At 65.6% G+C, this 226,767-nt stretch carries 220 protein-coding genes, 1 tRNA gene, 1 other RNA gene and 4 pseudogenes (2 of these 226 cut by a window edge); 104 read left to right on the top strand and 122 right to left on the bottom strand.

Annotated features, from left to right (window positions below):
- From U5S82_08940 to U5S82_08925, 4 genes are all read right to left on the bottom strand, one after another.
- Positions 1-301 carry the 5' portion of a TIGR00645 family protein gene (locus U5S82_08940; protein ID MDZ7751772.1) on the bottom strand. Its footprint begins 188 nt before the window's first position, so the window shows 301 of its 489 coding nt (coding positions 1-301); it begins with the start codon at positions 299-301; its stop codon lies beyond the left edge, outside the window.
- Between the two features lie 17 nt (positions 302-318).
- Entirely contained in the window at positions 319-1,125 is an 807-nt protein-coding gene (locus tag U5S82_08935) for a CbbQ/NirQ/NorQ/GpvN family protein (protein ID MDZ7751771.1), read from the bottom strand.
- Between the two features lie 168 nt (positions 1,126-1,293).
- On the bottom strand, positions 1,294-1,653 hold the full coding sequence (locus U5S82_08930) for a ribulose bisphosphate carboxylase small subunit (GenBank protein MDZ7751770.1): 360 nt from the start codon (positions 1,651-1,653) through the stop codon (positions 1,294-1,296).
- Positions 1,654-1,783: 130 nt separating this feature from the next.
- Positions 1,784-3,208 (bottom strand): form I ribulose bisphosphate carboxylase large subunit, encoded by a 1,425-nt coding sequence (locus U5S82_08925; protein MDZ7751769.1) that lies wholly within the window; start codon positions 3,206-3,208, stop codon positions 1,784-1,786.
- Between the two features lie 183 nt (positions 3,209-3,391).
- Between U5S82_08925 and U5S82_08920 the strand changes: the two genes are divergently transcribed.
- Entirely contained in the window at positions 3,392-4,360 is a 969-nt protein-coding gene (locus tag U5S82_08920) for a LysR substrate-binding domain-containing protein (protein ID MDZ7751768.1), read from the top strand.
- 67 nt (positions 4,361-4,427) lie between these two features.
- Here the strand turns inward: U5S82_08920 and U5S82_08915 are convergent, their stop codons facing one another.
- Positions 4,428-5,468: a tetratricopeptide repeat protein gene (locus U5S82_08915; GenBank protein MDZ7751767.1), complete on the bottom strand. Its 1,041-nt coding sequence runs from the start codon at positions 5,466-5,468 to the stop codon at positions 4,428-4,430.
- Between the two features lie 181 nt (positions 5,469-5,649).
- Between U5S82_08915 and speD the strand changes: the two genes are divergently transcribed.
- Both speD and U5S82_08905 read left to right on the top strand, forming a co-directional pair.
- Entirely contained in the window at positions 5,650-6,453 is an 804-nt protein-coding gene (gene speD / locus U5S82_08910; protein ID MDZ7751766.1) for an adenosylmethionine decarboxylase, read from the top strand.
- A 375-nt stretch (positions 6,454-6,828) separates the two neighbouring features.
- Complete coding sequence (locus tag U5S82_08905; protein ID MDZ7751765.1) at positions 6,829-8,424, top strand: choice-of-anchor I family protein; 1,596 nt, start codon at positions 6,829-6,831, stop codon at positions 8,422-8,424.
- 588 nt (positions 8,425-9,012) lie between these two features.
- Here U5S82_08905 and U5S82_08900 read toward each other — a convergent pair.
- From U5S82_08900 to U5S82_08885, 4 genes are read right to left on the bottom strand one after another with little or no spacing between them, the layout of a single operon-like run.
- Positions 9,013-10,284: an FAD-dependent monooxygenase gene (locus U5S82_08900; protein MDZ7751764.1), complete on the bottom strand. Its 1,272-nt coding sequence runs from the start codon at positions 10,282-10,284 to the stop codon at positions 9,013-9,015.
- On the bottom strand, positions 10,281-11,501 hold the full coding sequence (gene ubiH, locus U5S82_08895) for a 2-octaprenyl-6-methoxyphenyl hydroxylase (protein ID MDZ7751763.1): 1,221 nt from the start codon (positions 11,499-11,501) through the stop codon (positions 10,281-10,283). Before ubiH ends, U5S82_08900 begins: the two co-directional genes overlap by 4 nt.
- The gene (gene pepP, locus U5S82_08890; protein MDZ7751762.1) at positions 11,501-12,814 is read right to left on the bottom strand and encodes a Xaa-Pro aminopeptidase; all 1,314 of its coding nucleotides are present in this window, start codon (positions 12,812-12,814) and stop codon (positions 11,501-11,503) included. The genes ubiH and pepP overlap by 1 nt, the downstream gene beginning before the upstream one ends.
- Positions 12,815-12,837: 23 nt before the next feature.
- Positions 12,838-13,398, bottom strand: coding sequence for a YecA family protein (locus U5S82_08885; GenBank protein MDZ7751761.1), 561 nt, complete (start codon positions 13,396-13,398; stop codon positions 12,838-12,840).
- 366 nt (positions 13,399-13,764) lie between these two features.
- On the opposite strand from U5S82_08885, the gene U5S82_08880 reads away from it, so the two are divergent.
- The 5 genes from U5S82_08880 (at position 13,765) to U5S82_08860 (ending at position 15,620) form a co-directional block, all read left to right on the top strand.
- Positions 13,765-13,968, top strand: coding sequence for a TIGR02449 family protein (locus tag U5S82_08880; GenBank protein MDZ7751760.1), 204 nt, complete (start codon positions 13,765-13,767; stop codon positions 13,966-13,968).
- A gap of 1 nt (position 13,969) precedes the next feature.
- Positions 13,970-14,278 (top strand): cell division protein ZapA, encoded by a 309-nt coding sequence (locus U5S82_08875; GenBank protein MDZ7751759.1) that lies wholly within the window; start codon positions 13,970-13,972, stop codon positions 14,276-14,278.
- 18 nt (positions 14,279-14,296) lie between these two features.
- Positions 14,297-14,484: non-coding RNA, 6S RNA (gene ssrS, locus U5S82_08870), on the top strand.
- 39 nt (positions 14,485-14,523) lie between these two features.
- Positions 14,524-15,129: a 5-formyltetrahydrofolate cyclo-ligase gene (locus U5S82_08865; GenBank protein ID MDZ7751758.1), complete on the top strand. Its 606-nt coding sequence runs from the start codon at positions 14,524-14,526 to the stop codon at positions 15,127-15,129.
- Positions 15,130-15,155: 26 nt separating this feature from the next.
- Entirely contained in the window at positions 15,156-15,620 is a 465-nt protein-coding gene (locus U5S82_08860) for an EVE domain-containing protein (GenBank protein ID MDZ7751757.1), read from the top strand.
- A gap of 33 nt (positions 15,621-15,653) precedes the next feature.
- On the opposite strand, the gene U5S82_08855 is transcribed toward U5S82_08860, so the two are convergent.
- From U5S82_08855 to U5S82_08845, 3 genes are all read right to left on the bottom strand, one after another.
- Entirely contained in the window at positions 15,654-16,313 is a 660-nt protein-coding gene (locus U5S82_08855; GenBank protein ID MDZ7751756.1) for a hypothetical protein, read from the bottom strand.
- A 214-nt stretch (positions 16,314-16,527) separates the two neighbouring features.
- Entirely contained in the window at positions 16,528-17,334 is an 807-nt protein-coding gene (locus U5S82_08850; GenBank protein ID MDZ7751755.1) for an OmpA family protein, read from the bottom strand.
- 211 nt (positions 17,335-17,545) lie between these two features.
- On the bottom strand, positions 17,546-17,971 hold the full coding sequence (locus tag U5S82_08845) for a SufE family protein (protein ID MDZ7751754.1): 426 nt from the start codon (positions 17,969-17,971) through the stop codon (positions 17,546-17,548).
- A gap of 318 nt (positions 17,972-18,289) precedes the next feature.
- On the opposite strand from U5S82_08845, the gene phaE reads away from it, so the two are divergent.
- The 6 genes from phaE (at position 18,290) to U5S82_08815 (ending at position 23,736) form a co-directional block, all read left to right on the top strand.
- Positions 18,290-19,426 (top strand): class III poly(R)-hydroxyalkanoic acid synthase subunit PhaE, encoded by a 1,137-nt coding sequence (gene phaE / locus U5S82_08840; protein ID MDZ7751753.1) that lies wholly within the window; start codon positions 18,290-18,292, stop codon positions 19,424-19,426.
- Entirely contained in the window at positions 19,423-20,493 is a 1,071-nt protein-coding gene (locus U5S82_08835; GenBank protein MDZ7751752.1) for a class III poly(R)-hydroxyalkanoic acid synthase subunit PhaC, read from the top strand. The genes phaE and U5S82_08835 overlap by 4 nt, the downstream gene beginning before the upstream one ends.
- Positions 20,494-20,592: 99 nt before the next feature.
- Positions 20,593-21,768, top strand: coding sequence for an acetyl-CoA C-acetyltransferase (locus U5S82_08830; protein ID MDZ7751751.1), 1,176 nt, complete (start codon positions 20,593-20,595; stop codon positions 21,766-21,768).
- Between the two features lie 127 nt (positions 21,769-21,895).
- Positions 21,896-22,396 (top strand): polyhydroxyalkanoate synthesis repressor PhaR, encoded by a 501-nt coding sequence (gene phaR / locus U5S82_08825; GenBank protein MDZ7751750.1) that lies wholly within the window; start codon positions 21,896-21,898, stop codon positions 22,394-22,396.
- Positions 22,397-22,507: 111 nt separating this feature from the next.
- Positions 22,508-23,251, top strand: coding sequence for an acetoacetyl-CoA reductase (gene phbB / locus U5S82_08820; protein ID MDZ7751749.1), 744 nt, complete (start codon positions 22,508-22,510; stop codon positions 23,249-23,251).
- Between the two features lie 116 nt (positions 23,252-23,367).
- Complete coding sequence (locus U5S82_08815; GenBank protein MDZ7751748.1) at positions 23,368-23,736, top strand: phasin family protein; 369 nt, start codon at positions 23,368-23,370, stop codon at positions 23,734-23,736.
- Between the two features lie 69 nt (positions 23,737-23,805).
- Here the strand turns inward: U5S82_08815 and bioA are convergent, their stop codons facing one another.
- Positions 23,806-25,140 carry an adenosylmethionine--8-amino-7-oxononanoate transaminase gene (bioA, locus tag U5S82_08810; protein ID MDZ7751747.1) on the bottom strand — a complete coding sequence of 445 codons (1,335 nt, stop codon included), beginning with the start codon at positions 25,138-25,140 and terminating at the stop codon, positions 23,806-23,808.
- 14 nt (positions 25,141-25,154) lie between these two features.
- Positions 25,155-26,018: a M23 family metallopeptidase gene (locus U5S82_08805; protein MDZ7751746.1), complete on the bottom strand. Its 864-nt coding sequence runs from the start codon at positions 26,016-26,018 to the stop codon at positions 25,155-25,157.
- Between the two features lie 243 nt (positions 26,019-26,261).
- Between U5S82_08805 and dksA the strand changes: the two genes are divergently transcribed.
- The 3 genes from dksA (at position 26,262) to U5S82_08790 (ending at position 31,423) form a co-directional block, all read left to right on the top strand.
- Positions 26,262-26,696: an RNA polymerase-binding protein DksA gene (gene dksA / locus U5S82_08800; protein ID MDZ7751745.1), complete on the top strand. Its 435-nt coding sequence runs from the start codon at positions 26,262-26,264 to the stop codon at positions 26,694-26,696.
- A 538-nt stretch (positions 26,697-27,234) separates the two neighbouring features.
- Positions 27,235-28,866, top strand: a complete 1,632-nt coding sequence (locus tag U5S82_08795; protein MDZ7751744.1) for a proton-conducting transporter membrane subunit — start codon at positions 27,235-27,237, stop codon at positions 28,864-28,866.
- Positions 28,867-28,894: 28 nt separating this feature from the next.
- Positions 28,895-31,423 (top strand): DUF2309 domain-containing protein, encoded by a 2,529-nt coding sequence (locus U5S82_08790; GenBank protein ID MDZ7751743.1) that lies wholly within the window; start codon positions 28,895-28,897, stop codon positions 31,421-31,423.
- Between the two features lie 1,047 nt (positions 31,424-32,470).
- Here the strand turns inward: U5S82_08790 and U5S82_08785 are convergent.
- Together U5S82_08785 and U5S82_08780 are read right to left on the bottom strand one after the other, a co-directional pair.
- Positions 32,471-33,553 (bottom strand): alpha/beta hydrolase, encoded by a 1,083-nt coding sequence (locus tag U5S82_08785; GenBank protein MDZ7751742.1) that lies wholly within the window; start codon positions 33,551-33,553, stop codon positions 32,471-32,473.
- A gap of 197 nt (positions 33,554-33,750) precedes the next feature.
- On the bottom strand, positions 33,751-33,963 hold the full coding sequence (locus tag U5S82_08780) for a hypothetical protein (protein MDZ7751741.1): 213 nt from the start codon (positions 33,961-33,963) through the stop codon (positions 33,751-33,753).
- Positions 33,964-34,077: 114 nt separating this feature from the next.
- Here U5S82_08780 and U5S82_08775 point away from each other — a divergent pair, with 114 nt between their 5' ends.
- Positions 34,078-35,376 carry a TlpA disulfide reductase family protein gene (locus tag U5S82_08775; GenBank protein ID MDZ7751740.1) on the top strand — a complete coding sequence of 433 codons (1,299 nt, stop codon included), beginning with the start codon at positions 34,078-34,080 and terminating at the stop codon, positions 35,374-35,376.
- A gap of 65 nt (positions 35,377-35,441) precedes the next feature.
- Here U5S82_08775 and U5S82_08770 read toward each other — a convergent pair.
- The 3 genes and pseudogenes from U5S82_08770 to U5S82_08760 form a co-directional block, all read right to left on the bottom strand.
- Positions 35,442-35,702 (bottom strand): annotated as a pseudogene (locus tag U5S82_08770) (helix-turn-helix domain-containing protein).
- A 142-nt stretch (positions 35,703-35,844) separates the two neighbouring features.
- The gene (locus U5S82_08765; GenBank protein MDZ7751739.1) at positions 35,845-36,828 is read right to left on the bottom strand and encodes a reverse transcriptase domain-containing protein; all 984 of its coding nucleotides are present in this window, start codon (positions 36,826-36,828) and stop codon (positions 35,845-35,847) included.
- Positions 36,829-36,840: 12 nt separating this feature from the next.
- Positions 36,841-37,176: an RNA-directed DNA polymerase gene (locus U5S82_08760; protein ID MDZ7751738.1), complete on the bottom strand. Its 336-nt coding sequence runs from the start codon at positions 37,174-37,176 to the stop codon at positions 36,841-36,843.
- Between the two features lie 901 nt (positions 37,177-38,077).
- On the opposite strand from U5S82_08760, the gene U5S82_08755 reads away from it, so the two are divergent.
- From U5S82_08755 to U5S82_08735, 5 genes are all read left to right on the top strand, one after another.
- The gene (locus U5S82_08755; protein ID MDZ7751737.1) at positions 38,078-38,488 is read left to right on the top strand and encodes a hypothetical protein; all 411 of its coding nucleotides are present in this window, start codon (positions 38,078-38,080) and stop codon (positions 38,486-38,488) included.
- A gap of 532 nt (positions 38,489-39,020) precedes the next feature.
- The gene (locus tag U5S82_08750) at positions 39,021-40,322 is read left to right on the top strand and encodes an IS4 family transposase (GenBank protein MDZ7751736.1); all 1,302 of its coding nucleotides are present in this window, start codon (positions 39,021-39,023) and stop codon (positions 40,320-40,322) included.
- A gap of 243 nt (positions 40,323-40,565) precedes the next feature.
- On the top strand, positions 40,566-40,847 hold the full coding sequence (locus U5S82_08745; protein ID MDZ7751735.1) for a type II toxin-antitoxin system mRNA interferase toxin, RelE/StbE family: 282 nt from the start codon (positions 40,566-40,568) through the stop codon (positions 40,845-40,847).
- Between the two features lies 1 nt (position 40,848).
- Positions 40,849-41,109, top strand: a complete 261-nt coding sequence (locus U5S82_08740; GenBank protein ID MDZ7751734.1) for a helix-turn-helix transcriptional regulator — start codon at positions 40,849-40,851, stop codon at positions 41,107-41,109.
- A 141-nt stretch (positions 41,110-41,250) separates the two neighbouring features.
- Positions 41,251-41,931, top strand: a complete 681-nt coding sequence (locus tag U5S82_08735; GenBank protein ID MDZ7751733.1) for a transposase — start codon at positions 41,251-41,253, stop codon at positions 41,929-41,931.
- A gap of 17 nt (positions 41,932-41,948) precedes the next feature.
- On the opposite strand, the gene U5S82_08730 is transcribed toward U5S82_08735, so the two are convergent.
- Positions 41,949-42,908, bottom strand: coding sequence for a hypothetical protein (locus U5S82_08730; protein ID MDZ7751732.1), 960 nt, complete (start codon positions 42,906-42,908; stop codon positions 41,949-41,951).
- 275 nt (positions 42,909-43,183) lie between these two features.
- Here U5S82_08730 and U5S82_08725 point away from each other — a divergent pair, with 275 nt between their 5' ends.
- Positions 43,184-44,518, top strand: a complete 1,335-nt coding sequence (locus tag U5S82_08725; protein MDZ7751731.1) for a TlpA disulfide reductase family protein — start codon at positions 43,184-43,186, stop codon at positions 44,516-44,518.
- 65 nt (positions 44,519-44,583) lie between these two features.
- On the opposite strand, the gene U5S82_08720 is transcribed toward U5S82_08725, so the two are convergent.
- The 4 genes from U5S82_08720 to U5S82_08705 form a co-directional block, all read right to left on the bottom strand.
- Positions 44,584-44,871, bottom strand: coding sequence for a helix-turn-helix domain-containing protein (locus U5S82_08720; protein MDZ7751730.1), 288 nt, complete (start codon positions 44,869-44,871; stop codon positions 44,584-44,586).
- A complete protein-coding gene (locus U5S82_08715) occupies positions 44,864-45,175 on the bottom strand; it encodes a type II toxin-antitoxin system RelE/ParE family toxin (protein ID MDZ7751729.1) in 312 nt (103 codons plus the stop codon). The genes U5S82_08720 and U5S82_08715 overlap by 8 nt, the downstream gene beginning before the upstream one ends.
- A 122-nt stretch (positions 45,176-45,297) precedes the next feature.
- A complete protein-coding gene (locus tag U5S82_08710; GenBank protein ID MDZ7751728.1) occupies positions 45,298-45,609 on the bottom strand; it encodes a hypothetical protein in 312 nt (103 codons plus the stop codon).
- Positions 45,575-46,003, bottom strand: a complete 429-nt coding sequence (locus U5S82_08705) for an Ada metal-binding domain-containing protein (GenBank protein MDZ7751727.1) — start codon at positions 46,001-46,003, stop codon at positions 45,575-45,577. The genes U5S82_08710 and U5S82_08705 overlap by 35 nt, the downstream gene beginning before the upstream one ends.
- A gap of 360 nt (positions 46,004-46,363) precedes the next feature.
- Between U5S82_08705 and U5S82_08700 the strand changes: the two genes are divergently transcribed.
- The 4 genes from U5S82_08700 (at position 46,364) to U5S82_08685 (ending at position 50,323) form a co-directional block, all read left to right on the top strand.
- Positions 46,364-47,864, top strand: a protein-coding gene (locus tag U5S82_08700; protein MDZ7751726.1) for an ISNCY family transposase whose coding sequence is annotated in 2 segments (ribosomal slippage) — positions 46,364-46,845 and positions 46,844-47,864 — 1,503 coding nt in all. Because the reading frame shifts where the segments join, the coding sequence is not laid out codon by codon here.
- Between the two features lie 414 nt (positions 47,865-48,278).
- Positions 48,279-48,881: a nucleotidyltransferase domain-containing protein gene (locus tag U5S82_08695; GenBank protein ID MDZ7751725.1), complete on the top strand. Its 603-nt coding sequence runs from the start codon at positions 48,279-48,281 to the stop codon at positions 48,879-48,881.
- Positions 48,868-49,320 carry a DNA-binding protein gene (locus U5S82_08690; GenBank protein MDZ7751724.1) on the top strand — a complete coding sequence of 151 codons (453 nt, stop codon included), beginning with the start codon at positions 48,868-48,870 and terminating at the stop codon, positions 49,318-49,320. The genes U5S82_08695 and U5S82_08690 overlap by 14 nt, the downstream gene beginning before the upstream one ends.
- A gap of 343 nt (positions 49,321-49,663) precedes the next feature.
- Entirely contained in the window at positions 49,664-50,323 is a 660-nt protein-coding gene (locus U5S82_08685) for a transposase (GenBank protein ID MDZ7751723.1), read from the top strand.
- Positions 50,324-50,377: 54 nt separating this feature from the next.
- Here the strand turns inward: U5S82_08685 and U5S82_08680 are convergent, their stop codons facing one another.
- From U5S82_08680 to U5S82_08660, 5 genes are all read right to left on the bottom strand, one after another.
- Positions 50,378-50,641 (bottom strand): helix-hairpin-helix domain-containing protein, encoded by a 264-nt coding sequence (locus U5S82_08680; GenBank protein ID MDZ7751722.1) that lies wholly within the window; start codon positions 50,639-50,641, stop codon positions 50,378-50,380.
- 91 nt (positions 50,642-50,732) lie between these two features.
- Positions 50,733-51,227, bottom strand: coding sequence for a hypothetical protein (locus U5S82_08675; GenBank protein MDZ7751721.1), 495 nt, complete (start codon positions 51,225-51,227; stop codon positions 50,733-50,735).
- Between the two features lie 24 nt (positions 51,228-51,251).
- Positions 51,252-51,668 (bottom strand): hypothetical protein, encoded by a 417-nt coding sequence (locus U5S82_08670; protein MDZ7751720.1) that lies wholly within the window; start codon positions 51,666-51,668, stop codon positions 51,252-51,254.
- Between the two features lie 97 nt (positions 51,669-51,765).
- Positions 51,766-52,323: a Uma2 family endonuclease gene (locus U5S82_08665; GenBank protein MDZ7751719.1), complete on the bottom strand. Its 558-nt coding sequence runs from the start codon at positions 52,321-52,323 to the stop codon at positions 51,766-51,768.
- A 378-nt stretch (positions 52,324-52,701) separates the two neighbouring features.
- The gene (locus U5S82_08660) at positions 52,702-53,337 is read right to left on the bottom strand and encodes a VPLPA-CTERM sorting domain-containing protein (protein ID MDZ7751718.1); all 636 of its coding nucleotides are present in this window, start codon (positions 53,335-53,337) and stop codon (positions 52,702-52,704) included.
- Between the two features lie 526 nt (positions 53,338-53,863).
- Here U5S82_08660 and U5S82_08655 point away from each other — a divergent pair.
- The 3 genes from U5S82_08655 to U5S82_08645 all read left to right on the top strand — a co-directional run bounded on the left by U5S82_08655 (position 53,864) and on the right by U5S82_08645 (position 55,721).
- Entirely contained in the window at positions 53,864-54,523 is a 660-nt protein-coding gene (locus tag U5S82_08655; protein MDZ7751717.1) for a transposase, read from the top strand.
- 156 nt (positions 54,524-54,679) lie between these two features.
- Positions 54,680-55,282: a nucleotidyltransferase domain-containing protein gene (locus U5S82_08650; protein MDZ7751716.1), complete on the top strand. Its 603-nt coding sequence runs from the start codon at positions 54,680-54,682 to the stop codon at positions 55,280-55,282.
- The gene (locus U5S82_08645; GenBank protein ID MDZ7751715.1) at positions 55,269-55,721 is read left to right on the top strand and encodes a DNA-binding protein; all 453 of its coding nucleotides are present in this window, start codon (positions 55,269-55,271) and stop codon (positions 55,719-55,721) included. Before U5S82_08650 ends, U5S82_08645 begins: the two co-directional genes overlap by 14 nt.
- Positions 55,722-55,878: 157 nt before the next feature.
- Here U5S82_08645 and U5S82_08640 read toward each other — a convergent pair whose 3' ends face one another.
- From U5S82_08640 to U5S82_08615, 6 genes and pseudogenes are all read right to left on the bottom strand, one after another.
- Complete coding sequence (locus U5S82_08640; GenBank protein ID MDZ7751714.1) at positions 55,879-56,076, bottom strand: hypothetical protein; 198 nt, start codon at positions 56,074-56,076, stop codon at positions 55,879-55,881.
- A gap of 90 nt (positions 56,077-56,166) precedes the next feature.
- The gene (locus U5S82_08635) at positions 56,167-57,012 is read right to left on the bottom strand and encodes an ATP-binding protein (GenBank protein ID MDZ7751713.1); all 846 of its coding nucleotides are present in this window, start codon (positions 57,010-57,012) and stop codon (positions 56,167-56,169) included.
- Positions 57,009-57,578 (bottom strand): hypothetical protein, encoded by a 570-nt coding sequence (locus U5S82_08630; GenBank protein MDZ7751712.1) that lies wholly within the window; start codon positions 57,576-57,578, stop codon positions 57,009-57,011. Before U5S82_08630 ends, U5S82_08635 begins: the two co-directional genes overlap by 4 nt.
- A 698-nt stretch (positions 57,579-58,276) precedes the next feature.
- The gene (locus tag U5S82_08625) at positions 58,277-58,453 is read right to left on the bottom strand and encodes a hypothetical protein (GenBank protein MDZ7751711.1); all 177 of its coding nucleotides are present in this window, start codon (positions 58,451-58,453) and stop codon (positions 58,277-58,279) included.
- Positions 58,450-59,223, bottom strand: a complete 774-nt coding sequence (istB, locus tag U5S82_08620) for an IS21-like element helper ATPase IstB (GenBank protein MDZ7751710.1) — start codon at positions 59,221-59,223, stop codon at positions 58,450-58,452. The genes U5S82_08625 and istB overlap by 4 nt, the downstream gene beginning before the upstream one ends.
- Positions 59,220-60,263, bottom strand: a pseudogene (locus tag U5S82_08615) (IS21 family transposase). The gene istB and the pseudogene U5S82_08615 overlap by 4 nt, the downstream one beginning before the upstream one ends.
- An 83-nt stretch (positions 60,264-60,346) precedes the next feature.
- Here U5S82_08615 and U5S82_08610 point away from each other — a divergent pair.
- Positions 60,347-60,736, top strand: a complete 390-nt coding sequence (locus U5S82_08610; protein ID MDZ7751709.1) for a transposase — start codon at positions 60,347-60,349, stop codon at positions 60,734-60,736.
- Positions 60,737-60,801: 65 nt separating this feature from the next.
- Positions 60,802-61,035 (top strand): hypothetical protein, encoded by a 234-nt coding sequence (locus U5S82_08605; GenBank protein ID MDZ7751708.1) that lies wholly within the window; start codon positions 60,802-60,804, stop codon positions 61,033-61,035.
- A 53-nt stretch (positions 61,036-61,088) separates the two neighbouring features.
- Here the strand turns inward: U5S82_08605 and U5S82_08600 are convergent.
- Positions 61,089-61,352, bottom strand: a pseudogene (locus U5S82_08600) (ATP-binding protein).
- A 65-nt stretch (positions 61,353-61,417) separates the two neighbouring features.
- Here U5S82_08600 and U5S82_08595 point away from each other — a divergent pair.
- Both U5S82_08595 and U5S82_08590 read left to right on the top strand, forming a co-directional pair.
- The gene (locus U5S82_08595) at positions 61,418-62,107 is read left to right on the top strand and encodes a transposase (protein MDZ7751707.1); all 690 of its coding nucleotides are present in this window, start codon (positions 61,418-61,420) and stop codon (positions 62,105-62,107) included.
- A gap of 69 nt (positions 62,108-62,176) precedes the next feature.
- The gene (locus U5S82_08590) at positions 62,177-62,407 is read left to right on the top strand and encodes a DUF433 domain-containing protein (protein MDZ7751706.1); all 231 of its coding nucleotides are present in this window, start codon (positions 62,177-62,179) and stop codon (positions 62,405-62,407) included.
- A gap of 429 nt (positions 62,408-62,836) precedes the next feature.
- On the opposite strand, the gene U5S82_08585 is transcribed toward U5S82_08590, so the two are convergent.
- Complete coding sequence (locus U5S82_08585) at positions 62,837-63,973, bottom strand: porin (GenBank protein MDZ7751705.1); 1,137 nt, start codon at positions 63,971-63,973, stop codon at positions 62,837-62,839.
- 339 nt (positions 63,974-64,312) lie between these two features.
- On the opposite strand from U5S82_08585, the pseudogene U5S82_08580 reads away from it, so the two are divergent.
- The 3 genes and pseudogenes from U5S82_08580 to rpoH all read left to right on the top strand — a co-directional run bounded on the left by U5S82_08580 (position 64,313) and on the right by rpoH (position 67,397).
- Positions 64,313-64,663, top strand: a pseudogene (locus tag U5S82_08580) (transposase).
- A 166-nt stretch (positions 64,664-64,829) separates the two neighbouring features.
- Positions 64,830-65,855 (top strand): hypothetical protein, encoded by a 1,026-nt coding sequence (locus U5S82_08575; GenBank protein MDZ7751704.1) that lies wholly within the window; start codon positions 64,830-64,832, stop codon positions 65,853-65,855.
- Between the two features lie 690 nt (positions 65,856-66,545).
- Complete coding sequence (rpoH, locus tag U5S82_08570; protein ID MDZ7751703.1) at positions 66,546-67,397, top strand: RNA polymerase sigma factor RpoH; 852 nt, start codon at positions 66,546-66,548, stop codon at positions 67,395-67,397.
- A 271-nt stretch (positions 67,398-67,668) separates the two neighbouring features.
- On the opposite strand, the gene U5S82_08565 is transcribed toward rpoH, so the two are convergent.
- The 7 genes from U5S82_08565 to U5S82_08535 form a co-directional block, all read right to left on the bottom strand.
- Positions 67,669-68,457: a DUF2189 domain-containing protein gene (locus U5S82_08565; GenBank protein MDZ7751702.1), complete on the bottom strand. Its 789-nt coding sequence runs from the start codon at positions 68,455-68,457 to the stop codon at positions 67,669-67,671.
- 235 nt (positions 68,458-68,692) lie between these two features.
- Positions 68,693-68,881, bottom strand: a complete 189-nt coding sequence (ccoS, locus tag U5S82_08560; GenBank protein ID MDZ7751701.1) for a cbb3-type cytochrome oxidase assembly protein CcoS — start codon at positions 68,879-68,881, stop codon at positions 68,693-68,695.
- Positions 68,882-68,913: 32 nt separating this feature from the next.
- On the bottom strand, positions 68,914-71,376 hold the full coding sequence (locus tag U5S82_08555) for a heavy metal translocating P-type ATPase (protein MDZ7751700.1): 2,463 nt from the start codon (positions 71,374-71,376) through the stop codon (positions 68,914-68,916).
- A 73-nt stretch (positions 71,377-71,449) separates the two neighbouring features.
- Positions 71,450-72,355 carry a heme o synthase gene (gene cyoE / locus U5S82_08550; GenBank protein ID MDZ7751699.1) on the bottom strand — a complete coding sequence of 302 codons (906 nt, stop codon included), beginning with the start codon at positions 72,353-72,355 and terminating at the stop codon, positions 71,450-71,452.
- The gene (locus U5S82_08545; protein ID MDZ7751698.1) at positions 72,352-73,410 is read right to left on the bottom strand and encodes a COX15/CtaA family protein; all 1,059 of its coding nucleotides are present in this window, start codon (positions 73,408-73,410) and stop codon (positions 72,352-72,354) included. The genes cyoE and U5S82_08545 overlap by 4 nt, the downstream gene beginning before the upstream one ends.
- On the bottom strand, positions 73,407-74,018 hold the full coding sequence (locus U5S82_08540; GenBank protein ID MDZ7751697.1) for a hypothetical protein: 612 nt from the start codon (positions 74,016-74,018) through the stop codon (positions 73,407-73,409). Before U5S82_08540 ends, U5S82_08545 begins: the two co-directional genes overlap by 4 nt.
- Before the next feature lie 4 nt (positions 74,019-74,022).
- Complete coding sequence (locus U5S82_08535; protein ID MDZ7751696.1) at positions 74,023-74,751, bottom strand: SURF1 family protein; 729 nt, start codon at positions 74,749-74,751, stop codon at positions 74,023-74,025.
- Between the two features lie 97 nt (positions 74,752-74,848).
- Here U5S82_08535 and U5S82_08530 point away from each other — a divergent pair, with 97 nt between their 5' ends.
- The gene (locus U5S82_08530; protein MDZ7751695.1) at positions 74,849-75,061 is read left to right on the top strand and encodes a twin transmembrane helix small protein; all 213 of its coding nucleotides are present in this window, start codon (positions 74,849-74,851) and stop codon (positions 75,059-75,061) included.
- A gap of 54 nt (positions 75,062-75,115) precedes the next feature.
- Here the strand turns inward: U5S82_08530 and U5S82_08525 are convergent, their stop codons facing one another.
- The 10 genes from U5S82_08525 to bioB all read right to left on the bottom strand — a co-directional run bounded on the left by U5S82_08525 (position 75,116) and on the right by bioB (position 84,808).
- A complete protein-coding gene (locus U5S82_08525) occupies positions 75,116-75,979 on the bottom strand; it encodes a cytochrome c oxidase subunit 3 (protein ID MDZ7751694.1) in 864 nt (287 codons plus the stop codon).
- A 90-nt stretch (positions 75,980-76,069) separates the two neighbouring features.
- Positions 76,070-76,612: a cytochrome c oxidase assembly protein gene (locus tag U5S82_08520; GenBank protein ID MDZ7751693.1), complete on the bottom strand. Its 543-nt coding sequence runs from the start codon at positions 76,610-76,612 to the stop codon at positions 76,070-76,072.
- Between the two features lie 171 nt (positions 76,613-76,783).
- On the bottom strand, positions 76,784-78,364 hold the full coding sequence (gene ctaD, locus U5S82_08515; protein MDZ7751692.1) for a cytochrome c oxidase subunit I: 1,581 nt from the start codon (positions 78,362-78,364) through the stop codon (positions 76,784-76,786).
- Positions 78,365-78,385: 21 nt separating this feature from the next.
- Positions 78,386-79,519 (bottom strand): cytochrome c oxidase subunit II, encoded by a 1,134-nt coding sequence (gene coxB, locus U5S82_08510; protein MDZ7751691.1) that lies wholly within the window; start codon positions 79,517-79,519, stop codon positions 78,386-78,388.
- Between the two features lie 98 nt (positions 79,520-79,617).
- Positions 79,618-80,079, bottom strand: a complete 462-nt coding sequence (locus U5S82_08505) for a DUF2244 domain-containing protein (GenBank protein ID MDZ7751690.1) — start codon at positions 80,077-80,079, stop codon at positions 79,618-79,620.
- Positions 80,080-80,264: 185 nt separating this feature from the next.
- Positions 80,265-80,963, bottom strand: a complete 699-nt coding sequence (bioD, locus tag U5S82_08500; protein ID MDZ7751689.1) for a dethiobiotin synthase — start codon at positions 80,961-80,963, stop codon at positions 80,265-80,267.
- A 43-nt stretch (positions 80,964-81,006) separates the two neighbouring features.
- Positions 81,007-81,873, bottom strand: coding sequence for a malonyl-ACP O-methyltransferase BioC (gene bioC, locus U5S82_08495; GenBank protein ID MDZ7751688.1), 867 nt, complete (start codon positions 81,871-81,873; stop codon positions 81,007-81,009).
- Positions 81,863-82,630 carry an alpha/beta fold hydrolase gene (locus U5S82_08490; protein ID MDZ7751687.1) on the bottom strand — a complete coding sequence of 256 codons (768 nt, stop codon included), beginning with the start codon at positions 82,628-82,630 and terminating at the stop codon, positions 81,863-81,865. Before U5S82_08490 ends, bioC begins: the two co-directional genes overlap by 11 nt.
- Entirely contained in the window at positions 82,623-83,801 is a 1,179-nt protein-coding gene (gene bioF / locus U5S82_08485; GenBank protein ID MDZ7751686.1) for an 8-amino-7-oxononanoate synthase, read from the bottom strand. Before bioF ends, U5S82_08490 begins: the two co-directional genes overlap by 8 nt.
- A complete protein-coding gene (bioB, locus tag U5S82_08480; protein ID MDZ7751685.1) occupies positions 83,798-84,808 on the bottom strand; it encodes a biotin synthase BioB in 1,011 nt (336 codons plus the stop codon). Before bioB ends, bioF begins: the two co-directional genes overlap by 4 nt.
- A gap of 272 nt (positions 84,809-85,080) precedes the next feature.
- Between bioB and U5S82_08475 the strand changes: the two genes are divergently transcribed.
- The gene (locus U5S82_08475; protein ID MDZ7751684.1) at positions 85,081-85,560 is read left to right on the top strand and encodes a ComF family protein; all 480 of its coding nucleotides are present in this window, start codon (positions 85,081-85,083) and stop codon (positions 85,558-85,560) included.
- A 315-nt stretch (positions 85,561-85,875) separates the two neighbouring features.
- Here the strand turns inward: U5S82_08475 and gyrB are convergent, their stop codons facing one another.
- The 4 genes from gyrB to dnaA form a co-directional block, all read right to left on the bottom strand.
- Positions 85,876-88,284 carry a DNA topoisomerase (ATP-hydrolyzing) subunit B gene (gyrB, locus tag U5S82_08470; GenBank protein MDZ7751683.1) on the bottom strand — a complete coding sequence of 803 codons (2,409 nt, stop codon included), beginning with the start codon at positions 88,282-88,284 and terminating at the stop codon, positions 85,876-85,878.
- A 30-nt stretch (positions 88,285-88,314) separates the two neighbouring features.
- Complete coding sequence (gene recF / locus U5S82_08465) at positions 88,315-89,397, bottom strand: DNA replication and repair protein RecF (protein MDZ7751682.1); 1,083 nt, start codon at positions 89,395-89,397, stop codon at positions 88,315-88,317.
- 7 nt (positions 89,398-89,404) lie between these two features.
- Positions 89,405-90,517 (bottom strand): DNA polymerase III subunit beta, encoded by a 1,113-nt coding sequence (dnaN, locus tag U5S82_08460; protein ID MDZ7751681.1) that lies wholly within the window; start codon positions 90,515-90,517, stop codon positions 89,405-89,407.
- 162 nt (positions 90,518-90,679) lie between these two features.
- Positions 90,680-92,047: a chromosomal replication initiator protein DnaA gene (gene dnaA / locus U5S82_08455; GenBank protein MDZ7751680.1), complete on the bottom strand. Its 1,368-nt coding sequence runs from the start codon at positions 92,045-92,047 to the stop codon at positions 90,680-90,682.
- Positions 92,048-92,407: 360 nt separating this feature from the next.
- Between dnaA and rpmH the strand changes: the two genes are divergently transcribed.
- The 5 genes from rpmH (at position 92,408) to msbA (ending at position 98,710) form a co-directional block, all read left to right on the top strand.
- Positions 92,408-92,542 carry a 50S ribosomal protein L34 gene (gene rpmH, locus U5S82_08450; GenBank protein ID MDZ7751679.1) on the top strand — a complete coding sequence of 45 codons (135 nt, stop codon included), beginning with the start codon at positions 92,408-92,410 and terminating at the stop codon, positions 92,540-92,542.
- A gap of 396 nt (positions 92,543-92,938) precedes the next feature.
- Positions 92,939-94,651 (top strand): membrane protein insertase YidC, encoded by a 1,713-nt coding sequence (yidC, locus tag U5S82_08445; GenBank protein ID MDZ7751678.1) that lies wholly within the window; start codon positions 92,939-92,941, stop codon positions 94,649-94,651.
- A 17-nt stretch (positions 94,652-94,668) separates the two neighbouring features.
- Positions 94,669-96,015, top strand: a complete 1,347-nt coding sequence (gene mnmE / locus U5S82_08440) for a tRNA uridine-5-carboxymethylaminomethyl(34) synthesis GTPase MnmE (protein MDZ7751677.1) — start codon at positions 94,669-94,671, stop codon at positions 96,013-96,015.
- Between the two features lie 22 nt (positions 96,016-96,037).
- Positions 96,038-96,955, top strand: coding sequence for a lipid A biosynthesis acyltransferase (locus tag U5S82_08435; protein MDZ7751676.1), 918 nt, complete (start codon positions 96,038-96,040; stop codon positions 96,953-96,955).
- On the top strand, positions 96,956-98,710 hold the full coding sequence (gene msbA, locus U5S82_08430) for a lipid A export permease/ATP-binding protein MsbA (GenBank protein MDZ7751675.1): 1,755 nt from the start codon (positions 96,956-96,958) through the stop codon (positions 98,708-98,710). It begins immediately after the preceding gene.
- Here msbA and U5S82_08425 read toward each other — a convergent pair.
- A complete protein-coding gene (locus U5S82_08425; protein MDZ7751674.1) occupies positions 98,707-99,432 on the bottom strand; it encodes a hypothetical protein in 726 nt (241 codons plus the stop codon). The two genes, msbA and U5S82_08425, sit on opposite strands and share 4 nt — an antisense overlap.
- Positions 99,433-99,585: 153 nt before the next feature.
- Here U5S82_08425 and U5S82_08420 point away from each other — a divergent pair, with 153 nt between their 5' ends.
- From U5S82_08420 to U5S82_08390, 7 genes are all read left to right on the top strand, one after another.
- Positions 99,586-100,650: a glycosyltransferase family 9 protein gene (locus U5S82_08420; protein MDZ7751673.1), complete on the top strand. Its 1,065-nt coding sequence runs from the start codon at positions 99,586-99,588 to the stop codon at positions 100,648-100,650.
- Positions 100,647-101,744: a glycosyltransferase family 4 protein gene (locus tag U5S82_08415; GenBank protein MDZ7751672.1), complete on the top strand. Its 1,098-nt coding sequence runs from the start codon at positions 100,647-100,649 to the stop codon at positions 101,742-101,744. The genes U5S82_08420 and U5S82_08415 overlap by 4 nt, the downstream gene beginning before the upstream one ends.
- A 92-nt stretch (positions 101,745-101,836) precedes the next feature.
- The gene (locus U5S82_08410; GenBank protein MDZ7751671.1) at positions 101,837-102,940 is read left to right on the top strand and encodes a glycosyltransferase; all 1,104 of its coding nucleotides are present in this window, start codon (positions 101,837-101,839) and stop codon (positions 102,938-102,940) included.
- Positions 102,941-103,139: 199 nt separating this feature from the next.
- Complete coding sequence (locus U5S82_08405; GenBank protein ID MDZ7751670.1) at positions 103,140-104,393, top strand: O-antigen ligase family protein; 1,254 nt, start codon at positions 103,140-103,142, stop codon at positions 104,391-104,393.
- A 91-nt stretch (positions 104,394-104,484) separates the two neighbouring features.
- Positions 104,485-105,603, top strand: a complete 1,119-nt coding sequence (locus U5S82_08400) for a glycosyltransferase (protein ID MDZ7751669.1) — start codon at positions 104,485-104,487, stop codon at positions 105,601-105,603.
- Complete coding sequence (locus U5S82_08395) at positions 105,600-106,733, top strand: glycosyltransferase (GenBank protein ID MDZ7751668.1); 1,134 nt, start codon at positions 105,600-105,602, stop codon at positions 106,731-106,733. Before U5S82_08400 ends, U5S82_08395 begins: the two co-directional genes overlap by 4 nt.
- 18 nt (positions 106,734-106,751) lie before the next feature.
- Positions 106,752-107,405: a sulfotransferase family 2 domain-containing protein gene (locus U5S82_08390; protein MDZ7751667.1), complete on the top strand. Its 654-nt coding sequence runs from the start codon at positions 106,752-106,754 to the stop codon at positions 107,403-107,405.
- Between the two features lie 55 nt (positions 107,406-107,460).
- Here U5S82_08390 and U5S82_08385 read toward each other — a convergent pair whose 3' ends face one another.
- The 6 genes from U5S82_08385 to U5S82_08360 form a co-directional block, all read right to left on the bottom strand.
- Positions 107,461-107,661, bottom strand: a complete 201-nt coding sequence (locus U5S82_08385; protein ID MDZ7751666.1) for a zinc-finger domain-containing protein — start codon at positions 107,659-107,661, stop codon at positions 107,461-107,463.
- Positions 107,662-107,725: 64 nt separating this feature from the next.
- A complete protein-coding gene (locus U5S82_08380; GenBank protein MDZ7751665.1) occupies positions 107,726-108,664 on the bottom strand; it encodes a branched-chain amino acid transaminase in 939 nt (312 codons plus the stop codon).
- Positions 108,665-108,745: 81 nt separating this feature from the next.
- Positions 108,746-111,613, bottom strand: a complete 2,868-nt coding sequence (gene glnE, locus U5S82_08375; GenBank protein ID MDZ7751664.1) for a bifunctional [glutamate--ammonia ligase]-adenylyl-L-tyrosine phosphorylase/[glutamate--ammonia-ligase] adenylyltransferase — start codon at positions 111,611-111,613, stop codon at positions 108,746-108,748.
- A 138-nt stretch (positions 111,614-111,751) separates the two neighbouring features.
- Entirely contained in the window at positions 111,752-113,428 is a 1,677-nt protein-coding gene (gene groL / locus U5S82_08370; protein MDZ7751663.1) for a chaperonin GroEL, read from the bottom strand.
- Positions 113,429-113,487: 59 nt separating this feature from the next.
- Entirely contained in the window at positions 113,488-113,778 is a 291-nt protein-coding gene (gene groES / locus U5S82_08365) for a co-chaperone GroES (protein ID MDZ7751662.1), read from the bottom strand.
- A gap of 339 nt (positions 113,779-114,117) precedes the next feature.
- Positions 114,118-114,567, bottom strand: a complete 450-nt coding sequence (locus U5S82_08360; protein MDZ7751661.1) for an FxsA family protein — start codon at positions 114,565-114,567, stop codon at positions 114,118-114,120.
- Between the two features lie 284 nt (positions 114,568-114,851).
- Between U5S82_08360 and cutA the strand changes: the two genes are divergently transcribed.
- The 12 genes from cutA to purD all read left to right on the top strand — a co-directional run bounded on the left by cutA (position 114,852) and on the right by purD (position 126,822).
- On the top strand, positions 114,852-115,187 hold the full coding sequence (gene cutA / locus U5S82_08355; GenBank protein ID MDZ7751660.1) for a divalent-cation tolerance protein CutA: 336 nt from the start codon (positions 114,852-114,854) through the stop codon (positions 115,185-115,187).
- Positions 115,184-117,409: a protein-disulfide reductase DsbD gene (locus U5S82_08350; protein MDZ7751659.1), complete on the top strand. Its 2,226-nt coding sequence runs from the start codon at positions 115,184-115,186 to the stop codon at positions 117,407-117,409. The genes cutA and U5S82_08350 overlap by 4 nt, the downstream gene beginning before the upstream one ends.
- Positions 117,410-117,426: 17 nt before the next feature.
- Positions 117,427-117,951: a TlpA disulfide reductase family protein gene (locus U5S82_08345; protein MDZ7751658.1), complete on the top strand. Its 525-nt coding sequence runs from the start codon at positions 117,427-117,429 to the stop codon at positions 117,949-117,951.
- Positions 117,952-118,103: 152 nt separating this feature from the next.
- Positions 118,104-118,550 (top strand): type II 3-dehydroquinate dehydratase, encoded by a 447-nt coding sequence (gene aroQ / locus U5S82_08340; GenBank protein ID MDZ7751657.1) that lies wholly within the window; start codon positions 118,104-118,106, stop codon positions 118,548-118,550.
- A 21-nt stretch (positions 118,551-118,571) separates the two neighbouring features.
- On the top strand, positions 118,572-119,015 hold the full coding sequence (gene accB, locus U5S82_08335) for an acetyl-CoA carboxylase biotin carboxyl carrier protein (protein ID MDZ7751656.1): 444 nt from the start codon (positions 118,572-118,574) through the stop codon (positions 119,013-119,015).
- A gap of 4 nt (positions 119,016-119,019) precedes the next feature.
- On the top strand, positions 119,020-120,360 hold the full coding sequence (gene accC / locus U5S82_08330) for an acetyl-CoA carboxylase biotin carboxylase subunit (GenBank protein ID MDZ7751655.1): 1,341 nt from the start codon (positions 119,020-119,022) through the stop codon (positions 120,358-120,360).
- 11 nt (positions 120,361-120,371) lie between these two features.
- Positions 120,372-121,259: a 50S ribosomal protein L11 methyltransferase gene (prmA, locus tag U5S82_08325; GenBank protein MDZ7751654.1), complete on the top strand. Its 888-nt coding sequence runs from the start codon at positions 120,372-120,374 to the stop codon at positions 121,257-121,259.
- Positions 121,256-122,068, top strand: coding sequence for a zinc-ribbon and DUF3426 domain-containing protein (locus U5S82_08320; GenBank protein ID MDZ7751653.1), 813 nt, complete (start codon positions 121,256-121,258; stop codon positions 122,066-122,068). Before prmA ends, U5S82_08320 begins: the two co-directional genes overlap by 4 nt.
- A 192-nt stretch (positions 122,069-122,260) precedes the next feature.
- On the top strand, positions 122,261-123,247 hold the full coding sequence (dusB, locus tag U5S82_08315) for a tRNA dihydrouridine synthase DusB (GenBank protein MDZ7751652.1): 987 nt from the start codon (positions 122,261-122,263) through the stop codon (positions 123,245-123,247).
- Positions 123,244-123,546, top strand: coding sequence for a DNA-binding transcriptional regulator Fis (fis, locus tag U5S82_08310; GenBank protein ID MDZ7751651.1), 303 nt, complete (start codon positions 123,244-123,246; stop codon positions 123,544-123,546). The genes dusB and fis overlap by 4 nt, the downstream gene beginning before the upstream one ends.
- Before the next feature lie 62 nt (positions 123,547-123,608).
- Positions 123,609-125,174 (top strand): bifunctional phosphoribosylaminoimidazolecarboxamide formyltransferase/IMP cyclohydrolase, encoded by a 1,566-nt coding sequence (gene purH / locus U5S82_08305; GenBank protein MDZ7751650.1) that lies wholly within the window; start codon positions 123,609-123,611, stop codon positions 125,172-125,174.
- A 352-nt stretch (positions 125,175-125,526) separates the two neighbouring features.
- Positions 125,527-126,822, top strand: a complete 1,296-nt coding sequence (gene purD, locus U5S82_08300) for a phosphoribosylamine--glycine ligase (GenBank protein ID MDZ7751649.1) — start codon at positions 125,527-125,529, stop codon at positions 126,820-126,822.
- 442 nt (positions 126,823-127,264) lie between these two features.
- Here the strand turns inward: purD and hisH are convergent, their stop codons facing one another.
- Together hisH and hisB are read right to left on the bottom strand one after the other, a co-directional pair.
- Positions 127,265-127,903: an imidazole glycerol phosphate synthase subunit HisH gene (gene hisH / locus U5S82_08295; protein MDZ7751648.1), complete on the bottom strand. Its 639-nt coding sequence runs from the start codon at positions 127,901-127,903 to the stop codon at positions 127,265-127,267.
- A 53-nt stretch (positions 127,904-127,956) separates the two neighbouring features.
- The gene (gene hisB / locus U5S82_08290; GenBank protein MDZ7751647.1) at positions 127,957-128,550 is read right to left on the bottom strand and encodes an imidazoleglycerol-phosphate dehydratase HisB; all 594 of its coding nucleotides are present in this window, start codon (positions 128,548-128,550) and stop codon (positions 127,957-127,959) included.
- A gap of 328 nt (positions 128,551-128,878) precedes the next feature.
- On the opposite strand from hisB, the gene fnr reads away from it, so the two are divergent.
- From fnr to U5S82_08245, 9 genes are all read left to right on the top strand, one after another.
- Positions 128,879-129,616, top strand: a complete 738-nt coding sequence (gene fnr, locus U5S82_08285) for a fumarate/nitrate reduction transcriptional regulator Fnr (GenBank protein MDZ7751646.1) — start codon at positions 128,879-128,881, stop codon at positions 129,614-129,616.
- Positions 129,617-129,813: 197 nt separating this feature from the next.
- Positions 129,814-131,229, top strand: a complete 1,416-nt coding sequence (gene ccoN, locus U5S82_08280) for a cytochrome-c oxidase, cbb3-type subunit I (protein MDZ7751645.1) — start codon at positions 129,814-129,816, stop codon at positions 131,227-131,229.
- A 22-nt stretch (positions 131,230-131,251) separates the two neighbouring features.
- A complete protein-coding gene (gene ccoO / locus U5S82_08275; GenBank protein ID MDZ7751644.1) occupies positions 131,252-131,875 on the top strand; it encodes a cytochrome-c oxidase, cbb3-type subunit II in 624 nt (207 codons plus the stop codon).
- 9 nt (positions 131,876-131,884) lie between these two features.
- A complete protein-coding gene (locus U5S82_08270; GenBank protein ID MDZ7751643.1) occupies positions 131,885-132,073 on the top strand; it encodes a cbb3-type cytochrome c oxidase subunit 3 in 189 nt (62 codons plus the stop codon).
- The gene (ccoP, locus tag U5S82_08265) at positions 132,070-132,951 is read left to right on the top strand and encodes a cytochrome-c oxidase, cbb3-type subunit III (protein ID MDZ7751642.1); all 882 of its coding nucleotides are present in this window, start codon (positions 132,070-132,072) and stop codon (positions 132,949-132,951) included. The genes U5S82_08270 and ccoP overlap by 4 nt, the downstream gene beginning before the upstream one ends.
- Before the next feature lie 91 nt (positions 132,952-133,042).
- Positions 133,043-133,162, top strand: a complete 120-nt coding sequence (locus U5S82_08260) for a DUF3149 domain-containing protein (GenBank protein MDZ7751641.1) — start codon at positions 133,043-133,045, stop codon at positions 133,160-133,162.
- Positions 133,163-133,453: a hypothetical protein gene (locus U5S82_08255; GenBank protein ID MDZ7751640.1), complete on the top strand. Its 291-nt coding sequence runs from the start codon at positions 133,163-133,165 to the stop codon at positions 133,451-133,453.
- Positions 133,454-133,463: 10 nt separating this feature from the next.
- Positions 133,464-134,888, top strand: a complete 1,425-nt coding sequence (gene ccoG / locus U5S82_08250; GenBank protein MDZ7751639.1) for a cytochrome c oxidase accessory protein CcoG — start codon at positions 133,464-133,466, stop codon at positions 134,886-134,888.
- Entirely contained in the window at positions 134,885-135,433 is a 549-nt protein-coding gene (locus tag U5S82_08245) for a FixH family protein (protein ID MDZ7751638.1), read from the top strand. The genes ccoG and U5S82_08245 overlap by 4 nt, the downstream gene beginning before the upstream one ends.
- Before the next feature lie 49 nt (positions 135,434-135,482).
- Here U5S82_08245 and U5S82_08240 read toward each other — a convergent pair whose 3' ends face one another.
- From U5S82_08240 to typA, 3 genes are read right to left on the bottom strand one after another with little or no spacing between them, the layout of a single operon-like run.
- Positions 135,483-136,115: a hypothetical protein gene (locus U5S82_08240; protein ID MDZ7751637.1), complete on the bottom strand. Its 633-nt coding sequence runs from the start codon at positions 136,113-136,115 to the stop codon at positions 135,483-135,485.
- 8 nt (positions 136,116-136,123) lie between these two features.
- Entirely contained in the window at positions 136,124-136,573 is a 450-nt protein-coding gene (gene dtd, locus U5S82_08235) for a D-aminoacyl-tRNA deacylase (protein ID MDZ7751636.1), read from the bottom strand.
- Positions 136,574-136,576: 3 nt separating this feature from the next.
- Complete coding sequence (gene typA / locus U5S82_08230) at positions 136,577-138,388, bottom strand: translational GTPase TypA (GenBank protein MDZ7751635.1); 1,812 nt, start codon at positions 138,386-138,388, stop codon at positions 136,577-136,579.
- 381 nt (positions 138,389-138,769) lie between these two features.
- Between typA and U5S82_08225 the strand changes: the two genes are divergently transcribed.
- Positions 138,770-139,510 (top strand): ATP-binding protein, encoded by a 741-nt coding sequence (locus tag U5S82_08225; GenBank protein ID MDZ7751634.1) that lies wholly within the window; start codon positions 138,770-138,772, stop codon positions 139,508-139,510.
- A 409-nt stretch (positions 139,511-139,919) separates the two neighbouring features.
- Positions 139,920-140,495, top strand: a complete 576-nt coding sequence (locus U5S82_08220) for a DUF3365 domain-containing protein (GenBank protein ID MDZ7751633.1) — start codon at positions 139,920-139,922, stop codon at positions 140,493-140,495.
- 292 nt (positions 140,496-140,787) lie between these two features.
- Here U5S82_08220 and ftsX read toward each other — a convergent pair whose 3' ends face one another.
- From ftsX to ftsY, 3 genes are read right to left on the bottom strand one after another with little or no spacing between them, the layout of a single operon-like run.
- Positions 140,788-141,768, bottom strand: a complete 981-nt coding sequence (gene ftsX / locus U5S82_08215; protein ID MDZ7751632.1) for a permease-like cell division protein FtsX — start codon at positions 141,766-141,768, stop codon at positions 140,788-140,790.
- The gene (gene ftsE / locus U5S82_08210) at positions 141,765-142,430 is read right to left on the bottom strand and encodes a cell division ATP-binding protein FtsE (GenBank protein ID MDZ7751631.1); all 666 of its coding nucleotides are present in this window, start codon (positions 142,428-142,430) and stop codon (positions 141,765-141,767) included. The genes ftsX and ftsE overlap by 4 nt, the downstream gene beginning before the upstream one ends.
- Before the next feature lie 25 nt (positions 142,431-142,455).
- Positions 142,456-143,433: a signal recognition particle-docking protein FtsY gene (gene ftsY, locus U5S82_08205; GenBank protein ID MDZ7751630.1), complete on the bottom strand. Its 978-nt coding sequence runs from the start codon at positions 143,431-143,433 to the stop codon at positions 142,456-142,458.
- Between the two features lie 154 nt (positions 143,434-143,587).
- On the opposite strand from ftsY, the gene U5S82_08200 reads away from it, so the two are divergent.
- The 6 genes from U5S82_08200 to ggt all read left to right on the top strand — a co-directional run bounded on the left by U5S82_08200 (position 143,588) and on the right by ggt (position 149,470).
- Positions 143,588-144,973, top strand: coding sequence for a pitrilysin family protein (locus tag U5S82_08200; GenBank protein MDZ7751629.1), 1,386 nt, complete (start codon positions 143,588-143,590; stop codon positions 144,971-144,973).
- Positions 144,963-146,309: a pitrilysin family protein gene (locus U5S82_08195; GenBank protein MDZ7751628.1), complete on the top strand. Its 1,347-nt coding sequence runs from the start codon at positions 144,963-144,965 to the stop codon at positions 146,307-146,309. The genes U5S82_08200 and U5S82_08195 overlap by 11 nt, the downstream gene beginning before the upstream one ends.
- On the top strand, positions 146,306-146,881 hold the full coding sequence (rsmD, locus tag U5S82_08190; protein MDZ7751627.1) for a 16S rRNA (guanine(966)-N(2))-methyltransferase RsmD: 576 nt from the start codon (positions 146,306-146,308) through the stop codon (positions 146,879-146,881). The genes U5S82_08195 and rsmD overlap by 4 nt, the downstream gene beginning before the upstream one ends.
- A gap of 11 nt (positions 146,882-146,892) precedes the next feature.
- The gene (gene coaD, locus U5S82_08185; protein MDZ7751626.1) at positions 146,893-147,384 is read left to right on the top strand and encodes a pantetheine-phosphate adenylyltransferase; all 492 of its coding nucleotides are present in this window, start codon (positions 146,893-146,895) and stop codon (positions 147,382-147,384) included.
- A 146-nt stretch (positions 147,385-147,530) separates the two neighbouring features.
- Entirely contained in the window at positions 147,531-147,785 is a 255-nt protein-coding gene (locus U5S82_08180; protein ID MDZ7751625.1) for a YfhL family 4Fe-4S dicluster ferredoxin, read from the top strand.
- A 20-nt stretch (positions 147,786-147,805) separates the two neighbouring features.
- Positions 147,806-149,470: a gamma-glutamyltransferase gene (gene ggt, locus U5S82_08175; protein MDZ7751624.1), complete on the top strand. Its 1,665-nt coding sequence runs from the start codon at positions 147,806-147,808 to the stop codon at positions 149,468-149,470.
- Between the two features lie 670 nt (positions 149,471-150,140).
- Here ggt and U5S82_08170 read toward each other — a convergent pair.
- The 4 genes from U5S82_08170 to U5S82_08155 all read right to left on the bottom strand — a co-directional run bounded on the left by U5S82_08170 (position 150,141) and on the right by U5S82_08155 (position 155,799).
- Positions 150,141-151,070: a hypothetical protein gene (locus U5S82_08170; protein ID MDZ7751623.1), complete on the bottom strand. Its 930-nt coding sequence runs from the start codon at positions 151,068-151,070 to the stop codon at positions 150,141-150,143.
- 4 nt (positions 151,071-151,074) lie between these two features.
- Positions 151,075-151,953 (bottom strand): NYN domain-containing protein, encoded by an 879-nt coding sequence (locus tag U5S82_08165; GenBank protein MDZ7751622.1) that lies wholly within the window; start codon positions 151,951-151,953, stop codon positions 151,075-151,077.
- Positions 151,954-152,203: 250 nt separating this feature from the next.
- Positions 152,204-153,022, bottom strand: a complete 819-nt coding sequence (mutM, locus tag U5S82_08160) for a bifunctional DNA-formamidopyrimidine glycosylase/DNA-(apurinic or apyrimidinic site) lyase (GenBank protein MDZ7751621.1) — start codon at positions 153,020-153,022, stop codon at positions 152,204-152,206.
- A gap of 338 nt (positions 153,023-153,360) precedes the next feature.
- Positions 153,361-155,799, bottom strand: coding sequence for a cation:proton antiporter (locus U5S82_08155; GenBank protein MDZ7751620.1), 2,439 nt, complete (start codon positions 155,797-155,799; stop codon positions 153,361-153,363).
- Between the two features lie 474 nt (positions 155,800-156,273).
- On the opposite strand from U5S82_08155, the gene soxA reads away from it, so the two are divergent.
- Positions 156,274-157,116 carry a sulfur oxidation c-type cytochrome SoxA gene (soxA, locus tag U5S82_08150; GenBank protein ID MDZ7751619.1) on the top strand — a complete coding sequence of 281 codons (843 nt, stop codon included), beginning with the start codon at positions 156,274-156,276 and terminating at the stop codon, positions 157,114-157,116.
- A gap of 27 nt (positions 157,117-157,143) precedes the next feature.
- Positions 157,144-157,824 carry a sulfur oxidation c-type cytochrome SoxX gene (gene soxX, locus U5S82_08145; GenBank protein ID MDZ7751618.1) on the top strand — a complete coding sequence of 227 codons (681 nt, stop codon included), beginning with the start codon at positions 157,144-157,146 and terminating at the stop codon, positions 157,822-157,824.
- Between the two features lie 123 nt (positions 157,825-157,947).
- On the opposite strand, the gene soxZ is transcribed toward soxX, so the two are convergent.
- From soxZ to U5S82_08130, 3 genes are all read right to left on the bottom strand, one after another.
- Positions 157,948-158,256, bottom strand: coding sequence for a thiosulfate oxidation carrier complex protein SoxZ (soxZ, locus tag U5S82_08140; protein ID MDZ7751617.1), 309 nt, complete (start codon positions 158,254-158,256; stop codon positions 157,948-157,950).
- Between the two features lie 62 nt (positions 158,257-158,318).
- Complete coding sequence (gene soxY, locus U5S82_08135) at positions 158,319-158,783, bottom strand: thiosulfate oxidation carrier protein SoxY (protein MDZ7751616.1); 465 nt, start codon at positions 158,781-158,783, stop codon at positions 158,319-158,321.
- Positions 158,784-159,310: 527 nt separating this feature from the next.
- On the bottom strand, positions 159,311-160,771 hold the full coding sequence (locus U5S82_08130; GenBank protein ID MDZ7751615.1) for a M48 family metalloprotease: 1,461 nt from the start codon (positions 160,769-160,771) through the stop codon (positions 159,311-159,313).
- A gap of 173 nt (positions 160,772-160,944) precedes the next feature.
- Here U5S82_08130 and U5S82_08125 point away from each other — a divergent pair, with 173 nt between their 5' ends.
- The 9 genes from U5S82_08125 (at position 160,945) to U5S82_08085 (ending at position 170,185) form a co-directional block, all read left to right on the top strand.
- The gene (locus U5S82_08125) at positions 160,945-162,204 is read left to right on the top strand and encodes a 6-phosphofructokinase (protein ID MDZ7751614.1); all 1,260 of its coding nucleotides are present in this window, start codon (positions 160,945-160,947) and stop codon (positions 162,202-162,204) included.
- Positions 162,205-162,415: 211 nt separating this feature from the next.
- A complete protein-coding gene (locus U5S82_08120) occupies positions 162,416-164,419 on the top strand; it encodes a sodium-translocating pyrophosphatase (GenBank protein MDZ7751613.1) in 2,004 nt (667 codons plus the stop codon).
- 137 nt (positions 164,420-164,556) lie between these two features.
- On the top strand, positions 164,557-165,105 hold the full coding sequence (gene ppa, locus U5S82_08115) for an inorganic diphosphatase (protein ID MDZ7751612.1): 549 nt from the start codon (positions 164,557-164,559) through the stop codon (positions 165,103-165,105).
- Positions 165,106-165,138: 33 nt separating this feature from the next.
- Positions 165,139-165,654, top strand: coding sequence for a metallophosphoesterase family protein (locus U5S82_08110; GenBank protein MDZ7751611.1), 516 nt, complete (start codon positions 165,139-165,141; stop codon positions 165,652-165,654).
- Between the two features lie 39 nt (positions 165,655-165,693).
- Positions 165,694-166,656 (top strand): lysylphosphatidylglycerol synthase domain-containing protein, encoded by a 963-nt coding sequence (locus U5S82_08105; protein MDZ7751610.1) that lies wholly within the window; start codon positions 165,694-165,696, stop codon positions 166,654-166,656.
- A gap of 92 nt (positions 166,657-166,748) precedes the next feature.
- Entirely contained in the window at positions 166,749-167,240 is a 492-nt protein-coding gene (locus U5S82_08100; GenBank protein ID MDZ7751609.1) for a phosphatase PAP2 family protein, read from the top strand.
- Complete coding sequence (locus tag U5S82_08095; GenBank protein ID MDZ7751608.1) at positions 167,233-168,279, top strand: glycosyltransferase family 2 protein; 1,047 nt, start codon at positions 167,233-167,235, stop codon at positions 168,277-168,279. Before U5S82_08100 ends, U5S82_08095 begins: the two co-directional genes overlap by 8 nt.
- A gap of 20 nt (positions 168,280-168,299) precedes the next feature.
- Entirely contained in the window at positions 168,300-169,742 is a 1,443-nt protein-coding gene (locus U5S82_08090; GenBank protein ID MDZ7751607.1) for a glycosyltransferase family 39 protein, read from the top strand.
- Positions 169,743-169,750: 8 nt separating this feature from the next.
- Complete coding sequence (locus U5S82_08085; protein ID MDZ7751606.1) at positions 169,751-170,185, top strand: PGPGW domain-containing protein; 435 nt, start codon at positions 169,751-169,753, stop codon at positions 170,183-170,185.
- Here U5S82_08085 and U5S82_08080 read toward each other — a convergent pair.
- The 15 genes from U5S82_08080 to U5S82_08010 all read right to left on the bottom strand — a co-directional run bounded on the left by U5S82_08080 (position 170,130) and on the right by U5S82_08010 (position 185,746).
- Positions 170,130-170,660, bottom strand: a complete 531-nt coding sequence (locus tag U5S82_08080; GenBank protein ID MDZ7751605.1) for a TerB family tellurite resistance protein — start codon at positions 170,658-170,660, stop codon at positions 170,130-170,132. The two genes, U5S82_08085 and U5S82_08080, sit on opposite strands and share 56 nt — an antisense overlap.
- A gap of 77 nt (positions 170,661-170,737) precedes the next feature.
- Positions 170,738-171,346: a Maf family protein gene (locus U5S82_08075; GenBank protein MDZ7751604.1), complete on the bottom strand. Its 609-nt coding sequence runs from the start codon at positions 171,344-171,346 to the stop codon at positions 170,738-170,740.
- Between the two features lie 11 nt (positions 171,347-171,357).
- Complete coding sequence (gene rlmH, locus U5S82_08070; GenBank protein MDZ7751603.1) at positions 171,358-171,825, bottom strand: 23S rRNA (pseudouridine(1915)-N(3))-methyltransferase RlmH; 468 nt, start codon at positions 171,823-171,825, stop codon at positions 171,358-171,360.
- Positions 171,822-172,181, bottom strand: coding sequence for a ribosome silencing factor (gene rsfS / locus U5S82_08065; protein MDZ7751602.1), 360 nt, complete (start codon positions 172,179-172,181; stop codon positions 171,822-171,824). The genes rlmH and rsfS overlap by 4 nt, the downstream gene beginning before the upstream one ends.
- Positions 172,165-172,797, bottom strand: a complete 633-nt coding sequence (gene nadD, locus U5S82_08060; protein ID MDZ7751601.1) for a nicotinate-nucleotide adenylyltransferase — start codon at positions 172,795-172,797, stop codon at positions 172,165-172,167. Before nadD ends, rsfS begins: the two co-directional genes overlap by 17 nt.
- 71 nt (positions 172,798-172,868) lie before the next feature.
- The gene (locus U5S82_08055) at positions 172,869-174,125 is read right to left on the bottom strand and encodes a glutamate-5-semialdehyde dehydrogenase (GenBank protein MDZ7751600.1); all 1,257 of its coding nucleotides are present in this window, start codon (positions 174,123-174,125) and stop codon (positions 172,869-172,871) included.
- A gap of 51 nt (positions 174,126-174,176) precedes the next feature.
- Entirely contained in the window at positions 174,177-175,214 is a 1,038-nt protein-coding gene (gene holA / locus U5S82_08050; protein ID MDZ7751599.1) for a DNA polymerase III subunit delta, read from the bottom strand.
- A gap of 9 nt (positions 175,215-175,223) precedes the next feature.
- Positions 175,224-175,712: an LPS assembly lipoprotein LptE gene (gene lptE, locus U5S82_08045; protein ID MDZ7751598.1), complete on the bottom strand. Its 489-nt coding sequence runs from the start codon at positions 175,710-175,712 to the stop codon at positions 175,224-175,226.
- 26 nt (positions 175,713-175,738) lie between these two features.
- Positions 175,739-178,303, bottom strand: a complete 2,565-nt coding sequence (gene leuS / locus U5S82_08040) for a leucine--tRNA ligase (GenBank protein MDZ7751597.1) — start codon at positions 178,301-178,303, stop codon at positions 175,739-175,741.
- A 557-nt stretch (positions 178,304-178,860) separates the two neighbouring features.
- A complete protein-coding gene (locus U5S82_08035; GenBank protein MDZ7751596.1) occupies positions 178,861-179,883 on the bottom strand; it encodes a CDP-6-deoxy-delta-3,4-glucoseen reductase in 1,023 nt (340 codons plus the stop codon).
- Between the two features lie 100 nt (positions 179,884-179,983).
- Positions 179,984-180,643 (bottom strand): ParA family protein, encoded by a 660-nt coding sequence (locus U5S82_08030; GenBank protein ID MDZ7751595.1) that lies wholly within the window; start codon positions 180,641-180,643, stop codon positions 179,984-179,986.
- Positions 180,644-180,804: 161 nt separating this feature from the next.
- The gene (locus U5S82_08025) at positions 180,805-181,701 is read right to left on the bottom strand and encodes a phosphoribulokinase (protein ID MDZ7751594.1); all 897 of its coding nucleotides are present in this window, start codon (positions 181,699-181,701) and stop codon (positions 180,805-180,807) included.
- A gap of 172 nt (positions 181,702-181,873) precedes the next feature.
- Entirely contained in the window at positions 181,874-183,850 is a 1,977-nt protein-coding gene (locus U5S82_08020) for a DUF3488 and transglutaminase-like domain-containing protein (protein ID MDZ7751593.1), read from the bottom strand.
- The gene (locus tag U5S82_08015; protein ID MDZ7751592.1) at positions 183,847-184,830 is read right to left on the bottom strand and encodes a DUF58 domain-containing protein; all 984 of its coding nucleotides are present in this window, start codon (positions 184,828-184,830) and stop codon (positions 183,847-183,849) included. The genes U5S82_08020 and U5S82_08015 overlap by 4 nt, the downstream gene beginning before the upstream one ends.
- 1 nt (position 184,831) lies before the next feature.
- On the bottom strand, positions 184,832-185,746 hold the full coding sequence (locus U5S82_08010) for an AAA family ATPase (GenBank protein MDZ7751591.1): 915 nt from the start codon (positions 185,744-185,746) through the stop codon (positions 184,832-184,834).
- A 206-nt stretch (positions 185,747-185,952) separates the two neighbouring features.
- Between U5S82_08010 and U5S82_08005 the strand changes: the two genes are divergently transcribed.
- The 4 genes from U5S82_08005 to U5S82_07990 all read left to right on the top strand — a co-directional run bounded on the left by U5S82_08005 (position 185,953) and on the right by U5S82_07990 (position 191,937).
- Complete coding sequence (locus U5S82_08005) at positions 185,953-187,359, top strand: glutamate--cysteine ligase (protein ID MDZ7751590.1); 1,407 nt, start codon at positions 185,953-185,955, stop codon at positions 187,357-187,359.
- 33 nt (positions 187,360-187,392) lie between these two features.
- The gene (locus U5S82_08000; GenBank protein ID MDZ7751589.1) at positions 187,393-188,406 is read left to right on the top strand and encodes a M14 family metallopeptidase; all 1,014 of its coding nucleotides are present in this window, start codon (positions 187,393-187,395) and stop codon (positions 188,404-188,406) included.
- 43 nt (positions 188,407-188,449) lie between these two features.
- A complete protein-coding gene (gene uvrD / locus U5S82_07995) occupies positions 188,450-190,612 on the top strand; it encodes a DNA helicase II (GenBank protein ID MDZ7751588.1) in 2,163 nt (720 codons plus the stop codon).
- A gap of 197 nt (positions 190,613-190,809) precedes the next feature.
- The gene (locus tag U5S82_07990) at positions 190,810-191,937 is read left to right on the top strand and encodes a TRAP transporter substrate-binding protein (GenBank protein MDZ7751587.1); all 1,128 of its coding nucleotides are present in this window, start codon (positions 190,810-190,812) and stop codon (positions 191,935-191,937) included.
- 180 nt (positions 191,938-192,117) lie between these two features.
- Here U5S82_07990 and U5S82_07985 read toward each other — a convergent pair.
- Positions 192,118-192,194: transfer RNA gene (locus U5S82_07985), tRNA-Arg, on the bottom strand.
- A 324-nt stretch (positions 192,195-192,518) separates the two neighbouring features.
- Between U5S82_07985 and U5S82_07980 the strand changes: the two genes are divergently transcribed.
- The 5 genes from U5S82_07980 (at position 192,519) to U5S82_07960 (ending at position 196,628) form a co-directional block, all read left to right on the top strand.
- Complete coding sequence (locus tag U5S82_07980) at positions 192,519-193,331, top strand: c-type cytochrome (GenBank protein ID MDZ7751586.1); 813 nt, start codon at positions 192,519-192,521, stop codon at positions 193,329-193,331.
- Between the two features lie 195 nt (positions 193,332-193,526).
- The gene (locus U5S82_07975) at positions 193,527-194,663 is read left to right on the top strand and encodes a hypothetical protein (protein MDZ7751585.1); all 1,137 of its coding nucleotides are present in this window, start codon (positions 193,527-193,529) and stop codon (positions 194,661-194,663) included.
- 653 nt (positions 194,664-195,316) lie between these two features.
- The gene (locus U5S82_07970) at positions 195,317-195,769 is read left to right on the top strand and encodes a hypothetical protein (protein ID MDZ7751584.1); all 453 of its coding nucleotides are present in this window, start codon (positions 195,317-195,319) and stop codon (positions 195,767-195,769) included.
- Complete coding sequence (locus tag U5S82_07965; GenBank protein MDZ7751583.1) at positions 195,766-196,395, top strand: reverse transcriptase domain-containing protein; 630 nt, start codon at positions 195,766-195,768, stop codon at positions 196,393-196,395. Before U5S82_07970 ends, U5S82_07965 begins: the two co-directional genes overlap by 4 nt.
- The gene (locus U5S82_07960; protein MDZ7751582.1) at positions 196,335-196,628 is read left to right on the top strand and encodes a group II intron maturase-specific domain-containing protein; all 294 of its coding nucleotides are present in this window, start codon (positions 196,335-196,337) and stop codon (positions 196,626-196,628) included. The genes U5S82_07965 and U5S82_07960 overlap by 61 nt, the downstream gene beginning before the upstream one ends.
- 381 nt (positions 196,629-197,009) lie before the next feature.
- Here U5S82_07960 and U5S82_07955 read toward each other — a convergent pair whose 3' ends face one another.
- The 10 genes from U5S82_07955 to U5S82_07910 all read right to left on the bottom strand — a co-directional run bounded on the left by U5S82_07955 (position 197,010) and on the right by U5S82_07910 (position 207,952).
- Entirely contained in the window at positions 197,010-198,491 is a 1,482-nt protein-coding gene (locus U5S82_07955) for an SDR family oxidoreductase (GenBank protein ID MDZ7751581.1), read from the bottom strand.
- 299 nt (positions 198,492-198,790) lie between these two features.
- The gene (locus U5S82_07950) at positions 198,791-199,042 is read right to left on the bottom strand and encodes a hypothetical protein (protein MDZ7751580.1); all 252 of its coding nucleotides are present in this window, start codon (positions 199,040-199,042) and stop codon (positions 198,791-198,793) included.
- A gap of 61 nt (positions 199,043-199,103) precedes the next feature.
- Positions 199,104-199,436 carry a hypothetical protein gene (locus tag U5S82_07945; protein MDZ7751579.1) on the bottom strand — a complete coding sequence of 111 codons (333 nt, stop codon included), beginning with the start codon at positions 199,434-199,436 and terminating at the stop codon, positions 199,104-199,106.
- A gap of 412 nt (positions 199,437-199,848) precedes the next feature.
- Positions 199,849-201,204 carry a sensor histidine kinase gene (locus U5S82_07940; GenBank protein MDZ7751578.1) on the bottom strand — a complete coding sequence of 452 codons (1,356 nt, stop codon included), beginning with the start codon at positions 201,202-201,204 and terminating at the stop codon, positions 199,849-199,851.
- A complete protein-coding gene (locus U5S82_07935) occupies positions 201,201-201,866 on the bottom strand; it encodes a response regulator transcription factor (GenBank protein MDZ7751577.1) in 666 nt (221 codons plus the stop codon). Before U5S82_07935 ends, U5S82_07940 begins: the two co-directional genes overlap by 4 nt.
- Positions 201,866-202,234, bottom strand: a complete 369-nt coding sequence (locus tag U5S82_07930; protein MDZ7751576.1) for a peptidase M4 — start codon at positions 202,232-202,234, stop codon at positions 201,866-201,868. Before U5S82_07930 ends, U5S82_07935 begins: the two co-directional genes overlap by 1 nt.
- A gap of 31 nt (positions 202,235-202,265) precedes the next feature.
- On the bottom strand, positions 202,266-202,571 hold the full coding sequence (locus U5S82_07925) for a DUF3240 family protein (protein ID MDZ7751575.1): 306 nt from the start codon (positions 202,569-202,571) through the stop codon (positions 202,266-202,268).
- 1 nt (position 202,572) lies between these two features.
- Complete coding sequence (locus U5S82_07920) at positions 202,573-205,647, bottom strand: CusA/CzcA family heavy metal efflux RND transporter (protein MDZ7751574.1); 3,075 nt, start codon at positions 205,645-205,647, stop codon at positions 202,573-202,575.
- Positions 205,647-206,735, bottom strand: a complete 1,089-nt coding sequence (locus U5S82_07915) for an efflux RND transporter periplasmic adaptor subunit (GenBank protein ID MDZ7751573.1) — start codon at positions 206,733-206,735, stop codon at positions 205,647-205,649. Before U5S82_07915 ends, U5S82_07920 begins: the two co-directional genes overlap by 1 nt.
- Complete coding sequence (locus U5S82_07910) at positions 206,732-207,952, bottom strand: TolC family protein (protein ID MDZ7751572.1); 1,221 nt, start codon at positions 207,950-207,952, stop codon at positions 206,732-206,734. The genes U5S82_07915 and U5S82_07910 overlap by 4 nt, the downstream gene beginning before the upstream one ends.
- A 174-nt stretch (positions 207,953-208,126) precedes the next feature.
- On the opposite strand from U5S82_07910, the gene U5S82_07905 reads away from it, so the two are divergent.
- On the top strand, positions 208,127-208,513 hold the full coding sequence (locus U5S82_07905; GenBank protein MDZ7751571.1) for a hypothetical protein: 387 nt from the start codon (positions 208,127-208,129) through the stop codon (positions 208,511-208,513).
- Here the strand turns inward: U5S82_07905 and U5S82_07900 are convergent.
- Genes U5S82_07900 through U5S82_07880 form a run of 5 tightly spaced genes read right to left on the bottom strand, consistent with a single transcriptional unit; the run spans position 208,498 to position 213,637 of the window.
- Positions 208,498-208,980, bottom strand: a complete 483-nt coding sequence (locus tag U5S82_07900) for a hydrogenase maturation protease (GenBank protein ID MDZ7751570.1) — start codon at positions 208,978-208,980, stop codon at positions 208,498-208,500. The two genes, U5S82_07905 and U5S82_07900, sit on opposite strands and share 16 nt — an antisense overlap.
- The gene (locus U5S82_07895; protein ID MDZ7751569.1) at positions 208,977-210,455 is read right to left on the bottom strand and encodes a Ni/Fe hydrogenase subunit alpha; all 1,479 of its coding nucleotides are present in this window, start codon (positions 210,453-210,455) and stop codon (positions 208,977-208,979) included. Before U5S82_07895 ends, U5S82_07900 begins: the two co-directional genes overlap by 4 nt.
- A gap of 14 nt (positions 210,456-210,469) precedes the next feature.
- A complete protein-coding gene (locus U5S82_07890; GenBank protein ID MDZ7751568.1) occupies positions 210,470-211,015 on the bottom strand; it encodes an NADP oxidoreductase in 546 nt (181 codons plus the stop codon).
- Between the two features lies 1 nt (position 211,016).
- A complete protein-coding gene (locus tag U5S82_07885) occupies positions 211,017-211,757 on the bottom strand; it encodes a 2Fe-2S iron-sulfur cluster-binding protein (GenBank protein ID MDZ7751567.1) in 741 nt (246 codons plus the stop codon).
- The gene (locus U5S82_07880) at positions 211,754-213,637 is read right to left on the bottom strand and encodes an NAD(P)H-dependent oxidoreductase subunit E (protein MDZ7751566.1); all 1,884 of its coding nucleotides are present in this window, start codon (positions 213,635-213,637) and stop codon (positions 211,754-211,756) included. Before U5S82_07880 ends, U5S82_07885 begins: the two co-directional genes overlap by 4 nt.
- Before the next feature lie 130 nt (positions 213,638-213,767).
- Between U5S82_07880 and U5S82_07875 the strand changes: the two genes are divergently transcribed.
- Entirely contained in the window at positions 213,768-214,598 is an 831-nt protein-coding gene (locus U5S82_07875; protein MDZ7751565.1) for a rhodanese-like domain-containing protein, read from the top strand.
- A 273-nt stretch (positions 214,599-214,871) separates the two neighbouring features.
- On the opposite strand, the gene U5S82_07870 is transcribed toward U5S82_07875, so the two are convergent.
- The 4 genes from U5S82_07870 to U5S82_07855 all read right to left on the bottom strand — a co-directional run bounded on the left by U5S82_07870 (position 214,872) and on the right by U5S82_07855 (position 218,871).
- Positions 214,872-216,692, bottom strand: a complete 1,821-nt coding sequence (locus U5S82_07870; GenBank protein ID MDZ7751564.1) for a GGDEF domain-containing protein — start codon at positions 216,690-216,692, stop codon at positions 214,872-214,874.
- Positions 216,667-217,359 (bottom strand): thiol:disulfide interchange protein DsbA/DsbL, encoded by a 693-nt coding sequence (locus U5S82_07865; protein MDZ7751563.1) that lies wholly within the window; start codon positions 217,357-217,359, stop codon positions 216,667-216,669. Before U5S82_07865 ends, U5S82_07870 begins: the two co-directional genes overlap by 26 nt.
- A gap of 141 nt (positions 217,360-217,500) precedes the next feature.
- Entirely contained in the window at positions 217,501-218,466 is a 966-nt protein-coding gene (locus U5S82_07860; GenBank protein MDZ7751562.1) for a c-type cytochrome, read from the bottom strand.
- Positions 218,467-218,559: 93 nt separating this feature from the next.
- On the bottom strand, positions 218,560-218,871 hold the full coding sequence (locus U5S82_07855; protein ID MDZ7751561.1) for a cytochrome c: 312 nt from the start codon (positions 218,869-218,871) through the stop codon (positions 218,560-218,562).
- 155 nt (positions 218,872-219,026) lie between these two features.
- Between U5S82_07855 and yihA the strand changes: the two genes are divergently transcribed.
- A complete protein-coding gene (gene yihA, locus U5S82_07850) occupies positions 219,027-219,629 on the top strand; it encodes a ribosome biogenesis GTP-binding protein YihA/YsxC (GenBank protein MDZ7751560.1) in 603 nt (200 codons plus the stop codon).
- A gap of 291 nt (positions 219,630-219,920) precedes the next feature.
- Here the strand turns inward: yihA and U5S82_07845 are convergent, their stop codons facing one another.
- The 7 genes from U5S82_07845 to U5S82_07815 all read right to left on the bottom strand — a co-directional run.
- Positions 219,921-221,156: a malic enzyme-like NAD(P)-binding protein gene (locus U5S82_07845; GenBank protein MDZ7751559.1), complete on the bottom strand. Its 1,236-nt coding sequence runs from the start codon at positions 221,154-221,156 to the stop codon at positions 219,921-219,923.
- A 29-nt stretch (positions 221,157-221,185) separates the two neighbouring features.
- Complete coding sequence (locus tag U5S82_07840; GenBank protein ID MDZ7751558.1) at positions 221,186-222,661, bottom strand: M48 family metalloprotease; 1,476 nt, start codon at positions 222,659-222,661, stop codon at positions 221,186-221,188.
- Positions 222,662-222,797: 136 nt separating this feature from the next.
- Entirely contained in the window at positions 222,798-223,001 is a 204-nt protein-coding gene (rpmE, locus tag U5S82_07835; protein MDZ7751557.1) for a 50S ribosomal protein L31, read from the bottom strand.
- Between the two features lie 159 nt (positions 223,002-223,160).
- Positions 223,161-224,657, bottom strand: coding sequence for a 4-hydroxy-3-polyprenylbenzoate decarboxylase (gene ubiD, locus U5S82_07830; GenBank protein ID MDZ7751556.1), 1,497 nt, complete (start codon positions 224,655-224,657; stop codon positions 223,161-223,163).
- Positions 224,658-224,661: 4 nt separating this feature from the next.
- A complete protein-coding gene (xth, locus tag U5S82_07825; GenBank protein ID MDZ7751555.1) occupies positions 224,662-225,429 on the bottom strand; it encodes an exodeoxyribonuclease III in 768 nt (255 codons plus the stop codon).
- A 201-nt stretch (positions 225,430-225,630) separates the two neighbouring features.
- Positions 225,631-226,356 (bottom strand): TIGR04211 family SH3 domain-containing protein, encoded by a 726-nt coding sequence (locus tag U5S82_07820; GenBank protein MDZ7751554.1) that lies wholly within the window; start codon positions 226,354-226,356, stop codon positions 225,631-225,633.
- A gap of 119 nt (positions 226,357-226,475) precedes the next feature.
- Positions 226,476-226,767: the end of a GIDE domain-containing protein gene (locus U5S82_07815; protein ID MDZ7751553.1), read on the bottom strand. Its footprint extends 632 nt past the window's final position; the window shows 292 of its 924 coding nt (coding positions 633-924); its start codon lies off the right edge, out of view; it ends in the stop codon at positions 226,476-226,478.

Raw genomic sequence — 226,767 nt, 5'->3', positions numbered from 1 at the left:
CCAGCTTGCCCAGCCAGGCCAGCTTCTCGCTGCCCTCCCTGATGTCGATGGCGGACACGAAATTCTCGTAGCCCGACAGCATCACCATCACCAGCAAGCCGCCCACCAGGGCGATGTCCACCAGGGTCAGCACCGCCAGCAGCAGGTCCGCCTCCTTCATGCCGATGATGGCGGGGAAGATGTGGAACACCTCTTCGAAAAACTTGATGCCCAACAGCAGCAGGGCGAGGCTGAGGCCCAGGTAGATGGGCGCCAGCAGCCAGCGACTGGCATAGAGAGCACCTTCGAGGGCGCGTTCCATACCGCCCGCGGCCATGATCAGAAAAAGGTGCCCACGGCGGCGTCCAGGGTGTCCCGCATGTCCGGGTCGTCCGTGAGGGGGCGCACCAGGGCCATCTGGCAGGCGGCCACGGGGTCGATGCCCTTGCCGATGAGCTGGCCCGCATAGATCAGCAACCGTGTGGACATGCCCTCGTCCAGGCCGTGGCCCTTGAGGTTGCGGGAGCGCTGGGCCACCTGCACCAGGTTGGCCGCCACCTCGGCATCCACACCACCCTCGTGGCTGACGATCTCGGCCTCGATGTCGGCGCCGGGATAGTCGAAGTCCAGGGCGCCGAAGCGCTGCTTGGTAGACTGCTTGAGGTCCTTCATCAGGCTCTGGTAGCCGGGGTTGTAGGAGATGACGATCTGGAAGTCCGGATGGGCCTCCACCACCTCGCCCTTCTTCTCCAACGGCAGCACCCGGCGGTGATCCGTGAGGGGATGGATCACCACCGTGGTGTCCTGGCGGGCCTCCACCACCTCGTCGAGATAACAGATGGCGCCGATGCGGGCCGCCACCGTGAGGGGGCCGTCCTGCCACCGGGTGCCGTTGGCATCGAGCAGGAAGCGGCCCACCAGGTCGGAGGCCGTCATGTCCTCGTTGCAGGCCACCGTGATGAGGGGCTTGCCGAGCTTGTAGGCCATGTACTCCACGAAGCGTGACTTGCCGCACCCCGTGGGGCCCTTCAGCATCACCGGCATGCGGGCACCGTAGGCCGCCTCGTAGAGTTCCACCTCGTTGCTCACCGGCCGGTAATAGGGCTCATCCTTGACAAGGTATTTTTCTTGCTCGCTTTCGCTCATCTCGCACTCCCTAAAATTAGGACTGATTTAGAACTGTGAATTCCAAACTGGAATATCCAGGACGTTGCCACTCCCCAATTCATAATTCAAAATTCAAAATTCGTAAAGAAAGGGCCCCTGCCCCGCGGGACGGAGCAGGGACCCTCGGCACTTCTGATCCTGACCGGCTCAGACCTTGATGGGGCCCCGGAAGATCACCATGGACGTGCCCTGGGACTGGGCGTAATTGTCATAGCCGATGAGGCGCACGTGGTGGTCCGGGTTGGCCTTGTGGCAGGCCTCGGCCTCGGCCAGGATGCGGTCCACGTCGGTCTCGCCGAACATGGGCAGCTTCCACATGTACCAGTAATAGTCGAAGGCGTTCTCGGGCTCGGTGTGCTCGAGGGCCGGGTTCCAGCCGCGGTCCACGATGTACTGCACCTGGGCCCGCATGTCCTCCTTGGACAGTTCCGGCAGGTAGGAGAAGGTCTCGAACTTGCGGCTGGAGGGGTCGGAAAGCCGTGAACTGTAGTCTTGCATGTCACTCATTTGTTAATTCCTCGAATTTAGGGTCTGGCGCCGGGGCGCCCTGAATACTGTCCGGTGGGGTGGCCGCCGCGACAGGGGCGAGGCCCCCATCGCGGCCGCCACCGCTGCTACCAACGATTCGCGAAGCGAATCACTTATGGGCCACGTCCAGCTTGTCCACGGTATCGAACTCGAACTTGATCTCCTTCCAGGTTTCCATGGCGGCCCCCAGCTCGGGGCTCGACTTGGCGGCCTCGCGCAGCACGTCGCCGCCACGCTTTTCCAGGCCCTCGTTGCCGTTCTTGTTGCGGTCCTCCACACAGGCCTCGACGGCCACGCGGTTGGCCGCGGCACCGGCCGCGTTACCCCAGGGGTGGCCGAGGGTACCGCCGCCGAACTGCAGCACGGAGTCGTCGCCGAAGATGGTCACCAGGGCGGGCATGTGCCACACGTGGATACCGCCGGAGGCCACCGGCAACACGCCGGGCATGGAGCCCCAGTCCTGATCGAAGAAGATGCCGCGGGTGCGGTCTTCCTTGATGTACGAGTCACGCATGATATCGATCCAGCCCAGGGTGGCCTCGCGGTCGCCTTCGAGCTTGCCCACCACGGTGCCGGAGTGCAGATGGTCGCCACCGGACAGACGCAGGATCTTGGCCAGCACGCGGAAGTGGATGCCGTGCTTGGGATGACGGTCGAGAACCGCATGCATGGCGCGGTGGATGTGCAGCAGGATGCCGTTGTCGCGGCACCAGTCGGCCAGGCCGGTGTTGGCGCAGAATCCACCGGTGATGTAGTCGTGCATGATGATGGGGGCGCCCAGCTCCTTGGCGCGCTCGGCACGCTTGAACATCTCGTCGGGGGTGGGGGCGGTGACGTTCAGGTAATGGCCCTTGCGCTCGCCAGTCTCCTTCTCGGCCTTGTGGATGGCGTCCATGACGAAGTCGAAACGCTGGCGCCAGCGCATGAAGGGCTGGGAGTTGACGTTCTCGTCGTCCTTGGTGAAGTCCAGACCGCCGCGCAGGCATTCATAGACCGCGCGGCCGTAGTTCTTGGCCGACAGACCGAGCTTGGGCTTGATGGTGCAACCCAGCAGCGGACGGCCGTACTTGTTCATGATGTCGCGCTCCACCTGGATGCCATGGGGCGGACCGCCGCAGGTCTTGACGTAGGCGATGGGGAAGCGTACGTCCTCCAGGCGCAGGTGGCGCAGGGCCTTGAAGCCGAACACGTTGCCCACCAGGGAGGTGAACACGTTCACCACCGAGCCTTCTTCGAACAAGTCGATGGGGTAGGCGACGAAGGCATAGAAGGACTCGTCGTCGCCGGGCACGTCCTCGATGGAGTAGGCACGGCCCTTGTAGTAGTCCATGTCGGTCAGCAGGTCGGTCCACACCGTGGTCCAGGTGCCGGTGGAGGACTCGGCCGCCACGGCGGCGGCGGCCTCCTCGCGGGGCACGCCCGGCTGAGGGGTGATCTTGAAACAGGCCAGTAAATCGGTATCCAGGGGGGTATATTCGGGCATCCAGTAGGTTTCGCGATAATCCTTAACACCCGCGCTGTAGGTCTTTGCCATGAGATTACTCCATCTTTATGTGGCCCGGGTTCGAATCCCGGTGCCGTCTGTAGGACCGTAATGGCCAACCCTGTCAATCTGTGGGGTTATAGCCATCCTCGGACACAGAGTATAGTGCGTTTATCTATAAGACACATTCACGATTATTGATAAGTTGCATAAGGTTATTGTTATAGTCCTACCATGCACTGCACCCTTCGACAGCTCGACGTATTCCAAGCCGTGGCCCGGCACCTGAGTTTCACCCGCGCCGCCGCGGAGCTGCACCTGTCCCAGCCCGCCGTGTCCATGCAGGTGAAACAGCTCGAGGCCAACATCGACGCCCCCCTGTTCGAGCAGCTCGGCAAACGGCTCTACCTCACCGAGGTGGGACGGGAACTGTTCCGCTACAGCCGTAATATAAGCCAGCAATTGGAGGAGGCGGATCAGGTCATCAACGAGGTGAAGGGTACGGCCGGAGGGCGGCTGAAGGTGGCGGTGGCGAGCACCGTCAACTACTTCGCCACCCGGCTACTGGGGGATTTCTGCCAGCGCTTCCCCCAGGTGCAGGTGCGCCTGGAGGTGACCAATCGGGAGGGCCTGCTCAACCTGTTGGAGAACAACGGCACCGATATCGTGCTCATGGGCCGCCCCCCCGACACCCGCGACCTGGTATGGACCCCCTTCATGGAGAATCCGCTGGTGGTGATCGCACCGCCCGGCCATCGTCTGACGGGGATGGACGACATTCCCCTGTCGGCACTCAGGGACGAGAGCTTCCTGTTACGGGAGGCCGGATCGGGCACCCGCACCGCCATGGAGCGCTTTTTCACGGAACGGGACATCTCCTTCGCCACGGGTATGGAGATGAATACAAACGAGGCCATCAAACAGGGGGTGGAGGCCGGCCTCGGCCTCGGCGTGGTGTCTTTGCATACCGTGGGCACGGAACTGGAGACCGGTCAGCTCAAGGTATTGAACGTGGAGTCTTTTCCCATCCGCCGGGAATGGTACGTGGTCTACCGGCGCGGCAAACGCCTGCCCGTCATCGCCCAGGCCTTCATGGCCTTCCTGCTGGAGGTGACGGCCGACAAGAACTCGAGTGTCACCACCCCCGAGCCCGACCAGGAAGGGCAACCGCGGACGCCGCCGGTCCAGGCCGGCACGGATTGAAGCCCCTGCGCTTTGCACCGGGCGCCCATGGTGCCATCGGTTGGGTGGTGACAGCGGCGGCGGCCGCTCAACCGCCGCCGGCCTCGGCGGCCGCGGCCCGTTCCTGGATGGCCTGCGCCCGCGCCCTTAGGGCCTGTGCTTCATCTTCCTCGCCCCGCGCCTCCAGCAACTCGGCGAAGCCCGCCAGGGTGCCCGCCAGGCGCGGGTCGTCCCGGACGTCCAGGCGCTCCCACATGGCGATGGCCTGCCGGTAGAGTTCCTCGGCCTCGGTCGGCAGGTCCTGGGCCCGGCGCAGAAAGGCGATGTTGGCGAGGCTCTGGGCCAATTGGGGATGGTGCTCGCCCAGGGCCTTGCGGCGCATCTGCAGGGAGCGCTGATAGACCCGATCGGCATCCTCCAACCGGTTGGCCTTGACATACAAGGCGCCGAGATTGTTCAGGGAGGCCGCCACCCGCAGATCCTCGGCCCCGAGGGCGCGGGCCTCCTGGACGGCGGCGGCGTAGAAGCGCTCGGCCTCCGCCAGGCGTCCCTGAACCAGGGCCCGGGTGCCCGCGGCATTGTAGTTGGCCCAGCGCTCCTCGGGAGTGGCGCCGGCCGAGGACGGCAGGGCCAGCAGAGGCTGGCCCTCCTCATCGCTAAACACCGCCGCGGGGCCACCGCCGTCGGCGAGCCCCAGGGCGAGGCGATCCCGACCCTCCTCGTCCCGCAGATAGAGCCGGGCCTGTCCCGCGTGCTCGTCATCCAACAGCAGGGAGATGCGGGCCTGGCCCGTGGCATCGGCCAGCATGAGCTGCGGTTGCCCGCTGGCAGCGAGGCCGAACCACATGCGGTTGCGATTCTCACCGTCATAGAGGTAGAGGGCGGGCTGGCCCTCACTGCTAAGACCGAGGCGGGCCACCGCATTGCCGTCGGCGTCCTCCACCACGAAGGCGCCGGCCCGCTGCTGGGGCTGAAGAGCCAGCTGGACGGCCAGGGCCAGGGCGCCCAGGGCCACCATCACCGCCACGACTGCAAGGCCGGCCACCAGCGTGTAGCGGTGTCTCAGGCGGGCCAGCTGATAGGCCGTGTCCTGGAGCCGGGCCACGCTGGCGTCGCTTTCAGAGGTCATATTGGCCTTTCCGTCGAGGTTGCAGGATGGTAGCGACAGCCGGGATGTTGGTGCGCAATATTGGCCCGGAATATTCGCATACGGGCGCCATCAATACGAGACGCCCCGCCTGGCACTGTATCCGGCCCCGCGTTTTCTGGATAATCCGCGGATCGAACGAACCATAAGCGGAAACGGTGGAATGACCAAGCGCAAGAAGCTCAAGCTCCATGGCTTCAACAACCTGACGAAGACCCTGAGCTTCAACATCTACGATATCTGCTATGCCCAGAGCGATGCGGAACGGCGCGAGTACATCGCCTATATCGACGAAGAGTACAACGCCCGGCGCCTGACCCAGATCCTGACGGACGTGGCCAACATCATCGGCGCCACCATCCTCAACATCGCCCGCGAGGACTACGAGCCCCAGGGCGCCAGCGTCACCATGTTGATTTCCGAAGAATTCGTGGAGGACGTGGACGTCTCCAACTCCGAGTCCCCCGGGCCCCTGCCCGACGCGGTGGTAGCCCACCTGGACAAGAGCCACATCACCGTCCATACCTACCCCGAGAGCCACCCCCATAACGGCATCAGCACCTTCCGGGCCGACATCGACGTCTCCACCTGCGGCCGCATTTCACCCCTCAAGGCATTGAATTATCTGATTCATTCCTTCGAATCGGATATCGTCATCCTCGATTACCGGGTGCGGGGCTTCACCCGGGACGTCCACGGCAAGAAGCATTTCATCGACCACAAGATCAACTCCATCCAGAACTATCTGGCCCGCGACACCAAGGCCCGCTATCAGATGATCGACACCAACATGTACCAGGAGAATCTGTTTCACACCAAGATGATCCTGAAGGGTTTCGATCTCGACGATTACCTCTTCGCCATCGACAAGGGCCAGCTTCCCGCCAGGGAACAGCAGTCCATCGAGAGGCGCCTCAAGCGCGAGATGGCGGACATCTTCTACGGCAGGAACCTGCCCAAGGTCTGAAGCACCGGCCCCCTCAGGGCTTTTGATTCCCCCGCTGAATTTGTGGGTACATGGATGGGCTTTCGCCAAGGCCACCATACAGGCCCCGCCATCTGTCTTTCTCCGTGCCTCTGCGCCTCCGTGAGACATCTATTACAAGCCTGCTCACTATCCCATGGCCCGGGGCAAGCCCGTAGGGTGGGGTGCGCTTGCGCACCCCAACGGGCCCCGGCAGACGTGTGACGATATCGACGCGTTTGCATGGCGCGATGCCACCCCAGGTGGCAGAGCGGACAGCCGTAACCGTTTCGTCATCTGCTCGCCATGGGCTGGTCATACCCATGCACTCTAATGATGGTTCTTATCGATTCCCCATGAATTCACGAAGGAGCCGTCATGAACAAGGTACGCAAAGCCGTCATCGCTGCCCTGGTGCTGGCCCCCGCCGTCGCGGCGCAGGGCGCAGCCCCTATTCCTACCAACGAGCTGGTGTTCAGTGAATTGTGGCGGGCCTGGGCCTCGGGCACCGCCGGAAGCAGCCTCGACGGTGGCGCCGAGATCGGGGCCTTCGACGCCGCCAGCGGGCGGGTATTCGTCACCAACGGCGGACTCGGGCGGCTCGATTACTTCGACGCCAACACCAGCGGCGACATCACCAGCATCTCGTCCATCGCCCTCGGCGGCGGGCCCAACAGCGTGGCGGTGAGGAATGGCATCGTGGCCGTCGCCGTGGAGGCGGCCAACAAGCAGGATAATGGCTTCGTGGAGTTCTACGACACCGACGGCAATTTCCTCAACGCGGTGACGGCGGGCGCCCTGCCCGACATGGTCACCTTCACCCCCGACGGCAATCGCGTGCTGGTGGCCAACGAAGGTGAGCCCAATGACGACTTCGACAACGATCCCGTTGGCTCCATCAGCATCATCGACATCAGTGGCGGCGTGGCCGGAGCCACCGTGACCACCGCCGGCTTCGGCGCCTTCTCGGCCGCCGACATGAACAACGCCGGGGTGCGCATCTTCGGCCCCGGTGCCGGCGTCGCTCAGGATCTGGAGCCCGAATACATCGCCGTCTCCCCCGATGGCGCCACCGCCTTCGTGACCCTGCAGGAGAACAACGCCGTGGCCGTGGTGGACATCGCCTCGGCCACCGTCACCGCCATCCGCGGCCTCGGCACCAAGGACTTCATCGACCCGGCCAACCAGATCGACGCCAGCAACCGGGACGGCGTGGAAGGCAACTTCCAGAACTGGCCGGTGAAGGGCATGTTCCAGCCCGACACCATCGCCAGCTACGAGGCGGGTGGCGAGACCTACTTCGTGACCGCCAACGAAGGTGACGCCCGGGACTACGACGGCTTCTCAGAGGAGACCCGCATCGGCGACGAGGCCATCGACCCGGCCCTGGATGCCCTGTTGACGGCCTCCCTGGGGACCGACTGGCAGGCCGACGAGAACCTCGGGCGCCTGCGCACCACCACCACCGCCGACACCGACGGCGACGGCGATCTGGACGAGCTGCTGGCCTTCGGCGCCCGCTCCTTCTCCATCTGGGACGGCGACGGCAACTTGGTGTGGGACAGCGCCGACGCCCTGGAGAACATCACCCTGGCCGACGGCACCTTCGCGGAGAACCGCAGCGACGACAAGGGACCGGAGCCCGAGGGTCTGACCATCGGCATCCTCAACGGCAAGACCTATGCCTTCGTGGGCCTGGAGCGCACCAACGGCGTGGTGGTCTATAACATCACCGATCCCAATGCGCCGCAGTTCGTATCCCACCTGTTCAACGGCTTCGACGTCAGCCCCGAGGGCCTGGCCTTCGTGGCCGCCGGCGACAGCCCCACGGGCAACCCCCTGCTCATCGTCACCAACGAGGTGAGTGGCACCACCACCGCCTACAGCGTGAGCGCCGTGCCCCTGCCGGCGGCAGTGTGGCTCATGGGCCCCGCCCTGTTGGGTCTGCTAAGCGTGGCACGCCGCCGCACCTAAGCCATCCCGCCCTCCAAGCCCCGTGCCGGCCAAGCCGCACGGGGTTTTTTTGTTAAAAGCAGTTGAACCACGAAAAACGCAAAAGAACGCGAAAAGGGGAAAGGCCGGGAAGAAGTGTAGGCAACGAGAGGAGCAGCTCTCCCGTAACGGGGTGGCCGCGACGCCCGACACCCAACGCTGGCGGGTGGCACCGACCCGGCCTGTGGCGTGCGCGGCGGGCGTTAATGTCGGGATGAATCCCAACCTACATCCGTGCCAAAGGAATGGGCGGTGAGGGTGATGTGTAGGTCGGGCTGTAGGTCGGGCTTCAGCCCGACACCCAACGCTAGCGGATGGCACCGGCCCGGCCCGCGGTATGCGCGGCGAGTTTGATTATCGGGATGAATCCCGACCTACATCCGTGCCAAAGGAACGGGCGGTGGGGGTAATGTGTAGGTCGGGCTGTAGGTCGGGCTTCAGCCCGACAGGCCCGTAGGTTGGGGTGAGGAACGAACCCCAACATGACCATGAATTTCGCGAATACCCGTTGGGGTTCGCAAGCTCACCCCAACCTACAGATACTTTCGCGTTTTTTCGCGTCTTTCGTGGTTAACCTTCTTTTTCCTGGAGGTCGGTAGAGCCTGCAGGTTGGGCCGAGCTTGCGGCCCGGCATAGGGCGGGCAGGTCGCCGTCGAGGCCCATGGCCTGGCGGATGATGGCGTTCTTAACGGGTGCGGCGCGATCGAACAGCGCCATGCCCAGGCCGCGCACCACACGCGCCGGGGTGATAGACAGGCCGAAGAGTCCCTTGAACCCCGCCATGGCCCCCTGCATGACCCGGTTGTGACCCCGCCGCCAGCGCTCGTAACGGCGCAGGGTCGCCTCGCCACCCAGGGACCGGCCGGCCTCGCGGGCCGCCACCAGCACCTCCGCCAGGGCAGCGGCATCCAGCAGGCCCAGGTTCACCCCCTGGCCGGCCAGGGGATGGATGGTGTGGGCCGCATCCCCCACCAGGGCCAGACACGATGCAACATAGCGTTCCGCGTGGCGCCGTATCAGCGGGAACACCGCCCGTCCCGTCACCGTCAGGGGACGGCCGAGACCCTGTTGGGTGGCCGCGCCGAGGCGCTCCAGGAACTCCCCCTCTTCCAAAGCCACCAACTCGGCCGCCGCCTCGGGCACCGTGGACCAGACGATGGAACAGGTATGGGCCTCGGGCAGGGGCAACAGGGCCAGGGGTCCGTCCTCGAGGAACCACTGGCGGGCCACATCATCGTGAGACTTCTCCAGACGAACGGTGGCCACCAGGGCATGGTGCCCGTAGTCTGAGGCGCCGTCGGCGATCCCCGCGAACCGCCGCACCACAGAATGGGCGCCGTCGGCCCCCACCACCAGACCGGCCTGCACCTCGCCTTCGTCCAGGGTCAGGATACGGCTGCCGTCGACACACTCCCCGAGCTGGCGGACACGCCGCGGCCGCCGCCAGGTCACGTTGTCCAGCTCGCGGATGCAGGCTTCGAGGGCGGCCACCACGACCCTGTTCTCGATGATGCAGCCGAGGTCCGGTTCGCCGATGTTGGCGCTGTCGAAGCGTATACACGCACCGCTCGCCACGTCCGTGACCTCCATGGCCTGATAGGGCGCGATACGGGCCTCCGCCATGGCGTCCCAGGCCCCCAAGTGGCGGAACAGGCGTTCGCTGGCACGACTGATGGCGCTGACCCGGTTGTCGAAGGGACCTTTTGCCGGGACCGGCTCCGACTCCGGCTCCCGAGACTCCACCATCACCACGTCGAAACCCGCCCGGCCGAGGGCCAGGCCCAGGGACGCCCCCACCATGCCGCCGCCCACGACGGCTACCTCGTGGCGCCGCACCATCATAGCGAACGCCCCCGCGCCAGCCGCGACTGCCGCCCCACGAGGCCCATGGTGGTGCGGGCCAGGCCGTGCTTGAGGGCGGGCAGCAGGTCCAGGGTCACGAGGCCCAGGTTGCGCGCCAGGGCCAGGGGCGGGAAGGGGTGGGAGAACAGCCGCACCAGACCGTCCGTGAACAGCGCGGCGCGGTTCTGGTCGGCACCGCGCCACCGGGCGTAGGAACGGAGCACCTGCGGGCTGCCGGGGTCCACGCCGCGGCGGCGGGCATCCACCACGGTCTCCGCCAGGGCGGCGGCATCCCGCAACCCCAGATTGAAGCCCTGGCCCGCCACCGGGTGGAGGGTATGGGCGGCGTTGCCGATCACCACGGCACGCGCCGCCACCTGCGCCCGCGCCCGGATCAGCCGCAGGGGGTAAACGGCGCGGCTGCCGGTGCGCACGAAGCGCCCGGCCCGCGCACCGAAGCGCTCCTGCAGGGCCGCCAGGAAGTCCGTGTCGCACAGGGCGAGCAGATCTTCCACCTGGCGGTGAGCCACCGTCCATACCATGGCGTACCGATTGTCGGGCATGGGCAACAAGGCCAGGGGACCGGTGTCGGTGAACCGTTCGAACGCCGTCTGCTGGTGGGGGCGATCGGGCAGCACGTTGGCGATCACCGCGGACTGGCCGTAGTCCCGGGTGCGCGCACCGATGCCCAGCGCGGCACGCACGGTGGATTCTCCACCGTCGGCGGCCACCAGCAACGCCGCCCGCAACCGCAGCTCTTCGCCGCCGCTCTCCACCGTGACCTCTACCGCATCGTCCTCCGGCGTCACCGCCACCACCAGGGCCGGCGCCACCACTCGCACGCCGCCCGCGCCGAGGGCCCGTTCCAGGGCTCGCCCCATGGCGCGGGCGGCTACCACATAACCCAGGGCCGGCACGCCCTCCTCGCGGGCCGTCAAACGGGTGGCGCCGAAATGGCCGCGATCGGAGATGTGAATGCGCCGGATGGGAGTGGCTCCCGGCGCCAGTTCCCGCCACAGCCCGAGGCCGTCGAGGATCCGCATCGAGCCGTAGGCCAGGGCGATGACCCGGTCATCGAAACCCGGGTGATCGTCGCCGCCGTAGGGCACCGCCTCGATGACGGTCACCCTGAGCCCCTGGCCCGCCAGCGCGGTGGCCAGGCTGGCCCCCACCAGGCCGCCGCCGGCGATGATGACATCGGCATCCAACCCGGACATCAGGCTCCGCCCGCCATGGTAGCCTCGATGTCATCCATCTCCTTGGGCGCCGCCGCGGTGAGCACCTCGCTGCCGTCGGCGGTCACCAGCACATCGTCCTCGATGCGGATGCCGATGTCGTGCCACTTCCGGGCCACCTTGGCGTGGGCGGCGGAGACGTAGACACCGGGTTCCACGGTCATCACCATGCCGGGCTCCAGCAGGCGCCATTCATTCTCCACCTTGTAGTCCCCGACATCGTGCACGTCCATGCCCAGCCAGTGGCCGGTGCGGTGCATGTAGAAAGGTTTGTAGGTGCCGTCGGCGATTATCTTGTTCAGGCGGCCCTTCACCAGGCCGAGGTCCTTCAGACCTTCGGCGATCACCGCCACCGCCGCCTCGTGGGGATCGTTCCAGTGGTTACCGGGGCGGACCTTGTCGATGGCGGCCTTCTGCGCCTCCAGCACTACCTCGTAGAGGGCCCGCTGGGCCGGCCTGAAACGCCCGTTGACCGGAAAGGTGCGGGTGATGTCCGAGGCGTAGTAATCGAACTCCGAGCCGGCGTCGATGAGCACCAGCTCGCCGTCGCGGGCGGTATCGGCATTGTCGATGTAATGCAGGACGCAGGCATTGGCGCCACTGCCGACGATGGAAGGATAGGCGGGGGAGCGGGCCCCCCCGGACATGAACTCGTGGATCAGCTCGGCCTCGAGCTGATACTCCTTGATGCCCGGCCGGCACGCCTGCATGGCGCGCACATGGGCGGCACAGGAAACCGCCATGGCCTGGCGCATGGCCTTCACTTCCGCCTTGCTCTTGAACAGACGCAACTCGTGGATGAGATGGTCGAGAGCCACGAATTCCCCCGGTGCATTGACACCGGCCCGCGCCCGCGAGCGCACCCGGTTGACCCAGTCCATGACCCGGCGGTCGAAGTCCGGATACACGCCCATGACGTAGTAGACCCGTTCGCGGTTTTCCATGAGGCCGGGCAGGATGTCGTCCAGGTCGCCGATGGGAAAGGCATCGTCGGCACCGTAGGACGCCACCGCGCCCTCCAGCCCGCTACGATAACCGTCCCATTGCTCCTTGTCGGGATCGCGCTCGCGACAGAACATCAGGTACTGGCCCCCGGAACGCCCGGGGATGAGCACCATTACGGCGTCGGGTTCCGCGAAGCCCGTGAGGTAGTAAAAGTCGCTGTCCGGGCGGAAGGGGTACTCCACATCGCGGTTGCGGGGACGCACCGGCGAAGTGGGCAGCACGGCGATGCTGTCCTCGCCCATGAGGTCCATGAGGCGTTTGCGCCGGCGGGCAAACTCTTTGCGGTCCACGGAATCAACGCTCTCCGTCTGGGTCAGTGCAGGGTATTCGTCTGCCCGCCGGCGGCGGCCGGCATGGTGCTTATCATCAATACGCCGATTCTAATGTATTCGATCAGCTCCACCAGGGCCTGCTCATCCGCCTCGCCGCCCTGGGATGCACCGATCTTGGTGAACTCATGGAGATCGGCGACGAACTCCTGCTCCTCGGGGTGCCGGTCCGCGCCGCCATCGTAACCACCGAGGCCGAGGCCATAAAGGAACCCGTCGCACCACTCGGCGAGGGCGCGGCTGCGCTGGAGGAGGGGCTCGTCGTCGCCCGGAAGCAGGGGAGTGAAGCCCATTTCCGGGCTGGCGAGCACGTCCCTGGCGTGATCGAACAGCAGCTGAAGGAGCTGGCTACTTTCCTGCACCAGGAGATCCGCCGGATCGGCATCGGGCATCACCTCCCCCAACCACGACTCGGGACGGGCGGCAGGCCGAATGCTCAGGATCCCGCACATGAGACCGTGGCAACCGGAGGCACTGACGGGAGAAGATACCCGATCGAGGGCGGCGCTCACCTGGGCGTGGGCCGGCGTCTGTTTATCGCTCATTCATCACCTCTGTGCTTTGGGTGTCATGCTACCACTTGGCCGCCGGGGGGCAATGGCGGCGCAATCCCGAAAGGGGCCTTCCGACCTGAAAAGCACCTCACAAACCCTAGTAAAAACAGTACGCAAGCAATTGACCCACCCCGCGAATCCCTCTATATTCACTGACAAATTCGGGTCGCCCGGGATCGCGGAGCGTCCATTCGAAGCGCTTCTATGCATTCATTAACGTGAAAGTCGCGAAGCACGAACTCCCCCTCTCCCTCTGGAAGAGGGATGGGGTGAGGGAACGAACATGGCGATACGCGCTCCGCTTTCATCATTTCGGGTGGCGTGTATCGCCATGAGAGTTAACAGGGTTTGACGCCAATGGAAAACGAGGACCTGCAAGCCCTCGAAAAACGCATAGAATTGCTGATCGAAAAATATCGCCGGCTGCAGGAAGAGAACCACGCATTGCGCCAGCAACAAGGCAATCTCATCACCGAGCGGGCCGCCCTCATCGAGAAATCCGAACAGGCGCGCTCACGTGTCGAATCCATGATCTCCCGTCTCAAGTCCATGGAGCTCTGAGATGGAAGACCAGCCGAAACCCATCAGCGTACAGATCCTGGACAAGGACTATCTCGTCGGCTGCCCGGAAGAGGAGAAAGCGGCGCTGACCGCCGCGGCCCGCTTCCTGGATGGCAAGATGCGGGAGATGCGTGACAGCGGCAAGGTCATCGGCACCGAACGCATCGCCGTCATCACCGCGCTGAACCTCGCCCACGAGTTGCTGCAGAACCGGGCGTCCCTGGACGAATACGCCGCAACGGTGGATGGCGGCCTGCGGCGTCTCACCGACCGCATTGATTCCACACTGCGGGGTGACAACCAGGGTTAAAAGAGGTACCTTCCGAGTAGCCCCCTGTGGTGCTCGCGAAGGGCTTAAGCAACCCTTTGAGCCTAATTAACTGCCCCTGGGGTCTTGGGTCATGGTGCCGTTGAGCATGTCCGTCTCAGAGCGGAAAGCCTGAAGCGCCATACTCCTAACCCCACTTGAACCACTGGTTCAAGGGTCAGGGCCCAGACGACACCTACGGGGGGCACTTCCATCGCCCTTGCTCCATTTTGCAGCGGCATCCGGTCATGAATATCCGCCAGTCCATTCGCCGCGAGATACGCGCCCGGCGGCGTGCCCTCACGCCCATGGACGCGAAACGGCATGCCCATCGGGTGGCACGACGACTGCTGGCGCATGGCCCCGTACGCAACGGCTCCCATATCGCCGTCTACCTGCCGAACGACGGTGAGATGAGCCTGGTGCCCCTCATCGGGCGCCTGTGGCGCATGCACAAACGTTGTTACCTGCCCGTGCTCTTCGGCAAGCGACTCTGGTTCTACCCTTACCGGCGCCACGACCGCCTGCGACCCAACCGCTTCGCCATCCCGGAGCCGCGGGTCCACCCGCGCCGGCGGCGGCGCCTGCAGTCCCTGGACGTGGTGCTGACCCCTCTGGTGGCCTTCGACGGGGCGGGCAATCGCCTCGGCATGGGAGGCGGCTTCTACGATCGTACCTTCGCCTACCTCGGCCGCCGGCGACGCTGGCGGCGCCCCATCATCCTGGGAGTCGCCCACGCCTTCCAGGAGGTCGAGGCCCTGCCGGCCCAACCCTGGGACGTGCCCCTGTCAGGCATCGTGACGGAACGGGAACTGCGGCTGTTCCCGGCGCCACCGCCCACGCCATCCTCCTGAACCACCAAACGCCGGAGCCCCGCACCATGGCCAAGCAATACTGGTTGATGAAGTCCGAGCCCAACGAGTTCAGCATCGACGACCTGGAGGCCCGGCCCCACCAGACGGAACCCTGGGACGGGGTGCGTAACTACCAGGCTCGCAACATGATGCGTGACCAGATGAAGAAGGGTGACCGCATCTTTTTTTACCATTCCAACTGCGATGTGCCGGGCATCACGGGCATCGCCGAGGTGGCCGGCAAGAGCTATCCCGACGCCACCGCCTTCGATCCAGAAGACCACCACTACGATCCCAAGAGCGACCCCGAGAACCCGCGCTGGTATCTGGTGGACGTGAAGTTCGTGCGCAAGACCAAACGCACCATCCCCCTAGCGGAGCTGAAGGATCACCCCGAACTGGCGGACATGCCCCTGGTGCGCCGGGGCAACCGCCTGTCGGTGATGCCCGTGACCCCCGAGCAGTGGAAGTTCATCCTGTCCCTGGAGTGAGGGCAGAAGCTTCGGGGGCCCGCGCATCCGGCATCACCCGTTTCGCGGACGACTCCGAAGGCCTATGAGGCCCAACAGGGCGCTCCCCAGCAGCCAAACGGCTGCGGGCACGGGGACCGGGGCCACGGCGAAGGTGCCGAAGGGCACGGCCGCGGCGGTGGCCGCCGCATCCAGGTCGTCGAGGGCGTCCACCCCGCCGAAGCCCCAATGGGCGATGGCAAAGGCGCTGCCGTCAGGGCCCGTTCCGGACTGGCGATAGGCCCAGCTGTCCAGGTATTCCCAGGGCTGGCCATCGCCGTCCACGTCGATCTCACCGAAGACGTCCACCACCATACCGTTACGGAACAGCTCCACGGCGTCGTCGCCGTTGACAGTGGCACTCGTGGTGGTGAAGTCCGGCGCGAAGCCGAATACTGCGTTGAAGTTGGTGGCCTCGCTGGCGATGTAGAGGAAATCGCCCGCCGCGGCGTCCCCGGACAGGGCGAATTCCTGTCCATCGCTGCCGTCGCCGTTGTTGGCGCTGCCGAATCCATAGATGGAGAGGTCGGCGATATCCGAGCGGGCGAACAGTTCGACGGCCTTGGGCGTACCCCTGGACAGGGGCCCGTCCATGATCCCGGTGATGATGAGGTCGGAGGCGGTAGCCGGGGCGGCGGGGAGAAGCAGAGAGGCGAGTACGAGTCCTTTTTTCATGGCAGCATCCTTTTGTAATTAAAGGAAGGCCGCACAACGCCCCAGCCTTCCTTAGCCAGTGGGTATCGATACAAACGAGGCTTTATTCTAGTCCATTCTGTCGGAATGTGAAGCCCCACCGCCATTCAATATCACCGGACGGCGCGAACGGCCATTCAAGACAAAAAAACGGCGCCCGCGGGCGCCGTTTGATTCACTGCCGAGGATCTGCCCCTCAGCGGCTGACCTTGAACTCCACGCGACGGTTCTTGGCCCGCCCTTCCTTGGTGCTGTTGTCGGCCATGGGCATGGATTCACCCTTGCCTTCGGCCTTCAGCTTGCTGGAGGGCACGCCCTTGTCGATGAGGTAGTGCATGGCATTCACCGCGCGCTTCTCGGACAGGTCCATATTGTAGTCCGCCGTACCGGTGCTATCGGTATGACCGACCACCGTCGCGGATTTGAAGTTGCTGGACTCGAGACTGCTGGCAATGTTGTCCAGCGCCGCCTTGCCGGCGGTGGTCAGGGTGGCCTTGTCGAGGTCGAAATTGACGTCGCCGAGCACGATGGCCTGCTCACAACCGACGGCGTCCACTTTCACGCCCTTCGGGGTACCGGGGCACTGATCCAGCGCATCGGTCACGCCGTCGCCGTCACTGTCCAGGGGGCAGCCGCGATCATCCACCGGGGTCCCCCGCGGGGTGCCGGGGCATTTGTCCTTGTAGTCCGGTACGCCATCGCCGTCGCTATCGAGAGGGCAACCCACCGCGTCCACGGCCACACCCTTGGGGGTACCGGGGCAGCGGTCCTTGCTGTCCAGCACGCCGTCGCCGTCCGCGTCGCCGTCCGGCATGATACCAGCGCACTCGGGGGAGGTGCGTCCACCCTTCACTTCCCAGCATTCTCCGTAGGCATTGGTGGGGATGCCGTCCTTGCCGACGCCGAGGTAGGTGGGCTCCGCGACCACCTGGCCGGTGAAGGCCAAGCCGAAGGCCGCGGCGGAAATCATTACCGCCTTGTTGAATTTCTTTGTTGCTATCATTGAGGCTCTCCCTCTAGTTGCTTGAAGATTCTAAAACTTATTTAAGCTACTTTACGGCGCGGCGCCATCCCTAAGCACGGCCAAACCGCCCTACACAGTACTTGCAGGCAAGCATAACGCAAAAATATGGAAAATATTAAGTATTTGTGGCTTTCCAGATGAATAATCGTGGTTCCGGCGCTACAAAGGGCCCCTGGGCCATGGCCGCCCCTCAGACCACCTCTTTGGGCTCACAACTGCGGGCGATGTCCCTGAGCCGCTGGACCATGGCATACATGCCCACGTGGCGTTGGGGACTGAGGTGGTCGAACAGCCCCAGCTGGTCGAACATCGCGTCGGCATCGAAGGCCTCCACTTCTTCCGGGCTGCGACCTTCGTACATGATGGCGAGCAGGGTCGCCAGACCCCGTACGATGGGCGCCTCGCCGTCCACCCGGAAGGTCATGGCAGGATCCTCCGGGCCGCGCCGATTGCCCACGATCCACACGTTGCTCATGCAACCGTGGACCTGGGTGTCGTGAGTCTTCTCATCCTCGAGCAGCCCCGGCGCCTTCTCGCCCAGTTCGGCGATGAATTCATAGCGGGCATCCCAGTCCCCCAGGAAATCGAAAGTCTCCACCAGATCTTCAAGATTCATAGCCGCATACTAGAAACGAGCCGCCGGCTTTTCACCATAACAGGGCTATGGGTTTGCCTGTCATCGGCAACCCAGCGCCCTCCCGTAACCGGCACCGCGTATGTTGCGATGCAGCAATTACGCTGCTAGCATAACCCGTCGATTGGTGTAACAACCTCCGTGAAGGTGTGGAGGTATACGGCCTTTCCCGAGTGATCCAGGGACGGGCCATTACAGCAATCGCGTAAGCCCGGCCCGGGCATGAACCGCGTCCGGCGCGGCCGATTCAATCCAGGACGAATCGAATCGACATTTATCCAAGAAACGGAGACACCGCCCATGGCTGACGACCCCATCACCGACTGGACCACCAACTGGCTCCAGGCCCAACACCGCTACTGGGATGCCTGGCAGCAACTGTCCAAGCTGGGAAGCCCCCAGCCCGAACCGCGCAAGGACCCCTGGAGCGAAGCTCTCGACCAATGGTGGAAGGCGGTATCCCCGGCCGCGCCCGATCCGGTGCAGGGTTTCTACAACCAACTCGTGGAACAGGGCAAGCAGTTCATGCGCACGTCAGAGACCCTGCGCCACAGCCTGATGCCGGACGCCGCTGTCCCGCCCAACCAGTGGGCCACCGCCGTGGAGGGCTCCCTGAACGCCCTGCGGGACCTGTTCGCCCAGGGTGCCCAAGGCAAGGACAAGGATGGCCGCGAGGCCTTGCACCAGATGTTCAGCTTCTGGGAACTGCCGGTTGACACCTGGCAGCGCTGCGCCTCGGTACTGTGCGGTTTCCCGGGCGACGCCCTCGGCGCCTTCAAGCCCGGCAGCGACCCCGGCGACGGCACGGAGATGTTCCAGGAGCATGTGGAGCGTTTCCTATCGGCCCCGGGCCTCGGCTACACCCGCGAGCACCAGGAGCAACACCAGACCTTCATGCGTGCCTTGATGGCCTATCAGGCGGCCTTACAGGAGTACAATGAGCAGTTCACGAAGATCGCCATGAACTCGGTGGACCGCTTCCGCGAGACCCTGTTGGCGAAGGGCGGCGGCGATGACACCATCACCACCCTGCGCGGGCTCTACGACCTGTGGGTGGATGTGTGCGAAGAGGTCTACGCCGAGCAGGTCTTCACCGAGGAGTACAGCGCCGCCCACGGCAAGCTGGTGAACGCCCTCATGGCGGTGAAGCTCCAGGGCCGCACCATGGTGGACGAGGCGGTGGGCACCCTAGGCCTGCCCACCCGCCGAGAGGTGGACAGCATCGAGAAACGCGTCCAACAACTGCGCCGGGAGATCCACGCCAGGGCCCCCGCCGCCGCGCCGGCCCAGGCCCCGGCGGCCAGCCCGTCACCACCACCCCGCGCCGAGGCACCGCCCGCCGCGGCGAGGGCGACGGCCCCCAAACGGGCCGCAGTCAAGAAGAAGGCGGCGCCCCGGAAGCGCCGCGCCACCACCACCAAGGGGGCCAGCAAATGATTCCAGTGAATATCAGACCCGACCAGGCAACCCAGGAGGTCATGGAATTCGGGCGCAAGCTGGGCGAGGGCATGAAGCACCTGTTGGAACTCGACGAGATCGAGACCGGGGTCACGGACAAGGAGACCGTGTACCGGGAGGACAAGCTGCGGCTCTACCATTTCATCCACCCCGATGGCGACGCCCCGACCAACCCGGTGCCCACCCTCATCGTCTACGCCCTCGTGAACCGTCCCTACATGACAGATATCCAGGAGGACCGTTCCATGGTGCGGGGCCTGTTGCACGGCGGCCAGGACGTCTATCTCATCGACTGGGGCTACCCCGACCGGGCCGACCGCTTCCTCACCCTGGACGACTACATCAACGGCTACCTGGACCGTTGCGTGGACGTGCTGCGGGAGCGCCATGGCGTCGATGCCGTCAACGTCCTGGGGATCTGCCAGGGCGGCACCTTCAGCCTGTGCTACTCGGCGCTCCACGGCGACAAGGTCAGGAACCTCATCACCATGGTCACCCCGGTGGATTTCCACACCCCGGACAACCTGCTGGGCCACTGGTCCAAGCACGTGGATGTGGACCTGGTGGTGGACACCCTGGGCAACGTCCCGGGCGAACTCCTCAACTGGACCTACCTGATGCTCAAGCCCTATCGCCTGATGGGCCAGAAGTATCTGCAGATGGTGGACCAGCTGGAGCAATCCGACTCCGCCAGAAACTTCATGCGCATGGAGAAGTGGATCTTCGACAGTCCGGACCAGGCGGGCGAGGCCTTCCGGCAGTTCATGAAGGACTTCTTCCAGGACAACAAGCTCATCAAGGGCCAGGTCAGGCTCGGCGGGCACACCGTGGACCTGGGTGACATCACCATGCCCGTGCTCAACGTCTATGCCACCAACGATCACCTGGTGCCGCCCAATGCCTCCATCCCCCTCCAGAACTTCGTCGGCACCTCCGACTACCGGGAGATCGCCTTCAAGGGCGGGCATATCGGCATCTATGTGAGTGGCCGCGCCATGCGGGAGATCCCGCCGGCCATCTCCGAATGGCTGGATGCCCGCAGTTGAGAAGGACCGACGGGGCCCGGGCCGCCGCGGCCCCGTTCAAGCGATAGCCCGCAGACCCCGGGGCGCTGGGCCCCCGCGAACATCAGGAGAGAGAACCCCATGACCGATACCGTAATCGTCGCCGGTGCCCGCACCGCCATCGGCAACTTCAACGGCGGGCTGTCGTCCCTGCCCGCATCCGAGTTGGGCACCATCGTCATCGGCGAGGTGCTGAGGCGGGCCGGCGTGGCCCCCACCGAGGTCTCCGAGGTGGTCCTCGGCCAGGTGCTCACCGGCGGCCAGGGTCAGAACCCGGCCCGCCAGGCCGCCCTCGGTGCCGGCCTGCCGGCCGAGGCCACCGCCTACGGCATCAACCAGGTCTGCGGCTCCGGCCTGCGGGCCGTGGCCCTCGCCCACCAGGCCATCCAACTCGGGGACGCCACCGTGATGCTGGCCGGCGGCCAGGAGAGCATGAGCCGCGCCGTCCACGCCATCCACCTGCGCGACGGCACCAAGATGGGCGACGCCAGCCTGGTGGATACCATGATCAGCGACGGCCTGTGGTGCGCCATGAACCAGTGCCACATGGGCAACACGGCCGAGAACATCGCCCGCGAGTGGGGGCTGGACCGCACGGCCCAGGACGAGTTTGCGGCCGCCTCCCAGCAGAAGGCCGAGGCGGCCCAGAAGGCCGGTCGCTTCCAGGAGGAGATCGTGCCGGTGACCATCAAGGGCCGTAAGGGCGATACGGTGGTGGATACCGACGAGTTCCCGCGCGCCGGCACCACCGCCCAAGGACTCGCCAAGCTCCGCCCCGCCTTCTCCCCCGACGGCACGGTAACGGCGGGCAACGCCTCCGGCATCAACGACGGCGCCGCCGCGGTGCTCGTGATGTCGGCGGCGGAGGCCGAGCGCCGGGGCCTCCAGCCCCTGGCCCGCATCGTCTCCTGGGCCACCGCCGGTGTCGACCCGGCCTTCATGGGCACGGGCCCCATACCCGCCAGCCGCAAGGCCCTGGAGAAGGCGGGCTGGGGTGTGGATGACCTGGACCTCATCGAGGCCAACGAGGCCTTCGCCGCCCAGGCCATGGCGGTCAACCGGGACATGGGCTGGGACCTGGAGCGGGTGAACGTGAACGGCGGCGCCGTGGCCCTCGGGCACCCCATCGGCGCCTCGGGCGCCCGCGCCCTGGTGACCCTGCTCCACGAGATGCGTCGCCGCGACGCCCGGCGCGGCCTCGCTACCCTGTGCATCGGCGGCGGCATGGGCATCGCGCTGTGCGTGGAACGGCCCTGACGGCCCGCCTTGCACGCCCTCGCCGGGTGGTTCAGCATCGTTCTTCCCACCGTGGCCGCGGCGGGCCTGTTCCTGCCCCTGCGGCCACCCACCCCACGAGCCCCCTTCCAGAGGTGACAGCGCCGGCATGACGTCAAAGAAACCCAGGATCATCAAGAAGTACCCCAACCGCAGGCTCTACGACACCACGGACAGCAAATACGTCACCCTCGCCCGCATCCGCGAGCTGCTGCTGGAGGGAGAGCAGATCCAGGTCTTCGACTCCATCAGCGAGGAGGAGATCACCCGCCAGATCCTGATGCAGATCATCACCGAGCAGGAGAACAGCGATTCCCCCCTGTTCTCCACCGACCTGCTGGCAAAGCTCATCCGCCTCTACCAGGGTGCGGTACCCGGCGTATTCCATGAGCACATGGAGAAGAGCTTCGACATGTTCCTGCAGCAGCAATCCCTGTACCAGCAGCAGGTACGCAGCGCCCTGGGCACCGACGACCCCTTGAAGGCGTTCTCGGAACTCACCCAAAAGAATCTGGAAACGTGGCGGGAAATGCAGGAGAACGCCCTCAGGATTTACGGACTCGGGGGGCGGGAAAAAGACAATACGGAGGATCCGGACCCGAAAAGGTGAGCATTCGCTGCCGCCGGCCCGGCACCGGGCCGCGACCAGGCGGCATCCCGGTAATCCGCCGCCAGGCGGACTGCCATTCATTGATATGACCATAGGACTGGAGACAAGGGTATGAGCAAGCGTGTGGCGTTGGTAACGGGAGGCATCGGGGGCATCGGCACGGCCATCTGCCGCCGGCTGGCGAGCGAGGGCATGACGGTGGTGGCCAATTATCTGCCCGCCCTGAAAGAGGAGGCCGATGCCTGGCAACAGGCGGAACGGGAGAAGGGCTTCGAGTTCGCCCTCGCCTCCGGTGACGTGGCGGACTTCGAGGACAGCCGGCGCATGGTGCAGGCGCTGGAGGCCGAGGTGGGCGCGGTGGATGTACTGGTGAACTGCGCCGGCATCACCCGCGACAAGTCCTTCCGCAAGATGGAGCCGGAGCAATGGCGGGCGGTCATCGAGACCAACCTGTTCAGCGTCTTCAACGTCAGCAAGCAGGTGGTGGAAGGCATGACCTCCCGGGGCTGGGGCCGCATCGTCAACATCTCTTCGGTCAACGGCCAGCAGGGCCAGTTCGGCCAGACCAACTACTCGGCCGCCAAGGCCGGCGTCCACGGCTTCACCATGGCCCTGGCGCGGGAGACCGCGGCCAAGGGGGTCACCGTGAACACCGTATCGCCGGGCTACGTGGAGACCGCCATGACCGCCGACATGGGCGAGGAGATCCTGGCCCAGATCGTCGCCAGCGTGCCCGTCGGCCGCATGGGCCGGCCCGACGAGGTAGCGGCCTGTGTGGCGTTCCTGGCCAGCGAGGATGCGGCCTACATCACGGGCACCGACCTGTCGGTCAACGGCGGATTCCGCATGGGTTGAGGGAGAGGACTTTCCGCCTCGGGACCCTTGACAGCCCCCCCCGGCGGGGCTATGCTGCAATGCAACAAATGCTGCATCGCAGCATGATTGCAGACAAGCCGTCAAGGAGGCTACTCATGAACAAGCAATACTTCGATACCATGAACGACGCGGGCCGCCAGGCCTACGATTTCGGCCGCCAACTGGCCGACATCAACATGCGCGCCTTCGACCGCCTCACGGCCGCCCAAACCAAGGCGTGGAGCGAGGCCGTGGAGAAGGGGTTCGCCCAGGCCAGGCGCCTGGCCGAGGCCAAGGGTTACAAGGACGTGGTCGACGTGCAGATGGATATGGCCCAGGACGCCTCCCAGTCCGCCGTGGCCCAGAGCCGCGAATCCGTGGAAGTCCTCACGGGCACCCGCGACGAGCTGGTGAAGGCCTACGAGAAGGGCTTCGCCCAGGCGGCCGGGGAGGTCAAGAAGGCCTCTCCCAAGCAGGCCGCGTGAAAAACGTTTCCGCCGCGAAGCACCCCAAGACCCCGGCCCTGCCGGGGTTTTTTTTGCCCGCCCCCCTGGTCACGCCCCCCGGCAGCGGGCGATGCCCTCGCCGATGACCTCGTAGGCCCGGGCCAACTGCTCCCGGGTGACGCAGTAGGGTGGCATCAGGTACACCACGTTGCCCAGGGGGCGGATGAGGAAGCCCCGCTCCATGAAGAAGGCCTTGAGACATGGCCCCACCGCGGCGCGATAACCGGCTCCCGCGACTTCCACGTCGAGGGCCGCGATGGTGCCCGTCACCCGCGCGCGCGCCACCCCGGGCCAGTCGCGGGCCGCGGCCATGAACTCTCCATGCCAAGCGGCGATGGCCGCCAGGCGCGCGGCGGTGTCGGAGGACTCGGTGAGTTCGAGGGAGGCCAGGGCGGCGGCACAGCCGATGGGATTGGCGGTGTAGGAATGGCCGTGGATCAGGGCCTTGTCGAAATCATCCGCGTAGAAGCCCTGATAGATGGGCTCCCGGGCCACCGTCACCGCCAGGGGCAGGAAGCCCCCCGTCAGGCCCTTGGACAGGCAGATCATGTCCGGCGTCACGTCACAGGCCCGGCAGGCGAAGAGGCTGCCGGTGCGGCCGAAGCCCGTCATGATCTCATCGAAGATGACCAGCACGCCCGCCTCCCGTAGCCGCGCCGCCAGCCGATGGACGAATCCCGGACGGCACATGCGCATGCCCCCCGCACCCTGCACCAGGGGCTCCAGGATCATGGCCGCAGTGTCGTCGCCGAAACGCTCCAGATAGGTGTCCAGGGCCGCCAGGGCGGCCTCCTCCTTACGTTCCACCTCGTCATCACCCTGCCAGGTGTGGGGAAACGGCAGGGTGTCCACCCGGAACATCATGGATTCGAAGGCCCCGAAGAAGCCCGACGACCGGCCCGCCGACATGGCCCCCACGGTATCGCCGTGGTAGCCACCCTCGAAGGCCAGGAACCGGGTACGGGGCCGGCCCTGGTTGAGATGAAACTGCAGCGCCATCTTGAGGGCCACCTCCACCGCCGTGGAGCCGTCGTCGGAGAAGAAGACCCGCTCCAGATCCCCCGGCAGCAACCGCGCCAGGGCCGTTGCCAGGGCCACCGCCGGAGGATGGGTGAAGCCGGCGAAGATGACCTGTTCCAGCGTCGCGGCCTGGCGGGCGATGGCCCCGGCGATGTGGGGATGGGCGTGACCATGAATGTTCACCCACCAGGAGGAGATCATGTCCAGGTAGGTGTTGCCGGCGGCATCCGTGAGTTCGATACCGCGCCCGGAGACGATGGGCACCGGGTCCGGTGCCGTCTTCTCCTGGGTGAAGGGATGCCAGAGGTGGCGGCGGTCGCCTTCCACCAATTCCCGGTAGTACCCGTCCGGCTGCTGCGCCATGGGCCCGATACCCCCTATCGCTCGCCTTCAGCCTGTTCCGGCGCGGGACCCTTTCCACCACCCGACGAGGGCATGGGACCGGCCACCAGGACCGGGTCCAGGCGTTCGCTGAAATGATTCATGCGCCAGTCCAGGTGGGCCCCGGTGACCCGCCCGGTGGCGCCCACCTCGGCGATGACGTCGCCCTGGCGGACCCGCTCCCCCTCGGCCACCAGGATGCGTTCCAGATGAAGAAAGGTGGAGGACACGCCGTGGCCGTGGTCCACGATGAGGGTGCCCCCGGAGAAGAACATATCCTCGTGGACCAGCGTCACCACGCCGCCGGCCGGTGCCCGCACCGGCGTACCCGTGGGGGCCGCGATATCGATGCCGTAATGGGGCCGGCGCGGCTCGCCGTTGAGGATGCGCTGGGAGCCGTAGACCCCCGTGATGATACCCTCCACGGGCCACTGGAAGCCGCCGAGGAAATCGGTACGGGGGGCGTCCCGCCGCCGGGCCTCGCGGGCCTGCCTGGCCTCCGCCCGGATACGTTCCAGTGCAGCCGCCGGGGGGGTTACCTTGCGCGGCGGCAGGCCGTCGATGCGCTGGATCTCGTAGTCCCGCTGGCGGATGGCCAGGCGCCGCTCCTCCGTGCCGCCGTCGGCATGGGTTACCCGGATGACCCCGGCAGCCGGCGCGTCGCGTCCCAGGCCGAAGACGAAGACGCCCTCGTCCGATACCCGCAACGGCCGGTCGTTGAAGGCCACCCGGGCCCCGGGGTCCACGCGGCCCTGGACCAGCGCGCCCTGGACCAGGGGCCCGGACAACTCGAGGGCCGTGGCGGCCATCGCCGCCACTCCCAGGGCCGCGCCCACCAGCCCTTTCACGAAATTTGTCATTGGATGACCTCGCTCTTTGACCCCACGTGGGCCGCTTCGCCGGCACCGCCGGACGCCGGAACTTTGTATCGGCAACCAAAAGGCCCTATGTTATCGACCGGCCGGCGCCGTCAGGTGCTAAATTTACGTCCCAGGATGACATGATACGCAGTCGCCGGCCCGGCACCTTCACCCCGGCGTGGACCGGCGTCAAGGCTCCGTTCAACGGCCCCCGGCCCCAAACCATGTAGTGGTTCGATGATCATGCCCAGAGAAGAAGAGAAACTGCCGCCAGACTACAAGCCCAGCCCCGACGAGGAGTATATGAACCCGCGCCAGCTCACCTACTTCCGCGGCAAGCTCCTCGAATGGCGCCAATCCCTGCTCGACGAGTCCCAGCGTACCCTGGAGCACCTGCGTAACGAAGGCGAAGGGCGTTCCGTGGGAGACGAGGCGGATCGGGCCAGCCAGGAATCCGACAACATCCTCGAACTGCGCACCCGCGACCGCTACCGCAAACTGGTGCCGAAGATCGACGCGGCCCTGAGGCGCATCGACGACGGCAGCTACGGCTACTGCGAGGACACGGGCGAGGAGATCGGCCTGGCCCGCCTCGAGGCCCGTCCCATAGCCACATTGTCGGTGGAGGCCCAGGAACAGCGGGAGAAGAAACAGCGCCAGTACAACACCGAGCACTGAGGACGAGCCGGCCTGCCGTAGCCCCAGGCCAGGCAGCAGGGGTGGCGTCACGGCCACGAGCAGCGGCGGCCAAGCCGCCACCATAGCGCCGTAGCCGGCCTCTTCGTGTAACGCCGACTCCAAGCCCCGTCCTACACCGGGGACCGTGCGCTCGCTCAGGGGCTTCCCGAGCCCCGCGGCAGCCGCCGGATCACGCCGCGCCACCCCCTCCACGGTATTCCACGCCAGCCGGCCGCCGGCCGTGTGGACCCGGAGCGGGTCCGCCGGCCCCTCGAGGTACAGGGGGCCCGATATGGCCGCGCCCGTCTCGCCGGCGCAGCGTTCCAAGGCCACCAGCCAGCCGGGCCCCACCACCACGTCGTTGTCGATGAACACGCAGTACTCGTGCTCCGGGGCATGGGCGAGGCCCACGATTCATAGCGTTGGGTCGATGGAAATAATGGAAAACATCTAGTAGACCCAATGGCGCACGTCCCTAAACTCCTGACTACATCCTAAGCAGGACGGCAGGGTCCCGACCCTGCCCCGAGGGGGTCAAGTGTCCCAAGACATCGCGATTTCACCCGGCTATCTGTTGCTCATCGCCCCCGCGGCGATGCTGCTGATCGCCGCCCTGCCCGCCGCCCTGGCCGCCCGGCGTCCCGTGGCCATGGGCCGCCTGGTGCAGGGCGCGGCCGTGGCCGGCCTGGCCGCCACCCTCGCCGCGGCGCTGTGGGCGGAGTTCGCGGCCCCATCCCTGCCGTCGACCCTGGTGGTGGCGGGCCGGGATGCGGGCAGCCTGCCCCTGGCCCTGTCGGTGCTGGCCGACCGCCTGACCTTCACCATCCTCGGCCTGGTGGCCCTGCTGGCCACCATCATCGCCCGCTACAGCACCAACTACCTGGCGGGCGAGGCGGAGCAGGGGCGTTTCTTCCGCTGGCTGGCCCTGACGCTGGGTGCCTTCATGCTGGTGGTGATGGCGGGCAACCTGCTGATGTTCGTCATCGCCGTGGTCGTGACCGGTACCGGCCTCAACCGCCTGCTCACCCACTACCGGGAACGGCTGCCGGCGCAGATGGTGGCCCACAAGAAGCTGCTCTTCAGCCGCGTAGCCGATGGCTGCCTGCTGGCCGCGGCACTGCTGCTCGCGGCGGGCGGGGGGGACGTGTCCTTCGAGGGCATCGCCGCGACGGCCGCGGCCTCCGGCGGCGACCTCGACTGGCAGTTCCATCTCGCCGCCTGGCTCATCGTGGCCTACACCATCCTCAAGAGCGGCCAGTTTCCCTTCCACGGCTGGCTGCTGCAGGTGATGGAGGCGCCGACGCCGGTCTCCGCCCTGCTCCACGCCGGCATCGTCTACAGCGGCGCCATCGCGGTACTGCGCACCCATGAGCTGTTGCTGGCCGACGGCCACGCCCTCATAGCCCTCGCGGTGGTCGGCCTCGTCACCGCGGTGGTGGCCTCCCTAGCCATGCTCACCCAGACCGCCATCAAGAGTTCCCTGGCCTGGTCTACCGCCGGCCAGCTGGGCTTCATGCTGCTGGAGCTGGGCCTCGGCCTGTTCGTGCTGGCCGTGCTCCACCTCATCGCCCACTCCCTGTACAAGGCCCATGCCTTCCTCTCCTCCGGCAGCATGGTGGATGTACTGAGGTCCCCCAAGGCCCGCAGCCGGCGCACCGTCGGCCCCGCCGTGTGGGCCGGGGCCGTCGCCCTCGGGGTGCCCATGACCTTCGCCATGGGCGCGGCCTGGGGCATCACCCTGGCCAATGAGTCGGCCCTGCTGGCCATCGGCACCATCGTCGCGGTGGCGGTGGCCCAGCTGCTGCTCACGGGCTGGACGACCACCGCCCCGGTGCTGCGGCTGCTGTTGGTATCGCTGCTGGTGACCGTTCTGTATTTCGGGCTCCACACCCTCTTCGCCGGCTTCTATTCCGGGGTGCTGCGGCCCATTCCCCAGCAGGTGCCGGCGGGCCAGTATGTGCTGCTGGGGCTGGTGGCGGCCCTGTTCCTCGGCCTCTCCTTCTTCCAGGCCGTGCTCATCAACCGCCCGCCCGCGCCCTGGCTCCTGCGGGTCTACGTGCACCTCTACAACGGCCTCTACACCGATCTGCCGGTGGAGCGCCTGGTCTACCGGGTTTGGCCGGCGCGTTTCCGGGACCTGCCTGGCCGCCGGGGACGGCTGAAGCCATGACCCCCTCTCCGACCCGGGTGAGCGCACCATGAACGAGCAGATGACTCCGAGCGCGGCGGTGGCCGCGGATGAGGCCCGCCGCTGGACCGATGCGGCGGTGGATACCGTATGCGAGCGCTTCGCGCCCTTCTGGCCCCTGGACGCCATGGTGGCCACCAACCCCTACCTCGGCTTCGTGGGCCGGCACTTCGACGATGCCGCGGAGTACCACCGACGCATCGTCGGGCGCCCCATGACCATGGGGCGGGCCCTGATTAAGGAAAGAATCGCCGCCGGGCACATCACCGATGCCGATCTGCAGGAGGCCCTGGCTCGCGCCGGCTCGAGCCTTGACCTCGCCGCCCTGCGAACCGCGGTGGAGGAGCCCGTGGCCGTGGCCATACCCCAGCTGCTCTACTCCAACATGCGGGACGGCCGTTACCGCCCCAGCCACTCCGCCTACGTGGTCCAGCAGACCAGCCAGTTCTGCGCCGCCTACTACGACCTCGGCCAGGCCATCTGGCCCATGCCGCGCTTCGGCGACGGCCTGTATGAGTCGTGGTGGCACTACACCCTCATCGATCGCAGCCCCCGGGGTATGGACATCCGCAACGTCCCCGAGGCCCTGCGCACCCTGCCGGCCTCGCCGCGCGATGCCATCCAGGCGGCCGTGGAGCGTATGCGGGTGCCGGAGGACCGGGTCGAGGATTTCCTCTACGTGGCCCTGGCTACCGTGGGCGGCTGGGCCAGCTACACCCGCCACCTGCGCTGGGTGGCCGGGATGGAGGGCGGGAACAACGACGACATCGTCGACCTGCTGGCCATCCGCGTGGTGTGGGAGGCCCTGCTGGTGGCCACCTGCGAGCGCCCGGCACACCTGGAGCAGTGGATGCAATCCCTCGGCTGCTGGCCGCGGCAGCTGCGCCCGGCCCAGGCCCGTGCCCTGGAGGTGAACCTCATCCTCCAGCGGGCCCTGGAGATCAGCTACCAGCGTCGGCTGGTGACGGGGCTGCGCCGGGCCGCCGGGGGCAGCCCCGCGGCAGCCTCGCCACGGCCCACGGTCCAGGCGGCCTTTTGTATCGATGTGCGCTCCGAGGTGTTCCGGCGCGCCCTGGAGACCGCCGACCCCGACATCGCGACCCAGGGCTTCGCCGGCTTCTTCGGCGTCATGGCCCGCTTCCGTCCCCTGGGTGCCGGTGGCGCGCGGGAACACCTGCCGGTGCTGCTGCCGTCCCGCTACCGCGTTTGCGAGACCGCCGGCGACCCGGGCCGCACCGAATCCGTCCTCGGCCGCCGCCGCAGCGTCCTCGGCCTGTCCAAGGCCTGGAAACAATTCAAGCTCTCCAGCGCCTCGTGCTTCTCCTTCGTGGAGTCCGCCGGCCTCATGTACCTGTTCAAGCTCATCACCGACAGCCTGGGCTGGACCCGCCCCGTGCCCCACCCGGAGACCGCCGGCCTCCGGGCGCGGGACGCCGCCGCCCTCGCCCCCGACCTCGACGCCCGCCAGCCCGCCGGCGATGGTGGCGGGGACGGCTGGGGGATCCCCCGGGGCGAGCGCGCCGACGTGGCCGCCTTCATCCTCAACGCCATGGGCCTCAAGAGCCGCTTCGCCCCCATCGTCCTGCTGGCGGGCCACGGCAGCTCCACCGTCAACAACCCCCAGCGGGCCGGGCTGGACTGCGGCGCCTGCGCCGGCCAGACCGGCGAGGCCAGCGTGCGCATGGCGGCCCAAATCCTCAACGACGGTGACGTACGCCGCGCCCTCGCCGCCCGCGGCCAGGCCATTCCCGAGGACACCTGGTTTCTGCCGGCGCTGCACGACACCACCACCGACGAAGTGCACCTGCTGGACACCGGCGCGGTGCCGGCGGCTTTGGCGCCCCGGCTGGAGAGCCTGCGCGCGGCCCTCGCCCGGGCCGGCGACATCGCCCGCCTGGAGCGCATCCGGCTGCTGGACGACGAGGTGCCGGCCGAGGCCGCCCGCGCCCTGCGGGCGGTGCGCCAGCGCAGCCGGGACTGGTCCCAGGTACGGCCGGAGTGGGGACTCACCAACAATGCCTCCTTCTTCGCCGTGCCGCGGGCCCGCACCGCCCACCTGTCCCTGGAGGGCCGCGCCTTCCTGCACGAATACGACTGGCACCAGGATACCGGCTTCGAGGTTCTCAACCTCATCATGAGCGCCCCCATGGTGGTGGCCAACTGGATCAACCTCCAGTACTACGGCTCCACCGTAGACCACGACCACCTGGGGGCCGGCAACAAGGTGCTGCACAACGTGGTGGGGGGGCGCATCGGCGTGCTGGAGGGCAACGGCGGCGACCTGCGCCAGGGGTTGGCGTTCCAGTCCCTCCACGACGGCCGGCGCTGGATGCACGAGCCCCTGCGCCTGTCCGTGTTCATCGCGGCCCCTCAGGAGGCCATCGACGATGTCATCGCCGGCAACCCCACGGTCCACGACCTGGTCGCCCACGAGTGGCTGCACCTGTTCCAGATGGACGACGCAGGCGAGGTGCACCGCCGCCGCCCGGCGGGGGGCTGGGAGCCCGCACCGGCCGAGGCGGATGCCGGCATCGGCTGAACCCGGGCAATGCCAGGCCTGGCGGCATCGCGAGGCCTGCCGATGACGCCCGCGGCCATGGCTTCGGCACGGCGGACACACCGTCGCCCGTGGCCGCTCGCTCGGCCGGTCATGCCGGCCACAACACCGACAGATACACCCCGTACAGCGCAAGCAGTGCGACGCCCTCGAGGCGGTGCAGGACGCGTCCCGTATATACTTCCCACAATACAGCAACGGGATAATCAGTACTGTAAACAGGTTCATCGCCACGTAATCGACATGGATGCACTACCTTTGACAAGGGCCTCGGTGCCGATGAAGAGCAGAACGAGGCCGAAGGCGATGTACAAGATGTCGATAGTCATGGGTATGGTCCAGGTTCATTTTCCGGCGCGTCCGCGGAATCTGCGGGTGAATTGTTCGCTCACGGCGAGGGCCAACTATATGATGCCCATGGACAAATGGTGGCGGAGTGGCGCCCCGCCTGTCGGGCTGAAGCCCGACCTACAACCCGACCTGCACAACACCCCCATTGCTCATTCCTTCGGCACGGATGTAGGTCGGGATTCATCCCGACATTCAAGCCTGCTACCCATACCTTGCGCCGGGCCGGTACCACCCGCCAGGGTTCGGTGTCGGGCTGAAGCCCGACCTACAACCCGACCTACACGACACCCCCACCGCTCATCCTTTGGCACGGTTGTAGGTCGGGATTCATCCCGACAATCGAACAGGTTCCTTGGCGTTTTTGGCGAGAGGAAATTCTTCTCTCTACACCCATGAATTCTGTTCTACGGCATTATCGTATTGCATATCTCTTAGACGAGGATGGCAACGTAGACTGTCGCCGGAACGGCAGCCTGATGCGCCAGATGGTCGAATCGACCAGGACCCACAAGGAAGGTACCGGGTACTCCCCCACCAGGGACGAGGTCGATGAGATCCTTGGTGTTTGAAGGCAGGACCTGGCTTGTATCCTTCCCGGCCCCCTGCCCTGCATCACCGACGCGATCCCCACTGTCTTTACGGCACTCGGTATGAGAGAGGATTGCCCGTGCCGGGCCGTCAGCGCGGCGCGAACCAGTTCCCTTCAGGGAAATAACGCAGGTCTTTTTCCGCCGCCACGCCGCTGAAGGCCTCCTTGAAGAAGGTGAACAGTCGATCGTTTTTCTCGGCCGGCTCGGCAAATGGCGAATGGGAGTTTTTGACCCAGGGTGCATCGGTCAAATTGACATAATAGGCGCTGTGGCTGCCCAGGTTCCTCAGATAGTGACCGAGCCTGGCTAGCTGCTCGGAACCCGCCTTGGCGCGCGACGCGCGCAGCGCATAGTCATTCTCGTTAATAGTGATATACAGGCGGTTCCTGAACTTGATTTGGTCGACCCATAGGCCGTGGTCCAGGTTATTGGTATCCGCCTGGCACAGCACGACGTTGTCGAAGGTCAGCCCGTTGCCCTCGCTGAGGGTGCTCTTCAGCAGCTGTTTCAGCAGATAGTTGCCCATGCTGTGATACAGCGCGTTGACCGTGAACGGGCAGTCCTTCTCCAGCAACTTCGCGTACAGCGCATCACGCGCCTCCGCGGCATCCGGGTGTTTCTTTGCAGCCTGTTGGTACAGCTCCCGCCGGCGCGCCTCGGTGATCAACGCCAGATAGTCATGGAGCTTGGTCAGCGCACGCTCCAGCGCCCCGGCGGATGCCCGGGCATCACGCTTGTCGGACCGGTAACTGAGGGTGCCGGACAGGCCACCGCCATCGGCCGGCCAGGAGAAGACCAATACCTCCGTGTCGTAGCGTTTCTCGAAGTACTGCGCGCGGCTGATCACGTCATGCATGTCGTTGTTGAAGCCATGGACGAAAAACAGCACATGCCTGTTGTCCTTCCTGGCACGCCGCGTGATGTCGCAGGCCGCCTTGAGACTGGCATAGTGCGGGGCATCCGGCTCCAACGGCAGACGGAACTCTTTGATCAGCGCCCGTGCCTCGGTGGTGGAGAGTCGGTCATCGAGAAACTCCACCCGCCAACCCTTGCCCTGTGCCGTAACCTCGGCCAAGCGCAGCTCGTTGGGACCGTTGTGGTTCGCCTTCTTACCGAACTGGTCGAGCCCACCGGCCGAAGCCTCCACCTCGCGATTGGTTACCACGTACATGCGCTATCCCCCTTGCCGATCCAGTCGTCCACCGTCATTCCATGCAAGCATAGCCGACGCCCGCAGCGTTCGCCCCGCCGGGGAGCAGGCAATGCAGGTGCAACCATGAAATCCAACCCTCAGCTCCGAACTATTCCCCGGCCCCGCTTCCATCACGGCGCGGTGTTTGATCCCCGGCGCCTTCTCCGTGCCTGGCATCAGCGGGCAGTGCTGGCCCAGATAGCGCTTGTCGTGGCGAGCCCGCCCGGCGCGGCCGGCACCTCGGCCAGATCCCCCTGAAGGGCCTCAAACGCCCTGTCGTCCTCAGCGAAGGCGGCGCGCATCTCCGCCTCGCGCTCGGCAAGCCGCGTGGCCAGGGGCGTCGGCGGCCCGCGCATCCCCAGAGCCTCCCCGTGTAAACTTCCTGCCATCCGCCTGCCGCTCGGTGGACTTTCGCGCGCGTGATGGCGAGGATGGGCCGACCCAACCCGCCGCGCCCCGGCGGCCCATGTTTCGCTGTAGCTCGCCCTGCGACGAGGTAAGCCGTGTCCCGAACTCTCCGCGCCGTTCTGATCCTGCTCCTCTTCTGGCCCCTGTCCTGGCTCATGTTCTGGCCCGCCTGGGCCCAGGCCGCGGGCGATGGGGCCGATCCCGGGACGCTTACCGTCTCCGCGGGGGACGGCGAGGAGATCCCGGTCGAGCGCTACGGTGACGGCCGGCATACCCTCCTCTGGCTCGCCCCCGATTACGGCTTCCGTGACAGCCACCGCGGGCTGGCCAAGGCGCTGGCGGATGGCGGCTACGCGGTGTGGCTGGTCAACCTTACCGACGCCCTGTTCCTGCCCCGCGGCCCCGATGCCCTGCGCGAGGTGGACGGCGCCGTGGTCGCCGATCTGCTGGTCGCCGCCCATGCCGCCAACGGGGGCCCGGTGGCCGTCGTCGCCGAGGAGTACTCCGCCATCCCCGCCCTGCGTGGCATCCGCGCATGGCAGCAGCGGGCGCCGGAGACAGACATCCTTACCGGGGCCGTACTCTTCACGCCCGCCCTCTACGCCGGGGTGCCGGCCCTGGGGCGCCCGCCCCCCTACGTGCCGGTGGCCCGTGCGACCAACGTGCCCATCCTGGTGATCCAGCCCGCGGAGACCAACAACCGCTGGTACCTGGACGGCCTCCTCGAGCGCCTCGGCAGCGCCGGCGCCGAGATCTATCTGAAGCCGCTGCCCGAGGTGCGTTCGGTGTTCTACTTCGAGGAGCCGACCCCGGCCGAGGAGCGCGCGCGCAAGCGCCTTGCCGGGCGCCTGCCCGGGGTCCTCGCGCTGCTGGAGCACACGCCCCACCCGTTGGCGGCGGCCCCGGAGCCGCCCGCCGAAAAGACCGGCGCGACGGGGTTGGACCACGCCCTCGCGCCCTACCGGGGCACGGTCCGCCCCCAAGCCCTGGACCTCGAGACGGCTTCCGGAACGCCGTACCGGCTGCAGGACTACTCCGGCCAGGTGACGGTGCTGAACTTCTGGGCCACCTGGTGCCCACCCTGCGTGGAGGAGATCCCGTCCCTGAACCGGCTGCGCAAGCACATGGAGGGGTTGCCCTTCGACCTCGTGTCCGTCAACTACGCGGAGGGGCCCGCAGAGATCCGGGCGTTCATGGACAAGGTGCAGGTGGATTTCCCGGTGCTACTCGACCCCGGGGGCCGGGTGGCGGCCGACTGGGGGGTGTTCACCCTCCCCGCCACCTTCGTTATCGGCCCCGACGCGACCATCGTCTACGGGGTGAACGCGGCCATCGCCTGGGACGCTCCGGAGGTCGTGGAGGCCCTCAAGGCGCTCCTGCCGAAGGGCGGCTGAGCACCGGGGCGCGCTCACCGGCCGGCTGCGTGATCCGGTCCACAGCGTGGTTACACTCCCTTTGCTCAGTGAAGCTGATTGAAGACTTCCGGATACTGCTCAGCAATACGCAACAGCGCAACCGTCGGGCCTTGCGGCTCCCGCCGACCCTGCTCCCAGTCCTAAAGGGTTCGCACGCTTACTCCCATAAGACCGGCAAAGGCTGATTGCGACATGTTCAGCTTCAGCCTGATCACCTTGGGCGGCGAGGGCTCTGAAAGCTCATGAGTCCGCAGTGCCACCTTAGCCTTCTTGAACTGCTTGATTTCATCGATACCGTCAAGAATCTCGGAGAGTAAGCCGGTTCCTTGCCGACGGTTAGGCCGAAGTTTGTGTTCTCTGTTTGCCGCCTGGTTTCCCGGCGGTGCCACAATATCTCGGCCATGCGTCGGTTCGTCCCCGGCTCCTCGCAGAACCGGACTTGGAGAGTTACACCATCCGGCTCCCAGCTTGAGTCTTCCACTTCGGCACGGGGTAGAGGATGTGGACGATGCAGGCGGTCGGCAGCCACGGACTGATGGCCTCGCCGAAGCGTTTCCAGGTCAGCGAGCGTCGCTGGCTACGGCGGTTCAGCCACTTGAACAGGTAGCCGGAGGCGAGGTAGACATAGCTCGCCACGCTCCGGCTGTTGCCGCTGACGCCGTAATACTGGATATGGCCCCGTAGGTGCCGCCGCAGGAAGGCAATCATCGCCGTCCCTCCTTTGCTGCGCATGGCCTTCAGCTTGGCATTGAGCGCCTTGAGCTTCTTGCGCTGTCGCTTGCCGTCGGTCTTGCGACCAACGACAAACCGGCCTTTCCGGCTGCGGCCCACGTAGTGGGTGAAGCCGAGAAAGCTGAAGGTCTTCGGCTCTCCCTCCCGCGCAGGGATGCGCAGGGCGGTGCTGCCGAAGCGCAGGATAGCCGTCTTGCTGGGCTCGACTTCCAGGTCGAATGCGCTCAAGCGCGCTTTCATCGCTTGATGAAAGCCCTTGGCGTCCTCTTCGTACTGGAAGCAGGCGATATAGTCGTCCGCATAGCGGATGAGGTACGCCTTGCCCTGACACTGCCGGGCATAGCGCGCCTCGAACCACAGGTCCAGTACATAGTGGAGGTAGATGTTCGCCAGCACCGGGGACACCAGCCCGCCTTGCGGGGTGCCTTCGTCGCTGGCTGTGAACACCCCATCTTCCATGATCCCTGCCTTGAGAAATCGGCGGATGATCCGCAGAAAATTCGGATCGCCTATCCGGTGGGCCAGAAACCGCATCAGGTGGTCGTGGCTGACGTGGTCAAAGAAGCCTTTGATGTCGGCCTCCACCACCCTTTGCGTCTGCTCGTTCGTGATGACTTCCGCCACCCGGCGCAGGGCGTCGTGGGCACTTCGACCCGGACGAAAGCCGTAAGAGCAGTCGCGGAATTCCGGTTCCCAGATGGCTTGCAGGATTTAGCTCAGCCGGTCCTGCACCAACCGATCCTCGAAGCTGGGGACACCCAGCGGGCGGTAGCGACCGGCCCCTTTGGGGATGTAGGTTCGCCGGGCCGGTTTGGGCCGGTAGCCCAGCCGGCGCAGGCGGGCCGACAGGTCCGCCATCCGCTCGTCCAGTCCCTGTAAATACGTCTCCTTCCTTACCCCATCCACTCCGGGCGCCTTACTTCCGTCCTGGCGCTCGAAGCTGGCGTGCAGCCCCTCGGGATCGAACAGCATCCCCATCAGGGACGTGAACCGCAACTGCGGCTCGGCACGCGCCTTTTGTGTGAAACGTTCGAGTCGTGTGCTCACGGGCATAGTCCTCTCAGCGTAGGGCCGTGTTGCCCCTCTCCCGTTATCTCAAGCCGACACCCCTTGGCTCCTCCCGCATTACCGGGACTCCTCGCTACTATGGGTGCCTCCGACTTCCCATCAACACCGCCCGCTTCCTCGCTTGTTATCGCTTGTCCACGGGTGCGCGCCTCCTGCACACCGATGATGGGATCTCCTTGGTTACCGCACATTCGCAATGTCAGGCTCGATACGGCCTCGGACTCCGGGGAGTGCCCGTCATGCTTGCCAGGGCGCATGACGGCTGTTGCCTGCTGGTGGGACAAACCCATCGGCACTCACCGACGAACTTTTCGGAGCTCCACACCTTCAAGGTCGGCTTCACCCGTTACCCTTGCACCTCGCCTGCTTTCGTACCTACGCATCAACCAGCCCGTCACCGGACTGACTGCAAGGCTCGATACCGGGCCCGTGGCTAGCGGTTACCCGGGCGGGATTCCCACCCGCTAGAATGTGCGGCATTGCCAAGCCGCTGCTGACCCCTATTATTGCACTGGAGGCCGCCCGACACCCGACACTGAGGCCGTAGAACAGGATAAAGGCCCGGGGCCTTAACCGAGGTGGGACGGCCCCGCAGCGGGGCCGCGGTTGCGCTCGTCCGGACATTGGATTTTGCCGAGAAATGGCGAGAGAATGACCACCTATCGCACGTTGCAGGGCCCGAAGACATGGACGAAAAGACCTCACCGGCCACGACCACCGCCCCGATCAGCGCCATCCCCGGCACACCGCGCCCACCCTGTGCAATACATTTCCCTATAGATCAGTCCGCGCTGGTCTGATGGGCGGCTTAGTCCAACAGACATTTATTCGCCATGGTGCGCACGGCGGATAAATGCTTATTAGTTAGCTGGAGCAACGTATGGCCATTAAAAAACGCTACGGCATTGGTATTACTGTCGTCACGCTTGCCGCCGTCATGGCTAGTCCCGCTAGGGCGGCGGACTACCAAGTCGAGTCGTGTCAGTTCATTGCGGAAGTGACCGACCCCCAGGGCAGTTCAGTCCCACCGGGCTTAGACGAACCGCTGAATTGCGATCATAAGTGTTTTTACGACGAGTTAGGACTCGATCTGCTAGATGACGAGAAGCCGAATTTACACGATATGTATTCAATCGGTTGGCGGCTTATCGATATCGAGCAGACCCAGTTCAACGGAAAACGGATTTGGACGGTCTATCTAGAGCGGCAATTTGATGGTCCGAAAAACGAGTGCGAGAGAACGTATGCACCAAAGCGGCTCGATGATACCGAGAATAATCAGGGCAACTAACTTCGCGCTTAAGGCGACTGAGTTACGCTTCGTTCCACCAAGCGTCTTAGCTCCGGTTAGCACTCAGAGGACCATTCGAGACATGACTTTGTACTGTTCATCCTGTCGGCGCGACAATACCGAAGGTCCGAATGGAACAAAGACGGTGACATTCCAAGGAATCGTCTGGTGTACGTCGTGCGCGGCGGTCAGGCGAACCTCCAGTGGCTCAATCTACGTCGATACGCCAAGTCCGGGCCGAATGTATGAGGGAGAGAACGAGGATCCCATAGATGCATGGGAAGACTGTTACGACAAGAAACCGAAGAAGCGGATCCTGAAGGCCACAGCGAAAACTGAGATTCAACGCGCCTGGGAACTTTGGTCCGGAGACAAATCAAGTCAGCAAGCGAAGCTTATCTTTTTTCGCATGGCTAACCCGGCATCATACGTAGGATCTTAAGTAAGCCCTTGATCCATTGAACTAAAAGCGCTCCATCCGATCAGATCAACGAGGCAAACGCCAATTCACGTCGTGATCTGGAGGTATCGGATGGAGCATGAAAAATTTAGCACGGTGGCCCAGTCGTTGATACGTATCTTTGGGGTGAGCGCCTTGGATGCCGTGGGTCGGGAGACCGGGTTTTGCCAGCGCCACCGGCTGGTCACGGCCAGCCGCCTGGTGCTCGGCCTGTTGGAGGTCATGGCCTCGGGCACGGCACGTTGTATTGCCGATCTGCATCGCGGGTTCAATGCCTTGGCCGGGACGACGGTGCAGTACAAACCGTTTCACAATCAGCTGGCCAAGCCGGCGTTTGCGACCTTGATGCGCACCGTGCTGGGCCGGGCGCTGGAGGAGCTGGCGGTGGAGGCCTTGCGTTTCTCGCCCGAGAGCCCTTTTGCGCAGTTTGCGCATATTTGCATCCAGGATGGGACCTCGTTTGCGGTCAAGCCGGCCCTGGCGGACAGGTATCCCGGGCGGTTCACCGCCATCAGCCCGGCGGCGGTGGAGTTGCATGTGGATTTGAATCTGTTGGAGGAGCGGGTGAATCGCGTGGTGATGACGCCGGACTGCGCGACGGAGCGTACTTTTCTGCCCGAGGCCGAAGCGGTCACCGGGGGCCTGTTGCTCGCCGATCGGGGCTATTTCGATACGGGTTACCTGCGGACCCTCAGCCAGACGGGTGGCCATTTCATCGTCCGCGCGGGTACCGGCATCAATCCCCTGGTCCTGCGGGCCACGGGCCCGGATGGCCGGGCCATCAAGGGTGCCGCCAACCAGCCGCTGAAGACCCTGCTGACGAAACTCGGCAAGCTGGACCATGCCGACCTCTGGGTGCGCTTCGAGAGTAAAGGCCAAGGCTTCGAGTGCCGCATCGTGGCGCACCCCAACCCCAAGGAAGGGAGGCTGCGCTACCTGGTCACCAACCTCGACCCCGACGTCTTCAGTCCCGCCCACATCAGCGATGCCTATCGCCTGCGCTGGCAGATAGAGCTCCTGTTCAAGGAGTGGAAATCCTTCGCGGGCCTGCACCGCTTCGATACCGCCAACCCTCATATCGTCGAGGGACTGATTTGGGCCGCCCTGTGCGCCGCCACCCTGAAACGCTACTGTGCCCACCGCACTCAGCACCTGTTCGAAGTGGCCGTCTCCACCCAGCGGGTGGCCAAGTGCATCCATCATGTCCTCCGAAACATCCTCGCGGCTTTACTGTATGAGCCCGACCGCCTGCCGCATCACGTCGAACACGCGTTGCGCTACCTGGCGGGCAATGCCCAACGCGCCCATCCGGACCGTGATCGCAAGACCGGACGCCTCAAGCTGGGGCTGGAGCATGTGTATCTTGGGGCTTAAGAACTAACCTATGAACCCGGCATAGACCATATTTCCTTACTTTCCGCTGTAAGGGAGACCGCTGGCAAAGGGTTCATAGCTGGTTGATCCAGTACGAAAGACAACAGTCCCGAGTAAAGCGATGAATGCGTTCAATGCTAACAAAGTCATCCAGCCGACGCTCGTACCTCGCGCGGCTGATGGCAGGCGTTATGCGCAAATAAGCCTTGACATACCATAATTGGTATATATCCTGGTTATGGTATGTGGTACATATATGAGCATAGGCGTGTTTCCAAGCAGCTTGGCTCTATACCAAGCGATGTACTTAAGCGGTACGAGAAATGGAAGGATATCGTGGCCATATCCGGGCCTCAAGGATTACGCAAAATTAAGGGATTACGCGACGAATCGTTAAGCGGGGAGTGGAAAGGACATAGGTCATCCCGCTTAAATCAACAGTTTAGAGTTATATACAAGATCAAGAAAGATAGAGTTCTCGTCGAAGTGGTAAGCGTGACGCCTCACGATTATCGGAGGAAGTAGCATGAGGGAATATTCCAAAGCCAAAAAACGCATCGATGTCTCCGTAGGAGAATCTGTCAAAATCCTGCGTGAGTTGCAGGAGCTCAGCCAAAACGAACTGGCTGAATTAACTGGTATTCCGCAATCAACGATCTCCGCTATTGAGAATGATCGTGTTCAGCTCGGAGTTGAAAGAGCAAAAGTATTGGCACGAGCACTGAATTGCCATCCCGCTGTACTGGTCTTTCCTGGCTGGGATATTGAGCGCGAATCAGCCGCATAACGAATAATGGCACTTGCTCGTTGCTCAACGCGTTGATCTTTTTAGAAATATGAATCTTTTCTTCCGAATTACGGTGACAGTGGAATTACGGTGACAGTGCATTCAATTGGCTCCGTCGACACCTCCGGTTAGTTTCGTTCCATGGCTCGCCTCGCCCGCGTCGTCCTTTCGCATGTTCCGCATCACGTGACCCAGCGCGGCAGCGGGCGAGCACGGACGTTTTTTGGCGACGCGGACTATCGGCTCTATCGGGACCTCCTGGTCGATCATGGCCGACAACACGGGGTCGGTATTTGGGGATGGTGCCTGATGCCGAACCACGTTCATCTGATCCTGACGCCGTCGGACAAGGACGGGCTGCGGGCAGTGCTGTCGCGGGTTCACCGGCAGTATGCCGGGCATGTTCATGCCCGCGAACGGCGCACCGGTCATTTCTGGCAGGGCCGGTTCGGGTGTGTGGCGATGGACGAGGCACATCTGGTCGCGGCCATGGCCTATGTGGTGTTGAACCCCCTGCGGGCACGGCTGGTGGAAAAAGTGCAGGACTGGCCCTGGTCATCCATCCACGCCTACCTTCGTCCTGACAAGGGGGACGGCGTGACGGACGTCGAGGCGCTAACGCCGTACCTGGTGGCCGCGAAGCAGATCATCGCTGCCGGCGAAGAAGACGCCCGGTTCGACGCCCTGCGCCGGTCGGAAACGATCGGCCGCCCCATTGGAAACGATGCCTTTCTGCGGTGGGTCGAGGAGCAGGTCGGGCGAACGCTGAAGCCGGGCAAGCGGGGGCCGAAGCCGCATAGGCGAGGAGGCGGTGATGGGTAGCGGAAATAAATGCACTGTCACCGTAATGCCGTAATGCCCAGCGGGGGCATCCCGCCGGACGGTGCCGCGCCCGCCTGGCCGCCACCGCTCCGGGCCGCGGGACGCTGCGCCTGGGTGCTGCGCCGGGCCTGCTCCTGGCGGACCTGCTGGGCCCGGGCCAGTTCCTGCCGGCGCATCTCCGCCTGGATCTGCGAGCGCTTGCGCTGGACGCCGGCCCGGAAGGCATCGAGCTGGCCGGGTGAGACCTTCCGCAGCACCGGGGACCGCTCCAGCTCCCGGAGCGTGGTGAGCCCGCCCGGCGAGACCGGCACCCCGGCCAGCTCCTCCTGGAGGGCCTCGAAGGCCTCGTCGTCCTCGGCGAAGGCGGCGCGCATCTCCGCCTCACGCTCGGCGAGCCGCGTGGCGAGGGGCGCCAACTCCTCCCGGGTCAGGTAGCCCCCGGCCTCCTCCATCTGGCCGATCCAGTTGGGCATCTGCCGAAGACCGTGGACCTCCAGATCGGCCGGCTCGCCCAGGAGCACATCGCGGGCGAGGGCCAGCTGACCGGCAAGGCGCCGGCTGGGACGGTACCCCTCGAGCCGGTCGACGGTGCGCTCCAGGCGGGTCAGGGCCCGCTGGCGCCAGGCCAGGGCCCGGCGCGAGCCGTCGATGGCCTTGATGGCCTCGTAAAGGCGCCTGCCGGCCGCCTCGTCCTTCGTCTGGGCACGACACTGGTTCAGCCCCTTGCGGACCTGGAGGATGTCGCTGTTGGACCACTCAAGAGCGGGCACACCGAACAACGGCACCGCCAGATCGTCCTGCAGGAGATTGCTGAGCTTCACCTCCGGCACGGGCGCGAAGGTCTCGTCGGGCTTGAGCTCGGCGGCCCACTGCTCCAGCGCCTCACACCCCGGCATCTCCAGGGCGTGGACGGGCTCAAGGACCACCGCCGTCCCCAGGACGGCGGCCGCGATGGTGACGCGTGAAGGCATGGGCATGGTTCCTCCTCGGGTTATTGGCGTCGTTCGAAAACCAGGCGACCGCCCCGCGACCGAATCACCATCCGTGATGAGGGGCCCGCGGCGCCTGTCGTTTATCCCCCTTGGCCGATCCTAGACCACTCGCTCCCTCGTTTCCTCGCCGGCGACCCGCGCATCCCCCCAGGCTCCCGGTATAGAATTCCTGCCATCCGCCTGCCGCCTGCCGCCTGGTGGACTTTCGCAAGCGTGATGGCGAGGATAGACGGACCCAACCCGCCGCGCCCCGGCGGCCCATGTTTCGCTGTAGCTCGCCCTGCGACGAGGTAAGCCGTGTCCCGAACTCTCCGCGCCGTTCTGATCCTGCTCCTCTTCTGGCCCCTGTCCTGGCTCATGTTCTGGCCCGCCTGGGCCCAGGCCGCGGGCGATGGGGCCGATCCCGGGACGCTTACCGTCTCCGCGGGGACGGCGAGGAGATCCCGGTCGAGCGCTACGGTGACGGCCGGCATACCCTCCTCTGGCTCGCCCCCGATTACGGCTTCCGTGACAGCCACCGCGGGCTGGCCAAGGCGCTGGCGGATGGCGGCTACGCGGTGTGGCTGGTCAACCTTACCGACGCCCTGTTCCTGCCCCGCGGCCCCGATGCCCTGCGCGAGGTGGACGGCGCCGTGGTCGCCGATCTGCTGGTCGCCGCCCATGCCGCCAACGGGGGCCCGGTGGCCGTCGTCGCCGAGGAGTACTCCGCCATCCCCGCCCTGCGTGGCATCCGCGCATGGCAGCAGCGGGCGCCGGAGACAGACATCCTTACCGGGGCCGTACTCTTCACGCCCGCCCTCTACGCCGGGGTGCCGGCCCTGGGGCGCCCGCCCCCCTACGTGCCGGTGGCCCGTGCGACCAACGTGCCCATCCTGGTGATCCAGCCCGCGGAGACCAACAACCGCTGGTACCTGGACGGCCTCCTCGAGCGCCTCGGCAGCGCCGGCGCCGAGATCTATCTGAAGCCGCTGCCCGAGGTGCGTTCGGTGTTCTACTTCGAGGAGCCGACCCCGGCCGAGGAGCGCGCGCGCAAGCGCCTTGCCGGGCGCCTGCCCGGGGTCCTCGCGCTGCTGGAGCACACGCCCCACCCGTTGGCGGCGGCCCCGGAGCCGCCCGCCGAGGAGACCGGCGCGACGGGGTTGGACCACGCCCTCGCGCCCTACCGGGGCACGGTCCGGCCCCAGCCCCTGGACCTCGAGACGGCTTCCGGAACACCGTACCGGCTGCAGGACTACTCCGGCCAGGTGACGGTGCTGAACTTCTGGGCCACCTGGTGCCCGCCCTGCGTGGAGGAGATCCCGTCCCTGAACCGGCTGCGCAAGCACATGGAGGGGTTGCCCTTCGACCTCGTGTCCGTCAACTACGCGGAGGGGCCCGCAGAGATCCGGGCGTTCATGGACAAGGTGCAGGTGGATTTCCCGGTGCTACTCGACCCCGGGGGCCGGGTGGCGGCCGACTGGGGGGTGTTCACCCTCCCCGCCACATTCGTTATCGGCCCCGACGCGACCATCGTCTACGGGGTGAACGCGGCCATCGCCTGGGACGCTCCGGAGGTGGTGGAGGCTCTCAAGGCGCTCCTGCCGGAGGGCGGCTGAGCACCGGGGCGCGCTCACCGGCCGGCTGCGTGATCCGGTCCACAGCGTGGTTACACTCCCTTTGCTCAGTGAAGCTGATTGAAGACTTCCGGATACTGCTCAGCAATACGCAACAGCGCAACCGCCGGGCCTTGCGGCGCCCGCCGACCCTGCTCCCAGTCCTGAAGGGTTCGCACGCTTACTCCCATAAGACCGGCAAAGGCTGATTGCGACATGTTCAGCTTCAGCCTGATCACCTTGGGCGGCGAGGGCTCTGAAAGCTCATGAGTCCGCAGTGCCACCTTAGCCTTCTTGAACTGCTTGATTTCATTGATACCGTCAAGAATCTCTGTCCCAAGGTTTCTGTCACCCATTTTTGATTGCCTCCGCTATCTGCTTGAGCGTGTGCCCAGGAATACTGGCGCGCTCCGATTTACTGTACAGCGTGAGCATCCATATTTCGTGGTCAGATTTCTTCCAATAGTAAATCACTCTGATACCACCGCTCTTTCCTGAACCCGCTGTTGCCCATCGGACTTTGCGAACACCACCTGAGCCTTTGATGAGATCCCCCGCATCCGGCTTCTGCAAAAGATATGTTTGAAGCCCGCGGTACTCGTCGTCTGTGAGGTAACTCTGCAACAGCTTGGTGAATGTCGAGGTTTCGATGAAGAGCATCGTAAAAAAATACGGCAATGCCGTATAACAATCAAGCCCGGGCCGGTGTGAGATGTTTCTGTGCCTTATGGGAGTACGCCCATTATCCCTCCGGCAACCCGACCCCGTCGGCCAGGTGAAACCTAGACATCGAAGCGTTCCTGCAATGCACCACGGACGAAGTCGTAGGTGCAGGAGTTCTCGCCACTGTGGATAAGGTTGTCGTCCTCGTCGCGAAAAGTGATGTACGGATGGACTTCGACGCCGTTGGCCTCGATCTGCGAGGTGTCATCGATGGTGCTCGCGATGCTGAAGGCAATGCTGGCGGTGATTTCTTCCAGTTCGAGGCCTTTCAGGCCGGCTTCCGCGAGCTTGATCCTGACCTTGTCGATGACCTCGCCGATGAAGATGGCCTGCAATTCATCGAACCTGTCCTCGTCGAGTTTCAGCTGCATCTTCAATCCTCCTGTTATCCGGAATTCGGGCTTGAGCGCAGGCCCATTTTACGCCCCCTTCACCGCGCGGATCCTGTCGTAGGACTTCGATTCGTTTCAGGATGGTCGCCGCTGGGACCATTTCCACGGGTACATCACCGCGTAGGCCCGCCAGGGCCGCCAGGTGTCCGCGCGACTGCCGCGCCGACCGGCCGCCGCGGCCCGCCCCCCGCAACGCCCGCGGACTGCGGCCGAACACCCTATCCAGCTCGTCGTTGAAACGACGCCGGCTGCCGAGCCCGGCAGATGGGGGGCAGTAGATGCCGTTGGTCAGCACGCCGACGAAGAACGCCCCGTCGAAACGCGGCTCCCGCGCCAGCCTCGCCCCCTCGCAGATGTGATGCTCCGGTAACATGGCAGCTTCACCGAATCGCCCGGGTCACTATAATCCCACTGTGCCACCGAAACCCCCGAGTCCCGGGTAGAGTAGAGAGCAGGCCCTAACGCCCGTAGGTCCGGCTTAGCGGTTCCCGCCCCTTTCGTTTGGCGGTGCCTAAATAGTGCCTGCACGAGAAACTCAAAAGAGTTTATTGATCAACGGCATAAGCTAATAATCGCGACGCGAAGAATGCGACGGTTCCGTTTGCTGGATTGCAAGATAAATCTGTAACGCATTGATCTGCATTGATATAATGGCGGCGTAACCGGTGAGGGCCGGACGGTACAGGCGCACAAGGCCCTTGAGAGACGCAATCTTCGCCAGGATGAAATTCGTATGCGCAAGGTGATCGAGCCGCAAATGCAGATCGGCGAGCAGGACATCGGCGCGATTTGGCTCGATCCCAAATCGCGCGATGACATCCCGCAGCTCCTGCGGGGACTGCAGCACATCTACACCACGCCCGCGTTGCGCGAGCGGGTTTTCGCGATCCTTGAAGAGGTGCGCCCGGTACGTGATAGCGAGGCAGAAAATGTCCTGGTGGCCCCTAACGCCGGTCGGCCGGGGATGTCGCAGTGGAAGATCCTGGTGCTTGGCGTACTGCGCCTGGGGCTCAGTGCCGACTACGACAGGGTCCGGGAACTGGCCAACGAGCACAACACGATCCGCCAGTTCCTCGGGCACGGCGACTGGACCGACACCTATCTCTACCCGATGCAGACGCTACGGGATAATCTGCGCCTGTTCACCCCGGAGCTCCTGGACCGGATCAATCAAGAGGTGGTGCGTGCGGGGCACAAGGCGCTAAAAAAACCTAGAAGAAGGGCTCGTCGGGCGCTGTGACTCGTTCGTGGTGGAGACCGATGTGCATTTCCCCACCGACATCAACTTGCTGCTCGACGCCATCCGTAAGGTCATCGATTTGAGCACCGAACTGGCCGAACTCCACGCGCTGCCCGGTTGGCGTCAGCATGCCCACCATCAGCGCCAGTTTAAGCGCCAGTACCGAATCGTCCAGCGGCTCAAACACTCCACCTCCAAGGACGAAGACAAGCGTCAAGCCAAACTGCAGGATATCGCCGAGGCCCACGGCACCTACCTGGAACTGGCCGAGGACCACCTGACCCGTGCCGAGCAGATCCGCCAGAAAGTGCCGGCCTCCTGTGCGCTGAGCGAGGGGCTGCTGCGCGAGCTTGATGAATTCATGACCCACGCCAATCGGCAGATCGATCAGATCCGCCGCCGCGTGCTCCAGGGCGAGCGCATCCCCCACAAGGAGAAGGTCTTCTCGTTGTTCGAGCCCCACACCGAGTGGATCAGCAAGGGCAAGGCCGGGGTGCCGGTGGAGTTGGGGTTGCGGGTGTGCGTGATGGAGGACAGCGACCGTTTCATCCTGCACCACCAGGTGATGCAGATGTGCACCGATGATCAGGTGGCCGTACCGATGGTTGAGGAGACGAAGGAGCGATTTGCGCCACTGCGCGCTGTTAGCATGGACAAGGGCTTCCACAGTCCAGCCAACCAGGCGGCCTTGGCTGAGCGTCTGGAGCGGGTGGTCCTGCCGAAGAAGGGTCGTCTCTCTCAGGCCGACAAGGTGCGCGAGAGTGATGAGGAATTTCTGCGCCTGCGCCATCGCCATTCGGCGGTGGAGTCGGCCATCAATGCCCTGGAGGTTCATGGTCTGGACAAGTGTCCGGACCACGGCATCGAGGGCTTCAAGCGCTATGTGGCGCTGGCCGTGCTCGCACGCAACATTCACCGCCTTGGCGCGCTGCTGCGTCAGCAAGAACAAGAGCGGGAGCGGCGAAGGCGCGGCCCCTACCGAAAGGCTGCCTGAGCAGCGCTCCGAAGCCGATACCGCGCCACGCGGACAGGAGAGGAGCGTCTGCACATCACCATCAATGCGAAGCATTCGCATTGGATGACGCCACGCATCTCAAAACAGTCGCCAAGGTGGAACACCGGCCATCAGTACCTGAGTGTCACGCTGGGAATTTGCCGGGAAATACGGGTTTTCGTGCAGGCACTAAATAGCCGGGCCGTAGCCACCAGGGCCAGCCCTCCCTCATCAAACCGTGCATACGGTTCTCCCGTACACGGCTTTCCGATGTGCTTCACGCCAAGGCATGCGCTGATGTAGGTGGCTGTAAAAACCCGCGCATTATGTCACGCAATACATAATGCGCGGGTTTAAGCAGCCGCCAACAGCCGGGTTGATCGTTCATAATTAATGAACTATCGTTCATCTATTATGAACGATTGGATTGGGCTCTATGGGGCTCTCAGTAATGCCCTGTTTACCGAGACCCAGAAAAAGGTTCTGGGTTTGCTGTACGGGCAGCCGGACCGGACTTTTTATACCAAGGAGATCCTGCGCCTGACCGGCATGGGAGTGGCGACCATAAAGCGCGAACTCGACCGCATGCGGGCGGCGGGTATTCTGCGTATGACCCGGATTGGAAACCAGCACCACTACCAGGCGAACCCACGGTGCCCGATCTACGGCGAATTGATTGGTATTGTCAAAAAAACCGTTGGCGCAACCGAGGTCATCCGGCGTGCGCTAACACCGCTGGCGGAACTTATTGATCGGGCCTTCATTTTTGGTTCCGTGGCCAGTGGCAAGGAGAGCGCGAGCAGCGACATCGACTTGCTGATTATTGGTGAAGCGGGATTCGCGGATGTGGTGAAGGCGCTCTATCCGGTTCAGGAAACCCTCGGCCGGGAAATAAATCCGAAGATTTACCGCAAGGAGGAATGGACTCGAATGAAGACCGCGCAGGATGCCTTTGTCACCGAACTGATGGCAAAGCCGCGCCTCGATGTGATCGGGAACGACGATGAGCCTGGATAATCTTGTCGGGATCAGCCTGGAAAAGGTCACGCCGGACGCGGCAATAATCGCGCGGCTGTTGTCGGCGGCGGAGCGGAACATTGCCGATGCGCACGTGAAGGAGATCAGCACCGAGAATCGTTTCGATGCGGCTTACAAGGCCATCATGCAGCTCGCCAACGCGGCCCTGCAAGCCAATGGTTTCAGGACTCTGACGAGCAGGCCCGGTCATCACATGACCATGATCCAGACCCTCAGCCAGACGGTGGGCGTGGACAAACAGCTGGTGATTGTACTGGATGCCTTACGCAAGCAGCGTAATGTCGCGGATTACTCCGGTGATACCGTGCCAGCCAGCGCGATGGAGGAATGTGTGTCGTATGCCGAGACGTTGCGGAATGCCGTTGTTGGTTGGTTGAAAGAGAACAAGGCAGAGTTGCTTCGGAATAAAGAAGAATAGTGGTATCTACGCCTGTGCCCAACGAAAAACCCGCGCCAATACCGGCTTTGCGCGATAGCGGGCTGTCGGTTGCCAGGAGCAACCGACCTACAGATTCATTAACCACGAAAGTCACGAAAGACATAGATAACTACGAAAAACGCGAAAGGCGCGAAAGTTAAGGGCCACCGCCGGAGCGCTCGGGCTGGAGATGCGCCGGGTTGAAAAGGGGGAGCCCTCTCCATTTATTCTTTCGCGTCTTTCGCGGTTAAAATGGTTTTAGAGCCGTCACAACCAGAATTACGGAATTACGGTGACAGTGCATTCAATTGACTCCCTCGACACCTCCGGTTAGTTTCGTTCCATGGCTCGCCTCGCCCGCGTCGTCCTTTCGCATGTTCCGCATCACGTGACCCAGCGCGGCAACGGGCGGGCGCGGACGTTTTTTGGCGACGCGGACTATCGCCTCTATCGGGACCTCCTGGTCGATCATGGCCGACAACACGGGGGCGGTATTTGGGGATGGTGCCTGATGCCGAACCACGTTCATCTGATCCTGACGCCGTCGGACAAGGACGGGCTGCGGGCAGTGCTGTCGCGGGTTCACCGGCAGTATGCCGGGCATGTTCATGCCCGCGAACGGCGCACCGATCATTTCTGGCAGGGCCGGTTCGGCTGTGTGGCAATGGACGAGGCGCATCTGGTCGCCGCCATGGCCTATGTGGTGCTGAACCCCCTGCGGGCACGGCTGGTGGAAAAAGTGCAGGACTGGCCTTGGTCATCCATCCACGCCTACCTTCGTCCCGGCAAGGGGGACGGCGTGACGGACGTCGAGGCGCTGACGCCGTACCTGGTGGCCGCGAAGCAGCTCATCGCTGCCGGCGAGGAAGACGCCCGGTTCGACGCCCTGCGCCGGTCGGAAACAATCGGCCGCCCCATTGGAAACGATGCCTTTCTGCGGCGGGTCGAGGAGCAGGTCGGGCGAACACTGAAGCCCGGCAAGCGGGGGCCGAAGCCGCGATAGGCGAGGCGGCGGTGATGGGCAGCAGTATTAAGTGCACTGTCACCGTAATGCCGCCTATTCGGTGGTCAGCTTGGCGCGGTTCTGCTCCAGGGTCTTGGCCCCGATGCCCTTGACCGCCGCCAGTTCGTCCACTGACTTGAACGGACCATGGGCATCGCGGTAGGCGACGATGGCGCTGGCCTTCTGCATGCCCACCCCCTTGATGGCCTCGGCGATGACCTCGGCGCTGGCGGTGTTGATGTTCACCGGACCGAGGGCAAGGACCATGGAAGGCAGGACTAAGGCGAGGGAAAGAATGGCACTCCTTAGAATCTTCATGATTCACGATCTCCTTTGGTTGAAAGTTCCGTTTAGCTGTCGTCTCCGACGACGGGTAAAGATTAGGCCAAAACGCTTGCCAATAGAAGCCCTACCAGAGCTTCACCCCCGCCGCCGCCAGGCGCCGGATCTCCTCCTGGAATTCCGGCGGGCCGTAACCGATGGCTTGCTGTTCGACCGCGTAACCCTCCGGGGTCAGCACCTGCTCGGTGTAGATGAGGGGGCGGGCCTGCTCTGTGGCGTAGCGTTTCAGCCAATCCAGGGCGCGGCCGGGAATGCGCCGACCCACCGGCACGGCCAGGTCCACGGGCCGCCCGTGCCATTCCCGCACCCCGGGGATGATCAGCACCTTGGCGCGGTCGGGGCGCATCCATTCGGGATAGGGACTGCCCGCCATGCGCCAGCCGCAGATGAAGTTCTTGCACGGGTCCTCGGGACGGTCTTCGTAGATGGCACACCCCGCGCCGGTGCTGAAGCGGCACGGCTTGCCCGGCGCCACCTCGTGGCCATAGACCTCCATGCGCACCCAGCCGTCACAACAGCCGGTGCAGGGTTGGCATTCACGCTCGGAAGGTGGGACGGGCATGGCAGGCTTTCCGGCAGCGTGGGGTCAGCCGGCCTTGAGGATCCCCACCACCAGGCCGCCCACGGCCAGGGTGGTGGCGAAGGACCACACCATGAAGCGATCCATGCGGCGGGTGAGTTGGTCGAAACGGGTATCGACCTGCTGGAAACGTCCGATCATCTCCTCGAAGCGCTTGTCGACCTGCTCGAAGCGCTTTTCCACTTGCTCGAAACGTTTGTCGACCTGCTCGAAGCGCTTGTCGACCTGCTCAAAGCGCTTTTCCATCAGCGCAAACCCCTGCTGCATCAGCTCCCGCTGGTGCCGGAGTTCCTCCTCCACCCGCACCACCCGTTCCCGTAACTCCGGGTCGAAGCCGCTTCCAACGCGACTGAAACCCCACTCCGTGAGCCAGTCCACCACGTGGTGCTTGATGTAGTCTATGTCTTCCTGGGCCAGTGCCACTGCCGCTCTCCCTGCCATGGATTTGCTGCAAGTCTAATGGGAGGAAGGGAAAAATACAGCCCGGCCCCGGGGCCCGGTATGAAGCGAGGGGGAGCACTCAGGGCAAGAGGTCCGCCACCGCCAGCGGGGCGCCTGCCCAGGCCAGGGGGGCGATGGTGGCCCCGGCCTTCAACTCTCGGCGCTCTTCATAGGCCTCTCCCCGCGGGCTGCGGTGAACCTCCAGGGCCGCCTCGGCGAGGTTGGCGATCCAGTACTCCGGAATGGCGTTGCGGGCGTAGACGCGCTGCTTGCGGGTACGATCCAGACCGAGGCTCGACTCCGCCACCTCCACCACCAGCAGCGCCGTGGCGGGATGAGCCTTGATGTAGTCCCGGGGCACCCCTGGCACGACGGCCACGTCTGGCTCCGGTTCCGAATGGTCATCCAGGGCCAGGGGCAACTGAAAACGCACGTGGGCATCCTCCGGGCAGCCCTTGCGCAAGGCCTCTCCGACGAGCTGCACCACACCGGCGTGGCGGCTGCCCTGGGGCGTCATCTCTATCACCGCTCCATCGATGAGCTGCACCCGGGTATGGGGGCCCAGGATCCCCTCATCCACCATGCGGTCGTACATGTCCCGGGTCCAGCGAAAGGCTTGTGGTGCGGCGATGGTCATCCCCGTGCTCCGAGGCATCCGAATGATGCGGCTGCGTCCGTTGATAGCAAAAAGCCGCCACCGCGTAAAGCCGCCCGAACCCGCGTTGCCTTTGAGACAACCACGAAAGACACGAAAATCACGAAAGGCATGATATAACTACAGAATACGCGAAAGGCGCGAAAGTTACCCCGAGTGTCGGTAGCCAAGAGCAACCGACGGTTTTAACCACGAAATACACGAAACAACTCGAAAATCAGAGACGTAGGCCGGCTGCTCCTGGCAGCCGACGGGAATTACGGAATTACGGTGACAGTGGAAGGTGACGCGGGAGTCAATTAAATGCACTGTCACCGTAATTCCGTAATTCGAAATGTGCAGCGACTGAAACCCTGGAGATCAGCCGGGTGCGGAATGCTTCCGCCGGTGGCTCAAGCCAAACAGCCCGCACATGCCGCTTAAAAACAGCCAGGCCGAGGCAGGAAGGGGAACCGCAGAGGGAGGGTCGATCAGCGCCGGTGTAAACTCGACGTCCAGCCAGGAAGTCAGAAACTTGTTGGTTTGAACGAATACGGAAGAGATCGGCGCTACTCCCGGGCCGCCAACGACCAGGTCGAGGTTTGATCCCGAGGTCACCGTACCCATCGCCAGATCAATCGCCGTTGCCGTGGGATTCTGTATGACGTTGCCATTGACGCTCTGTGAAGTTTGCGACGGGTCTCGTAGGTAATCCACGGGGACATCATAGGCACGTACGGTTCTATCATCGTTGTCTTTGTGATCGCTGAATCCGATACGAACTTGTTCGACCGGGTTCACCCAGCGCAAAATGAATCCTGAGCCACCGATCACCGTCAGACCCGGGCCTTCTAAACTGAGGTCGTCCACCGCTACAGTACCACCCGTCGGTGCCGCCACCTCCAATTCCAGGCCGAATCCGCTGAAAATCTTCGTATTAATTTCATCTTCCAGCGCCTGGCTCCTGAACAACGCAAAGAACGTCGGATCAATGGCTTGAAACGCCGTGGTATTCATCGAAATTGTTACGCCGTATGCCTGCCCTGACAGTAAAAAACAGGGGGCCAACAGGAGAAACCGCCATCGATTAGTCATTATTTTTTACTCCTGAAAACTTACATTTTTGCACCAGACAGGGCCTTCTGATTCCGTGAAGGCTATCGAAGCGAGTACTCCTGAATGCAGTGAAATATGTCGCCTGACTCCCACTTTTAACATGACTGGATAATGCCCGCATCGCCCAAACGAGGTAAATATTAACCCGGCGCCAACATATGTTGTGTTCAGGACAACGCAAAATGCGCCAGACAAAGTATAGGAAGGATTAACGCCCTTTTCACCCAAGTCCACACGTAGTGGAAGAAGAACCCCCCTTTTTACCCACGTCCAGCGAATTACGGTGACGAATTACGAATTACGGTGACAGTACATTCAATTGACTCCCTCGTCCGAATTACGGTGACAGTGCATTCAATTGACTCCCTGAATTACGGTGACAGTGCATTCAATTGACTCCCTCGTCACCTCCGGTTAGTTTCGTTCCATGGCTCGCCTCGCCCGCGTCGTCCTTTCGGATGTTCCGCATCACGTGACCCAGCGCGGCAACGGGCGGGCACGGACGTTTTTTGGCGACGCGGACTATCGCCTCTATCGGGACCTCCTGGTCGATCATGGCCGACATTACGGGGTCGGTATTTGGGGATGGTGCCTGATGCCGAACCACGTTCATCTGATCCTGACGCCGTCGGACAAGGACGGGCTGCGGGTGGTGCTGTCGCGGGTTCACCGGCAGTATGCCGGGCATGTTCATGCCCGCGAACGGCGCACCGGTCATTTCTGGCAGGGCCGGTTCGGGTGTGTGGCGATGGACGAGGCACATCTGGTCGCGGCCATGGCCTATGTGGTGTTGAACCCCCTGCGGGCACGGCTGGTGGAAAAAGTGCAGGACTGGCCCTGGTCATCCATCCACGCCTACCTTCGTCCCGGCAAGGGGGACGGCGTGACGGACGTCTGGGCGCTGACGCCGTACCTGGTGGCCGCGAAGCAGATAATCGCTGCCGGCGAAGAAGACGCCCGGTTCGACGCCCTGCGCCGGTCGGAAACAATCGGCCGCCCCATTGGAAACGATGCCTTTCTGCGGCGGGTCGAGGAGCAGGTCGGGCGAACGCTGAAGCCCGGCAAGCGGGGGCCGAAGCCGCCATAGGCGAGGAGGCGGTGATAAGCAGGAGAATTAAATGCACTGTCACCGTAATACCCGTAATACGTAATATCGGCCCTGTTCGCCATTTGTGCGCGGGTTTAAGCAGCCGCCAACAGCCGGGTTGATCGTTCATAATTAATGAACTATCGTTCATCTATTATGAACGATTGGATTGGGCTCTATGGGGCCCTCAGTAATGCCCTGTTTACCGAGACCCAGAAAAAGGTTCTGGGTTTGCTGTACGGGCAGCCGGACCGGACTTTTTATACCAAGGAGATCCTGCGCCTGACCGGCATGGGAGTGGCGACCATAAAGCGCGAACTCGACCGCATGCGGGCGGCGGGTATTCTGCGTATGACCCGGATTGGAAACCAGCACCACTACCAGGCGAACCCACGGTGCCCGATCTACGGCGAATTGATTGGTATTGTCAAAAAAACCGTTGGCGCAACCGAGGTCATCCGGCGTGCGCTAACACCGCTGGCGGAACTTATTGATCGGGCCTTCATTTTTGGTTCCGTGGCCAGTGGCAAGGAGAGCGCGAGCAGCGACATCGACTTGCTGATTATTGGTGAAGCGGGATTCGCGGATGTGGTGAAGGCGCTCTATCCGGTTCAGGAAACCCTCGGCCGGGAAATAAATCCGAAGATTTACCGCAAGGAGGAATGGACTCGAATGAAGACCGCGCAGGATGCCTTTGTCACCGAACTGATGGCAAAGCCGCGCCTCGATGTGATCGGGAACGACGATGAGCCTGGATAATCTTGTCGGGATCAGCCTGGAAAAGGTCACGCCGGACGCGGCAATAATCGCGCGGCTGTTGTCGGCGGCGGAGCGGAACATTGCCGATGCGCACGTGAAGGAGATCAGCACCGAGAATCGTTTCGATGCGGCTTACAAGGCCATCATGCAGCTTGCCAACGCGGCCCTGCAAGCCAATGGTTTCAGGACTCTGACGAGCAGGCCCGGTCATCACATGACCATGATCCAGACCCTCAGCCAGACGGTGGGCGTGGACAAACAGCTGGTGATTGTACTGGATGCCTTACGCAAGCAGCGTAATGTCGCGGATTACTCCGGTGATACCGTGCCAGCCAGCGCGATGGAGGAATGTGTGTCGTATGCCGAGACGTTGCGGAATGCCGTTGTTGGTTGGTTGAAAGAGAACAAGGCAGAGTTGCTTCGGAATAAAGAAGAATAGTGGTATCTACGCCTGTGCCCAACGAAAAACCCGCGCCAATACCGGCTTTGCGCGATAGCTGAGTGTAAGCACAGTCTTCGAGGGTACCATTTTCACTTTTCGTGAGGGTTTCCTGCCCGCGTTCATTCCTCACTGATCCTGCACGCAGGTTTCTCGATCAGAACTGTGCTACGTCAGCGAATGGCAGTTCCAGCTGCTGTTCTTCGCCAACGGCACGGGCCTCTTGCAGCATCTGCACGATCTCCTCGCCATATTCATTGATGATCTGCTCGCGCAGCTCGTCGATGAAGGTGAGCACACTGTAGGCGTCTTCCGCCTGCCAGTGCGTGTACAGCCGCAAGACTTTCATGCTCATGATGTGGTCTCCTGGGTCGTGAGGCTGGGTTGGCCTGCGTCAGGTGCGTAGGATTTGTGGACGGCCATCGGTCGGGTTCGGCGCCAGTGCTCAGGCAGCGCTGCGAGCGCGCCGCGGTGATGGCTTGCGCTCGGTGTGGAAGACATCGAAGAAGAGCTTTTCATCGAGCTGGGTGAGTTCGTGGCGGCTGGCATGGGCGAGGATTTCGGCGGCCATATTGGTCAGCACACGGTAGTTGCCCATGGCATGATCGGCCAGCGCCTGTGCCAGCTGTTCGCTGAACAGACCGGGGTTGCCGGCGCTTGTGCAAAGATGCTCCAGACAGGCGAGGAGATGGTCGCGTGAGGCGTGCTCAAGCGCCAGGCGGGCCCGGATGCGCGAGCCGAGCGGGAGCAGATCGTCACGCCGGAGCAGGTCGGTCAGGCGTTGATCGCCGGCGAGGACCACGCTCAGCAAGGTGCGTGAGTCGAACTGGGACGAAGCGAGCAAGCGCAACTCATTCAGTACCACAGGCGCGATCTCCTGGGCTTCATCGATCAGCAGCACGGGGCGCATGAGTGAGGCGTCGAGAGTCGCCAGCCAGCGGGTGCGCAGCCCCTTGAAGCCCATCCAGCGATTGTGCGGCTTGAGATCGACGCCGAACAGGTCTCCCAGCTCGCGGTAGAAGTCCGCGAGGTTGGCGCTCGGATGGGTCAACGCGGCTATGGTCAGGTCGGGCAGGCGCCCGAGGCGGGCGGCGAGGATGCGCAATGCGACGCTCTTGCCGGTGCCGGGCGCGCCGGTAATGAGGGCAAAGCCGCCTTCGCGGACATGGGTGTGCTCAATACGCCAGGCGAAGTCCTCCAGCGCAGGCGTTGCCATCAATGCCTCGGTGGGCAGTTCCGGCGAGAACGGATTCCACTTGAGGCCGTAGAGTGCGAGCAGGGATTTGTTCATGGGTCAGTATCCTCGGGATCGAAGGGCAGATAGGCCGGCGGTATGCCGGTGGCGGCATACTCGGCCATGAGTTGGTCAAGCAACGGCGCCATACCGGCGCGCGTGTTAGCGTTGGCCGGCAGGGCATCGACCGACGTGCTGTCATCCACCGGCGCGAGGGCCCGTCGTCCATGCTCGGCATTACGCTGCTTGTCGAGTGGATAGAGCACGGCGACGGGTTGTTCGGTGTGGGGATCGAGCAGATCAATACTCGCAAGATCCCAGCGTGCGTAGCGCAGCTGCAACCGGTGGAGGTGGCGGAACCGCGAGGGCACCTCGAAGCGGGTGCCCAGTACGGTGCAGGTGCCATCGGAGCGACGCTGGACACGCGTGGTCTGTGCGCGGAAGCTGCGGCGTAGCATCTCGGCATCGGGGCACTCGCGGGCAACGTCGGGGCCCTGCCGATAGCGCTCAATGGGCGCGCAGCCGAGCTCGTGATGGCGGCGACGCTGATACTCGCCCTCGACCCAGGCGAGTGTTGCGCGGTTGAGACTCTCCAGTGTCAGCTGCTCGACGCCCTCGAGCATGGCGAGCAGGCGACCCTCAACGACCGACCACCAGTTCTCCTGCTTGGCATTCTGGTAGTTATGGTCTCGACTTCATAACTACCATTATGTCGCCGAGTCAGTTATGTGCTGTCGCGTCGCAGAAGCCCTGGATCAGCACGTTTCGTGCGATTTTTGCAGCACATAATTTTTCCTCCGAGACTGGAGCTCCCCTCACACCATCAGTAAGGAGAGCTCAGCATGCTGAATCAACTCTATGTACAACCCGCCGTGTTGGCGCGACATCGCGCCGCCCCGTGTTGCACCGAGCGAGAGCGATATCTGGGGCACTGCGCAGAGCGAGGCTATAACCGTAACGGACTACGTAAGATCGCCTGGATGTTGCTTGTAATCGTGAGCAGCCTCTGTATCGACCAGCGCACGATATCCGTGGTTGAGATTGAACGGGCAGCGCGTCAATACATGCGGACCACCCGATATCGGAGTCGAGATCATCGTCGAACCACACAGCAGCTGTTCATCCGGATTGCCACCGCTTGGCTTGAGTTTCTCGGGCGACTCGAGCCCAGAACACTGCCCCGTGTTAGCGGCTGAGTAAATCCGCGCATAAATGGCGAAGGTCGCAGTCGCAGGTTCAGGCGGCGTGACTCGGCCTCAGCGCGGATAGGTCGCCTCGACTCAAGCCAGGTCACGCCGCCGGTGTGGGTTTAAGGGTCGGCTTAGAAGGTCAAGTCATCGTCGTCGACTTCAAAGGTCGTTATGCGTTCTTGTTGCATGAGCTCGACCAGCTGCCGATCGTATCGGCTCCAGATGGCATCGCGGAGGTCGTCGATAAAGTCATAGACTGCCAATGCCTGCTCTGGTGTCCAGTCGTCCGGTATCGGGGGATGGGTCATGGTTGGGCTCCTTTGTTGGATTTGGCTGCGGATTGGCGCCGCTGCGCCTGTTGCTGCTGTCGCTCCTTGGCCTCCTTGAGCCGGTAGGATTCACCTTCGATAGTGAGGATCTCGGAGCGGTGTACCAGCCGGTCCACGAGGGAGACCACGCAGGAGGCGTTGGGAAAGACTTCACCCCATTCGGCGAAGGGTCGGTTGGTGGTGACCAGGGTGGATTTCTCCTCGTAGCGGCGGGAGACGATCTCGAACAGCAGATCGGCATGGCGATTGGAGTAGGCGAGATACCCCACCTCGTCGACCGCTAGCAGTTGAGGGCGGGCGTAGCGGGCGAGGCGCCGCTTGAGGGCGCTGTCGCCATCCTGGGCGGCCAAGTCATTGAGCATCTGGCCGGCGCTGGTAAAGAGGACGCTGTGGCCGGCCAGCACCGCTTGATGGGCGATGTTGCGGGCCAGGGTGGATTTGCCGACCCCGTTGGGTCCCACCAGGATGATATTGACCGCCTCGGTAAGGAAGTCGAGGCGCATCAGCTCACTGACCAGTTCCCGGTCGCAACGGCTGGGCCAGCCCCAGTCGAAGTCGGCCAGGGGTTTGAAGCGGCCCAGCCGCGCCCCTTTCATGCGCCGCTCGAGGCTGCGGTCGGCACGTTCTTCCTCTTCCCACTGGATCAGGGACTCGACCCAGCCAGCGTCGGCGTGCTCCTCCCAATGGCTCAGCAGGCCATGGAGCTTGAGGGCCGTGGCCCGTTCTTTCAGGGATGGGTTAGGGATCATTGGGGCTCCTCCTGGGCGTCGTCTTCGGCTTCGGGCGGGGTGGACTGCAAGGCGTCGTAGCCGCCCAGATCATGGGTGCGTACCACCAGCCCCCTGGCGCGCGCGTGGTCGATGCGCACTCCCACCCGGGGCGGCTGGTTTCTCGCCTCGCGCCTCCGCTGCAGGGCGATGCGCACGCCGTTGGGGTGAGCGACCCCGTGGGCCAGGCTCTCCTGGATGGCCGCTTCCAGCTCGGGGGCGCCGTAGGCATCGAGGAGGCGCAGCAGGGCGGCGGTGATGGCGCCGAGGTTGTCGCCACGCTCAGCGGCCTGTATGAGTAACTGCCGGCTGGCCGGTGCGGCCTGGGCCAGGTGGTCCTGGCCGCGATGATGCCGGGCCTGGCGTTTGATCTGGACCAGTGCCTCGATGTGTTCCGGCTGTTCGATCTGCCGGCCCTTGTCGTAGCTGCGCGGGTGGCGGGCGATGACGTCTCCGCCGTCGAGGATCCGCACCTCGGTGGGTGAGGCCGAGACGGTGAGGGTGCGGCGCACATGGGTGTGGGGCACGCTGTAGTCGTTGCCCTCGAAGCGCGCGTAAGGGGTCTTGCCGATGTGGACCTCGACCCGCTCGTCGGTGGGATAGGGGTTATCGGGCAGCGCCAGCAGGGGCTCCTGCTCGAAGGCCTGGCGCACCGAGAGGGCACGGTCCTCCGGGCAGGGCCGGTCCATGGCCCAGCCGTTGCACCAGGCCTCGGCCTGGGCGTTGAGATCATCGATGTCGGTCCATTGGCGGGCCGGCCAGAAATTATCGCGTATCGTGCGGATGGCGCGCTCCACCCGCCCCTTCTCGTTGCCCCGGGCCACCGCCACCGGACGGGGCTCAAAGCGGTAGTGGGCGGCGAACTCGAGCAAGGTGGGATGGAAGCGGATGGCCTCACCCTGGCGCTCCAGCACGGCGCTTTTCAGGTTGTCGTAGAGCAGGACCTTGGGCAGGCCGTTCGAGGCAGTGAAGGCCGCCTCGTGGCCCCGCAGGAAGTTGGCCATCTTGGCACCGAGGAAGAATTACGGTGACAGTGCATTCAATTGGAATTACGGTGACAGTGCATTCAATTGACTCCCTCGACACCTCCGGTTAGTTTCGTTCCATGGCTCGCCTCGCCCGCGTCGTCCTTTCGCATGTTCCGCATCACGTGACCCAGCGCGGCAACGGGCGGGCGCGGACGTTTTTTGGCGACGCGGACTATCGCCTCTATCGGGACCTCCTGGTCGATCATGGCCGACAACACGGGGGCGGTATTTGGGGATGGTGCCTGATGCCGAACCACGTTCATCTGATCCTGACGCCGTCGGACAAGGACGGGCTGCGGGCAGTGCTGTCGCGGGTTCACCGGCAGTATGCCGGGCATGTTCATGCCCGCGAACGGCGCACCGGTCATTTCTGGCAGGGCCGGTTCGGGTGTGTGGCAATGGACGAGGCGCATCTGGTAGCGGCCATGGCCTATGTGGTGTTGAACCCCTTCGGGCACGGCTGGTAGAAAAAACGCAGGACTGGCCCTGGTCATCCATCCACGCCTACCTTCGCCCTGACAAGGGGGACGGCGTGACGGATGTCGAGGCGCTTACGCCGTACCTGGTGGCCGCGAAGCAGATCATCGCTGCCGGCGAAGAAGACGCCCGGTTCGACGCCCTGCGCCGATCGGAAACAATCGGCCGCCCCATTGGAAACGATGCCTTTCTGCGGTGGGTCGAGGAGCAGGTCGGGCGAACACTGAAGCCCGGCAAGCGGGGCCGAAGCCGCGATAGGCGAGGCGGCGGTGTTGGGCAGTGGAATTAAGTGCACTGTCACCGTAATACCTGTCACCGTAATACCCAGTAGACGTTAGGGTTTTAGGTGGTTCTCTTCTGCTTCAGCCGATAGCTCTCTCCTCCCATCATGAAGATGTGTGAGTGGTGGATGATGCGGTCGACGACGGGCACGGCGACGTTGTCGTGGTGGAAGTAGTCGGCCCAGTCGGTGAACTCCTTGTTGGTGGTCAGGATGATGGAACGGTACTCGTACAGGGCGTTGACCAGTTGGAACAGGTTGTAGCGGGCCTGGCTGCCCATGGGCAGGTAGCCGAGTTCGTCGATGATGAGGACGTCGAACTTGGAATTACGGAATTACGGTGACAGTGCATTCAATTGACTCCCTCGACACCTCCGGTTAGTTTCGTTTTATGGTTCGCCTCGCCCGCGTCGTCCTTTCGCATGTTCCGCATCACGTGACTCAGCGCGGCAACGGGCGGGCACGGACGTTTTTTGGCGACGCGGACTATCGCCTCTATCGGGACCTCCTGGTCGATCATGGCCGGCAACACGGGGTCGGTATTTGGGGATGGTGCCTGATGCCGAACCACGTTCATCTGATCCTGACGCCGTCGGACAAGGACGGGCTGCGGGCGGTGCTGTCGCGGGTTCACCGGCAGTATGCCGGGCATGTTCATGCCCGCGAACGGCGCACCGGTCATTTCTGGCAGGGCCGGTTCGGCTGTGTGGCAATGGACGAGGCGCATCTGGTCGCGGCCATGGCCTATGTGGTGTTGAACCCCCTGCGGGCACGGCTGGTGGAAAAGGCGCAGGATTGGGCCTGGTCATCCATCCACGCCTACCTTCGTCCCGACAAGGGGGACGGCGTGACGGACGTCGAGGCGCTGACGCCGTACCTGGTGGCCGCGAAGCAGATCATCGCTGCCGGCGAAGAAGACGACCGGTTCGAGGCCCTGCGCCGCTCGGAAACAATCGGCCGCCCCATTGGAAACGATGCCTTTCTGCGGTGGGTCGAGGAGCAGGTCGGGCGAACACTGAAGCCCGGCAAGCGGGGGCCGAAGCCGCATAGGCGAGGAGGCGGTGATGGGCAGTGGAATTAAATGCACTGTCACCGTAATTCGTAATTTGACCGTAAGACGGTTAAGTAACCATACGAGTTCAAGCCTGTTATGACGAATTATCTGGAACGCATCACCATCGAGCCAGGCAAGCGGGGCGGCAAACCGTGCATACGCGGTATGCGCATAACAGTCTATGACGTCTTGGACTGGCTCGCATCTGGAGCCAGCGAGGCGGAAATTCTGTCTGATTATCCTGAACTTACGACGGAAGATATCCGCGCGTGCCTGGCCTTCGCGGCCGACCGCGAGCACCATCTGGCAACCCTCGGCCCGGCTTGAAACTTCTGCTCGACGAAAACCTCTCCTTTCGCATGCTGAACTGCCAATTCCGGTGACCCAATTCCGGTGACAGTGCATTTAATTGACTCCCGCCTCACCTAGGTCACCGTAATAGGGCGAACGCTGAAGCCCGGCAAGCGGAGGCCGAAGCCTCCATAGGCGAGGAGGCGGTGCTGGGTAGCGGAATTAAATGCACTGTCACCGTAATACGAAGCCGCGATAGCCGAGGAGGCGGTGATGGGTAGCGGAATTAAATGCACTGTCACCGTAATTCCGGAAATAAGTGCACTGTCACCGTAATTCCTGTCACCGTAATTCCGTAATTCGTCACCGTAATTCCCGTAATCCTGGAATTTCGTAATTTGCCAGAGCCCATAAAAAACGGGGCCCGAAGGCCCCGTTTTCGTGTGCTAAGAGGGCAGGGCCCGCTTAGAACTTGTGGCGCATGCCGACGGAGAAGCCGGAGGACTCGCCACCCAGGTCCGTGACACCCTGGTCGGAGTTGCCGTCGCCGTTGTCGAAGCCGGAGCTGTTGAGGGTGGCCCCGGAGCCACTCTCGTTATCCAGGCTGGCATAACGGGCGTACAGCATGGTGCGCTTGCTGAAGTTGTGGTTCAGGCCGATGGTCCACACATCGAACTCACGATCATCCGTGAAGCCGGCGACGTTATCATAGTCGGACTGCCCGTAGGTCACCATGGCCTGGTTGTTGCCGAAGGTGTACTGGCCGCCCAGCCACCACGCATCGTGGTCGAGGCCGTCCACACCAGCCTCGTCCTTACCCATCTGGTACAGGCCGGAGAACTTAAAGTCGCCGAAGGTGTAGGCACCACCGAAGCGCCACGCCGTCTGCTCATCAGTGCCTGTGGCGAGAACACTGCTACTCACGCCAGACGCCCCTTCGTTCAGTTGCTCGTAGGCGACGGTAAGGAACAGGGGGCCATTGCCGTAGAAGGCCGCCACGGACCAGGCGTCACCATCGTCGATGCCCTCTTCGGGGATATAGGCCACGGCGCCCTGGAAGCCGCTGAAGTTGGGGGTGAAGTAGGCCAACGCGTTGCGAGCCCGAATGTCGTAACCAAGACCGGTATCCGTACCAGCAGTCGTAGTCGTGGCAATCGAAACCGGTTGGTTGAAGACGGCACGGTTTTCGCCCAACTGCTCGGACTCATAGAGGTCGGTTTTGCGCCCGGCGATCTTGAACGGCGTGTCATGACGACCCAGGCGCACCTCGCCCCAGCCACCGGACAGGCCAGCCCAGGTATTACGTTGGTTGAGGCCGGTGCCATCACCGTCGACCTTGATGGCGCTCTCGATCTGGAAGTTGGCCTTCAGGCCGCCCCCCAGATCCTCGGAGCCCTTGAAGCCGAGGCGGGAACTATTGGAGTTGATGGACTGGTTGTCATCCTCAAAATTTAACGCAGATGCGGCGCCAGTGACGTCAGTGGTGTCGTTATCGATGAAGTTGTAGGACACGTCCATCTTGCCGTAGACGGTGACGTCGGCGAGGGCCACGGGGGCGGCCATGGCGGAGGCCACGGCCAGGGCGATGAGTTTTTTCTGCATGTCTTGCTCCTTTGCTTAAGCAATTAAGTAGCGGTTGTTGTGGATGCCCCGGGCTGGTGTTGCGCCCCGGGCGCCCTCCCTTCGAGAAGGATGAACAGATTCTGGCACGCCGGGACCATGAATGCAACATCAATTTACATTTCCACAACAGGTCGCGACAAATGTTGTATAACCGCAACACGCGCGGCGGAAAAAAGCGGTTAACTACGAAAAACGCGAAAGACCACGAAATGATTTTTTGGCTCAGAACCGGTGGGTCGAACGGGTCCGCCCTAGTGTTAAATTACGGTGACAGTGCATTCAATTTACTCCCGCGTCACCTCCGGTTAGTTTCGTTCCATGGCTCGCCTCGCCCGCGTCGTCCTTTCGCATGTTCCGCATCACGTGACCCAGCGCGGCAACGGGCGCGCGCGGACGTTTTTTGGCGACGCGGACTATCGCCTCTATCGGGACCTTCTGGCCGATCATGGCCGACAGCACGGGGTCGGTATTTGGGGATGGTGCCTGATGCCGAACCACGTTCATCTGATCCTGACGCCGTCGGACCAGGACGGGTTGCGGGCGGTGCTGTCGCGGGTTCACCGGCAGTATGCCGGGCATGTTCATGCCCGCGAACGGCGCACCGGTCATTTCTGGCAGGGCCGGTTCGGCTGTGTGGCAATGGACGAGGCGCATCTGGTCGCCGCCATCCCCAAGCGGGGGCCGAAGCCGCCATAGGCGAGGAGGCGGTGATGGGCAGCGGAATTAAATGCATTGTCACCGTAATCAGGCGACCGCCGCAGAGCGTCGATATTGCCCGCGGCGTTGCGCTAGACTGCCCCCGACGCAGGATGTGAACCCCCAGCAAGGATGCGCGATGCCCGACCAATCTATCTCCGACGACCACGACAGCCCCTGGAAGGAGGCGCTGGAGCGCTACTTCCCGGAGTTCCTGGCGCTGCTCTTTCCCGAGGTCAACGCCGGCATCGACTGGTCCCGCGGCCACAGCTTTCTCGACAAGGAACTCCAGCAGGTGGCGCGTGACGCCGAGGCCGGCCGGCGCCACGCCGACAAGCTGGTGCGGGTATGTGCCGCCGACGGGGCCGAGACCTGGGTGCTGGTGCACGTGGAGGTGCAGGGCCAGCCGGAGGCGGCCTTCGCCGAGCGGATGTTCACTTATCACTACCGGCTGCTGGATCGCTACGGCCGAGATGTGGTGAGTCTGGCGGTCCTCGCCGACGCCTCGCCGGGCTTTCGCCCGAGCAGCTATCGCCGCGGGCGCTGGGGTTGTGAGTTGGCCTTTCGCTTCCCGGTGGCGAAGCTGCTGGACTGGGCGGCCGAGCCGGCGTGGTCAAAGCTGGAGGCGAGCGAGAGCTGCTTCGCCCTGGTGGTGATGGCGCAGATCCGGGCGCGGGCGACGCGGGATGCCGAGCAGCGCCGGGCCTGGAAGTTCCGCCTGGTACGGCTGATGTATGATCGGGGCTACAGCCGCGATGTTATACTGGAGCTATTCCGGGTCATCGACTGGATGATCCGGTTGCCCGAGGACCTGGAGGAGGCCTTTCGTGAAGAACTCTACCAACTGGAGGAGGCCAAGCGCATGCCTTATGTGACCACCGTGGAGCGTGCGGGCATCGAGAAGGGTCTGCAACAAGGCTTGCAACAGGGCTTGGCGCAGGGTCAGAAGTGGGGCCTGGCGCAGGGTCAGAAGCAGGGCCTGGCGCAGGGCCAGAAACAGGGTGAGGCTGCGGTGCTGCTGCGACTTCTGGCGCGCAAGTTCGGCCCGGCGGCGGCCGAGGCCCACCGCGCACCCATCGAGGCCGCCGACGCCGAGACGCTGCTCGCCTGGAGCGAGCGTATCCTCGACGCCGAGACACCCGAAGACATCTTCGACACGGAGTAAACGCCAAAGCGGCGCTTGAAGGGCCAACGGTGCTCCGCACCATCGGGCTACGGCGGGCGCCATGAAGGCATTGGCCACTGCCGCCGCTCTCCCCTCTCCCCTCTCCCCTCTCCCCTCTCCCCTCTCCCCCGTGCGGGAAGGATCCCTTTTCGCTGGAAAGAGCAAGTGAATCGCCGAGGGGGATCGGCTCCAAAAAGCAAAAAGCTGTAACCACGAAATACACGAAAGATCACGAAATAATTTTTTGGCTCGGGACCGGAGGGACAACCCGGGCCGCCCTACGGTTACCGCGGCCCTGGCCAGGGCGCCGCAGGGTGCTTTCGCGTATTTCGCGTTTTTCGTGGTTAAAAGCAGTTCAACTACGAAAGACGCGAAAGACCACGAAATGATTTTTTGGCTCGGGACCGGAGGGGCAACCCGGGCCGCCCTACGGTTACCGCGGCCCTGGCCAGGGCGCCGTATGGTGCTTTCGCGTATTTCGCGTTTTTCGTGGTGAAAAGCAGTTCAACTACGAAAGATACGAAAGGCGCGAAAGGGGGAAGGCCGGGGGGGCTTCAGCTATCCCTGTGGAGCGACGCCCGCGTCGCGATTGCCCGACTCTGTGGGCGACGGGAACCCGGGGCGCCTCTGGCGCTCTAAGACGCCGAGTGCTAACCTTATGACAGAGAAAACAATTTTGGAGAATTATTCATGGTAACGACCCTCAACGCTCTTATGGCGCTGCCGGCGGGCAGCCTGGAAGAATATGAGCGCAGCGTCAATCTCATACCCATGCTGAGCGCCGATGAGGAGTACCGCCTCGCCCGGAGATTCCGTGACCACCAGGACCTGGACGCTGCCCGCCAGTTGGTGCTGTCCCATCTGCGTTTCGTGGTGCGGGTAGCCAAGGGCTACCGTGGCTATGGCCTGGCCCACGGGGATCTCATACAGGAGGGCAACATCGGCCTCATGAAGGCCGTGAAGCGTTTCGATCCCGACATGGGGGTCCGCCTGGTGTCCTTTGCAGTCCACTGGATACGGGCGGAGATGCACGAATTCATCCTGCGCAACTGGCGCATCGTCAAGGTGGCGACCACCAAGGCCCAGCGCAAGTTGTTCTTCAACCTGCGCGGGGCGAAGAAACGCCTCGGCTGGATGAATAACGACGAGGTGAACGCGGTGGCCGCAGACCTCGGTGTGCCCGCCAAGACCGTGCTGGAGATGGAGCAACGGCTCAACGCCCACGACGCGCCCTTCGATGGCTACGGCGACAGCGATGACGACGACGAGCGGCCGGCACCCGCCGGCTACCTGCAGGACCTGCGTTACGATCCGGCCCTCGAGGCGGAAGCGGACGATTGGTCCAACGACGCCCATGATCGCCTGTTCCGGGCCATGGAGGTACTGGATGACCGCAGCCGGCGCATCCTCGAGCGGCGCTGGTTGGGAGACGACAAGTCCACCCTGCAGGAACTCGCCGACGAGTATCAGGTTTCGGCGGAGCGCATCCGCCAGCTCGAGAAGAACGCTTTCAAGAAGCTCAAGACCGCCATGGCCGCCTGAGGGAGGGCCTTCGCGAGGACCACGAACAGGGGCGCCTTCGGGCGCCCTTTTTTTACGGTGAATTCTTAACTACGAAACACGCGAAAGACGCGAAAGAAAAGCAATCAAATCGCTGGGTTACCCCTCAGGTCGATGATAACCAACGGCTTCACCTCATCGATGACCAAGCGACTTGGCTCAGCACGTTTGCCTCGACCTGTTAAGCAGGCAGTCTTTTTCCTTTCGCGTCTTTCGCGCCTTTCGTAGTTCCAACCGCTTTTCCTGCCGGCGTTTAAACGGACTCCGCCGGCGGAAACACGTCGCTGCGTATGGTTTCCCGGTAGCCGTGCCAGGTGGCGTGGCCGATGAGGGGCATGAGCACGGCGAGGCCCACGAAGGCGGTGGCGAAGCCCACCAGGGTGAGGCCGACGATGAGGGTGGCCCACACCAGCATCGCGCCCTTGTTGCGCAGCACCGCGTTGATGCTGGTGATGATGGCCGTCACCACATCCACCTTGCGGTCCATCATCATGGGCAGGGAGAAGGCACTCACGGCGAACACGAAGCTGGCGAACACCGCGCCCACGCTACTGCCGATCCCCAGAAAGGTCGCCAACTGGGCCAGGGACGGGTCGCCGTCGGTGGGAAAGAAGACGTGGATCATGGACGCGGCCCGCGCCCATACCAGCAGGATCAGGGTCAACACCACCGCGAACATCAGCTCGTTGCCGAGATGCTTGCGGCTCTGCAAGGCGCAATGGCCGAGAGTCGGCGTCTTGCCCCTGGAGATCTGACAGCTGATATCGTACAGGGAGAAGGCCAGCACCGGACCCACCAGCACGAAGCCCGTCAGGAGGCTGAACAGCAATATGTGGTTGCCGGTGCTCAGCACCAGATAGGTGATCAAATAGGAAAACAGCACCAGCATCACACCATAGCTCAGGCTGGCCAGGGGCGCCCTGCGGATGTCCGCCCAGCCGCGGCGCAGCCAACCGAAGGGCGCTCCCAGGGAGAGGGTATTGGCCGGGGCCACCAGGGGCAGCGGCTCGCCGGAATCGGCGCGGGACTCTGTATCACTCACGATTCACTCCTCCTTTGTGCCATGCCTTGCGCATGGTGTGCTCAAGGGACTTCCGTATCTCCGGGGTCCCGATTTGTAGTTGTGTGGGCCGGCCTGGTGACCTCCCGGATCAGATTCTAGATGAAAAGCCGGGGGATCCTGAAGAAAAAGCGAGGGTATTCCGCGTTTGGCAGACGAACCATCCCTGGGTCATTGTTTTCGTCCGCGACGGATTGGAGTGGCCGCGCCTCTAGGATCAGGGATCGTCCTTCCGTTCATCGCCATCCGGGGGCTCTGCGGGGGGCGGGTCGTCGTCCATGAGGATGCGGTGGGCCGGCCCTTCCATGTCATCGTACTGCCCGGACTTGACCGCCCAGAAGAAGATGGCCACGGCGATCACCAGGATCACCAGGGCCACGGGAACGAGATAGTAGATGACTTCCATGGTTACCGCCTGTGTGCCGCCTCGCCGCCTGGTCAGGAATGATCGGCGGCGATGGCGGGGGTTATGGGGGTGGCGCGCGCGCGCCCCCGGCGCGCCCGCAACCTGAGGGCGTTCAGCACCACCAACAGGGAGCTGGCCGACATGCCGATGGCCGCCATCCACGGCTGGACCAGGCCTGCCACCGCCAGGGGCAGGGCCACCACGTTATAGATTAGGGCCCAGGCCAGATTCTGGCGCACGATGCCGAGGGTGTGGCGCGCCGTGGCGATGCCATTGGGGATATGGGGCAGATGGTCGTTGAACAGCACCAGGTCGGCGTGAGTCTGGGCGATGGCCGAGGCCTTGCCCATGGCCAGGGATACATCGGCCCCGGCCAGCACCGGCGCATCGTTCACGCCATCCCCCACCATCAGCACCACTTCCCCGTGGGCCTGCAGGGCCGCCACGGCGGCGAGCTTGTCCTGGGGCAGCATGCGCGCCCGCTGGTCGGTGATATCCAGGGCCGCGGCCACGGCGGCGACGGCACCCTCGCCGTCGCCGCTGAACAGGGACACCTCGAGGCCCATGTCGCGCAGCCGGCCCACGGCGTCCCGGGCACCCTCCCGCAGGCGATCGGCGAGGGTGAAGGTGGCGATCGGGCCCGCGGGATCCGCCAGCATCACCTCGGTGTCCCGGGCGTCCGGGGATACGCCGCCTGGCGCGCCGTCGTGGCCGGCGAAGGCGGGGGTGCCGAGACGGAAGGTCACGCCGTCGACGATACCCGTGATGCCCTCTCCGGAGCGGGCCGTGACCTCCCTTGCCTGCGGGCCGTCGCCGGCGGCCCGGCGCAGGGCGCGGCCGATGGGGTGCTCCGAGGCCTGCTCGAGGGCGCCGGCCAGCGCCAGGGCGCCGGACGCGGTCCAGCCGTCCCGCAGCACCGCTACGTCGACCACCTCGAGATGGCCCACCGTCAGGGTGCCCGTCTTGTCGAACACCACCCGGGTGGCCTTGCTCAGCACCTCGAGGGCGTGGCCGCGGGTGGCCAGCAGGCCCTCGGTGGCGAGGCGCCCGGTGCCGGCGGCCAGGGCCGCCGGCGTGGCCAGCGACAGGGCGCAGGGACAGGTCACCACCAGCACCGAGAGGGTGATCCAGAAGGCATCCGCCGGCGCCTCCAGGTGCCACCACCAATAAGTCGAACCGGCCACCAGCAGGATCGCCGCCACGAACCAGGCGGCCACCCGGTCCGCGACGCGGGCGAGGCGGGGTTTCTGGCCCTGGGCCCGGTCCAGCAGGCGCAGGATGGCCGCCAGCACGGTGTCCTCGCCGACCTCGGTGACCTCCATCAGCAGCGGGCTTTCCACGTTCACCGTGCCACCCACTACGCCGTCGCCGGGGGATTTCAGCAGCGGCATGCTTTCGCCCGTGAGCAGGGATTCGTCCACCGAGCTGTGGCCCTCCAGCACGCGGCCGTCCGTGGGCACCGCCTCCCCCGGACGCACCCGCAGGCGGTCGCCGGGGACCACATCGGTCACGGGCACCATGGACTCGCCCGCCGCGTCCACCCGGCGGGCCATGTTGGGGGCCAGGCGCACCAGGTCCTCACCCGCCTGGGCGGCGCGGTGGCGGGCGCCCATCTCCAGGAAGCGACCCGTGAGCAGGAAAAGGGTGAACATGCTCACGGAATCGAAATAGACCTGGCCGCTGCCGCTTGCGGTGGCCCAGGCGCTGGCCACGTAGGCCACCCCGATGGCCAGGGCCACGGGCACATCCATGCCCAGACGCAGGTGCCTGAGATCGGTCCAGGCACCACGAAAGAAGGGCTGGGCCGAATACAGCACCACCGGCGTGGCCACCAGCAGACTGACCCACTCGAAGAAGTGCTTGTAAGCAGGCTCCATGCCGGTGGCCTCGCCGACGTAGAGGGCCACCGCGAACATCATCACCTGCATGGTGCCGAGGCCGGCCAGGGCGATACGGCGCAGGAACACCCGGCGCTCCCGATCGGCCACCTGTTGCTGGCGGTTGGGATCGTAGGGGTGGGCGACGTAACCGATGTCGGCGATGGCCTTCAGCACGTCGGACAGGCGGATTACCCGGTTGTCCCAGCGCAGGCGGGCGCGATGGTTGGAATAGTTGACCCGGAACTCCAGCACGCCGGACAGCCCGTTCACATGGCGTTCGTTCAACCAGATGCAGGCCGCGCAGGTGATACCCTCGAGAATGAGGGCGGCCTCGCGGATGTGCTCGCCGTCGGCTTCCACGAAACGGGCCTGCAGCCTCTCGTCGTCGTACACCGCCAGCCGTTCCAGTTCCTCCGGCACGACGGCGCGCCCCGTGGGCCCGGCATCGGTGCGGTAGCGGTAATAGTCCCCGAGGCCGCTGGCCAGGATGGCCTCGGCCACCGCCTGACAACCGGCGCAGCAGGTGGGCTGGGGCTCGCCGTCGAGTTCCACGGGATAGTGGGCCCCCTTGGGCACGGGCTGTCCACAATGGAAACAGGTCTCCGGCTCGTCCATCAGCGGGTCATCGGATAAGGGGGGCGGGCGGCGTGGGTCACGGCATGGGAGCCCGGGGCCGGGGAAGGGGCCCCTAGAGATAGTGGTCGAACAGCAACGCGCTGAACAGGCCCATCAGATAGATGATGGAATAGCCGAAGGTCTTCATGGGCAGGGAGGGGTCCTCCTCGCGATACAGGCGCACGGCATACAGCAGGAACACGCCGCCGAGGAGAACTGCGCAGGCCAGATAGAGCAAGCCGCTCATCAAGGTCAGATAGGGCAGGATGCTGACGATAACCATGAGTATGGTGTACAGCAGCACATGCAGGCGCGTGAACTGGTTGCCGTGGGTCACCGGCAGCATGGGCAGATCGGCCTTGGCGTAATCCTCCCGGCGATGGATGGCCAGGGCCCAGAAGTGCGGCGGGGTCCAGGTGAAGATGATCAGAAAGAGCAGCAGGGCATGACCGTCCACGGTGCCGGTGACGGCGGCCCAACCGAGCACCGGCGGGGTAGCCCCGGCGGCGCCGCCGATGACGATATTTTGAGGTGTGGCGCGCTTGAGGAACAGGGTATAGACGATAGCGTAGCCGATCATGGACAGGAAGGTGAGCACCGCGGTGAGCATATTGACCTGGGTCACCAGCACCAGCATCGACAGGCCGGCGAGGAACAGCGAGAACAGCAAGGCGTCACGGCCATCCACTCGTCCCGAAGGCAGGGGCCGTCTCCGGGTGCGGGACATGAGGGCGTCCGAGCGCTGTTCCACCAACTGGTTCACGGCGGCGCCCGCCGCGGCCCCGAGGCCGATGCCCAGGGTGCCGAACACCAGCACGCGCCAGTCGACCATATCGGGGGTGGCCAGGAACATGCCCACCAGGGCGGTAAACACGATGAGGGCCACCACCTTGGGCTTGGTAAGCTCGTAGTACTCCTTGATCAGCGTCGCCGGATTGACGACCCCGGAGCCGTGGATTGCCTTTGCCGAATGACTCACGTCGCGCCTTCCATCACGGGGATTGCACCGATGGACCGCCGGTGGACTACATGGTTCAAGGTCACTACAGATAACAACAGTAAGGCCCCCACCGCATTGTGGGCAACCGCCACCCCCAGGGGCAGGGCGGCGACGATGTTGGTGATGCCGAGACCCACTTGCAGCACCAGCAGCACCATCATGGCCAGCGCCAGACGCTGGCCGCCGATGCCTGCTGTCCCTTTCAGAAAGTAAGCGCCCACAAACAGCAACCAGCCTGCGGTTACTATGGCGCCCAGCCGATGACTCATGTGAATGGCGGTGCGGGCGGCGCTGTCGAGGATGCCGAACTCGTAGTTGACCCCGACTCCCCGCCACAGCACGAAGCCCTCGCTGAAGTCCATGGCCGGCCACCACACCGACTGGCAGGTGGGGAAGTCGGTGCAGGCGAGGGCGGCGTAATTGGCGCTGGTCCAGCCACCGAGGGCGATCTGGGCGTATAGAACCACGAGGGAGACCAGGGCGATGAGCCGTGGCGTCAAGGACACGGAATCGTCATCGACGCCCGCGGCCAAACGCGTCCCCGGGGCACGGCTACGCAGGAACAGCCACCACAGCAGGGCCAGGGTGGTGAATCCCCCCAGCAGATGGGCCATCACCACCACGGGCTTGAGCTGGAGGGTCACGGTCCACATGCCCAGCAGGGCCTGGAACACCACCAGGGCGGCAATGGCCATGGGCAGGGCGACGCCGCGGCCTTCATCCTGACGCCGGCGCCAGGAGAGGATGGCGATGGCGAAGATCATGAGACCCAGGGTGCCGGCGAAATAACGATGCACCATCTCTTTCCAGGCCTTGGGCGATTCGACAGGGCGCTCCGGGAAATTGGCGTTGGCCGCCGCCACGGCATCGGGCGACTCCGGGACTCCCAGGTGGCCGTAACAACCCGGCCAGTCGGGGCAGCCGAGGCCGGCGTCGGCGAGCCGGGTATAGGCCCCCAGGATCACCACTACCAGCGCGAGGACCGTGGTGAGCAGCACCAGCAGGCGATAATAGGGTCGAGGCGTCGCGTTCATCCTATCTGGGAGGCCTTGAGCAGGGTGCGCAGGTCGATGAGCACCCACTTGGGATCGGTGCCCGCGGGGTAGACCATCATCAGGTTACCGAGGGGGTCGACGAGATAGGTACGGCCCCAGGGGGCGGCATCCACGTTGAAAGATTCGGTGAATTCGCCGGCCAGGCCATCCGTACCACCGGTGCGCACCAGCAGGCGGGGCAACTCTTCCCGCAGTGCGCGAAACGCCTCACCGACATCACCGGCGACGGGGCGATCCACCAGCAGCAGGGTCTGAGCGCGGTGTGAGTCCTCACCCAGGGCCTGGCGCACCTTGTTCATGTCCCGCAGGCGCTGGGCGCAGGACGGGCCGCACTGCTCCCGCGCCAGGAAGACGATGGTCCATTTGCCGAACAGCTCCGCCAGGGGCGCGGTGGCGCCGGAGGGATCCGCTACGGCCTGGACAGGCAGGGGCCGGGCCGGCGTGATGAGGGAGCCCATGGCCGAAGTCTCCTGTGGCGTCAGTTGGTCGCCGAAGAAGTAGATGGCCGTGGACAGGACCACCGGCAGGAGGAAGATCACCACCAGGGCGCCCAACTGCAGAATGGTACGGCGACGATTGGCGTCCATTGGTCTATGCCCTCCCGTCCCCATCTTCCCGCGCCCCGCGGCGTGCGGCCGCGATGCTCAGGACCAGCATCAGGGTGGCGAAGGTGAACCATTGGAGGGCATAGGCGCGGTGTTTTTCAGGGCCGATGCCGCCGTACAGCGGCGACCACTGGCGCACGAAGCCCGCCGGCGCCTCCGGGTCGAGAAGCAGGACATAGGGCAACAGGTCGCGGCCGAGGGCACCGGTCAGCTCCGCGAGGTCGACGGTCTGGACGATGCGCGGCCATGTCCCCCCGTGGGGCTCCTCCGGCCCCAGCACCATGGTGTCCTCGGGGGGCAGGCGCAGGGTGCCGCTGAGCCGCAGCTGCCCGGCGGGGGTGTCGAAGCGGGGGAGTTCTTCACGTCGCTGGCCCCAGGGGATCCAGCCGCGATTGATGAGCAGCACGGCATTGACGTCGGCCGGAAAGAAGGGGGTGATCACGTGGTAGCCCGCACGCCCGTCGTGGATGCGGTTGTCGCGCAGGATCTGACGCTCCTTCCAGAAGGTTCCCGAGACCTCGACGCGGCGGTGGGCGGCCTGCGAAGGCTCGCCGCTCAAGGCCCCCAGGGACACCGCGTCGGCGGCGGCCCGTTCCGCGAAGGTATCCAGCAGCCGCTGTTTCTCTTCGGCCCGCTCGAGTTGCCATAGGCCGAGGGCGGTGAAGCTCGCGACCATGGCGAGCACCAGGACGATGATGAACGGGCGTCTGGTCATAAAGGTATGACGGGCGGCCTAAACGGCGCTCATCCTGGGGTGTTGCCCTGGGAAGGAGCCACTATACTCGGCAAAACTCAAGGCTCCGGAGAGGTCGATGCTGTTCAAGTTGTTGGTCGTCATATTGCTGTTGGTGGTGGTTTCGTCCCTGTTCTCCGGCCTCTATTTCCTGTTGAAGGACCCGGGCAGCTCCGATCGTGCCGTCAAGGCCCTGACCTTTCGTATCGGCTTTTCGGTCGTGCTGTTCATCTTCCTCATGATAGGGCAGGCGACCGGCCTGATTACCCCACATGGTATAGGTGCGGGATAACGCAAAGGGGCGCCGCGGCTAACCGCGGCGCCCCCCGTGGGTACGCCGGGCGGGTCAGACCAGCCAGTACACGAATACGAACAGGCCGAGCCACACCACGTCGACGAAGTGCCAGTACCAGGCGGCTCCCTCGAAGGCGAAGTGACGGTCGGGCGTAAAGTGGCCCTTCATGGCGCGGAACAGCACCACCAGCAACATGATGGCCCCGAGGGTCACATGAAGCCCGTGGAAGCCGGTGAGCATGTAGAAGGTGCTGCCGTAGATCCCGGAGCCCATGGTCAGGTTGAGGTCGGTCCAGGCGTGGCCGTACTCGTAGGCCTGCAGGCCCACGAACAGGAAGCCCAGGGCCACGGTGGCCGCCAGCCACATGATGAGCTTCTGGCGCTCCTGCTTCTTGAGGGCCCAATGGGCCAGGGTGACGGTCACACCGCTGGAGAGCAGGATGAGGGTGTTGATCGCCGGCAGGCCCCATGCCCCCATGGCCTTGAACTCGCCCCCCACGTCTCCGGGGCCATTGGTCGGCCAGGCCGCCTCGAAGGCGGGCCACAGGAGTTCGCCGGTATAGAGATTATTTCCGGCACCGCCGAGCCATGGCACCGCCCACATGCGCACGTAGAACAGGGCGCCGAAGAAGGCGGCGAAGAACATCACTTCCGAGAAGATGAACCACGCCATGCCCATGCGGAAGGACTTGTCCACGTGGTCGTCGTAGGCCCCGGACTCGCTCTCCTTGATGACGGCGCCGAACCAGCCGAACAACATGAAGATGAGCACCGCGGCACCCGCGAGCATCACCAGCTTGGTGCCGCCATGGAGGAAGTAGGCGAACCCTCCGGTGAACAGGAACAGCCCCACCGACCCCACGACGGGCCAGGGACTCGGGTTTGGCAGATAATATCCCCCGTGTGCTTCACTCATAACATCCCCTCACTGATCATTGATGGTATTGGTATCTCTGGATGACCGGCCGGTCGCCCGGCCATCCGGGTATCGGTAACCCCGGGTACGTCACCCGGGTTCATCTCCCGAGCTGAAGAAGGTGTAGGACAGGGTCAGCCGCTTCACGTCGCGCGGCAGATCGGTATCGACGATGAACTTCACCGGCATGTCCTTGGATTCACCGGACGCCAGATACTGTTCGGAGAAACAGAAACACTCCGTCTTGTTGAAATACCTGGACGCCCGACCCGGCGCCACGCTGGGCACCGCATGACCCGTGACGCCATGGGGCTGGTTGTTGACGGCCACGAAACTCGTGGTCATCAACGCCCCGGGGTGCACCTCCATGGAGGTTACCTGGGGTTTGAAGTCCCAGCCCATGCCATCGCGCACGTTGGCGATGAATTCCACCGTCACCTTCCGCTGCTCATCGATGCCCACCCCGGCCTCTGCGGCCTCCAGGCGACCCGTCTTGCCGTTGAGGCCCGTGATGTCACAGAAGACGTCGTAGAGCGGCACCAGCAGGAAACCGAAGCCGAACATGGCGACACCGACCAGCGCGAGCTTGCGCACGGTACGGCGGTTCTTACGCGCCAAAATGGAAGGATCCATGGTCATTTGGATATCACGAAAAAAGCGGCCACGTAGAAAGCGATGGCGATGGCGAACAACACGGCGACGAGCAACAGCCGCGGTCTCTGACTGGAGTGACGGTCATCTCGTTTTGCCATAAGGGCCTCGCGCCGGCCCGGCCAGGACTGTGCCGGGCCGGGTCACAGGCTGCTACTTGACTTCCGGAGCCGTGGCAAAGGTGTGGAAGGGCGCCGGCGAGGGCACGGTCCATTCCAGGCCCCTGGTGCCGTCCCACACCTCCGTGGTGGCCTTCTCGCCGCCCCGGATGGTGGACACCACGATATACAGGAACAGCAGCTGCCCGATGCCGAAGGCGAAGCCGCCGATGCTGGATATCATGTTCCAGTCCGCGAACTGGGTGGCATAATCCGGAATACGCCGGGGCATGCCCGCGAGGCCCACGAAATGCTGGGGGAAGAACAGCACGTTCACCCACACGACCGACCACCAGAAGTGGAAGGTGGCCAGCTTGAGGTTGTACATGTGGCCGGTCCACTTGGGCAGCCAGAAGTAGACGCCGGCGATGATGGAGAACAGGGCACCGGTCACCAGCACATAGTGGAAGTGGGCCACCACGAAATAGGTGTCGTGGTACTGGGTGTCCACCGGGGCGACGCCCAGCATAAGGCCCGAGAAGCCACCGATGGTGAACAGGATGACGAAGGCCAGGGCCCACAGCATGGGGATCTCGAAGGACAGGGAGCCCTTCCACATGGTGGCCACCCAGTTGAACACCTTCACCCCGGTGGGCACGGCGATCATGATGGTAGCATACATGAAGTAGAGTTCGCCGGCCACCGGCATGCCCACCGTGAACATGTGGTGGGCCCACACGATGAAGGACAGGAAGGCGATGGAGGCCGTCGCATACACCATCGAGCTGTAGCCGAACAGGGGCTTGCGCGAGAAGGTGGGGATGATATGGGAGATCACCCCGAAGGCGGGGAGGATCATGATGTATACCTCGGGATGCCCGAAGAACCAGAAAATATGCTGGAACATCACGGGGTCACCGCCGCCGGCGGCGCTGAAGAACGAGGTGCCGAAGTGGCGATCCGTCAGCATCATGGTCACGGCGCCGGCGAGCACAGGCATCACCGCGATGAGCAGAAAGGCGGTGATGAGCCAGGTCCACACGAACATGGGCATCTTCATCAGGGTCATGCCCGGCGCGCGCATGTTGAGGACGGTGACGATGACGTTGATGGCCCCCATGATGGAGGAGAAGCCGAGCAGGTGGACGGAAAAGATGAAAAAGTCCGTGCTCGCGGGGGCGAAGGTGGTGGACAGGGGGGCGTAGAAGGTCCAGCCGAAGGCCGGGCCGCCGCCCTCCATGAAGATGGTGGAGACCAGCATGGTGCCAGCCACCGGCAGGATCCAGAAGCTCCAGTTGTTCATGCGCGGCAGGGCCATATCAGGGGCGCCGATCATCAGCGGGATCATCCAGTTGGCCAGGCCCACGAAGGCCGGCATGATTGCCCCGAACACCATGATGAGGCCGTGCATGGTGGTCATCATGTTGAAGAACTGCGGGTCCACCACCTGGAGGCCGGGGGCGAACAGCTCGGCGCGGATGACCATGGCCATGGCGCCGCCGATGAGGAACATGGTAAAGGCAAACCACAGGTACATCGTGCCGATGTCCTTGTGGTTGGTGGAAAACAGCCAGCGGGTAATGCCCTTGGGGGCACCATGATGCTCTTCGGCGTGAGCGGTGGCTTCAATACTCATGGGTGAGACCTCCAGGTTTGATTACTTGTTCGCGGCAATGGCGGTGGGTTGGACGACGTCGCCGGTATCGATGCCCCAGGCATTACGCTCGTAGGTCACTACGGCGGCGACCTCGGCGGCGGTGAGCTGCTCACCGAAGGCCTGCATGGCGGTGCCGGGCTTGCCGTTCACCACGATGTCGATGTGGTCCTCCACCGGCCCGGTGGTGATGGCGCTGCCCACCATGCCGGGGAATACGCCGGGGATACCCTGGCCATTGGCCTGGTGGCAGGAGGCGCACGCCGAATTGTAGACCTCCTCGCCCTTGGCCATCAGCTCCTGCCTGGTCCATTCGCGGTCGGCCGACGCGGCGGCGGCGACGGCGGCGGCCTTCTGATCGGCCACCCACTGGTTGTATTCGGGTTCGGCCTTGGCGATGACCACGATGGGCATGAAGCCGTGGTCCTTGCCGCACAACTCCGCGCACTGGCCGCGATAGACGCCGGGCTCCTCTATATAGGCCCAGGAATCGTTGATGAAGCCGGGGATGGTGTCCTGCTTGACGCCCAGATCGGGCACCCACCACGCGTGGATGACGTCGGCGGAGGTCATGACGAAGCGCACCTTCTTCTTGATCGGCAGCACCAGGGGCTTGTCCACATCCAGCAGATAGTTCTCCACCGCGTAGGGGTCTGCCTTGATGCCGTCCCTGCTCTCCTGTGAGAGGTTGCTGAAGAAGCTCAGGTCCTCGCCGAGGTAGTCGTATTTCCACTTCCACTGGTAACCGGTGATCTGCACCGTCATGTCGGCATCCGAGGTGTCCTCCAGGGACAACAGGGTACTGGTGGCGGGTACGGCCACGGCCACCAGGATGACGATGGGCACCACGGTCCACAGCACCTCGACGGTGGTGTTCTCGTGGAACTGGGCCGCCTCGGCACCCTGGGAGCGACGGTGATTGATGACCGAATACACGATGGCGCCGAACACCACCACGCCGATGGCCACGCAGATCCAGAACACGATCATGTGGAGGTCGTATTGCTGCTGGCTGATGGGGGTCACGCCACGGGTCATGTTGAGTTCTCCCCAGCCGGCGAAAGCAGTATTCGCCGCCAGGGACCCCGTTAATACGCCCAGCGTTCTCAGGGCGTTCGCGAGTCTGTTTATCGCCATGGCTGAAATGGCCTCCTGTTGTTATCTCGTAAAAGTAAATGCGTCGGTGACTGCTTTGGAACCGCGGGCCTCAAGCTACCGCTTCAACCTGGCGATTCTTAATTAATGGCGTAAATCAGCTCGTCCGCCAACTGACGGCGCTCGGATTCCGTGAGAAAACCGCCGACTTCCACGCGGGTCCCCTTCTCCCGCAGCTCCAGGCGGCTCGGATGCCAGGCCGCGGCCGGGCTCATCAGTTTCACCGACGTCCAATGACGCTGGAACTGCCAGCGCCTCTCGGGCGCCTTTCTGCCACGCTCCACGGTGACGGTGCCAGCATCCACGGTAATCACTTCGCGGATCTCACTGCGTCGCGCGCAGCCGTAGAAACAATAGCCGAGGGTCAGGAGCTCCAGCCCGGCGAAGGGCAGTACCGGCCAGTAGCCCATGGCGGTGAAGCCCAGGCCGACGGTGATGGATACGGCCGCCACCGCCATGAAGACCCCTTTCATCTGGGCCCAGGTCAGGGACTGATTGGGGCGCACGATGATGTGGCTGAGGGCACCCGAATTTTCCCGCACACTCGTCACCACAGCCGGATTCTCCAAAAGGCTTTAAGTATTATCTTATATTCTTGATCTGGATCAGGGACGAGACTATACCCAACCGTCACTCGAGGTGGCAATAAGATCTTTTTTGGATGGCATCCATAAATACCACCCTGAATTCGGATCCTTCGCGCGTTGGGATGGGGCCGGTTTCGTGGTCACCACCCGATGTCTTCGAAGTGCGCGGCGGCCCTGGCCACCGTCATGTCGGGGTCATGGGGAAGCACCGCGAGCAGGGGCGCCGGTATGCGGGTCTCGAGACTGGCCACGATGTCGCTACCCACCCCCTCGTAGGGTCTGGGAAAGGTTGCCACCCAACCCGCCAGGGACAATCCATGGGCCGCGATGGACTCCACCGTCAACAAGGCATGATTGATACAGCCAAGGCGTATGGCCACCACCAGGATCACCGGCAGGCCCAGGCGCCGGGCCAGGTCGGCCATGGTGAGACCGGGGCCCAGGGGGACCAGCCAGCCCCCCGCGCCTTCCACCAGCACGGGTGAATAATGACGCCGGAGATAGCGGTAATGGCCCTCGATCACGCCGGGATCGATCACGATCCCAAGGCGTTCGGCGGCGATATGGGGGGCGATGGGAGGATCGAAGAGATAGGGATTGATACGCTCGTAGGGCGGCGCCGGAGTCACCAGCCGCCGCAGGGCGACCGCATCCTCGTTGCCGCGCCGGCCATCGAACAGGGCGGACCCGGCCGCCACCGGCTTCATGGCCACGGCCGGCCGACCGGCCTCGCGCAGGCGCTGCAACAGGGCGCAACACACCAGAGTCTTGCCCACCTCGGTGTCGGTGCCGGTAATGAAATGACCCGGCGCGGCGGATATCGGCGCGGAATCTGTCACCGCGCGTCGGTCCTTCCGCGCCTCGGGATCCGGCAACCGTCCATCACACCCGGGACCGCGGCGGGGAAAAGGCGGTCATGGGCACCATCACCGGGGTCGGCTCGACCACCCAGCCGAGTCCGTATACCACCTCGTAGGTCACGGGCAGGCCGGCATCGCTGCGGTGGGCCTCGTAGGCCGTCAGCACGCCCTCCAGCCGGCGGCGGCCCGTGAGGGCGCGACGCCGGCGGGCATCGACGTTATGGGCGCCGATGGCCTTGAGGCCCCGCATGACGGACATCACGTCAGGATGATGCTCGACCAGGCGGTCGACGTCCGTCACCACGTCCGTGAATCCGGCCTTCATCATGGCATCGGCTACATCGTGCATATCGAGGAAGCGATTGACGTGCACCCCCGGGTCCACGGCAGCCCAGGCGCCACGCAGTTCCCTCAGGGTGTCCGGACCGAAGGAGGAGAACAACAGGGGCGTCCCTGGCCGCGCCACGCGGTAGAGTTCGGCCAGGAGGATGTCGAGGTCGCTGGCCCACTGGAAACTCAGGTTGGAGAACAGCAGATCCACCGAACTCGCGGCCAGAGGCAGGGCCTCCATATCCGCCACCAGGTAACGGGGTGCCGGATAGAGACGCAGGCGCCGCCGCCCCCGGGCCAGGCGGGCCATCGCGGGGGCGATGTCTATACCCGCCACCCGGGCATTGCGGAAGCGCCGGGCCAGGACCTCCGTGCAGCGGCCCGTGCCCATACCCACGTCGAGAACCGAGGCCGGTGTCAGTCGGATCTCCGCCACGCGTTCCAGGAGACGCTCACCCACCTCCTGCTGGAGGCGCGCATGATGATCGTAGTCCGCCGCGGCACGCTGGAAGGAACGCCGCAGCTGGGACTTGTCGATGGTCTGGGTCTCAGTCCCCATGGTGCTTCAGAAGGCGCTCGAGGGTGTCGGCGACGGTGGTGGGTCGGGTGACGAAGAAGGCGTGGCCCCCGGGGACGCGGCGCACCTCCCACTGAGGCCGCACACGTCCCAGGGCGCTCGCCACGGACGGGGGCACGAGCGGATCCTGTTCCGCCAGTAGCCAGCACACAGGACAGCGGATGCGCGGGAGCTGGGCCCGTAGATCGGCGCCGGCGAGGATGTCCAGCGGCCGGGCGAGACAGTGGACGCGGTCGGCCCACGCGGGCTCGACCGCGAGGGCGGCTGCCAGGGCGCGGCGCTCTCCGGCGGCAGGGGCCAGGAGGGCCGCGAAGCGGCGCCGCGCGGCCTCTGGGGCATCATGGAGCAGGCGGGCGAAGGATTCGAACACCGCCGGCTCGACCCCATCCGGCCATTCGGGAGCGGCCACGAAGCGGGCATTGGCCGCCATCACCCCGAGGCCGGCCACGGCCTGGGGCCGTGCCGCGGCGGCGGCGATGGCCACCATGGCACCGAGGGACCAGCCCAACCAGATGGCTCCCGCAGGTAGCTGCTCCAACAACAACCCGGCCTGCTCCCCGAGATCGGTTTGGGCGGGCCAGGGCGGGGCGCCACCGTGGCCCGGCAGGGTCACCACGTGCACCCTGAAACGACGGACCAGGTACGGCAGCACGGGTTCCCAGATCTGGGCACCGAGGCCCCAGCCGTGCAGCAACACCACGGAGACACTGCCGCACCCGTGGTCTGTCACCTCAGGCATGACAGGTCCGCTCCAGGGCGTCGAGAAAGCCATCCACCTGCGCCGTCGTGAGGGCCGCCGATAAGGTCACTCGCAACCGCGCCGTGCCCCGCGGCACCGTGGGGGGACGGATGGCGGTGACCCAGAAGCCCGCCGCGCGCAGGGCCTCGGCGAGAGCCAGGGCGCGGCCATCGTCCCCCACGATGAAGGGCTGAATGGGCGTCGCCGAGTCGGCGAAGGACAAGCCGCGCCGCCGCGCGCCGGCGCGCAGGTGGCGAATGAGATCGTGGAGATGCCTGCGGCGTTCGGGTTCGGCCTGCATCACACCCACGGCAGCGAGGGCGGCGGCGGCCACGGCCGGGGGCAGGGCGGTAGTATAGATATAGCTTCGGGCACGCTGGATCAGGGATTCGATGAGGACCTCCGGACCCGCCACGAAGGCACCGAATACGCCGAAGGCCTTGCCCAGGGTACCCATCACGATCGGTCGCTCCGCCGGCTCCAAACCGAAGTGCTCGCAGGTGCCGCCACCTCGCGCGCCAAGCACGCCGAAGCCATGGGCGTCGTCCACCATGAGGGTAGCACCGTGGCGGCGCGCCGTCGCGACCATGTCCGGCAACGGCGTGATGTCACCATCCATGCTGAACACCCCGTCGCTCACCACGAGGCAAGGCCTGTCCCGGTGATGGGCCAGGCGCCGCTCGAGGTCTGCCGCATCGGTGTGGCGGTAACGTACCAGGCGACCTTGGGACAGGGCCGCGGCGTCCAGCAGCGAGGCGTGGTTCAGGCGATCCTCCAGCACCACGCCGCTCCGCGGACAGAGGGCCGACACCAGACCCAGGTTGGCCATGTAGCCGGTGGAGAACAACAGGGCCCGGGGGGCCTGGCAGAGCGCGGCCAGGGCACGCTCGAGATCGCCATGGGGATGGCGGTGACCCGTGACCAGGTGTGATGCCCCGGCACCGGCGCCGTATTCGGCGGCGGCGTCCCGCAGGGCCTGCACGACTTCGGGGTGAGTGCTGAGGCCGAGATAGTCGTTGGCGGCTAGATTGATGTATTGCCTGCCTCCCACGCGGATGTAGGGGGCCGCTGCTGCTGCGGCCTCCGTACGGCTACGAAAGCCCTGACCCTGGCGGCGTGCGGCCAGATCGGCCTCCAGGCGCGTCCCCAGGACGCCGAGGGTCGCGGTCACGCCGGGGCGGGTGAGGTGGATTCGTCGGCGCTGAGGCCCAATTTGGCGAACAGGGCGCGGTCTGCGGCGACACCGTGGTTGCCGGTGGTCAACAACTCGTCCCCATAAAAAATGGAGTTGGCGCCGGCCAGGAAGCACAGGGCCTGAGCCTCGTCGCTTAGATGGTCGCGCCCCGCGGACAGCCGCACCACGGCGGCGGGCATGAGGACCCGGGCCACGGCGATGGTACGCACCAGCTCGAGGGGATCCAGAGGAGCAGCATGCTCCAGGGGAGTGCCCTCGATGGCCACCAGCATGTTAACCGGCACGCTCTCGGGATGAGGGGAAAGGCTGGCGAGTTGTTGCAGCAGACCGGCGCGGTCGCGGCGATCCTCGCCCATGCCGAGGATGCCGCCGCTGCACACGGCGATGCCCGCCTGGCGCACCCGTTCGAGGGTAGCGAGGCGATCCTGGTAGGTGCGCGTGGTGATGACCTCACCGTAGAACTCCGGCGAGGTATCGAGATTGTGGTTGTAATAGTCGAGGCCCGCATCCCGGAGCCCGGCCACCTGCTCGTCGGTGAGCATGCCGAGGGTCATGCAGGTTTCCATACCCAGGGCACGCACGCCCCCCACCATGCGCAGCAGGGCAGGCATGTCACGATCCTTCGGCGCGCGCCAGGCGGCGCCCATGCAGAAACGCGATGCGCCGGCCCGTTGGGCGGCGCGGGCGGCATCGACCACCGCCTCGGGGGCCATCAGACGGGTGTCTTCGATGCCCGTTTCGTAACGCACACTCTGGGAACAATAGGCGCAGTCTTCACCGCAACGCCCGGATTTGATATTCAAGAGAGTACTGAGCTGAATGTGGTTCGGCCGATGGTGCTGGCGATGGACGGCCTGAGCCTGGAAAACCAGGTCCAGCAAAGGCCGTTGAAACAACGCGACTATCTCGTCCCGTTGCCAGTCGTGGCGGAACGCCGGGGCAGTGGTGATCACGGGTGGGGGCAGATCCTTGGTCGGGTCCATTGAAAGGCGATTTTCCCCAGCGGGCCCGGGGTTGTCAATTTTCAGGGAGGAATAAAATGAACAAGTGGTTAAGTGTTGATCGTATTTGTTTTGGCGAGGACTGTTTGCTGTGCGGTGCTCCGATAGCTCGCGGTGGTTTGTGTGACGGCTGTCGCCATGATCTACCCTGGATCCACACCGGATGTCGGGTCTGCGGGATAGCCCTCCCCGCACCTGGGATTTGCGGTCACTGCCGGCGCTATCCCGGACACCACCCTTACCGCATATACGGCGTGTTCTCCTACGAATGCCCGGTACGTGCCCTCATTACGGCCTTCAAATTCCATCAGGGTCTTCCCGAGGGCAGAGTATTGGCGAGCCTGTTCGCCTTCGCCATGGCACGAACCCTGGATGCCCCACCGGACATGCTCGTGCCGGTTCCGCTCCATCGGGGACGGCTACGGGAACGGGGCTATAACCAGGCTTATATCCTGGCGAAGGCGCTGGCAAAGGAAATGGGGATCCCGGTCCAGGATCGGGGCGTCCAACGGGTGAGGGATACGGCCCCCCAGACGGAGGTCGGCCAAGGCGCCCAGAGGCACGCCAACGTGCGGGGCGCTTTCCACTGCGACGTGGATCTGACGGGTCGAGTGATCGGCATCGTAGACGATGTGATTACCAGTGGTGCCACCATCCGGTCCCTCGGAGACGCCCTGATGGCGTGCGGTGCGGATCGGGTAGAGGCTTATAGCTGCGCGCGTACGCCGGTGTGATTAATGTGAAAGTCGCGAAGCACGAACTCCCCCTCTCCCTCTGGGACAAATCCGTCGGGAACGGATTTGAACGCGCCTTGGCGCGGCCCCCAGGACGAAGGGCGAAAGGCGAAGGGCAGGATGCCCGGAGTACAGGGATGGGGTGAGGGAACGAACATGGCGATACGCGCTCTTATTTCATCATCTTGGGCGGCGCGTATCGCCATGAGAGTTGACTGCGATCCTCTCATGAGCATCCGAATCAAGAGTACGATCCCCCGATTCGGCATCATGAAGACTCCGATGCACGCCGCAGTCCGATAGCAGCCATGCGAGTCAGGCGTCGAGATTGAGCACCTGCAATGCATTGCTCTCGATGAACTCTCGCCGGGGCTCCACCTCGTCTCCCATGAGGGTCGAGAATAACTCGTCGGCGGACACCACGTCCTCGATACGCACCTGCAACATCCTGCGCACCTCGGGATCTAGGGTGGTCTCCCATAACTGCGCGGGATTCATCTCGCCGAGACCCTTGTAGCGTTGAATCGACAAGCCCTTCCTCGCATCAGCCATGAGCCATTCCAGGGCATCCTGGAAGGTAGCCACATCACGATAATGCTCGCCGCGACGCACCGTGGCGCCGTCGTGAAGCAGATTATTGAGACGATCACCGATCTCCGACAGGCCGCGATATTCCGCTGAAAGGAAGAACTCGGGGGCGAGGACATCTTCAGAGGCGGATCCGTAGAGTTTCGCGCGCACGACGATGGCGAATCCATGCTCATGGTCCATGACTTCGATATCGTAGAACGAATGGTCACGCCGGTTCTCGTTCAGAAGGCCTTTCAGACCCTCGGCCCACTCACCCATCAGGGTGTCATCCTCTACGGTATCCGGTGTCACCGTGGGCAACCTGACGACGGCCTCGAGGATCTCGCGGGGAATATTCTTGGACAGACGCTTGATGGTCCCGGTCATGGCCAGAAAGTCTCTGGACAGATTTTCCAGGGCGGAGGGATCGATGGAATCACTGTCGGCGCTGACCCGAAGTTCGGCGTTTTTGAGGGCCAGTTGCATGAGATAGGCATCGAGTTCCGCATCGTCCTTGACATAGCGCTCGGTCTTGCCCTTCTTGACCTTATATAGGGGCGGTAAGGCGATGTAGACATGCCCACGTTCGATGAATGCGGGCATCTGGCGATAAAAGAAGGTCAGGAGCAAGGTGCGGATGTGAGACCCATCCACATCGGCATCGGTCATGATGATGATGCGGTGATAGCGAAGTTTGTCCGGATCGAACTCTTCTTTACCTACTCCGCAACCCAGGGCGGTAATCAGGGTGCCCACCTCTGCAGAGGAGATCATCTTATCGAATCGCGCCTTCTCCACGTTGAGGATCTTGCCCTTGAGGGGCAGCACCGCCTGGGTCTTGCGATCCCTGCCCTGTTTGGCCGATCCACCGGCTGAATCACCCTCCACCAGAAAAAGCTCGGACTTGGTGGGATCCTTTTCCTGGCAGTCCGCCAATTTCCCGGGCAATCCGGCCACGTCGAGGGCGGTCTTACGCCGGGTCATCTCCCGGGCCTTGCGGGCGGCCTCGCGGGCCCGCGCGGCCTCCACGACCTTGCCGGCAATGGCCTTGGCCTCGGAAGGATGCTCCAGGAGGAATTCCTCCAGTTTCTGGGACATGGTGGATTCCACCGCCGCCTTGACCTCGCTGGAAACCAGCTTGTCCTTGGTCTGGGACGAGAATTTCGGGTCGGGCACCTTTACGGACAGCACGGCGGTCAGCCCTTCCCGAATATCATCGCCGGTGGTGGTGACCTTGTTCTTCTTGCTCAGGCCCTGGTTGTCGATGTACTGATTGAGGGAACGCGTCAAGGCGGTGCGAAAACCCGCCATGTGGGTGCCCCCATCTCGCTGTGGGATGTTGTTGGTGTAACAGAAGATGTTCTCCTGGTAGGAGTCGTTCCATTGCACCGCAACCTCTACGCCGATGTCACCTTTCATGGTGGTGAAGTAGAACACGGTGGGATGCAGAACGGTCTTCTTGCGATGCAGATGTTCCACGAAGGCCCGAATACCTCCTTCGTATTGGAAATCATCCCGTTTGCCCGTTCGTTCGTCGTAGAGCTTGATTTTCACACCGGAATTGAGAAACGAGAGTTCCCGTAACCGGCTGGCGAGAATGTCGTAATGAAAATGGATGTTGGTGAACGTCAACGGGCTCGGATGGAAGCGTATGACCGTGCCGGTTTTTTCGGTTGGCCCGAGGATGGCCAACTCGGTCTGGGGTTCACCCTCCGCGTATTCCTGGACGTACTCGTTGCCGTTCCGATAGATGGTCAGAGATAAGCTGTCGGACAGGGCATTGACCACGGATACCCCCACACCATGGAGGCCACCCGAGACCTTATAGGAGTTGTCGTCGAATTTTCCGCCCGCGTGAAGCACCGTCATGATGACCTCGGCGGCCGATTTACCTTCCTCTTCGTGCAGATCGACGGGAATACCGCGACCATCGTCGGTGACGGTGACCGATTCATCTGAGTGGATGATGACTTCGATCTCATCGCAATAACCCGCAAGGGCCTCGTCGATGGCATTGTCTACCACCTCGAAGACCATATGATGCAGCCCAGTCCCATCGTCGGTATCACCGATGTACATGCCTGGGCGCTTGCGGACCGCATCGAGGCCCTTGAGGACCTTGATGTTACGAGAGTCGTATGTATTTTCGGACAAGGGAATCAGCCTGGAAGGGGAAAAGCGCCATTATAACACTTCTGAAACACCACCTTGTTCCACGTGGAACATTCGATAGTCCTCGAATCCTCCGGAACCAAAACCGGCTCCCGGGGGGGCCACCATGCTGATAAATATCTGGTGGCCCAGGTCTCGCAGGGTAGCCGAAAGGACCTGCAGATTATGACTGTCTATCTCAGAACCCAAATCGTCAAGCAGTACCACCGCCCGCCGCCCGGTCCGTTGCCGGAGAAAAGTGATTGCTCCAAGGAAAAGTTCAAGAGATGCGAGTTTCCCTTCTCCTCTGGAGAGCATGTCCCGGCATGCTGCCCCTTCCGTTGTGAGCATGATATCGGCCCGGTGCGGTCCTCCCGATCCTGTCCAGCCCCGTGCCTCGTCTGCCGCCAGCCCGGCTTGCCATACCGACGCAAGACCTTCGGTGGCCCGCCAACCCCTTCGGTACTCCAACGTGATTGGTCGTTCCAGGGCTTGGCTTAATTTCCTCGCTATCCATGGCATGAAGTCGTCCATGGCCGTTTCGCGAAGACGGTGAATCCGCTCGCCCTCCGCTGCCAGGCCCTCACTCCATGATTGAATGGTTCTGCGGTCTCTTCCAGACCTGAGTAGAGCGTTACGTTGGCGCAGTCCCTCCGTGAAGCGCCTCATCAGTGGCCCGTAATCTGGTTCCACGTGAAACAAGAGCCAGTCCATCAGCTGTCGCCTATCCTTACCCGGACCCCACAGCAGCGCTTCCCGGCCAGGATAATACGCCCCTACCGCAAGCCGTTCCGCCAATATCTTGTTGGACTGGGCGTCCATCCCGTCAACGCGAATCCTGCCGCTGGTGCGCCGCTTCTCTATGCCGATCCGCGAACGCCATTCCCCTTCAACCACCTCCCCAAAAACCGAAAGGACCGCTTCTCCCCTGCGCACTAACTTATCGAACTCGACGCGACGGAAACTCCTTCCATGACCGAGAAAGAAAATCCCCTCTAAAAGGCTTGTTTTTCCCGACCCATTGGCCCCCACCAAAAGATTGAGTCCGGCAGAGGGGTCGAAACTCGAACTGGCGATGCATCTGATGTTTCTTATGCTGATGCGGGCGATACGCAACTTGGTCCTACAACCTCATGGGCATAACGACGTACTTTTCCTCACCAGCTTCACCAACGATGAGGCTACTGCTGTCGCTGTTTATCAGATAAATGATCACTCGGGCTGTATCCACTGCTGAAATGGCATCCATGAGATAGCCCACGTTGAAACCGATCTCGATGGCTTCACCCTCAAATTCCGCCTCCAACTCCTCCACGGCCTCTTCTTGTTCCATATTATGGGCCGTTACTCGCATCCCTTTGTCCTCATCGAAGCCGATACGCACAGCCCGGTACTTTTCATTGGACAGGATCGACGCCCGCGCGAGGCTGTCCCGTAAAACTTCCCGTTCAATAATCGCCTTCTTGTCACAACGCTCCGTTCGCGGTATCACCCCTTCGTAATCTGGGTATTTCCCATCGACCAACTTACTGGTGATGCGCTTATCCCCGAGGTCGACCCGCAAGGTCTGTCTCCCCAATTCCATGACGATTTGCTCATCACCCTCACCTATGACCTTACTCAGTTCGAGTACCGCCTTGCGTGGCACGATGGCCTGAATCTCTCCTCCGTCTGCCTCTTCGTCATTGATGTCCATTTCGGATATCGCCAGTCGATGCCCATCCGTCGCAACGGCCTTCAGGCGACCCTCTTTGCTTTCCAATAACAGACCGTTCAGGTAGAACCGCACATCCTGATGGGCCATGGCAAACTGAGTCTTTTCGATCAGTCGCTTCAATTTTTCCCGACCCACCTTCAAAAGGTAACGGCTTTCTTTATCCTCCGCCGTCGGAAATTCGCTCGGATTCATGGTGGTCAAGCGAAACCGACTCTTACCCGAGCTGATGATCCCCTTCCCTTCCTTCACCTCGATGTGAAGCCTCGCTTTGTCGGGTAAAGCCTTGCAGATATCCAATATCTTGCGTGCCGGGAAAGTCGTTTCCCCCTCTTCTTCCACCTGGGCCTCGAAACGCCCAAACAACTCCACCTCGAGATCCGTGGTCGTCAGCTCGACACGGCCGTTTCGGGCGCTAATGAGGACATTGCCCAGAATAGGCAGGGACTGACGTCTCTCGACTACGCCCACGACCATCTGCAAGGGTTTTATTATTTGTTCTTTAGTTGTACTTATAATCATAATTAGTGACCCGCGTATTTGTGGATAACGCTGTTTTGTCCTTTAATATCAATCAGACAGCCCCTAAATATTGGTTCCTGAAGCGGGGTAATCTCACCCGTGCTGCCTGTGGATATCTGTTGTACGAATGGCTTTCTGTAACAATCAACAGAGTTATCCACATCAAGAACTCAGGGTTCTCAACAGGATGCGATAGTCCATCTGTATTCCTTCGTCAGTCTCCCGCAATTCCTTTATCTTCCGGCAGGCATGGAGCACGGTAGTATGGTCACGCCCACCGAAAGCGTCGCCGATTTCCGGCAGGCTATGGCTGGTGACCTCCTTCGCCAAGGCCATGGCAACCTGGCGTGGCCGGGCAATGGACCGATTGCGCCGTTTGGATACCAGGTCCGAAACCCTTAACTTGTAAAATTCGGCAACCGTTTTCTGTATATTCTCGATGGTGATCAGTTTTTCCTGGAGGGCTAAAAGATCCTTCAAGGCCTCTCGGGTGAACTCGACAGAGATAGGCTTGCCGGTAAACTTGGAATTGGCGATGACACGTCTCAACGCCCCCTCCAGTTCCCGGATATTGCTCTTGACCCGCTTGGCTATGAAGAACGCGACGTCGTGGCTGAGGTCCACACCGGCCGCGGCTGCCTTGGCCTTGAGTATAGCCACCCGAGTCTCTAATTCAGGTGGCTCCATGGCCACCGTGAGTCCCCAACCGAAGCGGGACTTGAGCCGCTCCTCGATGCCGTCCACCGATCGTGGAAACCGATCACAGCTGAGGATCACCTGTTGTTGATCCTCAAGTAGGGCATTGAACGTATGAAAGAACTCTTCCTGCGAGCGCTCCTTGCCGATGAAAAACTGGATATCGTCGATCAAGAGCGCATCGACGGATCTGTAAAAAGCCTTGAACTTGCCGATGGCGTTGTGCTGGAGGGCACTCACCATATCGTTAACGAAGCGTTCGGAATGGAGATATACCACCTTCGCATCGGGCGAACCGGCGATGATGGCGTTACCCACCGCGTGCATCAGGTGAGTCTTGCCGAGGCCGACGCCGCCGTAGATGAACAGCGGGTTATAGGCATTACCCGGGTTCTCAGCCACCTGTATCGCTGCGGCCCGCCCTAACTGGTTACATTTCCCTTCGACGAAGTTCTCGAAGGTGAATTGGGATAACAGGCCGCGTATGCGATCCCGTCCCTGGACTACCCGGTTGCCGGGTGATTTGGTGTTCCCTTGAGTCGTCTTGATGGACGCCTTTTCAGGCGTCGCCGTCTCTTCGGCCGCGCGACTACCGACAGCGAGATGGACCTTGGCGCCGTAGCCGGGCTCGAGATGGTCGACGATCTCGCTTATCTTGTCCTGGTAGTGATCCTTTACCCAGTCCTTGACGAAACGGTTCGGGGCCAGAAGCACCAACCGCTCCGCTTCCTGGATGTGTTGAAGTGGCCTGATCCAGTTGTTGTACTGTTCGGGCTGAATCTCGTGCTTGAGCCGAACCAGACACTGTTCCCAAAGGCTATCAGACACAAGTATTACCTTAACGTGAAAGACGCGAAGCACGCTCTCCCCCTCTCCCTCTGGGACAAATCCGTCGGGAACGGATTTGAACGCGCCTTGGCGCGGCCCGCAGGGCGAAGGGCAGGATGCCCGGAGTACAGGGATGGGGTGAGGGAACGAGCATGGCGATACGCGCTCCTCTTTCATCATTTTGGGTGGCGTGTATCGCCATGAGAGTTAACGAAGGCGCGGCGTGACCGCGTCGCGGGTATGAACGACCCCTGAGTCTATACACCCTGCTTTTTATTATCCACAGGCCGCCTGGCCATTGCGCGGACCAGCCGCTTAAAATACACTTCTCTGTTTTATTCTCCTTCAAAAATCGAGGGTAACGCGATGAAACGCACTTTTCAGCCCAGCCGCCTCAAGCGCGCGCGCCGGCATGGCTTTCGCGCCCGCATGGCGGACAAAGCCGGCCGTAAGGTCATCAGTAACCGTCGTTCCCGGGGAAGGGCCCGCTTGTCCGCCTGACTCATTCGGTCTTGGGCTCGAAGCCGTTTCGGTTTCCGAAACCCAGGCGTCTGATCCGGCCACAAGAGTTTCGTCAGGTGTTTCGGGCGGGCACTCGCAAGACCGTTCCCTTGTTCAATTTTCATTATCTTTACCGCCCCAAGGGACAGGCGCGTCTCGGTATCGCGGTGGCTAAACGATACGTCCGTAGCGCGGTACGGCGGAACAGGTTGAAACGCTTGATCAGAGAAGCCTTCCGTCATCATGCCCCTGCCTTGCCGTCCGTGAATATCGTCGTCGTGACTCGTCAGTCGGCGGCCACGGCGACAGCGCAGGAACTATCCGAATCCCTGAGGAGGTTCTTCAGGGAAATGGACCGTCGATCACGCCCTTAAACCCTGACGAACGCCGCCCGCTATGGAAAACCTTCGCTTAATCCTGTTCTCGGCCTTGATCTTCATCGGCTTCCTGATGTGGCAGGCTTGGCAGAAGGACTACCCCGCCACCGCGCCCGTGACCGCCTCCTACGACGAGGCCACGAGCATCTCCGGACCAGGCGCGGATTCCCCGTCCCCCCAAGCACAGCAAGCCCAAACCGAGGAAGATGTGCCGACCGCGCCACGGGATCCGGCTGCGGCCGGCCAGGCGCCCGCGGACATCGCAAGACCCGAGGGCGGCGGGTCAGAAGCAGATCCATCCTCAGCCGCTGGCGTCATCCGGGTGGAGACCGATGTCCTGCGCCTCGAGATCGACACCCGCGGTGGGGTGATCCGTACCCTGGAACTCAAAGAATATCCCGTCTCCCTGGAGCAACCGGACGTGCCGGTCAAGTTGTTCCAACGTTCCCCCTCGGAGTTCTTCGTCGCCCAGACCGGACTACTCGGAGAAGCCTTCGCGCCGAGTCACCACGACACCTTCACGTCATCCACGACGGAGTACGTCATGGATGACGGCAGCGACCGTCTGGAGGTGCCGCTGGTAGCGGAGTCAGCGGACGGCGTACGGGTCGTCAAGACCTTCGTCCTCGAGCGGGATAGCTACGTCATCGACATCGTTCATGAGGTGGAGAATCCCGCCGACACGGCACCCTGGCAGGGCCGGATGTACGGACAGTTCCAGCGTACCCCGCCGGCCGGTGGGCGGGATATGTTCTTTATATACACTTATACCGGTGCCATCCTGCACACGGCCGAGGACCGCTATAAGAAAATAGATTTCGAAGACATGGCATCCGGGGCCGTGTCCGCCAGCACCCCTGGTGGCTGGTTGGCCATGATCCAGCACTACTTCGGCTCGGTGTGGATCCCCGATGCCGATGCCACCAATCACTTCTATACCAAGGCCCTCGGCGGCAATCGCTTCGCCGCGGGGGCAGTAACCCCGACCCTGGCCGTGGAACCGGGCGCTGCCGGCCGTATTTCCATGAAACTCTACGCCGGCCCCAAGGTCCAGGAGCGACTGGCCGCCGCCGCTGAGGAACTGGATCTCATCGTCGATTACGGCTACCTGTTTATTATCGCCCAGCCCCTGTGGTGGGCCCTCGAATTCATTCACGACTTCGTGGGCAACTGGGGATGGTCCATCGTTCTCATTACCCTTTTTATCAAACTTGCCTTCTTCAAGCTCTCCGCCACCAGCTATCGTTCCATGGCGCGCCTACGCAAGCTGCAACCCAAAATGGTGGCCCTGAAGGAACGCTACGGCGACGACAAGACCAAGCTCAATCAGGCCATGATGGATCTTTACAAGACGGAGAAGGTGAATCCCCTGGGGGGTTGCCTGCCCATCCTGGTGCAGATCCCGGTGTTCATCGCCCTCTACTGGGTGCTCATCGAGACGGTCGAACTGCGTCAGGCCGACTTCATGTTCTGGATTAAAGATCTCTCGGCTTATGACCCCTATTTCGTGCTGCCGTTGATCATGGGCCTTACGATGTTTATTCAGCAGAAGCTGAATCCCGCCCCCATGGACCCCCTGCAGCAGAAGATCATGATGTTCCTGCCGGTGGTGTTCACGGTGTTTTTCCTGTTCTTCCCCGCCGGCCTGGTGTTGTACTGGGTAGTGAACAACACCCTGTCCATCGCCCAGCAGTGGGTCATCACCCGCAAGATCGAAAAAGAGGCGGGGTAGCGCCAAGGGCGAGCCGTGTGACAGCCGCGACCGATACCATCGTGGCGGTGGCCACCCCCCCCGGCCGGGGCGGCATCGGCGTGATCAGGGTCTCCGGGCCGGCGAGTGCCCTCATCGCCCAATCGTTGACAGGCCGGACACCCGTGGATCGCCAGGCCCGCTTCACCGCGTTCCGGGATGCCGGCGGCGGGATCATCGATCAGGGCCTCGGCCTCTACTTCGCGGGTCCCCGTTCCTTCACCGGCGAGGACGTTTTCGAGATCCATGCCCACGGCAGTCCCGTGATCCTCGACCTGCTGGTGAAACGCGCCATCGAGCTGGGCGCGCGACCGGCACAGGCGGGTGAGTTCTCCCAACGGGCCTTTCTGAACGGCAAGATCGATCTGGCACAGGCCGAGGCCATCGCCGACCTCATCAACAGTTCGACGGTGGAGGCCGCCCGCTCCGCTAACCGTACCCTCGAAGGGGTCTTGTCCGACCGCGTCTCGGTCATACGGGATGCCATCGTTCACATCCGTACCCGCTATGAGGCCACCATCGACTTTACCGATGATCTGCCCTCCGCCCCGGAGCCCGCAGCCGATCCGGCCTTCGACGTCGTTATCCACCGTATCCGGGAAGTGCTGGAGCAGGGAGTCCAGGGACGGGTCTTGAGCGAGGGCGTCAAATTGGTCATCGCGGGGCCGCCCAATGCCGGCAAATCCAGCCTCATCAACCGCCTGTCCGGTTATGATTCCGCCATCGTCTCGGCCATCGCCGGTACCACCCGGGACGTGGTGCGCGAGTCCATCAACCTCGATGGCATCCCCCTCCACATCGTCGATACCGCCGGCCTGCAGGACACCGCCGATCCCGTCGAACTCATGGGTATCGAGCGCACCCACCAGGAGGTCCAAACGGCTCAGATCCTGCTGTACGTCATCGACGGATGTGTGGGCCCGACCCCGGCCGACGAATCCTTTCTCGCGGGCCTGCCGGAGACCCTCGACCGCATCCTCATCATGAACAAGGCGGACCTGACAACGACGGCGCCGCCGACCATGGTGGGCGGCGAATTTCCGATGGTTGCCCTGTCCGCCCTCACCGGACAGGGCCTGGAATGCCTGCGGGAAGAGATAAAGTCGCGCCTGCATATCGTCACCACCGAGGGGTTGTTCTTCGCCAACCGCCGCCACCTGGCGGCCCTCGAGACGGCTCTGGGCCATATCTGTCGCGGCCGCGACCACGGCGTCGACGGCACGGGCGTGGAACTCATGGCCGAAGAGCTGCGCCTCGCCCAGGAGGCGTTGGCAGAGATCACCGGTGCCTTCACCACCGATGACCTCCTCGGTTCCATCTTCTCCACCTTCTGCATCGGCAAGTAGCTCGCGTCCCCCCCCCCGTGCCATGAGGAAGTCGGCCTCCCTGCCCAATCGTACCCTCACCCGGATCACCCTGGTCCTGCTGTGGTTGGTGGCCCGCCTGCCCCACCGCGTGGCCCTCGCCCTGGGGGGCGCTGGCGGACGCCTGTACCTGTTGTTCTCCCGCCGCCGTCGCCGCGTGGCGAGGATCAACCTGGAATTGTGCTTCCCCGGGTTGACGCGGGACGAGCACCAGGCACTCCTGCGCGACCATTTCTCCTCCCTGGGTCAGGGCATCGTGGAGATGGCCATAGGCTGGTGGACCGATCTCGCCCCCGTGCTTGCCAGAACGGAGATGGAGGGCGTGGAGCATCTGACGGCGGCGGCGGCCCGGGGGCGGGGGGTGGTGCTGTTGTCCGCCCACTTTACGGGCCTCGAGCTGGGCGGCGCCCTGCTCAATACCCGGATGCCCTTCGCGGTGGTCTACCGCAAGCACGAGCATCCGGTGATACAACGGACCCTGGCCCGCAGCCGCGCCCGTCTGTTCCGCCGCGCCATCCCGCGCAACGACATCAGGCAGATGTTAAAGGCACTCAAAGAGGGTGAGATCGTCTGGTTCGCGGCCGACCAACACCCTCGCAAACGCAGCGGTGTGATGGCCGGGTTCTTTGGCATCCCTACCTTGACCAGCACCGCGCCTTCCCGTATCGCGCGGGCCTCCGGTTCACCGGTGGTGCCCTTTTTCCCTCACCGGCTCGAGGATGGCGGTTATGTGTTGAGGATCTTGCCGGAGTTGGAAGGGTTCCCCAGTGGCGACGAGGTGTTGGACGCCACCCGCATCAACCGTATCATCGAAGACGAGGTTCGCCGCGCCCCCCACGAGTACCTATGGATTCACCGGCGTTTCAAGACCATAGCCGGCCCTCACGGCGATCCCTATGCCCCTTTCGAAGCGGACGATTGAATGAGCATCGCCCCATCATCCAGTCGCCGGCTCTATCTGCGCCTGCTCACCTACGCCCGGCCCTATTGGGCCTATTTCATCGCCTCTATCCTGGGGCTGGTGCTGGTGGCCGTCACCGAGCCCGCCGTGCCGGCCCTGTTCAAGCCCTTGCTGGATGATGCCTTCGTGGCCAAGGATGCCTCCGCCGTGGTGTGGATACCCTTCGCCATCGTCGGCATATTCATCCTGCGGGGTATCGGCAGCTTCGTCGGTGAGACCGCCATGGCATGGATCAGCGGCCGTCTGATACTGGATATCCGGGAACAGATCTTTCATCGCCTCATGCGCTTGCCCACCAGCTTCTTCGACCACAACTCGGCGGGCGTGCTCATCTCCAAGATGACCTACGACGTGAGCCAGGTGGCCACCGCCGCCACCAAGGTGCTGACGGTACTGATCCGGGATTCCCTTACCATCCTCGCCCTGCTGCTGTGGATGGGCTACATCAGTTTCAAGCTCACCTTCGTGGTGGCTTTCGTTGCGCCACTCATCGTGTATGTCGTCATCGTCATCAACAAGCGCCTGCGGGTACTGAGCCGTTCATTGCAGGGCAGCTTCGGCGACATGACCCATATCATGGAAGAGGTCACCAACGGCCATAAGGTGGTGAAGATCTTCGGCGGCCAGGAGTATGAGCGCCGCCGCTTCGAGCGCGCCGCCAACTGGGTGCGCCGGCTGCGGTTCAAGGCTCAGGTGGTGTCTGGCCTTAGTGTGCCCACGGTGCAGATCATCGCCGCCATCGGCATGGCCTTCGTGGTCTATGTGGCCGGGCGGGACGTCCAGGCGGGGGTGCTGACGGTGGGGGATTTCGTGTCCTTCTTCACCGCCATGGCCCTGCTGTTCTCGCCGATCAAGCGCCTCACCGCCGTGAGTAAGCCTTTACAAACCGGTCTCGCGGCGGCTGAGAGTGCCTTCGGTCTCATCGACCAGCCCACGGAGCGGGTGGAAGGAAATCCGGGGCGAAAGCGTGTCCGGGGCGCCATATCCTTCGAGAACGTGTCCTTCACCTATGCGGGCAAACCCGAACGTGCCATCGCGGACTTCAATCTGGAAGTAAAACCCGGCGAGACCCTCGCCCTGGTAGGGCCATCCGGTTCGGGCAAGAGCACCCTGGTGAGCCTGATCCCCAGATTCTACGAGGTGGATGCGGGACGGATCCTGCTGGACGGCCGCGACATCGCCGAGGTGAATCTGGAGGTACTGCGGGCCCGCATCACCCTGGTGTCCCAGGAGCCGGTCCTGTTCAATGACACGGTGCGGGCCAACATCGCCTACGGGCACAACGCCGGTGCCAGCGAAGAGGCCATCCTCAAGGCCGCCGCCGACGCCCATGCCCTGGAATTCATCGAGGACCTGCCGGAGGGCCTTGATACCAACATCGGCGACCGCGGCGTGCGCCTGTCCGGCGGCCAGCGCCAGCGGCTGGTGATCGCCAGGGCCTTCTTAAAGGATGCCCCCATCGTCATCCTGGACGAGGCCACCTCGGCCCTGGACAGCGATTCCGAGAAAAAGATCCAGGCCGCCTTCGAGACCCTGCGGCGCGGCCGCACCACCCTCGTCATCGCCCACCGCCTGTCCACCATCGAGAGCGCCGACCGCATCGTGGTTATCAGGCAGGGCCGTATCGTCGAGCAGGGAAGGCACCGGGACCTGCTGGCGGCCGGCGGGCTCTACGCGGACCTCTACCATCTGCAGTTCGGCTCCGCCATGGATTAGCCTGCCCCCGCCGGATCGCGCCTCGAAATGGCCCAGTGGGTAGCCTCCTCGATGGCGCGGGCCAGGATGACCCCGTTGCGCTCCGGCTCCAGCCGGCCGTCGAGGCGCAATACCATGGTGGAGGAGGATGCCTCCAGCCACTCGGCTATCCACCGGATGGCGGGGACATGGGCGGCGTAGAGGGCGGAGATGCGTTCTTCGTTCCAGCCCTTATAGGGCCGCCGTGAAGTGCTCTTGGCCCGGGCGAAATAGCGGTGGGCCGCCACCTCGGCGGGGGTATCCATGAATACAGAGACTTCGGCGAGGTCCGGCCGCAGCAATTCCAGGAGCGCCACCATGTCGTCCCGGCCCGGCACATCGCCGTCGCCCAGCAGATAGAGCATCTGAATCGGCCCTTGATCGAACAGCACCACGGCGTCGTTCCCATGGCGCCGGCGCACCCGGCGGAACAGCAGGGTCTTGTCCACCACCGGCAGGAAACGACGCCATTGCCGCATCCCCACCCGTGGCCCGCCGACACCGAGGCTTCTCCCCACGGTCCGCGAGACCTGGGCCAGCAGGGCCGTGACATCATCCCGGCCGCTATGGTGCTTGCCATCCCGGCCGTAAAAGAAGGGCGGGGTCGCACCGGATGATCTCAGATGGGTGAGGGCGGCTTTCGCCACGGTGGTCTTGCCCGAGCCCGGAAAACCCAGCAGCTCCACGAAGACCGGCCTGGGCATAGCGCCCGCCCCTTGCCTTCCAATGACCGTTATGCCTGGATCAACCAAGATCGCCGTGTGTCCCGTTGCCTGTAGTAGACTCTCACCGCTTGCGTCCCGGCGGCTCCTCGCCCGATGGTGTCATAAAACGGTAGTATACTTCCCGCCCGCCCTATGGAGATGTTCGAAGAGACCCCTCCCCGGCGTGTCCTGCTGATCCGCTTGTCCGCCGCGGGCGACATCGTCATGGCCGCCATGGTCGCCAAGGCCCTCAAGGCCCGATGGCCTGACTGCCGCGTCGACTGGCTGTGCGAGCCCGCCTATGCCTGCCTGCCCGCGGCCGACGTCCATGTGGATGGGGTCATCACCTTCAATAAAACCGAATGGCTGCGGCTCCTCAAAAGGGGCTCCCTGCTGCGGCTGGGGCGTGAAGTCGCGGGGTTGCGGCGCCAACTGAAGGGCCATGCCTACGATCTGGTGATCGACCTGCAGGGGCTGTTCAAGAGTGGGATGCTGGCCGGCCTGTCGGGGGGTAGGACGCGCATCGGCCTGGGTTCCCGGGAGGGCAGTGGACGCTTCATGACCAGGGTGGTGCCCCGGGACGGCTCCAGCGGCACCATCGGTGCCGAGTACCGCGCCCTGGCGGCACGCCTCGACCTGGGTCTCGATGCCGACGACTTCCAGCTCCGGTTGTACACGGCCCGGGACCTCGAGATGGCGACCCGCCTGCTTCATGGGAAGGGGATCACGCGGCCCATGGTGGTCATCTGCCCCTTCACCACCCGGCCCCAGAAACACTGGTTCACGGAACGCTGGGTCGCCCTCGTGCGGGAACTCAAGGTCCGTTGCGAAGTGGACGTGGTGATGCTGGGAGGGCCGGGGGACAAGGCGGCGGCGCGGGAGATCGCCCGTTCCGAGGCTACGGTGAAGTCCCTGGTGGGCGATACCAGCCTGAGTGAATGCGCCGCCATCATCTCCCGGTCTGCCCTGGTGATAGGCGTGGACACCGGCCTCACCCACATGGGCATGCTGTCCCCCACCCCCACCTTCGCCCTGTTCGGTTCCACCATCCCCTACCGCCGGGTGCCGAAGCCCGTGGACCGCATCTTCTACAAGGCCCTCCCCTGCTCGCCGTGCCGTCGCCATCCCACCTGTGGCCAGCGCTTCGATTGCATGCGGGATATCGGTAGCGCAGAGGTGCTGGACCAGGCCGTGACCATGCTCGCTTCCCGTCCGTGAAGATCCTGCACCTGGAGACGGGAAGGCACCTGTACGGCGGTGCCCGGCAGGTGCTCTACCTCATGCACGGTCTGGCGGCCCGTGGCATCGAACAGCATCTCGCCTGCGTACCCGGCAGCGAGCTGGGGGATGCCGCGAGGGCCGAGGGCCACGATGTGACGGAGCTGCCCTACGCCGGCGACCTGGATATGCGGCTGGTATACCGCCTCCGCGCCCTGCTTAGGGCCACGGCCACGGATGTGCTGCATATCCACAGCCGCAAGGGCGCCGATACCTGGGGCGTACTGGCGGCGGCAGGCCTCGATGTGTCCGTGATCATCACCCGCCGGGTGGATAATCGGGATAAGCGGGTGCTCGTGCGCATGAAGGGTCGTCTCAGCGATGAATTCGTCGCCATATCCGAGGGCGTGAAGAGGGCGCTGGTGGCGGACGGGGTGCCCGCGCGAAGGATCACGGTCATCCATAGCGCCGTCGACCTCGAACGTTACCGGCCCCATCAATCCCCGGTCCGAGACCTGCGGACCGCCTACGGATTACCCGCCGACAGCCTGCTGGTGGGGGTCATCGCCCAGCTCATCCCAAGGAAGGGCCATGATTATCTTTTCCAGGCCCTGCCCCGCCTGCTGAAACGCTTTCCCAATCTGCGGCTGCTGCTGTTCGGCCAGGGGCCCTTGCGTGGCGATTTGGAGAATTCCGCAAGACGACTCGGTATCAATCCCTTCGTTACGTTCGCGGGATTCTCGCCAACCCTTGCCAACGATTTGCCTCAGCTCAATTTGGTGGTGCATCCCGCGCTCATGGAAGGGCTGGGTGTGTCGTTACTGGAAGCCTCGGCATGCCAAGTGCCCATCGTGGCGAGTGCCGTGGGTGGTATACCCGAGGTTGTGCATGATCATGATAACGGCATCCTGGTGCCGCCTGCCGATCCCGAAGCTCTGCTTGACGCCATATCTACTCTATTGAGTGATGATCAGCTGCGATGCCTTCTTGGCCATGGCGGTAGAATGCTGATGGAGCGCGAGTTTTCCATCCCCCAAATGGCGAATGCGTACGATCGCCTATACGAAACGATCCGGCATCGAATCGGGAAATGAATGATCAGCTTCGCATCGCGCGCTCGAAGCGTACTATTCTATCTCCGATGAATGTCCACAGACGGCGTGGCGCCAGCATATAGGAACCTATTTTGCATATAGCAATATACTTTCCTTCCTACGGCGATGGTGGTGCAGAGCGTATGCTGGTGAATCTGGCCACCGGTCTCGTTGAACAGGGCGTATCAGTGGACTTCATTACCAGAAGTTCACAAGCACCCTATATTGAGCACCTGGCGACCGATGTTAACCGATTCTTCTCTTATGTTGTTAAAGACAGCTTGTTCCTGCATGAATATCTGCAGACGCGCAAACCTGATGTCGTGATGGCAGCGAAAGAAAAGGCATTGGATGCCGTATTGCACGCCCGCCATCTCAGCCGGAAATCGTTTGCCGTTGTAGCTCGCCCGGGGACCAATGTTTCAGAGCGCTTGGCACGACAAAATATCCTGAAACGCCACTTTGCTCGTTCACGCTTGCGGCAACTTTACGGTCAGGCAGATCTAATTGTCGCGAACTCCCATGGAGTTGCCGCAGACATAAGCAATATCCTGGGCATTCCATGTGCACGTATTCCCGTGGTGCATAATCCGGTAATTACACCGGCGTTGCTGGCTCAGCCAGGGACACCATGCTTACATCCCTGGCTGCGGGAAAAATACGGCGTACCGACGATTGTGAGTATGGGTCGTTTGTGCTTTGTAAAGGGATTTGATGTGCTCATCGAGGCAGTCTCAAGGATAACAGGGGCATGCCCTCCGAGATTGGTCATATTCGGTCAGGGGAATTGGAGGTCTCGCCTAAAGGCTTTAGCAGATCGCCTGGGAGTCTCTCATCGGGTGAATCTGGCTGGATTCAACCCCAGCCCACATGCCTGTCTCAGTCGAGCCGATTTGTTCGTGCTCTCATCTCGCCGAGAAGGTTCTCCGAATGCCTTGACGGAAGCCCTCGCCTTGGGGGTGCCCGCGGTTGCCACGGATTGTCCGAGCGGTCCTCGGGAGATCCTCCAGGATGGCAGATTCGGTAGCCTGGTACCCGTAGATGATGCGGCATCTCTGGCGCAAGCCATTACAGAGGCTTTGTCCAGGCAACCCGATCGCGACGGCTTGAAGAATAGCGTTGCAAGTTACTCTCAGGCACATTGTGCGGCCGAATATCGTCGCTTGTTCGAGGTGCTGCGGGGACAACGATCTTAAATGACAATTCGCGGGTTAATTTTTTCAACGCAATCACTGTCTCTGGAATAGCCGCGGAGAGTAACTGAATGGATTATGAGGTATAAATACCATGATAGATCTCCACCAAATGGCGAATTGGTTGGGCCTTGTAGGTATGTTCGCGTTCGCTCTCCATCCCGCGAGTTCAGCCCTTGGCTATCTTGGAGGGGCTCTGCTGATGATCTCTCTGCTCGTCTTGTTGCCCCTCAAGGGACGGCATTTGGGGACGGACCCCGTTCTCGGCGCTCTCGGAGTCTTGTTGGCGTATATCATATTCAGCGCTGTGTATGCCTACCTGCAATTCGGAGTCCCATACACCGAGCAAATATCCAAGTCCTACCGTGGCTACATTGAGATGCTGACGGTTGCGGTAGCCCTCGGCTGGTGGCTGGCGGCCAGGCCTAATGCTCTCTTTCCAGTGTTGGTCATGGCCGTTTCTGCCCTGCTTATAAGGATCCTCATACACATAGATTGGCATGATCCATTGGGCTATATGGCCACCGTGCGTCGACCTGGCTTCGGCATGGCCGTGATCCACTTCGCCCTGTCCGCGGCCCTGAGCCTGGTGGGGCTGTTGGTGTTTTCCAGGCGCATACTGGGCGCGGGGACTTCATGGACGGCGCGTTTCGTGGTCGCGGTGATCTTCGTGTTCGCTCTGGGAGTAGTTGCCTATGCTTTTGGCCTCACCTTGACACGGATGGCGTGGTTGGCTTTCGCCGTAGCCGTACCATGGGTGATGATCTATATGGTTGCGAATAGGACGCAACCTTTTGCAGGCGCCAGGGCGCGGGCGTTACTCTCGATAATAATGGCCATCTCATTGGTGGCTGTCATATGGCATCAATGGGATAAAATTGGGCCGCGAGTAATAACGGAATTCGACGAATTTGTGGCCGCAGCGCAGCTGGATGGTGCCCACGTGGGAGATGGGTCGATCGGGCTTCGCTATAAGGCGCTCGTATGGGGTAGAGACCGTTTTGAAGAAAGGCCGATTTTAGGATGGGGTATCGGCACTTTCGACCCGCTGAAAGAAAAAACGGACGATGTTAATTTGTCTCTTCACCACTTGCATAATCTCTATATGCAAGTGTTGGTAGAGATGGGGCTCGTGGGGGCGGCTCTTACGGCATTATTTCTCATTCTGTTGGGGCAGAGTGTCTTTCGCGCGTACCGTGAGGGGCTGTTTCCATCGGACGTGGTGGTATGGTTGGCTTTATCCATGCTTGTGGCCGCGCTGTGGGCCATGGGTAACGATAAAATTTGGCAGGCCAAGGTGCGCAACCCCTTCACCTTCCTGTTCGGGGTGGCCATGGCCATCCATTTCGTGCGCATGGAGGCCCATCGCCTGCGCCGCCGCCGAGGGTCCGCTGCGGGGTCCCAGGACCCGGCCCAAGGCCCGGGCCCGGGGTCGGACCCGGGCGCCGCCTCCTAGCCGCCGCCATGATGGGTCGGCCCTGTCATCGGCACCCGGTCGGCGGCCCGGGCGCGCCGTCCAGCCATGGGCGCACCGCGGGCCACAGGCCATGAGCCGTCCGGACCTCGCCATCCTGGTGGCCACCTCGGGCCACAGCGGGGTGGATACCCTGTTCCGCAACCTCGCCGCCGAGATCCACGGCCGCGGTCATGCCCTGCAGGTGCTCAGGGTGGATGGTCACGGGCCGGCCTGGGAGTCGGTCCTGCCGGCGCATCTCATCGTGCGGCTGGGCGCCGCCCATGTGGATACCAGCCTGCTGCCCCTGGTGCGCTACCTGCGGCGGGAGCGACCGCGGGCCCTGTTGACGGACAAGGACCGGGTCAACCGCATGGCCGTCATCGCCCGGCGCCTGGCCGGCGTGGACACCCGGCTGGTGATCCGCATCGGCACCACCTTCTCCAGGAACCTGGAGGGGCGGCGGCGGCTCCATCGCCTGGGCCAGCACCTGTCGGCCCGCCATCTCTATCCCCGCGCCGACGTCATCGTGGTGCCGTCCCGGGGCGCGGCGGCGGACCTCGTGGCCACGGCCTCCATTCCGGCCTCCAAGGTGAAGGCCCTGCCGAGCCCGGTGATCACGGCGCGGGTGTTGGCGCAGGCGCGGGAAATGCCCGCCCACCCGTGGCTGCGGGACAAGACCCGGCCGGTGTTCCTGGGGGCGGGCGAGCTGTGTGCACGCAAGGATTTCGCGACTCTCATCAGGGCCTTTGCGGCCCTGAGACGCCGGCGGGAGGCGCGGCTCATCATCCTCGGCGAGGGACGCCGGCGGGGCGAACTCGAGGCCCTGGTGCGCGAACTCGGCGTCGCGGATGATGTGGACCTGCCGGGATTCACGGCCAACCCCTACGGCTTCATGGCCAACGCCGACGTGTTCGTCCTGTCCTCCCGCTGGGAGGGCCTCGGCAACGTGCTGGTGGAGGCCCTGGCGCTGGGTATGCGCTGCGTGGCCACGGACTGTCCCAGCGGCCCCCGGGAGGTGCTGGAGGACGGCCGCTACGGGGCCTTGGTACCGGTGGGCGATGTAGACGCTCTGGCCCGGTCCATGGCGGCGGCCCTCGACGAACACCACGATACCGGCCAGGCCGCGGCGGCGACGCGGCGTTACGGGGTGGCCGCGGCCACCGATGGCTATCTGCAGGTGCTGGGTCTGGCGCCGGCGGGTGGTCCATGAGCCGAGCAGGGGGCGGGCCTGGCGATGGGACGCGCACCATTCTCATATTCGTCTCCTTCTCCGGCCAGGGCGGGGTGGAGAGGATGATCCTCAACCTGGCCCGGGGCCTCGTCGCCCGGGGCCACGGCGTCCGCCTGGTGCTGGCGCGGGCCGACGGTGGCTGGCTCGACCACCTGCCGGCGGGAGTGGAGGTGGAGCGCCTCGGCACGCGTCATACCCTGACGGCCGTGATTTCCCTGGCCCGCTACCTGCGGCGCCACCGCCCACCCCTGTTGCTGGTGGCCAAGGATCGGGCCATCAAGGCGGCCATCCTGGCCCGTGCTCTGGCGGGGGTCGAGGTGCGGCTGGTGGGGCGCCTCGGCACCAACGCGTCCGCCGCCCTGGCCGGGCGCGGGCGCGTCAAGCGGGCCCTCTGGCACGCCGGCATGCGCCGTTTCTATGGCCGCCTCGATGGCCTGGTGACGGTGTCCCAGGGGGTCAAGGACGACGTGGTGGCCATCACCGGCATGGACCCCCGCACCATTCGGGTCATTCCCAACCCCGTCATCACCCCCGACCTCGCCCATGCCGCACGCCGGCCGGCCGGGCACCCGTGGGCGGATGACAAAGACCTCCCCCTCATCATCGCCGTGGGGCGACTGACCCGCCAGAAGGACTTCCCCACCCTGTTGCGGGCCTTCGCCCGGGTGGCCGTGGAATGTCCCGCGCGACTGGTGATCCTGGGCGAGGGGTCAGATCGAGGAGGGCTTCTGGCCCTGGCTGCCGAACTCGGGATCGGGGACCGGGTGGCCCTGCCGGGCTTTCAGGGCAATCCCCACGCCTGGGTGGCGGCTGCGGATCTGTTCGTCCTCTCCTCTCTCTGGGAGGGCTCACCCAATGCCCTCACGGAGGCCATGGCCCTCGGCGTGCCCGTGGTCGCCACCGACTGCCCGAGCGGCCCGTCGGAACTCCTGCAGGGGGGACGGGTCGCGCCCCTGGTGGCACCGCGAGACGTGGAAGGCCTGGCGGCGGCCATGGCGCGGGTGCTGGCGGCCCCGCCGGACCCGGAACTGTTGCGTGGGGCCGTGGCGGCATACACCATGGAAAAAAGTGCCGCGAGCTACCTGCGGTTTTTCGACGAGCTGGCCTGAAGGATAATCCCCGTCACCGTGCTCCTGTCCATCCGCCACAATTTCCTGTTCGTCCACATCGCCAAGACCGGTGGCACCAGCATCCGCGCCGCCCTGAACGGCTATCGCTGGCGGGACCCTTATCGCCTGCCCCAGTTCATCTGCTCGCGGCTGTCGGCCTTAACGGGGCATCGCGTCGGCGTCAAGCTGCCCCGTCATGCCAAGGCGGTGGCGGCCCTGGAGATGCTGCCTCGGGAGGTGTTCGACGGGTTGTTCAAGTTCGCCTTCGTGAGAAATCCCTGGGACCTGCAGGTGAGTTCCTATCACCACATCCGGCGCGAGCGCCCCCACCTCATGGCCGGTCACGAGGGCTTCGCCGAGTTCCTGCGATGGAAGCTGTCCGCCGACCGGCCCTACCAGTACCACATCGATACCTCCATCACCCCCCAGGCGGATTACCTGGTGGACCTCCACGGCCGGGTGATCGTCGACTTCGTGGGGCGTTACGAGCGATTGGACGAGGACTTCGCCGAGGCCTGCCGGCGCATCGGCATCCCCTGTCCCGGGCTGCCCCACAAGCGTCATGCCCGCGACCGCCGCACCGGCTATCGCGATTACTACGATGACGAGACCCGGCAGTTGGTGAGTACCCACTTCGCGGAGGACGCCGAGATGTTCGACTACCAGTTCTAAAGTCCACCGCAGGGCGTGGCTTGCCGGTGGCGATGCGGCAACTGCGGACGGCCGCTCAGTCCTCGAGGACGAATTCTGCCCCGCAGTAGGGGCACTTGGCGTGGCCATTGTTCTCGATGGGCAGGTAGACCTTGGGATGCTGATTCCACACCGGCGCATCGGGCAGGGGGCAGGACAGAGGCAGGTCCCGGCGCTTGATGGCGGTGGGTGCGGCCGCTGGGGCGGCCTTGTTGCGGGATGCTTCTGCTTGGGTCACGCTGGCAATCTCCCATAACACCTTCGTTGATGAAAATCGCAAGGATGGGCGTGGCGGCGCGAGCTCAGACCGGCGTCAGCCAGCCCGTATGGGCGGGGTCGCGGCCGTGGACCACGTCGAAATACTTGGCCTGGAGGCGTTCGGTGATGGGTCCGCGGCCGTTGTTGCTCCCTTGCTTTTTGTTGCCTATGGTTCGTCCGTCCACTTCCCGGATGGGGGTCACCTCCGCCGCGGTGCCGGTGAAGAAGGCCTCGTCGGCGATATAGACCTCGTCGCGGGTGATGCGCTTCTCGCGGATCTCGTAGCCCATGTCGCGGGCCAGAGACATCACAGTGTCCCGGGTGATGCCTTCGAGGGCCGAGGTGAGGTCCGGGGTGTAGATGATGCCGTCCCGCACCAGGAAGATATTCTCGCCGCTGCCCTCGGCGACATAGCCCTCGTTGTCCAGCAGCATGGCCTCGTCGCAACCGCAGGCCAGAGCCTCGTGGAGGGCCAGCATGGAGTTCATGTAATTGCCGTTGGCCTTGGCCTTGCACATGGTGATGTTCACGTGGTGGCGGGTGAACGACGAGGTGCGTACCCGGATCCCCCGCTCGATGCTCTCAGCGCCCAGGTAGGCGCCCCACTCCCAGGCCGCCACGATGGTGTGGAGCTTGAGGCCGTCGGCACGCAGGCCCATGCCTTCGGAGCCGAGGAAGCACATGGGGCGGATATAGGCGGAATCCAGGCCGTTCTCCGCCACCGCCCGGCGCTGGGCCTCGTTGATCTCCTCGGGCTCGTAGGGGATGACGAGGTTGAGGATCTTGGCCGAGTTGAAGAGGCGCCGGGTGTGGGCGTCGAGGCGGAAGATGGCGGTGCCCTGGTCGGCGTGATAGGCCCGCACCCCCTCGAAGACCCCGAGGCCGTAGTGCAGGGTGTGGGTGAGGACATGGGTCTTGGCCTCCCGCCAGGGGACCATCTCACCGTCGTACCAGATGACGCCGTCGCGGTCGTCCATCGTCATGTCGTCATTCCCCAGAATCTCTGTTGCAGTCAAAGCGGTTCACCAAACGCCCCGGCGGGAAGGACATCACCCGGCAAGGGCTCAGGCCTCCATCATCCGTTCCCAGAGGGCGGCGACGCCTGCGGCATAGCCCTGGAACTCCACGTGGGGCACGAGGGCGGGTACCTGCGCCAGTGCGCAACGGTGGCCGCGGCCCCGGTATGCGCGGTAGGCATCCGCCAGCAACCCGACATCCGCGGCCGGCATCAGGCCCTGCGCGGAGAAGGCCTCGAGGATGCGGATGTTGTCAGTATGGCGGACCACCGCCGGGTGCGTGGCGGCCCACAGCAAAACACCGTACTGTACCATAAACTCGATATCCGCAATGCCACCGCGATCCTGCTTCAGATCGAACAGTTCGGCGGTGCCTTTGGCGAGTTCCCGGCGCATGCGCTCGCGCATCTCGCGCACCTCCAGCTGCAGGGCCTTGGGCTCCCGCGGCTGGCACAGCACCTCGCGGCGGATGGCCTCGAAGCGCTCCCGCAGGTGGGCGTCTCCCACCACCGGCCGGGCCCTTACCAGGGCCTGGTGTTCCCAGGTCCAGGCACGTCGGCGCTGATAGTCCGCGAAGGCCTCCATGGCGCCCACCAGCAGGCCCGAGGCGCCGCTGGGCCGCAGCCGCAGGTCCACCTCGTAGAGGGTGCCGGCGGCGGTGTGGGTGGTGAGCAGGTGGGTGAGGCGTTTACCCAGGCGGGCGAAGAAGGTGTCGTTGTCCGTCTGTTTGGCACCATCGGTGTGCTGCGCCGTGCCCGCGCTGCCGTGGAGGAACACGAGGTCCAGGTCCGAGCCGTAGCCCAGTTCCAACCCCCCCAGCTTGCCGTAGGCGACGATGAGAAATCCCGCCTCCCGGCGCTCGCCGTCCACCACGCAGGTGGGCACGCCGTGGCGCCGCGTAGTATCCCGCCAGGCCAGCTTCAGGCAGGTGTCCAGGATGACCTCGGCGATATCGCTCAAGTGATCACTCACTTTCATCAGGGGCAGCACCCCGGCGATGTCCGCCGCCGCCACCCGCAGGACATTGGTCTGACCGTAGAGGCGCAGGGTGTCCATCTCCTGCTCGGTGTCCCCCGGCGCCACGTTGTCCATGAGCAGGGCCAGTTCCTGGGTCAGGCCTTCGCGGTCCGGAGGGTTGTACAGGGTGCGTGGATCGAGAAGTTCGTCGAGCAGGATGGGAAAGCGGGTGATGTGGGCGGAGATCCACGGGCTGGAGGAGCACAGCTTCACCAGCTGCTCGAAGGCCACCGGGTGTTCCGCCAGCAATGCAATGTAGACGCTGCGCCGGGCTACGGCCTGGACCAGGTCCAGCAACCGCGCCAGGGTGGTCTGGGGGTTGGCGTGTGCACCGGCGGCCTCGAGCACCAGCGGCACGAGACGGTCGAGGCGCCGGCGCCCCTGAGCCGACATGGCGCGCACCGCATAGCTCTCTTTGAGGGCGCGCAGCCGCCCCAGGGCCGCGCCGGGATCGTCGTAGCCCCTGCCCCGCAGCAGAGTTTCTGCCGCTTCGCCGTGGGGTGGGTCCGCCTCCCACAGGGCCCGCAGGGGGCTGATCGCCTCCGGCTCCTCTTCGTCCGGGGCGGTGAAGACATCGCCGAAACAGCCTTCGACGAAGTCGCGGTGCCCATCCAGGGCCTGTAAAAAAGTGGCCCAGCCTTCGTAGCCCATGGCCGCGGCCAGACGCGCCCGACCGAGGTCGTCCTGGGGCAGGGCCTGGGTCTGGCGATCGTCGGCCTCCTGGAGGCGATGCTCGGTGTTGCGCAGGAAGGCATAGGCCTCCTGCAGGCCGGCCACCACATCGGCGGGCAGCAGCCCCTGGGCGGCCAGGAGGTCCAGCACGGTGCAGAGGGCCGGCTCCTGGAGGACGGTGTCCCGGCCGCCGCGGATGAGCTGGAAGGCCTGGCCGATGAACTCGATGGAGCGGATGCCGCCGCGCCCGATCTTGATGTTCTGGTCCAGTCCCTTGCGTCGCACCTCCTGGTCCACCAGGGCCTTCATGTCCCGCAGTGCCTGGTAGGCCCCGTAGTCCAAATATCGGCGGTAGACGAAGGGCCGCAACGCCGCCATCAGCTGTTCCCGCGCCGCCGCGTCGCCGGCGACGGGGCGGGCCTTGATCCAGGCGTAGCGCTCCCAGTCCCGGCCGTGGTTCTGGTAGTACTCTTCCATGGCGTCGAAGGACACCGCCAGCGGCCCGCTGGCGCCGAAGGGGCGCAGGCGCATGTCCACGCGGAATACGAAGCCGTCGGGGGTGGGGGTGGTGAGGACGTGGATGAGCCGCTGGCCGAGGCGGATGAAGAACTCCTGGTGGCTGATGGCACGCCGCCCACCCACAGTCTCGCCATCCCTGGGGAAGGCGAAGATGAGGTCGATGTCGGAGGAGAAATTGAGCTCGCCCGCCCCCAGCTTGCCCATGGCCACCACCACCAGGGACTGGCTGCGGCCGGCCCCGTCCAGGGGTTCCCCATATTTCGCGCCCTGCCACTGGTGGAGGCGCTCCAGGGTGTGTTCCACCACCGCCTCAGCGAAACGCGACAGCTCCGTCATGGTGGTTCGCAATTCCGCGCGCCCCGCCAGGTCCCGCCAGGCGATGCGCACCATCTCCCGCCGTCGCAGTTGGCGCAGGGCGTCGATGAGCGCGGCCTCGTCCGCGGCAGCGGCCAGGGCGGCGGCGGTGCGGCGCCCGAATTCCTCGGACGAGTAGTCCCGCTCCAGGTCTCCGGAGGCCATGAGTTCGCTCACCACCTGGGGCTTGGCCGCCGCCACCCGGGCGACGAAATCGCTCAAGGCGAAAACCCGGGTGCCCTCCTCGGCCCAGGCCGCGGCGCCGCCACCCTGCTCGCCGGCGGCACTCAGGAACGCGTGCCAGGACTCTTCGCCGATGGCACGCAGGGTCTCGGGTAGGGGGGGAGTCGGCATCGATGAGCGGGATGAGGGTGGCGTCGGGCGGGTGGCATCACAGCACATCCCCCAGGCGAACTCAAACCAGGGGAACTCAAACCCAAAAAAAAGCCCCGCCGAAGCGGGGCTCACTGTCTTGGTGGGACGGTGGGGCGATTACATCATGCCGCCCATGCCACCCATACCGCCCATGCCACCCATGTCACCCATATCGCCCATGGCGGCGCCGGCACCGGAGGACTTGTCGTCCGACGGGGCATCGCCCACCATGGCCTCGGTGGTGATCATGAGGGCCGCGATGGAGGCGGCGTTCTGCAGCGCCGTGCGGGTCACCTTGGTGGGGTCCAGGATGCCCATCGCGATCATGTCGCCGAACTCCTCGGTCTGGGCGTTGAAGCCATAGTTGCCGCCCTTCGCCAGGATGGCATTGAGTACCACGGAGGACTCGCCACCGGCGTTGGAGACGATGTAGCGCAGGGGATCTTCCATGGCGCGGATGGCGATCTTGATGCCCATGTCCTGGTCATGGTTGTCACCCCTGAGGTCCTTGATGGCCGCCATGGCACGTACCAGGGCGACGCCGCCGCCGGGCACCACGCCCTCTTCCACCGCCGCACGGGTGGCGTGCAGGGCATCCTCGACGCGGGCCTTCTTCTCCTTCATCTCCACCTCGGTGGCGGCACCCACCTTGATGACGGCTACGCCACCGGCCAGCTTGGCCACCCGCTCCTGCATCTTCTCGCGGTCGTAGTCGGAGGTGGTGTCCTCGATCTGGGTGCGGATCTGGGCCACCCGGGCCTCGATGTCGGCGTGGTTGCCGGCACCGTCGATGATGGTGGTGTTGTCTTTGTCCACGATGATCTTCTTGGCTTGGCCGAGGTCATCTAAAGAGGCCTTCTCCAGGGACAGACCCACCTCTTCGGAGATCACGTTGCCGCCGGTGAGGATGGCCAGGTCCTGCAGCATGGCCTTGCGGCGGTCGCCGAAGCCGGGTGCCTTGACGGCCGCCACCTTGACGATGCCGCGCATGGTGTTCACCACCAGGGTGGCCAGGGCCTCGCCCTCCACGTCCTCGGCGACGATGAGCAGGGGCTTGCCGGCCTTGGCGACGGCCTCCAGCACGGGCAGCAGATCACGGATGTTGGAGACCTTCTTGTCGTGGATGAGGATATAGGGGTCTTCCAGCTCGGCGGTCATGGACTGCTGGTTGTTGACGAAGTAGGGGGAGACGTAGCCGCGGTCGAACTGCATGCCTTCCACCACTTCCAACTCGTTGCCGAGGGACTGGCCCTCTTCCACGGTGATGACACCCTCCTTGCCCACTTTCGCCATGGCATCGGCGATGATAGTGCCGATACTCTCGTCGGAGTTGGCGGAGATGTTTCCGACCTGGGCGATGGCCTTGTTGTCGTCGCAGGGCTTGGACATCTCCTTCAGGCTGTCCACGGCGGCCAGCACGGCCTTCTCGATGCCGCGCTTGAGGTCCATGGGGTTCATGCCCGCGGCCACGGCCTTCAGGCCCTCGCGCAGCATGGCCTGGGCCAGCACGGTGGCGGTGGTGGTGCCGTCACCCGCGGCATCGGAGGTCTTGGCGGCGACCTCCTTGACCATCTGGGCCCCCATGTTCTCGAAGCGGTCCTTGAGTTCCACTTCCTTGGCCACGGACACGCCGTCCTTGGTGACGGTGGGGTTGCCGAAGGAGGTCTGCAGGACCACGTTGCGGCCCTTGGGACCGAGGGTCACCTTGACCGCGTTGGCCAGGGTGTTGACGCCGCGAAACATGCGCTGGCGGGCGTCTTCGCCGAAATGTACTTCTTTACCGTTGTTAGCCATGGTGTTCTGTTACCTCGCTGAATTCTCTGTGTTCGTTAGCAACCGGGTCGACGGGGCGTTCAGCCCTCGATCACGGCCATAATGTCGTCTTCGCGCATCACCAGCAGATCGTCGCCGTCTACCTTCACCTCGGTGCCGGAGTACTTGCCGAACAGCACTTTGTCACCCACCTTCACGTCCAGGGGGCGGATTTCGCCACTGTCCTGGAGCTTGCCGTTGCCGGCGGCGATGATCTCGCCCTTGATGGGTTTCTCGGCGGCGCTGTCGGGGATCACGATGCCCCCGGGGGTGGTGCGTTCTTCTTCCGTGCGCTTGACGATCACACGGTCATGCAACGGGCGTAGATTCATAGAAGGATTCTCCTCGCAAAACGTTTTAAATGGGACACTTCGAGGGCGCTTGTTAGCACCCGCCTTAGGTGAGTGCTAATAATAGGGGCGAATGCACGAGAGTCAAGGGGCAGAGGAAACAAGTCTGGATGTCGGGATGAATCCCGACCTACTAAAAGCGTAACCGCGAAAGACGCGAAATGACGCGAAAAGGAGGAAGGTCAGGGAGGAGTGGCCGTTTGAAAAGGCGCAGCGGATCCACCGTTTCGGCGTCAGCAGAGCGGACGCACGGGTGGTAATCTTTTCCCCTTTCCCCTTTCCCCTTTCCCCTGGGGATATAACGGCGCGCTGGGCTTAAGCTCAAGGTGGATCGTCGCGGGTGTATTCACCCTCTATGACCCGCGGGCCGCCACCGCCACGCTCCTGCGGGCCTCCGGGGCCCCCCTGGCGCACGGTGATGCGGGAGGCGATGGTGGCGAACAGCCGGCGCCGCAGAGCTGGCGTCAAGAACAGGAAACCCACGGCGTCGGTGAAGAAGCCGGGCGTCAGGAGCAGGGCGCCGGCGATGAGCAGCAGGGTGCCCTCGAAGACCTCGAAGGCGGGTGCCTGGCCGGCATCCAGGGAGGCCTGGGCGCGGCGCAGGGTGGCGAGACCCTGGGTTCGCACCAGATACGCCCCCAGCGCCGCCGTGCCCACCACGGCGAGGATGGTGGGCCATGCCCCGATGACCGAGCCCACGCGGATGAGCAGGTAGATCTCGAGCAGGGGGATGAGCAGAAAGGCCAGGAAAAGGATTCGTCCGATGCGCATGATTGGCAACCTAACAGGAAATCGAGAAATAATTAAATGAGTCCGGCGCGCCGGTTTTTCCACCCCCATCTGCGGGTGGTGGGAAAAAGAGCGCGGTTTCAGTACCCTACCCCCGCCATTTAACCCAAAGTAAAGTCGGGGACGGAATTTTCCCGCCCCGGCCGCGTCTCTGTATTGCATCATCGGCCCCGCGCCCCCTGCCAGGGGAATACCTTGTAACGGGAACGTGGGGCGGCGCTGCGACCGCGATCCCGGCAAACAGGGCGGCAAACAGGACACCCGACATGACTGATCCATACAAGCCGGCCATCGTTCTCTGTACCGGTCCCGATGAGGCCACCGCCCGGCGCCTGGCGGGGATGCTGGTGGAGTCCCGTCTCGCGGCCTGCGTCAATATCGTCCCCGGCGTCCGGTCCGTCTACGAATGGCAGGGCCGTATCGAGGACGATGAAGAGGTCCTCATGGTCATCAAGACCGATGGCGGCCGCTTCGATGACCTGTGCGAGCGCCTGACGCAGGCCCACCCCTACGATGTGCCGGAAATCCTGAAACTGGACGTGGACGGCGGTCTGCCGGCCTATCTGGAGTGGATGGCCAACTGGCTGAGGAATGATAAATGAATCAATGGCTCCACCTGTTCTTCGCCCTCTTCCCGCTGGCGGCCATGGCCCAGGGCGGCGGGGAGGAACTGCTGATGCCGGAGCAGGCCTTCCGCCTCGAGTCGGCGGCCACCTCCGAGGGGGTACGCTTGGAATGGCGCATCGCGGAGGGCTACTACCTCTATCGCGACAAGCTCCGCTTCGACGTCAAGAAGGGTGACGCCACCCTCGGCCAGCCCACCTTTCCCGGCGGCGAGGTCATCGATGACGAGTTCTTCGGCCGCATGGAGATCTACCGCGATACCGTGGCCGTGGATCTGCCCGTGTCAGGGGCCGCCGGCGAGGCCTTCAGCCTCGAGGTCACCAGTCAGGGCTGTGCCGACATCGGTGTCTGCTATCCCCCCCAGAAGACCCTCCTCGATCAGGTGGTTCCCGCCGCGGCGGCGGCCCCCCCCGTATCCCGGCTGCCCCTGGACCTCGGCAACGATGAGGCGAATGAGTTCCTCCATCCCGACGAGGCCTTCCGGCCCTCCCTCCATGCCCTGGGCGATGGCGTGGTGGAGGCCCGCTGGCAGATAGCCGAGGGCTACTACCTGTATCGCGACAAGTTCCAGTTCGCTCTCCTGGGGCCGGCCGGGGCTCTGCTTGGCGATGCACAACTGCCCCCGGGCGAGTTGAAGGAGGACCCCACATTCGGCGAGGTGGCCGTATTCCACGACGAGGTGGCGGCGAGGCTGCCCGTGAGCATGCCCGCGGGCGAGGACCAGTTGCGCCTCAAGGTGGGCTACCAGGGCTGCGCCGAGGCCGGCATCTGTTATCCCCCCGCCACCCGGGAGCTGACGGTGACCGTGGCGGGCAGTGCCGACGTGGGCGCGGCGGCCGGGCCCGCCGCCCCGACCGCGGCCGCGGCAGCAGAGCAACCGGTGGCGGAGCAGGATCGCCTCGCCACCCTGCTGGAGGAGAGCCCCGTATGGGCGGTGCTGGCCTTCTTCGTGGCCGGACTGCTGCTCGCCTTCACGCCCTGTGTGTTCCCCATGATCCCGATCCTGTCCGGCATCATCGTGGGCCAGGGCAGCCAGATCACCACGCGCCGGGCCTTCACCCTGTCCCTGGTCTATGTCCTGGCCATGGCCTTTACCTACACCGTGGCGGGTGTGATCGCGGGGCTGGCGGGGGCGAACATCCAGGCCGCCCTACAGAACCCCTGGGTCCTGACCACCTTCGCGGCGGTGTTCGTGGCCCTGTCCATGTCCATGTTCGGCTACTACGACCTGCAGATCCCCGCCAGCTGGCAGGCGCGCCTGGCGGAGATCAGCAACCGGCAGCAGGGTGGCGGCCTCATCGGTGTGGCCATCATGGGCCTGTTGTCCGCCCTTATCGTGGGACCCTGCGTAGCGCCACCCCTGGCCGGCGCCCTCATCGTCATCGGCCAGAAGGGGGATCCCGTGCTCGGCGGCATCGCGCTGTTCGCCCTCAGCATGGGCATGGGGGCGCCCCTGGTGGCCATGGGCACCCTGGAAGGCAAGGTCCTGCCTCGGGCCGGGGCGTGGATGAATGCGGTCAAGCACGTCTTCGGCGTGCTGATGCTCGCCGTCGCCCTGTACCTGCTGGACCGGGTACTGCCCGGCGTCATCATCATGCTGCTGTGGGCGACCCTGTTCATCGTCTCCGCCATCTACATGGGCGCCCTGGAGCCCCTGGGCAAGGACGCCAGCGGCTACCGCAAGCTATGGAAGGGGCTCGGCCTGGTGATGCTGGTATACGGCGCGTTGTTGCTGGTGGGTGCGTCAGGCGGCAACAACGACCTGTTCCAGCCCCTGAAGGGCCTCGGGGCGACGTCTTCCGGGCCCGGTGGCGGCACGCAACAGCAGGGACTGCAGTTCCGCAAGGTGAAGGGAGTGGACGGGCTGGAGGCGGAGCTTCAGGCGGCCCAGGCCCAGGGCAAGCCGGTGATGTTGGACTTCTATGCCGACTGGTGCATCAGTTGTGTCGAATTGGAGCGCTTCACCTGGCCGGATCCCGAGGTCCAGAAGGCCCTGGAGGGGGTGGTGCTGCTGAAGGCGGACGTCACGCCCAACGATGAGAAGGACAAGGCGCTGCTGAAGGAATTCAAGCTCTTCGGACCACCGGCCATCCTGTTCTTCGGCCCCGACGGCGAGGAGCGGCGCGGTTACAGGCTGGTCGGTTTCAAGAACGCCGAAGACTTCGCGGCCCATGCCCGCAAGGCGGTACCGGACGCATGAGGGGTCTGCCGTGGGTCGTGAGCGGGGTCGTCCTGATGGCCGCCCTGGCCGGGGCCGGTTCGGCCCTGTGGCTGTTCGGGGCCGTGGAGGAGCCCGGGGCGCCGGAATCCCGACCGGCGACGCTATCCGCCCAGCGCCCGGCGTTCGCCTTGCCGGACCTGGATGGCCATGTCCGGGAGGCGGCCGAGTGGGACGGCAAGGTGGTGCTGCTCAACTTCTGGGCCACCTGGTGTCCGCCGTGCCGGCGCGAGATGCCGCTGTTCGCGGATCTGCAGCAAGAGTTCGGCCGCCAGGGCTTTCAGGTGGTGGCAGTGGCCATCGACGAGGCCGCAGCGGTACGGGAGTTCGCAGCGCAGTACGGCCTCGATTTTCCCCTGCTCGTCGGGGACGAGGACGCCATCCGCGTGGCTCAGGATTATGGCAATCTCCAGGGTGCCCTGCCCTTCTCGGTGCTCTACGACAGGCGTGGACGGGTGGTCGCCCGCTTCAAGGGTGAGATCAGCCGCTCCCGGCTCGCGCCCCACCTCGGTGAACTGCTGTGAAAAGGCGCCCTTCGGCCCCCCGCTCTCGAGGGGGTCAAGGCAGGCCGGTGCGTCCCTGATGGGTGTCGAGCCCGCGCTAAACTCTACTATTATGCGGTAAACTTCGTTAATCTTGACGTTATCTTTCCGGTTCAGCGGGCCAAGGGGGGCTGATGGGACGCATACTGGTGCTGCATGGCCCGAATCTCAACCTGTTGGGCACCCGCGAGCCCGACAAGTACGGCACGGAGACCCTGGCCGCCATCGATGCCCGTCTCGTGGCGCTGGCCGAGGAGGCGGGGCTGGGCCTCGATTGCTACCAGAGCAACGCGGAGCACGCGCTCATCGACCGCATCCACGGCGCGGCGGCGGCGGATGTGGGCTTCATCATCTTCAATCCGGCGGCGTTCACCCATACCAGCGTGGCGTTGCGGGATGCCCTGCTGGCGGTGGACATACCCTTCATCGAGGTCCACCTGTCCAACGTCCACCGGCGGGAAGGTTTCAGGCGGCGGTCCTATTTCTCGGACATCGCCGTGGGAGTTATCAGCGGGTTCGGCGCCGAGGGCTATGACATGGCCCTGTCGGCCGCGGCGCGGCGCATGGCGCCGGCGCCCTGAGCCCAGGCACAAGGGGAAGTCATGGATATCAGAAAGATAAAGAAGCTCATCGAGCTGCTCGAAGAGTCCGGCGTGGCCGAGTTGGAGATCTGCGAGGGTGAGGAATCGGTACGTATCAGCCGCTACGGCACGGCCACCCATCCCCTCGCTCCGGTCGCGCCTGCGCCTCAGCCCGTGGCCATGCCACCGGAACCGGCAGCAGATGCCGGTGATGTTACCGAGGTCCACACCGGCGACGTGGTGCTGTCGCCCATGGTGGGTACCTTCTATCGAGCGCCGTCCCCCGGGGCCAAGCCCTTCGTGGAGGTGGGCCAGCGGGTGGAGGAGGGCACCGTCCTTTGCATCATCGAGGCCATGAAACTGCTTAACCAGATCGAGGCCGACAAGTCCGGCGTGATCACGGGGATCATGGTGGAGAACGGCCAGCCGGTGGAATACGGCCAAACCCTTTTCACCATAGAGTGATCCCATGCTCGATAAGATCGTAATAGCCAACCGTGGCGAGATCGCCCTGCGCATTCTCAGGGCTTGCCGCGAACTGGGGATCCGCACCGTGGCGGTGCATTCGTCGGCGGACCGTGACCTCAAGCACGTGCGCCTGGCCGACGAGTCCGTCTGCATCGGTCCGCCACCCTCCATGGACAGTTATCTCAACATACCGGCGGTGGTGAGTGCCGCGGAGGTCACGGACGCCCAGGCGGTGCACCCCGGCTACGGTTTCCTGGCGGAGAACGCCGACTTCGCCGAGCGGGTGGAGCAGAGCGGCTTCATCTTCGTGGGGCCGCGCTCCGAGACCATCCGCCTGATGGGCGACAAGGTGTCCGCCATCGCCGCCATGAAGGCGGCGGGCGTGCCCTGCGTGCCCGGGTCCGACGGCCCCCTGGGGGACGACGGCGAGGAAAACCTGCGCATCGCCCGGGACATCGGCTTCCCGGTAATCATCAAGGCGTCGGCTGGTGGCGGTGGGCGCGGCATGCGGGTGGTGCACAGCGAGGCGGGCCTGCTCAATGCCATCTCCCTGACCCGCGCCGAGGCCGCCGGGGCCTTCGGTAACGACCAGGTCTACTTGGAGAAGTACCTCCAGAATCCCCGTCACGTAGAGGTCCAGGTGCTTGCCGACGAGCACGGCAACGCCATCCATCTGGGCGAGCGCGACTGCTCCATGCAGCGGCGCCATCAGAAGGTGATCGAGGAGGCCCCCGCCCCCGGTATCGATGCCGACACCCGGCGCTTCATCGGTGAGCGCTGCGCCGCCGCGTGTCGCGAGATCGGCTACCGCGGGGCAGGCACCTTCGAGTTTCTCTACGAGGACGGCGAGTTCTTCTTCATCGAGATGAACACCCGTATTCAGGTGGAGCACCCGGTGACCGAGATGGTGACGGGCATCGACCTGGTGGTGGAGCAACTGCGGGTAGCGGCGGGCGAGCCGTTGCGTTACCGCCAGGAGGATATCGAGGTGCGGGGCCATGCGGTGGAATGCCGCATCAACGCCGAGGACCCGCGCAATTTTCTGCCCTCGCCCGGCCTCATCTCCCTCTACCATTCCCCCGGGGGACCCGGGATTCGGGTGGACAGTCACATCTACTCCGGTTACACGGTGCCGCCCTACTATGACTCCCTGATCGCCAAGGTGATCGCCTGGGGCGACAGCCGTCCGTCGGCGTTGGCCCGCATGGCCACGGCCCTGGACGAGATGGTCATCGAAGGCATCAAGACCAACGTCCCCCTCCATCGCGATCTGATGTTGGACGCCGGCTTCCAGGGGGGTGGAACCAACATCCATTACCTGGAGAAGCTGCTGCAGGTGTGATGCCGGCGCCCATGGCCTGGACCCAGATCAAATTCCAGGTGACCGCGGACCAGGCCGATGATCTGGTCGCGGCCCTCGAAGCCGAGGGGGCCCTTTCCGTCACCCTGGCGGATGCGGGCGACGAGCCCCAGTACCAGTCCGACCCCCTGGCGGCGCCTCTGTGGCGAGCCACCTGGGTAACGGGGCTGTTCGCCGCCGATCGGGACCCGGCGGCGGTGGTCGACGGGGTCGCCGCCGGCTGGTCGGGTACCCTGCCCGACCCGGTGGTGGAATGCCTGCCGGATCAGGAGTGGGAGCTGGCGTGGAAGGATGGTTTCGAGGCCCTGTATTACGGTAACCGCCTGTGGGTGGTGCCCAACTGGCTGGAACCACCGGATCCCAGGGCGGTGAATATCCGCATGGATCCCGGCCTGGCCTTCGGCACGGGCACCCATCCCACCACCGCCCTGTGCCTGGAATGGCTGGACCGGCGGGACCTCGACGGGGCGAGGGTTGTGGATTACGGCTGCGGCTCGGGGATCCTGGCCATCGCGGCCCTCAGGCTGGGCGCGGCCCAAGCCTGGGCCACCGATATCGACTCCCGCGCCATGGACGCCACCGCCGACAACGCCCGCCACAATGGCGTCGCCCACCGCCTGCACGTGACGGCGCCCCTGGAGATCCCCGGTGGTAGCGCCGACGTGGTGGTGGCCAATATCCTCGCCGGGCCCCTGGTGGACCTTGTGCCGACCCTCGAAGGCCTGCTGGCGCCCGCCGGAACCCTGCTCTTGTCGGGCCTGCTGGAGGAGCAGATGGGCGAGGTGGAGGCGGCTTACGCGCCCAGGCTCGAACCCACGGCCCGCCTGTTGCGTGACGGCTGGGCGTTGCTGGTGCTGAAACGGCGGGAGGCGGGCCGGTGATCATCAAATATACCCGCTGTCCCCACTGCCGCACGGTCTTCCGGGTTCACCCCGAGGAGCTGCCCGCGGCGGGGTCCATGCGCTGTGGCAATTGTCTCAAGCCCTTCGCCGTCGGCGAACACCTCATGGACGAGCTGCCGGCCACCCCCACCGCCGCCGGGGCATGGCCCGAGGCCGAAGGGGACACCCCGGAGCCGCCGATTGCCGTGGAGGCCGCGCCGGTGGCGCCATTCGAGCTGGCGGAGGAACCCGACGCCGCGGCGACGCTGCCCGCCAGTCTCGCCGCGGACACGGAAGTAGATGGCCGCCCCCGATCCGGCTGGCGGGCTCTCATGGGCCTGTTGCTGGCGGCCCTGTTGCTCGGCCTGCTGGGCGGCCAGGCCGTTGTGTTCCATCCCGGGGCGGTGGCGGAGGTAGCGCCGCAACTGGCACCCCTGGTGGAACGTCTCATGCCCCTGCGCCGCGAGCTTCTCGCCCGCGGGGGCGATGAAGACGCGGTGCCCTACCGCGACCTCACCCGCATCGAACTCCTGAGCCGCGATGTGCGCAGTCATCCGGCCATCGCCGATGCCCTGTTTGCCCGGGCGGTGATGGCCAACACCGCAGGCCTGCCCCAACCCTTTCCCGCTATCGGCTTCACCCTCTTCGACGTCAACGGCGCGACCCTGGCCAGCCGCGAATTCCGCCCCGAGGAGTATCTGGGACGGCCCCCGCCCCCCGTGATGACACCTCACCAGCCCTATCAGTTCACCCTGAGCCTCGTGGCGCCGAAACTGGACGCGGTGAGTTTCGAGTTCACCTTTCATTGAGATATAAGAGGCACTTCGAGTCGTTTCTGCGGCCGCCGCTTTGCCCGCCCGTGTCAACCCCTTTTCGGCAACCGGGGCGGGGTTTATCATCGTCTCCACTTCCAGGTTGCTGACGGGGCTAGGGGCGATACGGCGACATGGCCGGCCACCGCCCCGGCAGCCCTCCTTACCCGATCCGTGGTGCTACAGGCGATGCAGATTGGCCCCTATCAATTGCAAAATAAGGTCCTGCTGGCCCCCATGGCCGGCATAACCGACGGGCCTTTTCGCAGCCTGTGCCGGCGTTTCGGGGCGGCCCTGGCGTTCTCGGAGATGGTGTCCGCCAATCCGTCGTTGCGCTACACCGCCAAGAGCGTGAAGCGCCGCGACTACCAGCATGAATCCGGCCTGCGGGCCGTGCAGCTGGTGGGGACGGCCCCCCGGGACCTGGCCCAGGCCGCATGCTTCAATGTGGACCAGGGCGCCGAACTGGTGGATATCAACATGGGTTGTCCCGCGAAGAAGGTGTGCAACGTGCGGGCGGGCTCCGCCCTGCTGCAGGACGAGGCCCTGGTAGGCCGCATCCTCGATGCCGTGGTGGCGGCGGTGACGGTGCCCGTCACCCTCAAGATCCGCACCGGCTGGGACCCCGCCCATCGCAACGGCGTGGCCATCGCCCGCCTCGCCGAGGCCGCGGGCATCCAGGCTCTGACGGTCCATGGCCGGACCCGGGCGTGCCGCTTCACCGGGCCGGTGGAATACGACACCATCGCCGCCATCAAGGGGGCGGTGGGGATCCCGGTCATCGCCAACGGCGATATCGACTCGCCGGCCAAGGCCCGCCGCGTCCTGGAGGCCACGGGCGCCGACGCCGTGATGATCGGTCGCGCCGCCCAGGGCAGGCCCTGGATCTTCGGTCAGATCGCCCGTTATCTGGAGACCGGGCGGGTCGGAGCGGCCCCGACCCTGGCGGCGATACGCCAGGTGGTGCTTGCTCACCTGGACGCCCTGCACGATTTCTACGGCGAGGCCATGGGGGTGCGCATCGCGCGCAAGCACCTGGCCTGGTACACGACGGACCTGGCGGGCTCCCTGGCATTCCGGAAACGGGTCAACAGCGAGGAATCCGCCCGCGCTCAGCGGCGCCTGACGAATGCCTATCTGAGTGGTCTCGTGCGGGGGGAGGCAATGGCGGCATGACCTATCTGGTGAAAGGCGCGGCAAGTACCGGCGAGGGCGCAGGCGGCTTCATGGTGGAGCGCTCCACGGCCCATGAGCCCCTGCGGGAGTGCGTGAAGGACGCCCTGGAGCGCTATCTCGAGAATCTGCAGGGCCATCCCACCGGCGACCTTTACGAGCTGGTGATGACCGAGGTGGAAGGGCCACTGCTGGAGACGGTGCTGCGCCATGCCAAGGGCAACCAGAGCCGGGCCGCCGAGCTCCTCGGCATCAACCGCGGTACCCTGCGCAAGAAGCTGAAGCGCTACGACCTCATGTAGCTTCCTCGCTGCGGGGGCGCGCGGCCCGCGCACCAAGCCAACGAACGAGAAGGTATCAATCCATGCCCATTCGGCGCGCCCTGGTCAGCGTATCTGACAAGACCGGCATCGTGGATCTGTGCCGGGCGCTGGTCGCACGGTCCGTGGAGATCCTGTCCACCGGCGGCACCGCCGGCCTGTTGCGGGACCATGGCATCGCAGTCACCGAGGTGGCGGACCATACCGGCTTTCCGGAGATGATGGACGGTCGGGTCAAGACCCTCCATCCCCGCATCCATGGCGGGATCCTCGGGCGGCGCGATATCGACGACGGGGTCATGGCCAAACACGGTATTCCCCCCATCGACCTGGTGGTGGTCAACCTCTATCCCTTCGAGGCGGTGACCGCCGCCGCCGAGTGCACCCTGACCGAGGCCATCGAGAACGTGGATATCGGTGGACCGGCCCTGCTGCGGGCCGCGGCCAAGAACCACGCCGCGGTGACGGTACTCGTGGATCCGGAGGACTACGGCGCCGTGCAGGAGGCCATGACGGTGGGTGACGGTGAAGTGGCCCCGGGCTTGCGCTTCAGCCTGGCGGTGAAGGCCTTCGAGCATACTGCCCGCTACGACGGCGCCATCGCCAACTGGCTGGGCCGGAGGGTGGGGAATGGCGACGGGCCGGCAGCCTTCCCCCGCACCTTGACCTTGCAGTACGGGAAGGTGCAGGAGCTGCGTTACGGCGAGAACCCCCATCAGCGTGCCGCCTTCTATGGCGAACCCGGCGCCGGTGGGGCCAGCCTGGGTGCGGCGCGGCAGTTGCAGGGCAAAGAGTTATCCTATAACAACATCACCGACACGGACGCCGCCCTGGAATGCGTCCAGCAGTTCGAGGACGGCGCGGCCTGTGTCATCGTCAAGCACGCCAACCCCTGCGGCGTGGCCCTGGGGGGCGATGTGCACGAGGCCTATGATCGCGCCTACCAGACCGATCCGGAGTCCGCCTTCGGCGGCATCATCGCCTTCAATCGGCCCCTGGACGGTGCCACGGCGCGGGCCATCGTGGCGCGCCAGTTCGTCGAGGTGATCATCGCCCCGGAGGCCTCGCCCGAGGCCGTGGAGGCTGTCGGGGCCAAGAAGAACGTCCGCCTGCTGGTGTGCGGTCCATGGCCGGCCGGGGGCGCCGGCCCGCGTCTCGATTTCAAGCGTATCAACGGCGGCCTGCTGGTGCAGGATGCCGACGATGACCTTTACCGGGAAATCCGGGTGGTGAGCGCCCGCGCGCCCTCCGACGCCGAGATGGCGGACCTGCTGTTCACCTGGCGGGTGGCCAAGTTCGTCAAGTCCAACGCCATCGTCTACGGGCGGGATGCCATGACCGTGGGGGTGGGGGCGGGCCAGATGAGCCGCGTCAACTCGGCCCGCATCGCCGTCATCAAGGCGGAGCAGGCGGGCCTCGATGTGGCCGGCTCGGTGATGGCCTCCGATGCCTTTTTCCCCTTCCGCGACGGCATCGACCAGGCGGCGGCGGCGGGTGTGTGCGCCGTCATCCAGCCGGGCGGCTCCATGCGCGACGAGGAGGTCATCCGCGCCGCCGACGAGCACGATCTGGCCATGGTATTCACCGGCATGCGCCACTTCCGCCACTGAGGAAGGGTTGGATAATAATTTTTAACCACGAAAGACGCGAAAGAACGCGAAAAAGATACAAGCTTAGAGAAAAGCCTCCGGCCCCTGGGGCAGGTCGAACGTAGCGGACCTGCCGGTCAGACGCCGGGGATAGGGGGCAAGATCTTTTTATGAACTACGAAATACGCGAAATGGCGCGAAATTAAAGCAGGCAGCGTTGGGTTGAGAAATGGCCCTTACCAAGTAACCGCATTCACCGAGTCCAAACGAACTCTGGACCACGGAGAAAGCTCATCATTAAAGTTACATTGTTTTTTTCGCGTTCTTTCGCGACTTTCGTAGTTTCAAAATCAATGTGTTCCAAGGAGGCGCCTTGAAGGTACTGGTGATCGGTGGGGGTGGTCGCGAGCACGCCCTGGCCTGGAGGCTGGCGCGGTCGCCGCGGGTGGACCACGTGTTCGTGGCGCCCGGCAACGCCGGCACCGCCCGGGAGGCCGGGGTCAGCAATGTCGCCATCGCCGTCGAGGACCTCGACGGCTTGGTGACCTTCGCCCGGCGGGAAGGTATCGGCCTCACGGTGGTGGGACCCGAGGGGCCCCTGGTGGCGGGCGTCGTCGATCTGTTCGAGGCGGCGGGCCTACCCTGCTTCGGCCCCACCGCGGCGGCCGCGGAGCTGGAGGGGTCCAAGGCCTATACGAAGGACTTCCTGGCCCGCTGGAAGATTCCCACGGCGGCCTATGGGACGTTTACCGATCCGGCGGCCGCACAGGCCTACATCCGTGAGTGCGGTGCCCCCATCGTGGTCAAGGCCGACGGACTGGCGGCCGGCAAGGGGGTGATCCTGGCCGCCACCGAGGCCGAGGCCATCGCCGCGGTGCGGGACATGCTGGGGGGCGGGCGCTTCGGCGCCGCCGGGGCCCGGGTGGTCATCGAGGAATACCTGCAGGGCGAGGAGGCGAGCTTCATCTGCATGGTGGACGGCCGCCACGTACTCGCCATGGCCTCCTCCCAGGACCACAAGGCCCGGGACGACGGCGATGGCGGACCCAATACCGGTGGCATGGGCGCCTACTCTCCTGCCCCCGTGGTGACCCCGGCCCTCCATGACCGGATCATGGCCGAGGTCATCGAGCCCACGGTGCGGGGCATGGCGGCGGACGGCCGGCCCTACACCGGATTCCTCTACGCCGGCGTCATGGTGGGCCCCGACGGTGCGCCGCGGGTGCTGGAATACAACTGCCGTTTCGGCGACCCCGAGACCCAGCCTATTTTGATGCGCCTCAAGAGTGATCTGGCCGAGCTGTGCCTGGCCGCCCTGAACGGCGGCTTGGCGGGCGCCCGGGCGGAGTGGGACCCGTGGCCCGCCCTGGGGGTGGTGATGGCGGCGGGGGGTTACCCGGACGGCTACGAGCAAGGGCTGCCCATCTCGGGGCTGGACGAGGAGTCGCCGGATACCAAGGTGTTCCATGCCGGTACCCGGGACGAGGACGGCCAGGTGGTGACCGCCGGCGGGCGGGTGCTGTGCGTGTGCGCCCTCGGCGACACCGTGGCCGCCGCCCAGGCCGCCGCCTACCGGCGCGTGGCCGCCATCGGCTGGCGGGACGCCTACTGGCGCCACGACATCGGCCACCGCGCCATCACCCGCGAACGGAGCACCTCGGCGGGATAGGTGGCTGGAAAACCTTTATTAACTACGAAAGACGCGAAAGGCGCGAAAAAAGAAGACGTTCGAGTACAGGCCGGACCAGAGCCAGAAGAATCGAGCGGCAGATCCGCTGCGCTTGATCTGCCCTACGCGGATGGTAAAAGAATATTTTTCGCTGTGTAACTACGCGAAAAGTCGATTTCTGGGGATGGCGGGACGATAAAAAAAGGATGGGGAAAGATGACATCCGAGGCTAGACAGCAGTAGCGCAGCGCAGCCTGTTTACCGTATTGACTCTGACGGATATTGACACCCGCCGGTACGGGCAAAATAGGGCCGGAGCAAGAACCCCAACGGAAAATGCCCGACTCCGCGATAATCCCGGCTGCAGTCCTTCCTCATAATTGTGTTTTTTCGCGTCCTTCGCGTCTTTCGTAGTTAAAAATCTTCTGTCATCGGCCCACTTTCAAGGCCGCCAGGCGAGGAAGTTGGCCATCAGCCGCAGGCCGGGCTGCTGGCTCTTCTCGGGGTGGAACTGGACGGCGAACAGGTTGTCCCGGGCGATGGCGCAGACGAAGTCCGTGCCGTAGCGGGTGGTGCCTGTGGTGACCTCAGGTTCCGCCGGCACCACATGGAAGCTGTGGACGAAATAGAAGCGTTCGCCATCCTCGATGTCTGCCCACAGGGGATGGGCACCCCGCTGTGTCACCCGGTTCCAGCCCATGTGGGGGATCTTGAGGCGCTCGCCGGTCTCCTCGTCCGCGGCGGGGAGGCGCTTCACGCCACCCTTCAGGAGGCCGAGCCCGGGTGTGCCGGGCGACTCGTCGCTCGTCTCCATCAGGCCCTGGAGTCCCATGCAGATACCGAGGAAGGGCTTGGTGGTGGCGGCCTCGAGGATGGCATCGCGCAGCCCGCGGGCGTCGAGTTCGGCCATGCAGTCCCGCATGGCGCCCTGGCCGGGGAAAACGATGCGCGTGGCGGCGGCCACTGCCTCGGGGGCGCTGGATATCGCGATGCGCTGATGGGGCGATGCCACGTGCTCCAGGGCCTTGGCGACGGAACGCAGGTTGCCCATGCTGTAATCGATGACGACGACGGTTTCCATGACTGGCTTATCTGTACCTGACCGGGGGTTGGGGCCGGGGTGCCCGGCGGGGGCTATAAGATGCCCTTGGTGGAGGGTACGGTGTCGGCGCCGCCCGTGTCCCGTGCCGCTGCCATGCGCAGGGCGCGTCCCAGGGCCTTGAACAGGGTCTCCGCCACGTGATGGGCGTTGTCGCCGCGCAGGTTGTCCACGTGCAGGGTGCACTTGGCGTGGTTGACGAAGCCCTGGAGGAATTCCTTGAACAGGTCCACGTCGAAGTCGCCGATGCGCGCCCGCGGGAAATGCACACCGTAAACGAGGCCCGGGCGGCCGGAAAAGTCCACCACCACCCGTGTCAGGGCCTCGTCTAGGGGCACGTAGGCATGACCGTAACGGACGATGCCGCGCTTGTCGCCGAGGGCATCGGCCATGGCCTGCCCCAGCACGATGCCGATGTCCTCGACGGTGTGATGGTGATCGATGTGGAGATCCCCCTCCGCCGTGATGCGGATATCCATGTGGCCGTGGCGTGCCACCTGGTCCAGCATGTGCTCGAGGAACGGGATGCCCGTATCGAAACGCCCGCTGCCACTGCCATCCACGTGGATCTCGGCCTCTATACGGGTCTCCAGGGTGTCTCGCTTGACGGTGGCGCTTCTGGCTGACATGGGATTGACGTAACCTCGGGTAGTCGGGATGTCTCAGGGGAGCCCTGAAATATGCAGGGTTTCCCGGGAGGCTCATGGATGGACCACCGCATCGATCATAATAACCGACGGATTCGCGGCTGCCGGCCGCTGATTCGATCCGGGGGGAACTGAATCGGCGGCTTCACAAGGATAACTCCGAGTTTCCGTCGTTGGCGACTCCCATTGCGAGTCGGGTGGGCAGCCGTCGGCGTTGCCGACTTGATTTATATTGATTGATCCAGGTCAATAAAGCTGCTCCAATCCGGGTGAGCCCTTAAATCAAGAGGCGTCCCCTCCCCATGCCGCCATGCTAGATATCACCAGCATCAAGATTGCCTGCTCCCAGTGCAGCCTGAATCGCCTGTGTCTGCCCATGAGTCTGGAGGAGCACGAGATCAGCCGCCTCGATGCCCTCCTCAAGCGTCCCCGTCCCTTGAAACGCGGAGAGCACCTGTTCCAGGCGGGCGATAGCTTCCATTCCATCTACGTGGTGCGCGCCGGCACCGTTAAGACCTTTACCCCCTGTGACGATGGCTCCGAGCAGGTCATCGGCTTCCACTTGCCCGGCGAGTTGGTGGGACTCGATGCCATCGTCCAGGAGCGTCATGTATGTTCCGCCAAGGTGCTGGAGACCTCCAGCGTCTGCGAACTGCCCTTCGACCGGTTGCAGGAGCTGGCCCTCGAGATCCCGAGCCTGCAGAAACATTTTTTCCGGCTGTTGGGTCAGGAACTGGCCAAGGACGAGACCATGCTGTTGCTGCTCGGCAAAGCCACGGCGGAAGAACGCCTGGCCACCTTCCTGCTTAACGTGGCCGAGCGTTTCAGGGCCCGGGGTTACTCCGACAAGGAGTTCAATCTCAGCATGTCGCGCCACGACATCGGCAATTATCTCGGCCTGGCGGTGGAGACCATCAGCCGCATGTTCTCCCGCTTTCAGGACGAAGGCGTCATCGGCGTCCACAGAAAAAACATCGTCATCAACGACTTGGATCGCCTGACCGCGATGGCTCACCGCAGTATCCGTGGTCCCTCCGGCGACGGGTGACACGAGTCACCCAGGGCGTATTAGCAAATCTTCATCCAAGATTGATGTAGGTCAATTAATAAGACTTCGTATTCGTTCACAATTCGTGGCCCTGTAATCTCCCGGTCTCGTCGACGCCGTGTATGGAAGCGCGCGGCGGAGGCTCGCGCAGGCCCCTGTTGCCTAAAGGTTCTTTATCTGTTCTTAGGAGTCAGTCTATGGACGCCCAGCCCACTTATAACGATACCGTGGTTCGCCAGTTCACCATCATGACGGTGGTGTGGGGCATCGTCGGCATGCTCGTCGGCGTGTTGATAGCCGCCCAGATGGTCTGGCCGGCCCTCAATTTCGAGACCGCCTGGCTGACCTTCGGGCGGTTGCGTCCCCTGCATACCAACGCCGTCATATTCGCCTTCGGGGGCTCGGTCCTCTTCGCCGCCTCTTATTACATCGTTCAGCGCACCTGTCAGGCGCCGCTGTTCGGCGGACCCCTCATCGCCTTCACCTTCTGGGGCTGGCAGCTGGTGATCGTGCTGGCGGCCATCACCCTGCCCCTGGGGTTCACTTCAAGCAAGGAGTATGCCGAACTCGAGTGGCCCATCGATATCCTCATCACCCTGGTGTGGGTGTCCTATGCCATCGTCTTTTTCGGCACCATCGTCAAGCGCCGGCAGAAGCACATCTACGTGGCCAACTGGTTCTTCGGGGCCTACATCATCACCATCGCGGTGCTGCATCTGGGCAACAGTGCGGCGCTGCCGGTGAGTCTCTTCAAGTCCTACTCGGCCTACCCGGGGGCCATCGACGCCATGGTGCAGTGGTGGTACGGTCACAACGCGGTGGGTTTCTTCCTCACCGCGGCCTTCCTCGGCATCATGTACTACGTGATCCCGAAGCAGGCCGGTCGGCCGGTATTTTCCTATCGGCTGTCGGTGGTGCACTTCTGGGCCCTGGTGTCCATCTATATGTGGGCCGGCCCCCACCATCTGCTTTACACCTCGCTGCCCAACTGGACCCAGTCCATCGGCATGGTGTTCTCCCTCATCCTCCTGGCCCCCTCCTGGGGCGGCATGATCAACGGCATCATGACCCTGTCCGGGGCCTGGCATAAGCTGCGCACCGACCCGGTGCTGCGCTTTCTCATCGTGTCCCTGTCCTTCTATGGCATGTCCACCTTCGAGGGGCCCATGATGGCCGTGAAGACGGTTAACGCGCTGTCGCACTACACCGACTGGACCATCGGCCACGTGCACTCCGGGGCGCTGGGTTGGGTGGGCCTCATCACCATCGGGACGGTCTATGCCCTGCTCCCGAGGCTGTTCGGCAAGCCCCAGATGTACAGCAACAAGCTGGTGGAGGCGCATTTCTGGATGGCCACCATCGGCGTCGTGCTCTACATCGCCTCGATGTGGATCGCCGGCATCATGCAGGGCCTGATGTGGCGTGCCGTGAACGACGACGGCACCCTCACCTACAGCTTCGTGCAGAGCCTGGAGGCCATGTATCCCTTCTACACCGTGCGCCTGCTCGGTGGCGCCCTGTACCTGGCGGGCATGTTCGTCATGGCCTACAACGTCTGGAAGACCGTGGCCGGGGTGAAGCCCTCGCCGGTACCGGTCCCTCAGGCCGCCTGATCATCTATCGAGGAGAATCGCCATGACCCATGAAGTCGTCGAAAAGAATGTCGGCCTGCTCATCGTGCTGACCCTCCTGGTGATCAGTGTGGCCGGTCTGGTGCAGATCGTCCCCCTGTACTTCGTCCATGCGGTGCAGGAGGAGCATGGCTCCGCCACCCAGCCCATACCGGGGCTGAAGCCCTTCACGGCATTGCAACTGGAGGGCCGGGACATCTACATCCGGGAGGGTTGCAGCAACTGCCATTCCCAGCAGATCCGGCCCTTCCGTGCGGAGACCGAGCGCTATGGCCATTACTCGGTGATCGGCGAATCCGCTTGGAACCACCCCTTCCTATGGGGTTCCAAGCGCACCGGGCCGGACCTGGCCCGCGTGGGGGGGCGTTACAGCGACGACTGGCATCGGGTCCATCTCAACAATCCGCGAGACGTGGTGCCGGAATCCAACATGCCGGCCTACCCGTGGCTGGCCGAGAACGGCATCGATGAAACGGCCACCGCCCGCAAACTGAAAGCCATGCGGACCCTGGGAGTGCCCTACGGTGACGAGGACATCGCGGGAGCGGCGGACGCCGTCAAGGGCAAGACGGAGATGGATGCCGTGGTGGCCTATCTGCAGGTCCTGGGCACCTACCTCGACAAGTAAGGCCATCCCATGGATATCCCATCATTGTGGGGAGTCATCACGCTCCTGCTGACCGTGGCCTTCGTGATCTTCGTGATCTGGGCCTGGAGCGGTAAACGCAAGAAGGGGTTCGAGGAGGCCGCCAACCTGCCGTTTGCCGATGAGGCAGAACAGCGTAACGATGAAACGCGCCCGGAAAATAAGGAGACGAAGCCATGAGTGACGGCCTGAGTTGGTACATCGCCATCGTGACCACCATCAATATCCTGGCCATGGTGTGGCTGATCTGGTGGAGCGCCAAGGGAACCTACGAGCAGGCCGGTGACGACACCGGTCATGTGTGGGACGAGGATCTGAAGGAGAACAATAATCCCCTGCCGCGCTGGTGGCTGTGGCTGTTCTACGGCACCATCATCTTCGCCTTCATCTACTTCGCCCTCTACGGCGGCCTGGGCAAGATCCAGGGTGTGCTGGACTGGAGCCAGGAGGATCAGTGGGAGCAAGAGGTAGCCCAGGCGCAAGAGAAATACGGCCCCATCTTCGCCCACTACGCGGGCATGGATCTTGAGGCCCTGGCCCAGGATCAGGGAGGACGGGAGATCGGTCAGCGCCTGTATCTCAACAACTGCGCCGTCTGCCATGGCTCGGATGCCCGCGGTGCTCGGGGCTTCCCCAATCTCGCCGACGATGCATGGCTCTATGGCAGCGCGCCGGAGAACGTGAAGCAGTCCATTCTCAACGGCCGCAACGGCGTGATGCCCGCCGGCATGGTCACTGGCGAGGGTGTGGACCAGGTGGTGGCCTACGTGCAGAGCCTGAGCGGCCGCGACACCGGCGCATCGGAGCAGACGTTGGCCCAGGGTAAGGCCAAGTTCGCGGCCTGCGCCGGCTGTCATGGGCCGGAGGGCAAGGGCAATACCGCCCTCGGCGCCCCCGACCTGACGGACGACGTGTGGCTCTATGGTGGCTCGCCGGGCGCCATCCGCAAGTCCATCGTCGAGGGCCGCAACGGTGTCATGCCGGCCTTCAACGGGACCCTCGGGGAAGACAAGGTCCACGTGGTCGCGGGCTATATCCTGGGGCTGTCCCGCAAGTAGTAACAGGCGGTCCGGCGGGTCGTAGCCGTGGGGTGGGTCCACGGTGCGGCCCCGCCCCGCATCGTCCTCATGCCGATTGCCGGAGAATGAAATGAAAGTTCTAGAATTGCTGCTGGGAAGCTTCATCGGCCAGATTTCCCTGTTCGTCATCCTGTTCATGTTGGGCATGGCGGCCTGGTTCATCATCTTCTTTCTCAAGAAGTCTAAATAGATGGCAGAGAAGGACACCCCCAGCAGCAAGCCCATCCCCAGGATCCAGATGTTCATCGCCGTGCTGTGGCCCGGCTTTTTGGTGGCCGGGGTGGCGACGGTGCTGGTATTCACCCTCATCGACCCGGTGGAAGTCATGGAATGCATGGGCTGGAGCGGCCTGGATCGCCTCGGCCTCTACTCCATCGGCTTCTTCTTCTTCTGGGTCATCTCTTCCGGGTCGAGTGCGGCCACCTGTTATTTTCAGAAACCCTGTGCCAAGGTGAACCGACAGCCGGCCACGCGGTCTTAATCAGGCAATCATGTCCTCCAAAGATCCACGGTCCAGTCTTCAGGCCGTAGACGACTCGGCCGACGCCGCCACCCAGGTCTTCTATCAAAAGCGCGAGAAGATCTACGTCCGAGAGGTCCACGGTCTCTTCGCCCTGCTGCGGGTCACCGCGGTCGTGGTGCTGCTCGGCCTGTATTACGGTCTGCCGTGGCTACAGTGGGACGGCAGGCAGGCGTTGTTGTTCGACCTCCCGGCGCGCAAGTTCTACATCTTCGACCTCGTGCTGTGGCCCCAGGACTTTTTCTATCTCGCCGTGTTGTTGATGATCGCGGCCCTGTCTCTGTTCTTCTTTACCGCCCTGGCGGGCCGCCTGTGGTGCGGCTATGCCTGTCCCCAGACGGTGTGGACCGAGATCTTCATGTGGATCGAGCGCAAGATCGAAGGCGATCGTCCCAGGCAGATGAAGCTCGACAAGCTGCCCTGGAACCGCGAGAAGATCCTCAAGAAGGGCGGTAAGCACTTGGCCTGGCTGGCCCTGGCGGGGTGGACCGGTTTCACCTTCGTGGGCTATTTCACGCCCATCCTCGAACTGGGGAACCGCCTGCTCAGTTTCGACCTGGGGCCGTGGGAGACCTTCTGGGTCATCTTCTACGGCTTCGCCACCTACGGCAATGCCGGCTGGATGCGGGAGCAGGTGTGTCTCTACATGTGCCCCTATGCGCGCTTCCAGAGCGCCATGTTCGATGACAATACCCTGGTCATCTCCTATGACGAGAACCGGGGCGAGCCCCGGGGTTCGCGCAAGAAAGGCGCCGACCATCAAGCCTTGGGGCTGGGGGACTGCATCGATTGCACCATGTGCGTCCAGGTGTGTCCCACAGGCATCGACATCCGCGACGGGCTGCAGTACGAGTGCATCGGCTGCGCTGCGTGTATCGACGTGTGCGATGACGTCATGGACAAGATGGGCTATCCCAAGGGACTCATCCGATACACCACGGAAAACGCCCTGCAGGGGGAGTCCACCCGGATGCTGCGCCCGCGGGTGCTCATCTACGCCGCCCTGCTCCTGATCGTCACTGGGGCGCTGGTCTACAGCATCAGCCAGCGTACACCCCTGGAACTGGATATCATCCGCGACCGCAGTGGGCTCTATCGTGAGACATCCCAGGGACTGGTGGAGAATGTCTATACCCTCAAGATCGTCAACATGGACGAGGAGCCCCACGTCTATCGCCTGTCGGTGGAGGGTATCGAGGGCTTGGAGGTCAATAACGTGGAAAGAGACATCCGGGTTCCCGGGGGCGAGGTCTACAATCTGCCCATGAGTCTGGCGGTCGATCCGGTGGTCCTGGATCAGGCCTCGAACAGCGTCTATTTCACCCTGCAGGCGGTGGACGAGCCGTCCATCGTGGTGGTGCAGAAAGGACGCTTCATGGGACCGGTGGGACCATGAGCTTCCAGCGTCCCCGTCGTGGCTGGAGCCCTCTGCCGGATGTCATGGATGATCGCCCCTGGTATAGACACATATGGCCGTGGGTCCTCATTGCCCTGCCCCTGGCCTCCGTGGTAGCCAGTTTCACGACCCTCTATATCGCCATGCAGGATCCGGACGGGCTGGTGAAAGACGACTTCTATGACACCGGCGTGGCCATCCAGGCGCGCACGGACCGCATGGTGGCGGCCCGCCAGATGGGGTTGGCGGGCGAGTTGGTGTTGGCGCCCGGCGGCGGCGAAGTGGATTTCGAGTTTGCGGGCAACGTGCCCGCCGATGCGCCGGAACTCACCCTCGCCCTGCGCCACGCCACCCGCGCCCAGTTCGATGTCGATCTCACCCTCACGGCGGTGGACGATGGCTACACGGGCGAACTCCAGGCACCCCTGGCGCCGGGCAACTGGAACATCAGCCTCGATCCGCCGGACAAGGCCTGGCGGATCCGCGGCCGCGGCTTCGTATCCCAGGATCCCCGCTCTGACGTCACGGTGGAACTCACCCCCTGACGGAGCGTTTCCCTCTCCCGGAAAGCACCGCCCCGATCGGGCCTTATTTCTAAGGCCCCGCGGGCAGATCCTGGCGTCGCCGTAACCAGTCGAAGTCCCGGGGATGCACGTACTGAATGATCACGTTGCCCTCCGGCTCCACCAGCACGTCCGTGCCCAGGGCCGGGTAGAGCAGATGGCGCGAGTCGTCCGCGGCGGTAACCCGCTCGGCGGGTTCACCGAAGCGTGCCGCCAGGGTCTCCTCCGTCACCGTCGCCTGGGGTGCGAAGCTCACCACGCGGATGGTTTCATCCAGCAGCACGTCGCCGAAGGCGGCGTCCAGTTCGTGGCGCCGGCCGCCGCTGGGCTGAGGCATGTGGTTGGGACTGGCCTGCTTCAGGGCCTCGAGAGTGCCTGGTTCAAGGTCCAGGGACAGGAACAGCCGGCCCGCGATTGCGGCCACCCGCACCGAACCGTAATGGGCCTCGACGGTGAGTTCGCCGTCCCTGGACTCGAACAGGGCGGCCTCGACACGGCGCCCGAAGCGGGCCAGGGCCTCCCCCATGGTGCTCTCGCCCGGGCGCAGGCCCAGGGCCTCGATGCCCCCGTCGGCCAGTCGTTCCACCTCCCAGGGCGGTGCCTCCTCAGGACCGCCGCCGCAGCCGGCCAGCAGGCACGCGCCCAGGATGTATGGAAGGTGCATGGCGCGTGTCATGATGGTTCTCCCACCTGCAGCCAGAAGGTCACCGGGCCGTCGTTCACCAGCCCGACCCGCATGTCTGCACCGAAGCGGCCGCTGGCGGGAGCCACGCCCAGGTCCCTGCAGGCGGCGCAGAAACCCTGGAACAGGCGCTCGCCCGCGGCGGGAGATGCGGCCGGCGTGAAGCTGGGCCGCATGCCCTTGCGGGTGTCGGCGGCCAGCGTGAACTGGGGCACCGCGAGCAGTTGTCCGCCCGCGTCGTCGAGGCCCAGGTTCATACGCCCCGCGGCGTCGGGGAATATCCGGTAGCCGGTTACCCGTTCCGCCAGGCGCCGTGCCGTCTTGTCGGTGTCCTGGCGTTCCACGCCGATGAAGGCGAGCAGCCCGCCGCCGATGGCGGCGATGCGTGTCCCCTCCACCTCGACATAGGCGGATTCCACCCGTTGCAGCAATGCCACCACGATCTAGCCCCGGGCGGCGCGCTTGCGCTCGTGTTCCTTGAGGTGCTTCTTGCGCAGGCGGATGGCCTTCGGCGTCACCTCCACCAGCTCATCGTCGTCGATGAACTCGAGGGCCTGTTCCAGGGTCATTTTGAAGGCCGGCGTCAACAGGATGTTCTCGTCGGTGCCCGCGGCGCGGATATTAGTGAGCTGCTTGGCCTTGAGAGGATTGACGGTGAGGTCGTTCTCCCGCTTGTGCTGGCCCACGATCATGCCCTCGTAGACCTCGTCCCCCGGGGCCGCGAACAGCCGCCCCCGCTCCTGGAGATTGAACAGGGCATAACCCAGGGCCCTGCCGTTGCCGTTGGCGATGAGTACGCCGTTGGAGCGCCGCCCGAATTCCCCCGCCTTGGCGGGGCCGTAGTGGTCGAAGACGCTGTAGAGCAGGCCGGTGCCCGAGGTCGCGGACAGGAACTCGGTGCGGAAGCCGATGAGGCCGCGGGCCGGGATGATGAAGTCCAGGCGCACGCGGCCGCGGCCGTCGGGCACCATGTCCTTCAGATCCGCGCCCCGGGACCCCAGGTGCTCCATGACCGCGCCCTGGTGCTGATCCTCCACGTCCACCGTGACCTGCTCGTAGGGCTCGTGGGCCATGCCATCCACCTCCCGCAGGATCACCTCCGGCCGGGATACCCCCAACTCGTAGCCCTCGCGGCGCATGTTTTCGATCAGGATCCCGAGGTGCAGCTCGCCCCGGCCCGATACCCGGAAGCGGTCCGGGTCCTCCGTATCCTCCACCCGCAGGGCGACGTTGTGCAGCAGCTCCCGGGACAGCCGTTCCCGCACCTGGCGGGAGGTGACATATTTGCCCTCGCGGCCGGCGAAGGGGGAGTCGTTGACCTGGAAGGTCATGCTCACGGTGGGCTCGTCCACCGTCAGGGGCGGCAGTGCCTCCTCGTGGCCCGGTTCGCACAGAGTGTCGGAGATATGCAGGTCCTCAATGCCGGCGAAGGCGATAATGTCTCCCGCCGCCGCCTCCTGGACCTCGACGCGCTCCAGGCCCTTGAAGCCGTAGATCTTCGACACCCGGCCGTTGTGGCGGCTGCCGTCGCGGCGCAGCACGGCCACCGGAGCGTTGCGCACCAGCCGGCCGCGGGCGATACGGGCGATGCCGATGACGCCCACGTAACTGTTGTAATCGAGAGAGCTGACCTGGAACTGCAACGTCCCCTCCAGGGATACCGGAGGCGTGGGCACCTGGTCCACGATGACCTCGAAAAGGGGCGCCATGTCACCCTCGCGGACGCTGGGATCCACGCCGGCATAGCCTTGGAGCGCGGAACAATAGACGACCGAGAAGTCGAGCTGCTGGTCGTCGGCGCCCAGGCGGTCGAAGAGGTCGAAGGTCTGATCCAGCACCCAATCGGGGCGGGCGCTGGGGCGGTCCACCTTGTTGATGACCACGATGGGGCGGAAGCCTTTCTCCAGGGCCTTCTGGGTGACGAAACGGGTCTGGGGCATAGGGCCATCCACGGCGTCCACCAGCAGCAAGACCGAATCCACCATGGAAAGGACCCGCTCCACCTCGCCGCCGAAATCGGCGTGGCCGGGGGTGTCTACGATATTGATGCGGAACTCGCCCCAGGTGACGGCGGTGTTCTTGGACAGGATGGTGATCCCGCGCTCCCGCTCGAGGTCATTGGAGTCCATCACCCGCTCCACCTGTTCCCCCCGCTCGCTGAGGGAACCCGACTGCCTGAGCAGCTGGTCTACGAGGGTGGTTTTGCCATGGTCCACGTGGGCGATGATGGCGACGTTGCGAAGATTGGCTGGCATGTCTTGGGGGTCCTTGGATAAGCGCGGGATTATAGACCTTTTTGAAGCACGAAGAGTGAAAGGGAATAGGGAATAGTGAATGGTGAATGGTCCGCCATTCGCCTGCCGCGTGATACCCTTCCGACCCGGACGGTGGAACCGCGGTGCTTGTTCCTCCCTACCCACCTCCCTGGCCTTTTCTTCGTTTCGCGCCTTTCGCGTCTTTCGTAGTTACGCATTTGACGGCCTGGCTCAGCCCACCCGCCGTGGCGGGCGAACCACGGCGCGGGTTCCACCCAACCCACCTCTCGGACATTTCTCCTTTTCGTGTTGTTTCGCCTGTTTCGTGGTTACCGCCTTTCGCCGTTTGGCCTCGGCACCCCAGTTCCTTACACTCGTTCCATGGTCGACTTCACCACGCCCCCCAAGTCCGTCCTCAGGCCCGTGGGCCGGGTCATCGCCCGCTATGGCATGATCCGCCACGGCGACCGGGTGATGCTCGGCCTTTCCGGCGGCAAGGATTCCCTGTCTCTGCTCCAGGTGCTGGGTCATCTGCGGCGCCATGCCCCCGTCTCCTTTGACCTAGCCGCCATCACCGTGGACCCGCAGATCGAGGGCTTCGACCCCTCGGTACTCGCACCCTATCTGCGGGACCTCGGTGTCCCTTATTACTACGAGCGGGAGGACCTCGAGGGATTGGCGGGCCGCAGCATGAAAAAGGATTCCTTCTGCAGTTTCTGCGCACGCATCAAGCGCGGCATCATGTACCGGGTGATGCGTGACGAGGGTTACGGGGTGCTGGCCCTCGGGCAGCATCTGGACGACCTGGCCGAGAGTTTCATGATGTCGGCCTTTCACGAGGGTCGCCTGAATACCATGAAGGCCCACTATCGGGTGGATGCCGGGGATATCCGGGTGGTTCGCCCCCTGGTGGCGGTGCGCGAACGCCAGCTGCGGGACTTCGCCCAGACGGCCGGTCTGCCCGTGGTGCAGGACAGTTGTCCGGCCTGTTTCACCAAACCTACCCAGCGGGCCCATATGAAAGGGCTGCTGGCGGCGGAGGAGACTCGCAATCCGCACCTGTTCAAGACCCTGTTGCGCGCCATGGAGCCCCTGATAGCGAGGGACGGTGGCCCCATGTAACCCCTCCAGAGTCGGATTGACCGGTCATCGACGCGGAGATATGGTCCCGTCATGATGAAACATGGATCATGGTTTTAAGCGCTTCAACCACCAAAGACGCGAAAGGACGCGAAACATCTGCGAGCGCGTAGGTTGGGGTGAGGAACGAACCCCAACATGACCATGAAGCTGGCGAATACCCGTTGGGGTTCGTAAGCTCACCCCGACAGGCTACCGTGAGAAGCATGGCCACGAAAGACGCGAAAGGACGCGAAAGGACGCGAAAGGACGCGAAAGATCGGCGAGATGGTTTGGGGGCGGGATGGTTGAAGAATGAACCAAACGGGGGTATCAGCCGTTGTGATATCTCCGCACCCCGAAGATCGTGTCGGAACAGCTATTCAGCAAATGGACCATGGGAGACAGGCAGATGAAAATCAGGATTGTGGTATTGGTGGCCTCCGTGCTCTGCGGGGCTTCTGTGTATGCGGGGGCCGATACCGAGGCCCTGTCGGCGGATGCGCGGGGCATCGTCAAGGGCTTCTTTACCACCCTCAAGGGCGAATTGCAGGCGGGCATGAAGTCCGGCGGGCCGGTCCACGCATTGGATGTCTGCAACGTCCAGGCCCCTGCCATCGCGACGGATGCGTCGAAGATCAGCGGCTGGGAGGTGGGGCGCACCAGCCTCAGGCTGCGCAATGCCGACAATGCGCCCGATGCCTGGGAACGCAAGGTGCTTAAATGGTTCGAGGCCCGCAGGGAGGAAGGCCAGGATCCCGCGACCATGGAGTACGCCGAGTTGCGAGACACTGCGGACGGCCAGGTATTCCGCTACATGAAGGCCATCCCCCAGGGCGAGGTGTGCATGGTATGCCACGGCGGTGAATCGGTACCCCCGGAGGTGGAGGCGAAGATCGCGGAACTCTATCCTCAGGATGAGGCCCGGGGTTTCGCGCCAGGCGACATCCGTGGCGCCTTCACCCTGTCCAGGCGGATGGCAAGATAACTCTCATGGCGATACGCGCCGCCCAAGATGATGAAAGAGGAGCGCGTATCGCCATGTTCGTACCCTCACCCCATCCCTGTACTCCGGGCATCCTGCCCTTCGCCCTGCGGGCCGCGCCGAGGCGCGTTCAAATCCGTTCCCGACGGATTTGTCCCAGAGGGAGAGGGGGAGTTCGTGCTTCGCGACTTTCACATTAATGTTCCGGTAGACCCGGGCCTTGCGCGGCGGCGGCATGGACCTCTTCCGCATGCTCAAGGGCCGGCGCAGAAGCTTACATCGAGTTTGCCGGAACTCAGGAAGGCTGGATTTCCTGTAGGTGGCGGCCCACCGCGAGCCATGATCCCACGAGGCCGAGGGTGGCGCCCGCCGCGGTCACCAGCAGGCCGTCCGTGAGGGTGACGGTGAGCAGCCGGAAATCGCTGTAATACAGGGCCGCGAGGCGGTTGACCGGGCCGCTCAGGAGCTCGAGGGCGATGGCCACCAGCAGCCAGGCCAGCAGGGCCCCCAGGATGCCGAACCACAGTCCGGTATAGAGGAAGGGGCGGCGCACGAAGGCATCCGTGGCACCCACCAGTTTCGCGACCTCGATCTCCTGGCGCCGGGTGTTGATGGTGAGGCGGATGGTATTGCCCACGATGAGCAACACCGCAGCCCCCAGCAGGGCGGTGATGATGGCTACGCCGCGTTCGAACAGGGCGGTGAGGCCGTCCAGGCGCCGCACCCACTCCTGGTCGAACTGGGCCAGCTCCACTTCGGCGGTGGCGGCGAACTCGGCGACCAGGTCGCGCACCGCCTCGACCCCCGCGCGTTCCGCCACCGGTATCACCACCACCACCGCCGGCAGGGGGTTATGGTCCATCACCTCCAGCACGTCCGTCAGCCCCGACATCTCCTGGTACTCGGCCAGGGCCGCGTCCGGCGAGATATAGCGTACGGCGGCCAGGTCGTCGCGCGCCGCGAGTTCCGCGGCGAAGGCGCGGCCACGGGCCACGTCCACCTCCCGGTGGAGGAAAAGGGATATCTGGGCGCTGCCCTCGAGGCCCCGGCGCACCGCTTCGCCGTTCTCCAGCAGCTTGTAGAGGGCCGACGGCAGGGCCAGGGCGATCCCCACCACGGCGGCCGTCATGAGGGTATTCGAGGGGCTGCGGGAGAGACTTCCGAGGGTGGAGATGAGGACTTGAAGGTGCCGTAACAGCCAGCCCGTGACGGGATCCGTCAGGCGTCGACCGCCACCCCGGGAGCCACTGGAAAATTGGACCGTGCGCAGACTCATGACGCGCCCTGCGTCGCCAGGCGCCCGTCCCGCAGGCGGATCTCCCGGTGGCCCATGCGCCGGATCAGATCCACGTCGTGGGTCGCGATGAGCACCGTGACCCCCACCTGATTGAAGCGCTCGAACAGGCTCATGATCTCCTGGGACAGCTCAGGGTCCAGGTTGCCTGTCGGCTCGTCCGCCAGCAGCAGGGGGGGCTTGTTCACCACCGCGCGTGCAATACCCACACGCTGTTGTTCGCCCCCCGACAGGGTCACGGGAAAGAGCCGCTCCTTGCCCAGCAGGCCCACCTGGTCGAGGGCCGCCCGCACCCGGCGCTCGATGTCGCCGCGGCGGTGACCCGCCACCACCAGGGGCAGGGCCACGTTGTCGAATACCGTGCGGTCCAGCAGCAAGCGGTGGTCCTGGAAGATGATGCCGAGATTGCGGCGGTAGTAGGCCACGCGGCGGCCCTGGATGCGCTGGAGGTTCTGGCCCCCCACCATCACCTGGCCGCGGGTATGGCGTTCGATGAGACCGATGAGGCGCAGCAGGGTGCTCTTGCCGGCCCCGGAAGGGCCGGTGAGAAAGGCCATCTCGCCCCGGGCCATGTGGAAACTCACCGCGGCGAGGCCGTCGTGGCCGGTGGCATAGCGCTTGGCGACCTGTTCGAAGCGGATCATGGGCACGGCCCGCCGTGGGTTCCGATCACTCCCGGGCGAACAGGGCGTCGATGAATTCCGCGCCCTTGAAGGGCCGCATGTCCTCGATGCCCTCGCCCACGCCGATGTAGCGCAGGGGCAGGCCCAACTCCTTGGCCAGGGCGAAGACGATGCCCCCCTTGGCGGTGCCGTCGAGTTTGGTGAGCACGATGCCCGTGACCCCGACGGCCTGGTGGAACTGGCGGGCCTGGGCGAGGGCGTTCTGGCCGGCGGTGGCATCCAGCACCAGCAGCACTTCGTGGGGGGCCTCGGGGTCTATCTTGCCCAGCACCCGTTTCACTTTCTTGAGTTCTTCCATGAGGTTGTCCTGAGTATGGAGGCGCCCGGCGGTGTCCGCGATGAGGACGTCGATGCCTCGCGCGGTGGCCCGGTCCAGGGCGTCGTAGATCACCGAGGCCGCGTCCGCCCCGGTCTGCTGGGCCACTACGGGCACATCGTTGCGCTCGCCCCAGGCCTGGAGCTGCTCCACGGCCGCAGCCCTGAAGGTGTCTCCCGCTGCCAGCATCACCGACAGGTCCAGGCTCTGGAAGCGTTTGGCCAGCTTGCCGATGGTGGTGGTCTTGCCGGCGCCGTTGACCCCCACCATGAGCACCACAAAGGGGCGGGTGCGTTGGCTGGACAGGGCGATGGGCTTGGTGACAGGGTTGAGAATGCGCAGCATGTCCTGGCGCAGGGTCTCATAGAGGACATCGGCGTCCTTCAGCTCTTTCCTGGCCACCCGCCTGGACAGGTTGTCCACCAGGGCGCGGGTGGCCTCCACGCCGACATCGGAGGTGAGCAGCAGGGTCTCGAGTTCTTCCAGCAGGTCGTCATCGACGGCGCGGTTGCCCCGCACCAGGGTTGCCAGGCCTTCGGTCAGGTTGCCGCGGGTGCGGCTGAGGCCCTTTTTCAGGCGCGAAAACAGGCCTTCCCGTTTCTCGGCGGGTGCGTCCCCGTCCTGTGAGCGCTTATCGCTGCGGAACATATGCTTATCCGGAGGGTCTTTTTCTGGCGAGCGCGCGTATCCTACCATCTTTAATGTGAGCCCATGCCGCCGCCCTGCCACGATCCCAGGCCCCCGGTGGGGCGTCTTCGATGCGCGGGATTATATTTCACAACCCTCGGAGCCCTGAACCATTATGAGTTTAGTTCGACCTTTGGCGCAGCTGCTGGTGGCCGTGATGGTGGCTTTGCCATGGCACACCATCGCGGCCGCCCCCGTCAGCGAGTTCATGCTGGACAACGGCCTCAAGGTGCTGGTGAAGGAGGATCACCGGGCCCCGGTGGCGGTATCCCAGCTGTGGTACAAGGTGGGGTCGAGCTACGAACACGACGGCATAACGGGCCTGTCCCACATGCTCGAACACATGATGTTCAAGGGCACCGAGCGCCACGGCCCGGGGGAGTTCTCGCGCCTTCTCGCCGCGGCGGGCGCCAGCGACAATGCCTTCACCGGGCGGGATTACACCGCCTACTATCAACATCTCGGTGTCGATAAGCTGGAACTGGCCTTGCGCCTGGAGGCGGATCGCATGACGAACCTGCTGCTGGACCGCGAGGAGTTCCTCAAGGAGCGTGACGTGGTGGCGGAGGAGCGGCGGCTGCGCACCGAGGACCGTCCGAACTCCCGGGTCTACGAGCAGTTCATGGCGGCGGCCTACCTGGCCGGCCCCTACGGTCAACCGGTGATCGGCTGGATGAACGACATCGAGAACTACACCATCGAGGACCTCGAGGCCTGGTACGGGCGCTGGTACGCGCCGGACAATGCCGTGCTGGTGGTGGCGGGAGACGTGGAGCCGGCGGCGGTGCGGGCCTTGGCCGAGGAGCATTTCGGTGCCATCCCGGCGGCCGGGACCCCACCCCCCAAGCCCCGGCAGGAGCCGCCCCAGACCGGCATCCGGCGCATCGAGCTGAGCATCCCGGCGCGCCTGCCCTATCTGGTGATGGGCTACAAGGCACCCAACATCCAGACGGCCGGTGAGGAGTGGGAGCCCTACGCCCTCACCGTGCTGGCGGCCATCCTCGATGGCGGGTCCAGCGCGCGCCTGCAGCGGGAGCTGGTGCGCGGTGCCGAGGTGGCCGCCAGCGCCTCGGCGGACTATTCCCTCTATCAGCGCCTGCCCGGCCTGTTCACCCTGAGTGGCATACCCGCCGACGACACGCCCGTCGCGGCTCTGGAGGCCGCCCTCGGCGAGGTGGTAGAGCGCTTGCGTCAGGAGCTCGTCAGCGCCGCGGAACTGGAGCGGGTCAAGACCCAAGTGGTGGCGGAGGATGTGTTCCAGCGGGATTCCGTCTTCTACCAGGCCCTGCGTCTCGGCATGCTGGAGACCATCGGATTGGACTGGCGCCTCGATGAGGCCTTCGTGGCGGCGATACGGGCGGTGACCGCCGAGCAGGTGCGTACCGTGGCCCGGCGTTACCTGGGGCCGGATACCCTGACGGTGGCCGTCCTGGATCCGCAACCCATGGAGGCGCCGGTGGCCCGGCCCCGAGCCCCGGGAGGAAACACCCGTGTCCATTAAACCCGTACTGGCCGTGATGCTCATGATGGCGGTCGTCCTGCCGGCCCGGGCCCTGCCCGCCATCGAATCCTGGACCAGCGCCGATGGCGCACGGGTGCTGTACGTCCATGCCCCCGAGATCCCCATGGTGGACGTGGAGCTGGTATTCGACGCCGGCGCCGCCCGCGACGGTGACCTCGATGGCCTGGCCCGCATGGTAAACAGCCTGCTGGAGGAGGGGGCCGACGGCCTCGATGCCGATGCCATCGCCACCGGTTTCGAGGATCTGGGGGCCGTGACCGGCTTTTCCTCCCAGCGGGACATGGCCTCGGTGTCTCTGCGCAGCCTCAGCGCCGCGGACAAGCTGGCGCCGGCGTCGGCCCTGTTGGCGCGGCTGGTGGCGCGGCCGGATTTCCCCGCCACCGCCGTGGAGCGCATCCGCAATCAGCTGCAGTCCGCCCTCATGCAGACCCGCCAGTCCCCGGGTGAACTGGCGAACCGCGCCTTCTACGAGGCCCTCTATCCCGATCACCCCTACGGCGCCCATCCGGGGGGCACCGAGGCCTCCCTGGAGCGCATCACCCAGGACACCCTGAAGGCCTTTCACGACCGCTACTACGTGGCTGCCAACGCCGTGGTGGCGGTGGTGGGTGATATCGGACGGGCGGATGCCGAGACCCTGGTGGACGAGCTGCTGGCAGATCTGCCGCGGGGCGAGCGGGCGCCGCCGCCGGAGGGCCCGGGGACCACCGCCGGCGCCGCCCTGTTGGTGCCCTATCCGGCCGAGCAGGTGCACCTGCTCATGGGGCAGCGGGGCATGCGCCGCGGCGATCCCGACTATTTCCCCCTCTACCTGGGCAACCATATCCTCGGCGGCTCGGGTCTGGTATCGCGCTTGTCCAAGGCGGTGCGGGAGGAGCGCGGGTTGTCCTACAGCGTGTCCAGCCGTTTCATCCCCATGCGTGGCGAAGGCCCTTTCAAGCTGAGCCTGCAGACCAAGTCCGCCAATGCGGGCGAGGCGGTGGCGGTGGTGGGGCAGGTGCTGGAGGAGTTCGTGGCCGAGGGCCCCGCAGCGGATGAGTTGAGGGCCGCCAAGGACAACATCATCAACGGTTTTCCCCTGCGGGTGGACAGCAACGCCAAGATAGGGAGCTACCTGGTGATGATGGGCTTCTACGATCTGCCTCTCGATTATCTGAATACGTTCACCGCTCGCGTTGAAGACGTGACCGCGGCCCAGGTGCGGGATGCCTTTGCCAGGCGGGTGGACCCGCGGGCCTTCGTCAAGGTGCTGGCCGGCGACCTGGACGATGCCCAGCGCGAGGCCCTGGGCCTGGTGGTTCGCGACGTGGAATGAGGCGGCCGCGCCAGGGCCGGCAGGGACCGGCCGGACAGGTGCGCATCATCGGCGGGTGCTGGCGGGGCACGCGCCTGCCCGTGGTGGCCGGGGAGGGCCTGCGGCCGACCCCGGATCGGGTCCGCGAGACCCTCTTCAACTGGCTCGGCCCCCGGGTGGCCGGGGCCCGTTGCCTGGACCTGTTCGCCGGCAGCGGCGTGCTGGGCTTCGAGGCCCTGTCCCGGGGCGCCGCCGGGGCGGTACTGGTGGAGCGGGACCCCGGGGCCGTCGAGCGCCTGCGCCAGGGCCGGGAGCGCCTCGATGCGGCGGCCGAGGTGGTGCACGCCGATGCCCTGGCATGGCTGGCCGCCGCCGCACCGCCCTTCGACATCATCTTTCTCGATCCCCCCTACGGTGGGGGCTTGCTGGCCGCGTCGGTTAAGCTGATACATCGGCACGGCCTGGCGGCCCCCCAGGGCCGGATCTACATGGAGGACGACAGCCCGGATTTCACCGTCCCCGGGGACTGGTCCCTGATCCGCCAGGGTAACGCGGGCCAGGTTCATTTCGCCCTCGCGGCACCATCGGCATGAAGGAGGACCCCATGGGGTTGACCATCGTATATCCGGGCACCTTCGATCCCATCACCCGCGGCCACAGCGACCTGGTGGAGCGGGCATCCCGACTCTGCGGCACGGTCATCGTGGCGGTGGCCGAGGGTGCCGACAAACGTCCTTTCTTCGACATTAAGGAACGGGTGGACATGGCGCGCCAGGCCCTCGCCGGGATCCCCGACGTCGAGGTGCGTCCCTTCAACAGCCTGCTGGTGGACTTCGTGCGGGAAGTGGGGGCGACGGTGGTATTGCGGGGCCTGCGGGCGGTGTCGGATTTCGAGTACGAGTTCCAGCTCGCCAGCATGAACCGCAAGATGGCCCCCGAGGTGGAGACCATCTTCCTCACCCCGGCCGAGCAGTACACCTACATCTCCTCCAGCCTCGTGCGCCAGGTGGCGCGCTTCGGTGGCGATGTGAGCGAGTTCGTGCACGCCGGCGTGGCGGCGGCCCTGCGCGCCCGGGCCGACGAACGTCAGCCCTGAATTAGATGCATTCGTCGGAAACCGTGACCGTATCCCGCCGGTCCTTTCCCTTGGCGGGACGGGCATTCGACAATATGTCGATATCTTCCCACCCAGGCCGGGCCCAGGGCCGCCCGACCCCGAGCGCACCATCAGGAGCATGAACCATGGCTTTGATGATTACGGACGAGTGCATCAACTGCGACGTCTGTGAACCCGAATGCCCCAACGAGGCTATCTACCAGGGGGAGGAGATCTACGAGATCAACCCGGATCTCTGCACCGAATGCGTCGGTCACTTCGACACCCCCCAGTGTGTGGAGGTGTGCCCGGTGGATTGCATCCCCAAGAATCCGGATCGGGTAGAGACCGAGGACGAGCTGATGTTGAAGTACGAGCACCTCATGGCCACCAAGGCCTGAGGCGCCAAGGCCTGAGGCGAATGCGCCACCCTTCCCTTCTTTCTCTGCTGGGCCTGCTGCTGTGGCTGGCCGTGGCGGGCCAAGGCGCCCATGGCGCTGCCGCCATCGCCAGCGCCCGTCCCGAGGCCACCCGCGCCGGTCACGAGATCCTGGCGGCGGGCGGCAACGCCTTCGATGCCGCGGTGGCGGTGGCCGCCACCCTGGCGGTGGTGGAGCCCTACAGCTCCGGCCTGGGAGGTGGCGGCTTCTTCCTGTTGCATCGCCAGGACGACGGCCACCAGGTGATGGTGGACGGCCGCGAGACCGCTCCCGCTGCCGCCCATCCCAAGCTGTATCTGGACGGCGACGGCGAGGTGGTGCCCGGTGCCTCCGTGGACGGCCCCCTGGCGGCGGGGATCCCCGGCCTGCCGGCGGCCCTGGTCCACCTCTCCGAATCCTACGGCCGGCTGCCCCTGGCGCAGGCCCTGGAGCCGGCGGTGAGGTGGGCGGAACAGGGCTTCGAAGTGAGCCCTCACTATCGCGCCATGGCCTCCTTCAGAAAGGGTGTTCTGAACGAGTACCCGGCCAGCGCGGCCATCTTCCTGGATGACGGCCGGGTGCCGGAAGTGGGCACCCTGATCCGCCAGCCGGACCTCGCCGCCACCCTGCGTCGCCTCGGAGCCGGGGGCCGTGAGGGCTTCTACCAGGGCGAGGTGGCCGCCGCCCTGGTGGACGCCGTGCGGGACCACGGGGGGATCTGGTCGGGGGCGGATCTCGCTGCGTACCAGGTACGGGAACGGGCCCCCGTGGTGAGCCGGCTGGGTGACATTCGCGTGGTGTCGGCGGCACCGCCCTCCTCCGGCGGCGTGGCCCTGGCCACCATGCTGCATATCCTCGAAGATCTCCCCCGCGGCGGCCCGGGCGAGGCCGAGACCATCCACTACCTGGTGGAGGCCATGCGATTCGCCTATCGCGACCGCGCCGTGCATCTGGGGGATCCGGACTACACCGCGGTCCCCGTGGCCCGCCTCACCAGCCCCGCCTACGCCCGCCGCCTCGCCCGCCGCATCCGGCCCGGGGAGCGGGCCCCTATTCCCGTCCCCGATTTCCCGGCTGCGCCCGAGGGTGCCGACACCACCCACTTCTCCATCATGGACGCCACGGGCAACCGGGTGGCCGCCACCCTGAGCATCAACTATCCCTTCGGTGCCGGCTTCGTGGTCGCGGGCACCGGGGTGTTGTTGAACGACGAGATGGACGACTTCGTGGCCAAGCCCGGGGTGCCCAACGTATACGGCCTGGTGGGCGGGCAGGCCAACGCCGTGGAGCCGGGCAAGCGGCCCCTGTCCAGCATGAGCCCGACCTTCGTGGAGGGGCCGCACCGCATCGGCGTGCTGGGCACCCCGGGGGGCAGTCGCATCATCACCATGGTGTTGCTGGGGATCCTGGATTTCGGCCGCGGCAACGGCCCCGACAGCTGGGTGTCGCGGCCCCGTTTCCACCACCAGTTCCTGCCGGACGTGGTGCAGTTCGAGCCGGGGGCCATCGGCCCGACCGAGCAGCTGGAACTGGAGGCCCGGGGCCACCGGCTGCAGGCCCTGGCAGAGACCTACGGCAATATGCAGGCGGTGATGTGGGAGCGCCGCAGCGGCCGTTACTCCGCCGCCTCGGATCCCCGGGGCGAGGGGCTGGCGGAGGTGCGCTGATGGGGCGGCGGAAAAAGCGTTTAACCACGAAAGACGCGAAATACTCAAAATGAGAAGAGGCCGGGGGCCGCAACAGGGCCAGAGATTGGATGCCAGCCCGGATGCCCGTGCGGGCGTTTTTAAAGAACATACAGCTTTTTTAAACTACGAAATACGCGAAAGGCGCGAAAGGGGAGACGCAGGGGGCCGCACCGCCGCCGGGGAACAACTGCCAGCCCGGATGGTCGCGCGGCGTGTAACGAAGGACAGCTTTCTGGAACCACGAAAGACGCGAAAGGTGCGAAAGGGTGAGCGCTGGGGGCCGCATTGGCGGCGGTGACTGGACGCTACCCAGGATGCCCGCTCGGGCACGGAAAGAACACAGGACGGCGTCGGGCAGAATACGTAAGCGGTTGGATTAGACCACGGTCATCGGCAGTCCGTGTCTTTCCGGCCACGAAGAAAACCACCAACGTCGAGGCCCTCACCCCCACGCCGGAAGACGGCTGCGGACCTTTATATACATTTCGCGCCTTTCGCGTCTTTCGCGGTTAATGCTTTCCATAACATATGGCTTTTTTCGAACCACGAACGCTGAGTCCCTCGCGCCGACGTCGGAAGATGGCTGGACGCCCCCTGTATCCATTTCGCTTTTTTCGCGTATTTCGTGGTTAAACGCTTTTTGCGGTTCTCAATCACCACCCGCGGACTGCTCCAGGCGGGCGGCCACCAGGGCGGCGTTGATCCGTTCCCGATCCACTACCGTGGGCAGCAGCCGGTGATAGCCGTGGAGCCGGCGCGGATGTCGGGCCGCCAGGCCCTCCAGGTGCCGGCGCAGATCCATGGCCAGGGGCAGGGTGAGCAGGGCCGGGGCCAGGCGGCGGATGTAGGCGTCCATGCGCCGCTGCTGGGTTTCCTGCGGCCAGCTCTCGCGTACCAGCAGGGGCGGGAACGCCGCCGCCGGCAGGTGGCGGGCCTCCAGGCCGCCGGACTCCCCGAGCACGCCGAGGCCTTCGCCGCCGTCCGCGGAGCGCCAGAACCACTGGGCCCGTCGTGCCATGCCGCCGGCCCGGGCCATCACCTGCTCTTCCAGGCCCGGGGCGTCGTCTTCCCCGGGATAGCCTGTCGGTGCCGCCGCCAACCCGCCGCCGGCGGCGTGGCCGAGGGCGCGCCAGATCAGCTGGGTGCGCGGCACGGGGGGTGGCGCATCGTCGCCCGTCTGGCTGCGCAGCAGGGCCAGGGGCAGGGCATCGGCGGCGTCCAGCAGCCATAATTCCAGATTATCCGCGAGTTTGAAGGGCAGGGCCGGCGCGCCCGCCAGCGCCTCTAGCAGCGGGGTGAGGGCCGGATGGTCCGATTGGTCCCCCAGGATGGCGTTCAGGGGCGCCCGCTCCAGGCCGTCCCGCCGGGACCACATGCCGTAGGCGAAGTAACGGCGTTCGGCGGCGGCGGGGCCGAGTTCGCCCCAGGGCCCCGACAGGCGCACGGGCCTGCGGGACAGCAACTCCAACTTCCAGTTCACGCCGTCGGCGCTGTAGGCACGGCCCTCCTCCATCTGCACCACCTGCAGGGTCCCCCGGAAGGGGGCGAGGCGGCGCAGGGCATGATAATCGGCCGCCATGGTCTCAGGGGCGCTCGGCCGGGTTGCCGATGGCCCCATGGTTGCCGGCGCCGCGGCTCGGGTTGTAGACCAGCCGCACGTTCTGCGCCACCTTGCCCTCCTCCTTCTGGCTGCTTTCCTGGAGATAGAACTCGAGGATGGCCTCCCGGCTCATGAGATCCTCCACGTTGACATCGTCCGCCACCTCGTTGGTATGGCAGAACACGCTCTCGAAGGGCGAGTCCGGGTCCCGGGGATCCGTCACCCACAGGTTGCCGTCGATGCGCTTGAGGTAGTTCAGAAAGCCGTAGCCCTTGTCCGGGAACCAGCGGCTGCAGATGCCGCGCACGCAGGAGCCGACCTCTCCCCAGGCGTTGCGGGGCTCGTAGGCGATGGGCAGGAGATCGGGGATTAGATAGCCGGAGTAGAAGCCATCCACCTGGCGCTGCAGGGCCCGGGAAACATTGCGGAAGGCCAGCAGCTCCACCCGGCAACCGCGGTTCTGGAGGGCCGTCACCAACTGCAGGAAGTCGCCGTCGCCGGTCACCAGCAGCACCAGGTCCAGGTTCTCGGCCTGGAGCATGGCGTCCACCGCCAGGTCCAGGTCTGCGTTGGCCTTGGTGGTGACGTTGCCCTCGTCGTCGGTATAGCGCTTGACGTACTTGACGGTGATCTTCCAACCAAAGTCCCGCACCATCTGCTGATAGGCGTAGGCCTTGCGGGCGTATTCGTGGTCCTCCTGGGCACGCTCGCCGTCGAAGGCGATGTAGGTGTTGAGCCTGAGCAGGGTGCCGCCGTCCCGGGAGGCGAAGCGCCGCAGGTTGTCGTAGCGCAGGGCATAGCCGCCGTTGATGCGGATGTTCTCGGCGTCCACGAAGACGCCGACCTTCAATGACGCTGTCAAGAAAAGCTCCTGTTTCGAATCGGTTGTGGGTGGAAGGGAAGATATCTCTCACGGAGGCACTGAGGCACGGAGATCACTGGGGATGAATGCATACGGGGGGCGAGCGGCGGGACTGTCTGCATCCGGAATCCCCTCGTGTGCGGCTGATGGCCTTTTCAAATGCTCAATGTTTCCGCGCCTCTGTGAGAGCAGCATTTTCTCAAATCGCGTCGGGCTACGGCCGGGCGGTATTCCCGGACCAAGGTTATCACTAGCGCTGGCAGCGCGGGCAGTAGTAGCTGGAGCGCTGGCCCAGGATGACCCGGCGGATGGGGCCGTCGCAGCCGGGGCAGGGCTCGCCCTCGCGGCCGTAGACCAAGAGCCGCTGGCGGAAGTAGCCGGGCCGGCCGCTGCCGTCCACGAAGTCCCGCAGGGTGGTGCCCCCGGCCGCGATGGCGTCGGTGAGCACTTCTCGTAAGGCGCGGGCGAGGCCCTGATAACGCACCAGGGAGATGCGGGCCGCCGCGCGGCCGGGGTGGATGCCGGCGCGGAACAGGGCCTCGCTGGCGTAGATGTTGCCCACCCCGGCCACCACCGTGCCGTCCAGCAGCAGGGACTTCACCGCCACCCCCCGGCCGCGGGCCGCGAGGTACAGGTGGTGGCCGTCGAAACCTGCCGCCAGGGGCTCCGGGCCCAGGCGTGCGAGCAGGCGATGGGTCAGGGGATCCCCGCTGGTCCAGGTGACGATGCCGAAGCGCCGGGGATCGTGGAGGCGCAGGAGGGGCCCGCCGCCGAAGACGATGTCCACATGGTCGTGGCGTTCCGGCAGGGGGACGGCGCCCCCCAGCACCCGCAGGCTGCCGGACATGCCGAGGTGGATGATGATGGTGCCCAGGGGCATTCTCAGCAGCAGGTATTTGCCCCGGCGCTCCACCCCTGCCACCGGCTGCCCCACGGCGTCCCGCGCCAGCTCCGGGGGCACGGCCTCCCGCAGGCGCGGCTGGCGCACCGTCACCGCCGAGACGTGCCGTCCCGTGATGTGGGGCGCGATGCCGCGGCGCGTGGTTTCCACCTCGGGGAGTTCGGGCATGGGGTTTCTCCGAATATAGATACACTACCACCGCCCGTTCCTTCGGCACGGATGTAGGTCGGGATTCATCCCGACATTAACGCCCGCCGTGCACACCACAGGTCGGACCGGAACCACCCGCAACTCGTAACTCGTAGGTTGGGGTGAGGAACGAACCCCAACATGACCATGGATTCGCCTCGCAATCGTCGGGGTTCGCAAGCTCACCCCAACTACACACGCCCGCGCGGGCATCCGGGCTGGTATCTGATCTGCGGCTCTGGTGCGGCCCCCGCGTCTTCTCATTTTGTGTATTTCGCGTCTTTCGTGGTTCCAGAAAGCTGTCCTTCCGCGGTTCCTCAGGGATGACGGGCGTTGCGGGCGGCCTCGAGGGCGGCCTCCACCTCCGGGTAGTCTTCGGCGATCTGCAGCACGTCGCGGCGGCCGAGGCGCACAAGGGAGCAGGGACGCGACGCGGTGACCGTCGCCGTGCGCACACTGTCCCCGAGGAGCGCCGTCTCGCCAAAGAATTCGCCCGCACCCAGTTCGGCGATGACGTGGTTCTGGCCGTCATCGCCCCGGTGGGATACCGCCACTCGGCCCCGGGCCACCACGTAAAGGGCGTCGCCATGGGCCCCCTCGGCGATGATGGTGTCCCCCACCAGGAAGCTGACAGTGGTGGCCCGGGCGGCGACCTGGTCCAGGGCCCGGGTGGGGAGCCGCCCGAGCAGCGGCACGCCGGCCAGCAGATCGCGGGTCTCGAGCTCCGCCACCGGGTTGGCGAGGGGCGCCACCTCGGTCGCCGCTTGGGCGAGGCGCTGCTCCAGAACCTTGAAGGGCTTGGGGCTGATGCTGCCGTGGTGGCGCTCCGATTCCAGCAGGTTGCCGGCCTGGGCCAGGGCGGCGCGCAGGGCAAAGGTACCCTCGAAGGCCTCGAAGAAAGTGGGGTAGTCCCGCCGGATGTCGGCCACCCGGGCCCGGAATACGACCATGCGTTCCTCGTAGTGTTCCACCAGTTCGGCACGATAGGATGGGGGTAGCTCGCCGTCCCCGCGCACGTAGGCGAGGGCCGCCTCGGCCATGAGGATGCGGGCCATGTCCTTGAGCAGATGCTGGGCGGTGCGTCTGCCCTGGAGGCGGCTCAGCAGCGGTGCCGCCCAGTCGTGTTCCCGCAGCCAGCGCACCAGGGTGTCCTCGAGGCGTAGGAAGGGGTTGGCGCGACGGGTGCCGGTTTGTCCCTCGTCGCGGTGAGTCCCCTCACCGGCCACCGCGTCCTGCTTGCGCCGCAGCTCGCCCCGCAGGTCCAGGAAGGTGTACTGGGGGATAATGCCCCCTTTGAACAGGCCCTCCAGGGCCTCCAGCTCCACTCGCAGGGTCTGCTTGCGGTAACGCCGGAGCTGGTGGGCCGCGGTGACCGGCGTCGCCACCGTCAGGGCCGCGTCCACCACCGAGGCGGCCTGGCACCCGCCCTGGGGGCTCAGCAGTCCGGAGGCGGAGAGGCGATCCAGGGTGGCGGTGGCGTGATGCTTCACCAGCCCCACGGCGCGCTTGAGTTCCGCCCCCTCGTCGGCCGACAGCCGGTGCAGCCCCAGGGCCTTGATGAGGGGCCTGATGGTGGGGGCGTTCACCAGCAGGGTGAACAACACCACTCCGAGGGTGAGGTCGAGGATCAGCTGGCGCCCCGCCAGGTCTTCGGGGATGGAGAGGGCGATGGCCAGGGCCAGGCCGCCCTTGAGACCGCCCCACCACATGATGTGGCGCTCACCCATGGTGATATTGGGCAGGCCGAATACGCGGGTGGCGAAGGGCACCAGGGAGTAGACTATGCTGGCCCGGGCGGCCAGCACCAGCAGCACGGCGATGAGGATGCCGTCGAACTGGCGGGCGATGCTGAGGTAATCCGCCGCCATGCCCACCAGCAGGAACAGCAGGGTGTTGGCGGCCAGGGCCAGGAACTCCCAGATCTCCCCCAGGGCCGTTACCGTCTCCCGGGGCAGTCGCGGCACCGCGAAGGCGCCGAGGGTGACGGCGCCGGTGGCCACCGCCATCACCCCCGACAGGTGCAGGGTGTGCTCCGCCACCACGAAACCGGCATAGGCCATCACCACCGACAGGACCATGACCCCCGCGGCCCCCACTTGGAGCCGGCTCATGAGTTGGCCGCACAGCAGGCCCGCGGCGATGCCCACCAGGGCACCCCCCAGGAACACCTTGAGGAACTCCATCACCGCGCCCCCCACGGCGGTGAATTCGAAGGACCCCAACAGGGCCATGCCCAGGAGGATCTTGAACACAACGATGGCGGTGGCGTCGTTGAGAAGGGACTCCCCCTCCACCAGCACCGTGAGGCGCTCCGGCGTGCCCAACTCCTTGAACAGCGCCACCACCGCCACCGGATCCGTGGCCGAGATGAGGGCGCCGAAGACGAAGGCGGTGGCCGGCTCGATGGGCAGCAACAGCCACAGCCCGCTGCCGATGGCCAGGGTGGAGAACAGCAGGGCCGGCACCGCCAGGGTCAGCACCGGTCCCATGTCCCGGATGAGCTGGCGGGCGTTGAGGTTGAGGCCCGACTCGAAGATGAGGGCGGGCAGGAAGATGAACAGCACCAGCTCGGGGGTGATGTGTACCTCGTTCATCACCTCCAGCGGGGACCACAGGTGCCCCAGGTTGCCCAGCACGGCTCCCAGCAACACCAGCAGCACGGTGTAGGGTATGGGGAGGTTGCGGGTCAGGCCCGCCACCACCATGCCGGCCCCCAGCAGGAGCATGATGACCAGGACGGTTTCGGACAAGGGCATGGGCGCGCGGGCGAGGGGTCAGGGCCTGGGATGATTATGCATCCATCCGTCACCCCAGAGGAGCGCCCGTGGGCATCCGGGCTGGCATCCGATCTCCAGCCCCATTGCGGCCCTCGGAGTTCTCTCTTTCGGGCCTTTCGCGTCTTTCGGGTTGAAAAGCTGGTTCTCAACGCGCACAAAGAGCCACCATCGTTAAGCGTTAACGAGGAGATCCGCTTCGCCGCCAAGTGCATCAAGACCTGGTGCGCGAAGGGGGACGATTGGGACGACGTGGCGGTACTGTCTGCGACGAAGGACCATGGACGCCAGCCGCGAGCGCCGGTCCGCGGTCCCGTAGGATATATAAGCAGAACTGAAGTTGATCTGAATTTGGTTGCTAATTACTCTTCATCATTGATGTTTCGCATACAGGCGTTATGTCATCCATCCACGTGGACTGGTTGGAAATAGCCATTGATTTTGGAGGAGTCCTACATGTCAAGAAACACCCTGATCGCGTTACCACTCGCTCTGGCCTTCGTTGCCAGCGCCAGCGCCGATTCGTACCCACCGCCTGAAGAGATATTGCAGGAACTCATCGATAAGACCGGTTCTGCCTATCTGTCCCAGAGTGATCAGAACCTGATGATGATGCCCGACAACCCCGCCTACTTCGTGGCCGAGGATGGGGAAGACCTGTTTCACGAGGCCCGCGGTCCCAAGAATGTCTCTCTGGAGGGCTGCGATTTCGGCAAAGGCCCGGGGGTGGTCGAAGGGGCTTATGTCGAGATGCCGCGGTATTTCGAGGACACCGGCAAGGTCATGGATCTCGAGACCCGCCTGGTGCATTGCATGAAGACCTTGCAGGGCTTCGCGGACGACGACCCGGCGGTCAAGAAACGCCACGGTTCCGGTTCCGACATGATGAAGCTCCAGACCTATATCGCCAGCAAGTCCAACGGCCGGCCCTGGAACCCGCCCATGGATCACCCCATGGAGAAGGCCCTGCGGGATGCCGGCGAGGTGATGTTCTATCGCCGTGCGGGGTCCCTGGATTTCAGCTGCAACACCTGCCACGGAGCCACCGGCAAGCGCATCCGCGCCTCGGTGCTGCCGAACATCAATGAACCGGAGGAGTGGACCAAGGCCGTCTCCTGGCCGGCCTACCGTGCCGGTCACCAGCAGGTGCGCAGCAGTCAGCACCGGCTGCGGGGTTGCTACTGGCAGATGCGCCAGGGGCTCGTCGTGCCGGGATCGGACGCCTCGATTGCGATGATCTCATACTGGACCGACGCGGCGCGCGGCCAGCCCGCCATCCTGCCCGACCTCAAGCGCTGATAACGGACGCCAAAGGAGAATTCGATTATGAATCACTACAAACAAAAGGCGGCCGGTGCTGCCGTCCTCATATCCCTGCTGATCGGTGGCTGTGCGGTCGCCGGCGGTGGTCAGGATGATGGCTATGCGGCCATGAGTGGCGAGGAGTTGGCGGAGCATCTGATCTTCGAGGAGAGGGGCTTCAAGCTGGAACAACTCACACAGGAAGGGGGTACGGTCAAGGACCGTCTCATTCAGGATGATCTGCAGCGGGTGTGTTCTGCTGTGGACGGCAATGTGAGCAGCGAGGCCAGGTCCAAGGCCATGGCGATTGCGCAGGCGCAGATGGAATACCCGGCCGGCGGAATCAAGCTGGGTGACTGGCGTAAGGGCAACGAGTTGGCGCGCTCGGGCTATGGCTTTCGCGTCGGCCACAAGACCGACGATCACACCAGTCGTGAGCCGGGCGGCAACTGTTACGCCTGCCATGAACTCGATCCGGATGAGATAGCCTATGGCACCTTGGGTCCAAGTCTCAAAGGTTACGGCAAGCTGCGGGGCACGGGCGATGCCATGCTGAAATACACCTACGAGGTGATCTACAGCCCTCACGCGTACTTTCCCTGTACCCACATGCCGCGATTCGGCGCCAATAATTTCCTGACCAAGGAGCAGATCGGCGACATCATGGCTTACTTGATGCATCCGGATTCGCCGGTCAACAAGTAGTTCGATTCGCCCTTAAGCGGCGCCCCAGGGCCACCGGCAGCGATGCCGGTGGTTTTTTTTGGCGCCCAAAAGAAAAGGGCCGGATTTACCGGCCCCTTTCTTAACATCTTGGCGACGATGGACTCAGCGGACCGTGGTTTCCTCGCTCTCGCTTTCGCCTTTGTTGTCGGTCCAGGCCACCGTCACCTTGTCACCCTTGTCGCCCTTGAACTTGACGGACAGATAGGGATTCTTGGAAACGCCGCCGCTCAGCAAGCCTTTGACTGCGGGGGTTCCGTTACGTGAGACGGTCACTTCCTCGATGAAGTGGGCGGGAATGGTCTTGCCCGTCTTGCTGTCCTTGCGGCTGCCGGTCTCCATGGGATGGCTGATGAGGGACTTCAAGGTTACCTCTCCATCACTCGCTTTGGCGCGTATCTTGATACCTGACATGATATTTTATTCCTCGTGTTCGCTGGGTTCGGGTTCGGGGTTTCTGGGGAGCGTGGATCCGCTCAGCCGCCGCAACCGCCGATGGTCACCTTGACCTCTTTTCTGCCGGAGTAGAGCTTGCCGCCGGATTTCACCACGGCTATCACATCGGAGGACTTGCCCATCTTGATGCGGGTGGACACGTAGCCGCTGGCACTGTCGGTCAGGTCGAAGCTCGCCACCAGGGGGGACGGGTTCTTCTCGACCACCAGGCTGATGGATTCCGCCGGCAGGCTGGTTTCCACGGTGATGGGCACCACCGCACCGTTCTCGGCGATATCGGGGGCCTTGACCGTGATGTCGCCGGAGGTCTCCGTATCGGCCATCCCCAGCAGGTCATTCAGGGCCCCGGACATCTCCTTGTTCTTGAAGGCGTCCTTCGGATAGGCGAGCACGGCCTGGGGGGAAAGCAGCCCGGCACTGACCGCGACACCGACGGTGCTGCTGGCGAGGGTGCCTTTGAGAAAGGTTCTGCGTTTCATACTCATGTTTGGGAACTCCTTAGAATATAGAGTAGGGTTTTATTAGCCAGGGTGTGGGGTGCTCGGTGATATCTATCGATACGCCCATGCGTCGCCACCATGTGACGATCTCAGGGAGACATCCTGGTGTTGGGGTTGTTGCGCGTCGTGCCGGCACCGATGCTCGCGAGCCGATGCGAATCCACCCACTGGCATGGCATCACGCACCTGCGGCGAACGGTCCAGACTTTGGTTTCTCCATTGACACCTCCTTTGACGAATCGATCCGAATTCACGGGGATCCGCATCCACGGGATTCGCTTTCTTTTAGTCCGTGATTTCCGAACTTAGTTTCCGCAGTGCATTACCTGCACGGTGTATGACCGTGTCAAGCGCCGTTTAAGTTTGCGTCAGCCAGAATCCAAGGTCAAACAAATCAAGGGTTTTTCAGTAACCGGTAATATTTTAAAAAGGTTTTTTACCGATGGTTTCGGGGCCGCATCAGAGCCCTTCGGGCTGTCCCGTGGGTGGCACATAAGGGCGCCACCATTCATCTATTTCAGGGCCATCATCTGTTCGAGCTGGGCCTTCATCCGGCGCAGTCGGTCGGCGATGCGCTCTTCCTGATAGAAGTCGCCGCGGGCCCCCTTGGCGGCGAGTTCCAACTGCTGAACCCCGGCGGCCAGATCTCCCTGAAGGTAGTAGTATTCCGCCAGGGCGACCTGGCTCTCCACGGTGTTGCCCAGGGCCTCTTCGGCCTGAGCCAGCAGGTAATAGCTTTTGGCGTCACCGCGATTGCCGGTGATGTAGCGCGACAGCAGGCGGTGCGCTTCGGTGATCCTGCCCTGTTCCAGCAGCGCCTCACCGAAGCCGGGCACCAGTACCGGGTCATGGGGATAGATCTTCAGTCCCTGGCGATAGAGTTCGAGGGAACGTTCCGGGTTTCCGGCGGCCAGTTCGGTGACCGCCAGTTCGTGGCGCAAGGCGTTGTTCTCCGGCAGGCGCTCGAACAGGTCGCGGAACTCCTCGAGGGCCTCCGGGATCTGTCCACTCTCGCGCAACGCCAGGGCGAGGGCATAGCGCATGGGGTCCTTGTGACGATATTGTCCGGCCGCGATACGTTTACGCAAATCGTTGGCCAGTTGGCCCGGGGACTTGGCCTGGAAGACCTTGACCCTGGCGCGGACCAGGGCGTATTCCATGGAGTCTTCCACCTGTCTGTAGGGCAAGGTCTCGGCCCGCGAACGGCTGTCGGAGATGCGGTTGGTGGTGACCGGATGGGTACTCAGGAACTCGGGGGGACGGCCGTAGTAGCGGGTTTCCGTCTGCAAACGCTCGAAGAATACCGCCATGGCCCGGGGGTCGAAGTCGGCCCGGGCCAGGGTCTGGATGCCCACCCAATCCGCTTCCTTCTCGTGATGGCGGGTGAAATCGATCTGCAGTTGTATGGCCCCGGCCTGACTGGCCGCCAGGGCGGCGGCGCCGGCCTCGCTGTTCTGGCTGCCCAGGGCGATGGCGGCGAGCAGCGCGGCCACCGTGGGGATGGTCATGCGGTTGGCCAAATCCACGCTGCGGGCGATATGATGCTGGGTGACGTGGGCGATCTCGTGGGCCAGGACCGCCGCCAGCTCGCTCTCCGTCTCGCTGGCGTCGATGAGGCCGGTGTGGACACCGATATAGCCACCCGGTGCGGCGAAGGCGTTGATGGCCGGATCGTCCACCACGAAGAAGGTAAAGGGCTGTTCGGGGGCGTCGCTATGGCTGGCCAGGCGCTGGCCCAGGCGCTGGATGTAGCCGGCGATCTGGGGATCTTCGAGGATGACGCCGCGCTGGCGCAGTTGCTGAAGCATGGCGCGCCCGATGTTTGCGGCCCGCTGGTCGCTGAGGGCCGCCTGGTCCGAGCCGCCGATATCGGGCAGGCGAATGGCGTCGTTGCCCGTCGCCGGGAGCGACACCAACGCGACTGCCGCAGCCAAAGCGCGGGCGCGTCGCAGTATCTTTTCGGTTTTACTCATGAAGGTATATAGAAATTCCATTGCGCCGGGCCAGGGCCATGGTTACCCTTGACCATTGCGTCACGGCAATTCAGGTCCAGGCGGAACGTGCCGAGAATAACACCGACCGATATGCTTCAACCAAGTCCCTAGCCGTAAATCCAAGTAATCAACCCCGAAGGAACCGACGAACGATGCCCAAGAACGCCTTCTACGCCCAATCCGGTGGTGTGACCGCCGTCATCAATGCCAGCGCCTGCGGCGTCATCGAGACCGCCCGGCGCCATGCCGACGCCATCGGCAAGGTGTACGCCGGCCGCAACGGCATCATCGGCGCCCTGACAGAGGACCTCATCGACACCAGCGAGGAGTCGGACGAGGCCATCGCCGCCCTGCGTTATACCCCCTCGGGGGCCTTCGGGTCCTGCCGCTACAAGCTGAAGGGCCTGGAGGAGAACCGGCGGGAATACGAGCGTCTCATCGAGATGTTCAAGGCCCACGACATCGGTTACTTCTTCTACAACGGTGGCGGTGATTCCGCCGATACCTGTCATAAGGTGTCTCAGCTCTCGGAGACCATGGGCTACCCCATCCAGGCCATTCACGTACCCAAGACCGTGGACAACGACCTGCCGATTACAGACAACTGTCCCGGCTTCGGCTCCGTGGCCAAATACATCGCCGTGTCCACCCGTGAGGCCAGCTACGACGTGCGTTCCATGGCCAAGACCTCCACCCAGTTCTTCGTCCTCGAGGTGATGGGGCGCCATGCCGGGTGGATCGCCGCCGCCGGCGGGCTCGCCGCCGATGATAATAATGACATCCCGGTGGTGATTCTGTTCCCCGAGGTGGAATTCGATAAGGAACGCTTCCTGGCCAGGGTGAAGGCGGCGAAGGACAGCCACGGTTATTGCACCGTGGTGGTCTCCGAGGGCGCCCACTGGCCCGACGGCAAGTTCCTGGCCGAGCAGGGCACGCGGGACGCCTTCGGCCACGCCCAGCTCGGCGGCGCCGCGCCGGTGGTGGCCAACATGGTGAAGGAGGCTCTGGGCTACAAGTTCCACTGGGCGGTGGCCGACTATCTCCAGCGGGCCGCCCGCCACCTGGCCTCCAAGACCGACGTGGATCAGGCCTACGCCATGGGCAAGGCGGCGGTGGAGTTGGCGGTGGCGGGCGAGAACGCCGTCATGCCCACCATCGACCGCACCTCCAATGACCCTTACGCCTGGGCCGTGGGCAAGGCGCCCCTGTCCGAGGTGGCCAATGTGGAGAAGTTCATGCCCGCGGAGTTCATCAGCGACGACGGTTTCGGCATCACCGCCGCCTGTCGCCAGTATCTGGAGCCCTTGATCCAGGGCGAGGACTACCCGCCCTATGTCAACGGCATGCCGGCCTACGTGACCCTGAAGAACGTCGCCGTGGCCCGCCGTCTCGACAGTGACTTCCAGCCTTGAGGTTGACCCCGCCGTCGATGGGGCATCGGGAAGGACCACTCTCGGGGGGCGTGCCCCCCCTTTTGATTGCACCAGGCCGGTGTACCCGTGACCGGGGGCCAGGCCTGGGAACGTCTCAGGGTGCAGGTGGGTATGGCGGGGGGATACAATCGCACGCCGCCGGACGGGTCTAGGGGGTTTCCAAACACACTCATTGGGGGAGGTTAGCGTCATGGTACTTTTTGCCTTGTTATGCGCCGTTGCGGCGTTGCTCTACGGGGTGTGGTCGGCCAAATGGGTGCTGGCCAAGCCCACCGGCAACGCGCGCATGCAGGAGATCGCCGCCGCCATCCAGGAAGGGGCGTCGGCCTATCTCAACCGCCAGTACTCCACCATCGCCTTCGTCGGCGTCATTATCTTCGTCATTCTCCTGATCGCCCTGGATACCTATACGGCGGTGGGTTTCTTCATCGGCGCGGTGATGTCCGCCGTGGCCGGTTACATCGGCATGATCATCTCGGTGCGAGCCAACGTGCGCACCACCCAGGCCGCCTACAGCGGCCTCAACGCCGCCCTCGCCGTGGCCTTCCGTTCCGGCGCCATCACCGGCATGCTGGTGGTGGGCCTGGGGCTGTTCGGCGTGGCCGCCTATTACGGCATCCTGCTGCTGCTGGACGTGGAGGATCCCGTGCAACCCCTGGTGGGCCTGGCCTTCGGCGGTTCCCTCATCTCCATCTTCGCGCGTCTCGGCGGTGGCATCTTCACCAAGGGGGCCGACGTGGGCGCCGACCTGGTGGGCAAGGTGGAGGCGGGGATCCCCGAGGACGACCCCCGCAACCCGGCGGTCATCGCGGACAACGTGGGAGACAACGTGGGCGACTGCGCCGGCATGGCGGCCGACCTTTTCGAGACCTATGCCGTCACCATCATCGCCGCCATGCTGCTGGCCGGCCTGGTGATCCCCAACTGCACGCCTGCCACCCTGGCCTACCCGTTGCTGCTCGGCGGGGTATCCATTCTCGCCTCTATCATCGGCACCTTTTTCGTCAAGGCGAAGTCCGGCCGCACCATCATGGGGGCCCTCTACCAGGGCCTGTTCGTGTCCGCCGGCATCGCCGCCCTGGCGTTCTATCCCGTCACCCAATTCGCGATGGGAGACAACGGGCTCTACACCATCAACGAGATCTACGGCTCGGCCCTCATCGGCCTGGTGCTCACCGGAGCCATGGTGCTCATCACCGAGTACTACACCGGCACGGATTTCGCGCCGGTACGCCACATCGCCGAGGCCTCCACCACGGGCCACGGTACCAACGTCATCGCCGGCCTCGGGGTCTCCATGCGCTCCACAGCCATTCCGGTGCTCTACGTCTGCGCCGCCATCTGGGGTGCCTACAGCCTGGCTGGGCTGTTCGGTATCGCCACCGCCGCGGTGGCCATGCTGTCCATGACCGGCATCATCGTCGCCCTCGACGCTTATGGGCCCGTCACCGACAATGCGGGGGGCATCGCGGAGATGGCGGATCTGCCCGAGGAGATCCGCAACATCACCGATCCGCTGGATGCCGTGGGCAATACCACCAAGGCGGTGACCAAAGGCTATGCCATCGGTTCCGCCGGTCTCGCCGCCCTGGTGCTGTTCGCCGATTACACCCATGGTCTGGAACTGGTGGGCCACCACCTCGAGTTCAGCCTGTCGGATCCCAAGGTCATCATCGGCCTGTTCCTCGGCGGCATGGTGCCCTACCTGTTCGGTGCCCTGGCCTTGGAGGCCGTGGGCAGGGCCGCCAGCGGCATCGTCAAGGAGGTGCGGCGCCAGTTTCGCGAGATCCCGGGCATCATGGAGGGCACCACCAAGCCCGATTACTCCAGGGCCGTGGACATGCTCACCCGTTCCGCGATCAAGGAGATGATCGTGCCCTCCCTGCTGCCCATCGTCTTCCCGGTGGCGGTGGGTTTCCTGCTCGGCCCCGTGGCCCTTGGGGGGCTGCTGCTGGGCACCATCGTCACGGGCCTGTTCGTGGCCATCTCCATGACCGTGGGCGGCGGGGCCTGGGACAACGCCAAGAAGTACATCGAGGACGGTGCCTACGGCGGCAAGGGTTCGGAGGCCCACAAGGCGGCGGTCACCGGCGACACCGTCGGCGACCCCTACAAGGACACCGCCGGCCCCGCCATCAACCCCCTGATCAAGATCATCAATATCGTGGCCCTGCTCCTCGTGCCGTTGATCTGATCCCCTGCGGGCATTCGCCCACGGGCCCGGGGTCCGGGCCGTGACGGCGATGGGTTAGAATAGCCAATCGACAGCCAGGGCGCTTCGCGGCGCCCTGGCAGCTCGGTTTCCGTAAACTGACAGACAGAGGGCAGGCCATGAACCTTGACCGCGTAGCCTCGGGGCGCGACGTCCCCAACGAGATCAACGTCATCATCGAGATCCCGGCCAATTCGGACCCGGTGAAATACGAACTGGACAAGGAGACCGGCGCCATGTTCGTGGACCGCTTCATGTCTTCGGCCATGCACTACCCGTGCAACTACGGTTACGTGCCCCATACTTTGTCCGCCGATGGCGACCCGGTGGATGTCCTGGTGCTGACGCCCTATGCGTTGATCTCCGGCTCGGTGATCAGTTGCCGGCCGGTGGGTGTCCTCAAGATGAAGGACGAGTCGGGCGATGACGCCAAGGTGCTGGCGGTGCCCGTGGACAAGCTCTGCAAGACCTACCGAGACGTGCAGGACTTCCGTGACCTGACCGGCGAGGTGCTCAATCGTATCTCCCACTTCTTCGAGCATTACAAGGACCTGGACGAGGGCAAATGGGTGCGGGTGGACGGCTGGTACGGCATCGAAGAGGCCAAGCAGGAGCTCATCAACAGCGTCTCCATGTACCGGGATGCGCCGGAGAAGCCCCGTTTCTGAGGCGCAACGGGCATTCCCGGGCGCGACGCTACCGTGAAGATCTGCATCCTCTCCGACAGCCATGATCGCCGGGATCTGCTGGCTGCCGCGGTGGCGGATGCGGTGGACCGGGGGGTAGAGGCCGTGTTCCACGGCGGCGACGTGGTGGCACCCTCCACCCTCTCGGTACTCCAGCCCTTCGGACTTCCCGTGCACGTGGTGCATGGCAACAACACCGGTGATCTCTATACCATGAATGCCATGGCCCGGCGCAAGGGCAGCATCATCACTTATCATGGTAACGACATGGATTTGGAACTGGGTGGGCGCCGTATCTTCATGGTGCATTATCCCCACTACGCCCGCGGCATGGCGGTGATGGGGGACTGGGACCTGGTGTGTTGCGGCCATAGCCACCGCGCGGTGGTGGAACGGGTGGCCACGATCAAGGGTGGCGAGTCCGTGCTGGTGGATGCGGGCACCGTAGGCGGCGTTTGCGAGCCCCCCACCTACGTGCTGGGGGATCTGGCGACCATGGAGTTCCACATCAAACGGGTGCCGGAATCATGACGGCCGCAATCGTGCCGGCCATGGCAGGCGCGGGCCGGCATGGACTCACCGGTGGGCTTCACGCCGGATAATTCGCCGGTCACGGCCCCGGCGTACGGTGCCGCCGTCATTTCCTGGGGTGCCGGTATCGTGCTGGCCCTGGCCGTGGTGGCGGGCATCCACTGGTATGTGGGATGGGGGCCCCTGCTGGCGCCGTGGCAGGAACTCGAGGTCCACGCCCTGCTTCTCGCCCTCGGCCTGGCCGTGGCCGGCTACCTGGCGCGGGCGGTGCGGCTTTATCTTTTTTTTGCCGGCCCCACGGCGGGCCGATTCGCCCTGACCCTCAAGCTCGTGCTGCTCAATACCCTGGCCAACAATCTCCTGCCCATGCGGGCGGGGGAGTTGTCCTTTCCTCTGCTCATGAGGCGCTTCTTCGCCGTGCCCCTGGGTACGGCCACGGCCGCCCTGGCGTGGCTGCGCTTCATGGATCTGCACACCCTGTTGGGTCTTGGCCTGATCGGCCTCCTGGCGGGGCGTATGGACGGCCCCTGGGGATGGCCGCTGATGGCGGCCTGGCTGGCCTTGCCGTGGCTGGCCTACCGTTTTCAGCGTGCCATCCCGGGCTGGCTGGGCGCGGGGCGCTGGCGGCGCCTGGGCGCCGCCGTCGCGGCGGGGTCGCCGGCCCACGGCCGCGCCTTCTGGGAGTGCTGGCTTTGGTCCGTCCTCGCCTGGGCGGCCAAGCTGGCGGTATTCGTCTGGCTGCTCACGGCCTTCAGCGGTGCCGCCGTGGAGGTCGCGCTGCTGGGGGCCCTGGGGGGCGAACTGACCAGCGTCCTGCCGTTCCACGGCCTGGCGGGCATGGGCACCTACGAGGCCGGCGTGGTGGCGGCCATGGCCCCCTTCGGCGTGCCCCTCGAAGCGGCCCTGGCGGCGGCCGTCAATCTGCATCTGTTCCTGCTGGGGGTCTCGGTGGCGGGCGGCGCCCTGGCGTCGCTGATCCGTGAACCACGCGGCCATGGATGAGGCTCTGCTGGTCTGGATCAATAGGGGTTGGTCCGGGCCCCTGGCCGACGCCCTGTTCACCTGGGCCTCCGCGCGCTGGACCTTCTCCCCTGTTGTTGCTGCTGCTGGGAGACAGCGTGCGGCGGGCGGGTTGGCATGGCGCCAGGCTGTGGCTGTTGCTGGTGGTGAGCATCGGTATCGGCGATGCCACCGGTAATATCATCAAGTCATGGGCCGGCGAGCCCCGGCCGTGTTTCGCCCACCATGCGCTTCTGGTGCAGCCGGGCGGCGAACCCATGCATCGATGCAGCGGCTCCGCCGCCACCGGCATGCCCTCCAGCCACGCCCTCAATTTCTTCGTCGCCGCCACCTTTCTCACCCTCACCACCCCGTGGCGATCCTGGCAGGTGGTGGTTTTCGTCGCCGCGGTGTTGGCCTCGGTGTCGCGGATCTATCTGGGCAAGCACCTGCCCAGCCAGGTGCTGGCGGGGGTGGGTGTCGGTACCGCCATCGGCATCCTGGCGGGGCTGTGGGCGTGCTACCATCGCGCCTCCATCCCAGCCAGCCCGGGCGACCGGTTTTTCCGTCATGAAACAGATGGATAGCAGCGAGAGACCCATCCTCGGGGGGCTCGATGACGGGGACACGCCGCTGGCCGTGACGGTGGTGGTACCCCTCTACAACGAGGCCGACAGCGTGCCGGCCCTGGTGGCGGAGTTGCGCGCGGCCATGGCGCAGACCGGCTACCCCTGGGAGATCATCCTGGTGGATGACGGCAGTACCGATGCCACCCCCGCCCGCCTGGAGGCGGTGCTGGAGGCGGACGCCGATGACCGTTTCCGGGTCCTGACCCTGCAGCGCAATTTCGGCCAGACCGCGGCCATGCAGGCCGGCATCGACCATGCCACGGGATCGGTGATCGTCACCATGGACGGCGACCTCCAGAACGATCCCGCCGACATCCCGCGGCTGGTGGAGCGCCTGGTGGCGGAGGATCTCGATCTGCTGGTGGGCTGGCGCCGGCATCGCCGGGACAACCTGTGGCTGCGCATCATCCCGTCGCGGTTGGCCAACCGGCTCATCGGCAACGTCACCGGGGTGGAACTGCACGATTATGGCTGCAGCCTCAAGGTCTATCGCGGCAGCGTGATCAAGCGGGTGCGGCTGTTCGGCGACATGCATCGCTTCATCCCCGCCTGGGTCTCGGTGCATACCTCGCCCACTCGTATCAAGGAGGAGGTGGTCAACCACCGCGCGCGGCTTCACGGCGCCTCCAACTACGGACTCACCCGGGCGTTTCGTGTGGTGGTGGACCTGCTGTCGGTCTATTTCTTCATCAAGTACCTCAGCCGGCCGGGCCATTTCTTCGGACGCATCGGCCTCGCCTTCGGTGGCGCCGGGGGCCTGATTCTCGCCTATCTGGCCTATGCCAAACTGGTCCTCGGCGAGGACATCGGCACCCGGCCCCTGCTGATGCTGGGGATCCTGCTGGTGGTGGTGGCGGTGCAGTTCCTCACCACCGGCGTCCTCGGCGAGTTGGGGGCCCGCACCTATTTCGCCACCAGCGCCACCCTGCCCTACGTGGTGCGTCGGGACAGCCATCGCGTGTCCCGCCGCCACGGTGCCGCCGCGCCTTCCCCCTGACCCCGCGCGGTCAAACCCCCGTGAGTGATCACAAGCTCTCCCCCTCCCTGGCGCCGGCGTCGATGCTGGTGGTCCTGGCCATCGCCCTTCACGCGATCGTGATGTACACCGCGAGCCTGGAGCTGCACTACGAGGAGGCCCAGTACTGGCTGTGGTCCACCCGCCCGGACTGGAGCTACTATTCCAAGGGTCCGCTGGTGGCCTGGCTCATCGCCGTCGCCACCGCCGCCCTGGGTCAGGGCGAGGCTCAGGTGCGGCTGTTCGCCTGGCTTACCCACGGGCTGTTTCTGGTGGCCGTCTATGGCTTCGCCCGCGACCTGTGGGGGCGCCGTGATGCCGCGCGCTGGGCGGTGATGCTCGCGGCGCCGGCCCCCGTCTACTTCCTGCTGGGGGGTGTCATGACCACGGACGTGTTCCTGTTCCTGTTCTGGACCCTGGCCCTGTGGGCGGCCTACCGGGCATTGGTGTGGCAGCGGCCCCGGGCCTGGTATGCCATGGGCGGGGCCGTGGGTGTGGGGGCCCTGGGCAAGCTCAGCATCGGCCTGTTGCCGGTGACCACCGCCGTGGTGATGCTGTTGCGTGCCCCGTGGCGCCGCCACTATCTGACCCGCCCGCCGTGGCTGGCGGCCCTGCTGGCGCTGCTGCTGATGGCGCCCATGGTGGGCTGGAACGCGGCCCACGACTGGGTGATGGTGCGCCACGAGAGCGGCCACGTGGCCGGCGGTGGCTTCGATGGCCTGGGGTTGGCGGAGTTCATCGCCGGCCAGTTCATCGCCCTGTCGCCGCTGTTACTGGCCACCATGCTGGCGGTGCTGTGGCGCCCGGCGGCGCCGCCCGGGCCTCGCCTGGTGTGGCTGGTCTCGGTAGGGGTGCTGGCCTTCTTCGTCGTCAAGGCCATGATGGGCAAGGTGCAGCCCAACTGGCCCGCCGTGGCCTACATCGGCGGGGTGGTGCTGCTGGCGGGGGAGGCGGTGCGCCGCGGCCCGCGCTTCCGGGCCTGGCTGGGGGTGGTGATGGCGGCGGCGGTGTTGCAGTCCCTGGCCATCCTCTACCTGCCCCTGACGGGGGCCTTCGAGGGTCGTGATCCCCTCAAGGCCCTGCGGGGCTGGCAGGCACCCATCGACGCCCTCGCAGGCCATGCCGCGGGCGTGGACTTCATCCTCACCCGCAACTATCACCTCGCGAGCCGCCTCGCCTTCTACCTGCCCCGGGGGCTGCCCGTCTATCTGGGGGGCGACGGCGGGCGCCGCCACAACCAGTTCGACCTGTGGCCCGGTCCCGCCAGGCATCGCGGCGGCACCGCCCTGTACGTGGTGGATGAGCAGCGCCTGCCCGCCGCCGTGCGGGACGCCTTCGCGGGTTGTACGCCCCTGCCGACCCTCCCTGCTGGGGACCCGCGCCTGTTCCCGTGGCGCTGCCACGGCTTCGAAGGCGAAACCTGGGCCCCGCCCAGCGGCTACTGAAGCGGGCCATGGAAGTCATCGTCGCGCTACTGGACTGGTTGGAAGGCCACCCGTGGGCCACCGGGTCCCTGGTGGGTCTGTCCATCGTGACCTTCTTCGGCAGCCTGCTCGCCCTGCCGTGGCTGGTGGCTCGCCTGCGGGCGGACTATTTCGTCTACGACCATCGCCTGCACGACTCTCGCGGCGACCGTCATCCGGCGGTTCACGCCCTGGTAGTGGTGGCGAAGAACACCCTCGGGGCCGTGCTGGTGGTCGCCGGCCTCGCCATGCTGGTGCTGCCCGGCCAGGGCCTGCTGACCATCCTCGTCGGGCTCATGCTCATGAACTTTCCCGGCAAGTACCGTCTGGAGAAGCGCCTGGTGAGAAATCCCAGGGTGCTGCGGGCCCTCAACTGGATGCGTGCCCGTTGGCGACGTCCGCCGCTGCAGCCGCCTCCCGGTTGATGCGGGCGATGACGCCGCCGGCGGGATCGTCGGTGTAGAGCGCGTGGTTGCTGGGATCCACCCCGAGGATGCTGCACAGGGTGACGATCTCGATCTGCTCGGCCAGGTCGATGCCGCCATCGGCCTCGCTGATGGCGAGGCAGATGCGTATCAACAGCTCGGCCTTCTCCCCATCCTCGGCCGCCACCTCTTTGACGTCCCGCAGGGCCCGGGTCTGGCCCTTGGGTGGGTCCTCCAGGATGGCCTGTACATACTCGTCGAACAGATCCACGCCCTCGTGGGGATCGAAGACCTTGAGTTCGTTGAGAGTCTCCAGCACCTTGTCGAGGCGCATGCGCTGGCCCAGGGTCACCTGACCGTGGATGGAGGCCACCAGGGCCGCCGCCGCCATCACGCCACGCAGGAAAGGGCGGTTGCGGTGGCGTTCCAGCTGCACCCGGTAGAGGGACTTCAGCTCTTCGAGGAATCCTGGCATGGGCGGCACTTCGTGCTGTGTATGATCGGAGATTAGCGCGCCCATCGGGGGGCGTCCAGCGCCCGGCCGCAGCCGCCTCAGGGGAGCCCCAACCACGGGATCCCGAAGGCGCGCAACAGCATCGTGGTGTCCTCCAGGGGTAGGCCCATGACCCCCGAGTAGCTGCCGCGCAGCTCCTTGACGAAGGCCCCCGCCAGGCCCTGGATGCCGTAGGCCCCGGCCTTGTCCATGGGTTCCCCGGTGGCCACGTAGGCGGCGATCTCCACCGCCGCCAGGGTGCGGAAACGGACCTCGCTGACGTTCACCCGGACGGCCTCCCGCGACCCCTGCACCAGGGCCACGGCGCACATCACCTGGTGGCTGCGGCCGCCGAGGGCCGCCAGCATGCGGTGCGCTGCGGCCCCATCGCTGGGCTTGCCGAGAATGGCGCCCTCCAGCACCACCGTGGTGTCGGACCCCAGCACCGGCAGATCCCCGTGGCGCTCCGGTAAGACCCAACCGGCGCGGGCCTTGGCGAGAGCCAGCCGGGCCACGTAATCCCGCGGCCCCTCATCGGGCCCGAGTCGCTCGTCCACCTCCACCGGCAGATGGTGAAAGGGCACGCCGATCTGCGCCAGCAGGGCCTGGCGGCGCGGCGACTGGGAGGCGAGGTGGATAACGGGTTCCGGGAGCGGCGAGTCGTTCATGGCAGGGTCGGTCAGTCGCGGTGATAGGGATGGCCGCTGATGACCGACCAGGCGCGGTAGATCTGCTCGGCCACTACCACCCGTACCAGCATATGGGGCAGGGTCAGGGGCGACAGGGACCACAGCCGGTGCGCCTGCTCCTTGACGCGGGGGGCCAGGCCGTCGGCCCCGCCCACCATGAGGCCCACGTCCGTGCCCTCCTCCAGCCAGCGTCCGAGGTGAGCGGCCAATTGGCGGGTGGACCAGGAGTGGCCCCCTTCGTCCAGGGCGATGCGCAGGTCGGTGTCGGCCACCGCCTCGAGGAGCAGGTCCCCTTCCCGCCCCCTGAGCTTGTCGAGGTCGCCGCCGCGGCGCTGGGGGGCCTTGATCTCCCGCAGTTCGAGGTGGCAGCCGCCGCTCAGGCGGCGGGCGTATTCATGGTAGCCCGTGGCGATCCAGTCCGGCATGCCGCGGCCCACCGCCGCCACCACCACCTTCATGAAGAGCTGGCGGTACGCTGGCCCGCGGCGCTCTCGGACCAGAGCTTCTCCAGCTGGTAGAAATCGCGGATGCGCGGCTGCATGACGTGGACCACCACATCGTTGAGGTCGATGAGCACCCACTCCCCTTCCTTCTCCCCCTCCATGCCGAGCATGTCCAAGCCCCTGGCCTTGGCCACGTCATGGACCTTGCGGGCGAGGGCGGAGACCTGGCGGTTGGAGCCGCCGCTGGCCAGCACCAGCCAATCGGTCATGGCGGTCATGCCGCGCACGTCGAGGGTCTTGATATCGAAGCCCTTGACGTCTTCCAGGGCCTCCACCACCAGGTCGCGGACGGCCTCAGGACTCGTGCTCATAGAGTCCCTGGCGACGGATGATCTGCAGGGCCGGGTCCGGCAGGAGATAGCGCGGGCTGCGGCCGGTGGCGACGAGGCGGCGAATGCGGGAGGCGGAGATGTCGAGCATGGGCACCTGGAGTATGAGGATCCTGCCGGCTAGTGTCTCATTCAATTGCGACGGCCTGTCAACCTGGTGTCGTTGCAGGAGTTCCCCCGGGGGGCCTTGGGGCGGTGCGCTGCCGGGTCGCCCGGCGATGCCGATGTGGGCGAGTTCCGGGATCTGCCGCCAGCGGTGCCAGTGGTGAAGGCCCTGGAAGGCATCCATGCCCATGAGGAAGCACAGGGGCGTGTGGGGATGGTCCCGGCGCAGGGCCTCCAGGGTATCCACCGCATAGGAGGGGCCGGGGCGCTCCAATTCCCGCCGGTCCACCCGCAGCCGCGGCTCGCCGGCCACGGCCGCTGCCGCCATGGTCGCCCGCTCCTCGGCGTGGGCTACCGGGGCATCGCGATGGGGCGGCGTGCCGGCGGGCACCAGCAGCACCTCCTCGAGGCCCAGCCCGTCGGCGAATTCCAGGGCCAGGCGCAGGTGCCCGTAGTGGATGGGATCGAAGGTGCCGCCGAGGATGCCGAGCATCAGGGGGTCAGGCGAGAATCATGGTGAATGGTGAATGGTGAATGGTGAATGGTGGATAGTTCGGATAGTCATTATTGGCGGATGTGGCCGTCGCCGAGGACGATGAACTTGACCGATGTCAGGCCTTCCAGGCCCACGGGGCCGCGGGCGTGGATCTTGTCCGTGGAGATGCCTATCTCGGCCCCCAGGCCGTATTCGAAGCCGTCGGCGAAGCGGGTGGAGGCGTTCACCATCACCGAGCTCGAATCCACCTCCCGCAGGAAGCGGCGGGCGCGGCTGTAGTTCTCCGTGACGATGGTATCGGTGTGGGCCGAGCCGTGGCGGTTGATGTGGGCGATGGCCTCGTCCAGGTCCTTGACCACCCGGATGGCCAGGATGGGGGCCAGGTACTCCGTGTCCCAGTCCTCCTCCGTGGCCGCCGCCGTCCCGGCCACCAGCCGGCAGGTGGTGGCGCAGCCCCGCAGTTCCACCCCCATCTCCTGGAGCATGGGGCCCAGCTCCCCCAATACCGGCTCGGCCACGTCCTCCGCCACCAGCAGGGTCTCCATGGTGTTGCAGGTGCCGTAGCGCTGGGTCTTGGCGTTGAAGGCCACCTGGATGGCCTTCTCCAGGTCGGCGTCGCCGTCCACGTAGACGTGGCAGTTGCCGTCCAGGTGCTTGATGACGGGCACCCGGGCGTCCCGGGAGATGCGCTCGATGAGGCCCTTGCCGCCCCGCGGGATGATGACGTCGATGGCCTCGGGCATGGTGATCATGGCGCCCACCGCCGCGCGGTCGGTGGTGTCGAGCACCTGCACCGCGTCGGCCGGCAGCCCGGTGGCCGTGAGCCCGCGGTGGATGGCCCCGGCAATGGCCTGGTTGGAGTGGAAGGCCTCGGAGCCTCCCCGCAGCACCGTGGCGTTGCCCGATTTCAGGCACAGGGCGGCGGCGTCGGCGGTGACATTGGGGCGCGACTCGTAGATGATCCCCACCACCCCCAGGGGCACCCGCATGCGGCCCACCTGGATCCCGGAGGGCCGGTAGCTCAAGTCGAAGATGGCACCGATGGGGTCGGGCAGCGCGGCCACCTGGTGCAGGCCCTCCATCATGGCATCCACGCGCCCCGCCGTGAGTTCCAGGCGGTCCAGCAGGGCGGCGTCGAGGCCCTTGGCCCGGCCCGCCTCGAGGTCCCGGCCGTTGGCGTCCATGAGGGGGCCGCGGTCCGCTTCCAGGGCCGTGGCGATGGCGCCGAGGGCGGCGTTCTTGTCGGCGCTGCCGGCCGCCGCCAAGTGGCGGGAGGCGGCACGGGCGCGGGTGCCGACGCCGGCCATGTAGTCTTGGATGTTCATGGGTGGATTGTCTCCCCTCCCGCACGGTTTGTCATGGCATGGGGCCGTCGGTCACCGGTCCTGCCGCGGCAGGAATCCGGGTTGTCCGGCCAGGGCCAGGCAGTAACGCTCCAGGGCCACCCAGGGTGTCACGCCGGCGCCGCGGCCCTTGGCGGCGCGGTCCAGGAGGGCGAACTGGGCCAGCAGATCCAACAGCCGGGCCATGGGGTGGCGGGCCAGGGCGGCCTCGAACAGGGCCCGGCGTCGCTTCCACTGGAAGGCTCCGCCGACCAGCCCGGGGGGGGGGCGCTGGGTGGCGCCGCCGCCGTGGGCCAGGGTGCACAGGCCGCGGATGTCCTGGCCCAGGGCCCACAACACCAGGGGCAGGGGCGTGCCCTCCCCTTCCAGATGGGGCACGATGCGGGCGATGCGCCCGGCGTTGCCCGCCAGGGCCTCGTCCGCCAACTGGTAGAAGTCGTGACGCGCGCTGTCACTCACCGCCGCCAGCACCTGCCTGGGGTCGAGGGTGCCGGGGCCTTCCACCAGCAGCAGCTTTTCCAACTCCTGGTCGCAGGCCAGCAGGTTGCCTTCGGTACGTTCGGCGATGATGGCCGCGGCTTCATCGTCCAGGGTCATGCCCCGGGCCGCGGCGCGGCGCGCGATCCAGCGCGGCAACTGGGCGATGTCGATGGCCTGGCTCTGGACCACCACCCCCTTCTGTTCCAGTCCCTTGAACCAGGCGCTCTTGTAGGCGCCGCCGTCCAGTTTGCCGGTATTCACCAGCAGCAGGGTGTCGGGGCTCAATGTTTCCAGGACCTCCCGCAGTACCGCGCCCCCCTCGCGCCCGGGCTTGCCCCCGGGCAGGCGCAGGTCGATGACGCGGCGGGTGGCGAACAGGGACAGGCTGCCCAGCTCCGCCGTCAGGACACCCCAGTCGAAGCGGCTGTCGGCATCCAGCACCACCCGTTCCTGGAACCCCGTTTCCCGAGCCGCGGTGGTGATGGCGTCGAAGGCCTCCGTGAGCTGCAGGGGCTCATCGCCACACAGCAGGTAGGCCGGCGCCAGCCCGCGGCGCAGATGGCCTTCGATCTGTGGCGGGTGGAGGCGCACCGGCCGTCCTCAGTCGCGGTCCAGGCCCTGGAGGCGCAGCAGGATCTGCTGGGCGGCATCCCGGCGCATCTCCTCCCGCAATACGCCGCGCTCCCGGCTCTTGCCGATGATGGCGTCCTCGTCGAACACGTAGTCCCGTTGCAGGACGATGGTCTGGTTGGGGGCGATGGCGCTGCCGTCGGCGGCGTCGACCTTGAAATTGATGGCATAGGCTACCTCGAACTCCCGAGACCTGCCGGTGTTGGGGTCCACCGACAGCACCCGCTCGCTGAAGCGCTCCCGGTCCAGGGTCACGATGGCGGTGGCGTCGTCCCGGGAGTCCACCACCTCCACGTCGCTGGCCCGCAGGCCCACCATCAGTTCGTCACGGAGGAACTGGGGGCCGGTGAGTACCACCCGCTCCAGCAGGGGGGGAAGATCGTAGTCGCCGCGCAGTTGGAAGCCGCAGCTCGCCAGGGCCAGCAGCAGGGAGAGCACCACGAGGTGTGGGACATGCATGGGTGGTATACCTCCAGGGGCGGCCATCAGGTGGCCACGATGTTCACCAGCTTGCCGGGCACCACGATGATCTTGCGCACCGTCTTGCCGGTGGTGTGGCGCCGGACATTGTCATCGGCCATGGCGGTGGCCTCCACCGCGTCCCGCGCGGCATCCGCCGCCACGGTCACCTTGGCCCGTACCTTGCCGTTCACCTGCACCACATATTCGATGCTGTCCCGGGCCAGGGCCGCCTCGTCCACCCGTGGCCAGGGGGCGGCGAGGATGTCGCCGCCGTAGCCTAGCGCGCGCCACAGGTGGTGGGTGATGTGGGGGGCGATGGGGCCGAGGAGACGCAGCACCAGGCCCATGCCCTCACGCAGCACGGCGGCGTCGGCGGCGCTGTCGCCGGCGCGATTGAGGGTGTTCACCATCTTCATGGCCGCCGATACGACGGTATTGAACTGATGGCGCTCGTAGTCGAACAGGGCCTGGCCGAGGGCGCCATGGATCTCCCGGCGCAGTTCCCGCTGGGCCGGGCCGAAGTCGGCAGCGGCGGGCTCGGCTGCGGCCGTGGGAGTGCGTTCCATGGCCATCGTCCACAGCCGGCGTATGAAGCGGAAGGCCCCCTCCACACCCTCGTCGGACCACTCCAGGGACTGGTCGGGCGGGGCCGTGAACATGGTGTAGAGGCGCACGGTGTCGGCACCGTAGCGGTCGATGAGGGCCTGGGGATCGACGCCGTTGTTCTTGGACTTGGACATCTTCTCCACCGGCCCGGCCACCACCGGCCGGCCGTCGCTGGCCAGCACGGCGCGGGTCACCCGGCCCTTGTCGTCCCGTTCCACCTCCACGTCGGCGGGATTGAACCACTCGCGGTTGCCGTCCGCACGCTCCCGGTAGTAGGTCTCGGCCACCACCATGCCCTGGGTGAGCAGGCGGGTGAAGGGCTCGTCGCTGTCCACCAAGCCCTCGTCCCGCATCACCTTGTTGAAGAAACGGGCATAGAGCAGGTGCAGCACGGCATGCTCGATGCCGCCCACGTACTGGTCCACCGGCAGCCAGTAGCGGGCGCGCTCGTCCACCATGGCATCATCCGCGTCGGGGCTGCAGAAGCGGGCGTAGTACCAGGAGGACTCGAAGAAGGTGTCGAAGGTGTCGGTCTCGCGGCGGCGGCCGTCGCCGAGGTCGTAGAAGTCGGGCATACGGGCCAGGGGCGAGCCGCTGCCGTCCACCACCACCTCCTCGGGCAGGGCTACCGGCAACTCGTCCTGCGGCACCGGCTCGTAGTGGCCGGAAGCGTCGCGTATCACGGGGATGGGGCAGCCCCAGTAACGCTGGCGGGAGACCCCCCAGTCCCGCAGTCGGTAGTTGACCTGGCGCCGCCCGCGCCCCGTCTCGGCCAGGTGATCGGCGATGGCGTCGAAGGCCTGCTCCGAGGTGAGGCCGTCGAAGGGCGCGGAATCCTTGAGCACCCCCTTGTCCTCGAAGGCGCCCGCGGCGATATCCGCCACGGCGTCGCCGGCGGGAAATACCACTTGCCGCTTGGGGATCCCGTACCTGTCGGCGAACTCCCAGTCCCGCTGGTCGTGGGCGGGCACCGCCATGACGGCGCCGGTGCCATAGCCCATGAGCACGAAGTTGGCCACGTAGACGGGCACCGGTGCGTCGCTGATGGGATGGCGCACCCCCATGCCGAGGGCCATGCCCTTCTTGTCCATGGTCTCGAGTTCGGCCTCCGACACGCCGCCCTGGCGGCACTCATCGATGAAGGCCTGGACCGCGGGGTCTTGCCGCCCTGCCGCCAGGGCCAGGGGATGCTCGGCGGCCAGCGCCACGTAGGTGACCCCCATCACGGTATCGGGACGGGTGGTGTAGACGGTGATGACCTCGTCGCGGCCGGCCACCTGGAAGTCCATCTCCACGCCCTCGGAGCGCCCGATCCAGTTGCGCTGCATGGTGCGCACCTGGTCGGGCCAGCCGGGGAGCCGGTCCAGACCGTCGATGAGTTCCTCGGCATAATCGGTGATGCGCACGAACCACTGCTCGATGTCCCGCTTCTCCACCAAGGCCCCGGAGCGCCAGCCGCGGCCGTCGATGACCTGCTCGTTGGCCAGCACCGTCTGGTCCACGGGGTCCCAGTTGACGGTGGCGCCCTTACGGTAGGCCAGCCCCTTGGCCATCATGCGGGTGAACAGCCACTGCTCCCAGTGGTAGTAACCGGGGTCGCAGGTGGCCAGCTCGCGGTCCCAGTCGTAGCCGAAGCCGAGGCGCGCCAGCTGTTCCTTCATGTAGGCGATGTTGTCGCGGGTCCAGCGCGCCGGCGGGGTGCGGTTCTGGATGGCGGCGTTCTCCGCCGGCAGACCGAAGGCGTCCCAGCCCATGGGCTGGAGCACGTTCCTGCCCTGCATACGCTGGTAGCGGGCGATGACGTCGCCGATGGTGTAGTTACGGACATGGCCCATGTGCAGCCGCCCCGAGGGGTAGGGGAACATGGACAGGCAGTAGAACTTCTCGCGGTTGGGGTCTTCAACGGCGCGAAAGCTGTGGTGCTCACGCCAGTATTCCTGAGCGGAGCGCTCGATTTCGGAGGGTGTGTAGGAAGATTCCATGGGATGGCCGCGAAAAATCAAACGCGAAGGATACCCCACGTCCCACAGGGCTCCAAGGAGGCGGCGCCGGCTATCGTTTGAAATCGGCCCTATAATCAGCGATGGCGGGTTCTAGCCCGGCGTGGGTGCATGGGACGGGGCCTGGATGTCGGGATGAATCCCGACCTACAGCCGTGCCCGAGGAACAGGCGATGCTGGCGTTGCGGTGGTGGTGTTTATGTAGGTCGGGCTTCAGCCCGACAGGCGGCTGAAAGCAAAAACGCAAACCACGAAATACGGGAAAGACGCGAAAGATAAAGAGGCGAGAGTGAAGCTTGGCTTGGCCCCCCCAACCTATTCGGGTTCCTCCAGGCCCTTACCATCGCCTCATATGGCGGCCAGGACCCTTTCGTTCATTTCGCGTGTTTCGCGGTTGAAAGAGCGTTGAACGGAAACGGTTCCTGACACCGTTTCGTGACCCGGGTTCCTCCAGGCCCTTACGATCGTCTCATATGGCGGCCAGGACCCTTTCGTTCATTTCGCGTGTTTCGTGGTTATAAAGGGTTGTAGAGGCGGTGTTAAGGCTTGCGGGCCTGGTGGGCGTATTCGAAGGCGTCGGAATAGAAGTGTTCCACCGCCAGGCCCCGTTCGATGAAGGCCTCGCGGCCGGTGTGGACCATGACCGGCGGGCCACCCGCGTAAACGTCGAGGCCCGACATGTCCGGGAAGTCGGTGGCGATGGCCTCGTGGACGAAGCCGGTGCGGCCATCCCAGGCGGGGTCGATGCCCGGACCCGACAACACGGGGACGTAGTGCACGCTGGCATGCGCCGCCGACCAGCCTTCGGGTAGCTTCGTCATGTAGAGGTCGGCCCGCGTCCGGGCGCCCCAGTAGATCCACATCTCCCGTCGTTCCTGCTTGCTGAGGAAGTATTCCACCAGGGCCTTGATGGGGGCGAAGCCGGTGCCGCCGGCCATGAACACCATGGGGCGGTCGTTCTCCCGCGGCACGAAGCTGCCCTTGGGGCCCCTGAGGCGCAGCACCGTCTTTTCCTTCATGGTGCTGAAGACCCGTTCGCTGAAATCGCCGCCGGCGACATGGCGCACGTGCAGTTCCAGGGTGGCGTCGTTGTCCGGCGCATTGGCCAGCGAGAAGGCCCGGGCCTCGCCGTTCTTCGTCAGCACCTCGATATACTGGCCGGCCAGAAACTTCAGGCGTTCTGCCTCGGGCAGCTTGAGGTACAGGGCCATGACGTCCGGCGCCAGCCGTTCCATGCGCTCCACGCGCGCCGGCAAGGTGCGTACCGGGATGTCGGCCACGGTGTCCAGGGGCTCGGCGGCGAGCCGCAGCGGACCCTCGGGCCGCGCCAGACAGGGGGCGCATTCGTGGCTGCCCGGCTTGGAGTCCGCCAGGGCCTCGGGCACGGTGTCGGGATAGCCGACGGTGCCCTCCACCAGTCGCGTTACACAGGCGCCGCAGTGGCCACCGCGACAGCCGTAGGGCAGGGAGATGCCGTTACGCAGGGCGGCATCGAGGATGGATTCCCGCGCTTCCACTTCGAAGGTGATGCCGCTCGGTACGAGTTCTACTCGATGGGACATGGGTGACTGGGACTCGAAAAGGCTAGAAACAGTGGCCCATAGCGAGGCATGGGTAAACCCGTCGCTTATGGGAAAACCCCCGGCGGACGGCGCGGCGGGTCTACTTGGCGGGTTGGCTACGCTTGCCGTGCAACCAGCGCAGGATGGGCTGCCAGAGTTCCACATCGTGGGCCACGGCCGACGGCGCCACCTCGAAGATGCTCAAGCCCCGTTCCGCCGCGTTGAGGTAGTTCTGGCTGGCCCGCAGCACGCCCACGTAGGGCAGTCGCTGGCCGTTCTCCAGACGAATGTGACGCAGGTAGTCTTCGAGGATGATGCGCCCGGGGGAGTTCTCCCGCGCGCGGTTGATGATGGTGCCGAGGCGAATGGCCCCACGGTTCACCTGGGGCAGCAGGTTCAATTCTTCGACGAAGCGTTCGGCGGCGCGGATATCGATGGGTGACGGCAATACCGGCATGAGCAGGGTCTCGGCCCGTTTGACCAGGGCCGCCAGCTCGTCGCCGTGGACGCCGGCCGGGGCGTCTATGACCGCCACGTCCAGTTTGCGGGGCAGGCGCCGGCCACCGTGCCAGCCCTCGATGCCGGTGATGGGCGGGCGGCTGTCGGGGCGGAAGTATAGCCAGTCCGAACTGGACCCCTGGGGATCCATGTCCACCAGGGCCACCTTGTCGCCGCGGTTGGCATAATGGGCGGCCAGGTTGGTGGCGATGGTGGTCTTGCCGCTACCGCCCTTCGAATTGAGCACCAGGATGGTCCGCATCACGCCTTCCTCACCGGGTATCACACGCCTTCATGAGATGCGCGAACAGTATAGCAGGACTGCCCGATGAAGAATGGGGCGGCGCAGGGCCGGGGGCACCCGCTGGACGACGACGGCGCCCCGGGGCAAACCCTGGCAGGGCTGCCCCGGTGGGCCTAGGCCTAGGCCGGGCCCCTGGTCCGGTCCATCATGCGCTCGATGATGGGGGTGAAGATGATCTCCATGGCCAGCCCCATCTTGCCCGCCGGGCAGACGATGGTGTTGCGCCGCGACATGAAGGAGTCCTTCAGCATGGAGATGAGGTAGGGGAAATCGGCCTCCATCTTCACCGGGTCGCGGAAGCGGATGACCACGAAGCTCTCGTCCGCGGTGGGGATGTCGCGGGCGATGAAGGGGTTGGAGGTATCCACAGTGGGTACGCGCTGGAAGTTGATGTCGGTCTTGGAGAACTGGGGCGTGATGTAGTGCACGTAATCGGGCATGCGGCGCAGGATGGTATCCACCGTCGCTTCCGCGGAATAACCCCGCTCCTCCTGGTCGCGGAAGATCTTCTGGATCCACTCCAGGTTGACGATGGGTACCACGCCGATGAGTAGATCGGTGAAGCGAGAGGCATCGATGTTTGCATCGGCCACGCCGCCGTGGAGGCCCTCGTAGAACAACAGGTCGGTGCCGGTGGAGATGTCCTCCCAGGGGGTGAACTGGCCGGGCTCGACGCTGATGCCGAGGCGCTGGTTGTGGTATTCGGCCTCCTCGGTGCTGTGAATGTAATAGCGGCGTCGCCCCGAACCCGTCTCGCCATACTGACGGAAGGTGTTTTCGATCTCATCGAACAGGTTGGCCTCGGCCCCGAAGTGACTGAAGTCGCGTCCTTCCTGCTCGGCCTGCTTGGTGTGCTCGCGCATCTGCACTCGGTCGTAGCGATGATAGCTGTCGCCCTCGACGACCGCGGCGTTGATGTTTTCGCGGAAGAAGATGTGCTCGAAGGCTCGTTTGACGGTAGTGGTGCCGGCGCCGGACGAACCGGTTACGGCGATGACGGGATGTTTCTCGGACATCGCTGACCTCCTGGAAAAGGTTTAAAGGGAAATCGCATGGTTTCGAATGGCTGCCTCGGCCCGGACACGGTTCCCTCTCCCGAGTTCGGTCCCGCACAAAAAGATGCCGTAGTCTAGCGGAAACCTTGGGGCCAAGTCTCGCCGGGAGTCGATGGCGTGCCGCGGAGGACCGTCAGCCCGCCGGCGGCGGCCGGAAGCGACGCACCCGTCGGGCCAACTCCGGCAGGCTGCCACCGTGGCCGTAGCGCAGCCGCACGTATTCGTCGATGATGCCTTCCAACTCCGCCCGGACTGCCGGCAGCCGCACGGCGGCCCGCTGTCCCAGATGGATGGGACCCTCGGTGGGCCGGCATTCGACGCCCCGGCGGGCCAGCTTGCGACACAGGCGGTCGTAGAGCCGGCGCGCGCGGTCGTGGCGGCCGCGCCCGCGGTGGATCAGCCACAGCGCCACGCCACCGAGTGCCAGGCTCACCATGATGAGCAGACTGATACCCAACTGCCGCCAGTCCCTGGCGTCGATGCCGAGGCGCTTCAGGAAAGACAGCTGGCGGGCCTGGCCGTAGCCCAGCACCCACTGGTTCCACCAGTTGTTCACCGCGTCCCAGCCGAAACGCAGCCGCCGCATGAGTTCGTAGATCTGCTCCACGTTCGCCTCGCCGAGGCCGATGATGGCGGGCCGCGGCGGCGGCAGGGCGCCGTCCATGCCCAGTTCCACCCGGCTCGGAGCGACGGCGGCCGTGGGGTCCACCCGCACCCAGCCCCGCTCCTCCAGCCACACCTCGGCCCACGCATGGGCGTCCCGCTGGCGCACGATCCAGTAGTCGTCCACCGGGTTCGGCTCGCCGCCCTGGTAGCCCGTCACCACCCGCGCCGGCAGGCCGGCGGCGCGCATCAGCACGGTGAAGGCGGTAGCGTAGTGCTCGCAGAAGCCGCGCCGGGTGTCGAACAGGAACTCATCCACGGGGTCGCCGGGCAGGGCCGGCGGCTGCAGGGTGTAGGCAAAGTCCCCGGCGGTGAAATGGTCCAGGGCCTGGCCGATGATGGCCTCGGGGGTGGCGGCCGTGTGCGCCCATTGCCGGGCCAGGACCCGGGCCCGGGGGTGGCTGTCCGCTGGCAGGTCCAGGGCCCGTTCGAGGGCACTGGTGTGGGCACTCTCGACGCGGCTGTCGAGGGCCGAGGCGGCCGGGTAGCGGATGCGCGAGGACACCCGCTCCTCGCGGGTCGCCACCAGATCGGCTCCCAGCTCGCTGCCGGGGGGCAGTTCCATGGGCAGGTCCAGGAGCAGCAACCAATGTTGGTTGTGGGGCTCCAGGGTCACGGTGTAGCGCGCCACGTCATCGCCCCGGCTGAGTTGGGGCGACGGTACCCGGAGAGGTTCTCCCACCTGCCAGCGCCGCCCGTCGGTGTCCCACATCACCGGTCCCCGCCAGTAGAGCCGCTGGGCCGGCGGCGGCGTACCGTTGAAGCGCACCCTGAAGGCCACGGCCCCGGACTGGCTGAGGCGGCTGATGTCTCCCGGGGACATGGTGTCCGACAAGCCGGTGACGGCGTTGATGCTGTCCTCCGGCAGGCCCCACAGGGGGCCGGGTATGCGGGGAAACAACACGAACAGCACCAGCATCAGGGGGATGGCCTGGAGCAGCATGGTGCCGCCAAGGCGCAGGCTGGCCCGCGCGTCCATGTGGCTGGGGTCGGTCACCAGGCGAATGAGGGTGGTGGTGGTGACCACCACCACCAGGAACATGTAGATGCCGGTGGGAATGGACTGGGAATAGAGAAAATTGGTGACCACCAGGAAGTAGGCCAGCAACACCCCGATATAGGCGTCCCGCTGATCGCGGGTCTCCAGCAGCTTCATGCCCACCAGGGTGATGAGCAGGGCGATGCCCGCGGTGCGGCCCATGATGGTGCCGTACTCCATATAGACCCCGGCCACCAGCATCATCTGCAGCAACAGCCGCGCGAAACGACCCGGCAGGCGGGTGCCCCGCAGCGCCCCCGCGAGACGCCACAGCCCGAGCACCAGGAAGGCCCCGATCACCCACAGGGGCATGCGCGGCGCGTGGGGCAGCACCACCAGGGTGAGGGCGGCCATCAGCCACAGCAGGCGGTCGAGGGTGAGCCGCCACTGCTCTGCCGCGGCCATCATGACGTGGCGTCCTGCTCCAATCCGAAGCGTGCGAGACGGGCCAGGCACTGCTCCATATGGTGCTCGCCGCGTCCCGGCGGGACGCTTGCTCCCGGTAGCTCCAGGCCGTAGTGGCCGCCGCTCTGCTCCGCTTCCAGCACCCAGCGGCACAATTGGGACAGGCGGGCCTCGGTATCGCCGGCGCCCGCCTCGGTCCAGCGCAGCACGCGGTCGCCGGCACCGCCGCCCTGGAATACCTTTACCTGCAGACGCGGGTCGCGGGCCGCCGCCTTCCAGTTGACACGCCGCGGTGAATCCCCGGGATGAAAGGCGCGGTGGCCGCTGAAATCCTCCTGGCCCTCTTCCCGGCTGCGGCCCTCGTGGAGCCCACCCGTGGCGGCGTCCGGCAGGGGCAGATGGCCCCCGGGCGCGGGATACACCAGGCATTCCAGGCTCACGCCCAGGGGTGCCCAGGCGCGGAACAAGCCCAGGGGGAAGCGGGTCTCGAGGCGGGGTCGCACGAGGCGCATCAGTCCGCGGCGCTCCGTGGCCACCATGAAGTCGGCGCAACTCAGCTGGCGGGCCGGCGTGAACAGGGCCACGGCGGCCCAGGGGCGGCGCCGACCGAGCCGCCGGGGTCCGGGGTGACGGTGGCGCAGGGTCAGGGCCCGCCGGGGCAGGGGGCCGGGGTTGTCCAGGCACAAGGCGAGGCGACAGGGCTCACCCGCGAAGGCCGGCGTGGCCCGCCCGGGGCGCACGTGGAGCCCCGCCAGGTTGCGGTAGGCGTGGAGCATGGAGACCAGGGCCAGGGAACCCAGCAGGAATACCAGCATGTAGGCGAGGCTGTTGTTGTAGTTGATGGCCCCCGTGAGCATCACCGCCAGGGCGGCGAAATAGGCCAGGCCCCGGGCGGTGGGCAGAATGAAAATGCGCCGCTGGGTGAGGGCGAAGCCGGACGTGGAGGCGCCCGGGGCCCAGCGCTGGGGGGCGCCGTCGGGCACGTCAGGGCAGGGCTACCTGGCCGATGAGATCGGCCCCCAGCTCGGCTGGGGTCATGCCGGCGTTAGCCGCCGGGCGCAGGCGGTGGCCGACCACGCCGGGCAGCACGGCCTGGAGGTCCTCGGGCACCACGTGGTCCCGTCCCGCCATCACCGCCCAGGCCTGGGCGCCGCGCAACAGGGCGAGGCCGGCCCGTGGCGACAGGCCCGAAATGTAGGCCGGGTTGTCGCGGGTGAAGGCGACGATGGCCTGGAGGTAATCCATGAGGGCGTCGGAGGCGTGGACCTCCGGCACGCGGCGCTGGATCGCCATGAGGGCCTCCGGCGTGAGGGCGGGCTCCAGCTCGGCCATGAGGTCGCGGCGGTCGCGACCGCGGTACAGATCCCGCTCGGCGGCGGCGTCGGGATAGCCCAGCTCGATGCGCATGAGGAAACGGTCGAGCTGGGATTCGGGCAGGGGGAAGGTGCCGATCTGATGGGACGGGTTCTGGGTGGCGATGACGAAAAAGGGCTCGGGCAGGGCGCGGGTCTCGCCCTCCTGGGTGACCTGGTGCTCCTCCATGGCCTCCAGCAGGGCGCTCTGGGCCTTCGGCGTCGCGCGGTTCACCTCGTCGGCGAGGATGATGTGGGCGAAGATGGGGCCGGGATGGAACTTGAAGGCCGCGGCATCCCGGTCGTAGACCGACACTCCCAGGATGTCCGCCGGCAGCAGGTCGCTGGTGAACTGGATGCGCTGGAAGGAAAGCCCCAGGCTGCCGGCCACGGCATGAGCCAGGGTGGTCTTGCCAACCCCCGGCACGTCTTCGATGAGCAGGTGGCCGCGGGCGATGAGGCAGGCCACGGCGAGGCGGATGGGGGTCTCCTTGCCGAGGATGATGCGGGCGATCTGGTTGACGGTCTGGTCGAGAGCGGTTTTCATGGGCGTCGGATGTCTCGCGGGGTCCCGGTGTGGCAGGCGGGTCATGGCTACAGGGGCCTTAGTCTTGGCTTCCTGACTGTCGCACCGTCATGCCGAAGGCAGCCGATCCTAACAGGATGCCATGTGAGTGCCATGGTGGAGCCGCGTCATGCCGCCACCGGCAACGGATAAACTCCCGCCCCGGCGGGCCATCGGGGAGCGTGGATGTGGGCCAGGAAATCGACAGTCACCGTTTCTCGCCCGGGGATTTCGAGCGTTTTCGTCAACGGCTCGACGAAGAGACCCGCCAACTGGAGGAATGGTTCCGGGACGGCCGCTTCGTGGAGGAGCCGCCGGTGGGCGGCCTCGAGGTGGAGGCCTGGCTGGTGGGCGAGGACCACCGCCCCGCCGCCGTCAACGACGCCTTCCTGGAACGCCTGTCGAGCCCCCTGGTGGTGCCGGAGCTGTCCCGCTTCAACGTGGAGGTCAACTCCAGTCCGGTGCGCCTGGCGGGGCGGGCCCTGCGGGCCATGGAGGACGAGCTGGGGCGCACCTACGCGCGCTGCGAGGCGGTGGCCCGGGACATCGGCGCCCACGTGGTGTGGGTGGGGATCCTGCCGAGCCTGCGGGACGACGACCTCACCCTCGCCAACATGTCCCGCCTCAAGCGCTACCGTGCCCTCAACGAGCAGGTGTTGCGGCTGCGGGGCGGGCGTCCCATCGTGCTCCACATCGAGGGCCGCGAGGCCCTGCACATCGAGCATCACGACGTGATGCTGGAGTCGGCGGCCACCTCCCTGCAGATCCACCTCCAGGTATCGCCGGCCAGCGCCCACCGCTATTACAACGCCGCCAAGCTGGCGGCGGCGCCGATGGTGGCGGCCTGTGCCAATTCGCCTTTCCTGTTCGGCCGCGACCTGTGGGCCGAGACCCGCATCCCGTTGTTCGAACAATCGGTGGCGGTGGCGGGCCCGGCCCGGGTGACCTTCGGCGACGGCTATGCCGAGGGCGATCTGGCGGCCTGCTTCCGGCGCAATGTCGACAAGTTTGACGTCCTCCTGCCCGAGGCCCTGGAGGAATCCGCGGCCCTGCTGCCCCACGTGCGCCTGCACAACGGCACCATCTGGCGCTGGAACCGCCCCCTCATCGGTTTCGACGAGGCGGGCCGGCCCCACCTGCGCATCGAGCACCGGGTGGCTGCGGCGCCCACCTCGGTGCTGGACGCCATGGCCAACGTGGCCCTGTTCTTCGGCCTCGCCCATCACCTGGCCGGTCTCGAGCCGCCCCCCGAGTCGCGCCTGGACTTCGCCGTGGCCCGGAACAACTTCTACGCCGCCGCCCGGGAGGGTCTCGATGCCGAAATCGCCTGGCCCGGCCGCGAGCGGGCGCCGGTGCGGCGGGTGCTCCAGGACCTGCTGCCGGCGGTGGCCACCGGCCTCGCGGGCTTCGGCATCGCCGGGGAAGACATCAACCGCTACCTGGGGGTGATTGCCGACCGCCTCGAGCGCGGTCAGAATGGCAGTGTCTGGCAGCGTGCCTATGTCGCCGCCCGGGGTCGTGACATGGAGGCGCTCACCGGGGCCTACCGCGAGCGCCAGCGAAGCGGACTGCCCGTCCATCTGTGGGACGCTTGATCCCACCCGACGTCCCTGGTAACCCTTTAGCCCATGCTGAACATCTACGACGCCCTCCCCGAGGGCCTGCTGGAACGGGACAGCCACGAACTCCACGAGGTGCTGCCCGGACCCACCCTGATCCATCTGCGCGGCCGTGCGGAGGAGCCCCTGTTCGTATCCGTCATGCTCCACGGCAACGAGGACACGGGCTGGCTGGCCCTGCGCGAGCTGCTGCGCCGTTATCGCGGCCACGCCCTGCCCCGCTCCCTGTCCCTGTTCATCGGCAACGTGGCGGCGGCACGGGAGCGCCGGCGCCTGCTCGACGGCCAACCCGACTTCAACCGCATCTGGAACGATGGCGACACCCTGGAGCACGGCATGGCCCGCCAGGTGCTGGCCCAGATGCGGGAACGCCGGGTGTTCGCGGCGGTGGACATCCACAACAACACGGGCATCAATCCCCATTACGCCTGCGTCAATGCCCTCGACCCCCGCTATCTGCAGCTGGCCACGCTGTTCGCCCGCACCGTGGTCTACTTCACCCGGCCGGAGACCGTGTGTTCCATGGCCTTCGCGGCCCTGTGCCCCGCCGTCACCCTGGAGAGCGGCCAGCCCGGGCAGCCCCATGGCACCGAACATGCCCTGAACTTCGTGGACAGCTGCCTGCGCCTGGCGGCAATCCCGGAGCACCCGGTGGCCGACCACGACCTCGACCTCTATCACACGGTGGCCGTGGTGAAGATGGCCGCGGGGCTGGATTTCGGCTTCCGCGAGGGGGTAGGGGACGTCTGGTTCGTGCCCGATCTGGACCACCTGAACTTCTCCGACCTGCCCCCGGGGACGCCCCTGGGCGGCGTGCGGGACGCCGCCGCGGAGCTGCCCCTGGAGGTGACGGACGAGACCGGGGCCGACGTGGGGGCGCGCTATTTCGAGCTGGTGGACGGCGAGATCCTCACCCGCGCGCCCCTCATGCCCTCCATGTTCACCCTGGATGAGAACGTCATCCGCCAGGACTGCCTGGGCTACGTGATGGAGCGCTACCACGTGCCCCACGCCGCCGCGTGACCTCGCGCGGGCGCCGTCGCGAATGCTGTTAGAATCCGCCCCCATGGATGCCGGCGCCCTCCTCGAACCCCTGAATCCCCGCCAGCGCGAGGCCGTCACCCTGCCGGCGGGTCACGCCCTGGTGCTGGCGGGGGCCGGCAGCGGCAAGACGCGGGTGCTGGTGCACCGCCTGGCGTGGCTGCTGCAAAGTGGCGAGGCCAGCCCCTTCGGCATCATGGCGGTGACCTTCACCAACAAGGCGGCGGCCGAGATGCGCGAGCGCACCGAGAGCATGCTGGCGACGCCGGTGCGGGGCATGTGGATCGGCACCTTCCATGGTCTCGCCCACCGTTTCCTGCGCACCCACTGGCAGGACGCCGGACTCCCGGAGGGCTTCCAGATCCTGGACAGCGAAGACCAGTTGCGTACCGTGCGCCGGGTGATCCGGGGTCTCGAGCTCGACGAGGCGCGGTGGCCGCCCAAGCAGGCCCAGTGGTTCATCAACGGCTGTAAGGACGAGGGCCGGCGCCCCGCCGACCTGGGCACCGCCGAGGGCGACCCCTGGCAGGGGGGCATGGCGCGCATCTACGGCGCCTACGAGGAGACCTGCCGGCGCGGCGGCATGGTGGACTTCGCCGAGCTGTTGCTGCGCACCTACGAGACCCTGCGCGATAACGCCGGCCTGCTGGAGCACTTTCGCCGGCGCTTCGGCCACATCCTGGTGGACGAGTTCCAGGACACCAATGCCATCCAGTACGCCTGGCTGCGGCTGCTGGCGGGCGACGGCGGGCGCCTGTTCATGGTGGGGGACGACGATCAGTCCATCTATGGCTGGCGCGGTGCCCGCATCGAGAACATCCAGCGCTACCCCGAGGACTTCCGGGACGTGCGGGTCATCCGCCTGGAGCAGAACTACCGCTCCACCGCCAACATCCTGGACGCCGCCAATACCCTCATCGCCCACAACCAGGGACGCCTGGGCAAGAACCTGTGGACCGAAGGGCGGCGCGGGGACCCGGTACGCCTCTATGCCGCCTTCAACGACATCGACGAGGCCCGTTTCGTGGTGGGGCGCATCGCCCAGTGGGTGGAGGGCGGCGGGCGCCGTGACGACTGCGCCATCCTCTACCGGGTGAGCGCCCAGTCCCGCATCATGGAGGAGGCCCTGTTGCAGCAGGGCATGCCCTATCGGGTCTACGGCGGCCTGCGTTTCTACGAGCGCGCGGAGATCAAGGACGCCCTCGCCTACCTGCGGCTGGTGGCCAACCGCGACGACGACACCGCCTTCGAGCGGGTGGTGAACACCCCGGTGCGGGGCATCGGCGCCCGCACCGTGGACACCCTGCGCCAGGCGGCCCGCGGCGAGGGCGTCAGCCTGTGGCGGGCGGCGGCGCGCCTGATAGCCGACGGCGGCCTGGGGGCGCGGGCCCAGGGGGCGGTGCGGGGCTTCCTGGAACTGGTGGAGGGCATGGCCGCGCGCTATGCGGACCTCCCCCTGGCCGAGCAGGTGGACCACGTGGTGCGGGACGCCCGGCTCCAGGCGCACTACGACAAGGAGCCGGGGGAGAAGGCCCAGTCCCGCAAGGAGAACCTGGACGAGTTGGTCACCGCGGCCCGGGAGTTCCAGCCGGCCCCGGAGGACGGCGACGAGGCCGGGATGAACGAACTCGACGCCTTCCTGGCCCATGCCGCCCTGGAGGCCGGTGAGGGGCAGGCGGAGGTGGGACAGGACAGCGTCAGCCTCATGACCCTCCATGGCGCCAAGGGCCTGGAGTTTCCGCTGGTGTTCCTGTGTGGCCTCGAGGAAGGGCTCTTTCCCCACCACAACGCCCTCAACGAGACAGGCGGCCCCGAGGAGGAGCGCCGCCTGTGCTATGTCGGTATCACCCGCGCCCGCGAGCGGTTGTTCCTCAGCTACGCCGAGTCACGGCGCCTCCATGGCCAGGAACTGCACCAGCAACCCTCCCGTTTTCTCCGTGAGCTGCCGCCGGAGGTGCTGGAGGAGGTGCGCCTCGGCGGCACCGTGAGCCGTCCCGTGGCCGCGGCGTCCTTTGCCGCGGACGACGGCGAGTACCGCCTCGGCCAGCATGTGCGCCATCCCAAGTTCGGCGAAGGGGTGGTGATCAACTGCGACGGCGAGGGCGCCCACGCGCGGGTGCAGGTGAATTTCAACCGCGAGGGCGCCAAGTGGCTGGTGGCCGCCTACGCGCGGCTCGAGGCCACTTGAGGCCCGGGATCCACAAGGCCTGACATTCCTGGGGCGAGGTGCCCCACGCCGAGAGGATTAAAGGCCGCCTCGCCCCGGAATGCTCCTCACCCCATCCCTCTCCGAGAGGGAGCGGGGGAGTTTGTGTGCCTGCGACACGTCTTTACATATGTAGGCCGTTGCGAGCGGCCGCCCGTGACCTGACCCGAGGGGGAGAGATGACCATCGTGACTCGACTGGCCGCCGCGACCGCGGCCATCCTGGTGCTGGCCGTGACCGGCTGTAACAGTGGAACGACCGAGGGCCAGGGCCCGGTCGTGGTGTCCGGCCCGCCGCCCACCCAATTCAAATGGAAGATGGTGACCACCTGGCCGCCGGGCTTCCCCATCTTCCAGACCGGCGTGGACCGCTTCGCCGAGGACGTACGGGTGATGAGTGGCGGCGAACTGGACATCAAGGTGTTCGCCGGCAACGAGCTGGTGCCGCCCCTGCAGACCTTCGACGCCGTGTCCCAGGGCACCGTGGAGATGGGCCACGGCGCCGCCTACTATTGGGCGGGCAAGGTCCCTGCCGCCCAGTTCATGTCCGCGGTGCCTTTCGGCATGACCGCCAAGGGCATGCACTCCTGGTTCTATAGCGGCGGCGGGCTGGAGCTGTGGCAGGAACTCTACGAGCCCTTCAACCTGGTGCCCTTCCCCATGGGTAACAGCGGTGTGCAGATGGGGGGCTGGTTCAACAAGCGCATCGATTCCCTGGCGGATCTCGAGGGGCTCAAGATGCGCATCCCCGGCCTCGGCGGCCGGGTGCTGGCCAAGGCGGGCGGCACACCGGTGCTCATGGCCGGCGGTGAGATCTACACCGCCCTGGAACGCAACACCCTGGACGCCACCGAATGGGTGGGCCCCTATCACGACAAGCGCCTCGGCCTCGACCGCGCCGCCGACTATTACTATTACCCGGGCTGGCACGAGCCCGGCACGGCCCTCGAACTCATCGTCAACAAGGGCGCCTGGGACAGCCTGCCCGAGCGCCTGCAGCGCATCGTGCGAGTGGCGGCCATGGCCACCAACCTGTGGGCCTATTCCCAGTTCGAGACCCTCAATCTCCAGGCCCTGCGGGAACTCAGGCAGGAGGGCCGGGTGAATATCCTGCCCTTTCCCGACGAGGTGCTGGTGGAACTCCAGCGCCTGACCCGCGAGACCCTCGAAGAGGAGGCCGCCGGCAACGCCGACTTCAGGCGCGTCTACGAGGCCTACAAGGCCTTCCGTGCCGACAACGACGCCTGGAACGAGATATCCGACGATGCCTACCACCGGGCGCGTGGTCTGGGGGCTGGCCGCGAGTAGACGCGGGCCGCGGGCGGGCGCCGGCGCCGTCACCGCCCGTTCCTGCGGCACGACTGTAGGTCGGGATTCATCCCGACACTCCGGCTGCAGTCAGCCTCGAAAAAGGGCCAAAAACGGGGCGCTTTATAAGCGCCTGCTTATCTTGCGGTATATTTAAGGTATTGGTTTCGAAGGGGGCAGTGGCGCGCCCGAGAGGATTCGAACCTCTGACCTCTGCCTCCGGAGGGCAGCGCTCTATCCAGCTGAGCTACGGGCGCGTGTGCAAACGAACTCTACCAACGGTGTCTCCCACTCTGGAAGACGCTGCCCCGAGAGGGCTATGGCCTACATCCCTGCAGGCCGCCCCTGCGGGGCCAGCGCCGTTGCCGGCGCTGAGCCGATAATCATACCCGGGCCGGCGGCGGCCGGCAAAGCACGATTTTTACGTTCCGCGTTTTCCCGCTATACTCCGCGCTCCATTGCGCCGGCACACCCTCAAACATTGGCGTTTCACAGGCACTCGGAGGCCGCCGAACGCGTCGCCTGCGGGCTGGCCGCGGGCCGGGCGCACCATTACCAATCAACCTTACTAGGGGGAAATCGTGAGCCATCAAGATGATGTCTTTATGCGCCTGGCCATAATCATTCTGCTCATCCTCACCGCCTTCATGGTGGGCGCCATCATCCTCGGCAATGTGCTGGGGGACCTGAAGCAGGAGAGTGTCGCCGAACTGGCCCAGGCCCCGGCGTCGTCTGGGCCGGCGCCCGCCCCCGAACCCCAGGCTGCGGCCCCGCAGCCCGCTCCGTCGGCGGCACCGGCCGAGTCTGAGGACGACGATGCGGCCAGCGAGCCCCGCAGCGGTGAAGAGGTGATCCAGCTCGCCTGTGCCGCCTGCCACAACGCCGGCGTCGCCGGTGCTCCCAAGCTGGGCGACACGGCGGCCTGGCAGAGCCGTGCCGGGGTGGGCATGGATGCGCTGGTGGCGAGTGTCATCAATGGCAAGGGGGCCATGCCCCCGAAGGGTGGCAACATGTCGCTTTCCGAGGAGGAGATCCGCCGCTCCGTGGCGACCATGCTGGAGCAGGCGAGCGTCGAGGCCGGTGGCGGTGGGGCGCAGGCCGATGAGCAGGCAGTTGCCGATGACGGAGGAGAGGAGGCCGCTGCCGCCGGCGGCGCGGCGGGCAAGGAGACCTACACCAAGGCCTGCAATGCCTGTCATGGCACGGGCGCCGCAGGTGCCCCTGTGGTGGGTAACGCCGGCCAGTGGGAGAGCCGCATCGCCAAGGGCATGGAGACCCTCTACGATCACTCCATCAATGGCTTCAACGCCATGCCCGCCAAGGGCGGCTGGGGTAATCTCAGCAATGACGAGGTGAAAGCCGCCGTGGATTACATGGTGGCCGAAAGCCGCTGATTGCCTGTCGTCAGCACGGGTTAACGGGCCCGGCGCTGCCGGGCCCGTTTCCCCGTGGCGGGCCGGTGTCCGCAATCTTTTTGGACCCTCGACAACGTCATGGAGCGGGCACCACGCGCTGAAGGCCCACACGGGCCAGCCGCCGGATCATCCGCCGACGGAACGCGGTCCGTCCGGTCCGTCCTGAAAACCCTCGTGATCATGCTGGCCATGGTGCTGGTGGGCCTGGAGCTGGGCCTGCGCGTCCTCGGCTTTTCCTATTATTGGGCTTTGTCCCGTTTTCCCGACCCCTACCGGGGCTTCGCGCCCATGGCCGGGGCGGAGGCCCGTCAGTCCCAGGAAGGCGAGGCATGGGTCAGCATCAACGGCCACGGCTTCAGGGACCGGGAATGGACGGCGCCGCAGGGTGACACACATCGCATCACCATCCTCGGAGACTCCATGACCGAAGCGGTGCAGGTCGCCGTGGAGGCCACCTGGTGGCGGCGCCTGGAGGGGCGCCTCAACGCCTGCGGTTACCGGGACGGTCCGGTGCAGCTGATGAACTTCGCCGTCAGCGGCTACAGTACCGCTCAGGCCCTCGAGACCCTGCGCCATCATGTGCCGCAGCATCGCCCCGCCGAGGTCTGGCTGGCCTTCTTCCCCGGCAACGACGTGGCCGAAAACCATCCCGGGTTGAACGGCGACCCCATCCGCCCCTACCTGCGGCCGGCGGCGGAAGGATGGGCCATGGATTACGGCTTCCGGGGCCATCCGCGCTACCGGCGCAAGACTGGGGTCCTGGGGCGATGGTACTACGCCTACCTGCTGCGACTGCGGCTGAGCCAGGCCGTGGTGATGGTGTACCACGGCCTGTCCCTGGGGCCCCGTCTTCAAGGCATGGAGCGGGAGTGGTACTGGGAGCCCGGTATCGATGCCCGGGTCTATGCGCCGCCCCGGGATGAACCGTGGACGGAGGCCTGGGAGGCCACCCGGGAGCTGTTACGGCGCACCGCCGAGACGGCAGAAGCCCTGGATGCGTCCTACCGGGTGGTGGCCCTCACTACCGCTGCCCAGGTGGCGCCGGACGCGGACCGGGCCCAGGCCATGGCGGCACGCCTGGGGGTGCCGGACCTCTTCTACTCCAACTGGCTGGTGGGCCGCTTCGCTGCGGAGGATGGCTATGCCTACACGGATCTCGCCCCCGCCCTGGCGGACCATGCCCGCGCCACCGGGGAGCAGCTCCACGGCTTCGGCGCGACCCGGGGGGCGGGCCACTGGAACGCCACCGGCCACGCCGCCGCGGCCCGGAAACTGGCGGACCGCCTGTGCCCGCCGCCAAATGACCGTTGAAAAAAGCAAAAGCGGTAACTACGAAAGACGCGAAAGTCGCGAAAAGGGAAAGGCCGGGGGCTTCGATTATCCTTGTGGGAGCGACGCCCACGTCGCGATTTCCCGGCCCCATCGCGGCGGGGGCGCCGCTCTTAGTGCGTCCGTGGAGGCGCATTTTCTGCACGGTGAGAGTCCGTGTCGGGGTAAGCCAAGGCCCCGTAGTCGAAGGTAACTGCGTCGTCGCGAGGCGGGGTGGAGAGCAACCGGAGGCGAACTGGCGGTCCGTAGGATGACGAACTCGATTCGGCGGTACGGGACGGCGAGCCCGCTAGGAGAAGGTGAAGCCTGAAAATCATCGGATGCGCTGGGATTGGCGTGGAAAGCGACATTCGGGTCCCCTCCGTGGTTGGAGACGGAACGCTGGGAAGGAAATGCGAGAGAAGCGGGGAGACCTGACCGCCGTGGTGACGGTGGGCAGGAGTCAGAGCCTTCGTAGTACTGAACGGTTCTGCTGCGGTCATGGCGAGGTGCTGCGGAAACGCGGACCCAAGAGCTGGAGGGCGTCCTCCGCCTAAAACCGTGGGTGGTGCCGGGAAAGCGCGAAGAACAGAAATCGCGCCGAGGGAAGGGAGGCAGGAAGGTGGATGGGTGAAGTCTGGAGGAGGTGAGCGCGTATGCAAAGGGTCGAGAGTGTCTCGCAAGAGGCTAAGCCAGACTCGTCCAACCCGGTGGAATGGCCGTGGGTGGACCGCACGATCTGGACGGAGCGCATGTTGGCGGCGCTGGGTAACGGCGTCCAAGGGACGAAGTGGTTCAGTCTGATCGACAAGGTGCATCGCCCCCAGACCCTGGAACGGGCGTGGCAGGATGTGCGGGCCAACCGGGGTTCAGCGGGGGTGGATGGCCAGAGTGTGCAGCGTTTTGAGGCCCATGCCGAGCGGTATCTGGCGGAGTTGGGAGAGGCGCTGGGAAGTGGACGGTACCGACCGGATGCGGTGCGTCGGGTGGAGATTCCGAAGGGGACAGGGACGCGTCCCCTGGGCATTCCGACGGTGAAGGACCGGATTGTGCAGGCGGCGATGAAGCGGGTGCTCGAGCCGATTTTCGAGCACCAGTTTTGCCGATGAGTTACGGGTTTCGCCCGGGTCGCGGGTGCAAGGATGCGCTGCGGGAAGTGGATGGGCTGGTTCGGGAGGGCTACACCCATGTGGTGGATGCCGACCTGGCCCAGTACTTCGACACCATCCCGCACGAAGCGTTGATGGCCCGGGTCGAGGACCGGATCAGCGATGGTCGGATCCTCGACCTGCTGCGCGCCTGGTTGCGCCAGGACGTGGCGGCGGAGATAGCGCGCTGGACGCCGACCCGGGGCTCGCCCCAAGGGGCGGTGATCAGTCCGTTACTCGCGAATCTGTACCTGCACGGGCTGGATGTACACATGACCCAGCGCGGCTATCGGATGGTTCGGTATGCTGACGACCTCGTGATCCTGTGTGCCAGTCCGGACGAAGCCCAGGAGGCGCTGCAGGAGTTGCGGCACTGGGTGGAGGCCAATGGTCTGCAACTGCACCCGGAGAAGCCCGTGTGGGGGATTGCCGGCAGCCCGGGGAAGGCTTTGAGTTTCTCGGGTACCGGTTTGAAGCGGGACGGCGGTGGGTACGCAAGAAGAGCCGCAAGGCCCTTTACGACCGGATCCGGGCCAAAACCCGGCGCAGTCGTGGGGATTCGCTGGCGCGGATTGTGGCCGACCTGAACCCGATGCTGCGTGGCTGGTTCGTGTATTTCCAGCACGCGCACCCGTGGACCTTTCCTCGCGTGGACGGTTTTGTCCGACGTCGATTACGGGCGCTGTTGCGCAAGCAGCAGAAGCGCCCGGGAGCGGGTCATTGTCAGTCCGACCATCTCCGCTGGCCGAACGCGTTCTTCGCTGCGGCTGGGCTTTTCACCATGACCGAAGCCCGGACGTTGGCGAGCCAATCCCGATGAGGTAACCACCGACTGGAGAGCCGTGTGCGGGAGAACCGCATGCACGGTTCGGAGGGCGGGGAGGGTCACTCCTTCCCGACCCCTATCAGGCGGCGCTTCCACCGTCATCTCTTTGTTTTTTCGCGCATTTCGCGTCTTTCGTAGTTAAGGAGTTACAGGCGCGGGGAAACGGAGAACAAGACAGGCCAATCCACCAAACCTACACTTTGCCATTCACCATTCACCATTCACCATTCACCATTCACCATTCACCATTCACCATTCACCATTCACCATTCACCATTCACCATTCACCATTCACCATTCACCATTCACCATTTCCCATTTTCCATTTCCCTATAGCTATACGCCCCAGCCCCCACCCCCGAGGCCACGTCCCCTTCAACTCGCCGCCCGCCCCTGCGTCCTGCGTTCCTCCTCCTCCTCCTCCTCGGCGCGGCGGCAGATCGCGCGGGTCAGGCCGTCGAAGATCATCTTGTGGGCCGGCTCCAGGGAGAACCAGTACATGAGTCCCCACACTCCTGCGGGGTGCCAGTAGGCGGTGGCCTTGACGCGGGTGTAGCCCTCGGATTCGGGCACCATCTCCAGCTCCAGCACCCCGGCCCCCGGGGCTTTCATGCCGAAGGAGAGGGTGAGGCGCCGTTCGGGCTCGATGCCGAGCACCGTCCAGGAGTCCACCCGGTCGCCTATTCTGAGTTCCTGGGGATGGCGGCGCCCGCGCTTAAGGCCCGGTCCTCCCACCATCCAGTCCAGGGCCTCCCGCAGGGCCCACAGGGAATTGAGATAGTAGTAACGGTTGTCGCCGCCGATCCCGGAAAGCACCCTCCAGATGGCCGCCGGCGAGGCCCGGGACAGGGCGCTGCCCGAGGCCTGCTTGGCGTAGTAGGCGTAGTCGATGCGCTTGTTTCGCATGGTGAAGGCTCCCTCGGTCCAGCGGGCCTGGACGGTATGGTTGCGTTCGGCCTCGAAGGCCGCCTCCACGGCCTCCTGAAAGCCCAGCAGGCGCTGGGGCACGAGCCGCCGCAGTTCGGCGTCGTCGGCGCTGAAATCGTGCTTCAGGCCCTCGATGAGGGCGCGGGCCACGTTGGTGGGTACGGCCGTCACGAAGCGCAACCACAGGGCGGACAACTGCGGCGTGAGGACGGGCACGGCGATGATGATGGGCGCGCGCCGCCCCGCCACGGCGGCGAGGCCGCGCATCATGGCCTCGTAGCTCAGGGACTCCGGGCCCGCGGCATCGTAGATGCCGCCGGCGGACTGTTCCAGCCGCGGCAGCCGGACCAGGTATTCCAGCAGATTGTCCAGGGCGATGGGCGGCGATACGGACCGCACCCAGCGCGGCGTGAGCATGACGGGCAGGTGGAACACCATGTCCCGCATCACCTCGAAGGCCGCCGAGCCCGGCCCCACGATGACCCCGGCCCGCACCTCGGTCACCGGCACCGGCCCGGCCCGCAGCACGTTGCCGGTGTCCCGGCGGGACACGATATGCTCGGAGGCGGCATCCTCGGGCACCAGGCCGCCGAGGTAGACGATACGGCCCACGCCCGCGGCGGCCGCGGCATCGGCGAAGTTGCGGGCGGCCTCCAGATCGAGGCGCCCGAAATCCCGGCCCGCGGCCATGGAATGCACCAGGTAGTAGGCCACGTCCACCCCGGCCAGGGCCGGTCGGAGGCTGTCGGGGTCCAGCACGTCGGCCCCTACGATGTCGACGCCGTCCCAGCCGCGCCCCTCCAGCACCGCCGGATTACGGGAACTCACCCGCAGGGGCACCCCCTGCTCCAGCAGCCGCGGCACCAGGTAGGTGCCGATGTAGCCGCTGGCGCCGAACACCAGGTAGCGGGGGGCAGGGGTGGTTGTCATCGGGACGCTGGATTACGGTATATCGTCGCCACGGGATCAGGATAGCCATAGCGACCCTGATTGGCGGTTTTCACGCCAGCCGTTCAGCCCGCCTACGCCTTATCGCGCGGTTCACGGGGTGGTCGCCGACATGAGCATGATGCCTGCGAAGGCGAATGGCCGCCAGTGGTTGGAAGGTTCGGTAGGTAAAGAGACCCCCGCCGCGCCAGTACCGAGTCCGGCCGCCAAGGCAAAGGCCAGGGTATGAACTCCTACGGGCCATGGCTTCGCACCATGGCTTTGGGGTGCGGCAGTGGCTCTCAGGCCCTTTCGCCGCAGTCGGCCTCCGGGCAGGCGAAGGGGGCGCCGCGCTTGGACAGGCGGGCGATGAGGCAGTGGAGCACCGGGCAGTAGTAGCTGTCGATGACCGCCACCACCACGCCGGCAGTGATGGAACCCCAGAACAGGGGATCGAGCCACGTGACGTAGAACAGGGCCTCACTCTGGTGAAAGAAATGGGCTCCCAGGCCTATCCAGGTGGCTGCTACGAGTCCGAGCAGGATATAAAACATGATCTTCTCCTTAAACTTTGCTTGTAAGGGCGCCCCCGTCGGGGGCGCCGTAACGACAGACTTAGCGGCTTTCGGAACCCCTGATCGTATCGGCCGCCGGGACGGGGACGCCGTGGGTGTCGGCCACGGACTCATCCAGCACCTCGGCCTCCTCCCGGGAGCCGTGGAGGCCGTCCCGGGAGGCGCCGCCGTTGATGCAGGGCTCGAGGTCCCAGGCCTGGGTGTAGCGCTCCATGCCCCGCTGGTCGATGACCCGGGCCGGGTACCAGCCGGTGGCCTTGATGTCCCCTGCCGGCTTGTTGCCGATGGCATCGCCCGCCAAGGCCGTGGTGACGAACAGGACGGCGCCGGCGGCGGCGCCGAGCTTCCACAACGTGACGTTGGTATTTTTCATGGCACACTCCTAATGGAACAACAGTATATTATTAAAAACTAAACTACAGACCTTTCATTTAGATTAAAAGTTGCAAAAAAACATGAGATTGTGATGGATTCCTAAAATTTGACTTAAGTTTAGTATTTCATTATTTAATAATGCACGCACTGTGCCAGGACGTGTATTTTTGATCCAACTCATTGAAATAGTTTGATAACAGGCCCCGTGAGGGAAGTCTGGAAAGGGCCTTTCTTGCACGGGGCCTGGGCAATCGCCTATTGGCGTGGAAAGGATTGGGGCAACGCTGGAGTGAAGAAGCGGGCATTGCCACCGCAATGGCCCTGTCCGCGGGTTCGGATCATGGGCACATCGAGGCTCGTGGTGGGGGGCGGGCGGGCGCTGCAGGGGGGTAGCTACGGATCCACGGCCCTCACGCGCCACGTAGCTTCAGATACACCTCGAGGCCACCCAGATCGGCGCGGGAAAAGGTCATATCCACGCCATAGGCGGTGACGATATCTAGGGCGATGGCGAGACCGAGACCGTGGCCCTGGGTTTGTTCATCCAGTCGCAGGCCGCGGTTGCCGAGGCGCTCCAGGTGTTCCCGGGGAACTCCCGGGCCGTCGTCGGCGATGGCTACCAGAACGGAAGAGCCGGCCTCGACCCTTACCCTGACGCTGCCATGGGCCCATTTGACAGCGTTGTCCAACAGGTTACCCACCAGTTCCATGAGGTCCTCACGGTCCATGGTCACCTGGGCCTCCCGGGGCAGCTCCATGTGCCATTCCAGCCCATCCCCCCGGGGAGTGCGTTGCAGGGTGCGGGCCACCCCCGCCACCACCCGTACCACATCGCTGCGGCCAGACCCGGCGGGGCCGGCGCTGCGCAGGCGGGCCCGGATGAGTTCCCGATCCACCCGCCGCCGCATGGCCTCGGAGAGCTGGTCCAGATCGTTCGCCATGCGCCCGTGGCCGGCGTCCCGCAGCCGTTGGGCATCGGCACCGAGGGCCGCCAGAGGGGTCTTGAGGCCGTGGGCCAGATCGGCGGTCCAGGCCCGGGCCCGTTCCACCGAGTGGTCGCGGGCCTCCAGCAACTCGTTGATCCCGTCCACCAGGGGCGTCACCTCGTGGGGATAGTCCCCTTCGAGGCGCCGGGCGTGGCCACCGCGGATGGCCAGGACTCCTTTTCTGAGCTGCTCCAGGGGGGACAGGCCCACCCGCACCTGAAGCCAGGTGCCGGTCATGAGGGCGAGGGCGAGCACCAGGAGGTAGGGCAGCATATCGGCGGCGAAGGCCTCGCGGGCGGCCTCGATCTCCCCGCGGTCGAGGGCCACTGCCACCCGCAGTCGGCGCGCGCGGTCTGCGGGTTCGAGGATCACCTGGCGTTCCCGCACCAGCAGGGTCTGGCCCGCCGGGCCGGGCAGCCGATGGCGGTGTACATCCCCGGAGCGGAGGTTATCCCGGGGCAACTCCATGGTCTCGTCCCACAGGGAGCGGGAGCGCAGCAGGGTGGGCCGCTGGTCGTCCTGAACCTGCCAGTAGAGCCCGCTCAGGGGTTCGTCGAAGCGCACATCCATGAGTTCGCGGGTGATGTGTATCCGGCCCTCGCTATCCAGCTCCACCCGCCCCACCAGTTGGCGCAGATAGGTAGCCAGTTCGTTATCCACGCGGCGCTCCACGTGGCGTTCGAACAGGGTCACCAGGCCGAGTCCGGCGAGGGTCAGGGCGAGGGGAATGGAGAGGCCGGCCGCCGCCAGCAGCCGGGCGCGCAGGGAGCGGATCCTCAAGGCTGGGGTTGCTCCACCATGTAGCCGAAGCCGCGCCGGGTGACGATGAGGTCGACGCCCAGCTTGCGCCGCACCCGTCCCACCAGCACCTCCACGGCATTGGAATCGCGCTCGAAATCCTGGGCGTAGAGTTGTTCCGTGAGTTCGAGTTGGGAGATCACGCGGCCGGCGTTAGTCATGAGATAGGCCACCAGGCGGTATTCCTGGGGCGACAGGTGGACCGGCGCGCCCTCCACGCTCACCCCCATGCGGCGGGGATCCAGGGTCACGGCGCCGATGGTCACCAGCGGGCTGGCGAGGCCGGCACTGCGCCGCAGGATGGCGCGCAGGCGGGCCAGCAACTCCTCCATGCGGAAGGGCTTGGCCAGGTAGTCGTCGGCGCCGCAGTCGATGCCCTCCACCCGCTCGTCCCAGTTGCCGCGGGCGGTGAGGATGAGCACCGGCAGCGCCCGCCCGCCAGCCCGCCAGCGCTTGAGCACCGACAGCCCGTCCAGCCCCGGCAGGCCGAGGTCCAGCACCGCGGCGGCGTAGTCCTCGGTGTCGCCCCGGAACCACGCCGTCTCACCGTCCGTCACCACGTCCACCACGTAGCCGGCCCCTTCGAGGGCGGCACCGACGTTGGCCACCACCTGAGGGTCGTCTTCCACCAGCAGGATACGCATCAGTCGCCGTTATCCTCCACCGCCCCGTCCACCACCCGGCCGCTGGCGGCATCCAGATGGATCTTGCGCAGGCGGCCGTCGTCGTCGATGACCTTGAACTCGTAGACCCAGCGCTCGAACTCGAACTCGTATTCCGTGGCCACCACGTCTCCCGGGTAGCGCTCCTGCAACCGGCGCAGCATCTCCGTCACCGGCAGGGCCGTGCCGCGTTCCACGGCGCGGCGCGCCCGGTCGTGGGAGTGGTCGTCGTCCGCCCACTCCCGACCCCCGGGGCCGGCGCCGACCGCACTCCACCAGGCCACCAGCAGCAGCGATAGGGCGATGCGGTGGCGGGGGCGCTTCAACGGGCGGGGTCGTCCGGGATCCATGGGAAATCCGACCTTAAACCGAAAATGCGCCTCATGCCACGTGGCCCGAGTCCAGCACCGGGGTCAGCCAGAAATGCATGCCGCTGCCGTGGAAATCCTCCCCCAGGGTGGTCACGAGGCGGCGGGCGTCGTCGAGACCGAGATGGATCTGGAACAGGACCTGGCGGCGGCGTCCCGCCACCTGCTCCGCCAGGCTCATGGCGTGCTCCGAACTGCCATGGCCGGCGATGGGCATGCTGGAGAAACCCGATACCTCCTCGCGGTCCAGCAGCCAGTCGGCAACCGCGTCCTCCGCCTCGGGCGTCACCACCAGGTTCAGCAGGCAATTCTCGTTCATGTCAAGTCCCCGGTGTTGCGACGCCGAAGCGGCGGTAGAGGATAGGCAGCAGGATCAGGGTCAGGGCCGTGGAGGAGATGAGCCCGCCGATCACCACCACCGCCAGGGGGCGCTGGATCTCCGATCCCGGCCCGCTGGCGAACAGCAGGGGCACGAGGCCGAAGGCCGCGATGCTGGCGGTCATGAGCACCGGCCGCAGGCGCCGGCGCGAGCCCTCCACCACCACCTCCGCCAGCGGCCGTCCCAGGGCGCGGAGTTGATTGAAATAGGTCACCATCACCACGCCGTTGAGCACGGCGATGCCGAGCAGGGCGATGAAGCCCACGGAGGCGGGTACGGACAGGTACTCGCCCGTAAGCCACAGGCCGACGATGCCGCCGATCATGGCGAAGGGCACATTGGTGAGTACCAGGATGGCCTGGCGCACCGAGCGGAAGGTGGAGAACAGCAGCAGGAATATGAGCCCCACCGCCACCGGTACCACGATGGAGAGGCGCCGCGCCGCCCGCTGCTGGTTCTCGAACTCACCGCCCCACTCGTAGTAGTAACCGGTGGGCAGTTCCACCTCCGCCGCCACCCGCCGTCGCGCCTCCTCCACGAAGCCCACCAGGTCACGCCCGGCCACATTGGCCACCACCACCGCCATGCGGTTGCCGCGCTCCCGCTGGATGGCCACCGGCCCCTCGGTGCGCTCGAAGCTGACCAGGCCCGACAGGGGCACGGTACGGCCGTCCTCCAGGGTGAGGTTAAGGCCTTCGAATACGGCGCTGGAGTCCCGTACCTTCGCCGGGCCGCGGATCACCAGGGGCACCCGTTTCGCGCCCTCGTAGACGATCCCCACGTCCATGCCCTCCACCTGGGCCCGCAGGGCGGCCTGCAGGGTCGCCACGTCGAGGCCCAGGCGCCCGGCCGCCAGGGGATCCACCTCGAGGCGCAGGTATTGGGCGCCCTCGTTGCGGGGGGTAAAGACATCTTCCGCGCCCTCCACCCGGCTCACCGCCGCCACGATGGCCTCGGCGGTGCGGTTGAGGCGCCCCTGGTGGTCGCCGAATACCTTGATGGCCAGATCGCCGCGCACCCCGGTGAGCATCTCGTCCACCCGCATCTGGATGGGCTGGGTGAAGGCGTAGTTGACGCCGGGGAAGTCCGCGAGAACTTCGCGGATGGCCGCCATGAGGCCCTCCTTGTCGGCCATGCGCCACTCGGCCCGGGGTTTCAGCACCAGAAAGGAGTCCGTCTCATTGAGGCCCATGGGGTCGAGGCCCAACTCGTCGGAGCCGGTGCGGGCGACGATGCGGGTGATCTCGGGCACCCGCTCCAGCAGCGCCCGCTGCACCCGCAGGTCCAGGTCGATGGACTCCTTAAGGTTGATGGAGGGGAGTTTTTCCAGTTGGACGATGAGATCGCCCTCGTCCATGGTGGGCATGAAGGCCTTGCCCACCTGGGTGTAGACGAAACCGGCGCCCACCAGCAGCGTCAGGGCCAGGGCCAGGACCACACCGGCATGATCCAGGCCCCATCTCAGCACCGGCAGATAGGCCCGCAGCATGCGGCGCACCAGCCACGGCTCGTCGTGCCTGACCCGCCCCAGCAGGTAGGAGGCCAGCACCGGGATCACCGTCAGGGAGAGCACCAGGGACGCGGTGAGGGCGAACACGATGGTCAGGGCCACGGGTACGAACAGCTTGCCCTCCAGGCCCTGCAGGGTAAGCAGCGGCAGGAACACGATGACGATGATGAGGATCCCGGAGGTGACCGGCGTGGCCACCTCGCGTACCGCCCGGTAGATGACATGCAGGCGCGGCAGGCGGGGGGCGTCGCGATGCCGGGCGAGGTGGGTGACCACGTTTTCCACCACCACCACCGCGGCGTCCACCAGCATGCCGATGGCGATGGTCAAGCCCCCCAGGGACATGAGATTGGCCGACAGGCCGAAGGCGTACATGAGAGTGAAGGTGGCCAGGGCCGCCAGGGGCAGGATGAGGGCCACGGTGAGGGCGGCCCGCAGGTCGCCGAGGAACAGCACCAGCAGGACGAGCACCAGCACGATGGCCTCCCCCAGGGCCCGGGATACGGTACCCACGGCGCGTTCCACCAGCCGGCCGCGGTCGTAGAACACCCGCGTCTCGACCCCCGCCGGCAGGGCGGGTGCGAGTTCGGCCAGCTTGGCCTTGACGCCGGATACCACCTCGCGGGCGTTGGCGCCCCGCAGCCCCAGCACCAGCCCTTCCACGGTCTCGCCCTGGCCATCCTGGGTCACGGCGCCGTAGCGGGTGAGGGCGCCCAGGCCCACGGTGGCCACGTCCCCCAGCCGCACCGGTTCCGTCGCATCGGCCTTCACCACGATGGCGGCCACGTCGGCCAGGGTCTCGATGCTGCCCACCGTGCGTACCAGCAGGGCCTCCTCGCCATCCGCCAGGCGACCCGCCCCATCATTGGCGTTGTTGGCGGCCAAGGCCTGGCGCAGGGCTTCCAGATCGATGCCCCGGGCCGCCATGCGGGCGTTGTCGGGGACTACCTCGAAGGTGCGGACGCGTCCCCCCAGGGCGTTGACATCTGCCACCCCGGGCACCGTGCGCAGGGCGGGGCGGATGACCCAGTCCAGCAGGTCACGGCGCTCCATGTTGTCGAGTCGGCCGCCCTCGATGGTGAACATGAACATCTCCCCCAGAGGGGTGGTCATGGGGGCCATACCGCCGCTCACCCCCGCCGGCAGATCCCCCCAGATGGCGTTGAGACGCTCGGCCACCTGCTGGCGGGCCCAATAGATGTCGGTGCCCGCGGCGAAGTCCACGGTGATGTCGGTGAGGGCATACTTCGCCACCGAGCGCAGCATCTCCTGGCGCGGGATCCCCAGGATCTCCACCTCGATGGGAGCCGTGATGCGCGTCTCCACCTCCTCGGGCGTCATGCCCGGGGCCTTGACGATGATCTTCACCTGGGTGGTGGAGACGTCCGGGAAGGCGTCTATGGGCGTATGGGAGAAGCCGTACCAGCCGGCACCCCCCAGCACCAGCACCGCCAGCATCATGAGGAGACGCTGGGTCAGGGCGAACTGGACGATGCGGGCCAGCATCACTCGCCGTCCCCGGTCCAGGCCGCCTTGAGGGCCGCGGTGCCGCGGGACACCACGGCGGCCCCCGGTTCCAGGGCGGCCCGGATCAAGGCATCACCGCCCTCCTGCATCACCAGGGTGGCGGCCACCGGCAGGAAGCCGCCGGCGTGGCGTGCGAAGACGTAGGTGGCGCCGCCGTGGCGTACCACGGCGCCCGCGGGTATCCGCAGGGTGTTGCCGCCGACCTCACGCGCCAGCCGTGCCGTGGTGAACTGGCCGGGACGGAGCCGCTCGCTGCCACGGGTCACCTCGGCCCGCACCAGCACCCCCTGATCGGTGCCGTGGACCATGCGTCCCACGGTGATGATCCGGGCATCGATGCCCTCGGCCGGCAGCTCCACCCGGCTGCCGGGGGCCACGTCGCCCAGGTCTTCCAGGGGGACGTGGATCTCCACCCACAGCGGCGACAGATGGCCGATGCGGTACAGGGGATCGGCGGCCATGAGGCGCTGCCCGGCGGTGGCCAGTTGCTCCAACACCACGCCGTCGAGGGGGGCCCGGACCTCCAGGGTGGCATCGAGGCGCTGGTTGCGGGCCAGCTCCCGGATGGCCTCGGCCGTCATGCCGGCGAGGTGCAGGGCCTGCTCATCCCGCTTCTCGGCGTTGCGTTGCTCGCGGTGACGGGCCTCGGACTCCAGCAACCGCCGCCGGGCGATGATGCCCTCGCTGTGGAGCTGGCGCTCCCGTTCCAGGGTCTCGGCGGCGAGCAGGCGTCGGGAGCGGGTCTCCAGGTAGGCGGTCTGCAGGTCCAGCAGCTCGCTGCTGCGGATGCGGGCGAGGGGCTGGTCCCGGGCCACGGTCTCACCCTCGGCCACCAGCAGGGCCTCCACTACGCCGTCCAGAGGAGTGCTCACCACCCGCAACTGGGCGTTGGGCACCGTTACCTGCGCGGGATAGTCCTGGCCCAGGGCATGCTCCACGGGCTGTACGGCCACGGTCTCGATGCCGAAGGCCTGGGTCTGTTGCGGGCTCAGTTCGAGCAATTCGGGGGCCTGGGCGAGGACCCCCAGGGGCAGGGCGAGGAACAGGGCGGCGACAGGGGATCTCATCGGGGTATCACTCCCAGGGCTTGGTTGAGGCGGGCGGCGGCCTGGCCCGCTTCCAGGCGCCGGGTCTCCAGTTGGCCATGGGCGGTGACGGCGTCGGCCCGGGCCTGCAGCAACCGCACCAGGTCCGTCTCGCCGAGTTCGAAGGCACGGCGTCTGAGGTCCAGGAACTCGGCGGCCAGATCCTGGCGCTGGCGGGCCCGATCCAATGCGACGCGGGTGCGCTCGAGTTCCAGGGCGGCGGCCTCCGCGGTGCCTCGCAAGCTGCGCCGGAGACTCCTGGCCTCAGCCGCGGCGCGGGTGACCTCGGATTCCGCTGCCGCCAGGGCCGGGGCGTTGTGGGCGCCCATGCCGAAGGGCACGGTGATCTCCACGGCGATGGATGAGTCGAAACCCTGGCCGCGGGCGTCGCGGCTGTTCACTCCGCCCAGCCACAAGTCGGCGGGGGCACGGCGTTCCGCGGCCACCCGCCGGCGCTGGGCCCGTGTCCGCTCCAGGGCGGTCGCGGCCAGCACCAGCCGGGGATGGGAGTCCGCCAGCTCACGATCCTGCGACACCATCTCGGCATGGGCCGCGGGGATCTCGTCCATGCCCGTATAGCGCTGGAAACGCCCTTCGGCTTGTTCCAGACGGTTGGCGGCCTGTTCCAAAGCGTCCTCGCGGGCGGCGGTCTCCTGGCGGGCCAGCAACAGGTCCTGGCGGGCCAATTCGCCGGCCGCCACACGCCGGGTGACGTCCCGTTCGAGCCCGCGGGCGCTGTCGAGGGCGCGGCCCGCCTCGGCGTGGGTACCGCGGGCCAGGGCCACCGCCCACAGCCGTTGCCGCACCTCGCCGGCCACTTCCAGGCGCTGAGCGGCCGCCAGGGCGGCGGCGGTGTCCCGGGTGCGGTCCGCCTCCTGGGTTTGGGCGGCGCGTTGTCCGGGCCACCACAGGGGCAGGTTGATGCCGCCCTCCCACTCTCGGAAACCATCGCCGGCGCCCACGGCGTCGGTGTCGTAACGCAGGTTGAATGCCGGATCGGCGGCGAAGGGTTGGTCGGCACGGTTCTCCAGGGCCGCCGCGAGGCCCTGCCGGGCGTCCACGAGAGCGCGTTCGGGGTGGCGCTCGTAGGCCGCCGTCACCGCCTCGCCGAGGGTCGCCGCCGCGGCTCCGCCGGTATTCGACAGCAGGACCAGGGCGATGACCCAGGGGGCCATGGGGCTGGCGGGTGATGGTGACACGTGGTTTCTCCTGTGGGGGGCGTGGTTACGATGACGACATTCGGCCACAACCCACCTGACGAAAGGCTGACGGCGGCCTTCAGGGTTTGGTCAGCTACCCCACGCTATGCTCGGGATCCTGATGGGATCCTCCGGCGCGGAGGGCCCGTGGTTACCGCATGTCGAGGTGTCGTTATGAAAAGATGGTGTGCAGTCGGCTGGTTGATCGCGGCGGCCCTGATGGTGGTCTCAAACGCCATGGCCGGGACGCCCGCGCTGCCATCCGTGGCGGTGGCGACAACGGTGTGGGGTACGCCCTACGATGTCCGGGTGGTGCCGGAGGAGGCCGGGATCCGCGTCAGTGGCGGCATCAGGGCGGCCGCCGTTCATCCCGGGCGGCGCCTGGCGGGCCGGGTGCGGGTGGAGGTGTTGGATGGCGCCGGGGCCGTGCTCGCCGCGGGCCATGGAGAAGTGAGGCGGGAGACGCCGGCCCGCCATACCCAGCGGGGCCGCTTCGAGGTGGACCTCGGCCCGTTGCCGGCGCGGGCCGTCTCCCTGCGGGTGGTCTACCGGGGGCCCTGAGGGGCGGCGGCCGTGTCCGTGCCGGGGTCGGCGGCGAGGCGCTGGGCCAGGAAGGCCAGGGCGGCCTCGAGGTTGGCGGCGGCCGCCCCCGACAGGGGTGCGCCCAGGTCGAAGCAGTAACCGCGGATGGCCAGGACGTGGCTCGCCGGGGGCGGCGTGCCGTAGTGCCGGTGGTAGGCGGCGAGGATATCGCCGGGGGGCACGGCGTGGGTGGTGCAGGCGGGCCCGCCGCTGGCGGCCACGGGGGCGAAGCGAAAGGGCGCCGGGCCCGCGGCGTCGGCATCCACGAAGATCACCTCCCGGCGACCGGCGAGGTCCAGCAGGTACTCCACCTGGAGCTGGAAGTCCGTCAACAGCTCGGTGTGGGGCGGGGCCAGGGCCTCCAGGCCCTCGATGCAGGCGGGACCGAGGGCATCATCGCCGCGGCTGGGGTTGCCGATGCCGATGACCAGGCGGGGTGCCGTCAACAGGCCTCCCCGTGGTGGCGCAGGGCCCGGCCCACCGTGTTGCCGCCGGCATCCACCAGGGTCACTTCCAGGGGCATGCGGCCGAGGGCGTGGGTGGCACAGGAGAGGCAGGGATCGAAGGCGCGGATGGCCACCTCGATGTGGTTCAGCAGGCCCTCGGTGAGCTCGCGGCCGTCGAAGTAGGTCCTCGCCACCTGGCGGATGGCGGCGTTCATGGCGTGGTTGTTGTGGGTGGTGGAGACAATGAGGTTGGCCCGCACCACCAGGTCCTCCTCGTTCACCCGGTAGTGGTGGATCAGGGTGCCGCGGGGGGCCTCGATCACCCCCACACCGCGAGCCTGGCGCTCGCCCTGTGCCCGCAGTTCGGTGCCCAGGACGGCGTCGTCGTGGAGCAGATCCTTGATCACCTCGGCGGCGTGGAGCATCTCGATCATGCGCGCCCAGTGGTAGCCCAGGGTGGCGCCGGCCGCGCGCCCGCCGTCGTAGGCGAGGAACTCCTTGCGCTCGCGCTCGGCGAAGGGGCTGGGTATGAAATCGCACAGGGCGACGCGGGCGAGGGGACCGACGCGGTACCAGCCGGCATCGGGGCCGAGGCTGCGCAGATACGGGAACTTCATGTAGGACCAGGGCTTGACCTGTTCGCGGATGTAGTCCCAGTAACGGTTGTAGTCCACGTGGTCGAAGAGAGTATCGCCGGCCATGGTGCGGGCGCGCAGGCCGCCATGGTAGAGGTCCATGGCGCCGTCGGCGCGTACCAGCCCCAGGGCATGGGCGTCGAAACGGCCGAAGCCGTTGAAGGTGTCGGGATCCTGCTCGAACAGGCGCCGCGCCATGTGCACCGCCTCACGGCTCCACTTGATGGCGTCGTAGACGCCCTTGAGCAGGGTGTCCCGCTCCGCCACCGTGAGGGTCTTGTTGACCCCGCCGGGGATGGCGCTGGTGCCGTGGACGCGCTTGCCGGCGGTCACCCGGATCACCTCCTGGCCGAACTTGCGCAGTAGCACGCCCTGGCGTGCGATGTCCGGGTGGGCGGCGGCCACCCCCACGATGTTGCGCCGGGCCACCTCCGAGTCGAAGCCGAACAGCAGGTCGGGTGACGACAGGTGGAAGAAGTGCAGGGCGTGGGACTGGAGGATCTGGCCGTAGTGCATGAGGCGGCGCAGGCGCTCGGCGGTGGGCGTGAGGCGCGTGGCCCCGACTATCTGGTCCATGGCCTTGGCCGCCGCCAGGTGATGGCTCACGGGGCAGATCCCGCACAGCCGCTGCACCAGCACGGGGACCTCCCAGTAGGGCCGCCCCTGGATGAATTTCTCGAAGCCCCGGAATTCCACGATGTGCAGTCGGGCCTGCTGCACCCGGTTGTGGTCATCCAGCAGCAGCGTGACCTTGCCGTGGCCCTCCACCCGGGACACGGGCTCGATGGCCACGCGGCGCAGCTGCTCGGGGTGTGGGGCGCTTTCCAGCTCGAAACTCATGGGTTCACCTCGGCTCAGTCGTAGCGGATCAGACCGTGGGGGTAGGTGGGGGTGCGGCCCGCCAGCAGGTCGTTGAAGAACTTCCAGATGGTGTCGGCCGACGGCGGGCAGCCGGGGATGAAATAGTCCACCCGCACCACCTCGTGGATGGGGTGGACCTTGTCCAGGGGCAGGGGCAGCTCGGGGTCGTCCGGGATGCGGCCACCCTCGGTCCCCGGCTCGGTCTGGTACACCTCCCGCAGGCAGTCGGCCAGGTCCAGGTGGTTGCGCTGGGCCGGCAGGCCGCCGGTGATGGCGCACGCGCCGATGGCGACCAGGGTCTTGCAGCGGCGGCGGAACTCCCGCAGCACGTGGACGTTCTCCGCGTTGCACACGCCGCCCTCGATGATGCCGAAGTCGCAGGGGCCGACGGTCTTGATGTCGGTGAAGGGGCTGCGGTCGAACTCGATATGCTCCAGCAGCTCGAACAACCGCTCGTCGATGTCGAGGAAAGACATATGGCAGCCGAAGCAGCCGGCCAGGGAGGTGGTGGCCACCTTGAACTTGGTCTTGCCGGTCATGTCAGGCGTCCTCCTTGGACCCGCGGGCCGCGCGCGGTGCGTCGCGGGCGGCCTGGGCGCTGATGGGGCTCCGGTCGAAGCGGCGTTGGCCGATGGGCACGGCGAAGCCGTCGCGCTTCTTGAGGATGACGCCCACCGGGCAGACCTCCACCGCCTTGTCGGTGACGGCGATGTCGGTATCCGCCAGGCGCCCCGACAGGGCGTTGACGATGAGGTGCTTGCCGGCGCCGCGGCCCGACAGCCCGAACACCGACTTGCCATCCACCTCGTTGGAGGCACGCACGCACAGCTCGCACAGGATGCAGCGGTTGAAGTCCAGCCACAGCTCGGGATGGGAGGCGTCCACCGGCCGCACCGGATAGAAGTGGCGGAAGCCGGCGGTGGTCACCTGCAGGTCGTAGCCCAGGGCCTGGAGCTGGCAGTCGCCGCTCGCCTCGCAGGCGGGACAGAAGTGGTTGCCCTCGGCGAACAGCATCTGCACCAGGACCTTGCGCAGGCCGTTGAGGGCATCGCTGGCGCTCTCCACCGCCATGCCGGCCCGCGCCGGCAGCGTACAGGCGGCCGCGTTGCGGCCGTCGGCGCGGATGGTGCACACCTTGCAGCTGCCGTGGGGCTTGAACTCCGGGTGGTAGCACAGGTGGGGGATGTAGACGTCGGCGGTCAGGGCCGCCTGCAGCACGGTCTGCCCCTCCGCGAAGGGGATCTCCTCGCCGTCCAGGGTGAAGGTGGGCTGATCGGTCATGGCGCGGGCTCCCCGTCCAAGTGGGCATCGGCATCGTCGCGACCCGTCATCTGGCGGGCCCGGCGCAGTGCGCCGTCGAGGTCGAAGGCCGGTTCGAAATCCAGGTGATCGAGGTGGCGGTCGTAGACGGGCCGGAAGCGCTTGAGGGTATCCAGGGTCGGATTGCAGGCGGTGTGGCCGAGGCCGCAGTGGGCGCTCTGATGCAGCACATCGTCCAGCTGCGCGATCTCATGGAGGTCGCAGGGCGCGCCGCGGCCCTCGTGGATCTTGTCCATGGTGGCCTTGAGGATGGCGGTGCCCACCCGGCAGGGGGTGCAGAAGCCACAGGACTCGTGGGCGAAGAAGTGGGCATAGTTGCGGGCCACCTCGAACATGTCGCGGGAATCGTCGAAGATGGTGAAGGCGCCGGCGGTGGCCAGGTCCTCGAAGGCGATGCGGCGCTGGAACTCGTCGACCCCGATGCAGGTGCCCGAGGGGCCGCTGATCTGCACCGCCTGGGTATGTTCGGCCCCGGCCATCTCCAGCAGCTCCGCCACCGTGGTGCCGAAGGGGACCTCGTAGATGCCGGGGAGGGCACAGTCGCCGGCCACCGACATCAGCTTGGTGCCGGCGGACTTGGCGGTGCCGGTGGCACGGTACCACTCGCCGCCGCGGGCGGCGATGAGGGCGGCGGCGCAGAAGGTCTCCACGTTGTTCACCGTGGTGGGGTGCTTGAGATAGCCGTGGGTCACCGGGTAGGGGGGGCGGTTGCGGGGGATCCCCCGCTTGCCCTCCAGGGACTCGATGAGGGCCGATTCCTCCCCGCATACATAGGCCCCGGCCCCCAGGTGGATGTCGATGTCGAAGCTGAACCCGGGGATGCCGAGGATGTCCTTTCCCAGCAGGCCGTCACGGCGGCGGCGTGTCAGCACCGCCTCCAGGGGCTCCAGCAGGTAGCGATACTCGCCCCGCAGGTACAGGAAGCCCCGGCCGGCGCCCACCACGTAGGCGCACACGGTCATGCCCTCGAACACCAGGTCGGCGTGGCTCGCCAGCAACACCCGGTCCTTGAAGGTGCCGGGCTCTCCCTCGTCGGCGTTGCACACCACGTAGCGCTGCTCGCCCTGGGCGTTGCGGCAGGACTCCCATTTGTAGGCGGTAGTGAAGCCGGCACCGCCCCGGCCGCGCAGGTTGGCGGCACGGATCTCGTTCAGGGTGGCCACGGGGCCCTGGGGTGGGGCCATGTTGGCCTCCCGCCAGGAGCGGGTGTTGGCGGCCTGCTCCACCTCGGACAGGTCGCCCCGCGCCAGGGCGGCCCGCAGGGCGTCGCCGGGGCGCAGGTCGTTGTCCAGCAGCATGCCGGCGCGGCGCACGTTGTCGGCGATGGCGAACAGCTCCGCCGGCCATGCCGTCACGGGCCGCCCTTCCAGGATCAGGTCGGCGATGACATCCAGGCGCTCGCGGCTGATCCCCGGGATGGCCCAGCCGTTCACCAGCAGGCCCGGGCCCTGGTCGCACAGGCCGGTGCACGAGGTGGTATCCACCGACACCAGGCCGTCCTCGGACATGCGGCCGGGCTCCAGCAGCAGGCGCCGGCACAGGTGGTCCAGCAGTTCCAAGTTGCCCTGCATGCGGTCGGTGATGTTGTCGGAGAACAGCACCCGGTAACGGCCCCAGGGCACGGGCGACAGGAAGGCATAGAAGCCGATGACCCCGCGTACCCGGCTCAGGGGCAGGCCGAGGGCGCGGGCGATCCGGAGCTGAGCCGCGTCCGGCACGTGGCCCGCGTGTTCCTGGATCTCCCGCAGGACCTGCAGGAGTTGTTCCGGGCGCCGGCCATGGCGCTCGAGGATGGCATCGAGGGCCGCGGCGGCTGCGACCGTGAGGGAGTCGGTGGACATAAGAAGAGAGTATAGCTTCCCGGTGGCGGTCAACCCTGTTCCAGGTCAGCTGCGGGTGGGGGCGGGCGGCCCGCAATCTCCCCCACCACCACCCCCTGTTCAGCAGGGCCGGTCGCGTTATGCTGTAGGGATGGAAACCGCACCCGCCCTGCCCCTCATCGTCGAGCCCGGGGAACTCGAATCCAACCTCGGCACGCCCCACCTGCTGGTGGTGGATCTGTCCCGTCCCGAGGTCCATCAGCAGCTTCACGTGCCCGGCGCCATGTACCTGGATTACGGCGCCCTGGTGGCCGCCCGGCCCCCGGTGGCCGGCCTGCTGCCCGACGCCGAGCACCTGACGGCGGTGATGTCCACCCTGGCGGTCACCCCCGACACCCACGTGGTGGCCTACGACGACGAGGGCGGCGGCAAGGCCGGACGCCTGTTGTGGACCCTGGATGCGGTGGGCCATCACCGCTGGTCCCTCTTGAACGGCGGCCTTCATGCCTGGGCCAACGAGGGACACCCCACGGCGGTGGACATCGTGGAACCCGAACCCCGGCGCCGGGACGTGACCATCCACCCGGATTTCGTGGCCGACGCCGACTGGATCATGGCCCGCCTGGCGGACCCGGCCGTGGCCTGCCTGGACAGTCGGGCGCCGGACGAATTCAGCGGCACCCGGCGCTACTCGGCCCGCGGCGGGCACATCCCGGGGGCCGTGAACATGGACTGGGTGCGGGCCATGGACCCGGCGCGCAACCTGCGCCTGCGTCCCGCCCCGGAGTTGCTGGAGGAGTTGGCGGCCCTCGGCGTGGTGCCCGACAAGGAGGTGGTGGTCTATTGCCAGACCCACCACCGCTCGTCCCATACCTATGTGATGCTCAAGGCGCTGGGCTTCGACCGCGTCAGAGGCTACCATGGGGCCTGGTCGGAATGGGGCAACCGCGACGATACCCCGGTGGAGGTTGAGACCCGGTAAGCCACGAAACACGTAAATATATGAAAATAGACCCGGTAAACCACGAAATACGCGAAAAATACGAAATTTTTTTGCGGGTCGGGCTGTGGGTCGGGCCGCCGTTCGGCCTGCAGGCCGGGCTGTAGGTCGGGCTTCAGTCCGACAGCCCGCCGGCGGGGATTTTGACCCGGCGCGGGGTGCACGGGGCGGGGGCGGATATCGGGATGAATCCCGACCTACATCCGATTAGTGAATTTCGGTTATTTCGTGTATTTCGTGGTTCCATCAAGGGTCTTACCCGACCCCTCCCGGGCAGTCGGCGATGCAGCGGTTGCGGCCCTCTTCCTTGGCCCGGTAGAGCAATTTATCGGCGCGCCCGAGGGTGGTCTCCGGGGTGTCGCCGTGGCGAAAGCCGGTGACGCCGCAGGACACGGTCACCCGTACCGGCTCCCCCTTGTGCCGGAAGCCGAAGGCCTCCACCCGGGCCCGCAGCTTGTCGGCCACTCCCAGGGCGTCCCGGCAATCGGTCTCCGGCAGGATCACCGCGAATTCCTCGCCGCCGTAGCGTGCCAGCACGTCGCTCTCTCGCACCTGCTTGCCCAGATGGCCGGCCACCGCCTTCAGCACCTTGTCCCCCGCCAGGTGACCGAAGGTGTCGTTCAAGGCCTTGAAGTTGTCGATGTCGATCATGATCACGGCCAGGTGGCCACCGTAGCGCTTCCAGTGGGCGTAGCTCTTGGCCATGTGCTCGTCATAGGCCTGGCGGTTATAGACGCCGGTGAGGGCATCTGTGATGGACTTCTTTTGCTCCTCCTTGAGGCGCTGCCGCAGATGGGCGCCTTCGCCCTCCAGCACCTGCACCTGTTCCCGCAGGCTGGCGATGTGCCGGTCGGCCCGCTGGTGGAGTTCGGCCTCGCGTGCCCGGTGGTCGTCGAGGTGGTTTTCCACCAGGTCCAGCCCCTTCACGATGGCGCCCTTGACCTGATCCAGGCTGGCGGCCGCCGCCAGGGAGTGGCGCATGGTGGCCACGCCTTCCCGCATCTGCCTGTCCAGGGTCCGGCCGCTGTCCTCGCTGTCGCGCCGGGTGACATCGGCATCGCCGATGTGCTGCTCGATGTGGCGCAGCCGCTGGTTGACCCCGAACAGGAACTGCTCCAGCTCGTTGCTCTGGCGCAGCAGATCCTGGCGCATGGCGGCCACCAGATCGGCGACCTCGGTGAGTACGGCCGTGAGGGGGGCATTTGCCGAGTGGTGGCGCAGTTTCCGTAGGATGGACTTGCGTCGATCAGCCAGGGCCGCGGGTAGGTCGAAGCGCTCTACCAGGGCTGCGAGGGCGGAGACGATGCTGCTGTCATCCGCGACCGGCCGGTGCCCCGCGCCCCGTTCCATCTCCCGGGCCTTGAGCAGGCGGCCGAGGTCTTTGAGCAGGGGCTTGAGTTCGACCATGCGCCGAGCCGCCGCCAGACGCCGGGTGAGGGCGCGTGCGTCCTCACGGTGCCCCCCTGCCGTGTCGAGTCCGGCCACCAGGCGGGCCAGTTCGTCGCCCACCGCCTCTATCGTGGGGTCGTCGCCGGGCGCCGGCGGGGGCCCTGGGGTGATACTGCCGAGGCGTCCCAGCAGGCCCTTGAGTCCGCCTGGCGAGGCCGCCTGGGCGGGCCCTGTCAGGACCTCGGAAAGGAAGGCCCTCACCCGCTCGAGGGTCTCTTCCCCATGGTCGCCCGCGCGCAGCTCCTGACTCAGGACACCGGCCTCGCGGGCCTTGGTTCGGGGCAGGGGCAGGTCTTCCAGTAACGCGGCGAGCACCTCGCCGGGGGCCTTTGCGGCCGGGGCCGTGGTCTCCTTGAGGGATGTGGCCTGATCGGCGATACGGCTGGTCAGGGCGGCGATGTGGTGGGCATCGCCGTGGTTGCGGAGGCTCTTGCGCAGCTGCTCGAGAGCGGGATCGAGAGCGGGATCGAAACCCAGGCCCGCCAAGGCCAGGCGTCCCAGGGCGCGGCGCAGGAGGTCCTCTAGCTCCCGGTATTCCGCCTCCCGGCGCTCCAGCTCGTCGAGACTGTCGAGGTAGCGGCCTTTCCAGCCGCCGTCCTCCTCAGTTGGCGGCTCGGGTGGGCTCACTTCGGGCGTGCCGGGTACGGAGATCCTTGTGTTCCTCTTCGATCAGCACGTTCATGACATCGATCATGCCCGGGAAGCCGTCGGCGATGGAGCCCGAGGTGCGGTACTTGCCGTTGATCACCACCGAGGGTACGCCGGTGATGCCGTAGCGCTGGGTCATGACGATGGCCTGCTTGACCTTGCTCTTCACGGCGAAGGAGTTGTAGGCCTCGATGAAGGCCTTCCGATCGACGCCCTGCTCGGCCACGAAGTCCACCACTTCGGCCGGCGTGAATATCTGGCGCTTGTCGTCGTGAAGGGCCTTGAACAGCGGACTGTGGAACTGCTCCAGCACCCCCAGGGTCTCGGCGGCGTAGTAGGCCTGGGCGTGGGGGATCCAGTTCTTGCGGAACACCGCCGGGGTGCGGCGGAAATCCACGTGCTCGGGCTTGCCGGCCAGCCATTCCTTCAGATGGGGCTCGAAGGTGTAGCAGTGGGGGCAGCCATACCAGAAGAGTTCCACCACCTCCACCCGGGCCGGGTCAGCCGTGGGCTGGGGCGGTTCCACCGCGGCGTACTGGCCGGCGATGTCGAACAACGGGTCCCCATCCGGTGGCGCAGACTCCTGGGCGACGGCGCCGTTGACGGACCACAGGAGGATCAACAGGGAAAGGGCGCTTCTGATCATGGTGTTCTCCGGTTGCTGTGCTGGGGACTGGTGCGGCGATCACCCTTGATACGACTCCCCACTCCCGCGGGCGGTTCCACCGCAACGACCCACCGGCCACGCGCTGGGCATGGGCCTGGCGTAGGGCCCGCCACGGCGGCGTCAGGGGGTGAGGCCCGCCCGTTCCAGCATTACCACTACGGCCTTGCGCAACTCGTCGTCACTGAGGTTCATGTGGCCGCCGCGGGGCGGCATGGCGCCGATGCCGTTGATGGAGTTGTGAAGCAGGGTGTCCAGTCCCTTCGCGGCCCGCGGCTCCCAGGCCGCGGTGTCGCCGAGCTTGGGGGCACCCGCGGCACCCGTGGCGTGGCAGGCCGCACAGGCAGTCTTGATCACCTGGTCGCCGGATTTGGAGGCGACCTGCGGCTCTTGCGTCGCGGCCTGTTGCGTGGGGGGCGGGGCAGCGGCCTGGTCCTCGCCAGCACCTCGTTCGGAGCCGGACGCCGGCGCCGGCGCATCGGCACCGGCGCCGCTGTAGTAGGCGGCGACGGCGGCGATGTCCTTGTCGGACAGCTTGGCGGCCACCCGGCGCATCATCTCGTTGGGGTCGTTATGCCGCTCGCCGGCGCGGAACGCCTTCAGGGTCTTCTCGGTGTAGGCTGCGTGCTGGCCCATCAGCATGGGAAACCTCGCCATGGGATTGCCCTTGGCATTGGGGCCATGGCAGGCCATGCAGGCGGCGATGCCCTTGTGGGCATCGCCACCCCAGTGCAGATCCTTACCCGTGAGGGCGAGTCCCTGGTCGGTGGGGCTGGCGGTGGCCGTCTGGGCGGCGAAGTAGGCCGCCAGGTCGGCCATGTCCTCGGGGGACAGGCCGGCCACCATGCCGAGCATGATGGCATTCTCCCGCCGGCCCTCCTTGTAGTCCTTGAGCTGTTTCTCGAGATAGGCCGCCCCCTGGCCCGCGATCCTCGGGAACTCGGCCGAGGGGCTGTTGCCGTCGGGGCCGTGACAGCCGGCACAGGAGGCGGATTTGGCCTTGCCGGCTTCCGGGTCACCCGCCGCCTGGACGGCCAGGACGGGGGCGAGCAGCAGGGCGAGGGACAGCAGAGGTGTCGTGATCTTCATGGCGCGGCAGGAATGCATAGAATTATGTCTTGAAATACTAATACGTGATACGCAAAAAAGCCCCTCGCTGGAGGGGCCTTTCGGGGGCGACGCTTACTTGCAGGACTGGCTTGCGTAGTAGGCGGCGAGATTCTCGATATCGGCGTCGGACAGGGCCGCGGTCATGGCCTTCATGGTGGGGTCGCTGCGCTCGCCGCTCTTGTAGGCCTTGATGGCCTTCACCAGGTACTGGGCGTGCTGGCCGGCGATCTTGGGATACATGGGGGTCGGGCTGTTGCCGTCGGGGCCATGGCATCCGGCGCAGGTGGCGGATTTGGCCTTGCCGGCGGCGGCATCTCCGGCCTGGACGGTTCCGAAGGTGCCAATCAGGGCACAGGCGACAGAGGCGAGGATGATTTTTTTCATGTCCAACTCCTGAAGAATAGAAGGTATATTGTGCCTTTTAACGGTGCGAAAAGGCACGGCGAAAAAATCGGCAACGCGTATATAACAGGATCACCCGCGGCCGGTCAATTTTCGTACCCCGGATCGGCCGTCATTATTGAGGTTTTCATCACACTATGTCCTTCGCCTTCGAGAAGGCCGAATTCATCGCCGGCGCACGGGCCCCGGCCCAGTTTCCTCCAGACCTCGGGCGGGAGGTGGCCTTCGCCGGCCGCTCCAACGCCGGCAAGTCCAGTGTGCTCAATGCCCTGACACGGCGCCAGGCCCTGGCGCGCACCAGCAAGCAGCCAGGCCGCACCCGCGAACTCAACTTTTTCGGTGTTACGGAGGACGCACGGCTGGTGGATCTCCCCGGCTATGGCTTCGCCAGGGTGCCGGCCGCCATCCAGCGCCAGTGGGAACACACCCTGCGGCGCTACCTGGCCGAGCGTGTCTCGCTGGCGGGTCTGGTGGTGGTGATGGATATCCGCCATCCCTTCCGGGACCTCGACCTCCATCTCCTGGAGTGGGCCGAGGCGGCCGGGTTGCCGGTGCATCTGCTCCTCACCAAGGCGGACAAGCTGGGTCGCGGCCAGCAGAACGAGGCCTTGATGGCGGCCCGGGCGCGCTGCGGGGAGATGGCGTCCGAGGTCAGCGTGCAGCTTTTCTCGGCCTTGAAGAAACAGGGCGTGGAGGCGCTGCGGGAGCGGGTATCGGGATGGCTTGGCGAGGGACGGTGAATCCGGTCTCCGTGAACAGCGCATAAAAAAAGGCCCCGGTTTCCATGTTCGGGGGGAGGGGAAAAACCGGGGCCTCTGAAACACCGGCCCGGAGGCCGGCTAACCCGCTCGAGGGAGGGCGAGCGGTGAACGCAAATCCTGCGTTCTGGTTATTATGACCGGGGGCCGTCGAGAAAGTTTCCCGGCCGTGGCCGCAGAATATCCCTTTTTATTTTGGGAGGCGGTGCGGTGGCTCCCGCCTCTCTCGGGAAGCGCCGGATTCCTCAACGCCTCCCTCCTGGCCATCACCCCTCAGGGCATCTTCCGCTGGCGGCGCGCCACCCCGGTGTCCATTGCGGCCCGGGAGACGGCGGGGGGCACCCGGTCGATGAGCCTGGGGTCGAAGGGCTTGGGAATGATGTAGTCGGGCCCGAACTCCAAGCGCTCCAGGCGGTAGGCATCCAATACCTCCCGGGGTACGGGCTCCCGGGCCAGGTCCCGCAGGGCAGTGGCGGCGGCAATATGCATCGCCCGGTTGATGGCCCGGGCATGCACATCCAGGGCGCCGCGGAAGATGAAGGGAAACCCCAATACGTTGTTCACCTGGTTGGGGTAGTCGCTGCGGCCCGTGGCCATGATGAGATCGTCCCGGGACGATCGCGCCAGGGCGGGGCTGATCTCCGGGTCGGGATTGGACAGGGCGAACACCACCGGCCGTGGCGCCATGCTCTTCAGCATGGCCTCGCTCACCAGGTTGGGCCCCGACAGCCCCAGGAACACGTCCGCGCCGGCCATGGCATCGGCCAGGGTGCGGGCGCCGGTGGCCACGGCGAGGCCCCGCTTCTCCGGCGTGAGGTCGTCGCGCCCGTCGTGGAGGACCCCTTTGCGGTCCACCGCCAGGATGTTTTCCGGCCGCGCCCCCAGGGCCACGAGCAGGGACAGGGTGGCGACGCCGGCGGCCCCCGCCCCCAGGCACACGATGCGCGCCTGGGCCAGGGACTTGTCCTGGATGTCGAGGGCATTGAGCAGGCCGGCGGCGGTGATGATGGCGGTGCCGTGCTGGTCGTCGTGAAACACCGGGATGTCCAGGCGTTTCATGAGGGTCTGCTCGATATGGAAGCAGTGGGGGGCCGCGATGTCCTCCAGGTTGATGCCGCCGAAGGTGGGGGAGATGCGCACCACGGTCTCGATGAAGTCCTCCGGGGTATCGGCGTTGACCTCGATGTCGAACACGTCGATGTTGGCGAAGCGCTTGAACAGCACCGCCTTGCCCTCCATCACCGGCTTGGAGGCCAGGGCACCGGTGTTGCCGAGCCCCAGCACCGCGCTGCCGTCGGTGATCACCGCCACCAGATTGCCCTTGGCGGTATAGCGGTAGGCGGCCTCGGGGTCCTGCTCGATGGCCCGCACGGGCTCCGCCACCCCGGGGGTGTACGCCAGGCTCAGCTCCTCCTGGGTGGTGCACGGCTTGGTGGTGTGGAGGGCGATCTTGCCCGGGGTCGGTTTCTCGTGATAGGCGAGGGCGGCGGTCTTCAGGTCATCGTACATGGGGTCTTCCGGTGGGCATGGGGCCTGGCTCAGCGTACCACCTTGATGAACTCGCCGGGCCGGGGCTCGCCGTCGGGATAATAGCCGTTCAACAGCCGCAGCCTGGCCTCGGCATAGCTGGAGATGCGGGATTTCGCCGCCAGGTTGGCGAAGCGGGTATTGCTGCCGGCGCGGATCACGGCGAGGCGCAGGGGAGTCGCGAGTTCCCGCTCCTTGGGCGTCAGGGGGTGGAAACTGAAGGCGGTGTTGAGGATCGCCGTATTGTAGGCGCGGGGCTTGTCCGGGTCCTTGGCGGCGCTGGTGAGGACGTAGGCGCGGTCGCGAAACAGGATCACCGTGTGGCGGGCCAGCCGCCGGCCCCAGGGGCTCTGGATGGGGGCCAGGCCGGTGTGGGCGGGCAGACCGTTGATGTCCATGGTGCGGTCGTCCTCGAGGGTCTTAAGGTTCATGCGCTCGGCCATGAACTGGCGCGGCCCCAGGCGTTTGTTGAGTTCCTGCGCGGTGAGTTGCAGCACGGCGTCGTTGCCGGGGGCGATGGCCAGCACGCGGTCCGACTTGTTCTCGATGCGCCAACCCTCGGGGAAGCGCAGTGCGAAGCCGAGGTCGCGGTGGTAGAAACCGTTGCCCCGCACCACGCCCTCCTTGGCCGGCGGGCCGAAGGGCACGCCCTCGAGCCGCCGCAGGTAGGCCGCGCGATCCGGTTCGCGGTAGGTGCCCTCGTGATGACGGCCGGCTGCCGCCACCACCTCCTGGAGGCGGGTATCGTTGTCGGGATGGGTAGCGAACACGCCGTGATAGGTCTTGGGCTCCCGGTCCTCCTGTTGCGCCCGTTCCTTTTCGAACTCCTCCTGGGCCTTGAGAACGCGGATGACGTCGATCATGGCCTCCGGGTCGCGGCCGGTGCGGGCGAGATACTCGGCGCCGAGGCGGTCGGCCTCCAGTTCGTGTTCGCGGCCGTAGCCCCGCACCAGGGCGGTGCCCAGGGAGCCCAGCAGATTCTGGATGTTGCGGTCCCGCAACTCGGGCACCAGAATGCTGCCGAGGGCGATGCCGAGACCGGTGGCCTGCTGGGTGGAGTACTGGCGCACGCTGTGACGGGCGGTGACGTGGCCGATCTCGTGGCCCAGCACCGCCGCCAGCTCTTCCTCGGACTGGAAGTAGGACATGAGTCCGCGAGTGATGTAGATGTAACCGCCGGGCAGGGCGAAGGCATTCACCTCGTCGCTGTCCAGCACCGTGAAGCGGTAGATGAGGTCCTGGCGGTGACTCTTGGCCGCCAGCTTCTCGCCCACCCGTTGCACGTAGGCCTGCAGTTCGGGGTCGTCGTAGGTGTCGTACTGCTCCAGGATCTGAGGGTGCATGCGGCGCCCGAGGGCGAGCTCCTGGCCCTCGGACATGAGGACGAACTCCTGCTCGCCGCTCACCGGATTCACGGCACAGCCGGACAGGGACAGGATCCCGGCCAGGGTGACGGCCATGACCCCCAGGGTGGTGCGTATGCTCATGATTCTGATCCCCGCTGGTGGCAGCAAATCGATTCTAGCCCACGATGCCGGGTGATGGCCTCCTCCGGTGGACCTGCAGCCACAAAAAACGCCCCGCGGAGGGGCGTCTCGTGGCGGCGGCGGCGGCGGGTCGGGCCTATTTCATGCCGTATTTGCGGCGGAACTTGTCCACGCGCCCGGCGGTATCCATCATCTTCTGCTTGCCGGTATAGAAGGGGTGGCAGGCCGAGCACACCTCCAGGTGGATGTCCTGGCTGGCGGTGGAACGGGTGGTGAAGCTGTTGCCACAACTACAGGTCACCGTGACTTCGCGGTAGGCCGGGTGGATGTCGGACTTCATTGCGCTGCAAACCTCGGGTTGGTGGGCGTCCCGGCCCTGGCCGGTGGGGCGCGTCAGGGACAGAGCAAGGTAGAATACTAGAGACGCGCGCCTCTCCACAAGGGCCGGTGGCGGATTTCTGCGCGTGGATGCCGAATGTTCGAGCCGCGTCCCGCGGCGTCATGGCTCGCCCGCCGTCGGCGCATCGTCTGCGAAGATGCCGAGTTCGGTCCACAACTCGTCCACCCGCGCCCGCACCTCGGGGCTCATGCGGATGGGGCGGCCCCATTCCCGCTGGGTCTCGCCGGGCCACTTGTTGGTGGCGTCCAGCCCCATCTTGGAGCCCAGGCCCGACACCGGCGAGGCGAAATCCAGGTAATCGATGGGAGAGGAGTGGACGAAGGTGGTGTCCCGGGCCGGGTCCATGCGGGTGGTGATGGCCCAGATGACGTCCTGCCACGAGCGGATGTCCACGTCGTCGTCGGTGACGATGACGAACTTGGTGTACATGAACTGGCGCAGGAAGGACCACACCCCCAGCATCACCCGCTTGGCGTGGCCGGGGTACTCCTTGCGCATGCTGACGATGGCGAGCCGGTAGGAACAGCCCTCGGGGGGCAGGTAGAAGTCCATGATCTCGGGGAACTGGCGCCGCAGGATGGGCACGAACACCTCGTTGAGGGCCACCCCCAGCACCGCCGGCTCGTCGGGCGGACGGCCGGTGTAGGTGCTGTGGTAGATGGGGTCGTCGCGATGGGTGATGCGGTCCACCGTGAACACCGGGAACTCCTCCACCTCGTTGTAGTAGCCGGTGTGGTCGCCGAAGGGGCCTTCGGGGGCCCGGTCCCCGGGGTGGATGTGGCCCTCCAGTACGATCTCGGCACCGGCGGGCACCCACAGGTCATGGTTGGTGCATCTCACCACCTCCGTGCGGTTGCCCCGCAGCAGGCCGGCGAAGCCGTATTCCGACAGGGTATCCGGTACCGGCGTCACCGCCGCCAGCATGGTGGCGGGATCGGCCCCCAGCGCCACCGCCACCGGGAAGGGCCGATCCGGATACTCGGCGCGCCAGTCGCGATAATCCAGGGCGCCGCCGCGATGGGCCAGCCAGCGCATGATGAGGCGGTTGCGGCCGATGACCTGCTGGCGGTAGATGCCGAGGTTCTGGCGTTTCTTGTGGGGCCCGCGGGTGATCACCAGGGCCCAGGTGATGAGGGGGCCGGCGTCGCCGGGCCAGCAAGTCTGCACCGGCAGGCGGCCGAGGTCTACGTCGTCCGCCTCCAGGACGTTTTGCTGGCAGGGGCCGCGGCCGAGTTCGCGGGGGTTCATGTCCAGCACCTTGCGGAAGGCGGGCAGCTTCTCCCAGGTGTCCCGCAGTCCCTTGGGGGGTTCCGGGGACTTGAGGAAGGCGAGCATCTCCCCCACCTGGCGCAGGGCCCCCACGTCATCCTCGCCCATGCCCAGGGCCACCCGCCGCGGCGTGCCGAAGAGGTTGCCGAGCACCGGCATGTCGTGACCCGTGGGGTGCTCGAACAGCAGGGCCGGTCCGCCGCGGCGCAGGGTGCGGTCGCAGATCTCCGTCATCTCCAGCCTCGGGTCCACGGGCGTGGCGATGCGCCTGAGTTCGCCGGCCCCCTCGAGGTGGGCGATGAAATCCCGCAGGTCCTTGTATTTCATGGGGCTAGAGGTCGAACTCCGCCACCACGGGGGCGTGGTCGGAGGGGCGCTCGAGGCGCCGCGGTGCGGTTTCCACGTAGCAGGCGGTGCAGGCCCGGGCGAGTCCCTCGCTGGCCAGGATGAGGTCGATGCGCAGGCCCAGGTTGCGGCGGAAACCGGCGGCCCGGTAGTCCCACCAGCTGAAGGTGCCCGGCTCCTGGTTGAAGCGCCGGAAGGTGTCCTCCAGGCCGAGGGACACCATGGCTCCCAGGGCCTCGCGCTCGGGGGTACTGCACAGGATCCGTTCCCGCCAGGCCTCCGGGTCATGGACGTCGCGGTCGTCGGGGGCGATGTTGAAGTCGCCCATCACTACTACATGGGGGTGGGTGGCGAGTTCGGTCTCGATATGGGCGGTCACCGCCGCCAGCCACGCCAGCTTGTGGCGGTACTTGTCCGAGCCCACCTCCTGGCCATTGACCACGTACAGGTTGATGATTCTCAGGGGGCCCACCGAGGCGATGAGGATGCGCCGCTGGGGATCCTCCAGGCCGGGGATGTCACGCAGCACGGCGGTGGCGGGCTCGCGGCTCAGGATGGCGACGCCGTTGTAGGTCTTCTGGCCCGAGTAGAGGGGCTGATAGCCCGCCGCCAGCAGGTCGGCGGCGGGGAAATTCTCGTCCGTGAGCTTGGTCTCCTGGAGGGCCAGGATGTCGGGTTGGCGTTCGGCCAGCCAGTCCAGCACCTGGGGCAGGCGCACCTTGAGGCTGTTGACGTTCCAGGTGGCGACGCGCATGGCCTTAACGTGAAAGTCGCGAAGCACGAACTCCCCCTCTCCCTCTGGGGCAAATCCGTCGGGAACGGATTTGAACGCGCCTTGGCGCGGCCCGCAGGGCGAAGGGCAGGATGCCCGGAGTACAGGGATGGGGTGAGGGAACGAGCATGGCGATACGCGCCGCCCGAGATGATGAAAGAGGAGCGCGTATCGCCATGAGAGTTAGACCCGGAAGCCGCCATGGCGGCGGCGGTTGATGCGGTCCATCAGCCACAGGCCCGCCGTGAGGCCGCCGATGAACAGCACGCCGGCGACGATGAGCAGACCACGCAGGGCCCATTCGGGTCCCCACGCGGGCAGCCAGGACGGAGCGGCGGTGGCCTCCCGGGGCATATCTGCGGGGGCTTGGGCGGCGGCCTCCTCGGCCTGGCGGGCCAGCAGTTCCCGCAGGGCCGCGTTGTCGTCCTCGAGGCGGGCGATACGCTCCATGGCCTGGAGATAGTCTTGCCGGGGTGGGGTTGCGGTATCGGGGACCTCCGTGCCGGAGGCCAGGGCGAGTTCCGCCCGCAGGGTCTCCACCTCGGCCCACGCCGCCTTGAGCTCCTCCTCGCGGGTGGCCTTCCAGCTTTGGAGTTCGGCCACCTCCAGCCGCGCCGGCAGATCCGCCGTGAGGTAGGCGGCATCCACCCAGCCCTCGGCGCCGTCGGGGGCACGTACCCTGACGAAGCCGCCATCCCGCTCCAGCACCTCGAGCTCGGTGGCCGAGGGCAGGAGCTGGATGATCGCGCTGGTGCGCTCGCGTGATTCGTGCAGGCCGAGCCGGAGGTTGTCGGTGATATACAGGGTCTCGGCGGCGGCCGCGGCCGCCATCAAGGTTGCGAGCAGGCCGCCGAGCAGGCGAAGACCGAATCCGGCGGGGGATGCGGGCACCGGGCGGGCATGCGGCATGGGATCGATGTCGGCGGTCCTGTGGTTCTGGTTCGGCGGTGGTTCGGGCCGGCGGGCGGCGCACGGCAGACGATTATAGAAGTCCTGGGGCCCCAAGGGGAAACGGCGATGTGGGGGCCTCAGGCCAGGGGCGCGTGATGATGGGCGAACCACAGGGCGGCGGTGCTCGCCGCCACCCCCAGGGCCAGCAGCCCGGCGGCATACCAGGCGTAGCGGCGGGCGAGCCCCTCCTGCGGCACGGCCGACAGGATATAGGGCCGGCGCCGGTCCCGGGGGCGGGTCATGATGGTGGTGCCGGGGGTGGCCGCGCGCTCGGCGTGGGCCCGCACCACTTCGTCGCGGGCGGCCCGGCGGGCGGCATCCCATTCCCCGGCGTCGACGTGCCCGTCGCCGTCGGCGTCGAACTGGCGC

The organism is Gammaproteobacteria bacterium, from assembly GCA_034522055.1.
In the GTDB taxonomy this organism is placed as follows: domain Bacteria; phylum Pseudomonadota; class Gammaproteobacteria; order JAABTG01; family JAABTG01; genus JAABTG01.
The sequence above is the reverse complement of the archived record's forward strand: the minus strand, read 5'-3'. Positions and strand labels throughout refer to the sequence as shown.

Bases quoted from the DNA above. Each gene is read 5' to 3' on its own strand.
- U5S82_08935 (MDZ7751771.1), bottom strand. From the start codon at position 1,125: ATGAGCGAAAGCGAGCAAGAAAAATACCTTGTCAAGGATGAGCCCTAT.
- U5S82_08930 (MDZ7751770.1), bottom strand. From the start codon at position 1,653: ATGAGTGACATGCAAGACTACAGTTCACGGCTTTCCGACCCCTCCAGC.
- U5S82_08925 (MDZ7751769.1), bottom strand. From the start codon at position 3,208: ATGGCAAAGACCTACAGCGCGGGTGTTAAGGATTATCGCGAAACCTAC.
- U5S82_08920 (MDZ7751768.1), top strand. From the start codon at position 3,392: ATGCACTGCACCCTTCGACAGCTCGACGTATTCCAAGCCGTGGCCCGG.
- U5S82_08915 (MDZ7751767.1), bottom strand. From the start codon at position 5,468: ATGACCTCTGAAAGCGACGCCAGCGTGGCCCGGCTCCAGGACACGGCC.
- speD (MDZ7751766.1), top strand. From the start codon at position 5,650: ATGACCAAGCGCAAGAAGCTCAAGCTCCATGGCTTCAACAACCTGACG.
- U5S82_08905 (MDZ7751765.1), top strand. From the start codon at position 6,829: ATGAACAAGGTACGCAAAGCCGTCATCGCTGCCCTGGTGCTGGCCCCC.
- U5S82_08900 (MDZ7751764.1), bottom strand. From the start codon at position 10,284: ATGATGGTGCGGCGCCACGAGGTAGCCGTCGTGGGCGGCGGCATGGTG.
- ubiH (MDZ7751763.1), bottom strand. From the start codon at position 11,501: ATGTCCGGGTTGGATGCCGATGTCATCATCGCCGGCGGCGGCCTGGTG.
- U5S82_08885 (MDZ7751761.1), bottom strand. From the start codon at position 13,398: ATGAGCGATAAACAGACGCCGGCCCACGCCCAGGTGAGCGCCGCCCTC.
- U5S82_08880 (MDZ7751760.1), top strand. From the start codon at position 13,765: ATGGAAAACGAGGACCTGCAAGCCCTCGAAAAACGCATAGAATTGCTG.
- U5S82_08875 (MDZ7751759.1), top strand. From the start codon at position 13,970: ATGGAAGACCAGCCGAAACCCATCAGCGTACAGATCCTGGACAAGGAC.
- U5S82_08865 (MDZ7751758.1), top strand. From the start codon at position 14,524: ATGAATATCCGCCAGTCCATTCGCCGCGAGATACGCGCCCGGCGGCGT.
- U5S82_08860 (MDZ7751757.1), top strand. From the start codon at position 15,156: ATGGCCAAGCAATACTGGTTGATGAAGTCCGAGCCCAACGAGTTCAGC.
- U5S82_08855 (MDZ7751756.1), bottom strand. From the start codon at position 16,313: ATGAAAAAAGGACTCGTACTCGCCTCTCTGCTTCTCCCCGCCGCCCCG.
- U5S82_08850 (MDZ7751755.1), bottom strand. From the start codon at position 17,334: ATGATAGCAACAAAGAAATTCAACAAGGCGGTAATGATTTCCGCCGCG.
- U5S82_08845 (MDZ7751754.1), bottom strand. From the start codon at position 17,971: ATGAATCTTGAAGATCTGGTGGAGACTTTCGATTTCCTGGGGGACTGG.
- phaE (MDZ7751753.1), top strand. From the start codon at position 18,290: ATGGCTGACGACCCCATCACCGACTGGACCACCAACTGGCTCCAGGCC.
- U5S82_08835 (MDZ7751752.1), top strand. From the start codon at position 19,423: ATGATTCCAGTGAATATCAGACCCGACCAGGCAACCCAGGAGGTCATG.
- U5S82_08830 (MDZ7751751.1), top strand. From the start codon at position 20,593: ATGACCGATACCGTAATCGTCGCCGGTGCCCGCACCGCCATCGGCAAC.
- phaR (MDZ7751750.1), top strand. From the start codon at position 21,896: ATGACGTCAAAGAAACCCAGGATCATCAAGAAGTACCCCAACCGCAGG.
- phbB (MDZ7751749.1), top strand. From the start codon at position 22,508: ATGAGCAAGCGTGTGGCGTTGGTAACGGGAGGCATCGGGGGCATCGGC.
- U5S82_08815 (MDZ7751748.1), top strand. From the start codon at position 23,368: ATGAACAAGCAATACTTCGATACCATGAACGACGCGGGCCGCCAGGCC.
- bioA (MDZ7751747.1), bottom strand. From the start codon at position 25,140: ATGGCGCAGCAGCCGGACGGGTACTACCGGGAATTGGTGGAAGGCGAC.
- U5S82_08805 (MDZ7751746.1), bottom strand. From the start codon at position 26,018: ATGACAAATTTCGTGAAAGGGCTGGTGGGCGCGGCCCTGGGAGTGGCG.
- dksA (MDZ7751745.1), top strand. From the start codon at position 26,262: ATGCCCAGAGAAGAAGAGAAACTGCCGCCAGACTACAAGCCCAGCCCC.
- U5S82_08790 (MDZ7751743.1), top strand. From the start codon at position 28,895: ATGAACGAGCAGATGACTCCGAGCGCGGCGGTGGCCGCGGATGAGGCC.
- U5S82_08785 (MDZ7751742.1), bottom strand. From the start codon at position 33,553: ATGTACGTGGTAACCAATCGCGAGGTGGAGGCTTCGGCCGGTGGGCTC.
- U5S82_08780 (MDZ7751741.1), bottom strand. From the start codon at position 33,963: ATGGCAGGAAGTTTACACGGGGAGGCTCTGGGGATGCGCGGGCCGCCG.
- U5S82_08755 (MDZ7751737.1), top strand. From the start codon at position 38,078: ATGGCCATTAAAAAACGCTACGGCATTGGTATTACTGTCGTCACGCTT.
- U5S82_08750 (MDZ7751736.1), top strand. From the start codon at position 39,021: ATGGAGCATGAAAAATTTAGCACGGTGGCCCAGTCGTTGATACGTATC.
- U5S82_08745 (MDZ7751735.1), top strand. From the start codon at position 40,566: ATGTGGTACATATATGAGCATAGGCGTGTTTCCAAGCAGCTTGGCTCT.
- U5S82_08740 (MDZ7751734.1), top strand. From the start codon at position 40,849: ATGAGGGAATATTCCAAAGCCAAAAAACGCATCGATGTCTCCGTAGGA.
- U5S82_08735 (MDZ7751733.1), top strand. From the start codon at position 41,251: ATGGCTCGCCTCGCCCGCGTCGTCCTTTCGCATGTTCCGCATCACGTG.
- U5S82_08730 (MDZ7751732.1), bottom strand. From the start codon at position 42,908: ATGCCCATGCCTTCACGCGTCACCATCGCGGCCGCCGTCCTGGGGACG.
- U5S82_08725 (MDZ7751731.1), top strand. From the start codon at position 43,184: ATGTTTCGCTGTAGCTCGCCCTGCGACGAGGTAAGCCGTGTCCCGAAC.
- U5S82_08720 (MDZ7751730.1), bottom strand. From the start codon at position 44,871: ATGGGTGACAGAAACCTTGGGACAGAGATTCTTGACGGTATCAATGAA.
- U5S82_08715 (MDZ7751729.1), bottom strand. From the start codon at position 45,175: ATGCTCTTCATCGAAACCTCGACATTCACCAAGCTGTTGCAGAGTTAC.
- U5S82_08710 (MDZ7751728.1), bottom strand. From the start codon at position 45,609: ATGCAGCTGAAACTCGACGAGGACAGGTTCGATGAATTGCAGGCCATC.
- U5S82_08705 (MDZ7751727.1), bottom strand. From the start codon at position 46,003: ATGTTACCGGAGCATCACATCTGCGAGGGGGCGAGGCTGGCGCGGGAG.
- U5S82_08695 (MDZ7751725.1), top strand. From the start codon at position 48,279: ATGAACGATTGGATTGGGCTCTATGGGGCTCTCAGTAATGCCCTGTTT.
- U5S82_08690 (MDZ7751724.1), top strand. From the start codon at position 48,868: ATGAGCCTGGATAATCTTGTCGGGATCAGCCTGGAAAAGGTCACGCCG.
- U5S82_08685 (MDZ7751723.1), top strand. From the start codon at position 49,664: ATGGCTCGCCTCGCCCGCGTCGTCCTTTCGCATGTTCCGCATCACGTG.
- U5S82_08680 (MDZ7751722.1), bottom strand. From the start codon at position 50,641: ATGAAGATTCTAAGGAGTGCCATTCTTTCCCTCGCCTTAGTCCTGCCT.
- U5S82_08675 (MDZ7751721.1), bottom strand. From the start codon at position 51,227: ATGCCCGTCCCACCTTCCGAGCGTGAATGCCAACCCTGCACCGGCTGT.
- U5S82_08665 (MDZ7751719.1), bottom strand. From the start codon at position 52,323: ATGACCATCGCCGCACCACAAGCCTTTCGCTGGACCCGGGACATGTAC.
- U5S82_08660 (MDZ7751718.1), bottom strand. From the start codon at position 53,337: ATGAATACCACGGCGTTTCAAGCCATTGATCCGACGTTCTTTGCGTTG.
- U5S82_08655 (MDZ7751717.1), top strand. From the start codon at position 53,864: ATGGCTCGCCTCGCCCGCGTCGTCCTTTCGGATGTTCCGCATCACGTG.
- U5S82_08650 (MDZ7751716.1), top strand. From the start codon at position 54,680: ATGAACGATTGGATTGGGCTCTATGGGGCCCTCAGTAATGCCCTGTTT.
- U5S82_08645 (MDZ7751715.1), top strand. From the start codon at position 55,269: ATGAGCCTGGATAATCTTGTCGGGATCAGCCTGGAAAAGGTCACGCCG.
- U5S82_08640 (MDZ7751714.1), bottom strand. From the start codon at position 56,076: ATGAGCATGAAAGTCTTGCGGCTGTACACGCACTGGCAGGCGGAAGAC.
- U5S82_08635 (MDZ7751713.1), bottom strand. From the start codon at position 57,012: ATGAACAAATCCCTGCTCGCACTCTACGGCCTCAAGTGGAATCCGTTC.
- U5S82_08630 (MDZ7751712.1), bottom strand. From the start codon at position 57,578: ATGCTCGAGGGCGTCGAGCAGCTGACACTGGAGAGTCTCAACCGCGCA.
- U5S82_08625 (MDZ7751711.1), bottom strand. From the start codon at position 58,453: ATGACCCATCCCCCGATACCGGACGACTGGACACCAGAGCAGGCATTG.
- istB (MDZ7751710.1), bottom strand. From the start codon at position 59,223: ATGATCCCTAACCCATCCCTGAAAGAACGGGCCACGGCCCTCAAGCTC.
- U5S82_08610 (MDZ7751709.1), top strand. From the start codon at position 60,347: ATGGCTCGCCTCGCCCGCGTCGTCCTTTCGCATGTTCCGCATCACGTG.
- U5S82_08595 (MDZ7751707.1), top strand. From the start codon at position 61,418: ATGGTTCGCCTCGCCCGCGTCGTCCTTTCGCATGTTCCGCATCACGTG.
- U5S82_08590 (MDZ7751706.1), top strand. From the start codon at position 62,177: ATGACGAATTATCTGGAACGCATCACCATCGAGCCAGGCAAGCGGGGC.
- U5S82_08585 (MDZ7751705.1), bottom strand. From the start codon at position 63,973: ATGCAGAAAAAACTCATCGCCCTGGCCGTGGCCTCCGCCATGGCCGCC.
- U5S82_08575 (MDZ7751704.1), top strand. From the start codon at position 64,830: ATGCCCGACCAATCTATCTCCGACGACCACGACAGCCCCTGGAAGGAG.
- rpoH (MDZ7751703.1), top strand. From the start codon at position 66,546: ATGGTAACGACCCTCAACGCTCTTATGGCGCTGCCGGCGGGCAGCCTG.
- ccoS (MDZ7751701.1), bottom strand. From the start codon at position 68,881: ATGGAAGTCATCTACTATCTCGTTCCCGTGGCCCTGGTGATCCTGGTG.
- U5S82_08555 (MDZ7751700.1), bottom strand. From the start codon at position 71,376: ATGGACGAGCCGGAGACCTGTTTCCATTGTGGACAGCCCGTGCCCAAG.
- U5S82_08545 (MDZ7751698.1), bottom strand. From the start codon at position 73,410: ATGAACGCGACGCCTCGACCCTATTATCGCCTGCTGGTGCTGCTCACC.
- U5S82_08540 (MDZ7751697.1), bottom strand. From the start codon at position 74,018: ATGGACGCCAATCGTCGCCGTACCATTCTGCAGTTGGGCGCCCTGGTG.
- U5S82_08535 (MDZ7751696.1), bottom strand. From the start codon at position 74,751: ATGACCAGACGCCCGTTCATCATCGTCCTGGTGCTCGCCATGGTCGCG.
- U5S82_08530 (MDZ7751695.1), top strand. From the start codon at position 74,849: ATGCTGTTCAAGTTGTTGGTCGTCATATTGCTGTTGGTGGTGGTTTCG.
- U5S82_08525 (MDZ7751694.1), bottom strand. From the start codon at position 75,979: ATGAGTGAAGCACACGGGGGATATTATCTGCCAAACCCGAGTCCCTGG.
- U5S82_08520 (MDZ7751693.1), bottom strand. From the start codon at position 76,612: ATGGATCCTTCCATTTTGGCGCGTAAGAACCGCCGTACCGTGCGCAAG.
- ctaD (MDZ7751692.1), bottom strand. From the start codon at position 78,364: ATGAGTATTGAAGCCACCGCTCACGCCGAAGAGCATCATGGTGCCCCC.
- coxB (MDZ7751691.1), bottom strand. From the start codon at position 79,519: ATGGCGATAAACAGACTCGCGAACGCCCTGAGAACGCTGGGCGTATTA.
- bioC (MDZ7751688.1), bottom strand. From the start codon at position 81,873: ATGGGGACTGAGACCCAGACCATCGACAAGTCCCAGCTGCGGCGTTCC.
- U5S82_08490 (MDZ7751687.1), bottom strand. From the start codon at position 82,630: ATGCCTGAGGTGACAGACCACGGGTGCGGCAGTGTCTCCGTGGTGTTG.
- bioB (MDZ7751685.1), bottom strand. From the start codon at position 84,808: ATGGACCCGACCAAGGATCTGCCCCCACCCGTGATCACCACTGCCCCG.
- dnaN (MDZ7751681.1), bottom strand. From the start codon at position 90,517: ATGATTATAAGTACAACTAAAGAACAAATAATAAAACCCTTGCAGATG.
- rpmH (MDZ7751679.1), top strand. From the start codon at position 92,408: ATGAAACGCACTTTTCAGCCCAGCCGCCTCAAGCGCGCGCGCCGGCAT.
- yidC (MDZ7751678.1), top strand. From the start codon at position 92,939: ATGGAAAACCTTCGCTTAATCCTGTTCTCGGCCTTGATCTTCATCGGC.
- U5S82_08435 (MDZ7751676.1), top strand. From the start codon at position 96,038: ATGAGGAAGTCGGCCTCCCTGCCCAATCGTACCCTCACCCGGATCACC.
- msbA (MDZ7751675.1), top strand. From the start codon at position 96,956: ATGAGCATCGCCCCATCATCCAGTCGCCGGCTCTATCTGCGCCTGCTC.
- U5S82_08425 (MDZ7751674.1), bottom strand. From the start codon at position 99,432: ATGCCCAGGCCGGTCTTCGTGGAGCTGCTGGGTTTTCCGGGCTCGGGC.
- U5S82_08420 (MDZ7751673.1), top strand. From the start codon at position 99,586: ATGGAGATGTTCGAAGAGACCCCTCCCCGGCGTGTCCTGCTGATCCGC.
- U5S82_08405 (MDZ7751670.1), top strand. From the start codon at position 103,140: ATGATCTCTCTGCTCGTCTTGTTGCCCCTCAAGGGACGGCATTTGGGG.
- U5S82_08400 (MDZ7751669.1), top strand. From the start codon at position 104,485: ATGAGCCGTCCGGACCTCGCCATCCTGGTGGCCACCTCGGGCCACAGC.
- U5S82_08395 (MDZ7751668.1), top strand. From the start codon at position 105,600: ATGAGCCGAGCAGGGGGCGGGCCTGGCGATGGGACGCGCACCATTCTC.
- U5S82_08380 (MDZ7751665.1), bottom strand. From the start codon at position 108,664: ATGACGATGGACGACCGCGACGGCGTCATCTGGTACGACGGTGAGATG.
- glnE (MDZ7751664.1), bottom strand. From the start codon at position 111,613: ATGCCGACTCCCCCCCTACCCGAGACCCTGCGTGCCATCGGCGAAGAG.
- groL (MDZ7751663.1), bottom strand. From the start codon at position 113,428: ATGGCTAACAACGGTAAAGAAGTACATTTCGGCGAAGACGCCCGCCAG.
- groES (MDZ7751662.1), bottom strand. From the start codon at position 113,778: ATGAATCTACGCCCGTTGCATGACCGTGTGATCGTCAAGCGCACGGAA.
- U5S82_08360 (MDZ7751661.1), bottom strand. From the start codon at position 114,567: ATGCGCATCGGACGAATCCTTTTCCTGGCCTTTCTGCTCATCCCCCTG.
- cutA (MDZ7751660.1), top strand. From the start codon at position 114,852: ATGACTGATCCATACAAGCCGGCCATCGTTCTCTGTACCGGTCCCGAT.
- U5S82_08350 (MDZ7751659.1), top strand. From the start codon at position 115,184: ATGAATCAATGGCTCCACCTGTTCTTCGCCCTCTTCCCGCTGGCGGCC.
- aroQ (MDZ7751657.1), top strand. From the start codon at position 118,104: ATGGGACGCATACTGGTGCTGCATGGCCCGAATCTCAACCTGTTGGGC.
- accB (MDZ7751656.1), top strand. From the start codon at position 118,572: ATGGATATCAGAAAGATAAAGAAGCTCATCGAGCTGCTCGAAGAGTCC.
- accC (MDZ7751655.1), top strand. From the start codon at position 119,020: ATGCTCGATAAGATCGTAATAGCCAACCGTGGCGAGATCGCCCTGCGC.
- prmA (MDZ7751654.1), top strand. From the start codon at position 120,372: ATGGCCTGGACCCAGATCAAATTCCAGGTGACCGCGGACCAGGCCGAT.
- dusB (MDZ7751652.1), top strand. From the start codon at position 122,261: ATGCAGATTGGCCCCTATCAATTGCAAAATAAGGTCCTGCTGGCCCCC.
- fis (MDZ7751651.1), top strand. From the start codon at position 123,244: ATGACCTATCTGGTGAAAGGCGCGGCAAGTACCGGCGAGGGCGCAGGC.
- purH (MDZ7751650.1), top strand. From the start codon at position 123,609: ATGCCCATTCGGCGCGCCCTGGTCAGCGTATCTGACAAGACCGGCATC.
- hisH (MDZ7751648.1), bottom strand. From the start codon at position 127,903: ATGGAAACCGTCGTCGTCATCGATTACAGCATGGGCAACCTGCGTTCC.
- hisB (MDZ7751647.1), bottom strand. From the start codon at position 128,550: ATGTCAGCCAGAAGCGCCACCGTCAAGCGAGACACCCTGGAGACCCGT.
- fnr (MDZ7751646.1), top strand. From the start codon at position 128,879: ATGCTAGATATCACCAGCATCAAGATTGCCTGCTCCCAGTGCAGCCTG.
- ccoN (MDZ7751645.1), top strand. From the start codon at position 129,814: ATGGACGCCCAGCCCACTTATAACGATACCGTGGTTCGCCAGTTCACC.
- ccoO (MDZ7751644.1), top strand. From the start codon at position 131,252: ATGACCCATGAAGTCGTCGAAAAGAATGTCGGCCTGCTCATCGTGCTG.
- U5S82_08270 (MDZ7751643.1), top strand. From the start codon at position 131,885: ATGGATATCCCATCATTGTGGGGAGTCATCACGCTCCTGCTGACCGTG.
- ccoP (MDZ7751642.1), top strand. From the start codon at position 132,070: ATGAGTGACGGCCTGAGTTGGTACATCGCCATCGTGACCACCATCAAT.
- U5S82_08260 (MDZ7751641.1), top strand. From the start codon at position 133,043: ATGAAAGTTCTAGAATTGCTGCTGGGAAGCTTCATCGGCCAGATTTCC.
- U5S82_08255 (MDZ7751640.1), top strand. From the start codon at position 133,163: ATGGCAGAGAAGGACACCCCCAGCAGCAAGCCCATCCCCAGGATCCAG.
- ccoG (MDZ7751639.1), top strand. From the start codon at position 133,464: ATGTCCTCCAAAGATCCACGGTCCAGTCTTCAGGCCGTAGACGACTCG.
- U5S82_08245 (MDZ7751638.1), top strand. From the start codon at position 134,885: ATGAGCTTCCAGCGTCCCCGTCGTGGCTGGAGCCCTCTGCCGGATGTC.
- U5S82_08240 (MDZ7751637.1), bottom strand. From the start codon at position 136,115: ATGCACCTTCCATACATCCTGGGCGCGTGCCTGCTGGCCGGCTGCGGC.
- typA (MDZ7751635.1), bottom strand. From the start codon at position 138,388: ATGCCAGCCAATCTTCGCAACGTCGCCATCATCGCCCACGTGGACCAT.
- U5S82_08225 (MDZ7751634.1), top strand. From the start codon at position 138,770: ATGGTCGACTTCACCACGCCCCCCAAGTCCGTCCTCAGGCCCGTGGGC.
- U5S82_08220 (MDZ7751633.1), top strand. From the start codon at position 139,920: ATGAAAATCAGGATTGTGGTATTGGTGGCCTCCGTGCTCTGCGGGGCT.
- ftsX (MDZ7751632.1), bottom strand. From the start codon at position 141,768: ATGAGTCTGCGCACGGTCCAATTTTCCAGTGGCTCCCGGGGTGGCGGT.
- ftsE (MDZ7751631.1), bottom strand. From the start codon at position 142,430: ATGATCCGCTTCGAACAGGTCGCCAAGCGCTATGCCACCGGCCACGAC.
- ftsY (MDZ7751630.1), bottom strand. From the start codon at position 143,433: ATGTTCCGCAGCGATAAGCGCTCACAGGACGGGGACGCACCCGCCGAG.
- U5S82_08200 (MDZ7751629.1), top strand. From the start codon at position 143,588: ATGAGTTTAGTTCGACCTTTGGCGCAGCTGCTGGTGGCCGTGATGGTG.
- rsmD (MDZ7751627.1), top strand. From the start codon at position 146,306: ATGAGGCGGCCGCGCCAGGGCCGGCAGGGACCGGCCGGACAGGTGCGC.
- coaD (MDZ7751626.1), top strand. From the start codon at position 146,893: ATGGGGTTGACCATCGTATATCCGGGCACCTTCGATCCCATCACCCGC.
- U5S82_08180 (MDZ7751625.1), top strand. From the start codon at position 147,531: ATGGCTTTGATGATTACGGACGAGTGCATCAACTGCGACGTCTGTGAA.
- ggt (MDZ7751624.1), top strand. From the start codon at position 147,806: ATGCGCCACCCTTCCCTTCTTTCTCTGCTGGGCCTGCTGCTGTGGCTG.
- U5S82_08170 (MDZ7751623.1), bottom strand. From the start codon at position 151,070: ATGGCGGCCGATTATCATGCCCTGCGCCGCCTCGCCCCCTTCCGGGGG.
- mutM (MDZ7751621.1), bottom strand. From the start codon at position 153,022: ATGCCCGAACTCCCCGAGGTGGAAACCACGCGCCGCGGCATCGCGCCC.
- U5S82_08155 (MDZ7751620.1), bottom strand. From the start codon at position 155,799: ATGCCCTTGTCCGAAACCGTCCTGGTCATCATGCTCCTGCTGGGGGCC.
- soxA (MDZ7751619.1), top strand. From the start codon at position 156,274: ATGTCAAGAAACACCCTGATCGCGTTACCACTCGCTCTGGCCTTCGTT.
- soxX (MDZ7751618.1), top strand. From the start codon at position 157,144: ATGAATCACTACAAACAAAAGGCGGCCGGTGCTGCCGTCCTCATATCC.
- soxZ (MDZ7751617.1), bottom strand. From the start codon at position 158,256: ATGTCAGGTATCAAGATACGCGCCAAAGCGAGTGATGGAGAGGTAACC.
- soxY (MDZ7751616.1), bottom strand. From the start codon at position 158,783: ATGAGTATGAAACGCAGAACCTTTCTCAAAGGCACCCTCGCCAGCAGC.
- U5S82_08130 (MDZ7751615.1), bottom strand. From the start codon at position 160,771: ATGAGTAAAACCGAAAAGATACTGCGACGCGCCCGCGCTTTGGCTGCG.
- U5S82_08125 (MDZ7751614.1), top strand. From the start codon at position 160,945: ATGCCCAAGAACGCCTTCTACGCCCAATCCGGTGGTGTGACCGCCGTC.
- U5S82_08120 (MDZ7751613.1), top strand. From the start codon at position 162,416: ATGGTACTTTTTGCCTTGTTATGCGCCGTTGCGGCGTTGCTCTACGGG.
- ppa (MDZ7751612.1), top strand. From the start codon at position 164,557: ATGAACCTTGACCGCGTAGCCTCGGGGCGCGACGTCCCCAACGAGATC.
- U5S82_08105 (MDZ7751610.1), top strand. From the start codon at position 165,694: ATGGACTCACCGGTGGGCTTCACGCCGGATAATTCGCCGGTCACGGCC.
- U5S82_08095 (MDZ7751608.1), top strand. From the start codon at position 167,233: ATGGATAGCAGCGAGAGACCCATCCTCGGGGGGCTCGATGACGGGGAC.
- U5S82_08085 (MDZ7751606.1), top strand. From the start codon at position 169,751: ATGGAAGTCATCGTCGCGCTACTGGACTGGTTGGAAGGCCACCCGTGG.
- U5S82_08080 (MDZ7751605.1), bottom strand. From the start codon at position 170,660: ATGCCAGGATTCCTCGAAGAGCTGAAGTCCCTCTACCGGGTGCAGCTG.
- U5S82_08075 (MDZ7751604.1), bottom strand. From the start codon at position 171,346: ATGAACGACTCGCCGCTCCCGGAACCCGTTATCCACCTCGCCTCCCAG.
- rlmH (MDZ7751603.1), bottom strand. From the start codon at position 171,825: ATGAAGGTGGTGGTGGCGGCGGTGGGCCGCGGCATGCCGGACTGGATC.
- rsfS (MDZ7751602.1), bottom strand. From the start codon at position 172,181: ATGAGCACGAGTCCTGAGGCCGTCCGCGACCTGGTGGTGGAGGCCCTG.
- nadD (MDZ7751601.1), bottom strand. From the start codon at position 172,797: ATGCTCGGCATCCTCGGCGGCACCTTCGATCCCATCCACTACGGGCAC.
- U5S82_08055 (MDZ7751600.1), bottom strand. From the start codon at position 174,125: ATGAACATCCAAGACTACATGGCCGGCGTCGGCACCCGCGCCCGTGCC.
- lptE (MDZ7751598.1), bottom strand. From the start codon at position 175,712: ATGCATGTCCCACACCTCGTGGTGCTCTCCCTGCTGCTGGCCCTGGCG.
- leuS (MDZ7751597.1), bottom strand. From the start codon at position 178,303: ATGGAATCTTCCTACACACCCTCCGAAATCGAGCGCTCCGCTCAGGAA.
- U5S82_08035 (MDZ7751596.1), bottom strand. From the start codon at position 179,883: ATGTCCCATCGAGTAGAACTCGTACCGAGCGGCATCACCTTCGAAGTG.
- U5S82_08030 (MDZ7751595.1), bottom strand. From the start codon at position 180,643: ATGCGGACCATCCTGGTGCTCAATTCGAAGGGCGGTAGCGGCAAGACC.
- U5S82_08025 (MDZ7751594.1), bottom strand. From the start codon at position 181,701: ATGTCCGAGAAACATCCCGTCATCGCCGTAACCGGTTCGTCCGGCGCC.
- U5S82_08020 (MDZ7751593.1), bottom strand. From the start codon at position 183,850: ATGATGGCCGCGGCAGAGCAGTGGCGGCTCACCCTCGACCGCCTGCTG.
- U5S82_08010 (MDZ7751591.1), bottom strand. From the start codon at position 185,746: ATGAAAACCGCTCTCGACCAGACCGTCAACCAGATCGCCCGCATCATC.
- U5S82_08000 (MDZ7751589.1), top strand. From the start codon at position 187,393: ATGCTGAACATCTACGACGCCCTCCCCGAGGGCCTGCTGGAACGGGAC.
- uvrD (MDZ7751588.1), top strand. From the start codon at position 188,450: ATGGATGCCGGCGCCCTCCTCGAACCCCTGAATCCCCGCCAGCGCGAG.
- U5S82_07990 (MDZ7751587.1), top strand. From the start codon at position 190,810: ATGACCATCGTGACTCGACTGGCCGCCGCGACCGCGGCCATCCTGGTG.
- U5S82_07970 (MDZ7751584.1), top strand. From the start codon at position 195,317: ATGCAAAGGGTCGAGAGTGTCTCGCAAGAGGCTAAGCCAGACTCGTCC.
- U5S82_07965 (MDZ7751583.1), top strand. From the start codon at position 195,766: ATGAGTTACGGGTTTCGCCCGGGTCGCGGGTGCAAGGATGCGCTGCGG.
- U5S82_07955 (MDZ7751581.1), bottom strand. From the start codon at position 198,491: ATGACAACCACCCCTGCCCCCCGCTACCTGGTGTTCGGCGCCAGCGGC.
- U5S82_07950 (MDZ7751580.1), bottom strand. From the start codon at position 199,042: ATGTTTTATATCCTGCTCGGACTCGTAGCAGCCACCTGGATAGGCCTG.
- U5S82_07945 (MDZ7751579.1), bottom strand. From the start codon at position 199,436: ATGAAAAATACCAACGTCACGTTGTGGAAGCTCGGCGCCGCCGCCGGC.
- U5S82_07935 (MDZ7751577.1), bottom strand. From the start codon at position 201,866: ATGCGTATCCTGCTGGTGGAAGACGACCCTCAGGTGGTGGCCAACGTC.
- U5S82_07930 (MDZ7751576.1), bottom strand. From the start codon at position 202,234: ATGGATCCCGGACGACCCCGCCCGTTGAAGCGCCCCCGCCACCGCATC.
- U5S82_07925 (MDZ7751575.1), bottom strand. From the start codon at position 202,571: ATGAACGAGAATTGCCTGCTGAACCTGGTGGTGACGCCCGAGGCGGAG.
- U5S82_07920 (MDZ7751574.1), bottom strand. From the start codon at position 205,647: ATGCTGGCCCGCATCGTCCAGTTCGCCCTGACCCAGCGTCTCCTCATG.
- U5S82_07915 (MDZ7751573.1), bottom strand. From the start codon at position 206,735: ATGAGATCCCCTGTCGCCGCCCTGTTCCTCGCCCTGCCCCTGGGGGTC.
- U5S82_07905 (MDZ7751571.1), top strand. From the start codon at position 208,127: ATGAAAAGATGGTGTGCAGTCGGCTGGTTGATCGCGGCGGCCCTGATG.
- U5S82_07895 (MDZ7751569.1), bottom strand. From the start codon at position 210,455: ATGAGTTTCGAGCTGGAAAGCGCCCCACACCCCGAGCAGCTGCGCCGC.
- U5S82_07890 (MDZ7751568.1), bottom strand. From the start codon at position 211,015: ATGACCGGCAAGACCAAGTTCAAGGTGGCCACCACCTCCCTGGCCGGC.
- U5S82_07885 (MDZ7751567.1), bottom strand. From the start codon at position 211,757: ATGACCGATCAGCCCACCTTCACCCTGGACGGCGAGGAGATCCCCTTC.
- U5S82_07880 (MDZ7751566.1), bottom strand. From the start codon at position 213,637: ATGTCCACCGACTCCCTCACGGTCGCAGCCGCCGCGGCCCTCGATGCC.
- U5S82_07875 (MDZ7751565.1), top strand. From the start codon at position 213,768: ATGGAAACCGCACCCGCCCTGCCCCTCATCGTCGAGCCCGGGGAACTC.
- U5S82_07865 (MDZ7751563.1), bottom strand. From the start codon at position 217,359: ATGATCAGAAGCGCCCTTTCCCTGTTGATCCTCCTGTGGTCCGTCAAC.
- U5S82_07860 (MDZ7751562.1), bottom strand. From the start codon at position 218,466: ATGAAGATCACGACACCTCTGCTGTCCCTCGCCCTGCTGCTCGCCCCC.
- U5S82_07855 (MDZ7751561.1), bottom strand. From the start codon at position 218,871: ATGAAAAAAATCATCCTCGCCTCTGTCGCCTGTGCCCTGATTGGCACC.
- yihA (MDZ7751560.1), top strand. From the start codon at position 219,027: ATGTCCTTCGCCTTCGAGAAGGCCGAATTCATCGCCGGCGCACGGGCC.
- U5S82_07845 (MDZ7751559.1), bottom strand. From the start codon at position 221,156: ATGTACGATGACCTGAAGACCGCCGCCCTCGCCTATCACGAGAAACCG.
- U5S82_07840 (MDZ7751558.1), bottom strand. From the start codon at position 222,661: ATGAGCATACGCACCACCCTGGGGGTCATGGCCGTCACCCTGGCCGGG.
- rpmE (MDZ7751557.1), bottom strand. From the start codon at position 223,001: ATGAAGTCCGACATCCACCCGGCCTACCGCGAAGTCACGGTGACCTGT.
- ubiD (MDZ7751556.1), bottom strand. From the start codon at position 224,657: ATGAAATACAAGGACCTGCGGGATTTCATCGCCCACCTCGAGGGGGCC.
- xth (MDZ7751555.1), bottom strand. From the start codon at position 225,429: ATGCGCGTCGCCACCTGGAACGTCAACAGCCTCAAGGTGCGCCTGCCC.
- U5S82_07820 (MDZ7751554.1), bottom strand. From the start codon at position 226,356: ATGCCGCATGCCCGCCCGGTGCCCGCATCCCCCGCCGGATTCGGTCTT.